Here is a 224,977-nt window from a genome sequence, read left to right on the forward strand (position 1 = left end):
CGGCAGCGGCGTTCGGGCAAGTTTGTTGACCAATCAGATGCAAATGGCGCTGAAATCCTGCAAAGATCGGCGAGATTTTGCCGAAAATAGCGCAAAAGTGTCAGTTCGAGAGGTCTCCGGGCGCAGGCAGGTCTTCGGTCAGGGGCCAGTAGAAATCGGGTGGCAACCCGGCCTCGGCCCGTTTTTCTTCGTTGAAGGGGGGCTTGAGAACACCGTGGAAGTACCGCCGGACCAGCGCGTGAAACACATCCTTTGGGTCGGCGTTTTCCCGGCCACACAGGAAGTGGAACCATTTTGAGCCGTAAGCGACGTGGCCGACCTCTTCAGCATAGATCACTTCGAGCGCGGCGATGGCCTGTTCGGCCTTGGCCTTGCGGAATATCTCGATCATGCCGGGCGTCACGTCCAGCCCGCGCGCCTCAAGCACCATGGGTACAACGGCCAGCCGCCCCATCAGATCTTCGGCAGTATCCTCGGCAGCGCGCCACATGCCAGCATGGGCGGGCAGGGCGCCGTAGTGGCTGCCCATCTGTTCCAGACAATCGCAAACCATCTCGAAATGGCGCGATTCTTCTTCGGCGCATTTCACCCAGTCATCGTAGAACCCGATGGGCATGGGTACATGGCCAAAACGCGCGATGATGTCCCAGTGCAGATCGACGGCGTTCAGCTCGATATGGGCAACCGCGTGCAGCAGGGCAATGCGCCCGGCTTCGGTACCCGGTTTCCGTTTGGGTACCTCACGCGGGGACAACAGCTCGGGCTTGTCCGGGCGCGCGGGGGATAGGGGCGGTGATGCGGTGCCGATCTCGATCGGCTCACCCTCGGCCGTGCGGGAGGTAAACCACGAGGCGGCATGGGCTTTGGACAGGGCGGTTTTGGCCCGCCCGTCCGCTGTTGTCAGAACCTCTGTCGCCATCTGTGTCAGTGTTTTGGGCACCGGGTTGCTCCGCCTTTGGCATGTCAGCGCGGGTGATAGACCGGATGGCGCGGCAGGTCGAGGGGGGCTTAGAGCGCCTTCACCGCTTCCAGCACCTCATCCACATGGTCGGGCACCTTGACCTTGCGCCAGACCTTGGCAATGCGTCCCTCGCTATCAATGACAAAGGTCGATCGCTCGATCCCCATCGATTTCCGGCCATACATGTTCTTTTCAACCCATACGCCATAGTCCTCGCAGACGGTCGAGCCTTCGTCCGACAAGAGCGGAGTGGTCAGCCCGTGTTTGGCGACAAACTTGTCATGCTTGGCGACGCTGTCCCGCGAAATGCCGAAAACGTGAGCCCCTGCCTCGGTAAACGCCTGAAGCTGCTCTGAGAAACCGATGGATTCCTTGGTGCAGCCCGGCGTATCATCACGGGGATAGAAGAACAAAACCACGGTGCCACCGCGCAACGCCGAAAGCGTCACCTCGCCACCGCCGTCGCGCGGCAAAGTGAAGTCGGGGGCGATGTCTGAAACGTCGGGCATTGGAAACTCCGCTAAAGGTTTTTAAAGGCTGCCCGTCATCATAGGGCAACGCGTGCGGGTTGGAAGGCGTGGATAGCAAATTGAAGCAGCACGAAGACGACGACGAAGCAAAGCCGGGCAAGCCCGTGCGCCGTCGGTCGCGCCGCCGCACCGCTGGTCTGTGGGCTATGCGTGGGGCCATCGTGCTGGTACTTCTGGCGATGTTTACCGGTTTCATGGTCGTGGGACAGAGAATGCACGCGCCGGTCTGGCTGCGCGATAGGGTCGAAGCCCGGCTGGAACGGGCGCTGGGCGGGCTGCAAATCCGGTTTGGAGACGTCAGTTTCATCATTCACGAAGGCTGGCGACCCCGTCTGCGGCTGACCGATGTTGCCATCAGTGACGCGGCGGGCCAGCAGATTGCGCAGGTATCCGATATGCGCGCCAGCCTGGCCATGCGCCCCTTGCTGCGCGGTCAGGTCCGGCCCAAGCGCATCATTCTGAGTGGCGCGCAGATCGCCATGACCCGCGATCAGGACGGGGCGCTGACCCTGACCGTGGGATCGGGCAGCGCGCCGGTTCAGGAAGCGCCGGACCTTGCACAGCTGATCGAGACCTCGGACGAGGTCTTTCAATCTCCGATCCTGTCGGCGCTGACCTCGGTCGAACTTGATGCGATTACGCTGGATTACCGCGACCTGCGGCAGGGGCGGTCGTGGGTTCTGGACGGTGGGCATATTCAGGCGAACCGCAGTGACAACGAAGTGCGGCTTGCAACCGGGTTTTCGGTTCTGTCGGGGCGTGACTATGTCAGCAGTATCGAGGCCAACTATACCAGTGTACTGGGCACGCCTGCCGCCAGCTTTGGCATCTCGGTCACTGATCTTCCGGCCGAAGACATAGCGGGCCAAAGCCCGGCCCTTGCGTGGTTGCAGGTTCTGCGCGCACCGATTTCAGGGGCTTTGCGGGGCAGTGTCGATGAGAACGGGGCCACAGGAACCGTGTTCGCAACCCTCAATCTGGGGGCCGGGGCGGTGCAGCCCAACCCGGAAACACGCCCGGTTCCGTTCGAATCTGCCCGCACATATTTCACCTATGACCCGAAAGCCCAGATGCTGGACTTCAATGAGGTATCGGTGGTGTCGGCCTGGGGCACAGTTCAGGCCGATGGAAAGGCGTTTCTGCAAGGGGCTGAGGATGGTGTGCTGGACAGTCTGGAGACGCAGTTGCGCTTGTCCGGGATCAATGTGAACCCGGCGAACCTGTTCCCGGAGCCGATTCAGCTGTCGCGCGCCAGCCTGGATTTCAAGATGGCGTTCAACCCGTTCCAGTTGCGCCTTGGCCAGATGACCATCGAGGATCCGGGCCACACCGTGCGCGCCTTTGGTGTTCTGCATGGACGTCCAGATGGCTGGGCTGTGGCGCTGGATGCCCATCTGGATCAGATGAGCTCGGACAATGTTCTGAGCTACTGGCCCGAGCGTCTGGCGCCGAAGCCACGGGAATGGGTGACGGAAAACCTCTATCAGGGGGTTTTGTCGGACATGGATTTTGCCCTGCGTCTGGAACCCGGTTCCAAACCGGATCTGTATCTTGATTTTGGGTTCGAGCAGGCCAAAGTTCGCTTTGCCAAGACGCTGCCGCCGATCGAAGATGCACAGGGTCAGGCCAGTCTGATCGACAGCCGGTTTACGGTCACCGCGCAGCAGGGGATGGTGGTCGCCGATGACGGGGGGAGTGTGGATGCGGCGGGGACGTCCTTCATCATACCTGACACGGATATCAAGAAATCCGCACCCGGCATCGCCCGTATTCAGGCAAAGGGCAGCGTGACTTCTGCGTTGTCGCTGCTGGACCGGCCGCCGCTGGAATTGCTGAGCAAGGCGGGGTTGCCCGTTGAAGTTGCCAAAGGCACGGTTGCATTGACCGGAACGCTGTCCTTGCCGTTGATAAAAGAGCTGAAGTTTCAGGATACCGAATTTCACTTCAACGGAACGCTGGCCAATCTGTCCAGTGACCGTCTGGTGCCGGGATTTTCCATAAGTGCCCCGATGCTGGATATTTCCGGCAATCAGTCGGGCGTCCAGATTCAGGGACTGGGTCAGTTCGGCGATGTTCCGCTTGAGGCGCTTTGGCAGCAGCCCATTGACGGCGAAACCGAACAGCGCAGCACCTTCACCGGCCAGATCGAACTGTCCCCGCGTCTGATGGATGAGATCAAGGCTGGCCTGCCGCCGGGGATGCTGACGGGCAAAGGGGTTGCTGATATTACGCTGGGTCTGGGCGCTGGGGCTCCTCCGAAACTGTCTGTTGTTTCGGACCTTCAGGGCGTGGCGCTAGCCATCCCTGAACTCGGCTGGCGCAAAGAGGCAAACACCACAGGATCACTGACTGCGGACGCGACGTTGGGCGCGCAGCTGAAAGTGGACGACCTGCGGATCAATGCAGCGGGACTGCGCACAACCGCATCCATTTCCTTTCACGAAAACGGTGAATATGACCGTGTCCAGTTCAGCTCGTTCGATCTGGGGGACTGGCTGGCGGTTCCGGCGGAACTGATCGGGCGGGGAGCCGCTGTCCCGGATATCCGCGTCTTAGGCGGTGTGCTGAACATGGGGCGTGCAAACTTCGGGGAAAGCGGCGGATCGGGCGGAGGCGGAGGTGCCGGACCAAAACTGGACGTGACATTGGACCGTCTTCAGGTCACCGAAACTGTTGCGCTGACAGGTTTCCGGGGTGCGTTCCAGACGACCGGAGGCGTAAATGGCACTTTCACAGCGCGGGTGAACGGTGGAGCGGCTGTTGCCGGTCAAGTGACCCCGCGGGGAAATCGAAGCGCCGTTGACCTGACGTCGAAAGACGCGGGGGCCGTTCTGCGATCAGCCGGGGTTCTGACACAGGCGCGCGGCGGTGATCTGGACCTCAAGCTTGAACCGGTGGCTGCGCCCGGCAGTTACGACGTGATCCTGAAGATCGTTAATACCCGGATCACCGATGCCCCGGCCATGGCCGCGATTCTGAACGCGATCAGCCTTGTTGGTCTGCTGGACGAGATGGCCGGGCAGGGGATCTTCTTTTCGGCGATTGACAGCCGCATGAGGATATCGCCCACCGACATCAAAGTGCTGAGTGGCAGCGCTGTTGGCCCGTCAATGGGGCTTTCGTTTGATGGCACAATCGACACCGTGAACAGCCTGCTGAACCTGCGGGGGGCGATTTCACCGATTTACCTTCTCAATGCCGTTGGCAGCGTGTTTACCCGCAAGGGTGAAGGCGTCATTGGGTTCAATTACACGCTGACCGGGCCGATTTCCTCGCCCAAAGTCGCGGTGAACCCTCTGTCCGGTCTGGCGCCCCTGTTTCTGCGTGATCTCTTGCGTCAGCCTGCGCCAACGGTTTCGGACGGCCCCAATGCTGCGCCGGTGGAACCTGACGAGCCGAAACCGACTTTTGGCTCTCCTCCCAGTGACCGCTGACGAGATATGGCCGAATCTTTTTTGGGGTTGTAAGGCGCGGTCATGAAGCTCAGCGATTTTGATTTCGACCTGCCCGACGACCTGATTGCCACGCGGCCTGCCTGCCCGCGATCCTCTGCGCGCCTGCTTGTGGCGCAGGGGGGTGGTACAGTGGACAGCCACGTGTTCGATCTGCCCGATTTCCTGCGTCCGGGTGACCGGCTGGTGTTGAACGACACACGCGTTATCCCGGCGCGTCTGAACGGGCGGCGCCACAGGGACAGCGCGCAAGGCCCGGTTTCCGCCGGGGTGGAGGCCACTCTGCTGGATCCGCAGGCCGATGGCACCTGGTCTGCGCTCATCAAGCCGCTGAAGAAAGTGAAGCCGGGGGAAGAGATTGTATTTTCCGCCGATCTGAGCGCGACGCTGGATCGGGTGAAAGACGGGCAGGCCTTTTTGCGCTTCAATCTCAGCGGTCAGGATTTCGACAAGGCGCTGGATCAGGCCGGTGCGATGCCGTTGCCGCCCTATATCGCCGCCAAACGTCCGGCCGATGAGCAGGACAAGACGGATTATCAGACCATCTGGGCCCGCAAGTCCGGTGCGGTGGCAGCGCCGACCGCCTCGTTGCATTTTGACGATGCCCTGATGCAGGCTTTGTCGGAACGGGGTGTCGCCGTCACACATGTGACCCTGCATGTTGGCGCCGGAACCTTCCTGCCGGTCATGGTCGAGGATGTGACAACCCACAAGATGCATGCCGAATGGGGGCAGGTCAGCGCCGAGGCTGTCGCCGAGATACAGGCCACCAAAGCTGCTGGCGGGCGTGTCATCCCGGTGGGCACCACTGCCCTGCGCCTGATCGAAAGTGCTGCGCGTTCGGGCACGATCGAACCGTGGGAAGGTGACACCGATATCTTCATCTATCCCGGTTTCCGGTTTCACGTGACCGATGCGCTGATGACAAATTTTCATCTGCCGAAATCCACGTTGTTGATGCTGGTTTCGGCGTTGATGGGTCAGGACCGGATGCGCGAGGTTTACGCCCATGCCATCGCGCAGAAATACCGTTTCTTTTCTTATGGCGATGCGTCGCTTTTGATCCCCGGATAGGCGCGCATACGGCATCACCGACAGGGAATGTCGTAGACAAGCGCGATGGAAGCGGTCTTTGATCGCAGAACAAAACTCAAACCAGCTTGGCACCTATCGGAGGCCCAAATGATTCAGGTTCTGTCCAGCGCATGGGCATTGTTGCTCGGCATGGGGTTGCTGATGGTCGGAAACGGCCTTCAGGGCACGATCCTGGGTGTTCGCGGACAACTCGAGGGGTTTTCAACTCTTGAGATGTCTTTTGTAATGTCAGCATATTTTGTTGGTTTTCTGGGTGGTTCACGGCTTGCGCCCGAGATGATCCGGCGTGTTGGTCATGTGCGGGTCTTTGCGGCGCTGGCGTCTTTCATTTCTGCCGTGATGATCATGTACCCGATGCTGGCAGACCCGATCGCCTGGGTTCTGGGACGCGTAGTGATCGGGTTCTGTTTTTCGGGCGTTTACGTCACTGCGGAAAGCTGGCTCAACAACGCAGCCAATAATGAAAACCGCGGTCAGGCCCTGTCGCTTTACATGATCGTTCAGATGTTGGGTATCATCGGCGCGCAGGGCCTTTTCCTGTTGGGCGACCCTGCCGGATACGAAACATTCGTGATCGCCTCGATCCTTGTTTCGGTATCTTTCGCACCGATTTTGCTGTCAATTTCGCCAACGCCTGCATTCGATACTACCAAGCCGATGACGTTGCGGGAATTGATGAAAAGCTCTCCGCTGGGGTGTGTCGGCATGTTCCTGCTAGGCGGCGTGTTCTCGGCGCAATTCGGGATGTCTGCGGTTTACGGGGCCCAGGCCGGTCTGTCCTTGGTTGAGATCTCGGCATTTGTGGCGGCGTTCTATGTTGGGGCAATTGTCCTGCAATACCCGCTGGGCTGGTTTTCCGACCGGATGGACAGGCGTTTACTGATCCTGTTGGTCGCGGCAACCGGGGCAGTTGGCGCCGTCAGTGGTATGCTTTATGGCTTTTCCTTCGAAATCCTCCTGGCGTCTGCTTTTGTGATCGGCGGAATGACCAACCCTTTGTATTCATTGCTGATTGCGCACACCAACGATTTTCTGGAATACGAGGATATGGCCGCGGCATCCGGTGGTCTGATCTTCATCAACGGCCTTGGGGCAATTACCGGACCCGTTATCACAGGCTGGCTGATGGGTGACGCAGTCTTTGGCCCGCCGGGCTTTTTCCTGATCATTGCCGTGTTGCTTGTCGCATTGGCCGCCTATTCGGTCTACCGGATGACCCAGCGTGCAGCAGTTCCTGTTGATGAAACCGGCACCATGTCGACGCTTTATCCCACTGCATCGCCCGTTGCATTCGAGGTTGCACAGGAAGTTGCCATTGAGGCGGCAGAAGCAGAGTTCGAAGAAGGTGCGCGCGAAACCGCTTGAGACACGAAATTATGTCGATTGTGTTGCAATATGTTACTGTAACAGTTCTGTAAAAGGGACTTAAATAACGTTACGTCTGGGGCGCGGGCAATTGACGGAGTTTGAGGCAATGGTAACGCCTGAAGAAGTATTGAGTTTTTGGTTAGATGAAGTTGGCCCTAAGGGCTGGTATATTGAAAATGAGGCGCTGGACGCAGACATTCGGGCGCGGTTTCAGTCAACTTGGGAAGCAGCGGCAGCGGGCCGGTTTTCGCTCTGGCTGACTTATCCCAGCGGGGCGCTGGCCTATATCATCCTGACAGATCAGTTCCCGCGTAACATGTTCCGAGGTGAGGCGCGTGCCTTCTCGACCGATCGTGCGGCATTGGCGGCGGCGAAATGCGCAGTCGACAAAGGCTGGGACAAGAAGATCGACGAACCAGCCAGACAGTTCTTTTACCTGCCGATGATGCACTCGGAAAACCTGTGCGATCAGGAACGCTGTGTGCGTCTGATCTGCCAAAACATGAGCAGCGACGCAAGCAATCTGCTGCACGCCAGAGCGCATCGCGAGGTGATCCGCAAGTTCGGTCGTTTCCCGTATCGGAACGCGGCGCTGTCCCGCAGCTCGACTCCGCATGAAACTGCCTATGTCGATATGGGCGGGTACGGCACGACCGTGCGCGAACTACAAGCTACGGGCTGAACGCGAAGCCGCAACCGCTCTTTGGTCACGGCTGCGCTTTATGACTCAGGTGTGCATCCCCGCAATGCCAAAACGCGTTCCGCTGCGATATCGGCGCCGGTTTGGATCGCCTGCGCAATCAGCATTTCTGGCGTGTCAGCCAGTTCCGAAATCCGCTCCTGAACCGTTTGCAGCTTCTGTTCTGCTGCATTCAGGCGCCCCAGCGTTGCCCGGAGGTTTTGCGCGGCTTGGCTGTCTGCAAACGTGTCTTGCTGTGAAAGCGCCGCCAAATCAGTCCGCAACGCCGCAAGCTCGTCCCGAATGCCCTTCGCCTCATCCCGGATGGGGGCCAAGGCCTGAACCGTTTGCGAGACTTCAGCAGTGATGTTTTCGGCTTTGGACGCCAGTTTCCAGCCCAGAAACAGGCACAGCGCAACAAGTATCAATGCGGCATTGAGCAGGGCAAGCAGCAGATCTTTCAGAGTTTTGGCCATGGTCAGCCCCTTGAGTGGGTTGAGAAAAGAATAGGTCCGACCGGTGTCGGCGTTTCTTTTCTAGCCATTGCATGGCCCGGGGTATAGGCTGAAATCCGCAAGTTCAGGCATCGCTTACCCTGCGTCCTATTTGTCGCGGGAACGGTGTGTTGATGCGTTCCGAATAATAGTTTAATGGTAAACTAAATTTTCAACTCCTGCGCCGAGAGGAACACATGGCTGCACAATCCTATGATCTGATCGTAATCGGGGCTGGCCCCGGCGGCTATGTCGCTGCAATCCGCGCAGCCCAGCTGGGTCTGAAAACCGCAGTGGTCGAGCGCGAGCATTTGGGGGGGATCTGCCTGAACTGGGGCTGTATTCCGACCAAGGCGCTGTTGCGGTCGTCCGAAGTGTTCCATCTGATGGAGCGCGCCAAGGATTTCGGTCTGAAAGCCGAAAAGATCGGATATGATCTGGACGCGGTGGTCAAACGATCCCGTGGCGTGGCCGCGCAGCTGTCAGGAGGCATTGGCCATCTGTTGAAGAAGAACAAGGTTGCCGTCGTGATGGGTCAGGCCACGATCCCTGCAAAGGGCAAGGTCAGCGTCAAGACCGACAAAGGCACCGAGGAACTGACCGCCAAGAACATCATTCTCGCAACCGGGGCACGGGCGCGGGAACTGCCGGGCCTTGAAGCTGACGGCGATCTGGTCTGGACGTACAAGCACGCACTGCAACCGACGCGGATGCCGAAAAAACTGCTCGTCATCGGGTCTGGTGCGATCGGCATCGAGTTTGCCAGCTTCTACAATACGCTGGGCGCAGACACCACAGTTGTCGAGGTGATGGACCGGGTGTTGCCGGTCGAAGACGCCGAAATCAGCGCATTGGCCAAGAAGGCGTTCACCAAACAGGGCATGACCATCATGGAAAAAGCCATGGTCAAGCAGCTGGACCGTGGCAAGGGGAAAGTGACCGCGCATATCGAGGTAAAGGGCAAGGTCGAGAAACAAGAGTTCGACACAGTGATCTCGGCTGTCGGGATCGTTGGCAATATCGAAAACCTTGGTCTGGAAGCTCTGGGCGTCAAGATCGACCGGACACATGTGGTTACGGACGAGTATTGCCGCACCGGCGTTGAGGGCCTTTATGCGATCGGTGACATCGCAGGCGCGCCCTGGCTTGCACATAAAGCAAGCCACGAGGGTGTCATGGTCGCGGACCTCATCGCGGGTCAACATGCGCACCCGGTCAAACCCGAAAGCATCGCGGGATGCACCTATTGCCAGCCTCAGGTTGCCTCGGTTGGATATACCGAAGCAAAGGCCAAAGAGTTGGGTTACGACATCAAAGTCGGCCGCTTTCCCTTTATCGGCAATGGCAAGGCCATAGCCTTGGGTGAGCCGGACGGGCTGATCAAAACCGTGTTTGATGCGAAAACAGGCGAGTTGCTGGGCGCCCACATGATCGGTGCCGAAGTTACCGAACTGATTCAGGGTTACGTGGTCGGTCGCCAGCTGGAGACAACGGAAGAAGACCTGATGAACACCGTCTTCCCGCACCCGACACTGTCAGAGATGATGCACGAAAGTGTGCTGGATGCCTATGGTCGCGTGATCCATATGTAAGATCGGCGTAGTTCCCCGTCAGGGTTGGGGGCTCTGCCCCCGCCGCGCGTGCCGCGCGCCTCCCCCGGGATATTTTAGGCCAGATGAAGCAGGGATCCTTTATTCATCTGGCTGCAAATATCCCGGAGCGCGAGGCAGAGCCTCGCATAAGACCTATGTGTTCAAAGCATCCAGAATGCGCGCCCATGACCGGATGCCCTTGTGGAAGCTTTTCACGTCATATTTCTCGTTCGGCGAATGGATGGCATCATCTTCGTTTGCATAGCCAACCAGCATCGAGTCGAGCCCCAGAACGGTGTTGAAATAGCCGACAACAGGGATTGATCCCCCCATTCCAGTGAACACTGCCTCGCGGTCCCATTCATCCGACAATGCGCCGCGCGCGGCTTCGAATTCGGGGCGGGTGATATTCATGACCGAAGCGGGAGACCCTTCCATATCGTTATCCCAGACCACTTTGGCGTCCGGGGATAGCTGATCCTCGACATGTTTGCGGATTTTGGCGCGCAGCGCGTCCGGGTCCATGTCACCAACAAGACGGCAGGTGATTTTGCAATGGGCCTTGGACGGAATAACGGTTTTGGAGCCCGCACCGTTATAACCACCCCACAGCCCGTTCACTTCGAGCGTTGGTCGTGCCCATTGTTGCTCCAAGGTGGAGTAACCCTTTTCGCCATGCGGCTGGGTGTAGCCGACCGAACTCAGATAATCCGCTTCGTCGAAGCCGCAATTCTGCCATTGGCGCAACTGGTCTTCGGGTACTTCATGCACGCCTTCGTAGAACCCGTCGACAGCGATCCGCCCGGTTTCGTCGTCATAAAAAGAGGTCACGATTTTCGACAGTTCGCGCAGCGGGTTCAGGCCCGGGCCGCCATAGTGGCCGGAATGCAGATCGATGCGCGGCCCCACAATGGTAAACTCGTCCTTCAGCATGCCCCTCAACTGCGCCGCAATCGACGGAACGCCGCGTGACACCATGGATGTATCGCAGACCAGCGCCAGATCCGCTTTGAGTTCGGCGGCATTTTCCTTGAGGAAAGGAACCAGTGAAGGCGAGCCTGATTCTTCTTCGCCCTCGAAAAAGAAAGTGATGCGGCAGGGCAAGGACCCGTGTACGGCCTTCCAGGCGCGGCAGGCTTCGACAAAAGTCATCAGCTGGCCTTTGTCGTCTGACGCTCCGCGACCGCGGATGACCAGTCCGGTTTCGGTGTCCTCAATGGCGGGATCGAATGGATCCCGGTTCCACAGGTTCAACGGATCGACCGGCTGCACATCGTAGTGGCCATAAAACAGGAAATGCGGCGCAGTCGCGTCCTCACCCACGTGGCCAACAACCATCGGGTGGCCCGGTGTTTCCCGTTTCTCTGCCGCAATCCCGATGCTGTTCAGATCGGCGACCAGCCAGTCCGCGGCGCGGCTAACCTCGGCCTTGTATGCGGGGTCAGTCGAGATCGACGGGATGCGCAGCAGTTCCATCAGGCGGTCGATCGAGGTTTGCAGATCTTCGTCAATCCGGTTCAACACGGCGTCTAGCGACATGGGGGGCTCCTGCCTGTTTTTTGTTCCCGCGAACCCTAGCAGCGTTGTCGGCGCCGTCCAGAGTTGTTGACACGAATTGCGGCCCGGCGGTGTAAGCTTTGGGTAGGGAGGCGGGACCTGCGTCGTTTCCACGCGTTCGATGGCCGTAACTTTACTTGTCGGATGGGGTGCAAACTTATATTTGATGCAAATCAAAGTTGGGTTCACCTTTTCGGCTGTAACCAGCTGAATAAGGGAACACAAAGCCACCGAAACAGGGTAAGCTGTGGGAGGTGGCGAAAATATCGCCCAATGGGAAACCGGATACGGGCGTTCAAGGAGGGTCCTTTGGACTATACTGCTCAGCTCGATTCAGCGATTGCCAGGCTGCATGATGAAGGTCGTTACCGGACCTTCATCGATATCGAACGTCGCAATGGGCATTTTCCCCATGCGGTGCGCACACGTCCGGACGGGTCACAGCAGAACATCACCGTATGGTGCGGCAACGATTATCTGGGCATGGGGCAAAACCCGGTCGTTCTGAATGCAATGCACGAAGCTGTTGATGCAGCCGGTGCAGGTTCAGGCGGTACGCGCAATATCTCAGGCACCACGGTTTATCATAAAAGGCTTGAGGCTGAACTGGCCGATCTTCACGGCAAGGAAGCCGCGCTGCTTTTTACCAGCGCCTATATCGCCAATGACGCAACGCTCAGCACGCTGCCCAAACTGTTCCCGGGCCTGATCATCTACTCTGACGCGCTGAACCATGCCTCGATGATCGAAGGCGTGCGCCGGAATGGCGGGGCCAAGCGCATCTTCCGGCACAACGATGTGGCGCATCTGCGCGAGCTGCTTGAGGCGGACGATCCGGCTGCACCCAAATTGATCGTATTCGAGTCGGTTTATTCTATGGACGGCGATTTTGGTCCGATCGAAGAGATCTGCGATCTGGCAGATGAGTTCGGCGCACTGACTTATATCGACGAAGTGCACGCGGTAGGCATGTATGGCCCGCGCGGCGGCGGTGTGACCGAGCGCGATAACCTTGCCCACCGGATCGACATCATCAATGGCACGCTGGCAAAGGCCTATGGCGTGATGGGCGGCTATATCGCGGCCAGCGCCAAGATGTGCGACGCCGTGCGGTCATACGCACCGGGCTTTATCTTTACCACGTCTCTGCCACCTGCGGTTGCGGCCGGGGCTGCTGCATCTGTTGCCTACCTGAAAACTGCACCTGAACTGCGTGAGCAGCATCAGACGCAGGCCAAAATCCTCAAGCTGCGGTTGAAGGGGATGGGGTTACCGCTGATCGACCACGGAAGCCATATCGTGCCCGTGATCGTTGGAAACCCGGTCCATACCAAGAAGCTCAGTGATATGCTGTTGGATGATTACGGCATTTATGTGCAACCGATCAATTTCCCGACCGTTCCGCGCGGAACCGAGCGTCTGCGCTTTACCCCTTCTCCGGTGCATGGGCCTGACGAAATGAACCGTCTGGTACAGGCGATGGACGAACTTTGGTCACATTGTGCGCTAAATCGCGCCGAACTTGCCGGTTAACCTCACGCCAAAGTGTGCAACGTATTTGCCGCGTGTTAAGCTTACGCTAACAAAATCGGCGGACGAATCGTTTTGGGGATGATTCGCCGCTAACGCGAAACACGCGACAGGCAGAATGGGGCAGCAGGAATGATTGGGCGCAGATCACAGCGCGAATCTGATGAGGATGTAGATGTCAGACCGAAAGGGTTTGACGACTACGAGGTACGCCTTGGTGACAAGATGCGCGGCGAACGCGCAACCATGGGCAAATCCCTGTTGGATGTTCAGCGCGAGCTGAGGATCAAAGCCAACTACATTGCTGCCATCGAAAACGCAGATCCTGATGCCTTTGACACGCCCGGCTTTATCGCCGGGTATGTGCGTTCTTACGCGCGTTATCTGGGGATGAACCCGGATGAAACCTTCTCGACTTTCTGCGCGGAAAGCGGTTTTTCGGTCGCGCATGGCATGTCGGCCGAGGCTTCGGTGGTGCGAAAGCCGACCGGCGCGCTTCCGGCGCGTGGGCCAATGGGGCGCGATCCCTTCATCTCGCCCAATACGCCGTATATTCCGGGCAAGGAATCTCTGGTCAGTCAGATTGAACCGCGCGCCATCGGATCGTCGCTGGTGCTTTTGGCGGTTATTGGTGGCATCGGCTATGGCGGGTGGGCGGTTCTGAACAAGATCCAGCAGGTACAGGTCAGCCCGGTTGAACAAGCGCCTGTGGTGCTTTCCGACCTTGATCCGCTGGATGCCGTGCGCGACGGCGTTGTCGATGATGCGGTTGCTGCGGCGAACACCGAGGCACTGGACCGCCTCTATCGTCCGCAGGCCTTGGATGTTCCGGTTCTGGTTGCCCGCGATGCGCCGATTTCGACCCTTGATCCACGCGATGTCGGAACCTTCCGCCCGCCAAGCCTGCCGCAGTTCGATGTCGCCGAAGTGCACACGGTTGAACGACCATCCTTGCCGCAGGTCGTGGAACAGATTGATACCATGCTGAAAATCGTTGCTGTCGATCCTTCTTGGATGCGGGTGACGGCGGCGGATGGCAGTGTTATTTTCGAAGGGACCCTTGGAACGGTCGAGCAAGGCAGTGTCTTTGAGGTTCCGCTAACGGAAGAACCACCGCTGTTGCGGGCAGGGGCGTCGGGATCGGTTTATTTCTCAATGAACGGCGAGCACTATGGCCCGGCAGGGGCACCCGGCACGGTTGCCAAAGGGGTGATCCTTTCGAAAGACGCGGTGTCTGAAGTTTATGCCGTTGCCGATCTTGAGGCGGAACAGAACAGCGCTCTCAAGCAATTGGTGGCTGAACTGCAAACCGAGGCGACAGAAGCGCCCGCCGAGTGATCTTGCCATTGCGGTAACCCCTTTGCCGGACTATCTACAGTCGCAACTCAGGCAGACGCGGATCCGTCCTTATGTCCCTTAATCACGTGCGCCCCTGGCGCGACATATATCGTCGTAAATCCCGTCAAATCATGGTCGGTAACGTTCCCGTCGGGGGGGATGCCCCGATCGCCGTTCAGACCATGACCAACACCCTGACCACCGATGTGGCGGCAACGGTGGCGCAAGTTCAGGCCGCAGCCGAGGCTGGCGCGGATATCGTGCGCGTTTCAGTCCCAGATGAGGCGTCGGCTAAGGCATTGAAAGAAATCGTGCGCGAAAGCCCGGTGCCTATCGTTGCGGACATCCATTTTCACTATCGCCGTGGAATCGAAGCGGCCGAGGCGGGCGCTGCCTGTCTGCGTATCAATCCCGGCAACATCGGCGATGAAAGTCGGGTGAAAGAAGTCATTCAGGCCGCGCACGACCACAATTGCTCGATCCGCATCGGCGTAAATGCAGGCAGCCTGGAAAAGCACCTGCTTGAGAAATATGGCGAACCGTGCCCCGAGGCGATGGTCGAAAGCGGGTTGGAACATATCCGGATTCTGCAAGACAACGACTTTCACGAGTTCAAGATCAGTGTGAAGGCCAGTGACGTATTCCTGTCCGCCGCCGCGTATCAGGGCATAGCCGAAGCCACAGATGCGCCCATCCATCTGGGTATCACCGAGGCGGGCGGACTGGTGTCCGGCACCATCAAATCCGCCATCGGGTTGGGCAACCTGCTGTGGATGGGGATCGGCGACACTATCCGCGTCAGCCTGTCTGCCGATCCGGTGGAAGAGGTGAAGGTCGGCTTTGAAATCCTCAAATCCCTTGGTCTGCGCCACCGTGGTGTCAACATCATCTCATGCCCGTCCTGCGCGCGGCAGGGGTTTGACGTTATCAAGACCGTCGAGGCGCTGGAACGTCGTCTGGAACACATCAAGACACCGATGAGCCTGTCAATCATCGGCTGCGTGGTCAACGGACCGGGCGAGGCGCTGATGACCGATGTCGGGTTTACCGGTGGCGGGGCAGGATCCGGGATGGTCTATCTGGCGGGCAAGGCCAGCCATAAGATGTCCAACGATCAGATGATCGACCACATCGTGGAGCAGGTCGAAAAGAAAGCCGCGGAACTGGACGCGGCTGCGGAAGCGGCGGAGTAGTGTGGGGTCGGCTGTGTCGGTAAGGCAGACATAGCGACCTTACTCATCCCTTGCCCTGATGCCTGAGCTGTTGCAAACTTGTTTCGTGACCGAACGATGCCTGTTTCGCCGCTGGTTCTGTCGGTAAACAGAACAGCGCGGACCCATGCTTTGGGAGGAGTGTGTCATGACATCCAAGACCGCAGGCCCTACGCCACCTGAGAACCTGACGCCACACCAGCAGGCCATGCCCAAGGTCAATCGGGTTACTTCGGATGATATAAAGGCGTCGCTAAAAGCTGGGTTCTCCGATTTTCTGGCGCGCCCCTTCATGAGCGGTTTCTTCGGGTTTTTCTATGCGGCTTTCGGCATCCTGATGGTCTGGAGCTTGGTCTGGCTTGGCAAGATCTGGATGATCATCCCAGCGATTGTCGGGTTTCCTCTGGTCGCGCCTTTCGCCGCTGCAGGACTTTATGAGATGTCCCGGCGGTTACAGAAGGGAGAGAAATTTGGCTGGTATGAAATCCTCACAGTCATGGCCGATCAACGCAAGCGCGAAATGGGCTGGATGGCCTTTGTTACGCTGTTCATTTTCTGGGTTTGGGTTTACCAGGTCCGGCTTTGGCTTGCGATCATCCTGCAGAATTCATCCTTTTCGGATTTTGACGGATTCTTGAACATCATCTTGTTCACTCCGCAGGGTTGGACTTTCCTTGCAATCGGCACCTGTGTCGGGGCATTTCTGTCGGCCGTCCTGTTTTCGGTCACTGTCGTCGCCATGCCCATGCTTCTGGACCGGGAAACAAATTTCGTTTCAGCCATGTTGACGTCTTTACGCGTCGTCTCGGAAAGCCCTGTGGTCATGCTCGGCTGGGCAGCGATCATCTCGGTGACAATGTTGTTGTCGATGGTTCCGGCGTTTATGGGCTTGATCTTTACCTTGCCGATCCTTGGCCATACCACGTGGCATCTCTATCAACGGGCCGTGGAACCGGTAGACGGCTGAGGTCAGCGATCAGTCCGCCTTTTTGTCTGGGGGCAGCTGTGCCGCCCCCAATACCTATCAACCCTGTTCTGCGCGAACGCCATCTGCAATCTGCTGCATCTGATCGGCAGGCAGATAGCCGCGCAGCAACTCGGTTCCCAACACGAATGAGGGCGTGCCCGAAATCTGCATCCGTTGCGCCAGGGCGCGGGTGCGGCTGATCTCATCCGTGACGCTGTCGCTGTCCATCGCGGCGATGATCGCGTCACTGTCCAGACCCAGCCCGTCAGAGATGCGGCGAAGAGTTACTTCTGAGGGTTCGCCGCTGAATTCCATCAGCGCATCGTGAACCTGTTTATAGGCGTTATTGCCCGCCACTTGCTTGGTTGCCACCGCAAAGCGAGAGGACAAAACAGATGCGTCGCCCAGAATTGGCAGTTCTTTGATCACAAAGCGGATATTGCCATCGCTGGCCAGCAGGTTTGCCACTTCGGGCACCGCGCGGCGGCAATAGCCGCAGCGGTAATCCATAAACTCGACCAGTGTGATATCGCCATCCGGGTTGCCCCCAACCCAGCTAAAGCCATCGTCGAACAGTTCGGCCGCATTGGCGGCAACCAGTTCCTTGTCTGCGGCCGCTTCGGCCACTGCGTTTCGCTGTTCGAGGATATTGATTGCCTCGATAATGACTTCGGGGTTTTCCAGCAGGTATTCGCGTACCTGAGCGCCAAACTCTGCCTTTTCGGCATCATTCATCGCGTTCAGGTCCAGCGCCTGCGCTGAGGTCGCCGCCATGGAAAGCCCCAGAAGGGCAGGTGCAGCATGTCTGAGGATCATTTCCGTTTCCTTTTATCTTTCTTGAGTCGTTCTGAGGCAATCAACACGTCTTGTGCCCTTTGCCAACCCGGAGAGCCTTCCGGCAATTGCGCCACGGCCCGTTTCGCGTGAATTCCGGCATCCTCCATCCGACCCTGCAGGGCATAGCGCTCTGCCGTCACGGTCGAAGCCATGCCGTTATTTCCGACCTGCGCGTAAGCCACACCCAGGTCCTGCATCAGGCGTGCATTACGAAAGTCGCGCGCACGCGCCTGTTCCAGTGCATTCAACGCCTGTTTTGTTTCCCCTTGCGCCAACAGTGCGCGCCCATAGCCCGCAAGGATCAACGCATTGTTAGGTGCCATTTCAACAGCGCTTGCGTAGGCTTTAACAGCCTCGCTTACCCTTCTGTTTTCCAACAGGATTTGCCCTTTCAGGTCGTAATAGAACGGGTCATCAGGACGCTCGGCAAGCGCCGAGTCTATCGCGGCACGAGCGCGGGACAGATCGCGATTCTGATGATAGGCCGAAGCCTCTCGCATCAGGCGGATGTCGCGGTAGGGTTCTTCGCCGGCGCGCCGCAAGGTCCAACTGGGCGACCGCAGAAAGGCCGACAGCTTGCCTTTAACCCGCGCAAACCAGTAATCCGCATTGGGGTTTGGAACGGCTCGGTCGCCAAACTCATCCAGGAAAGCCTCGGCGGCGCGCAGACGATCACGGCTTGTCGGGTGTGATCGCATATAGGGGTCCTGGTTGGCGACACTCAGCAGTTCCTGACCGGCGAACTTTCGGTGCAACTCCACCATCCCGCTGGGTGAGATTTCGGCCCATCGCAGGTAACTTGCGGCGCTGCGGTCGGCGGATGCCTCTTCCGCGCGGGTGTGACCCAGAAAACCGCGGATTGCCGCGCCTTGGGTGCCAGCAGCGATCCCGATGGCGGCCTCGCCCCCACCCGCCGCTGCAGCCAGCAGGGCCAAAGCCGTGCCGAGGCTGGCGTTGCGCTGCGCGGCTTTCAGGTTCTCAGCCCGTCGCGCCAGATGACCATTAGAGATATGGGCGGCCTCGTGGGCGATGACAGCCTGCAACATCTCAGGGCTTTCGACGGTCAGAATCAGCCCGTAGTTCACATAAATCGCGTTGTAGTCGATGACGAATGCGTTGAACGTGTTGTCGTTTACGACCAGAATCTGAACCCGGTTCGTGTTCAGCCCCGCAGCCCGCAACACCGGAAAGGCCAGTTCACGCAGGCCATGTTCGATATCAGGGTCGCGGATCAGGCTTTGTGCGTGCGATTGCGTCGCTGCCGCCAGCCAGACGACAACGGCAACCATCAGGGCCGGGATTGACGCCAACCGGGATACGCGCTCAAAAGCCATGACTGCAACATGGGAGATGGGCATGAGAAACTCAACCCGGTCCGGGGTCGATCCCTTCATCGTGATGGATGTGATGGAGGCGGCACGCAAGGCCGAAGAGGCGGGTCGCCACGTGATCCACATGGAAGTCGGCCAACCCGGAACCGGCGCGCCAAAGGGCGCGACCGAGGCTTTGGCCGCGGCGATGGAGCAAGGCCCGCTGGGCTATACGGTTGCCCTGGGTCTGCCCGCCCTGAGGCAGCGGATCGCCCGGCTTTACGGGGATTGGTACAATGTCGATCTGAACCCAGAGCGGGTGGTGATCACACCTGGCTCGTCCGGCGGATTCCTGCTGACCTTTACCGCATTGTTCGACAGCGGTGACCGTGTCGGTATCGGGGCGCCCGGCTATCCGTCCTATCGCCAGATCCTGAAGGCGCTGGGGCTGGTCCCGGTCGACCTGCCGACCGCGCCGGAAAACAGGTTGCAGCCCGTGGCGGCGGATATTCAGGGGATGGACCTGAAAGGGCTGATGGTGGCCTCGCCCGCAAATCCGACCGGTACGATGCTGGACCGTGCCGCCATGGGCAACCTGATCCAGGCGGCGCATGGGCAGGGCGCGTCGTTCATCAGTGATGAGATTTACCACGGGCTGGAATACGAAGCCAAGGCCGTGACGGCGCTGGAGCTGACTGATGAATGCTATGTGATCAACTCGTTCTCGAAATACTTTTCGATGACCGGATGGCGCGTAGGCTGGATGGTGGTGCCTGAGAATCAGGTGCGCGTGGTCGAACGGATTGCTCAGAACATGTTCATCTGCGCCCCTCATGGCAGCCAGGTCGCAGCGCTGGCTGCGATGGATTGCGACGACGAATTGCAAGCCAATCTGGATGTGTACCGCCGCAATCGCGCGCTGATGCTGGACGGGCTGCCCAAGGCCGGGTTTTCGAACATAGCGCCGCCCGACGGGGCGTTTTATGTTTATGCAGATGTATCCGACCTGACCGACGACAGCCGCACATTTGCGGCCGAGATTCTGGAACAGGCCGGTGTGGCCGTGACGCCAGGGCTGGATTTCGACCCGCAGCGCGGCCATACCACATTGCGTTTTTCCTATGCGCGCGCGACGGATGACATTCAGGAAGGGCTTGAGCGTTTGCGCCTTTTTATGACCCGGCGCGGCGCTGTCAGGGAAAGGGCCTGAACCGTTCACAAACCGCCGCTTGTGGTATAGGGTGCCCGACAATCGATCTCGGGAAAACTTGAGGCCATGAGCAGGATCTTCTTTAGCATTGCGCTGTTCTGGGCGTTGGCTGGTGGTGCCATTGCGCAGGATTTCAGCGCGTTGGCGCGTGTCCAGCCTGACCAGAGCCGTATTACGGATGTCGGGCGTACCGGTGTTCGGGTGGACATCGCCCTCAGTCAGGGCGTTCCCTACAGGATTTTCACCTTGCAGGATCCCTACCGTATGGTTCTGGACTTCAACGAAGTGGACTGGGCCGGGCTGACCCGCGAAGATTTTCTGCAATCTGATCGCATCAGCGCTGTGCAGTTCGGTGCGTATGTTCCGGGATGGTCACGACTGGTGCTGGAGTTGGGTGCTCCGATGGCAGTGGCGACGGCAGAATTGTCGGTGGCAGAGGATTCAGGTGCTGCATTGCTGTCGCTCGACCTCAAGGGGACGGATTTCGATGCCTTCAACGCCTCGGCAGGTGCGCCACGAAACCCGGGCTGGGACTTGCCGGAACCGGCGGATGTGCCTCAAGCCGTGGTGCGCGGTGCCGACCGACCCTTGCGTGTCATGCTGGATCCGGGCCACGGAGGCATTGACCCGGGGGCCGAGACTGACGCGATTGATGAAAAAACCCTGATGCTGACTTTCGCACGTGAGCTGCGCGAAATCCTTCTAAGATCAGGCGGGTACGAGGTGGTTCTGACGCGGGTCGACGATCAGTTCGTCTCGCTGGAGCGCCGAATTGCGCTGGCGCACCGGGCCGGTGCGGACCTGTTCATCTCGCTTCATGCCGATTCCCTGTCCGAGGGGCGGGCGCATGGCGCGGTGGTTTATACCCTGTCTAACGATGCCTCGGATGTGGCCAGTGCGAAGCTGGCGGAACGGCACGACCGCGGGGATTTGATTTCCGGTATCGATCTGAACGGGGCGGATGATCAGGTCACCGATGTTCTGCTGGACATGGCCCGTCAGGAAACGATGCCACGCACAAGCGCGCTGGCCAAGGCCATCGCAAACGGCCTGGCACAACAAGGCGGGCCGATGAACGGCAAACCCTTGCGTACCGCATCTTTTTCAGTACTCAAGGCGGCGGACATCCCGTCGGTTCTGGTCGAGCTTGGATTTCTGTCCAGTCCCAGAGACCTGAAGAACCTCAAAGATCCTGATTGGCGTGCAAGAATGGCGCTGGGAATTCATCGGGGGCTTGAGGATTGGCGCCAGCAGGATGTGATCCGCAAATCCCTTATTGGTCAGTGACCTTGCGGCGTAAAACGGCTAGAATACGCTCGGTGTTTTGACCCTTGGGCGGCGCATCACTATATATGCAGCACCGCGAAAAAAAGGCAGTAACGTGATCCGGTTCATTCTTTCGATTTTCGGGGCGATTTTCAGCCTCGTGACATTGGGTATTTTCATGGCCGCGCTGGTGATCGGCGCAGTGTTCTGGATGTATGGGCGCGACCTGCCCAGCCACGAGTCACTGGCACAGTACAAACCACCCACGATCAGCCGGATCTATTCGGGTGAAGGCAAGCTGATTGATGAATTCGCGCAGGAACGCCGCCTGTTTACGCCATCCGAGGAAATCCCGGATCTGGTGAAGCAGGCGTTTATTTCGGCGGAAGACAAGAATTTCTACAACCATCAGGGCTATGACCCGCGCGGCATCATTGCCGCCGGGGTCGAGGCAGTGCGGACCAAGGGCGAAACCGTACGCGGTGCGTCGACCATCACGCAGCAGGTCATGAAGAACTTTCTGCTGTCCGGTGACCGCCGGGCCGAGCGTAAGATCAAGGAAATCATTCTTGCGACCCGGCTTGAGGATACATTGGACAAGGAACAGATCCTCGAACTTTATATGAACGAGATCTTTCTGGGCCAGAACTCGTACGGTGTGACTGCCGCCGCGCAGACCTATTTCAACAAGACCCTGCAGGAACTGGCCCCGCATGAGGCCGCCATGCTGGCTGCCATGCCCAAAGCGCCGTCAGATTACCACCCCGTTTGGGAAAAAGAACGCCTTCTGGCCCGGCGCAACTACGTGTTACGCGAGATGCGGCAGAACGGTTACATTGATCAGGCGACTTATGAGGCCGAGGTCGAGCTGCCTCTGCGCTCGGTCCAGAACGGAGATTTTGAAAGCTTCCGTACGGCCCTGCCACCTCGCGATTATTTCACCGACGAAATCCGCCGCCAGCTGAGCGAAGATTTTGGTGAGGGCGAGTTCTTTACCGGGGGCTTCACCGTGCGTGCATCGGTGGACGAGGAAATGCAGGTTGAGGCCGCACGGGCCTTGCGCGAGGCGCTCGAGAAATACGACCGGTCCCGTGGCAAATGGCGCGGAACAGGTGACGTGATCCCGGAAGAAAAACTGGCGGATGAGGCGCAATGGCGCGAGGCGCTGGCGACCATGGAAATTCCGCGCGACGTCATTCTGCCAACCCGTTGGTATCCCGCCGTGGTTCTGGGCGTGACCGACCAGCAACTGACTGTTGGTGTAGAAGAAGGTCCTGCCGATGGGATTATCCCGCGCGCGGACATCAAATGGATGCAGGGTGATTTTGCGGCCAACTTCAAGCGCGGTGACGTCATTTTTGTTGTTGCGGGTGAAGATGGGCAATGGTCGGCCCGCCAGGTGCCCGAGGTACAAGGCGGCTTTGTCGCGATGGATGTGAACTCGGGTCGTGTTTTGGCGATGCAGGGCGGGTTCTCGTATCAGGATACCGTGTTCAACCGGGCCACACAGGCACAACGCCAGCCGGGATCGTCGTTCAAGCCGTTTGTCTATGCTGCCGCGCTGGACAGCGGATACAGCCCGGCGACTATCGTTGTCGATGCGCCAATCGAAGTGAACACGCCGCAGGGGTTGTGGCGCCCCAAGAACTCCTCCAACAAGTTCTACGGCCCTACACCTTTGCGCACAGGGATCGAACAGTCGCGGAACCTGATGACCATCCGTCTGGCGCAGGAAGTTACAATGCCCGTTGTTGCCGGCTATGCGGAACGGTTCGGTGTCTATGACCGGATGGGCGCGTTTTTGGCCAACTCGCTGGGGGCCGAGGAAACCACGCTTTACAAGATGGTCGCGGCCTATGCGATGTTCGCCAATGGCGGCCAACGTGTGGAACCGACTCTGGTCGACCGCATTCAGGACCGGTTCGGAAAAACCATCTATCGCCACGATGACCGTCAGTGTCTGGACTGTAACTCGACCTGGCTGGAACCAGATGAATCGCCGACCCTTGTCACGGATCGCGCGCAGGTCATGGATGCGATCACCGCCTATCAGCTGACATCGATGATGAAGGGCGTGGTGGATCGCGGGACAGCATCCGGCGTAGTGAATCTGCCGGTGCCAACAGCAGGCAAAACCGGAACCACCAACGACTCCAAGGATGCGTGGTTCATCGGCTTTACGTCGAACATCGTGGCGGGTTGCTACATCGGCTATGATCGACCGCGTCCGATGGGACGTGGGGCCTATGGTGGCACGTTGTGCGGCCCAGTTTTCCAGAGCTTCATGGAAAAAGCGGTCGAGAAATACGGCGGTGGTCCGTTTGAAGTGCCCGAAGGCGGCCATTTCATCAAGATCGACCGTTTCAGCGGGGCCCGCCTGCCAGATGATGCCACCGGTGATTATGTCGTGGCCGAATTCTTCCGCGACGGTGTCGATGGATTCATCGACCGTGTCTATGATGGTGGTTTTGCCATCGGATCGGATCTGCCATTGTTTGAAGAAGTGCAGCGCGCGGGGGTTCAGGTTCAGACGTCAACGGGCGAGACCGTGACCGTTGGACCGAAAGCTTCCCAAGGGGACCTGAGCACCGGCGGGCTTTACTGACCGGCCGCTTTCAGAAACAGGTTTAGTAGATCAGCTTCTGCGTCACCGCAGATCGGGCCGTCAGATCGCCAGTAGATGGACAATGCGCATTTCGCGGCAGCCCATTGAGCCAGCCGTATTCGTGGTACACTCATTGCTTTGGAATACTCCGACAGACAGGTTTCGATTTGCAGGGGCTGGCGCACAAGATCCGGCATTCCCTTAGGGTGTCGCAACGCGTTGGCCAGTTCAAAAGCGGGATCGCCTAGATAACCTTTTGCATCGATGATCCGGGGTCCTGATGGTGTCATAATGACATTGTCTGGGTGAAAGTCCCCGTGAAGAGGTACGGGTAATGGTTGGCTGTCTAACAGGTCTTCACTTAGTGCAATCGCTGACTTCACCGCGTTACGCAGTTGGGCAGGGCACTCGGCCGCAAAGGTGCATTCAGCCAAAGGGGCGAACACCTTTTGCAAGGGTTTCATGCCAGTGGCGCTGACCGGGCCCCCTGCGTGCAAACGTGCTGCTGTTTCTGCAAGTGTCTTGACGGCGTCTTCGGGCCTGCCCGCGCGGGCGATATCCCCCAGAGATGGTCCATCCAACCACTCCATCAGCACGGCGCTCCGTGCCTCTTCCAAAATCCGAACAGCGCCCCTGTCGCGCCACCCGACCAACAAGCTGGTGCCCGGTTTTTCGTTCCCGCGATCTTGCCTGCGATAAAGCTTCAAGGCAGCCGGGCCGCAATTGGATTGTACTTTCCACACTCTTGCATTGCCGGTGTCCGCAACCAGTTCAGGCAAGTGCAAATCCCATCTGCCCAGAAACTCTTCGACTGTGTTTTGCATTCAGGTCAAGCCTGTCTTGTGGTGTCTCGCACCTCTTGCTATCACGCAGGCCTGATTGAGCAAGTTGGGACAAGACCATGCGCGCCGAAACCCAGAACATCGTGGCGGATATCAAAAAGTCGCTGGAGCTGCTGGCGCAGCGTATGGACTATGAAACCGCGCCGCATCGCCTTGAGGAATTCAACGCGCGCGTCGAAGACCCCAACCTTTGGGATAACCCTGAAAACGCGCAGAAACTGATGCGCGAGCGGCAGATGCTGGTCGATGCAATCGAGACGTATGAATCCATCAAGACCGATCTCAGCGACAATATCGAACTGATTGAGTTGGGCGAGATGGAGGAAGACCAAGAAGTCGTTCAGGATGCCGAAGCGGCGATCAAGACGCTGAAAGCCAGAGCCGCCAAAAAAGAGCTTGAGGCGCTGCTGGACGGTGAGGCTGACAGCAATGATACTTTCCTCGAAATCAACTCGGGCGCGGGGGGAACCGAAAGCTGCGACTGGGCGTCGATGCTGGCGCGCATGTATGTGCGCTGGGCCGAGAAAAAGGGTTACACGGTCGAGCTGCAATCCGAGACACCGGGCGAAGAAGCTGGGATCAAATCCGCAGCCTACAAGATTTCTGGTCACAACGCCTATGGCTGGCTGAAATCGGAAAGCGGCGTGCATCGGCTGGTGCGGATTTCGCCCTATGACTCGGCGGCCAAGCGCCACACGTCGTTCAGCTCGGTCTGGGTCTATCCGGTGGTCGACGACAATATCGAGATCGAGGTGAACCCGGCCGATATCCGCATCGACACCTACCGGTCTTCGGGGGCTGGTGGCCAGCACGTGAACACCACCGACTCGGCCGTCCGGATTACACACATCCCGACCGGGATTGTTGTGACCAGCTCGGAAAAGTCGCAGCACCAGAACCGCGATATTGCCATGAAGGCCCTGAAGTCGCGTCTGTACCAGCAGGAACTGGATCGCCGCAACGCGGATATCAACGCCGCGCACGAGGCCAAGGGCGACGCAGGCTGGGGCAACCAGATCCGGTCTTACGTGTTGCAGCCCTATCAGATGGTAAAGGACCTGCGAACCAATCACGAAACCTCGGATACCAAAGGCGTTCTGGACGGCGATCTGGACGGATTCATGGCGGCAACCTTGGCCCTGAACGTGGCAGGCAAAAGCCGATCCGAGGCGCAGGGCGACAGCTAAGGTGACACGCCAGCGTTCCCATCTGGACCTGCTGAAAGGGCACTGGCAGCTTATCCTGATCACCGGTCTGGTCTTTGCGCTCTGGAATACGCCGGTTGTTGTTCCGCTTAAAATTCTGGTCGTTTTTCTGCATGAGCTGTCTCATGCCGGGACAATCCTACTGACTGGCGGCTCGGTCGAGAGTTTCACGATTTCACCCCAGCAAGGCGGAATGGTGATCGGCCGGGGCGGCAGCAGATTTCTCAGCCTGTCCGCCGGGTATCTCGGCTCGCTTGTGTTTGGCATTGCGCTTTTGATCATCGCCTTGCGGACAAATGCTGACCGAGCTGTTCTGGCTGTTTTCGGCGCAATCATGTGTCTGATCGCACTGCTGTACATACGCGATGCTTTCGCCCTGCTGTTTTGCGCAGGGGGCGGGACGGCAATGATTGCGACAGCATGGTTTATGAGCCACGAGGTCAGTGATCTGGTGCTGCGCGTCATCGGGCTGACCAGCATGATCTACGTGCCGTTTGATATCTTTGATGACACCATCCGACGATCCGGTGCGCGCTCGGACGCGTTCCTGCTGGCCGAGGAATTCGGCGGCACCGCGATGCTGTGGGGTGGCGTCTGGCTGGTGTTGAGCAGCGCCGCCATTGCGCTTTGTCTACGGTATTGGTTGGGCCGGGACAGCAACCTGCCATTGCACGGCAAAGCGTTGTGATGCCGTTGTATGTTAAGCAAGAAAAGATACATCCAAACAGTGGGTTTAAATGAGGTGAGCCGCTCGCTAGGCTGTTGAAGAACAACAACAGACTGGCGTGTTATGGACCTGACCCGGATATCTGCAACAGAGCTTCTGAACCAACTGGCTACCCGGCAGGTTTCGGCCATGGAAGTCATGCAGGCCACGCTGGATCGCATTGCCAAGGTCAACGGTGGGGTGAACGCCATAGTGGCGCTGCGGGACAAGGGCGAGCTGATGGCCGAAGCACAGGCCCGCGACAGCGGCCCCGTCGCTGGCCCGCTGCACGGCTTGCCAATTGCCGTCAAGGATTTGGTCAATGTAGCAGGTATTGTCTCTTCGCATGGATCGCCTGTTTTCAGGGATGTCGTCCCTGACAGGGATGATCTGATTGCCGCTAGGATGCGGGCCGCAGGCGCCATCCTGATCGGCAAGACCAACACGCCGGAGTTCGGGCTGGGCTCGCACACGTTCAACCCGGTCTATGGTGCGACGCGCAACCCGTATGATGCCAGTTTCACCTGCGGTGGCTCATCCGGTGGAGCAGCAGTGGCTTTGGCGACGGGTATGGTGGCATTGGCCGACGGGTCCGACATGATGGGCAGCCTGCGCAACCCGGCGGCGTGGAACAACATCTATGGCTTTCGCCCAAGCTGGGGCAGGGTGCCGTCTGATCCTGTGGGTGACAGTTTCCTGCATCAACTGTCCACGCTGGGGCCGATGGCGCGAAGCCCCGAGGATCTGGGTCTCCTGCTCGATGTGATCTCGGGGCCTGATCCACGCCTGCCGCTGGCCAGAGATTGTACGCCGGTGTCGCCGGTGGTCGCAGCAGATCTGAGCGGGCTGCGCATTGGCTGGCTGGGTGATTGGGGCGGGGCCTTTCCAACAGAGGCCGGAATTCTTGAGCTGTGCCGGGATGCGTTGAAGGTGTTCGAAATGCTCGGCGCGCGTGTTGAACATGTCGCCCCGCCTTTTGATGCCGAACGGTTATGGACCAGCTGGACTACCCTGCGATCCTGGAGTGTTGCTGCGGGGCTGGAACCCTTGGCTGAACGACGGGACCATCTGAAGGACACAGCCCAGTGGGAGCTGGATCGGGGTCTGACGATGAGTGCCATGGATGTGCATCACGCCAGTGTTATCCGGTCAGACTGGTTCCGGCGCGCGGCTGAACTGTTCGAGCAGTTTGATGCCCTTGTCCTGCCATCCGCACAGGTTTGGCCGTTTGGGATTGAAACACCATACCCCACCCGGATCGCGGACTGCGCAATGGATACGTATCATCGCTGGATGCATGTCACGGTACCGGTCAGCCTGATTGGCTTGCCTTGTCTGGCCGCGCCCGCCGGATTTGGTGTGCAGGGCCTGCCCATGGGCTTTCAACTGTTTGGACCAAAAGGGTCGGATCAGAAATTACTGTCGGTCGGGGCGGCCTATCACGCCGAAACCGACTGGCCCAACAAGAGGCCGGCGATGTCATAACGCCGATCAGGGAGGAGACTTAATGGAAAAGCCATTTGGCGTTCCGGACATGCGTCCGGTAGATACTGCCATGCTACGCGCCGCGTTGGGGCGCGCCTGGGCCGACTTTCGGCGTGCGCCGCAGTTCGGGTTGATCTTTGCCGGGTTCTACGTGCTTGCGGGATGGGCGATGGCATGGGTCACCATCCAGACCGGTACAACCTTCTGGCTGGTTCTGGCAGCCATTGGCTTTCCGTTGATCGGCCCGTTTGCCGCTGTTGGCCTTTACGAGGTGTCGCACCGGCTGGAACAGGGTGAACCGCTGGATCTTGGCGCAATCTTTGGTGTCGTGCTGCAACAAAGCCGTAGGCAATTGCCGTCGATCTGCGCCATCATCGTCGTGGTGTTTCTGTTCTGGTTTTTTCTGGGGCACATGATCTTTGCCCTGTTCCTTGGGCTGGCCACGATGACAAACGTGTCATCCTCGCTTGAGGTCTTTCTGACGGCGAATGGCCTGACAATGCTGGCTGTGGGCACGGTGGTCGGGGCGGTTTTCGCAACCGTTCTGTATATGATCACCGTTTTGTCGATCCCACTGCTGCTGGATCGCGAGTTGGATTTTGTCACGGCAATGATTGCAAGCTTTACCTATGTGTCCGGGAACTTTCCGGTGATGCTGGCATGGGGGGTGATCATCGCTGTTTTGACGTTTCTGGCCATGGTGCCCTGGTTTCTGGGCCTTCTGGTGGTCCTGCCACTGTTGGGCCACGCCAGTTGGCACCTGTATAGGCAAATCACCCAAGTCGAAGGCGAGGACGCATCGTCCTGAGAAAACCGGTCAGGGATACTGTGCCGGATTGTTGGTCGACAACCGTGCAGCGGCGAAAATCGCCGTTGCATCGTGCCCGAGATATTTCAGAACCACGGGTTCCGGTGTCGAAGGGTTGGCCGGGCTTATGACCGTGCCGCGCCACTGAACTGCTGTTCCCGTCGGATCGGGTGCAATCATATAAACACGACTGTTCTGACCCGCTCGCTGAGAGGTCAGCATATAGACGGAACTGCCGGTGCAGGCGACGATCCCCTGTATTTCGCGCGCCTGTGGTGTTGCTTCGGGCATCGCGGCGCGCGACACATATCCGCGTATCAACGTGCATTGGGCCAGTGGTCGGGCGTGCAGCAAGGTCATACGGTGCGAGGCCGAGACGCTTTCGATCACGGCATAAAACCCCGGAGAAAACGCAGTTCTGGCGATCATGTCCACACCTGATCCCAGGAATTCGGTCAAGGCCGCTGCTGCGGGGTGGTCCTCGATCTTTTCAATTTCGTCCAGCGGCTTCAGGAGAATGCGCGCATCCACGTCGAAAAATCGGCAGATGCGATCCAGAACATCCGGCCGTGGAACACTTTCGCCTGAAAGATACCTGTTGAATTGCGTCCGATTCACGCCAAGCTTGCGGCACAGTGCCGAGACTGACCGATACCTTCGTGCCAGTTGCCGCAGGTTCGCACCAAACATCGCGCGAAGTTCAGCCGGGCTGCGAATGTCGTCGATCATGGATGCCCACGCCTTGCTGAGTTTCCCGAAAAACCATCGCAACACCGGGCCAAACCCTGGCGCGCATTCAAAAATCGTACAGATTGACCCCAAGCAACGTATCCCCACGTCGCGTTGCGGCATCGAGGCTAATGCCATTAAGCGCAATGGCAATAGGCTTTATGTGAAAATACCTGATCCTTATTCGGAAAAGCCGGCCCTATGGCAAATTTAGCGCATAGAAGGGCGCGTGGGTTGGTTTTAAAAATGCCCACCAACCTCAAATAGTGTTCCCGCCTTGGGTGCAAGAAAAGTCCCAAGGCGGGTACGTTGTTCAGTCGCCGCGCAGCAGGGCCGCCACGCCGGTGCGGGCGATTTCCATCAGGCCCAGCGGGCGCATCAGGTCAGCAAAAGCGTCGATCTTGTCCGGCGCGCCGGTGATCTCGAAGATGAAAGAGTTCAGGGTGCTGTCGACCACATTGGCGCGGAAGATGTCAGCCAGGCGCAGCGCCTCGACGCGTTTGTCGCCTTCTCCCACGACTTTTATGATGGCCAGTTCGCGTTCAACCGACGGGCCTTCGACCGTCAGGTCATGCACGTCATGGACAGTCACGATCCGGCCCAGCTGCGCCTTGATCTGCTCGATCACCTGCGGCGTGCCGGTGGTGACAATGGTGATGCGGCTCAGGTGTCCTGTGTGATCCACCTCGGCCACGGTAAGGCTTTCGATGTTATATCCACGCCCCGAGAACAGCCCAATCACGCGGGCCAGGACACCGGGTTCGTTTTCGACCAGCACGGCAATGGTGTGGCGTTCCTGCACGTCCGAAAAAGTAGGCCGTAGGTTATAGGCCGAATGGCGGTTGGAGCCTTTTTTGATATGTAGGGCAGACATTTATGTCCCTTTCATCATCCTGTGTTTGCCGGGCGCAATGGTCGCCCGGCGGTAATCCTCGGACGGTATCAGACCAGAACCGAACCTTTGCTGTCGATCACGCCCTGCGTTTCGGCCTCACCCAGAAGCATCTCGTTATGCGCTTTGCCGGACGGGATCATCGGGAAGCAATTCTCGTGCTTTTCAACCAGACAGTCGAAGATTACCGGACCGTCGTAGTTGATCATTTCCATGATTGCGTCGTCCAGATCGGCGGGGTCGGAACACTGGATGCCTTTGGCGCCGAACGCTTCAGCGAGTTTTACGAAATCGGGCAGGGCTTCGGACCAGGAATGCGAATACCGCTCGCCATGCAGTAGCTCTTGCCACTGGCGGACCATGCCGAGGCGTTCGTTGTTCAGGATGAACTGCTTGACCGGAAGACGGTACTGAACGGCCGTTCCCATCTCCTGCATGTTCATCAGCCACGAGGCTTCACCGGCGACGTTGATCACCAGCGCGTCCGGATGTGCCATCTGCACGCCGATCGAAGCGGGGAAGCCGTAGCCCATGGTGCCCAACCCGCCCGATGTCATCCAGCGGTTGGGATCTTCGAACCCAAGATACTGTGCCGCCCACATCTGATGCTGGCCAACCTCGGTGGTGATATAGCGGTTATACTTTTTCGTCAGTTCTTCAAGTCGTTGCAGCGCATATTGCGGTTTGATCGACTTTTCGCTGTTGGTGTAGGACAGACAGTTGATCTTACGCCACTCAGAGATCTGCGCCTGCCATTTCTTGACAGCCGCTGCATCGGTCTTGCGCCCGCGTGACTTCCACACCTTCAGAATGTCTTCCAGAACATGCGCCACGTCGCCGACAATCGGAATATCCACGCGGATGACCTTGTTGATCGAAGACGGATCAATGTCGATATGGGCTTTCTTGGACTTTGGAGAGAACGCGTCGATGCGCCCGGTGATCCGGTCGTCGAACCGTGCACCGATGTTGATCATCAGGTCACAGCCGTGCATCGCAAGGTTCGCCTCGTAGAGGCCGTGCATCCCCAGCATACCCAACCAGTTTTCGCCTGAGGCGGGGTAAGCGCCCAGACCCATCAGGGTTGAGGTGATCGGGAAGCCCGTGGAATCCACCAGTTCGCGCAACAACTGGCTGGCTGCGGGGCCAGAGTTGATGACACCACCGCCCGTATAGAAAACCGGCTTCTTGGCTTTCTCAATGGCTGCAACAAGCTCGTTGATTTCCTCCAGATCGCCTTTCAGCACAGGCTGGTAGTGCGAGGTCGAAGGTTTCGGACTGTTGTATTCACCCGTGGCAAACTGCACATCCTTGGGAATGTCGATCAGAACCGGGCCGGGACGACCCGACTTGGCCACATGGAAGGCTTCGTGCAGCGTCTCGGCCAGCGAATTCGTGTCCTTTACCAGCCAGTTATGTTTGGTGCAGGGGCGCGTGATGCCAACGGTGTCGGCCTCCTGAAAGGCATCCGATCCGATCATGAAGGTCGGGACTTGTCCGGTCAGAACCACAATCGGGATCGAATCCAGCAACGCATCGGTCAGGCCGGTAACTGCGTTTGTGGCACCGGGACCAGAGGTTACAAGCGCAACACCTGGCTTGCCGGTCGACCGCGCATAGCCTTCGGCGGCGTGGATTGCACCCTGTTCGTGACGCACCAGAATGTGGCGAATGTCGTTTTGCAGAAAGATCTCGTCATAGATCGGTAGGACGGCGCCACCGGGGTATCCGAATACCGTGTCCACGCCCTGATCCTTAAGGGCCTGAACTACCATCTTTGCGCCGGTCATCTCACGTGTCATCTGCTTTGCTCCGTTCGCGACATGTGTCTTGCGTTTGACAAAAAAAAGCCCCCGAAATTTCGGAGGCGCATGGGTTCGATTATGGTTTACCGTTACCGGCCCATGCGCGTGGTTCCTACGATTACGACTAGCGTTCTCATCGCCAGAGGCTCCTTTTTGCTTGGAGGGGACATTATGTTCGGGGGGGAGAAGCGTCAACAGGCAAATCCACCAATTTTCTATCTCAATGGCGGTATTTTTCGAAATTTTGTTGCGCAGATTGCCGCACGTCGGGAATTTCCGGGAAAAGGGCGGGCATTTTCGTGAGGGCGGGACAGGTATGAAGGTCTGAATGCGTCAGGTCGATGTCTGAAACTGGCATGATCCGGTGATTTGTCTGCGTCACGCTGACCTTGTGTTCGCAAACGAGGGAGGCGGAGCATGTTACAGGACCTGGTAGATCTGGGACGATATCCGATTGATCGCCCGGATTCGCCAGCTTACAGGCGATTGATCGGGGATTTGCGGCGCGAGTTGGAACAGGACGGCTGTGCGGTTCTGCCGGGTTTCGCACATGCGCAAGGGATCGAGCTGTTGGTGCAGGAGGCCGACGAGGTGGCGCCCAATGCACACCGGTCTTTCAATCGCACAAATGCCTATTTCACCAAAGACGACCCACGGTTCGACGCCGCCCATCCGATCAGACGGTTCTATGACCGGTCGAACGCGTTTGTTCCTGCTGACAATTTTGCGCATTCCGGTCCTTTGCGCAGGATTTACGAGTTTAGCGGATTTCTTCCCTTCATTCGGGATGCGCTGGATGAGCCTGAGGACCGCTTCTTTCGTTACGATGACCCTCTGGCAGATGTGATCATCAATGTCGTGGAAGAGGGGCAGGGCTTTCCCTGGCATTTCGACACCAACAACTACACCGTGACACTGGCGATCCAGAATGGCGAGCAGGGCGGTGCATTCGAATACGCACCCAATCTGCGCACAGCTGAGGATGAGAATTTCGATCAGGTCGCGTCGGTTCTGGACGGAAACAATGAGCGCGTTCATCGGTTGGAGCTGCGACCTGGGGACTTGCAGATTTTCAAAGGCCGCTACTCCCTGCACAGGGTCGCCCCGGTCAAGGGCACGCGGAGGCGGTATGTGGGTATCTTTTCATTTGTCGAGGCCGAAGGCATGTGCGGTGGGATCGAACGGACGCAGCAGCTCTATGGACGTGTGTTGCCACACCATTATGAGCGTGCGGGTTTGCGAAAAGATCAGTTGCTGGACTGAAGGGGCACTACCGGAGGTCAAGACTCCCGCCCATCGTCAACGCGCCTGTGGCGCGTCTTATCTGCTTGGGCCGGGCAGCGCTGCGGTAGCGCAAAGATCAGAAGCCGACCCCCGTGCCTTGCAGCATGCCATGTTCCAGCGCATAGCGGGTCAGCCCGGCGGTCGACGAAATTCCCAGTTTGCGCTTGATGTTCTTGCGATGCGTTTCAACCGTTCGCACCGAGATATCCAGCTTTTGCGCAACTTCTTTGTTTGATTTGCCCTGCGCCAGTTCCAGCAGAATTGTTTGCTCGCGCCCAGTCAGCGCCTCGCGTGCGTTGTCGCCTTTGGGTTTCAGGGACCCACTTGCACCTGTGCACAGATACTGCTCACCCCGCATGACCGCATCGATGGCCTGCTTGATCTCTTCGGTTGGGACATCTTTGAGAACATAGCCTTTTGCGCCGTGGCTGAGCGCGGTCGAAATGTATTCGGGGCTGTCATGCATCGACAGGATCAGGATGCGCGTACCGGGGAGGCGTTCCAGAATGATTTCCGTGGCGCTGAGTCCGCCGAGGCCAGGCATGTTCAGGTCCATCAAGATGACATCCGGGGCGAGGCCAACCGCCTGATCCACCGCGGCCTGACCGCTGCCGAGAGTTCCAACCACTTCGATATCGTCGTAGCTTTCAAGGATCGACTGAATGCCCTCGGCCACCATGGGATGATCGTCGACAATAAGAACTCGGATGTTTTTGGCGCTCATGTACCGGCCTTTCGGTTCGGAGTTGCGTCTTCCTGCGGAGGCAACAGGTGGCTCAGCGGCAGGCTGGCCTCGATTACCGTACCGCCGCGCGGTCCGCGTGATGACAGAATACGCAGCGATCCGTCAAGTTGCTCAATTCGCTCCTGCATGTTGCGCAGACCGATGCCGGTGGTTGGGGTTCCGGATTCTGAGCGCAACCCACGGCCATTGTCGGTGATCCGCATGGTTGCGCCTTTTTTGTGGCCGCGCAGGTCAATCGTCACATAAGAGGCATCCGCGTGGCGTTCGATATTTGTCAGCGCCTCTTGTGCGATGCGGTAGAGTGCGATCTTGCTGTCCTGATCCAGCCGGTTGCGGAATACGACGGTGGAAAACTCGGTCTCGATCCCGGTTCGTTCGCGAAAATCGTCGGTCAGAGCCTTCAACGCAGGTCCAAGGCCAAGGTCGTCCAGCACGCCGGGGCGCAGGTCGCGGCTGATGCGGCGCACCTCGGTGATAGCGGTGCGAAGATGGTCAATGCCTTTGTCCAGCGGATCGCGCGCGCCTTCATCATCGCCGCGCAACAGCCGGCGGCGCGCATTGTCCAGCGCATAGCGCACACCCACAAGGATCTGGCTTATGCCATCATGCAGTTCGCGGGCAACCCGGCCGCGTTCCTCTTCCTGCGCGTCGAAGACACGCTGCGTCAGTTCTTTCAACTTGGCATCCGCCAACCGTCGCTCGCGAATGTTCAGCAACATGCCCGAAGCAAAAACAATCAGAACCGCAGCAACAACAATGGCGCCGATATACATGAAGGTGCGCTGCACGCGGGTCTCAACCTCGGCCCTTGCGTTGGCGACTGTGGCGACAATGTCGTCAATGAAGACCCCGGTACCCACGACCCAGCGCCAGTCCTGCAACCCGACGACATAGGCGATCATCTGCGCCTCATCCCCGGTCGAGGGTTTTTCCCACATGAAGCTGTGCCACCCGGCTCCCTGACGGGCGAGGCGAATGAACTCGTCAACGATAGGTGTGCCATCGCTGTCGGTCAGACCTTCCCAGTTGCGGTTGATGAATTGTGTCTGACGGGGGCTGACCAGATTGTTGCCATCATAATCGTAAACGAAAAAGAACCCGTCCTGCCCATAGATCATTGCCGAAAGTATCTGCGAGACAAGGTTCTTCGACACCTCATCGTCCGGTTCAGCGCGGCCATAGATATAGGCAAAACCATTGCGCGCCTGCGTCACGTAGTTGCGCAGTTCTTCTTTCTTGGCCTCGATCAGGCTGCGCTCCAGGGCTTCGATCTCGCGCTCAGCGGTCGCACGCGCCTCATATGCGACAAGCACAGCGATTGCTGCCACGGCCACAACCAGCGGGATTGCGGCCACCAGCGACAGTTTCTGCGCATAGGTCAGCGAAATCAGATGTCGGATTCTTTGCATGGACGAATCGATACGCAAGCGGCGGCAAAAATGCAAAAAGATTGGCGTTGGTCGGTGAAATTCCGGTATTTGGGCCGTATTTGTTGGAGTTTTCATTCGGAAATTTCACCGCATCCCCCAAAGAAATCGATTCTCTACGCAGTAGTAGGTATTCCCTTTCGCTTCGCTCACATTAGGCTGACGCGCACTGAATGCGACAGGTCCGGTTCTGCCGGATCGTGACTATGAAGGGGAGGAACACTCATATGGATCGTCGTTCATTTCTGAAAAAATCCGCGCTGGGCGGTTCGGCAGCCGCAGCAACCGCTCTGGCGGCTCCGGCCTATGCACAGGGACAGCGCACACTGACCATGGTGACCTCGTGGGGTCGTGGTCTGGCTGGCGTGTTTGACAGCGCGCAGCGTTGTGCCGACAGCATCAACGCCATGTCGGATGGCAGCCTGAATGTTGAGATCAAGGCGGCAGGCGAACTGGTTGGCGCGTTCGAGGTGTTTGACGCGGTGTCGTCCGGTCAGGCCGACATGTATCACGCCGCTGACTATTACTTTGTCGGTCAGCACCCGGGCTATGCGTTCTTTACGGCAGTGCCTTTCGGCATGACCGCACAGGAACTGGTGAACTGGTACTATCATGACGGCGGTATGGAGCTGCATGATGAGCTGGGCGAAATCTTTGGCCTGAAGTCCTTCCTAGCCGGTAACACCGGTGCGCAGGCGGGCGGCTGGTTCTCGAAAGAGATCAACAGCCCCGAAGACTTCAATGGTCTGAAGTTCCGTATGCCCGGTCTGGGCGGTAAAGCTCTGGGCAAACTGGGCGCGTCCGTTCAGAACATCCCCGGTTCCGAAGTGTATCAGGCGCTGTCGTCCGGCGCGATTGACGGAACCGAGTGGATCGGACCCTGGGCCGACGAAAAGGCAGGCTTCCAGGAAATCACCAAGACCTACTACACCGCGGGCTTCCACGAGCCGGGCGCAGGTCTGTCGCTGGCAACCAACCGCGACGTGTTCAATGAACTGACCCCGGCCCAGCAGAAGATCATCGAGATCGCTGCCGCCGAAGCGCACCAGTGGAACCTGGCGCAGTTCCTGGCCAACAACGGTGCCGCCCTGCAGCGCCTGCAGGCCGGTGGCGTCAAGGTTTTGGAATTCCCCGACAGTGTCTGGGATGCGTTCGGCAAGGCCAGCCAAGAGGTTCTGGACGAGAACATGGGCGACGAGCTGTTCAAGAAGATCTACGACAGCGCAATGCCGTCGATGGCGGCTTCGTCGGCATGGAACAACCTGTCGTCGGGTGTCTACACCGCACAGCGTGACCGTGTTCGCGGCTAAATCTTCCTGATCAAAGGAAAAACGGTTTCCCCGCGCCTTGCGGGGAAACCTTTCCCGTTGCGCGAAAGGACTTGGGCAAGCCACAATAGGCCTGCGCGCAACTGAGACGACCTGGGGACAACATGCAGGACGAAAACGGTATCTCGTTCTTCGGCGCCCTGTGGAATGGACTGGTTTGGTTCATTCAGAACATTGCCGAAGCCTTCTATAATTTCGGATATGCGATCACGCATCCGCAGCTCTGGCTGGACTGGTCTGACAAGGCGTCGATCATGCGCTTTGTCTATTACGGCGGTTCGGTCGAATTCTTCTTTGTGGTGTTCACCTTCTTTCTGGTTCTGACAGCCGTCGGGTTGTATTACAGAAACTTCATGTGGGCCATCGTGCGTGGCCTGGAAGGGTTTGCAAACACCACCGGGCGGTTCTTTGCCTGGGCGGGTCTGCTGATGGTAATCCAGCAGATTGTCATCGTTTTCATGCAACGGGTCTTTACCCGTCCCGATATGTCCTTCGGTCTGGGAATACCGTTCCAGATGGATATCAGCTGGTTCGCGGAAGAGCTGAAACTGTATAACGCCATGGTCGTCTGTCTGTGCTGTACATACACATTTGTGCAGGGCGGGCATGTGCGCGTTGATCTGATCTATGCCGGTATTAGCCACCGCGCCAAGCGCGTGGTCGATATGTGCGGTGCGTTACTGTTCATGATGCCAATGGCGGTGCTGACCTGGATGTACGGCTGGTTCTTCCTGTGGCGTCACCTGATCGTGCCGAACCCTTCGGCCAGTGACGCGCTGGACCGTCTGGTAGCCAAGTCCCGTGCCTTGCGCTGGAACGTGGAAACCATCGGGTTCAGCCCTAACGGGTTCAATGCCTACTTCCTGTTCAAGATCCTTCTGGTGGCTTTTGCGGCCATGGTGTTCCTGCACGCCATCGCGTTTTTGTACCGGTCATATCTGGAATACGTGGAAGGACCGGACAGCGTTGGAAAATACCTCGACAAGGACAGCCTTGGTGAGGGTGAAGAAGCCTATGAAGGCGCGCATTAAGGGCGGAGACAAAGACAATGCTATTCGGACTTGATGGCGTCGAGATAGGCCTCATTATCGTATTCTTTTGCCTTTTCGGGGGCATTCTTTCCGGCTTTCCGGTGGCTTTTGCCATCGGCGGGGCGGGGATCATATCCTTTGGCATCATCGCCGCGCTGGACAGTGCGGGGTTGCTGATCCACCAGGCGATTGACGTCGGATCGCAAAGTTATCGGGACCTTGTGAATTCCGGGATCAAGCCGGACACCATATCGGTGTTCCGATACCCGGATTTGCCAAGGCTTGCCGAACCGGTTTTTGCCTCGGGCTGGGAAACCGCGCTGGACCGCAACGTTTCGTTCATCGTGAACCGCATGAACGAGCGCGTACTGGCCGGACAATCGATCGAGACCCTTCTGGCCGTGCTCATGTTTGTTCTGATGGGCATCACGCTGGAACGTTCGAAGATTGCCAATGATCTGCTGACGACGATGGCACGTGTTTTTGGCCCGCTTCCGGGTGGTCTGGCCGTGTCAATTGTGGTTGTGGGGGCGTTTCTGGCGGCTTCGACCGGTATCGTTGGCGCGACCGTTGTGACGATGGGCCTGCTGGCGCTTCCAACCATGTTGCGCAACAACTACTCGCCGGAACTGGCGACCGGTGTGATCGCGGCATCGGGCACCTTGGGGCAGATCATTCCGCCGTCGATCGTGATCGTCCTACTGGGCACATTGGCAGGAGATCTGTATTCGACAGCCCAGGAAACCCGGGCTGTTGAGGCCGGTTGCACCGACGCGCTGACCTATCTGGGTGAGCCTGCGGTTGTCTCGGTCGGGACCTTGTTCCAGGCTGCGCTGTTGCCAGGGATCATGCTGGCGCTGCTCTATGCGCTCTATGCCTTTGGTTATGCATTGCTGAATCCACACAAAGCGCCCGCTGTGGCTGTGTCCGGTGGTTCCGGGGAACCCATTACGCGGTCAGAAGGCCTGACATGGTTGCTGGGTGCGCCTGTAGCCCTGATCGTCGGCGCGGTCCTTTTGGGCAATGTCGGTGTGATCGGAAGCCAGAACATCTCGGTCTCGGCCTTCTCGGATATCGGCGAGGGTGCGTCGCTGCGGACCAACGTATCGGAAGAATGCAAGGCTTCAATGATCGACCTGCATGGGCAGGCTGCATGGGATCAGGCGGTTTCCGAGCAGGAAGCCATTGATGCCGCGGGCGGCACAACCCAAGCGCATCGCCTGACAGAAGAGGAACTGGCTGCTGAACAGCAAAAAAGGATTGCCGATGCGGCACCGATCGGCACCGGAGTGGCGGTTACCCTCGTCCTGCTGGGGCTGACCCTGGTTCTGGGCCGAGGGATCGCACCGTCGCGGTCACCGCAACCGCTGATACTTGGCGCAATCGGGCTGCTGCTGATGGCGTTGGTCGATATCCTGATAATATCGCCTACCACATCCTCTGGCGTGACTTTCGTACTGCTCGCCCTGCCGTTCGCGCTGGCCATGTATGGTTGCAAAGAGGCTGCGGCCCGCTGTGCCACAAACGATCTGATCCGCGTGGTCTTCCCGCCGCTTGTTCTGATCATCGCGGTGCTGGGCTCGATCCTGGGAGGTGTCACCAATCCGACACCGGCGGCTGCGCTGGGCGCGGGTGGCGCGATCATGCTGGCCGCCTATCGCAAGCTGCAGGATCAGGGCCGTTCGGGCAAAGTGGTCATCTGGTCGACCTTCGCCGTTGTCATTGCACTGCTGATGGGGGTCAACTTTGACCTGCGTATCAATCAAGGCAGTGTGACGGTGGAAACCTGGATCGCCTTCATCATTGCTTATGCGGCCTACCTTTACGCCCTGTTCGGGCTGCTGTACGGATGCTGGGTGCTCTATTCCAGCGGTGTTTTGACCCCGGTGGTGCGTGAGACAGCCAAAGTGACCTCGATGGTGTTCACCATCCTGATCGGATCGCAGCTGCTGAACCTCGTGGTGATTTCATTCGGAGGGGAGCATTATATCCAGCAATTCCTGAAGAGCTTTGACAACGAGTTCACGGTTTTCCTGATCGTGATGCTGGTGCTGTTCATTCTGGGGTTCGTGCTGGATTTCCTCGAGATCATCTACATCGTGATCCCCATCGTGGGCCCGGTGATCTATGGCGGCTCGTTCGATCCGAAATGGGTCACGATCATGGTGGCGGTGAACCTTCAGACGTCGTTCCTGACGCCACCTTTCGGGTTTGCGTTGTTCTACCTTCGAGGGGTTGCGCCGAAAGAGGTCACAACAGGTCATATCTATCGCGGGATCGTTCCGTTTGTTCTGATCCAGGTGATGGGGATCGCGATCTTGTGGTTCTTCCCGACGATTGTCACGATCGTTCCGGACCTGATGCCAAACTGATCCGATCCGGAAGAGAATATTGCAAAGGGGGCCGATTGGCCCCCTTTTCTGTTTGTTTCGGGCAAGGGGCCAGCCCCCTTGGCCTGCGGCCAATTCATCCCCGGGATACTTATAGCCAGATGAAGATGCGGATCAGGTGAACTGGATCAGGTCCCAGCGATTGCCGAAGGGATCACGCCAGACAGCGACGATGCCATAGGGTTCGTGGCGTGGGTCTTCTTCGAAATAGACATCCCCGGCGCGCATATCTGCGTGGTCACGATAAAAGTCATCGGTTTGCAGGAAGAACCCAACGCGCCCGCCGGTCTGGTTGCCTATGGCGGCGGTTTGTTCAGGTCCGTCAGCCTTTGCCAATAGAAGGCATCCGCTGTCCGAACCTGGAGGCGCGATCAGAACCCAGCGCTTGCCATGGCCGAGGTCGATGTCCTTGATGAGTTGGAAGCTGAGTGTCTTTGTATAAAACAAGATGGCGTCGTCGTAATCCGGCACCACAAGGGTGACGGCATGCAGGCTTTGTTTCATCGCGCGGTCAGCCTTTGGTCGGATGCCGGTCAGGGAGCTGGATATTGGCGACCTGTTCGGCGATTGGCGGCGCTGACAAGGGGTGATGCGATGTGCCGGAATAAGCATCCGGATCACTGATCTTTTGCCACCCCCCCTGAATATACGCCTCAAGCCCAGAAAACTTGGCTTTGTAGCCCATCTTGGGACTGCCGGGGACCCAGTACCCCAGATAGATATAGGGCAGGCCCGCCTCACGTGCGATGTCGATATGGTCGAGGATCATGTAGGTGCCGAGTGAGTTCTGCGGCTGTTCCGGGTCGTAGAAGGAATAGACCATGCTTAGCCCGTCATCGAGCACATCGGTCAGGCTGACGGCGATCAACTCGCCCGTTTCAGGATCGGCATATTCCACAACGCGGCTGCGGATCGGTGTTTCCTCGATCATCGCGGCGAATTCGAAAACGTCCATGTCAGCCATGCCACCATCGGCGTGACGGGTGTCAAGATAGCGGCGGAACAGCTCGTATTGCTCATCCGTGGCCCATGGCGAGGTTGCGCGGCGTTCCAGATACCCGTTCCGCTTTGCCGTGCGCTTCTGGCTTTTGGTCGGACGGAAGGCTGAAACATCGATCCGGGCCGACAGGCAGGCTGCGCAATCCGTGCACGAAGGCCGGTAGAGTACATTCTGAGACCGGCGAAATCCTTGTTGAGACAGGGAATTGTTCAGCTGTTCAGCCCCTTCGCCTTGCAGGGCGGTGAACAGTTTACGTTCCATCCTGCCGCCAAGATAAGGGCAGGGCTGCGGTGCCGTGACATAGAATTGTGGCGCAATTGGCAGCGTATGTCGCATGAAATCCCCATCCAGCCTCGGGAGGGATGATAGCAACCGTTCCCGAGACCGCCAAGTGTTTCACGCAACCTTGCGTCAGGCCCGTTGATTGATCATGACGGTGCCCAGAAAACTGTCGGTCAGACCCTGGCCACGGGCGCTGGTCATCATCATGATGACCGAGATGATCTGGACCACGGGAAAGGCCATGCTGACGAAATAGCCAGCAGTGTGGGCAAGCGCCTTGCCCAGATCCATTCGTTCTCCGAACGCATCGCGCAGCTCGATCCCCATAAAGCGCATTCCCAGCGTGGCTGAGCCGTTGGCGATTGTCACCACCCGGTAGACGAAGCTGACAACCGCGTAGATCAGGGCCAGAAAAAACAGACCCAGAAAGGCGGTTAAAAGGATTGCCACCGTGCAAAGCAGCGAAATGAAGGCGATATCGAACAGCCAGGCAACGAAGCGTTTGGTTGTCACCGAACGATAGAAATCAGGTTGGGTGTCCGGGTCGGGCAGATGGTTCATTCGATAGGTCCGTAAAACAGGGGTAGGGGGACCCTGTCCCGAAACACCGGGGCAGGGCAAGGTCAATCAGGCGGGCTCGCCCTTGCCGTCTTCGTCATGGCTTTCGCGGGCGCGTTCATCCATGAATTGATCGAATTCGGCTTTGTCCTTGGCGTCACGCAGGCGGCGCAAGAAGGCTTCGAAATCCTGTTGTTCGCGTTCCAGGCGGGCCAGGGTATCTGCTTTGTAGGCGTCGAAGGCGCTGTTGCCCGAGGGCTTCATTGCACTCATGTGGCTGTGCCAGGATTTGCGGCGGTTGCAGGATTTGCTGAACATGCGTTTGCTCCAGATCATATAGGCCAGCAGGGCAAGGCCAACGGGCCAGAAGAAGATGAAACCAAGAACCATGGCGGCGATCCAGGCCCCTTTGCCTTTGTCATCCAGCCAGGCTTCGGTTCGGTAAAGCCATCCCGGATTCGCGGGGACGGCGGGGTCGGACAATGCGGTCATTTGAGCTCTCCAGGGTTGATGTAAACTCTATTCACATTGCATAGATGGGGTACCGTTTGGATGGGTGCAAGGGGTAATGTGAAAAAGATTTACATTATGCAATCCGGTTGACGTTTCAGGATCTGGCTCGCAGGGTCCGGGTATGGATATGACGGACAACAAAGCCGCCCCTGCACTAAAGGACATTCTTGAACTGGAAACGCAGGTCTGGGTGGCGCTGGTTGAAGGTGATGCAAGCGCCGACCGCGCCTTGCTGAGCGCGGATTTTCTGGGCGTTTATCCCACGGGGTTTGCCAATCGGGACGATCACGTCGGGCAATTTGCAGATGCGCCAACGATGGCCGAGTTTGATCTGAGTGACGCTCGGTTACGCGTTCTGACCCCGGATATCGTCTTGCTGTCCTACCGTGCCGATTACCTGCGCCCGGGTGCAGATCGGCGCGAGGCGATGCTGATTTCATCTTTGTGGGAACGAAGAAACGACGTTTGGGTCAACAGCTTCAGTCAGGACACGCCGGTTCAGGAAACCTGATCAGAATGCCCCATTGACGATTACGTCCCGCAATGCGCAGGGTGCGCGCATGACTGACGCTCTTGCCATTACCCGCCTTCCGCGTGCGTTTGATCCGTCCCTGGGCGATGAAGCCCGCGCTTTGATGCCTGATCTGTCGCAGGAGATGGGAGAGCTGGTGGCAGGAACGGCCGGGTCCAGCCCATATCTTAAAGGCCTGATAGAGCATGAAAGGGAATGGCTGCCTGATGCCTTAGTGCGCCCGGACCAGGCGCTGTCTGAAGTCATGGCGGAAGCGCGTGAGCTGCCCCCGGATCAGCTGAAATCCGGCTTGCGGCAGGCAAAGCGGCGTGTGGCGCTGTTGACCGCGCTTGCCGACATCGCAGGTGCCTGGCCGCTTGAGAAAGTCACCGCGGCACTGACCGATTTCGGGGCACTGGCCGCAGATGTTGCGGCCAAGGCCGAGATTGCGACGTTGATCCGGCGCAACAAACTGCCGGGTATGACCGAGGACGATATCGAAACTGCCGCCGGGATGGTCATTCTGGCCATGGGCAAGATGGGCGCGCATGAGCTGAACTACAGCTCGGATATCGATCTGATTGTGCTGTTTGATGAGACCCGGTTTGACCCCGATGACTTCTATGAGGCCCGGCAGGGCATGGTGCGGGCAACGCGGAACTTCTGCGCGACGCTTAGCGACAAGACTGCCGATGGCTATGTTTTCCGTACAGATCTGAGGCTGAGACCTGATCCCGCCGTAACACCGGTCTGCATGGCGATGGAGGCCGCTGAACGGTACTACGAAAGCCTTGGCCGCACGTGGGAGCGCGCAGCATATATTAAGGCCCGCCCCTGCGCCGGAGACTTGGCCGCGGGGCAGCGGTTTCTGGACACATTGCGCCCTTTTGTCTGGCGTCGCCATCTGGATTTTGCCGCCATTCAGGACGCGCATGATATGCGTCTTCGAATTCGCGAAAACAAGGGTACGGGCGGGGCCTTGTCGATCCCCGGCCACGACATGAAGCTGGGGCAGGGCGGTATTCGCGAGATCGAGTTCTTCACCCAGACCCGTCAGTTGATCGCAGGTGGCCGCGATCCGGATTTACGGGTGCGCGGAACGGTCCCGGGGTTGGCGGCGTTGGCGTCAAAGGGCTGGGTGCCACAGGATGTCGCGGACAAACTGACCGATCATTATCGGGCACATCGCGAAGTCGAACACCGCATTCAGATGGTTCATGATGCACAGACGCATAAGGTGCCGAAATCACCGGAAGGCATCGAACGCATCGCCTGTCTGATGGGGATCGGCAGCGACGAACTGAAACAGGACCTGAAAAGCCGCCTGACTGAAGTACACGAACTGACTGAAGGATTTTTTGCGCCTGGGCCCGGTCCTGCACCTGTGGCGGCACAGGATGTGGAGTTTGACCAGAGTGTTCTGGCCCGGTGGACGACCTATCCGGCCTTAAGGTCCCAGCGCGGGTCGCGGATATTCGAACGGTTGCGGCCCGAGCTGCTGTCGCGTCTTGCCAAGACCGCCAAACCGGACGAGGCGTTGATGGCGCTGGACGGGTTTCTGTCAGGCCTTCCTGCCGGGGTGCAGCTGTTTTCATTGTTCGAGGCCAATCCGCAACTGATTGACCTACTGGTCGATATCGTTGGCACGTCTCATGCTTTGGCCTCGCATCTGTCGCGCAATGCCTCGGTTTTCGATGCGGTGATCGGCGGCAGTTTCTTTGCCGATTGGCCGGGGCAGAAGGCTTTGCAAATCGAACTGGCCCGTGCGCTGGCGGAAGAGCCTGACTATGAAACCCGGCTCGACCTTGCGCGGCGCTGGTGTAAGGAATGGCATTTCCGGGTCGGTGTCCACCACTTGCGCGGTCTGATCGACGGGGCACAGGCAGGCCGGCAATATGCAGAGCTTGCACAATCGGTGATTGCCGCCATCCTGCCATATGTTGCCGAAAATTTCGCCCGCAAACACGGGCCCGCACCGGGGCGCGGAGCGGCGGTGTTGGGCATGGGGTCGCTGGGCGCAGGACGGATCAATTCGCAATCCGATCTGGACATGATTGTGATCTATGACCCGCAGGATCAGGACATGTCCGATGGTCCGCGCCCTCTGGCCACGCGCACCTATTATGCGCGGTTCACGCAGGCGCTGATCACAGCACTTTCAGCTCCGATGTCACAGGGGCGGCTGTATGAAGTTGACATGCGCCTGCGCCCGTCCGGCAATCAGGGGCCGGTCGCCACCAGTTGGGCCAGCTTTACCAATTATCAGCAGAACGAGGCCTGGGTGTGGGAACATCTGGCCCTGACCCGTGCTCATGTCGTTGCGGGTGATGCCGGTTTGGCAAATGATATCGAAGCGTTCCGCGCCGGGTTTCTGTCGCGCCCACGCGAGCGGGACAATGTCTTGCGCGAAGTCGCCGAGATGCGAACGCGCCTGGCCGCAGCCAAGGCACCTGCCGGGATTTGGGATGCCAAAAACGGGCCCGGCCGCCTGATGGACATCGAACTGATGGCCGAAACCGGTGCCTTGCTGGCAGGGACTACGGCACGCGATGTGTCCTCGGGCCTCGATGGAGCCGTCGCTGCCGGGTTGCTGGATGTCGCGCAGGCGCAATCCCTGAAAGACTGCTACAGCCTATGCTGGTCGGTGCAATGTGCGGCCCGGCTTCTATCGGGCAAAGTCATCGAGGCGGAGCAGATCGGTGAAGGAGGTGTGGATTTCCTGTGCCGTGCCACCGGGTTTGAACAGGTCGATGCACTGCAACGGGCATTGCAGGAGAGTTACACAACTGCGGCCGACCTGATCGGCAGCGTGATCCAAGAGGGCGAAGATGGCACGCAGCACTGATCCCAATGACCACAAAGGTCTGATCCAGGAAGCTTATCGCATCGAAGGCATCACCCTGCCGGAATGCCGCAGCATATTTCTGGACTGGGCGCTCAGCCTGCCCGAAGAGCGTGACCAGAACACGGCGCTGACCGAGTTGCATGCGGCATACGCGCTGCACTGCCCGGATCATCCCATGACTCAGGTTCTGTCCGAGGGCCTTCAGGCGGCCCAAACCCCGAAACGGCGCGGTGGCTGGCGTTCGCGAAGCCGCTAGGTCTTTTCCATCGGCACATTCGCGACTAAGAGGGCGCCATGACCCAATCTGCCGACCGCCCCCGTATCCGCCTGAAACCCAAAGCCAACGCGCGCGGCCTGCGCCATGGCTTCCCTTGGGTCTATGCAAATGACATCGTCACCGACCGCCGTACGCGCAAGATCCCCGCAGGCGCTCTGGCGATTCTCGAGGATGACACTCGCGCAGCGCTTGCGCTGGTGGCGGTCAATCCTGAGTCAAAAATCATGTGCAGGGTGCTGGATCGTGATACCAACGCGCAGTTGGACAATACTTGGTTCGAAACCCGCCTCAGCCGCGCCCTTGCACTGCGTGAACGTCTGTTTGATGCGCCTTTCTACCGTCTGGTCCATGCCGAGGCCGATGGCTTTCCCGGTGTGATCATCGACAGGTTTGGCGATACCTGTGTCATCCAGCCCAACGCGGCCTGGGCCGAGGTGCATCTGGATACGCTCACCGAAGCGCTAATCAAGGTCGCAGGCGTGACGACGGTGCTGAAAAACGCCTCGGGCCGCACGCGCGGGCTGGAAGGGCTGGACGATGAGAACCTGACTTTGCACGGCACCGCACCCGACGCGCCCCTGCCTGTGCCAATGAATGGTGCCACGTATATGGCCGACCTGACCGGAGGTCAGAAAACCGGCCTGTTTTACGATCAACGCCCCAACCAAGCCTTTGCCTCACGGCTGGTACATCCCGGAGCGCAGGTGCTGGACGTGTTCAGTCATGTCGGCGGCTTTGGTCTGGCGATGCTGGCCGCAGGTGCCGGACGGGCCTTATCCGTCGATGGGTCTGCGGCCGCGCTGGAACTGGCCACCAAAGGTGCCGAGGCTTCGGGCCTTGCCGACAGGTTCCAGACCCGGCAGGGCGACGCGTTCGATGTACTGACTCAATTGGGGGACGAGGGTGCGGTTTTTGACGTGGTCATTTGTGACCCACCTGCCTTTGCCCCATCAAAACAAGCGCTGGATGCGGGTTTGCGCGCCTATGAACGTATCGCACGGCTTGCCGCACCTCTGGTCAAACCGGGCGGCTATCTGGGGCTGTGCTCGTGTTCTCATGCCGCCGATCTGGGACGGTTCCGCGATGCCTCCTCCCGCGGGATCGGCCGGGCGGGCCGAAAGTCGCAACTGATCCACACCGGATTTGCTGGGCCGGATCATCCGCAACTGCCGCAACTGGCGGAAAGCGGCTACCTCAAGGCGGTGTTTTACCGCCTATGAAGGCTGTTCTCGACACTTGCGTCCTCTATCCCACGGTCATGCGCGAAATGCTATTGGGCGCCGCGCGATTGGGACACTTCACCCCGATCTGGTCCGCCCGCATCCTCGAAGAATGGGCCCGCGCCGCCCGCAAGCTGGGCCCGACGGGGGAGGCGCAGGCGCGTGCTGAAATCGCGCTGGTGCAAGGTGCCTGGCCGGATGCCGAACGTCCAGCGAACGAGGGTCTTCAAAACCGTCTGTGGCTGCCGGACGCCGCAGATATCCACGTGCTGGCCACAGCAATCGCGGCTTCCGCTGATCTGATTGTCACGGTAAATGCCAAGGATTTTCCCAGAAATATCCTGACTGATGAAGGGCTTGACCGGAAAGATCCCGACAGCCTGTTGTACAGCTTCTGGCAGTCAAACCCAGAAGGCATGAGCACACTTGCCACACAGGTCCTTGCCGAAGCCGATCGCCTCTCAGGCGAACAATGGACTCTCCGCGCGCTCATGAAAAAAGCCCGGCTTCCGCGATTGGGCAAAGCGCTCGCCATCTGAGCGGGATCCAGCTTCATCTGGCCAAAAATATCCCGGAGAGCGCGAGAGGCTGGCCTCTCGCAGCACAGGCATCACCCGCGTGCCCAACGCTGTTCAAGCTTTTCCAACGCCGCAACACGTTCATCTGTCTTGGGATGGCTCATCAGCCAGGCCGGGACCACCCCGGCGCGCTGCTGTGTCAACTCTTCCAGCTTGTGAAACAGTGATTTCTGTGGTCCGATTCCAATCCCGGCTTTTGTCAGCAAAGCGGCTGCGTATTCATCCGCCTCATACTCGTCCTGCCGCGACAGGCGCGAGGCGATCAGTGCGGTCAACGCATTGGCAATCATCGCCCCGACAAAGGGGATGAACCTGTTCAGAACCATGATCAGCGCCGTTCGCATCGCATTCTGCCCTGAAAAATCGATCATCCGCCGCCGTGCGTGACCCAGCGCCACGTGCCCCAACTCATGCGCGATTACACTGGCCATTTCCTCAGCCGAAACCTCTCCGTTGTGAAACTTGCGGTAAAATCCCCGCGTGATGAATATCCGCCCGTCCGGCGCGGCCAGCCCGTTCACCGGGTCGATCTCGTAGATATAGACCGGCACCCGTTCGATCCCGAGCGCCGCCGCCAGCCGGTCGGTCATGCGTTTCAGCGCCGGATCGGCAAGTTCCGTCGATTTCGCATCCAGTTCCCGATGGGTGCGCCAGACGGAAATCCGGTACATCACAATTCCATAGGCAATGGCCAGCAGGATCGGGGTCAGGCGAAGCATGGGTTAGATATGGTAGCACTGGGCTTTTAGAGCAAACGAAAAATTCAGGGGCCGCTATTGGGACAAAGCTACCGCCAGAATTCTGCGATCCTGCGGCAGCTTTGTTGATCTATAGGATGCGATGTAGCAATCAAAGACCTGTAGACGGCTCAACTTCCAGTAAGACGAAAGTCTTCTTTCCATTGACGTCGAATTTCTGAACCACGTCACCTTCGCGAACGACCGTCAGACAACGATAGCGGCCTTCATCCGCTACCATGGAAACACAAACCTGATCCGTATCAGTGATCGCAAATGCTCCCGTACCCGTCCAACCGCCGTTGGTTAATTCGCCACTGACGATATTGTTCGGGTCGTAATAGAAACGGAACGTCTTCTCTCCGGAACTGGCTGTGACCCTGTTTCCGATCAGTAACTCGGCTATCTGTTCTGCATTCAGCTTTTTGCCGCCATTGGCCAATGCCGCTTCAAGGTCAGTTTGCGCGAAGACCGAGCCGCCGGCACAGGTTATTGCGGCCGCCATGAGCAGTGTTCTCAACCGTGGCATGTTCCTTCTCCTTTCATGATGGGGGAAACGTATCGGGATGATTTCCCGCCATACGGAAGTTAGAAGGATTCCGGCCGCGGCACTTGATCGAAAGCTGATATTTCCTGACATTTAGATGACAATTGGCAAAATCCGTTGAGCGACAAACACAGCCGGATGTAAGTTGAACTATGTACAGGTTTTTGGATTTTGAACTTGACCCGGCAAAAGGTTTGAGCCGCAGCGGACATCCGGTGGCATTGGAGCCTCAGGCACTTCAATTGCTTGAATTACTGATTAGAAACCGCAGTCGAATCGTCACCAAGGATGAAATAGTTGATGAAGTCTGGGCCGGAAAGGCCATAACGGACGCAGCTCTGAACACGCGAATCCGCTCTGTACGAAAAGCACTGGGCGATAGCGCGGCGAGTTCGGAGTACATCAAGACGCTTCCCAAGCGCGGGTTTCAGTTCGTTGCGCCGGTCGTTCAAAACGAGCCTTCGGAACAGCAATCTGGCAGGCCTTCAAAACGGCTTGCTCTTGCTGCGAGCATTGTTTTGGCGTGTGCTCTTGCCATTGTCTTTTTTTCTGTCTCCTTTGAACGGCAAGGATTGCCAGATACCGAAACCCCGTCATTGGCTGTTGTTCGTTTTGATAATCTGGGCGGTGATAACGCGGGGCAGTACTTTGTCGATGGTCTTACAGACGATCTGACCACTCACCTGTCACGCAACCGTGACTTGTTCGTCGTTTCCAGCGCGACGATGTTTTCTTATGCGCGTGGCGAGGCGAGCCCGATCGAAATCGCCCGCGAACTGGGGGTCGATTACATCGTCCGGGGCAGCGTCCGACGCGCTGGCGATCGGGTGCGGGTTAGCGGAGAACTTATTGATGTGGATGCCAGCGAAACTATTTGGGCAGAGAGTTTCGAACGGCAAACAACGGGTATCTTTGCGGTTCAGGACGAGATTAGCCAAGCAATCGCCGGGCAATTGTTGCCGGAAATATACCTGTCGGACGCGACGCGCTCACAGGGAAAGCCAACTCAGGACATGGGAGCGTGGGATCTGTACCTTCGCGGTCGGGTGCGTCAATCCGAGTTTACCAAGGAGGCACAAGAGGAAGCCGCAAGCTACGCGCGGGAAGCGATTGCGGCTGATCCTGGTTTTGCCGCAGCCTACAGCCTGTTGGCTCGTGCCCTTGGGACGACTTTCTTCTTCCAATGGGCAGACACCCCGCAGAACACGCTCATATCCGCTACCGAAGCCGCTACGCGAGCTATAGAACTCGACGGTCAGGAAGCGCAGGCCCACGCGGCATTGGGATATATTTACCGGTTTACCGGCGAGGCGGATCCTGCCATCGCAAACCTCGAACGCGCGGTCGCTCTCAATCCCAATGACGCTCGTATCCGTTTGGAACTGGCGCATACTTTCGATTGGTTTCGTATGCAGGACCGTGCGTTGCCGGAGATTGAAATGGCCATCAAACTGAGTCCGCGCGATCCGATGCTGCAGAACATGTACTTTTATAAAGGGCATATCCTGTTTCATCTTGGACGCCACGAAGAGGCGCTGGATACTGCAAGGCAGCTGGGCACTGTCGCGACAAGCAACACCTGGCGTCTGTTTCATCATCTACTGCGCGCCGCAAACCTTGCCGAAATGGACCGACCGGAAGAAGCTCGTGAGGCCGTGGAGGCGGCTATGCGCATTAATCCGAAACTTTCAATTTCGGCGATGAAGAGACAGTTCGCAGGATCGAAAAATCATCCAGAAAACCGAAAAATCTGGTTGGCGAGTTTGAAAAAGGCTGGTGTGCCGGATTAGGTGCAAAAAACAAAGAAGTTCGAAGACTGGACGCTCGTAAGTTGGAAAACTGGTCGCTATGGCCTCAAACCTGCCATCAGTCTCTACCGCGTCAGCTCGCGCATTCCCTTTTCAAGACCAGCCAGTGTCATGGGCACCATGCGATCTTCAAAGATGTCGCGGATCATGCTGATGGAATGGGTGTATTCCCAGTATTTCTCGGGCACCGGGTTGATCCACAGGTTTGACGCCCACTGTTCGCGCGCGCGTTGCAGCCAGACTTGCCCGGCTTCCTGGTTCCAATGTTCATTGGCACCGCCGGGATAGGCGATTTCATAGGGGCTCATCGAGGCGTCGCCGACAAAGATGCACTTGTAGTCGGATCCATAGGTGCGCAGCACTTCGTGGGTCGGGGTCTGTTGGTTCCAGCGGCGGCGATTGTCGCGCCAGACCCCTTCATACAGGCAATTGTGAAAGTAGTAATATTCCAGATGCTTGAACTCGGTTCTTGCAGCGGAAAACAACTCTTCAACCACTTTGATATGAGGGTCCATCGAGCCGCCGACGTCCAGAAACAATAGTACCTTCACCGCGTTGTGGCGCTCGGGCCGGGTTTTGACATCCAGATAGCCATGCTCGGCCGTGGCACGGATGGTGCCGTCCAGATCCAGCTCTTCAGCTGCTCCCTCCCGCGCCCAGCGGCGCAGGCGTTTCAAGGCGACCTTGATGTTGCGGGTGCCCAGTTCAACCGTGTCGTCGAGGTTCCTGAATTCCCGCTTGTCCCAGACCTTGACGGCACGCTGATGGCGGCTTTCTTTCTGTCCGATACGGACGCCTTCAGGGTTGTACCCATAAGCCCCGAACGGAGAGGTTCCTGCGGTACCAATCCATTTGTTACCGCCCTGGTGACGGCCTTGTTGTTCCTTGAGGCGCTCGCGCAACGTTTCCATCAGCTTGTCGAAACCGCCGAGCGCTTCGATCTCTGCCTTCTCCTCGTCCGACAGGTGTTTCTCGGCCATCTTGGCGAGCCAATCGGCTGGGATATCGACAGCTTCCAACACCTGATCGAAACTGATCTCGCCCAAGCCCTCAAAGCTGGCGGCAAAGGCGCGGTCGAACTTGTCGATATTGCGCTCGTCCTTCACCATCGACACCCGGGCAAGGTAATAAAACGCTTCGACATCATAGGTGACCAGACCCTTTTTCATGCCTTCCAGAAAAGTCAGATACTCCCGGAGTGATACCGGGATGCCCGCTTTGCGGAGGTTTTTGAAAAAGGGCAAGAACATTGCGTCATGCCACCATGCGAAGCAGAACCAGCGAGATCACCAGCCCCACAAGCGCAAAAGCGATCCCATATCCGGCGGCATACTGTGCCATGTCAGCGCCGTTTCCATTGCGTTTTTTTGCGGTCAAAGCACCCAGGATTGCACCCAGTATCGCCATTCCCAGTACTAGCAACATATGCGTTTCATCCGTCTTTCGTGCTGTCAGCGGGGCGTCGGCCACTGTTTTGAGCCAGAGATTGAGCCACCAAATCAGAACCGAACCCGTATCGCGCCCATCCAAGGCTGTCCAGTCTGACGGCACGTGCCTTTTGTAATTGACCGGCCTGTTTCAAGGCCTCGGATTTCAACAGCAGCAAGGTTGCCAGAAGCGAAGCGTTTTCCGCGCGGGTCATCACGTCGATGGCCTGATCCAGTTCGGGCAGGACCTCTGGCCCGCGATCCTGCGCAAGCGCAAAGGCTGCGGTTTGCGTTGAGACATAAGCCTGATGAACCTCGGTTCCGGGCGTTGCGCGAAGAAACTGTTGCGCGATCTTGAACTGCCGCTGGGCTTCCGCCGGGTCACGAAACTGCTCCATCCGACCCATCAGGTAGTGGGGATAGGCGCGGCGGTGATCCGTCCATCCCAATTGCTGCCCGATGCGGGCTGCCTTTTGCGCGGCGCGTATCTGCCGGGGGGAACCCGGCCCTGGTCCCAGTGATTTCTGGATCGCGTTGATCCACTCTCGGGGGGTATCCGTTGGCCGTTGCGCGGCTAATCGGTCACCGCGTGGATTCAGGCGGCTGAGAACATCGGGGATGACGGCGGCGACCTGATCCCGTGTCATACCGGTGTGCAGTTCGGGCGCATAGGCCGCGCGCAGAATCAGCATGTCGAACCCGGTCAAAACCGTATGAATATTGTCGTCGTTGAACACGGAATCCGGCAGGTGATAGAGGTCGTTCAGCGGACCAAGGGCTTGCGCCAGTTCTTCGTGCAGACAATCGCGCATTTCCTGCGGGCTGACATCGTAGGGGATGAATATCCCCAATCGTTCGCGCTGGCGCAGCTCAACCCAACTGCTTTTGGTCTTGCGGCGGTCGCGCTGATACTCAGCCAGGCTGGACGCGTTTGGCACCACGAAACAGGCCGCGTTTGGCAGAATTTGCAGAATGTCCTTCTGACTGACCGCTTCGATCGTGATATTGGCCTGACCGTCGTTGATTCGTCGGATGTTGATACCCGCCTCGCGCTTCAGGCGGTTCAGCAGGCGGGTCAAATCCTGCTGCATACTTTGTGTCGGCGATCCAGTCAGGCGAACGGTGATCGGCGTTTCGAACCGGGTGAAAACGGGCAGGGCGGCCCCGCTTTCCAGTTCGAAATGCAGGGACAGGAAATCCGACGCGATGTTTTTGTTGGATCGCGCTGGTGGCGAGGGACGTGGTGCCGCAAAAGACTTGGCCGGTGGCAACGCCACTTCGACATATGAAACATCGTTCCCGAGTTCGATTGTCTCGACAGACGTGCAGCCAGCGATAACCAGCGCCAGAAAAAGGGCGCCCAAACGCATCATGGGCGGGCGTACTTGATGAACGGTGTCAGGGTGCCGATGCGATCATAAAGGTGGCGTGCCGTGTGGTTGAACTCTTGCGTCAGCCAGTAAACGGATGGGGCGCCCTGGCGATCCGCCTCTTCATAAACCGCCTGAATCAAGGCGCGACCGACGCCCGTTCCTCGGGTTTCAGGTCGGGCGAACAGGTCTTGCAGGTAACAGACCTTTTCCACTTTCCAAGCGTGGCGATGAAACAGGTAATGCGTCAGCCCGACCAAAACGCCATCCTGTTCCGCAACAAAACAGGAAAAATCCTGTGGGTCGTCGCCCAACAATCTGGAGAAGGTCGTTTCATACACGTTTTCAGGCAGGGTAGTTTCATAAAACGCCAGATAATCCCGCCACATTTCGGCCCACTGATCTTTGTCCTCGGCCCGCAGGGTCCGGATTGTCAGAGCGTTCGCCAAGTGATGACCCCAATACTGCTGCTTTGAAACGCGGTTGCGTCAGGTATTTCGATGCTGACACCCGGGATACGCAATGGCAAGCCGTGATCACTGATTGTTCACACGCAGGCTAGCGTTTGCCACGTGCCATGAAAGCAAGACGTTCGAACAGATGCACATCCTGTTCATTTTTCAGCAAAGCGCCATGCAGCTTCGGCAGCGCGCTGGCCCCGTCACGCCTGAGGTCTTCGGCCGTCAGGTCTTCGGCCAGCAACAGCTTCAGCCAGTCCAGCACCTCCGAGGTCGAGGGCTTTTTCTTGAGCCCTTGCGTCTCTCGGATCTCATAGAATTGCGTCAGCGCGGCGGTCAGAAGTGCGTCCTTGATGCCGGGATGATGCACATCAACGATCCGGCGCATCGTCGCCTCATCCGGAAAGCGTATATAGTGGAAAAAACAGCGGCGCAGGAAAGCGTCTGGCAGCTCTTTTTCGTTGTTCGAGGTTATGATGACGATAGGGCGGTGCTTGGCCCGGATCGTCTCGCCCGTTTCGTAGACGTGGAACTCCATCTTATCGAGCTCCTGCAACAGGTCATTGGGGAACTCGATATCCGCCTTGTCGATTTCATCGATCAGCAGAACAACCTTTTCGTCGGCGTCGAAGGCCTGCCACAGCTTGCCCTTGCGGATATAGTTCGACACATCATGGACACGCTCTTCGCCCAGTTGGCTGTCACGCAGGCGGCTGACGGCATCATATTCGTAAAGACCCTGCTGCGCGCGGGTGGTGGATTTCACATTCCACTCGATCATTTTCAGCCCCAGCGCACCGGCTACCTGTCTGGCCAACTCGGTCTTGCCGGTACCGGGTTCGCCCTTCACTAACAGGGGGCGCTCAAGCGTGACAGCGGCGTTCACGGCAATGGTCAGATCGTCGGTGGCGACATATTCGGCTGTACCTTGGAAACGTGCGGTCATGGGCCTCTCGTGCGTATATTGCGTTGGACGGGCAGCTTGTGGTTTCCGGGTTACAGAGCGGCAAGGTTTTTTACAACCCGCGTCCCTGCGTCGCCCGGCGGGAATTGTGCTGCAACTCCAAGCCCTTTTGCTTGATTCCGATGTAGACCTTTCCCGGACGTTGTACCTCTCGCCCCAAAAAAGCCTGTCAAATTTCATAGAAATACAAGGTTTTGTTGATGTTTGTCTCATAGTTAGACAAATCCGCGGGGGTGCACTGTTGCGCAACGTTTGTGTAGTGACATTCCACCGCCCGTCGGCTAAACGCTGCGCAGAAGGGAGAGCCAAATGTCAGCTGAAACAGCCTCGAACGACGTTACTGGCCATACCGAGGGAGCAAATATGAAGCAGGAAGTTTTTCTGCCGGAAGATTACCGTCCGGCCGAAGATGAGCCTTTCATGAATGATCGTCAGCTTGAGTATTTTCGCCGCAAGCTGCTGGATTGGAAGACAGAGTTACTGGCTGGTAGCCGCGACACCATCGAAGGGCTGCAAGACAACACCCGTAACATTCCGGACGTCGCGGACCGCGCCAGCGAAGAAACAGACCGTGCGCTGGAACTTCGGACCCGTGATCGTCAGCGAAAGCTGGTCGCCAAGATCGACTCAGCCCTGCGCCGGATTGATGATGGCGAATACGGGTATTGCGAAATGACGGGCGATCCGATCTCGCTGAAACGTCTGGACGCACGACCGATTGCAACCATGACACTTGAAGCGCAAGAGCGCCACGAGCGTCGCGAAAAGGTCCACCGCGACGATTAATCGCCGGGTATGTGTGAGAAATCCAAACGCCGGGGCCTGTGGCTCCGGCGTTTTTGCGTTATGCGGGTGTCATGAAGATAGACGGATTGAAATTCTGTGTAATCGGCGGTGGAATCGGCGGCCTGGCCTCGGCACTGGCGCTGCAACACCGTGGCGCGCATGTCACGCTTCTGGAGCAAGCCCCGGCTCTGACCGAAGTCGGTGCTGGTTTGCAGATCAGCGAGAACGGGATGCGCGTTCTTCATGCACTTGGCGTCACAGGTCTTTCTGTCGGGCAGAAATCCCATGGAACTGTCTTGCGCGATTACCGAAATGGGCGCGTGGTCAGTCGGCTGCCAGGCCCCGCAGCTGGTCCGACCTACTACTACCACCGTGCCGACCTTCTGAACCTTCTTCATGATGCGGCTTGTGACGCAGGCGTGAATATCCGCTTGGGTGCCAAAGTTTCGCATGTGCAAAAGCATCCCAACGAGGCTGAGGTGATCTTGGCGTCAGGCGAGCGAATTCGCGCCGAGTGCGCCATTGCGGCCGATGGCGGTCGCAGCATGCTCCGCCCGGCTCTGAACGGGGCAGAGGTGCCGGAGTTCACGCATCAGGTGGCCTGGCGCGCCACCATCCCCTGGCAGCCCGGTCATGACCCGGTTTCCGCATCCCTGACGATGGGGCCTGGGCGGCATGTGGTAACCTATCCGTTGCGTGACGAAAGCATGATGAACATTGTCGCGGTTGAAGAGCGTTCGGACTGGCGGGAAGAAGGATGGCGTCAGACGGGCGACCCTGAAGAGTTGCGCAAGCGCTTTGCAGATTTCGGTGGCCCCGTGTGCGACATTCTGTCGAAAGTCACGGATGTGCATCTGTGGGCATTGTTTCTGCGGCCTGTCGCCCAAAGCTGGCAGAATGGTCGGTTGGCTCTGGTGGGGGACGCGGCCCATCCGACGTTGCCATTCATGGCACAAGGGGCATGTCTGGCGCTCGAGGACGCTTGGGTTCTGGCGCGCGCGTTTGACGAACGATCGGGTATCACCAACGCACTGGCGGCCTATGAAACAACCCGCAAACCAAGGGCGCAGCGCGTTGTCGCGGCGGCTGGGTCAAATGCGCGGAACTTTCATCTGCGCGGTCCAGCCCGTATGGCTGCGCAATGTGTGCTGAGGGTCGTCGGTGCCCGGTTGTCACAACGCTATGAATGGATCTACAGTCACGACGTCACGGCTGCCTAGGGCCTCAAAGATCCAAGTCAATCCAGACGGGAACGTGATCGGATGGCTTTTCGTGCCCCCGAACAGCCGCATCAATCTGGCAATCCCGCATGAGGTCGGCCGCTTGTGGCGTCAGCAGGAAATGATCAATTCGAATTCCGTCATTCCGGTTCCACGCGCCAGCCTGATAATCCCAGAAAGAATAGTGATCGGGGCCCTGCGTTGTGGCGCGAAAGGCCTCGGTAAAGCCAAGGTTCAGGATCTTTCGAAAGGCGGCCCGGCTTTCCGGGCGGAACAACGCGTCTTCCCGCCAGGCATCGGGGCGTTTGGCATCCTCGGCCTGTGGGATGATGTTATAGTCTCCGGCCATCAGGGCAGGCTCCTCTGACTTCATCAGGGCCTGGGCGCGGTCGTAAAGCCGTTCCATCCAGGCCAGCTTGTAATCGTATTTCCGTCCGGGTGCCGGATTCCCGTTGGGCAGATACAGCCCACAGAGCCGCAGGGCCTTTTTGCCTACGACGGTGGCCTCGATCCAGCGCGCCTGTTCATCATTGTCATCGCCGGGAAGGCCGCGAGATACATCCTCCAGCGGAAGCTTCGACAGGATCGCGACACCATTAAAGCTTTTTTGCCCATGTGTTTCCACGTTGTACCCGCGATCTTCAAACATCTCGCGGGGGAAGTTCTCGTCGACGGATTTGATTTCCTGAAGAAGAACAACGTCGGGTTGGGCGTCGTCCAGCCAGCGGGGCAGCGCCTCGGTTCGTGCCTTGATGCCATTGATGTTGAACGTGGCGATTTTCATTCGCGATCCTCCGAAACCTTGTGGCAACCTATCGCTCAGAACGGGCCCAGCGGCAAGTCGGAGATCGGATTAGCGAGGCTCTGCCTCGCGCTCCGGGATATTTTTAGCCAGATGAAGAAACGAACCCTTAACCATTTTTTCGATACTAGAAGGGGCGGTACAGGCGGGGACGCCGATGACCGCGCCAGGTGAAGCTCTCTGGTCGTTTTGGTCAGAGAGCGGATCCCTGCTTCATCTGGCTGAAAATATCCTGGGGGTGTAGGGGCAAAGCCCCCGCCGGTTACATCGAAAACGACGTGCCGCAGCCACAGGAAGAGGTGGCGTTGGGGTTGTCGATCACAAACCTTGCACCAATAAGCTCCTGAGTGAAATCGATCACCGCGTTTTCAAGAAAGGGCAGAGAGACCGGGTCGACGATGACTTTCTGCCCCTTGCCTTCAAGGATGAGGTCATCGGTGTTTGGCGTGTCCAGAGCGATTTCATATTGAAAACCGGAACATCCACCACCCTCCACTGCGACACGCAGGGCTTGCCCCTGTTCCGCGGCGCCGATCTCGGCGAGGCGGTCAAAGGCGCGTTCGGTGACTGATGGGGGCAGATTCATGCCGGTCTCCAAAGGTTTATTTCCCAAGCGTCCTACAATATATGAAACAAAAAGACAGGCGACAAGGACAAGGCCTTTGGACAGAGCGGGATTTGCTTCGGACCCAGACCGCGCAAGGGGGCGGCTGGTGCCAGAGGAAGAAAGCAGCTTCCGGTCATGCTTTCAGCGTGATCGCGACCGGATCATTCACGCCAGTGCGTTTCGGCGGCTCAAACACAAGACGCAAGTCTTTGTCGAGCATGAAGGTGACAGTTATCGAACACGGCTGACCCATTCCATCGAAGTTGCTCAGGTCGCGCGAACCATTTCAGGGGCGTTGGGCCTGAATCCTGAACTCACCGAGGCTGTAGCCCTGGCGCACGACCTGGGTCATACACCCTTTGGTCATACGGGTGAAGACGCCCTCCACGCGCTGATGGTGCCTTACGGGGGGTTTGATCACAATGCCCAGGCCATTCGGATCGTAACGAAGCTGGAGCGGCATTATGCCGGGTTTGACGGATGCAACCTGACCTGGGAATGTCTGGAGGGTATCGCCAAGCATAACGGTCCAGTTGTTGGCGATCTGCCGTGGGCGCTGGCTGAATGCAATCAGGGCTTTGATCTTGAACTTCATACCCATGCAAGTGCCGAGGCGCAGGTGGCGGCTTTGTCTGATGACATTGCTTACAACAATCACGATCTTCTAGATGGGTTGCGCGCGGGGTTGTTTGAAGATGATGATCTGCGTCACCTTCCGATCGTGGGGGGATGCTACGCGGATGTGGATGCAAAATATCCCGGTCTTGATCCGTATCGACGACGTCATGAAGCACTGCGGCGGGTATTTGGGGTCATGGTGGCAGATGTCATCACAACGTCACGAGACTTGATTGTAGCCTCGGGCGCGCAATCGGTCGAAGAGATTCGCCATCTTGGGCATCCTGTCATCCAATTCTCGACCGGGACTTGGGCGGATCTGAAACAAATCAGGGCGTTCCTGTTCACCCGGATGTATCGCGCACCCAGCGTCATGAAGGTACGGGCCAAGGTTGCAACGGTTGTCGAAGACCTGTTCCCGATCTACCTGAACGACCCGAAACAGATGCCCGCACGCTGGCACGAGGATATTGAAGCTGCGGTGGATGAGACAGCTTTGGCCCGGATCGTATCGGACTATATCGCAGGTATGACCGACCGTTTTGCCTTGCAGGATCACGCGCGGCTGACTGGCTGACTGGGCCGCAATGACACGGGTAATGGTCCATGTTTGCGATCTTTTTTGTGGGTTGATTGGTGCCTTGCGCAGGCGGGAAGCGATGATCAGAAGCCGTACGACAGACAGCCCGCAGGGTATTTGAAATCTCTGACAGTGGATATCCGGGCGAGATTGGCAGACATTGGGCGCAAACCAAGTCCAAACATTAGGCGTCCATTGACCTTGCCGTGATGCGTGGTAAACCGCCGGGCAAGCAAAAGGACATCCGAAATGAACCTGTTTTCCGAGATCCGCGGCTTTGTACTGGACGCGCTGGCGCAGATGCAGTCCGAAGGCGCGTTGCCCGAGGGGCTGAGTTTTGACAACGTGGCGGTCGAACCGCCGCGCGATGCAGCGCATGGCGACATGGCGACAAACGCGGCGATGGTGCTGGCAAAACCGGCCAGGATGAAACCGCGTGACATTGCCGAGGTATTGGCAGGGAAGCTGGCGGCGGATGACCGGATCACCAGCGCCGACGTGGCGGGTCCCGGTTTTCTCAATTTGCGGTTGGCGCCGTCGGTCTGGCAAGGTGTGCTGGCGGCTGTGCTGGAGAAGGGCACCGATTATGGCCGCTCGACTATGGGTCATGGGCAGAAAATCAACGTGGAATATGTTTCGGCCAACCCAACCGGTCCGCTGCACGTGGGTCATACCCGGGGTGCGGTATTCGGTGACGCTCTGGCAAGCCTGCTGGCCTATTCGGGCCATGACGTGACCCGCGAGTATTACATCAACGACGGCGGTGCGCAGGTGGATGTGCTGGCGCGCTCGGCTTACGAACGCTATCGCGAGGCCAATGGTCTGAGCCCCGAGATTGCCGAAGGTCTTTATCCCGGCGACTACCTGATCCCAATTGGGGAAGCGTTGAAAGAGAAATACGGCGACAGCCTGATCGACAAGCCGGAAAGTGCCTGGCTGGAAGAGGTACGTGAGTTCTCGACCGACGCGATGATGGATCTGATCCGCGCTGACCTGAAAGCGCTGGGCGTCGAGATGGATGTGTTCTTCTCGGAAAAATCGCTCTATGGCACCGGTCGGATCGAGGCCGCATTGCAATCGCTGACTGACAAGGGTCTGATTTACGAAGGCGTGCTCGAGCCGCCGAAGGGGAAAAAGCCCGAAGATTGGGAGCCACGCGAACAGACGCTGTTCAAATCGACCGAACATGGCGATGATGTGGATCGCCCTGTCAAGAAATCAGATGGCAGCTGGACCTATTTTGCCCCGGATATTGCCTATCACTATGACAAGGTGTCCCGTGGTTTTGACGCGCTGATCGACGTGTTTGGCGCGGACCATGGCGGCTATGTCAAGCGGATGAAGGCGGCTGTTTCGGCACTGTCCGACGGTGAGGTGCCGCTAGATATCAAGCTGACGCAGCTGGTGAAGCTGTGGAAGAATGGCGAGCCGTTCAAGATGTCCAAACGGGCCGGGAACTTTGTCACCCTGCGCGATGTGGTCGATCAGGTTGGTCCTGATGTGACCCGGTTCGTGATGCTGACCCGCAAGAACGACGCGCCGTTGGACTTCGATTTCGACAAGGTGCTGGAACAGAGCCGCGAGAACCCGGTGTTCTATGTGCAATATGCCCATGCCCGCGTCATGAGCGTTCTGCGTCGCGCTGCTGAGGCTGGAATTGCGACCGATGACGCGGTGCTTGCCGGGGCCGATTTAAGCAAGAACGATCACGCTTCGGAACTGACCGTCGCCAAGAAACTGGCCGAATGGCCACGTCTTGTTGAGATTGCCGCGCGCACCAACGAGCCGCACCGCGTTGCTTTCTATCTGTATGAACTTGCAGGGGATTTCCACGCGCTTTGGAATAAGGGCAATGACGAAACCCAGTTGCGCTTTATCCAGGATGGCGATGTTGCCACAAGCCAGTCAAAAATCGCTTTGGCCCGGGCCGTTTCTGTTGTGATTTCAGCGGGCCTGGGTATTCTTGGCGTTACTCCGGCGCAGGAGATGCGGTAACAAATATCGCCCGAACCGCCGGTACGAGGTAGGCAAGAAATGACCCGCGGGCCTTATTTTCAGGCGTGAAACGGGCAGTGAGGCGGACATGGCGAGTTACGATTACTCGGGGCATCAAAGCCCCGGGCAGTTTCATTACCCGAATCAAGCGCATTCTGAAGATGTGTATGATTTTCCCGAAGACATGCAGGAAGATGACCCGCCGCGTGGCTCGTTTGGCCTGGGCAGGGCGGTGAATATCCTGGGGGCCGTTGCATCCTTGGCGCTGGTCGCCGGTGTCGGGGTCTGGGGCTATCAACTGATCATGCGCGATGTCAGTGGCGTGCCGGTTGTCCGCGCCGCCGAAGGGCCGATGCGTGTGCAACCGGAAAATCCGGGTGGAACACCCGCCGATCATCAGGGCTATGCCGTGAATGCCGTCGCCGCCGAAGGCAGTGCCGCGGCACCGGCTGACCGGTTGATCCTTGCGCCGCGCCCGGTGTCCCTTACGGAAGAAGACCTGCCCGCCGGAGAACTGAAGCCGACCCCTGCGCTGCATGTGGTCGAAGAACCGATCACCACGCAGGAAGCCGCGCGCCTGCGCCAGAACGCAGTAGATGCACTGGTTGCGGAATTGGCGGGTGCGGCAGCAGAAACGCGGCAAGAATTCGAAGACGGTGTGCAACTGGCATCGCTGACCACCCCCGACGAAGAACCCGCCATTGACCCGGCAGATTTTGCTGCGGCCTTGCCAGACCCAAGTTTCGCCGAGTTGCCGGGTGTGCGCCGATCGTTGCGCCCTGTGACGCGTCCGGCACGGTCGACCCGCAGTCAGGTCGCACCCAGCGAGAATTCCGAAGACGCCATTAATGCAGCAGTGAAAGCTGCGGTTGGGGTGGATGTTGATCCGGATACACTGGCCAAGGGGACCCGGCTGGCGCAGCTTGGGGCTTATGACAGCACGCAAGTGGCACAGGCCGAGTGGGACCGTTTGAATGGTCAGTTTGGTGAGTATATGTCGGGAAAACAGCGCGTTATTCAGAAAACCTCAAGCGGTGGGCGGACCTTCTACCGCCTGCGTGTTCTGGGGTTTGAAGATCTGAGCGACTCGCGCCAGTTCTGCGCCGCTCTGGTCGCGCAAGGCGCTGACTGTATCCCGGTGGCCGTGAGGTGAAGTTCGGAGCAGCGATCACAGATGCTGAAGGACTGCGCCTGACGCAGGAGGAAAGAGATCTGTTTCGCCAGATGAACCCGTTTGGGTTCATTCTGTTCGCCCGCAATATTGAAAGCGCCGATCAGGTGCGCGCCTTGTGTGATGATTTCCGAGAGGCTGTTGGGCGCAACTGCCCCATTACCATTGATCAGGAAGGTGGGCGCGTACAGCGTTTGCGCGCACCCTTGGCCCGCGAATGGCTGCCCCCGCTGGATCATGTGACCAGGGCGGGTGACCAAGCGGAACGCGCCATGTACCTCAGGTACCGCCTGATTGCGGATGAGCTGTTTGGTCTGGGCATCGACAGCAATTGTGCCCCTATGGTCGATGTGGTGCGGCCCGAGACACACGCGTTTCTGAAAAACCGCTGTTATGCCTTTGATCCTGAGCAGATTTCCAGGATCGGCAGGGCTGTGGCGCAGGGCCTTCTTGATGGGGGCGTTCTTCCGGTTCTCAAGCACATTCCCGGCCATGGCCGTGCCACTCTGGACAGTCACCATGACCTGCCGCATGTTGATTTGCCGCTGGAAGAGTTGGAATACAGCGATTTCGCGCCGTTCCGTGCCTTGAACGACCTGCCGATGGGGATGACCGCGCATCTGGTCTTTGATCAGATAGATCCCCGGCCGGCCACCATTTCCGCGGCCATGATGGGTCTGATCCGAGACAATATCGGCTTTGGCGGCCTGATCATGACCGACGATATCTCGATGAAGGCGCTCAGCGGGGCGTTGACGGACCTCTCCCGCCAATCTTTGCAGGCGGGCTGCGATGTAGTCCTGCATTGCAATGGCAGTTTTTCTGAACGTTCCGCTGTAATGGAAACTGCCGGAGAAATGTCGGATGTGGCACAAGCCCGCGCAGAACGGGCGCTGGCGATGCGCAAACGCCCGCGGGAACTTGACATCCAAGCCGCCGAAGCGGAACTATCTGCCCTAATGGGCGGGCAGGTATATGAACGATAATCTTTTTAGCGAAGACCCTGTCTCGGTCGCGGATCGTCTTGCGGCCGAAGCGCTGATTGTTGATGTCGACGGGTTCGAAGGCCCGTTGGACGTTCTGCTGACCCTATCACGCACGCAAAAAGTGGACCTGCGCAAGATCTCGGTTCTTGCGCTGGCGCAGCAATATCTGGCCTTTGTTGAAAAGGCGCGTGCGCTGCGCATTGAACTGGCCGCCGATTATCTGGTCATGGCGGCGTGGCTCGCCTTTCTCAAGTCCCGTCTGTTGCTTCCGCCAGATCCGGATGACGATGGGCCATCGGGTGAAGAACTGGCCGCGCATCTGGCGTTTCAACTTGAACGCCTGCAGGCGATGCGCGACGTTGCTGCGCGGCTGATGGCCCGCGACCAGCTGGGGCGTGATTTTTTCAAACGCGGGCAAGGCGAGGACGTCACCCGCATCCGCACCGTAACCTATTCCGCCACGCTGCTGGATCTGATGCAGGGATATGCCCGTATTCGCACCCGTGACGAGTTCCGCCCCTTTGTGATGGACCGCGACTCGGTGTTCACGATGGAGCAGGCACTGGAGCGGATGCGCCCGCTGATCGGTTTTGCGGGGACGTGGACCGATATGGAAACCTATCTGCCCGATGGTTGGGATACTGACCCGGTGCGCCGCAGGTCGGCGACGGCTGCGACCTTTGCGGCCTCGCTGGAACTGGTGAAAGAAGGACATATGGAGATCAGGCAGAGCGAGACATTCGCGCCGATCCATTTGCGCAAGAGGACCCAGACACGTGACTGACGCCCCAGAAGAAACCGGCACCCTGTTCGAGGCGCCACCATTGGCGGAACAGGAGCGTATGGTCGAGGCCGTTTTGTTTGCCAGCGCCGATCCGGTGACGATTGCCGACCTTGAGGCGCGGATGCCGCATGGAAGCGACGCCGCACAAGCCGTTGAGTTGCTTCAGAGACGTTACGAAGGGCGCGGCGTGCGCGTGGTGCGCGTTGGAGAGGCATGGGCGATCCGTACGGCCCCTGATCTGGGCTTTCTGATGCAAAAGGAAACGGTTGAAACTCGTAAACTCAGCCGAGCCGCGATCGAGACATTGGCCATCGTTGCCTATCACCAACCCTGCACCCGCGCCGAGATTGAGGAAATTCGCGGCGTGTCAGTCTCTCGCGGGACGATTGATCAATTGCTAGAGATGGAGTGGATCAGGCTGGGCCGTCGTCGCATGACACCGGGTCGTCCGGTGACATTTGTGGTGACGTCCGAATTTCTGGATCATTTTGGTCTGGAGAACGCCCGCGACCTGCCGGGTCTCAAAGAATTGAGGGCTGCGGGTTTGTTGGAAAACCGGCCTCCACCGGGGGCTATCCCTCTGGGCGAGGGGCGCGAGGACGAAGTGGACGAGGACCAGTCGGAACTGTTTGAGGAATAATAACCCGGACAGGTCACTACGGGTCAGGCGCGGAACCTGCGACAGGCAACGTGGGTTATCCGGCACGTGCATCGTTGCAAGAAATTCTGAGGATTAGCCGGCCGCTTTGAAGTGCTTGGACAGCTTCAGGCCTTGCCCCTGATAGTTCGATGCAATCCCGGCACCATATAGCTGCGTGGGCATTTCAGCCATTTTCTCATAGACAAGGCGCCCGACCACTTGTCCGTGCTCCAGCACGAAAGGCGCTTCGTGGCATCGCACCTCAAGCACGCCTCGCGACCCGGCCCCCCCGGCGGCTGCATGGCCAAAGCCGGGATCGAAGAATCCGGCATAATGCACCCGGAATTCACCAACCATGGCCAGATAAGGTGCCATTTCGGCGGCATACATCGGCGGGATGTGGACCGCCTCGCGGCTGACAAGGATATAGAATGCTCCGGGGTCAAGTATGATGCGACCGTCCTTGGTGCGCACTTCCTCCCAATATTCCTGGGGGTCGTATTCGCCAATTCGGTCCAGATCGATTACCCCGGTATGGGGCTTGGCGCGATAGCCGACCAGATCGGTATCGGGCAGTTGCAGATCTACCGAAAAGCCAAGACCGTCCTGAATCACAGCAGGGCCGTCTACCAACGGCGATTCGGCGTGCAGGGCGGTCAGTTCGGCGTCAGACAAGACGGCCTGACCTTGACGGAAACGGATCTGGTTCAGACGCATACCGGGGCGGACCAGAACCGAAAACGAACGTGGACAGATCTCGGCATACAGCGGGCCCTTATAGCCCGCAGGAACACGATCGAATTCTGTGCCACCATCGGTAATGGTACGGGTCAGAAGGTCAAGCCGCCCGGTCGAGCTTTTGGCATTGGCGACGGCGGTTATGTCGCGGGGTAGGGCAAGTGATTCCATCAGGGGCACCAGATAGACGCAGCCCTTTTCCAGAACAGCGCCGTCCGAGATGTCGATGCGGTGCATTTCGAACTCGGCCAACCGATCCGTAACGGTCCGTCCTTCGCCCGCGAGGAACGAGGCGCGTACCCGGTAGGCCACTGTTCCCAAACGCAAATCAAGGCTGGCTGGTTGAATTTGCGCTGGCAGGACATCGGGGTTGGCGGCAATCTCTCCGCGCGCGATCATTGCTTCGATTTGCTGGTTCGCGCAAACACCTGTCATCTCGATCCCCTCGTGTGCCAGAGCGGGATCTGGCCTTTGTGCCATAAACGTCGGTGTGATTTGGTCGGGCTAGCAGGACTCGAACCTGCGACCTTCCGTCCCCCAGACGGACGCGCTACCAGGCTGCGCCATAGCCCGACGTTGGGCCGTTCATAAAGATTTTCCCGGCAGGGGCAAGAGGAAAACACTGCCTTTTTTCCTAACCCGTCGCCTGTGTTTCAACACGATCCAGCCAGCGGCGCAGGTCTTTTGCAATTGGTGCAATCCGGCGCAGTAGTTCGTCGTCAAACTCGGCGCGCTTCCACGCCAGCGACGCGATCCCACCCATCAGGGGCGCAGTGTTCAGGTCTGGCTGTGGTTCTTGTTCTGACGCAGTCGCGGGAAGTGCGTCGGCCTGCACGCCTTCGTTCACCGGCTGCTCGGCCGGTTCGTCCAGATCCATAAGGATTTGTTCGGTGGCGGCAGCGGGTTTCGGTTCGAACGGCACCACTTTGCCCTGAACGGGTTCAATCAGGGCAGGGCCCGGTTCGTCTAGAGGCGGAGACAGTGCTGCGACATGTGCAACGCCTTGCTCGCGCAGGATGCGCTGCACACCTTTGATTGTGATCCCGTCCTCGTGAAGCAGTTTCTTGATGCCGCCCAGAAGACGCATGTCATTGGGGCGGTAATACCGACGCCCGCCCGCGCGTTTGACCGGTTTGACCTGAGTGAAGCGGCTTTCCCAGAAACGCAAAACATGGGCCTGAACACCAAGCCAATCCGCTACTTCACTGATCGTGCGAAACGCGTCGCGGGATTTGCTCATATCCGCGTGACCCTGGGGTTACTTGCGATTCCCGACGGCGACGCGATCTTTCATAAGATGCGACGGGCGAAAGGTCAGTACGCGGCGGGGCTGTATCGGAACCTCTTCGCCGGTTTTAGGGTTGCGTCCGACTCGCGCGGTCTTGTCGCGAACACTGAACGTACCGAAGGACGAGATTTTCACCTGCTCACCACGCACCAGAGCGTCGGACATGTGGTTCAGAACGCTTTCGACCAGCTGCGCACTTTCGTTGCGCGAAAGCCCAACTTCGCGAAAGACGGCCTCGCTCAGATCCATTCGAGTCAGTGTATTGTCGCCCATGTCATTTCCCCTGTTGCTGTCAAAGCATATGGGTATGGCAAATTCGCTGTCAATATCAATGAATTGCAAGCAGCTGTGTAAGCTGGATTGCGCCGGTTACCAGCGCAGAACCACCGCGCCCCAGGCCAGACCGCCGCCAATTGCTTCGGTCACGATCAAGTCGCCGGGTTTGATCTGCCCGCGTTGTTTACCAACCGACAGTGCCAATGGGATGGATGCAGCCGAGGTGTTGCCGTGATCCTGAACGGTCACAACCACGTTTTCCATCGGCAGGCCCATCTTTTTGGCCGTGCCCTGAATGATGCGAATATTGGCCTGATGAGGAACAATCCAGTCGACGTCAGCACTGCTCAGCCCCGCGCGGCTCAGGGCTGTTTCAGCCGTTTTGGTAAGCTTTTCAACGGCATGTCGGAAAACCTGATTGCCCTGCATGCGCAGATGCCCGGTGGATTGGGTCGAAACACCCCCATCGACATAAAGCAGGTCCTTGTAGCGCCCGTCCGAGTTCAGATCGGTTGCCAGTATGCCGCGATCCGCAGCGGTGCCTTCGCCATCCTGCGCTTCGAGTACCAAAGCGCCGGCACCATCCCCGAACAGAACACAGGTCGAGCGGTCGGTCCAGTCCATAATCCGGGAAAAGGTTTCGGCACCAATGACCAGCACGCGTTTGGCCTGACCGGACAAGATCAACGCATTTGCGTTGCTGAGAGCGAAAACGAATCCCGCGCAGACGGCCTGTACGTCGAAAGCAAACCCCTTGGTCATACCCAGCCGGGCCTGAACCATGGTCGCGGCAGAAGGAAAGGTCAGGTCCGCGGTCGAGGTCGCCACGACGATCGCGTCAATATCATCCGATGTCAGGCCCGCATCGGCCAGGGCAGCCTCGGCAGCTTTGGTGGCCAGGTCCGACGTCGTTTCGTCATCGGCAGCAAAATGGCGGCGTTCGATCCCCGACCGGGTTCTGATCCACTCATCCGTTGTGTCCAGCGTTTTCTCAAACTCGGAATTTGGAACAATACGTTCCGGCAAATAATGCCCGACACCTACTACAACTGAACGGCCTGCCATTTTTGGGGTACTGCCTTTTTTGTTATTTATCGGTCTGCGGCGCAGCTTGCGCGGCATCTTGTGCAAGCTGGGCCGTGGATGCAACCCGCGCAGCTAATTTTTCGGCAAAGCCGGACCGTGCCAGAGTAAAGGCCAGTTTGATCGCTGCCGACACTCCGGTCGCATCTGCCCCGCCATGGGATTTAATAACAGTCCCGTTCAGACCCAGAAACACGCCACCATTCACACGCCGCGGATCAATGCGCTTTTTCAGGCGCTGTAGTGACGTAATGGCCAGGACCGAAGCCAATCGCGACAACGGAGAGTATTTGAACGCCTCACGCAGAAGATCTCCGATCAGCCTGGCTGTGCCTTCGCCCGTTTTGATCGCAACATTGCCCGTAAACCCATCTGTAACAATGACATCTGCCTTGTCGCCGGGAATGTCGCTGCCTTCGACAAAGCCAACAAACTCGAAATTCGCCTGTTCGGCGTATTCCGAAATCATGGCATGCGCTTCTTTCAGTTCGGCCCGGCCCTTATGCTCTTCGGTGCCAACGTTCAGCAACCCGATCCGGGGGCGGTTCAGGGCCATGCCGTTGCGCGCATAAGAAGCGCCCATCAGGGCGAATTGCAGCAAATCCTTGGCGTCTGCGCGCACATCGGCGCCCACGTCCAGCATTACATTGAACCCCTGCGGGTTGCGCGAAGGCCACAGGATCGCGATTGCGGGGCGGTTCACGCCCGGCAATTTGCGCAGACGCATCATCGAAAGGGCCATAAGGGCACCGGTGTTCCCGCAGGACACCGCGCCATGGGCTTCACCCTGACGAACCGCTTCCAGCGCGGACCACATCGAGGTCTGCTTGCCGTTGCGCACGACCTGGCTGGGCTTGTCTTCCATCGTGACAACGTCGGGGCAATCACGAAAAACGACGCGCCCTTCAAGGACACGTCGTTTGGCAACCAGCTTGCGCAATACCTGTTCGGGCCCGTGCAGCAGGAACCCGATATTCGGGTTCTTGCCAGCCGATTTTGCCAGACCTGCAACGACGACAGCGGGACCTGCGTCCCCTCCCATTGCGTCAACCGAGATGGTGATCCGTCCGGCGTGCGTGGGCTGATCGTTCATGCCTTGGCCTGCGCTCAATCAGGCTTAGGCTGCGTCTTCGTCCAGATCGATTTCGTCGGCCTGTGCGACGACTTCGCGATCGTCATAGTGGCCGCAAGAGGCACAAACGTGGTGCGGGCGTTTCAGCTCGCCGCAGTTCGGGCATTCGTTCGGGTTTGCAGCAACCAGAGCGTCGTGTGCGCGGCGGTTGTTGCGACGCGACTTGGAAACTTTGTTCTGTTGGACGGCCATGGTCTCAACCTTTGTCTGACTGGGGGCCGCAGATTCGCTGCCGACCCGGGTTTCGTAGTTCGTTTATCGTGGTTTGACGCGCGTTTAGGCGACGGGCCCCGCAATGTCCAACCCAAAATCCGATGAGCGCGCGAAAATACTGCGATTCTCGGCATGTTCAAGCGATTTTTCTGACCGCCTGCTATGACAGGAAATCTGGCACCTGTCACTCGTCTTTTTTTAGCACATCGCGCAGACCTGCCAATCCTGCAAAGGGTTTGGCATCGTCATCCGTCATCGCCTGTTTGCCCGGTTCTGTGTAGGCAGCTTGGCCCAGTTCCGCGCCGTCTTTACGCGGATATTGTGGCAAAGCCAGAGACAGGGCCTCGACCATGACAAGGGCCGGATCAATTTCAGGCCCCAAAGGTTCAGATTCGTCATCTTCCTGGATTTCGAACTCTGGATCATCTGGGTCTGCCCAATCCGCAAGAAAAGTCCGGTGCACTGGTATGTCGATCCTTGTCGTCACCGGTTCTAGCGTCACTACGCAAGGTTGGATGACAGTTGCACCGAGTTTCCCGTTTAGAACCCAGTCCCGTTTGCCCTGCGCCCACAGTTCGCCCGAAAAGCTGAGTTTGCGCAGCCCCAGCAGCCCAAGGTCTTGCCTGATCTGCTCGAGCGCGGTGGTTGCGGGGCGCAGATCGAACGGTGTCGGGGCGTTCTGCGGCAGGTCAGACACCCGAAATGATGTCGTCTTGCTCATTCGTGAGCCTTTCTATGTGTTGAACCGTAGCAGCGGTTTATGTAATCGGATAGAAGCCGAAGAAGGCCAAGGCAAGAGGGTGCAAATGTTGAAGGTAGTGAACCGGTTGAAACCAGCTGCGAAATCGCTTGTGTTTGTTGCCTGTCTGGCTGCGACCGGGGCTTGTACGGCTATCTTCAAGAATCACGGCTATGTGCCACCGGCCGAGGAACTGGCGGAAATCAAAGTAGGCGTAGACACGCGGGACAGTGTGCAAGAGGCTATCGGCGCGCCGGGCGCATCCGGCGTGGTTCGGGATTCGGGCTATTACTATGTCCGCTCTCGCGTGCGTCACTACGGTCCGAAACGGCCCGAGGTGGTATCCCGCGAACTGGTTGCCATCAGTTTTGATCAGCGCGGTGTCGTCAGAAACATCGAACGCTTTGGTCTTGAAGACGGGAATGTGATTGCTCTGGAGCGCCGCGTTACCGATTCCAACGTTCAGGACAAAGGCTTCCTGCGTCAGCTGCTAGGCAATATCGGCAACTTCAACCCGGCGAACATTCCGGGCGCCAACTAATTTGCGCCTAAACCTTGCGGTGGTCACAGGGCAGTCACATGTCTTGTGCTAATGGTGTCGTACCGACGCCTGAGGGTCGGCAACCGTGGAGGGCGCGACCGTGGCAACGGCAGTTTTGTTAAGCAAGGGGCGCTATCGCGCCAGACTGGCGCAGTCGCCCGAGGATATCAGAACAGCTCAGGCATTGCGGACCTTGGCTTTTGGCACAGAGCAACCGGACTGCGACGAGTTTGATGCACGCTGTAGCCATATCCTGGTCGAGGATATGCGCTCGGCAGAACGGCTGGTCTGCTGCTTTCGGATGCTGACCATGGATAGTGGCGGCGAGATCGGGCGAAGTTATTCGGCGCAGTTCTATGACCTGACCTCGCTCGAAGGCTTCAAAGGTCGGATGGTCGAAATGGGACGATTCTGTATCCATCCTGATCACAGCGACCCCGACATCCTGCGTGTCGCCTGGGGTGCAATGACGGCCTACGTTGATCGGAACAACGTCGAGATGCTGTTTGGATGTTCCTCTTTTGCCGGTACCGAAACAGAGCAGTATCTGGATGCGTTTGCGATGCTAAAACATCGCCATCTGGGCCCGAAACGCTGGTTGCCGCGCGTGAAGGCTCCGGATGTGTTTCGTTTTGCCGCGCGTCTGCGGCGCAGACCGGATTCTAAAAAGGCAATGCTGCGGATGCCGCCTTTGTTGCGGACCTATCTGATGATGGGCGGTTGGGTCAGCGATCATGCGGTGGTGGATCGCGACATGAACACGCTGCACGTTTTCACAGGGGTGGAAATCGGTGCGATCCCCCCGGCGCGCAAACGTCTGTTGCGGGCGGTGGCCGGGTAGATTGAGTATTTTTGAAAAGGTGAAGACGGGGCGTTGACGCAATGTGTCAGCCGGTTTAGCTGGCGGACATGGCGAGAATTCCTTTGTTGCAGATGTCCGGCATTTCCCTGACTTTCGGGGGTGACCCGGTGTTTTCCGAACTGGATCTGGTGGTTCAACCCGGTGATCGTGTTGCGCTGGTGGGGCGAAACGGGTCCGGAAAGTCCACGTTGATGAAAGTGATGGCCGGTCTGGTCGAGGCGGATCGGGGCGAGATTGTCGTGCCGCCCGGGAAATCCGTTGGCTATATGGAGCAAGATCCGACGATGGAAGGCTTTGCCACGTTGGGAGATTACGCATCCTGCGGGTTGGAGCCGGGAGAACTTTACAAAGTTGAACGGGCCGGTGAAGGGTTGAAGTTCGATCCTTCACGCGCGGTTGAGACCGCTTCGGGCGGCGAGCGGCGGCGGGCGGCACTGGCCAAGCTGATGGCCGAAGCACCGGATCTGATGTTGCTGGACGAGCCGACCAACCATCTGGATATCGAAGCGATCGCGTGGCTGGAACGCGAACTTGGCGCGAGCCGAGCGGCCTTTGTGCTGATCTCGCATGACCGAGCCTTTTTGAGGGCTCTGACGCGGGCAACGCTTTGGATTGACCGGGGGGCTGTTCGGCGACAGGAGCAGGGTTTTGAAGCCTTTGAGGCCTGGCGGGACAAGGTCTGGGAGGAAGAGGACCAGCAACGCCACAAGCTGAATCGCCTGATCAAATCTGAAGCGAAATGGGCGGTTGAGGGCATTAGCGCCCGACGCAAACGCAACCAAGGCCGGGTGCGGGCCTTGCAGGCGTTGAGAACTGAAAAGGCGGCGCAGATCAAACGTCAGGGTTCGGCTGCAATGGCGCTGGAGGCAGGGCCAAAATCGGGCCGCAAGGTCATTGAGGCCAAGGCGCTGGCCAAAGGATTTGGCGACAAGCAGATCGTTCGGAACTTTGATCTGCTGGTACAGCGCGGTGACCGGGTGGCCTTTGTCGGGCCGAACGGTGTTGGAAAAACAACGTTGCTGAAGATGCTGCTGGGGCAGGTGGAGCCGGACGCGGGCTCGGTATCTCAGGGGACGAACCTTGAAATCGCGGTATTCGATCAGAACCGCGCCCAACTAGACCCTGAGATGAGCCTGTGGGACAGTCTGACCGGCGATCCGGCTATGCGGGTGTCGGGCAAAGCCGATCAGGTGATGGTGGGCGGGCAGCCCAAACATGTTGTAGGGTATCTCAAGGAATTTCTATTTGACGAACGGCAGGCCCGAGCAGCCGTCAAGTCCCTGTCCGGTGGGGAAAAAGCCCGATTGCTTCTGGCCAAGCTGATGGCGAAACCCTCGAACCTATTGGTGCTGGACGAACCGACAAACGATCTGGATGTCGAGACGCTGGACCTGCTGCAAGAGCTTCTGGACGATTACGACGGCACCGTTCTGCTGGTCAGCCATGACCGGGATTTTCTGGACCGCGTGGCGACAACCACCATCGCGATGGAGGGTAACGGACAGGCGACAGTTTATGCTGGCGGTTGGTCGGATTACATCGCACAGCGCGGTGATGTGATCGAAAAAAGTGTAGAAAAAGCAAAGCTTTCAAAGCCAAAGGTCAAGCAGGAAGAAAAGCCGAAATCCGGCTTGTCCTTCTCGGAGAAGCACCGGCTGGAGAAACTGCCTGCCGAGATCGCGCGCCTAGAGGCCGAGATTGCCAAGCTGGAAGAGTTGATGTCCGATCCCGAGCTGTTCACGCGTGAGCCGGTGAAGTTCCAAAAAGCGACCGAGGCGTTGGTTGAGCGGCAGGAGAAACTCTCGGCCGCTGAAGAGGAATGGCTGACGCTCGAAGAGAAAGCTGAAAGCGTTTAGCGGGCCAGACGTCTTGCTGGATTACCTGCCACGGTTTCTCTGGCGGGGACATCTTTGGTGACGACGCTGCCTGCGCCGATTGTGGCGTAGTCGCCTATGGTTATGCCGGGCAACAGGATCGCTCCGCCGCCAATCCAACCTGCCTGCCGATGTTGACGGGCAGGCCGACTTCCAGCCCTTGTGCCCGATCAGCAGGGTCTTTGGCATGATGCGCGCAGTAAATCTGAACATTGGGGCCGAACATCGTGTCGTCGGCAACCCGAACGGGGGCCGTGTCCAGAACAACGCATCCGGCATTGAAGAAAACCCGGCTGCCCAGATGGATGTTCATTCCATAGGCGCAATGAAAAGGGGCTTCGAGAAAACAGTCCTCGCCGACATGGCCCAGCAGCGCGTGCAGTTCCGGGGCCATCGCGCCGCGTGTATCGGGCGGACAGGTGTTGTGAGCGTGAACAGCCCGTCGTGCTTGCGCGCGCAGATCGTCCAACTCGGGATCGAGACAGCAATACCACTGCCCGGACTGCATTTTCTGGCGCTCCGACATGGAGCTGTCTTACCGCATCCGCAGAGCGCCGTCGATGCGGATGACCTCGCCGTTCAGGTAGCCCATTTCAACGATGAAACCGGCCAGTCGCCCGTATTCCTTGGGGTCACCCAGGCGGGCCGGGTTCGGGACATCTGCGGCAAGTTGTTGTTGCACGTCTTCAGGAAGGCCCGCCAGCATCGGGGTCATAAAGATTCCCGGCGCAATGGTCATGACGCGAATCCCGGTTGAGGCCAGGTCGCGTGCCATCGGCAGGGTCATGCCAACCACGCCGCCTTTAGATGCTGCATATGCCGCCTGTCCCTTTTGGCCGTCGAATGCAGCAATAGATGCAGTGTTGATGATCACACCGCGCGCCCCGTCTGGTTCGGGTTCGTTCTTTGCCATCTCGGCCGCAGCCAGCCTTGAGACGTTAAATGTGCCGACAAGATTGATGTCGATCGTGCGCTGGAACGCGTCCAGCGGGTGTGGGCCATCCTTGCCGACCGTCTTGATTCCATAAGCGATACCGGCGCAGTTCACAGTCGCGGTAATCTTGCCCATCCTGTCCATACCGTGGCGCACGGCAGCTGCGACCGAGGATTCGTCTGTTACATCCGTCAGCGCAAAATACCCGCCGATTTCGGAGGCGACTTGAGCGCCACGGTCCGCGTCACGGTCCAGAATGGTGACTTGTGCGCCCTGCTCGGCAAAGTGACGGGCGGTGGCTTCGCCCAGACCGGATGCGCCGCCGGTGACAAGAGCGGCTGTGGTGGACAGGTGCATCGGAACTCCTCCCTAGGATATGAACAACTGTTCAATAACTGCTTTGCAGGGGCTGTGTCCATATCTTTGAGCCCGAACGCCCAAAGGGGCGGCGCGGAATAACCGCTGCCGGGCCAATACACATCTTTAAGGCATCTTAATCCGCGCTTCACGAAAACGCGCCTGTTCGTGAACGAAGTAATCACAGCCATTGCGTGTTTTTTCGTCAGGAGGTTCCGATATGGTAAATGGTATGAAACAAACACTGGGCGCTGTTCTGGCTGCACCTGTCTTTGGGATTGTGGTTGCCGGCAGTGCTGTTGCAGCGCCGGAAACGTGTAACTGGAAAACGGCTCGAAATCTTGCGAATGCAGGCGACTATGCCGGTCTTTGCGATTGTGTTCAGGTGACCCCGAGCTTTCTGGACAGACTTCAGAAGCGACCGGATTTTGAGACAACGCTGCGCATTACCGGGGCGCAATGCCCGGGGCTGGCCGCTTTGCTGACAGATGTGCCAACGGCAAGCCTGTCCGGTCTGGCAGAGAATCGGGGCGAAAGCCGCGGTTCAGAACCCGGCGGGGCGGGATTTGCGAACGCGGCTGGTCCAGACGGCCTCGGTGGTGGCGGAGAACCTGACAACGGCGGCCAAGAACCCGGTGGTGGCGGTGGAGAACCTAGCGGTGGCGGTGGAGAACCTAGCGGTGGCGGTGGAGAACCCGGCGTTGGCGGTGGAGAACCCGGCGGTGGCGGTGGAGAGCCCGGCGGCGGTGGCGGAGAACCCGGTGGTGGCGGTGGAGAACCCGGCGGTGGCAAAGGCAATAACGGCGGCGGAAAGGGCCATAACGGCGGCGGCAAAGGTGGCGATAAGGGTAACAATGGCGGCGGCAACGGCGGCGAGGGCAGCAGTCCGGGTCGCGGAAACAACGCCAACGACGACGAGGGCGAAAGCGACCGGCCCGGTCGCGGAAAGGGACGTCAGTAGCCTTGCCTATTCCAAAATAGATACGGCCACCCAATCGGGTGGCCGTTTCCTGCTTTGCAATCAAAGGTGAAAGGGGCGTCAGCCCAGTTGCACCAATGCGTGGCGTTTCTTGCCTGCACTCAGCTTGATCGGGGATGACAATGCGCCCGCGTCGATCATCAAACCTGCATCCGTCAGCGGAGCGTCGTCCAGTTTGGCCCCGTTTTCAGCAATCAGGCGCTTGGCCTCTTTGCCGGATTTGGCGAGGCCTGATTTGACAATGATCTGCACGATGGACATGCCGTCGCCCAGCTCGTCCGCGCTGAGGGTCAGGGTGGGCAGATCGTCTCCAACGCCACCTTTTTCGAACACTTCACGGGCCGTGGCTTCGGCCGTTGCCGCAGCTTGCGCCCCGTGGAGAAGGGCTGTCACCTCATTGGCGAGGCGGATTTTGGCCTCATTGACCTCGGACCCGGCAAGCGCGCCAAGACGGTCACATTCATCCACCGGCAATTCGGTATAGAGCTTCAGGAACCGCCCGACATCCGCATCGGTGGTGTTGCGCCAGAACTGCCAGAATTCATAGGGCGAGCGCATCTCGGCGTTCAGCCAGACCGCGCCATCCTGCGATTTGCCCATCTTCTTGCCGTCGCTGGTGGTCAACAAGGGAGAGGTCAGGCCGTAGATTTCGTGATCCAGCACCCGGCGTGTCAGGTCGATACCGTTGACAATGTTGCCCCACTGGTCGCTGCCGCCCATTTGCAGAACGCAGCCATAGCGGCGGTTCAGCTCCAGAAAGTCATAGGCTTGCAGGATCATGTAGTTGAACTCGAGAAACGACAGCGACTGTTCGCGATCCAGCCGGGATTTCACCGATTCAAAGCTGAGCATCCGGTTGACCGAGAAATGCCGCCCGATGTCGCGCAGGAAATCGAGGTAGTTCAGATCATCCAGCCATTCGGCATTGTTCAACATCAGCGCTTTGTTTTCGGCGTCAGTGTCGTAATCGATATAGGCCGCGAACACCTTTTTGATGCCTGCGATGTTTTCGTCGATCTGTTCGGGACCCAGCAGGGGGCGCTCATCCGCGCGGAACGAGGGGTCGCCCACCTTGGTGGTGCCGCCGCCCATAAGGGTTATCGGCTGATGACCGGTCTTCTGGAACCAGCGCAGCATCATGATCTGGATCAGACTGCCCACATGTAACGACTTGGCCGTTGCATCAAAGCCGATATAAGCTGGCTTGCACCCACTGATCAGCGCGTCGTCAAGGCCCTGATAATCGGTGCAGTCGGCGAGGAAGCCGCGCTCGATCATCGTGGCGATGAAATCCGATTTGGGGTGGTAGGTCATATCGTGCCCTCGGGGTTTGTGTTGCGGGGCACTGTATAGGCGGCGCTGCGGATGAGGAAAAGCCACCTTTTCACTCTAAAACCGCGTGCCGTGATATGCGCGCGCAACTTGATGGCCGGGGTGTTGATCATGAAACGCGACGTCGGAAAAAAACCGACGCCCCCAATCAGAAGGCTTGCCAAGGCGGCATAACAAAAGCACCTTGACCAAGCTGCAACCCAGAGGTGAAGTCCAGAACCCCGGGCACGGCGGAAACATTGCCAGATCAGGAGGCAGGCGTGGGCCAAACCATCAAGAAACACGGAATGGTTCGGGCATTGGGCGCAATGTCCGGTACGTCGCTGGACGGGGTGGACGCTGCGGTGGTGGAAACCGACGGGCATTCCATCGCTGGATTCGGGAAAAGCGGCTATCGCGCCTATACCGATGCCGAACGCGAAATTCTGCGGGCGGCTTTGGGGCAATGGCACGGTCCACAGGTCGACGCGGCGGCTGAGATGGTGACCTTTGCCCATGCCGAAGCGCTGTCCGAGTTCGAAGATGTAGACCTGATTGGCTTTCACGGCCAGACTTTGGCGCATGAACCGCGCGGGCGCGGGACATTGCAGGTGGGCGATGGTCTTGGGTTGGCGCAGGCGCTGGGGCGCCCGGTGGTCTGGGACTTCCGAAGCGATGACGTGGCTATGGGGGGCGAGGGCGCTCCGTTAGCACCGTTTTTTCACTTTGCCTGCGCCAAGTGGTTTGGCGCGGACCGCCCCTTGTGCTTTTTGAACCTGGGTGGTGTTGGCAACCTGACCTATGTGGACCCAAGCTTTGATGGTCCCGAGGCGCCAGGGGCGCTGCTTGCCTTTGATACGGGGCCGGCGAACGCGCCGGTCGATGACCTCATGCAAGCCCGGTTGGGGCAGCCGATGGACCGGGATGGTGCGGTTGCGCGCAATGGCACCGTCGAAATGGGTGCGTTGGAGCTGTTTCTGGCTGAGCCTTTCTTCGCACGTATGCCGCCCAAGTCGCTAGACCGGAACGATTTCTCTGAGATGATCGAACTAGTGAAAGAACTGGGTGACGCTGACGCGGTGGCAACCCTGACCGGGATGTGCGCAGCGGGTGTGGTGCAGGGGATGGAACATTGTCCGCAGCCGCCGTCTTGCGTGCTGGTTACAGGCGGTGGACGGCGCAATCCGGTGTTGATGGAGATGCTGCGCGTATCCCTCGACTGTCCGGTCGAACCGGTCGAGGCGGTGGGGCTGGACGGCGACATGCTCGAGGCGCAGGCCTTTGCCTATCTGGCTGTGCGCGTGGCGCGGGGATTGCCAACCTCGTGCCCCGGAACAACCGGGGTGAAAGCGCTGGTGGGTGGCGGCATGGTCAGTTCAGTGAACGTTCAACCGGTGGGTTGAGGCTGCATACAAGTATCGGCTAACGTGTTATCGACACACAGGCTTGCCACTGCGACGGGCTGTGTCGAAGTGAAAATGCCCTTTGTGATACCGGTCAGCGTCAGGACCAAGAACAGTTCCGAACAGGCCACAGGCTCCGCTGTGCAACTCTTGCAACACGACGCTTTGATCGGTGTCGCTCCACCCGTCCTGAACGGTGATCTGCGTTCCGTCCTGCAACACGAAGGTCGAGATATCGATGGCCCGACCCCGCGCATGTTCGGAAATGCGCGCATAGGGCTGGTTGTTCTGCGTCTTGCAGGCATAGTGGCCAACAACCCGCATACCCTTGAGCCCACCCCCCAGATCGGCAAAGGCGGGTTTGGCGACGTTTTCGATCCACGTTTTCAGCGTGACGGCTGTCTGACAGTCCATCAGCGAGAACTGGCTGAGCGCAATGTCCGAAATTCTGTAAATCCGGACCGGGTTGGCGATGCCGCAACCCAGCGCTTTTCCAGCCAAAGACGTGCGGGTTTCGCCCAAGATGGTCCAGTCACCACAGACCGCCCCGCGGTCACGCATACGCTGACGACCCACTTCAAACTGGCGAAACTTGCAAGGGCGCAGCGCTGGGCGTTTCGAGGTCAGCACCGCAGGTTCGACAGTCCCGGCAGGTTCGATATGTTCGGTCGTGACTTCCTCCTGCAGATCGGGCAGTGCCAGTTCGGATGAAAGGCGGGATTCTGCACAGGCGGGCTCAGCGTTTGCAAGACAGGTACTTGCGAACAGAAGCAGAAGGACCAGAAAGATGCGTTTCACAATCACCCGATGCTCCGATACCTGCGGTTGCGTTGACAGAATGATAAATGGGTAACTTTCTGTAAACTCACCTTTTCAGAGCATCCCCAGATCAGCTTATCCCCGAGGGATATCAAACCCAGGTTCTGCCAGTTGGAACCCATCGAATTGAAATCCGGGAGAAACTGTACAGCTGACCAGCGTGTAATCACCGGTGCTGCGCGCGGCCTGCCAATGGCCGTTGGGAACAATCAGTTGTGGTGCGCCCCGAGACAAATCGGGCGACAGCACATGGTCAACCGCCGGACCCTTGTCTGTTGCACTCAAGGACAGGATCAGTGGCGCGCCCGCGTGGTAGAGCCAGATCTCGGTCGCGTCGACCCGGTGCCAGTGGCTGCTTTCCCCCGCTTGCAGCAGGAAGTAGATGCAGGTGCCGGTCGGGCGGCCCTTGTTCTCGGCACGCCAGGTTTCCGCGTACCAGCCGCCCTCGGGGTGAGGTTGCAGGTTCAGGCGATCGATGATCTCTTGTGCTGTCATGTGGCCCCCGTGTGTTTGGCGCAATTATGCACGGCAAGGTGTGATCCGCTATGGTATTCGTGCGCACGGGGAATATGTATGCCGCATGACACTGACCATTCCATTCGATAACTCATATACCCGCCTGCCGGACGCGTTCTTTGCGCGACAGAAACCGGCGCCTGTACGCGCGCCCAAGTTGATTGCCTTCAATGATGATCTGGCGCGGCTGTTGCAGGTCCATCCGGGTGATGTGCAAGAGATGGCGGAAGTCTTTGCAGGTAATCGCATCCCCGATGGTGCGGACCCCATCGCGCAGCTTTACTCCGGGCATCAGTTTGGCCAGTACAACCCGCAGCTTGGGGACGGGCGTGCGGTGCTGTTGGGCGAAACTGTCGGAACGGATGGCGTGCGGCGGGATGTTCAGCTGAAAGGCTCGGGCCCGACGCCGTTTTCTCGTCGAGGCGACGGCAGGGCTTGGCTGGGTCCGGTTCTGCGCGAATACGTGGTGTCCGAGGCGATGCACGCGCTGGGCATTCCCACAACACGCGCACTGGCGGCGGTAGAGACCGGTGAAACCGTGTTCCGGGAGGGTCCGATGCCCGGTGCGGTGCTAACCCGGGTTGCAACCAGCCATCTACGGGTAGGCACCTTTCAGGTCTTTGCAGCGCGGGGGCAGTTGGACAATCTGCGGCGCCTGACAGACTACGCAATCGCGCGCCACTATCCCGGGGCCGAAGGGCCAATGGACCTGTTGCGGGCCGTTCGGGATGCGCAGGCCCACCTGATCGCTCAGTGGATGAGCGTGGGTTTCATCCATGGGGTCATGAACACCGACAATTGCTCGATTACAGGTGAGACCATCGATTATGGCCCCTGTGCCTTCATGGATGTTTATCACCCCAATACGGTCTACAGTTCGATAGATCGGATGGGCCGTTATGCCTATGCCAACCAGCCAGATATTGCCGTCTGGAATCTGGCGCAGCTGGCAACCTCTCTGATTCAGCAGATGGACAACAAGGACGCCGCTGTTGAGCAGGCGACCGAGATCGTGCATGCCATGCCGGACCTGCTGCAACAGAACTGGTTGACCCGGTTCCGGGCAAAGATCGGGCTGACGACCGCTGAAGAAGGCGATCAGGCGCTGATCACCGATTTGCTAAAACGTATGGCCGAGGGGCAGGCTGATTTCACCAACACCTTCCGTGCGCTGGGCAAAGATACCGTGCGCGATCAGTTTGTCGATCCACAGGCCTTTGACAGTTGGGCAGAAGGCTGGCGTGCGCGTTTGGCGCATGAGGCGCCACCGCATGAAGTGATGACCGCGGCGAACCCGGCCTTTATCCCGCGCAATCACCGCGTCGAGCAGATGATTCGATCAGCGGTGGCGGGGGATTACCAACCGTTCCATCGGTTGAATACAATCCTAACGCGGCCATACGACGATCAGGCAGAAGCGGCGGATCTCAAACGGCCCCCGACCGATAACGAAGTTGTGCACGCCACGTTTTGCGGAACATGACGGTCAAACATCTCTGGAAATCCCTCGCTGCGGAACGTTTCGCTGGGAGGGGCGAACGGATTTGCCCGTTCCAGATCGGTGTCGGATGCGCTGAAACTGCTGTATCTCCGTCCTGCCGCACCTGGATGATATGAGGGGAAACCCGTCTGTTTCCGGCCACGCCACGTGCCGGGTTTTTAGGCGATATATTGTGCCGAGGCGACTTCCCCGGTTGCCGTTGTTGAGAAGTGAAACTGAAGGGTTGCGTCCGGCGACAGGCGTGGCACTTTGGGTCAAGCCCACTGGTCAGGTCTATATGCAGTCATCTTCCACCCTTCGCATCGCCAGCTATAACATTCAGAAATGCCTCGGGCTGGATCTCCGGCGCCAGCCGCAGCGCATTTTGCAGGTCATCGAACATATGCAGGCCAATATCGTTGTGTTGCAGGAGGCCGACAAACGTCTGCCGCCGCGGCCGGCGGCCCTGCCGCATTTCATGCTGGATGAAGCCGGTTGGCAGATCGTCGATCTGGGTGGTGCCGGCAGTCTGGGCTGGCATGGCAATGCAGTGATCTGGCGTGGCGAGGGCCTTTCGGTCCGGCGGACCGGACATCACGAATTACCCGGGCTTGAACCGCGCGGCGCGGTCCGTGTTGAATTTGATACCCATATCGGGCCGTTGCGGGTGATGGGAATGCATCTGGGGCTGTTGCCTGCATCGCGACGTCAGCAGATCTCGCATATCAGGCGGTTTGATAAAGAGCTGGAGCAGATGCCGACTGTCTGGGCGGGGGATTTCAACGAATGGTCCCGACAGCCTGTTCTGGATCACCTGGCACCGGAAATGCGTTTTCTGCCCCCCAAGCCGAGTTTTCCCGCCGCGCAGCCGCTGGGCGCGCTGGATCGGATCGCGCTGGGCGTGGGCGTCAGGGCCACTGCGCATGGTGTCCATGACGCGCGCCCGGCACATATCGCTTCGGATCATCTGCCGGTTTGGGCTGATTTGGCGTGCGTGGCTTAAGTTCACCGGAAAAGAAGAAATCCCTGTGGCGCAAATCGCACAGACATACTAAGACAGACACCCGAGCAATTCTGAGGGGCATCATGTCGGAAACGATTATTGGACGTTGTGAGGCCAAGGGTCTGCGCATGACCGGTCAAAGAAGGATCATCGCGCAGGTATTGGAACAAAGCGACGACCATCCGGATGTCGAAGAACTGTACGCGCGTGCTTCTGCCATCGACACAGGCATCTCGATTGCGACGGTGTATCGTACGGTCAAACTGTTCGAAGAAGCCGGAATTCTGGAACGTCTGGAGTTCGGCGATGGGCGGGCCCGTTACGAGGATGCCGAGCGTGATCACCACGATCACCTGATCGACATGCAGTCGGGGGAGGTAATCGAATTTGTCGACCCCGAGATCGAAGCCCTGCAGGAAAAGATCGCCGCCAAGCTTGGGTACAAGCTGAAAGGGCATCGGCTGGAACTGTATGGCGTGCCGCTCAAGCAGAAGTGATCCATCACAAATCACGAACGGCCCCAACACGTTAATTCATTGAATGTGTCGGGAATTGGCTTGCCAGATGCCGCTGGTTGCGGTTCATGTGCCCGCATACTGCACCCCAAGTACCCTTTTCCTACGGACGCGCGCATGAATAACGTAAACGGCATCCTTTTGCTGATCGGCTCGATGGCGGCCTTTTCTCTTGAGGATATGTTCATCAAGTTCCTGTCGGGCGCTGTGCCGACAGGTCAGATCATGGTGTGTCTGGGTGTGTTCTGCGGGCTTGTCTTTGCGGTGATGTCGGTGGTCACCCGCAAACGCATCTTCGATCCCGTGGCGTGGAAACTGCTGCCGATGGTACGTGCAGGGACAGAAGGATTCGGTGCCGTAACCTTTGTCACCGCGTTGTCGCTGATTGATCTGTCCACTGTCGCCGCCGTGTTTCAGGCCATGCCGCTTGCCGTGACCATGGGCGCGGCCCTGTTTCTGGGAGAGCAGGTCGGCTGGCGCCGCTGGAGCGCCATTGGTGTCGGCTTTATCGGTGTTCTGATGATCATTCGCCCCGGATTGGAAGGGTTTCAGCCAGACTCGCTGTTTGTCGTCCTGACCGTGTTTGCGATTGCGGCGCGTGATCTGATAACGCGCAAGCTGGATGCTCGGGTGGCCTCATCCGTTGTGGCGATGCAGGCGTATATCGCAGTGGCGCTGGCCGGGCTGCTGTTGATGGTCATTTCCGGAACACCCTTTGTGCCGGTGCAAAGCGGCCAGGCAGGGCCATATCTGGGCGCGATCGGTTTCGGCGTTTTGGGGTATTACGGCATCGTAACGGCCATGCGGGTTGGCGAGGCTTCGGCCATGATGCCATTCCGTTACACGCGTCTGGTGTTTTCGATCCTTGCCGGAATGTTGATGTTCGGTGAACGCCCTGACGCGCTGACAATGGCTGGGGCGAGCCTCATCATCGGATCTGGCCTGTATACCTTTATCCGCGAGCGACGTCTGGCGCGCAATCTGGTTCCGGCCTGATCCTGTTGGCGCAAACAGCAAACTGTTAGCCCTAAAGGTCGGTAAATATGCGTGTTAGCGATAACGGAACCGGTTTACTTTTGGCCGGTTGCTGCTATGACGCGTGCAACCGACTGCAGCCATAGGGACAGACCTCATGAGCACCATTATTGACATCCACGCGCGCGAAATTCTGGACAGCCGGGGCAACCCGACGGTCGAGGTCGACGTGATTCTGGAAGACGGCACCATGGGCCGCGCCGCCGTACCGTCCGGTGCGTCCACCGGCGCGCATGAAGCCGTAGAAAAACGCGACGGCGACAAATCCCGCTATATGGGCAAAGGGGTTCTGGAAGCCGTGGCCGCCGTGAATGGTGAAATCGCCGAGGAACTGGTGGGCTTTGACGCGACAGAACAAGTGGCCATCGACCAGGCGATGATCGAACTGGACGGAACCAATAACAAAGGCCGTCTGGGCGCCAACGCCATTCTGGGTGTGTCGCTGGCCACCGCAAAGGCGGCAGCCGATTTCACGACGCAGCCCCTTTATCGTTACGTCGGTGGTACCTCAGCTCGCGTGCTGCCGGTACCGATGATGAACATCATCAATGGCGGCGAACACGCCGACAACCCGATCGACATTCAGGAGTTCATGATCATGCCAACCTCGGCCGCGAATATTCGCGAGGCCGTGCGAATGGGGTCCGAAGTGTTCCATACGCTGAAGAAAGAACTGTCTTCCGCGGGTCTCGCCACGGGCGTGGGCGATGAGGGCGGTTTTGCCCCCAACATCGCCAGCACCCGCGAGGCGCTGGACTTCATCCTGAAATCCATCGAAAAGGCGGGCTACAAACCCGGCGAAGAAATCCACCTGGCCTTGGATTGCGCGGCGACCGAGTATTTCAAGGATGGTAAATACGTTCTGGCGGGCGAGGGGATCACCCTGACATCCGAAGAAAACGCAGCCTATCTGGCGGCTCTGGTCAATGACTATCCGATCATCTCGATCGAAGACGGCATGTCCGAGGATGATTGGGACGGCTGGAAAGCCCTGACCGACGCCATCGGCGACAAGGTGCAGCTGGTGGGCGACGACCTGTTCGTGACCAATCCGGCGCGCTTGGCCGAAGGGATCAAGCGCGGCTGCGCGAACTCGATGCTGGTTAAGGTGAACCAGATCGGATCGCTGACCGAAACCCTGCGCGCCGTCGATATGGCGCACCGTGCGCGTTATACCAACGTGATGTCGCACCGTTCGGGCGAGACCGAGGATGCCACTATTGCCGATCTGGCGGTGGCGACCAATTGCGGTCAGATCAAAACCGGCTCGCTGGCGCGGTCGGATCGGTTGGCCAAATACAACCAGTTGATCCGCATTGAGGAATCGCTGGGCGAGGTTGCGGAATACGCAGGCGCGTCGATCCTTCGCAAATAACGCGCTTGGTGCTAGGCTGGCCCCTGGTTTTATTCCGGGGGTCGCATTGTGCTGAACATCATCGAACCGGAAACGCCGGACCAGATTGAAGCGGTTCGGCGTTTGTGTTGGGATTACAGGGATTTCCTGCTGGCACTGGATGAAAGAACCGCCCAGATTGTGCAGGCTTTCTACCCAAGCGAAAAATACGCCCGCGTGATGGACAACATCGACGCGGAACACACACCGCCGACCGGTGGGATCAAACTGGCATTGCTGCATGGGGAACCGGTCGGCTGCGGTATGTTTCACACGTACGAACCCGGTGTAGCTGAAATCAAACGTGTATTTGTAACTGACGCAGCAAGGGGGACCGGAGCAGGCCGTGCCATCATGCTTTCGCTGATCGAAATGTGCCGAGATATTGGGTTCGACTATATTCGAATGGACACCGGCAAACCCCTGGAAGCGGCGACTCGGTTATACCTGTCTTTAGGCTTTCACCTGCGCGACGCCTATTACGAAACTCCTGAAATCGCACCCGGCCACCTGCTTTTTTTTGAGATGCCGCTATTTGAGAATGGCACCCTCAGGCCAGAGAAAAGTTAAATTTTTCAGGGACATGTTCGTTTGCGGTTGAGGTGTTTGACAATAAAAATGTAGCTTATCTATTCTTATGTGTGAACTTGTTACTTATCACGTCCACACTGAATGCCGTAGTTTGTCTTCATTGCAGAAAGGAGACTACGATGTCTGTATCCAAATTCCTTCTGATAATCGCCACAACGTCCATCACAGTATTGTCCGCCTGCGCGGGTCCGGGAACGTATCCGATAACCGGAGAAGAGGTTTCGTCGAATGACCCGGTTCAGGACATGAATCCGGCAAATATCTTCCGCGGCGAGTCGCGCTAAAGTACCTTGCTCATCAGCATATACCTGTCACGTTGTCTGAACCCGGTGCGCAGATATAGCTTTTGGGCAGTTTCATTGTTTCGGTCGACTTCCAGATGAAGAGCCATCAGGCCTGCCCCGGCAAGAGCTTTGGGCAGGTCCAAAAGAACCTCGGTGGCAATGCCGCGGCCCCGAACGGCGGGGCGTATGTAGATCTCGTCCACGAAACCGTCCATGCCGCCAAACTCGACTGACCAGCCAAAGGTCAGGATGATATATCCCAAAGGCGCGCGCCCGGGCCCAATCAGATAGACACAGCCATGAGGGATACCATCCAGCATGGGGGCGAGGGCATTGCGTGTCTTGTCGGCGTCCTGTGTCAGCCCGGCCTCGGTATGAAAGGCGGTGACCAGCGTCATCAGGCGATCCAGATCGTCGGGACGCGCTAGGCGGAGGGCAGCGCTCATAATCTGGCCAGCCTTTCTGTCAGCAAGGTGAAAAAGCCGTCGGCGTCGATTTCCCCCATGAACAACGCATTTGGTGCGCGGTTGGTGACACCCCACCAATCCGCAACGGTCATGCCCAAGGTCAGGTCGGACCCTGTTTCAATCTCGACATTCACGCGGCGGCCCGAAAACAGCGCGGGGCGGATCAGATAGGCGGTGACGCAAGGGTCGTGCAGGGGAGCGCCCGCGCTGCCGTATTTCTCTTTGTCGAAGCGTTCAAAGAAATCCGTCATCTCGGCCACGGCATGCCCAACCTTGCTGTCCAATGCGCGGAACGCGTCGTTTCGCGGTTTGGTCACCAGCGCTTTGTGCGTGATATCCAATGGCATGACAACAATCGGTATTCCGGATTTAAAAACGATATCAGCAGCTTCTGGGTCGACATAGATGTTGAATTCAGCAGTGGGGGTGATGTTGCCGACTTCGAAATACGCCCCACCCATCAAGACGATTTCCTGCACGTGGTCGATGATATCGGGGGCCTTGCGAAACGCAGTCGCGACGTTTGTCAGCGGACCCAGTGGACAAAGGGTCACGGTCCCCGGCTCTTCAGCACGCAGGGTGTCGATGATGAAATCCACAGCGTGACCTTTGGCCAGGGGCATCTGCGGATCCGGCAGGACCGGGCCATCCAGCCCGGTTTTTCCATGCACATGTTCTGCGGTGACAAGCGGACGGTTCAGCGGTTTGTCGCAGCCCGCATAAACCGGCACATCCGTACGTCCGGCCAATTCACAAACGATTCGGGCGTTCTTGGCTGTAAGGGCGAGCGGGACGTTACCCGCGACGGCCGTAATACCCATAACCTCGATCTCGTCCGGGCTGGCCAGCGCCAGCAGGATGGCGACGGCGTCGTCCTGTCCGGGATCGGTGTCGATGATGATCTTGCGAGGGGGCATAGGCGTCTCCGGGGGTCGTGAAGGTGGGACACTCGCAAGTGTCGGATCGCTTGTCTACCCGTTTCTGGTCGCGGCCAGTGTATCCACCGGCGGGAGTTTGCCATTCGCGCGATGCTCTTCCGTTTTAACCTCGTCCCACAGCGCATCCATCTCGGCCAGATCGCTTTGCGAGGGGGTCTTGCCCCGTTCGGCCAGCCGGGCTTCGACCTTTTCAAAGCGACGGGTGAACTTGGCATTGGTGCGACGCAGGGCGGCTTCGGGTTCGATGCCAAGATGACGACCCAGATTGACCATCACGAACAGCAGATCGCCGAATTCGTCTTCCAGCGCGTCAGCATCCATTTTGTCACGCGCCTCTTCCAGTTCGGCGGCTTCTTCGGTGATCTTGGCCAGAACATGGCTGGCGTCAGGCCAGTCGAACCCCACCCGAGCGGCACGTTTTTGGAGCTTATGCGCGCGCAGCAGTGCGGGCAGGTTTGCGGCCACACCGTCCAGCGCACCTTTCTGTTCCTTGCCCGCCCGCTCGGCGGCTTTGATGGCCTCCCAATCTTTGATTTGCTGGTTAGCCGACTTGTCGCGGGATTCATCGCCAAACACATGCGGATGGCGGCTGACCATCTTGTCTGACATGGTGCGTACGACGTCCTGAAAGGTGAAATGTCCTGCTTCTTCTGCCATTTGGGCGTGAAACACGGATTGAAACAGTAAATCCCCCAGTTCGCCCTTAAGCTCGTCAAAGGCTTCGCGTTCGATGGCGTCAGCGACCTCATAGGCCTCTTCGATCGTATAGGGGGCGATGGTCGCGAAATCCTGTTCGATATCCCACGGGCAGCCGGATTGCGGATCGCGCAGGCGGCGCATGATTTCCAGCAGCCGTTCGATACCTGCATCGCTGTCATGGATCAGAGGATTTTCAGCCATTGCGAACCCTTTCATTCCGGTGTCAGATGCATCCATTCCGCAGTCCCGATCAGGAGTCCACCCCAGATGCCCGTCGTCAACCGAATTGCCGATTTCTCTGCCGACATGACCAGATGGCGCCAGTATCTGCATACCATCCCAGAGTTGGAATTCGAATGCCATGAAACTGCGGCCTTTGTGGCGGAACGTCTGCGTGAGTTCGGGGTCGATGAGTTGCATGAGGGGCTCGCAAAGACCGGGATGGTCGCGATCATAAACGGGCAGGGCGACGGGCCGACGATTGGCCTGCGCGCCGATATGGATGCGTTGCCAATTACCGAAGAAACAGGCGTTGACTACGCCTCTCAGAACCCCGGAAAGATGCATGCCTGCGGTCATGACGGGCATACCACGATGTTACTGGGCGCGGCCCGTTATCTGGCCGAGACGCGAAATTTCAGCGGTCGCGTGGCGCTGATCTTTCAACCCGCCGAGGAAGATGGCGGTGGTGCTGGCGTGATGGTCGAAGAAGGCATCATGGACCGGTTCGACATCTCGCAGGTCTACGCGCTGCACAACGCGCCGGGATTTGCCGAAGGGACATTCTATACCACGCCGGGGCCGATCATGGCGGCTGTCGATACGTTCGAAGTGCATATTCAGGGTGTCGGCGGCCACGGTGCGATGCCGCATGAAACCCGTGATCCGGTTATGGCGGCCTGTGGGATTGCGCAGGCCATTCAGACCATTGTCAGTCGCAACCACTATGCGCTGGATGATCTTGTCGTTTCGGTCACGCAAATTCACACAGGCACGGTCAACAACGTGATCCCGGATACGGCCTATATCAACGGCACCGTTCGAACATTCGATCCGAACGTGCAGCAGATGGTGATGCGACGCATGGCCGAGATTGTCGAGGGGCAGGCCAAATCCTATGGGGTCGAGGCGCGTTTGGAATACAATGTCGATTACCCTGCCACCATCAATGATGCCGAAAAGGCGGGTTTTGCGACCGAAGTGGCGCGAGAAATATCCGGAGATGACCGGGTCACCGGCAATACCGGGCGCGAGATGGGGGCCGAGGATTTTTCGTACATGCTGCAAAAGCGCCCCGGTGCTTATCTGTTCCTCGGGCAGGGTGAAGGCGCGGGGCTGCATCATCCGAAATACAACTTTAACGACGAAATCGCACCGGTGGGCGCGTCGTTTTTCGCGCGGATCGTGGAAAAAGCGCAGCCGTTGAGCTGATAAAGGTTCGGGAAAGGGACTACGGAAGACATGGCACTGGAAGACGCAAGAAACCAAGTGGATGAGGCATTCACCAATCCGGACCTCAAGGGGTTGTCTTATGAAAATACGTTCGGCGGCGCGACGTCTTTTCTTCGGCGGCTTTACACCAAGAACCTGAAGGGTGTGGACATCGCCGTAACCGGCGTGCCGTTTGATCAGGCGGTTACGAACCGGCCCGGCACGCGCCTTGGCCCTAGGGCGATCCGAGAGGCCAGTGCGCTTCAGTCGCCTGATGCGCCCTATGGCTGGCCCTTTGATGCGCTGAGTGAACTGGCGATCGTGGACTATGGCGATATGGCTTATGATTATGCCAATATACCGGCCTTTCCCGACACGCTGACCGACCACATCCGGACCATTCTGACCGCTGACGTAGCGTCGGTCGCGTTGGGTGGCGACCACTATATCAGCTTTCCGATCCTCAAGGCTTATGCCGAGAAATTCGGGCCAATGTCCCTGCTGCAATTCGATGCGCATACCGACACATGGGTCGATGACGATATGTCCCGCGTGGATCACGGGACAATGTTCTACAAGGCTGTAAAGTCGGGCATTGTCGATCCGAAACGCTCGGTCCAGGTGGGTATTCGCACGACGAATGAGGATACGCTGGGCGTGAACATCATCGATGCGCGTGAGGTTTATGAATCGGGGCCTGCTGCAGTGGCGCAAAAGATCAAAGACATTCTTGGTGACAGCCCCGTTTACCTCAGCTTCGACATTGACGGTCTTGACCCGGCCTTTGCCCCTGGTACGGGCACGCCGGTCTGGGGTGGGTTAAGCTCGATTCAGGCACAGATCATCCTGCGCGACATTGCCGGGATCAATATCAAGGGCGGGGACGTGGTCGAAGTATCGCCGCCCTTTGACACCTCAGGTGCGACAGCGATTGCTGGGGCCCATGTGGCGACTCAGATCATTTGCCTGTTGGGGTGGAACAAGCTGGAAAAAGCAGAAGGGTAAACCCGCATGGGTTCACGTTAACCAACAGTTAGCCATGCTTAAGGTATGTGCTGGATCACAAGACGAACAGGGGCGGGACTATTACGCGCATGACCGAATTCAACCAACCAATTAGCGGGAATGATCTGGCTCGGTTTTCCGGGCCGAACACATTCATGCGCCTGCCGCAGGCCTCCTCGCTTGAGGGGCTGGATGTGGCGGTGCTGGGGGTGCCGATGGATATCGGCACGTCGTGGCGGTCGGGCACGCGCTTTGGCCCCAAGCAAATCCGCGGCGAAAGCGCGATGATCCGGCCCTATAACATGGCCACCAGAGCGGCCCCGTTCGACAGTTTGCAGATAGCCGATATTGGGGATCTGGCGATCAACACCTTCTCGCTGGCAGACAGCCTCAGGATCATCAAGGAAAGCTATGACGCCATATTGGCGAAAGGCGTGATCCCGGTGGCCATGGGGGGCGATCATTCGATCACCCTGCCGATCCTGCGAGCCATCAAGGCAAAACACGGGCCCGTGGCACTGGTGCATGTGGACGCCCATGCCGATGTGAATGACGAGATGTTCGGTGAGCGTGAAACCCACGGTACCGTCTTCCGCCGCGCCTATGAAGAGGGGCTGATTGTTCCCGACAAGACGTTCCAGATCGGCATTCGGGGCTCGGGTTATGCCGCCTCGGACTTCACCGAAGCCAAGGACTGGGGCTTCCGCCAGTTCCCGGCCTGGGAGCTGTGGCAGCAGAACCTGACCCAAATCGGATCGCAGGTTCGCAAGATCATCGGGGACCACCCGGTTTACATCTCGTATGACATCGACAGCCTTGATCCCGCGTTTGCTCCGGGCACCGGCACGCCGGAAATCGCAGGTCTGACGACACCGCAAGCGCTGCAACTGATCCATGCCCTGCATGGGGTAAACGTGGTGGGATGTGATCTGGTCGAGGTTTCACCCCCTTATGATCCATCGGGCAACACTGCACTGACAGCGGCCAACCTGATCTACGAGATGCTGTGTATCCTGCCGGGTGTGACGTCGCGGTAAGACGCGGTGGAATGTCTTGCCGCCGGTTTTGTTCCGCTTAGGGTTCACCAAAAAGGATAGAACGGGATGAAAAAGGTGGCTTTGGGGGCAGTGATTGCGCTTGTGGTTGGGGCGGGCGGCTATGTCCGCCTGGCACCGTCCGACCCTACGCGGTGGCACGTCGCTTTTGTTGCAACCGAAAATCAGGATTTGCCCGGTGGTGTGGTGCGCGTTGTCGAAACCGGCTCCGACGGGTTGCAGCGTCTTGACGAGATTGCCCAAGCCACGTCGCGCACCACGGTTTTGGCAGGTTCGGTCAGTGAGGGTATGATCACCTATATCACCCGCACGAAATGGATCGGCTTTCCCGACTACACCACGGTTCAGCAGGATGGTGACACCCTGCGCATTCATGGGCGCCTGCGATTTGGCCGCAAGGATTTCGGGGTTAACAGAGCGCGAGTCGATGGGTGGTTGACTGCACTTCAATAGATTGAAATCAAGGGGAAAGTTCCTAAATTGGACGTATGAATGACTATGAGCAAAAGTTCCATAATGCATTGGCTGAAATTGAGCAGGCCGGTGTTAAGCAGCACATAAGAATTGATTCTGATCTTGAACGATTGAAAGCACTTGGCTTTGAACCAAGACCCTTTCTGTATTGGGCATCGCCATTAACCAATGTTGCTGTGTTTGTCTTGCTGACCTTGATAATTGCTTCGGTTCAGGCCGGGGTAACTGTCATACTTGGTGAGAACTTTTGCCTTCCCAATATATTTGGCTTTGCAGCGTTGGCCGCCGTACCACTTACTTTGCTAACAGTCGCACTCAGACTGTTCCAACGCAGGGCATACAATTTGAGCAAGTGGGAAGACTTGTAGCGCTCAGAGAGCGTTGTCACCATCTGGCGGTGTATCCAAATTTGGCCAGTCCGAGTGTAACCCAGACGACAAACACCCCTCCTGAACCTCACGCCACATGGGAACGTTCAGGGACATCTGGCATTGCGCCGTGAACATGCGTCCGTCGACCTGAAGGCAGATCATCTCACCCAGTTCGATGCGAGACCCGGATGTGTCAGTGCAATAGCAATCCCGCGTCTTGCCATCAGGGCCGATGTAATCGGCGAATGCAGGCGTCGTTGTCAGCAGCAGAGTAATTAAAACCCGTTTCATGGCCGCAAGCTTAGCATGACGTTGCCCTTGACCAAAGCCCCCGGATGAGAGACACCGCCGGGATGATCCCCGAAGAACGTCTTGAACAGATCACCCAGCGTTTCCAGTACCTCGAGGCAGCCATGGCCGATGGCGCGTCGGGTGGTGACATAGCGGCGCTGGCCAAAGAATATTCCGACCTCAAGCCTGTCGTCGATCAGATCATGGCCTGGCGACAGCTGGTGGGAGATCTGGCCGAGGCGCAGGCGATGCTGACTGACCCGGACATGAAAGAGCTTGCCGAGGAGGAGATCCCCGAGTTGCAGGCCCGCATCCCCAAGGCGGAAAACGCGCTCCAACTGGCATTGTTGCCAAAGGACGCGGCGGATGCCCGTCCGGCGATGCTGGAAATCCGCCCCGGCACCGGCGGGGACGAGGCCGCTTTGTTCGCAAGCGACCTGTTGCGCATGTATCAGCGTTACGCCGAGGCGCGTGGCTGGAAATTCGAGATTATCGAAGAACAGGCCTCGGATCTGGGCGGCATCAAGGAAGTGGTCGCCCATATCAAAGGCGACAATGTCTTTGCGCGCCTGAAGTACGAATCCGGCGTCCATCGGGTGCAACGCGTGCCCGAAACCGAAAGCGGCGGGCGCATTCACACCTCGGCGGCGACTGTGGCGGTTCTGCCCGAGGCCGAGGATGTAGACATCCAGATCGACGCCAATGATATCCGAATCGATACGATGCGAAGCTCGGGCGCGGGCGGACAGCACGTGAACACGACCGACTCGGCGGTGCGGATCACGCATCTTCCGACGGGATTGGTGGTGACGAGTTCCGAGAAGTCCCAGCATCGCAACCGCGAGATCGCCATGCAGGTTCTGAAGACGCGCTTATATGATCTGGAACGGCAGCGGATTGACAGCGAACGGTCGGCAGATCGCGCCAGTCAGGTGGGCTCGGGGGATCGCTCGGAACGCATTCGTACTTATAACTTCCCGCAGGGGCGCATGACCGACCATCGGATCAACCTGACGCTATATAAGCTGGATCAGGTGATGCAGGGCGATCTGGACGAGGTGATTGATACGCTGACGGCAGACGATCAGGCCCGGCTGCTGGCCGAGATGGCACAATGACGGGTCTGCAAACAGCGGCACAGGCCATGGTAGCAGCGACAGCGCGCCTGCGTGCGGCCGGTGTGGACGATCCGGCGCGCGACGCGCGTCTGTTGCTGGCCCACGCTGCACGGATTGAAGCCAGCCGGGTGACACTGATTGCCCCGGAAGAATTGCAGCCCGAAATCGCCGAGCGTTATGACCAGCTGATCTCCTTGCGTGCCGTTCGGGTTCCGGTGTCGCATCTGTTGGGTGAGCGGGAGTTTTACGGCCGCAGGTTTCGCGTCAGCCGGGATGTCCTTGATCCGCGCCCGGAAACAGAAACCCTTATCGAAGCGGCGTTGAGCGAACCATTTGATCATGTCCTCGACCTGGGGCTGGGCTCGGGGTGTATCCTGATAACCCTTCTGGCCGAACGCAGCAGTTCCACGGGCGTGGGTGTCGATCTGAGCGAAGCCGCCTGCCTGCAAGCCAGTGCCAATGCGGTTCAGCATCAGGTAGAGGCGCGGATTGAGATTCTTCGATCAAACTGGTTTGAAGACATTAATGGTCAATTCGACCTGATTGTTTCCAACCCTCCATATATCTCAGTGTCTGAGATGGAAGAGCTGTCGCCCGAAGTGCGCGAGCATGAGCCGCGCATGGCTCTGACGGATGAGGGGGACGGGTTGGGAGCGTATCGTCGGATCGCGGCTGCGACCCCGGATTTTCTGTTGCCGGGCGGGCGAATTCTTGTCGAAATCGGTCCGACGCAGGCGGCAAAAGTATCAGCCCTGTTCGACGCTGCCGGGTTGGTGGATGTTCGGATCATCCCTGATCTGGACGGTCGCGACCGCGTTGTCGGCGCAAGAATGCCGGGTTGAGTGGCGGGTTTGCGGCAAAAAACGCCAACCCGAACAAAAAAGCTTGTGAAAACCCGAGATTCCTCTTGTCTGCGCCGTCAGGACATGTTTACTCAGGATTAGTCGGCGAGGTTGACGCTGTTGCAGCGCACCCCTGACGCCAAGCCCAAAAAGTCGACTTCCCGTCACGGCAAACGCCTTAGAGCAGTGCAAAACACGGGTTGAGCGACAGCGCATTGATAAGGCTGACGTAAAGTAAGATGAGATCTTCCAAACCCCGTTCGCGGGCCAAGAATAACCGCAATCGTCCTTCTGGCGGCAACGTCGTAAACCGGGTTTTTGACAGCTCGGGTCCCGAAGGCAAGGTCCGTGGCACGCCGCAGCAGATTATTGATAAATACAACCAGTTGGCACGTGACGCTCAGCTGTCGAATGACCGCGTGGCGGCAGAAAACTTCCAGCAACACGCGGAACACTACCTGCGGATGCTGAGCGAAGCGCAGCGCGAGATTGACGCGCGCCGTGAAGAGCAGGAGCGCCAGAACCGCGAACGCCAGGCCGAGCGCGACCGTGAACGTGCCGAACGTCAGGAACGCGAAGCGACCCGCCAGGCTGATCCGGCCGAAGCACCGCAGCCTGATGTAATGGACCTGTCTCAGCAAGTTTCAGAGCCCGATAGCGGTCTGGTGGAGACCCCGGAAAACAAAGAAACCCCGGCGGCTGAAACACCGGAAGAGGCTCCGCGCAAGGAAAAACCCGCGCGTAAGCCACGCGCCCGGAAGCCCAAAGCTGCGCCCGAGGCAAAAGAGGAAGCACCCGCCAACACCGGGGATGCTCCAGAGGCGGCTGAGTAAAGCTGACGCCCAATGAACCAAGCCCCGAGGTCAAACTCGGGGCTTTTTTGTTTGATCAGGTTTTCTTAACTTCGCGCGCCAAAGCGCAGAACGCTTCCAGCGGGACTTGCTCGGCACGGTCCGTGGGCTTGATACCTGCGGCCAGAAGGCGGTCTTCGATATCCGGGGCAATGCCTTTGAGTGAGGCGCGCAGCATCTTGCGGCGTTGGTTGAAGGCGGCAGCCACGACGCGCGACAGGGTGGCGGCATCGGCGGGATAGCGTGGCTCGGGCAAGGCGGTCAGGTGGACCACGGCGCTTGAAACCTTGGGCGGCGGAGTGAAGGCCCCGGGGGGAAGCAACATGGCGATACGTGCCTCTGCCCGCCATTGGGCAAGGATGGCAAGGCGTCCATAGGCTTTGCTGCCGGGTTGGGCAACAATACGCTCGGCCACTTCGCGTTGGAACATCAGCGTCAGGCTCTGCCAGAATGGGGGCCATTCGGGCGGTGTCAGCCAACGCACCAGCAGCTCGGTGCCGACATTGTAGGGCAGGTTGGCGGCGACGCGGATTGGCGGTGTCAGATATTCAAGCGGGTTGATCTCCAGTGCGTCGCCGTTGATCACCTCAAGCCGACCCGGATACGCGGCGGCGATGTCGTTCAGGGCGGCAATGCACCGGGTATCTTTTTCGACGGCCACGACCTTGCGCGCGCCTTCGGACAGCAGGCCTCGCGTCAACCCACCGGGACCGGGGCCGATTTCAAGCACATCGCATTCTGACAAATCGCCGGCCTGTCGGGCGATCTTGGCAGTCAGGTTCAGATCCAACAGGAAATTCTGCCCCAGCGATTTGCGCGCCGAAAGCTGGTGGGTTGCGATGACCTCGCGCAGAGGGGGAAGCGTGTCTATAGCGCTCATGATCGGAATACCTTGGCGCCAGTTAAAGGGGCTGTGCCCGAGATTTTTGTGCCTCCGGCGGGGATATTTTCAGCCAGGTGAAGGATCAAGAGCTTTTTACCATGCGTTGGGCAAGTTTCAGGGCTTCGATCAGGCTGGAGGGGTTGGCGATGCCTTTCCCCGCGATGTCCAGTGCTGTTCCGTGGTCGGGCGAGGTACGGATAAACGGCAGGCCAAGGGTGACATTCACGCCCCGGTCGAAATCCAGCGTCTTGATCGGGATCAGGGCCTGATCGTGATACATGGCGATGGCGGCGTCATAGCGGGTGCGGGCGGCTGCGTGAAACAGCGTATCCGCAGGGTGGGGGCCTGTAATTGTCGCGTCCTCGGGGTTCAGATCGGCCAGCATCGGAGCAATCCAGTCGAGCTCCTCTGTGCCCATCTTGCCGCCTTCACCTGCGTGCGGGTTCAGGCCTGCAACTGCGATCCGGGGATGCGCGATACCGAACTGATCACGCAAACCGCGTGCAGTGATTTCAATCGTTTCGCGCAGAAGATCAGGGGTAAGTGCCGCGGGAACCTGTGACAATGGAATGTGAATTGTCGCTGGAACGACGCGCAACCTCTCGCTGGCCAGCATCATGACAACCCGACGGGTTCCGGAAAGGGCTGCCAGAAACTCGGTATGGCCAGGAAAGGTGAAGCCTGCGCCGTCGATCAGGGCTTTCTTGTTGATCGGTGCAGTGCAAAGCGCTGCGGCCTCACCGGTCTGTACCAGTTCGGCGCCGGTTTCGATGGCATCAACCACCGACGGCGCGTTGGCCGGGTTTGGCTGGCCGAATACGTTAGGGGCGGGAAAGTCCATCTGAAGAACGGGCAGGGCCCGATCACAGATTTCAGCGACCTGACCGGGATGTTCGATTTTGGCAACCGGAGTGCCTGCGGGCAGGTGGCTGGCGTCCCCGATATAGAAAAACGGGCAGGCATCGCGCAGTTCAGCCCACGCCTTGGCCGCGATTTCCGGGCCGATACCGGCCGGTTCGCCGCAGCTGAGCGCGACGGGGCGTATCATTCCTGAATAATGACAGCGTCAGCCCGCAGCTGTTCCACCAGGCTGGCCGCAAAGGCCTGAAGACGTTGCTGCGCAAGCGCATTGGCGACATCGCCCCGAGAGGTGTCTTCGCCCAGATCCCGCGTGCGGTTGCACAGCATCAGGAACACAAGCGTCTGACCATTGTTGCGGGTCAGATTCGCCGATGCTTCGTTCCGGTCCAGCTTGGCCAATTCTACGGCAATATCACCGGGCACCTCGGAAGGCGCGGCTTCGACCCGGTCCAGAACTTCGGCGGGCTGATCCTTGGCAATGCCATAGAGATCATCACAAGTGTCGATTTCTTCTTTCAGCTTCGCGGCCCGCGAAAGGGTTTCGGCGCTGCGCCCGCCTGGCAGGTAATAGGCGGCATAATCCAACTTTGAAATGCGCGGAGCGCCGGTTGCGACCTCGCGCAAGCCACGCATCTGAAACAGGGCAACAGCGTTCGGCAAGGTGATCGGGTCGGTAATCTCACCGGTCTGAAGCCCCAGGATGACAGGTTGAAGCGCCGGGGGCAGGTTCGAGATATTCAACCAGTCCAGACGTCCACCCTGACCCCGTGTTGCGGCTGCGGAATACTGAGCCGCGGCGGCAGAAAAAGCGTCTTGCCCTTCCAGCCGCGAGATTTCTTCGGCCAACAGCTCGGTCTGGGCAACCGTTTGCGGGTTTACCGGGATGATGATTTCGGACAGCAGGACCTGCAATCCGCCACCGCCCGTCTGGCCCAGAGCGCGATCGATCTCATCCTCGGTCGGGCGGGCCTGCGACAGATAGCGCGAACTGATATAGTCGCGCCATGCCAGTTGATCGGCGACATAATCCCGGACCGTTTCCGGGTCGACGCCCGCGTCGCCGAGAAGTTTTAGGAATTGTTCGGATGACAATTGTCCGCGCGAGGCGAATTCGTCGATGCCCAGTTGAACGGCCTCGGGCGTCGCTTGCACGCCGGCGTCACGCATGACCTGCCTGCGCAGTTTTTCATCAATCAAGGCATCCCTGACGTCAGCTTCGCTACCACCGGGCAGGCCCAGAACATTCAGGAATTGCAAGCGCTGTTCAAGCTCATACCAGGTGACAATGTCCTGATTGACGCGGATCGCGGGTGAGAACAGGCTTTGCGCGCCGCCCTGAAGAGGCGCGATTGCAAAAACTGCGGCAACTAGTGCCGGTGTGACCGGCTTAAGCCAACCGGAACCGAGAAACCTGGAGAAACCTAATATCAACTGCATGTTCTCTTGTATGTCTTGCCACCGCCTTCAAGGGCGTACCCTGTCAGAGAAAGGGTAAAGCCGAATTCTGTCGAAGGCTCAATAGTGGATGTTGAAGTAAAGCGCCGACTTACGGACATGTTAACCTGAACACATTCGTTCTGGTAGGTCACGCCCAGACCCAGCCGGATCGGTTCCGACTCGGCCAGATCGTAGCGCGCCAGGGCATTTGTCAGCCAGTTCTGATCGACCTGGTAACGCCCGAGCAGCAGAATTTCCGAGATTTCTTCGGTGATGTTTTCCGCCGGGTCCGGTTCCTGCCAGATATAGCTGCCAGACAGGCCGGCATATTTGGATGCCCATGCGCCGCGCAGCTCGGCTTTGACAAAGCTGAAATCACCGTCGATCAAACCGCGCCCGGCAAGTGACCAGCCATTGGCCGTGCTGATCTGCCCGGCCACCAGCAAATCCGACGATGTGCCCTGCAACCCCGATGTCAGCGTGAAATTCGGATCGGCGTCAGCACGAAACACCTGACCCACGGTCGCCTGGGCCTGCCAGCCACCCGCGCTATACCGAGCCCAGTTCAGGCCAACCACGCCGGTGGCGCTGTTCTCGCGCTGATCTTCAGCCGGGAAACGCGACAGGGATAGAAGGTTGCCCTGATCGAATTCCTGAAAGGTACTTTCATCATTCGGAACATCGGTGTCCGACACATGTGTCCATCCAAACTGTGCGATCGGTTCGAGGAACTGAACTGCCCCCGACTCCTCGCGCCGTGTCATTGGATAACGGAGTGTCAAAGCCGCACGCGGTGTAGATCGGGTCACGTTGTCTGGATAGTTGCTGTCGTGGCGGACGTTGAAAGTGTCAACCGACGCCCCCAGCGTCGTATCGACCCGCAGCCCCGACGCGAACGTCCAGCTGCGTAACCATTCGGCGTCGAAGGTGGCCCGTGCAATATCCCGGCCAACAACATCTGTATTGCTGGTACGTTCGTGCGCGTGGCCGATGAAAGCCAGCCGAACCTCGCCGCCCAGTGTGTTGGGAAAATAGCGTTTTTCATAGTTGAGATCGAAGACGCGGGACGGGATCTCGTCCTGATTTTCGCTGTCCCGCAGTGTTTTGTAATAGATCAGGCTGGTTTTGAACGCGCTGTCGCGATTGATCCTCTCCAGCGCGATTTCACTGCGCAAACGGTCCAGATCCGGCAAGCCATAGTCGGCCAGGTACGCATCGTCGGATGTGGTTTCCAGATTGAAGGTCAGACGAAAATCGTTCTTCAGATTGAACCAGCCGGTGGCAAAAAGGTAGCCGCGATCCTGATCGGGTTGCACATCATCCCGTGTATAAGCGCCTTCCACCTGAATGCGTCCGTTCACAAAGGCTTGACGATAGCGGTATCCCAGCGTTGTCGTCTTGGCTGAGACGTAAGGAGTAAGTGTCAGGTCCTTGTGATCGCCAAGTTTAAAGAAATAAGGGACCTGAACTCCAGTGCCCAATTGCGACGTGCTGCGGATCGAAGGAACCAGAAATCCGGTTGCCCTCTCTAGCGTTGGGTCGGGCAAGCGCAGATAGGGAAAGTAGAATACCGGATAATCCAGCACCCGAAGCTGCGCGCCTTCGAAATATAGTTGCCGTTCCAGTTGATCATGCGTGACTTTGCGCGCCCTGATCTGCCACAGAGGCGGCCTGCCGTCGGTGCAGACATGACAAGATGTGGCCGAAACCTTGCTGAATTGCGTATAGCGACCTGCGGTCCGTTTCGCCTGAACCGAGGCGATTTGTACCTGCTGTTCGAACACCATGCGTGCGCCGATCAGCAGTCCGTTCTGAATTCCGCTGTCCAGTTGCCCTGAATCCGCCAGCAGCGTGGTCTGACCACCCTGATCGATACGAATGGGGCCTTCCAGTATCAGCTCGCCAGTCTCGCGGTCATACGTGATACGATGGGCGGACAACTTGGTGTCGCCCTGAAAGGCTTCGACATTGCCTTCAGCCACAAGTTTGCGCTCAGGCGTGATGAATACCTTGTCGGCCACCAGCAAGGCGGGCTCTTGCTGCGCTTGTGTGCCCTGTGGTTGTGGCTGGCCTTGGGATGTCTGTGCTGCAGTTCCCGCCGGGACGGACAAAGCCAGTGCACTTGTAAGCAATACAGGAACGATATGCCGCATCAGCCGTCCTCCGCATGCAGTAGCAGACCAAGAGACAGCAGAATTGCGGCAAAGGGCGGTGCCCAGGCAGCGATATAGATGGGCAATTGTCCGTTTTCCCCGAGGATTTGCGCGAAATTGCGCACGAAATAGATGGCAAATCCAAGCAGAACGGCTGTCAGGACGGCGATCCCTGTGCCGCCGAACCGAACGTGGCGCATGGTAAACGCGGCCCCGATCAGAACCATCGAGATCAGAAAGAAAGGCCGGGCCAGCTGTACCTGCAGCCAAACCTCATATTGTTTGGTCGAAAATCCCGCCTCGCGCAGGTCGCTGATCAACTGGGGCAGGTCATAAACAGAAACCGAATCCTGTTGCCCAAACGTATCCATGATCCGCTGTCGGGTCAGCGAGGTCGGCAGCTCCAGACGCTCGTGCACAACTGAATTGGATTCAGGGTTTTGCCCATCCTGCAAGGCCCAGGTTTTTGCCTGATACAGAACCCAGTTCCCGTCTTCCAACTCTGCCCGATCCGCAACAATTTGCTGGGTTGGTTTGCCATCCCGCCCAAAGGTGATGACGGTAACACCGTCCAGCCGCAGCTTGTCTTGGTTCGATGTGGCCCGGGCGTGGATAACGGCCTGCCCATTCTCGGCGGATTGGCGCAGCCACAGGCCCTCGCTGCTGATCGAAAGGGCCGAACTGCCGTTGTTTCGGTATGAATCCGACAAGCGGCGGAACTCTTCGGATGTGGCCGCTGCGATGGGATTCAAAAGTGCAACGGCCAGAGCGCCGATGATCAGCGACAACAGGACAGGGGCGACCAAAGCGCGGATGCCCGAGCGGCCAGTTGCACGGGTCACCACAAGTTCGGACGTACGTGCCAGCCCAACGAACAGCGCGATGGTGGACAGGATGACCAGCAAAGGCAGCATTTCGCTGATGGCGGCTGGTGTATTCAGCAGTGTGAGGTGCAGCAGCTGGGCAAAAGACAGGTCGAAATCGTCAAAGCGGCGAATCTGTTCGATCAGATCGATGAGAATCATCAAGGTCAGGAAAATACCTCCGATGACCATGAAACTTTGCAGGAACCGGCGAGCGAAATAACGGTCCAGGATCATAGGCACAACCCCGCTGCGCCTGTAGTGCGGGGCGTCGGGCTGATATCGCGCCTGCGCAATGCTGTGCGCGACGGCGTATGCCTGCCCTCTCGTACCACGTCTTTCTCCCCCGAGCCTGCCGGTCATTTTTTCGGGACCTTAATGCAATTGAAAGGCGGGGAAAACTGCTATCTGGTCAATGCGTGCCCCGCGGGCTAGGTCTTGGGGAACAGAATTCGAGGAGTGTACAATGAGCAGTCTGATACCGATCCGTTTTCAGGAATTTGACCTGGAGGCTATGGCGCAGGCCGGAGGGCGCGTCGCCATCATCATTCCGGATGACGGTAAGATGGGCCCGGCAGCCCGCAGAGCCAACCGTCTGACGAAGGGCGGGTTGGCGCGGCTTGTTGAAAGCGAGAGTTTCAGCAAATCCAAAACAGGGGACGTCACCTCGATGGCATGGCCCACAGGGATGGCGGCTGAGGCGCTGGATGTTCTGGTTCTGCCACGTCGCCCCGAGGCCGGCGAAGCCCGAAAGGCAGGTGCAGCCCTTGCCAAACTGGCGGGCGGAAAGGACATGCTAGTGATGGTTGGCAATCACGCGCGGGCCGAGGATCTGGCACTGGGGATTGTTCTGCGCAGCTATGAATTCGACGCGCATAAAACTAAGGAAAGCCAGAAGGCTGGCACAGTGACAATCAGCCACGCAAAGCCTGCAGAGATCGAGGCAGATTTTGCACCTCTCTATGCAATTGCTGATGGCGTTCGGATGACGCGCGATCTGACCAATGAACCGGCAAATGTTTTGACCACTACCGAATTCGCGGACCGTCTGGTTGAGATGCAGGAGCTGGGTCTTGAGGTCGAAGTGCTGGACGAAGACAAGCTGGCCGAGTTGGGAATGCGCACATTGCTAAGCGTCGGGCAGGGCTCGGACAGCCCTTCGAAAGTGGTGGTGATGCAGTGGAATGGCGGTGCCAAGGACGACGCGCCTCTGGCTTTGGTCGGAAAAGGCGTGGTGTTCGACACGGGTGGTATCTCGCTCAAACCCGCCGTCGGCATGGAAGAGATGACCATGGACATGGGCGGCGCCGGCGTTGTTGCGGGCACCATGCGCGCGCTGGCCAAGCGCAAGGCAAAAGCCAATGTCGTTGGGCTGGTTGGTCTGGTCGAGAATATGCCCTCGGGTAACGCCACCCGTCCGGGTGATGTGGTCAGGTCTATGAAAGGTGATACGGTCGAGATCATCAACACCGACGCCGAGGGCCGCCTGGTTCTGTGTGACGTGATGTGGTACGCGCAGGAACGGTTCAAGCCGGTCGGCATGATCGATCTGGCAACTTTGACCGGTGCGATCATTATCGGGTTGGGCCATGAGAATGCTGGTGTCTTTTCGAACAATGACACATTCTGCGATGCCTTCCTGAAATCAGCCAAGACCGAGGATGAAGGCGCCTGGCGGATGCCATTGGGCGATGCCTATGACAAGTTGCTGAAATCGCGCATTGCCGACATGAAAAACGTGGGCGGTCGTCCCGCGGGTTCAGTCACCGCCGCGCAATTCCTGCAGCGTTTCGTGAAAGAGGAAACGCCGTGGATTCACCTGGATATCGCGGGGGTCGCCTCGGTTGCCGACGAGACATCTTATGCGCCCAAAGGCGCCACCGGCTGGGGTGTGCGCGCACTGAGCCGGTTTGTGCAGGACAATTTCGAGTAGGCATATGGGCGCTGTCTATTTCTACCACCTGACCCGCCAGCCGCTGGAGCACACCTTGCCTGCGCTGCTGGACAAGGCGCGGCAAGCCGGGTGGCGGATAGCCGTGCGGGGTACTGACCCTGCACGGATGGACTGGCTGGATGAAAAACTTTGGCTGGGACCCGAGGACGGGTTCGTGCCCCATGGTCGCGCAGGCGGTCCGCATGACGCGGACCAGCCGATCCTGCTGACCACCAGCGCCGTGGCGGGAAATGGCGCGACCTGCATCATGGCCGTGGATGGAGCGCCGGTCGAGGCGGAAGAAGTCGCCGCGCTGGAACGGGTTTGTATCCTGTTCGATGGCAATGACGACATGGCTGTACAACACGCGCGCGGGCAGTGGAAAGCGCTGACGGATGCCGGATGTTCCGCACAATACTGGTCGGAGGAGTCCGGGCGGTGGGAGAAAAAGGCCGAAGCCTGACCGGCCCGCAATTTTCAGGAGATACGACGATGCAGAAGAAGCCTTTGGGCCGTACCGGAATTATGGTGAGCGATCTGTGCCTTGGCACGATGACATTTGGCTCTCAAACATCTGAAACGGATGCGCACCGGCAGATGGATATGGCGCTGGACGCGGGGATCAACTTTGTCGACGCGGCCGAAATGTACCCGGTGAACCCTGTCGCGAAGGAAACGATCGGGCGCACCGAAGAGATTTTGGGAAACTGGAATGCCGCCAATCCTACCCGCCGGGGTGATTATGTTCTGGCGACCAAGCATTCCGGCGCGGGGCTGTCCTTTGTCCGTGATGGTGCGCCGATCACCGCCCGCACCATACCCGAAGCGATTGAGGGGTCTTTGCGACGATTGCAGACCGGGTACATCGACCTCTACCAGTTCCACTGGCCCAATCGGGGCAGCTATATGTTTCGGCAGAATTGGGATTATGCGCCGTCTGGCGAATACACAGACGAAGTGCTGAGCAACATGCAGGAATGCCTTGAGGCACTGCAGGCTCAGGTGGACAAGGGCAATATCCGTGCCTTTGGCCTGTCGAATGAAAGTGCTTGGGGAACCGCGCAATGGCTGCGGCTGGCCGAACAGATGGGGGCGCCGCGTGTGGCATCTGTGCAGAACGAATATTCATTGCTGTGCCGCCATTTCGACACCGACCTGGGTGAGTTGAGTGTGCATGAAGATGTTGGGCTGATGGCGTTTTCCCCTTTGGCAGCAGGATTTTTGACCGGAAAGTACCAAAACGACTGCGTGCCCGACGGATCGCGTATGTCATTTGTGCCAGAGATGGGCGGCCGGAAATCCGGTCGTGTTTTCGAGGCGGTTGCAGCTTATCTGGACATCGCCGCGCGGCATGGTCTGGATCCGGTGCATATGGCGCTGGCGTGGTGCCGGACGCGCCCTTTCATGATGTCGGCAATCTTCGGGGCCACGACCGTCGCGCAGCTGGATCATCTTCTGGCGGGCGTGGATCTAGAATTATCCAAGGATGTGTTGGCCGAGATCAGCAGGGCACATCGGGCGCACCCGATGCCGTTTTAGGGGCTCTGCCCCCGTCGCCTTTGGCGACGCCCCCGGGATATTTTTGGCCAGATGAAGAAGGATCCGGTCAGTGATGGGTGGGATGCGCGCGTTCGTGTCTCAGGTCGCGGGCCGATTGACCGTGGGCGGTGCGGAAAGCGCGGGCAAAGCTGGATTGCGATGCAAAGCCGGTGGCGAGCGCCACATCCATCAGTGGCATGTCGGTGTCGGTGACCAGACGGCGGGCCTCGGCCAGGCGCAGCTGCAGATAGTGGTCCTGCGGCGTCGTGTTCAGGCGCAGTCGGAACTGTTGTTGCAGCGTCCGTGGGCTGGTGCCCAGGCGGTCTGCGATAAAGGCCAGCGGCAGAGGATCATCCAGTGACGCCTGCATCATCGAGTTGGCCTTGGCGGTCAGTGCTGTGTGGCGATGGGGTGCGCCTGTGCGGCTTTGCGGTTTTCCAGGGTCCGGAGCACCATCGTAAAGGAACAGGCCCGCAACGCGCGCGGCGAAACTTGCGCCATGACGGGCGGCGATGATGTGCAGCATCATCTCGACAGCCGGAATTGCGCCACCCGAAGTCAGTCGATTGCCCGAAACGGCGAAGCGGTCGGTGCGCACATCAACTTCGGGAAACCGCGTGGCGAAATTTTCTAGGTCTTCCCAGTGGGTTGTTGCCAGATGGCCATCCAGTAGCCCGGCCTCGGCCAGGAGCCACGGGCCGCCATCAATGCCTGCCATCGTTGCGCCTGTGCCCGCGATGCGCCGCAGACCAGCCAGCAGGCTGGGGGTGGCGTGTCGGGCCAGTTGGAACCCGGCGACCACGATCATCAGGTCGCAGGATTGCAACCGGGCCAGTGGAATACCAGGCACTTGCAACGCGCTAGTCAGCACCGCGGGTTCTGGCGATGCGGTCACATAGTCCCAGTCAAAGGCCGGGCGGTCCGCCAGACGGTTCGCGGCCCGCATCGGGTCCACCGCAGAGGCAAAGCTGAGCGTGTTGCATTCGTCCAGCACAAGCACCGCGGTTTTCAGGGCGCGGTGTTCCGGTTGCAGTATGTTTTTTGCGGATTTCATCAAGTTTGATTCGCATATTGCCAAGTGGTTTTCCCAAAGCTGCGCCAGAGTCGGGTCAGAACGCAAATCGGAATCCGGGGAAAAGCCTGGGGAAAACCCAAGGCAGAACCGGGTATAACTTGGGGAAAACACCATGCCTCTGGAAATGAACCGCGAAGTCTTTATTACCTGTGCCGTAACCGGCTCGGGCGGGACGCAGGACCGCAGCCCGCATGTGCCGCGGTCACCACAGCAGATCGCCGACAGCGCAATCGCTGCCGCCAAGGCCGGTGCGGCAGTGGTACACTGCCACGTGCGCGACCCCGAGACCGGTGTGCCAAGCCGCCGATTGGATCTGTATCGCGAGGTGACAGACCGCATCCGCGACGCTGATGTGGACGTCGTATTGAATCTGACGGCCGGCATGGGCGGCGACATCGTGTTCGGCGGTGTTGAAAACCCGTTTCCCGTGGCCGCGGGCACGGACATGGTCGGAGCATCCGAACGTGTGGCGCATATTGCCGAATGTTTGCCCGAGATATGCACCCTAGACTGCGGCACAATGAACTTTGCCGAGGCTGATTATGTTATGACGAATACGCCTGGTGCATTGCGCGCCATGGGCAAAATGATGACCGACCTGGGTGTCAAACCCGAGATCGAAGCCTTTGACACTGGCCACCTGTGGTTTGCAAAGCAACTGGTGAAGGAAGGGATTCTGGCACCAAACGCTTTGGTCCAGCTGTGCATGGGGGTACCGTGGGGCGCGCCGGATGATCTGAATACCTTTATGGCGATGGTGAACAACGTGCCGGATGACTGGACCTTCAGCGCGTTTTCACTGGGACGGAACGAGATGCCGTTTGTCGCGGCTTCGGTTCTGGCGGGCGGCAATGTGCGCGTTGGGCTTGAGGACAACCTGTGGCTGGATAAGGGCGTAATGGCCGAGAACTGGCAACTGGTGGAACGTGCAGGATCCATCATCGAGAATATGGGCGCGCGTGTGATCGGCCCTGACGAAGTCCGTGCGAAGCTGGGGCTGACCAAGCAGGCACCTGTTGCAAAATAATGGACACGCGGGTTTTTGGGGGCCAGCCCCCAAGCCCCCGGAGTATTTCTAAAAAGATGAAACATGAGCAGCCAGTAGGTGGGGAATCATGAAAACGGCGGCAATTATTGGGGGCGGAGTTATCGGCGGCGGATGGGCTGCGCGGTTCCTGCTCAATGGCTGGGATGTGCGGGTGTTTGACCCTGATCCCGAGGCGGAACGCAAGATTGGCGAGGTGTTGGACAACGCAAGACGGTCCTTGCCGGGGCTGAGTGACGTTCCGTTGCCAGCCGAGGGTGCGCTGAGCTTTCACAGCGACATGGCCGAAGCGGTTAAGGGTGCGCGTTGGATACAGGAGAGCGTGCCGGAGCGTCTGGATCTGAAACTGAAGGTTTACAAAGGCTTGCAGGAGGCTTGCGATCCGGGCGCGATCATTGGATCCTCGACAAGCGGGTTCAAGCCGTCCGAACTTCAGGGCGGAGCGCTGCGCCCCGAGCAGATCGTGGTGACGCACCCCTTCAACCCGGTTTACCTGCTGCCTTTGATCGAGCTTGTACCAACGGACAAGAACCCGCCCGAGATGATCAAACAGGCCCAGGACCTGTTGAAATCGCTTGGGTTCTTCCCGTTGCATGTCCGGAAAGAGATCGATGCGCATATCGCCGACCGGTTCCTGGAAGCTGTCTGGCGCGAGGCGCTTTGGCTGGTCAAGGATGGCATCGCGACAACCGAAGAAATTGACGAGGCCATCCGTATGGGTTTCGGCATCCGCTGGGCGCAGATGGGTCTGTTCGAAACCTACCGCGTGGCCGGGGGCGAGGCGGGGATGCGGCATTTCATGGCGCAGTTCGGGCCTGCCTTGAAATGGCCTTGGACCAAGTTGATGGATGTTCCCGAGTTCACTGACGAACTGGTCGATTTGATCGCCAATCAATCTGACGCACAATCCGGGATGCATTCGATCCGAGAGCTGGAGCGCATTCGCGATAACAACCTTGTCGGTATGATGCGGGCCCTCAAGGCGCAGAATTACGGCGCGGGTGCGGTGCTGAACCAACATGATGCACGGTTGAAACCCGGAGCGCTGCCGACGCTGGATCAAGCGGATCTGAGCCAGCCCATCCTGACCCTGTCGCGGGCTGTTCCTCTGGACTGGACGGATTACAACGGCCACATGAACGAAGCGAAATATCTGGAGGCCTTTGCCGCTGCCACCGATCGGTTCATGGAAATCATCGGATGCGATGCGGATTACATCGCCTCGGGTGGCAGCTATTTCACGGCGGAGAACCACATTCGTTATGTAGATGAAGCTCATGCTGGTGCAAAAATCGACGTGCGCACGCAGATGCTGTTGGGGCAAGGCAAGAAACTGCACGTGTTTCACAGCATGTACGAGGGCGACAAGCTTCTGGCCACGGGCGAAAGTTTTCTGCTGCATGTCAGTCTGGAAACCCGTCGCCCCAGCCTGCCATCTGCTGAAATTGAGGCAGCTATGACGCGGGTTGCCGAGGCTCAGGCCGGATTACCTTACCCCGAGGGCGCAGGCGCAGCGATCAGGAAGCCTTCATGACGCGCCGGGTTCTGGTGACGGCTGGCGCGTCAGGCGTCGGCCGGGCCATGGCCGAGGCGTTTGATGCGGTTGGCTATGACGTCCGAGTTACTGATATCGATCAGGCGGCGTTGGATACTTTGCCCGATCATTGGACCGGGCACCGAGCGGATGTTGCGGACGAGGCTGACATGCGCGCGGTATTTAACGCCATCAGGTCGACGGGCGGGTTGGATGTGCTCTGCGCCAATGCCGGTATTGCCGGCCCGACAAATGCTATTGAGGATATTGATCTGGACGCGTGGCGTGCTTGTGTCGCGGTCAATCTGGACGGTGCTTTTCTGGCGGCAAAACATGCAGCGCCGCTGATGAAATCGGCGCGGGCGGGCAGTATCATTCTGACCTCGTCGACAGCCGGGCAGTATGGCTACCCGTTCCGTGCGCCCTATGCGTCGGCAAAATGGGCCGTCATTGGGTTGATGAAGACGCTGGCCATGGAGTTGGGGCCCTATGGCATTCGTGCCAATGCCATTTGTCCGGGCGCAGTTGAAGGCCCTCGGATGGAAGGCGTCCTGACCCGTGAAGCCGCAGCCAAGGGCATGACCCGTGACGAGGTCTATCAGGGCTATGCCTCTGGCACCTCAATGGGGCGCTTCGTCGAAGCGCAGGATGTCGCCAATATGGCAGTATTCCTTGCCTCGGATGCGGCACGTCTGGTTTCAGGTCAGGTGATCGCGGTGGATGGTCACACGGTCAACCCGGACCCGAAACTGTAACTCAGCCTTGGTTTGGACCACGGATCTGGCGGATGGTCCGACGGACCGCTTGCCAGTCCTGGGCCTCCTGCCGATTCCCGGCAGCTTCGCAGTCGCGCATTTTTTTCGCGGCTTCGGCCTCGGCTTGGTCTCCATGGGCGGCAAAAAGTGCACGTGCGTATTGAGCAGTTTGAATTGCGTCCATTCCTGTGCTCCTCCGTCTGTGTTCGGAATGCCTTATGGTTCGCGCCAAAGTAGAATAGCACAGGTTGGATGGTGCTGCATCACCAGTCGCGGGAAACCGCCGTTCTGAGGCGACGCAGGTGGTTTGGAAAGTCCCGGGCGGCCACGTCGGCCTCGCGTACAAGTGTGTCGAAATGGCGTGAGAATGTCTCGATCCGATCCCGGTCGCGGAAGGCCATATAGTGACTTCCTGCGTAAAATACACAAAGCAGCGGGCCGAAAATCGTCACGGGTGCGGAATAAAGCCGTTTTGCGTCAAACAGATAGATACGCATCCGCGGATAGAGCTGTTCGCACAGCGCCAACAGGTGATCGATCTGTTCCAGTCGAACCTCGGGGCTGAGACCCTGATAATACCCAGTGGCGCTTGCAAAGCTTTCGATTTCGAATAACGGCATGGCGATCTCATAGTCCGACTGGGCGCTGCGCATCCATGCCAGACGATCCGCCGACGCGCCGATGGCTTGGTCAGCGGTCCGGCCCAGATGCGGGGCGTATTCCCATTCCAGTATCGAACGCGTCTTGAGCATGTCGGGCAGGGTGGCCGGGACATAGCGGATTTTGTACCCGGCGGCCTCCTGATGCCACTCGAAGATACGTTCATCGACAAGGGCGCGTGGGGCCTCGGTAAAGGTCAGCGAGCTAGCCAGAAGCTCAGCCGCGCTTTCCGGCCTGTCAGATAGGCTCAGCAACCAGTCGGCCGAAACGCCGAGCGCCGCTGCACATCCGCCAACAACATGGGCGTTGGGCAACCGCGCGCCATGATCTGTCAGCAATTGGGAAACGGTCGAGCGGTCAACGCCAATATTGCGCGCAAGGGCACTTTGGCTGACATGGCGCTCTTCCATCGCGCGGGCGAGGCGGAGACGAAATTGCGCGGCACGATCGCGCTTGTCGATATTTTCCTGCATGCCGTGATTTTTATCATATTTGATTAGTTTTGTTAATCATATTCAGAATTTTCAATGCCGGGGTCCGGGTGTAACGCTTTGAGTAAGAAAAAAACGGGGTTCGGAATGGAAACGCGGCGAAGATCAGTCGTGAAAGCAATCGTTTGGAATGCGATGGGGTTGGCGATCATGACAATGGTGGGCTTGTTGGCAACAGGCTCGGCCGCTGTAGGAGGGGCGCTGGCGTTGGTGAACACGGCCATCGGCCTGACGATGTACGTGATTTACGAAAGAATCTGGGCGAACATTTCGTGGGGACGAAATGGCTGATCCCGCTGCACCCAAATCACCCGAATGGGGCACGTTATTCCTGATTGTCTTGTGTTATGCGGCATGGCTTGCCGGTTTGTTTTGGTTGGCGCTTGCATCCTTGTGGTTGGCAGTCCCGGCTCTGGGTGTCGTTGCGGCTCTGCATTCGTCACTGACGCATGAAGCCCTGCATGGGCACCCCTTTCGTGCCAAATGGCTGAACGAGACGTTGATGGCACTGCCGTTGACATTGGCCATTCCGTATAGCCGCTTTCGGGACCTGCATCTGGCGCATCATCAGGATGCCACCCTGACGGACCCTTATGACGACCCGGAATCGAATTATCTGGATCCGCATATCTGGTCGGGATTGCCGCGGCTGGCGCAGATGATCCTGAGCCTGAACAACACGCTGTTGGGGCGGATGGTGCTGGGTCCTGCTCTTGGTCAGGTTCTGTTTATGCGGGACGAATGGCGTGGATTTATGCGCGGGGACAGGGCGATCCTGCTAGGATGGGCTTTGCATTTGCCCGGTGCGGCGGTGGTGCTGTGGGTGGTTGCGCAATCGACCATGCCCGTCTGGGCCTATCTGATCGCGGCCTATCTGGGGTTGTCGCTTTTGAAGATCCGTACATTTTTGGAGCATCGTGCACATGAAAAATCCCGTGCCCGCACGGTGATCATCGAAGATAGCGGACCTTTGGCTTTTCTTTTTCTGAACAATAACCTGCACGTCGTTCATCATATGAATCCGGCCGCTCCTTGGTATCGCCTGCCATCGTTGTACCGGGACGGAAAGGACAGGTACTTGGCTTGCAATGAGGCTTATGTTTACCGGTCCTATGCACAGATCTTCCGGCAGTATTTCGTTCGCGCAAAAGACCCTGTGCCACATCCTCTCTGGCCAAAGCCTTGATTTAACGACACAACGGGTGGCATGAGTCTCTGGATTCCTGTCACCATAGCCGCCGCCAGTTTTCAGACTGTGCGTTTCATGCTGCAAAAGTCCCTAGCCAGCGTGAAGCTGTCTGCTGCAGGTGCAACTTTTGCGCGGTTTGCCTATTCTATGCCGTTGGCCGTTATCGGGCTATGTGTTGCGTTGCAGATAACTGGGGCGAGCATGCCTCGGCTCAGCAGTTTGTTCTGGCTTTACGCGGTCATCGGCGGGACAGCGCAAATCCTTGCTACGATCTGCGTGGTGGCGCTGTTCAAACAACGCAATTTTGCCGTTGGAATTACCTTCAAGAAAACCGAAGTGATCCAGACCGCGATTGTTGGCTTTTTGATCCTGGGGGACAGTGTATCGCGCGGCGCATTGTTCGCGATCCTGTTGGGGTTGATGGCTGTGCTTTTGTTGTCAAAAACACCCGGAGGGGACGGACCCTGGTGGCGCCATCTGACCAATCGGGCTTCGCAATTGGGGCTTGGATCAGGTGTTTTGTTTGCGTTTTCCGCCGTCAGCTATCGTGGGGCTTCACTGCAACTGGGCGATATCGATGCGTGGTTCCGGGCGCTGGTAACACTGGCAGTGGTGGTGACATTCCAGTTTACCAGCATGGGGATATGGCTGCTGTGGCGCGACCGCGCAGAACTGCACGCAGTCTGGCAGACGCGGAATACCGGAGTGTTCGTCGGCCTGACCAGCCTCGGTGGCTCGTTTTGCTGGTTCTGGGCCTTCACCTTGCAGAATGCGGCTTACGTCAAAGCTCTGGGGCAGGTAGAGCTGATCTTTAGCCTCATGGCTTCGATCCTATTCTTCCGAGAAACGATCACCCGGCGCGAGATCGCCGGGATGATGTTGCTTGGGTTCTCGATTTTAGCGCTTGTGCTGGCAATCTAGCTGGCGCGACGTTCGTCAAAGCTAAGCGCGATGAAGCTGGGCAGGTGATCTCCCATGCCCACGACGGCCTGGCCGGTGCCTTCCTTGCGCCCACGACTGTGCCCCTTCGGCTCGCGATATTTTTTACCTTCTTTCATGCTTTCGGGGGCCTTGGCCTTTTTCTCGGGCTTCGGCTGTTCGGGCTTGGGCTCTTCCTGAACTGGGTTGTCTATGCGCGGGATGTCTTTCTGGATCAGCTTTTCGATCGCAACCAGTGCCTTTTCGTCGCGTCCCGAGCAGATTGTGATGGCCTTGCCTTCGCGCCCGGCGCGGCCGGTGCGGCCAATGCGGTGGACATAGTCCTCGGGGTGGCCGGGGACGTCGAAATTGAACACATGGCTGACGGCTGGCACATCCAGGCCGCGTGCCGCCACGTCTGAGGCGACCAGCAGGCGCAAGGACCCGTCACGGAATCCATCCAATGTTTTCATCCGCTGCGACTGGTCCAGATCGCCATGGATGGCGGCGGCGTCGTAACCGTATTTCTTCAGCGACTTGGCGCAGATATCCACATCTGTCTTGCGGTTGCAGAAGATGATCGCGTTGGTGCATTTGTCACCTTCGGCATCGATCAGCGCGCGCAGAAGGCCGCGCTTGTTGCTGGCCTCGCGGTCACGGCGCCCACCTTTGAACATGACGACGCTCTGTTCGATGGTTTCGGATGCGGTGGCCTGGCGGGCCACTTCGATCCGGGCAGGGGCCGACAGGAACGTATCGGTGATCCGCTCGATCTCGGATGCCATTGTCGCTGAGAAGAACAAGGTTTGCCGGGTGAATGGTGTCAGTGAGAAGATGCGCTCGATATCGGGGATGAACCCCATATCCAGCATCCGGTCCGCCTCATCCACCACCATGATCTGAACACCGGTCAGCAACAGTTTGCCGCGCTCGAAATGATCCAGAAGACGGCCCGGCGTGGCGATCAGAACGTCGACGCCCCGGTCGATCAGGGCATCCTGTTCCTTGAAGCTGACGCCGCCGATCAACAGTGCTTTGGTCAGTTTCAGGTGCTTGGTGTATGTGTCGAAGTTCTCCGCTACCTGCGCTGCCAGCTCACGCGTGGGGCATAAAACCAACGAACGTGGCATACGTGCACGTGCGCGACCGCGGGCCAACAGTGTGATCATCGGCAGAACAAAGCTGGCGGTTTTGCCAGTACCAGTCTGGGCAATGCCCAAAACATCGCGCCCTTCCAATGCGGGTGGAATCGCACCTGCCTGGATCGGAGTTGGGGTTTCGTATCCGGCTTCCTCAATGGCTTTGAGGACCTTCGGGTTCAGGTTCAGTTCGTTAAATTTTGTCATGTAAGTCCGGTTTAATGCGGACACTTGACCTGGCCCGCGCGTATAAGATGTGCCGGGCCCGGATGGCCATGCCCGTGATGCGGCATATCGGCTTGGACGCGGACATAACAAATACGTGGGTCGGGGTCAAATGAAGACCGCAGCATCTTGGTTCGATTGAAACAGGTTCGAGTTTTGCGCAACAATTCAGCAGCTTCCGGGAAAGTGTTTCGCCAGTTTCCCGCCCAGATTCAATGCGCGGTGGCGGATCAGCCCATTCTGCTCCAGCCGGGCGCGGACTTCTGGGTCAGCGCCGCTCATCTCGTTGAAGAACGCGCGCAGCCCATCCTCGCCGTGTTCGCTTTCAATCCAGCTGAGCAATTCATTCTTGTTCAGCCCGCCCATCTCGCGCGGGGCATTCGGAGCCATACCAGCCTGATACGAGCCGCGATCCATGCGGAACGGATAGTGTGCGATCCAGTGATCCCAGTCCGGCGCGTGGCGGTGGCATAGATCGACCTGTGCAAGCTCGTAATTGCACGGCCGCAATTTCCCGTTCTGAAACAGGTTGTGGATACGAAAACTCAGACGTTTCAATCCCGTGCGCACAAACAACTTGCCCTGTACATGGCTGAGGAACCCGCCAAGGACGAAAGCCCCATAGTTGGGATAAAGCATCTCAATCAACTCTGTACGGGCCGGGCTTTGTGGCACATGAGCCTTGTACAGGTCTTCACCGCCTGCCAGCGCCTCGATTGGGCGGACACGGGCGGCGTGAACCTTGTCCGGGATATCGCGCAACACATCCGAGATTGGGGTCGGCGACCACAGAAACTCGTCAACATCGATATGGGCCAGCCAATCTAGGTGCGTGTCGCGATAGGTGTATGTCGCGTTGACCGATTGGCGAACCTGGTGCTTTTCCGGTCGCGTGCGTTTTAGCTTTTGCCAATAGGCGTCATCGCAAACCTGTACGCAAACACCGGGATGTGCCTTCAGCGCCTCGAACGTGCGCTGGTTCGGCTCATCCAGATAGATATAGATGGTCTCGGCGCCCAGATCGAGGTGATGGGCCACGAACCGAAGGACATCTTCGGTCGGGCCCCTGACCATCGACACGACACCCCATGTGGTCATGTGCGCTGCGCGCGCACTTCGCGCATGCGTTTCAGGCGCCGAAAGATACCGCCGGGATCTCTGTTGAGCTCGGTCATCAAGTGATCGACCAGCGGCGCGATGGTGGTATCACATAGGGCCTTGGTCCAGACCGGAGCAATCAGATTGACATCCAGTCCGCCACTTCCAAGGGAAAACGCTTTCATCTGATAGGGCAGCGGGACACTTCTCAAATTCTGGTGTTGAAACGGTGTTTCCGGGGTCAGCCCCGAAAAGCGCCTTTCGAACTCATATAGCTTCATCATGCCGAACAACATGCGCAAAGCGTGACCAACCTCGCGCTGAGTTGCAGTTTGACCGTGGTCCGCAAAGGTCTGAACCGACGAGACCAGCCATCGCAAATCAAGCGTGGACAGAAGGTGGTCCGACTGTTCGTCCCAAAGGCGACAAAACAGAAGCGGGGCGTGACGCGGGAAGGACCGCTTTCGCAGGTTCGAGATCAACTGGGCATTCAGGAAGGCAAGTTCCGAGTTTCCGACAAATTCCCGCGCAATCTGAGCACGCTTGCGATCCCAACTTGTACTGGGCTTCGGCGGGGGCACAGTCGCACTTTCGGGCAATGTTCGACCGGCCAGTTCAATAAGGTCAATGTCAAGGTCAGGCAAAGAGGTGGTGCCGAACTGAAACGGGCTGCGCCGGTTTTCATACCTGTCCAGCATGTCTGGAAGACCGCCGGGGAAAGTCAGTTCATCCTTGTTCATGCGCGCAGAATTGCACAGGCTGACTCGGCTGTGCAATCAGTCAGTTGGATCACACCATCATCTCTTTGGTGGCGGTCAGATTCAGGGCGGGATAGTCCCGAACCACCCGGTCGATGTCCCATTGCAGCCGGGTCAGATAGACAATGTCGCCGTCATGGTCGTGCGCGATGTGCTGCTTGTTTGCATTCACAAACTTTTCGACCTCGGCCTTGTCACCGCTGACCCAGCGGGCCGAGGTGAACTGAGACGCCTCGAAACGCACAGGCAAGCCGTATTCCATCTCGATCCGGCTGGCGAGCACCTCGAATTGCAGCGCGCCGACGACACCCACGATAAAGCCTGACCCAATTGAAGGTTTGAACACCTTTGCCGCGCCTTCTTCGGCAAACTGCATCAGGGCCTTTTCCAGATGCTTGGCCTTCATCGGGTCACCCGCACGGACGCCTTGCAGCAGTTCCGGTGCGAAAGAGGGGATGCCGGTGACGCGCAGCGCCTCACCCTCGGTCAGCGTGTCACCGATGCGCAGCTGGCCGTGGTTGGGAATGCCGATGATATCTCCGGCCCAGGCCTCTTCAGCCAGTTCCCGGTCAGAGGCCAGAAACAGCACTGGGTTTGAAATCGCCATCGGTTTCTTCGACCGCACATGGGTCAGTTTCATGCCGCGTTTGAAATGGCCTGATGCCATGCGGACAAATGCCACCCGGTCGCGATGCTTGGGGTCCATATTGGCCTGCACTTTGAAAACAAAGCCCGCGACCTTTTTTTCATCCGGCGAGATCTGGCGGGGTTCGGCTGATTGCACCTGCGGTTGTGGGCCATATGCGCCGATGCCTTCCATCAGTTCCTTGACGCCGAACGAGTTGATGGCCGAGCCGAACCAGATCGGGGTCATATGCCCTTCAAGCACCGCCTGTGGGTTCAGCGCGGGCAGCAACTCGCGCGCCATCTCAACCTCTTCCAGCAGCTTTTCCAGCAGATGCGCAGGAACATGTTCCGACAGTTTCGGGTCATCAAGCCCGTTAATTTCAATGCTCTCAGCCACCTTGTTACGGTCGGCGCGGTCCATCAGCTCCAGCCGGTCACGCAGCATGTCGTAACAGCCGATAAAATCGCGACCCACGCCAATCGGCCACGCGGCGGGGGAGACGTCGATGGCCAGCATCTCTTGAATTTCGTCGATGATCTCGAACGTATCGCGGCTTTCTCGGTCCATCTTGTTACAAAATGTCAGGATCGGCAGATCGCGCAGGCGGCAGACCTCGAACAATTTTTGCGTCTGGCTTTCGACACCCTTCGCGCCGTCGATCACCATCACGGCCGCATCCACGGCCGTCAGTGTGCGGTAGGTATCTTCCGAGAAATCGCTGTGGCCGGGCGTGTCCACCAGATTGAACCGGAAGTTCCCGTAATCGAAGGACATTGCCGAGGCCGAGACCGAGATGCCGCGATCCTTCTCCATCTGCATGAAGTCCGAGCGTGTCCGCCGTGCCTCGCCCTTGGCGCGCACCTGACCAGCCATCTGAATGGCTCCCCCGTAAAGCAGGAACTTTTCCGTCAGCGTCGTCTTGCCCGCATCCGGGTGCGAGATGATGGCGAATGTCCGGCGACGGGCAATCTCGGGCGGCAGGGTAGGTTGGTTCGAGGTATCAAGCATGACCGCGCGTATAGGCGGGGAATCCTGCCGAAGCAAGACAAAGGGGCTGGTTCGAATCATAGGCTTGTGGCAATAAGAACATATAGTGAACAAATTGTGGAGAAGACCAATGGATTTGAAAGAGATTGCCAACGAGTTGGTGGCCGGCTGCCGCGAGGACCGCGCCAAGGAAAATCTTGAGAAATTGTATGCGTCAGACGCAGTTTCTGTTGAAGCGGTCGATTACTCAGGCATGGGGCGCGAAATACAGGGGCGTGATGCGATCCGAGGCAAACATGAATGGTGGGAAGGCGCCCACGAGGTTTCGGGCGCTTCGGTCAGCGATCCGTTTGTACACGGCGAAGACCGTTTTGCGGTGATTTTCGAAGTGCAGGGCAAGGTAAAGGAAACCGGCGAAGCCTTCGATATGCGTGAAGTGGGTGTCTATCACGTCGCAGATGGCAAGATCGTGCGGGAAGAGTTCTTCTACTGATCCCAAGCCATTTCTGGTCTTCCCTGTCTGGCCGATGCTAGACATGCGGCAATGACTGACAGGGAGGATCCGATGGATCTTGGTATAAAAGGAAAGCGCGCGCTGGTCTGTGCCAGTAGCAAAGGGCTGGGTTTGGGCTGTGCCGAGGCTTTGGCTGAGGCTGGCGTAAATCTTGTGATGAATGCGCGTGGTTCGGACGCTTTGGAGAGCGAGTCGGCACGCCTCAGGTCAGAGCATGGCGTCGAGGTACAAACAGTCGCTTGTGACGTGACGACTGCGGAAGGGCAGGCGAAGGTGATCGAAGCGGCGCAGGGCGTTGATATTCTTGTGACAAATGCCGGTGGACCGCCGCCGGGGTTATGGGCGGATTGGGAGCGTGATGATTTCATCAAGGCGCTGGATGCCAATATGTTGACCCCCATTGCGTTCATGAAAGCGCTGCTTCCCGGAATGATGGACAAAGGTTGGGGGCGGGTGGTGAACGTCACCTCACAATCCGTGCGCGCGCCAATTGCGGTGCTGGGGCTTTCGAATGCAGCCCGCACGGGTTTGACCGGATATGTCGCAGGAACTTCACGCCAGGTTGCACCGCATGGCGTGACCATCAACAACCTGCTGCCCGGCATTCACGCTACGGATCGTGCGGATGCGCTGGACAGCGGCGTGGCTTCCCAGCAAGGCATCTCGATCGAAGACGCACGCGCAAACCGTTCGGCAACCATTCCCGCGCGACGCTATGGAACACGGCAGGAATTCGGGGCTGCCTGCGCGTTCCTGTGCTCTCATCATGCGGGGTTCATCGTTGGTCAGAACATTCTACTGGATGGTGGCGCAACCAATTTGACGATGTGACCATGGCACAAGGGTTTTCGTTGAAAGATCAGATGTTCAACGCTGAGAAAGTAAATTATCTCAGCGGTTTGTTTTCCGATTCTCATGCAGAATTTGATGCCCCGGCATTCCGATCTGCGGTCATGTCGCGATTGCTGGAGTTAGAGCTGAAGGATCGGATCATCTGGATCGCCACATGCCTGCAACAGGCGGTACCCGGTGATTTGCCTGCTGTTGCCCCGACGATCCTGCGTGCCTTGCCTGCACCTTTGGACCCGACGAAGACGGATGACGACTTTGGCGATTTCATCTTTGCGCCGGTCGGTGAGTGGGTGGCGACCATAGGACTTGAGCATACCGATCTGGCATTGGACGTGATGGAGGAACTGACACAGAGGTTTTCCATGGAATGGGCAATCCGACCGTTCCTTAACCACGACCCGGACCGGGTATTGCGGCGGATGCAGGACTGGTGCTCTCATGACAGTTACCATGTGCGCAGGTTGGTCAGCGAAGGCACGCGCCCCCGATTGCCATGGGGGCAGGCGGTTGGATTGGGTTTGCAGGACCCGCTGCCGTTGCTGGACAATTTGCACATAGATGCGACGCGATATGTCACCCGGTCCGTATCCAATCACCTGAATGACATCACCAAGAAAGACCCGGATCTGGTATTGGATCGTCTGAAGGCGTGGCGCAACCAGGGTCATCAGACTCAGGACGAACTGGACTGGATGACGTCACACACCCTGCGCGGGCTTGTGAAAGCGGGGCATCCCGAAGCAATGAAGATGTTAGGCTATGACCCGGACGCGGACATCGAGGTCGCGGTCAACCTTAATTCGGAAGCTCAGATTGGTGACGCTCTGGCCTTTTCCGTCGCTTTGAAAGGGGTCGGAGAGCTGCCAGTTCTGGTTGACTATATCATTCATTTTCAAAGACCTGGCGGGAAAATCTCAGCCAAGGTGCACAAGTTGAAGCAGGCGGCTTTGAAGAACGGGAAACTGACGCTGGAAAAACGCCACAAGTTGAAGGGTGATGCAACAACGTTCAAGTTGGTTCCCGGCGCGCACCGGCTGGAGGTTCAGGTAAATGGCAAAATTCGTGCAGGCGTGGACTTCGACCTGCTTGGGTAAAACCGCGCGGGACCGCTCACGCTTTCGTCAAAAACGCCTTCCCCGGATTGCGAACCCCCGGCGGCTGCATTAGCTCGTACATGACCATTTGCGAGGGAAAAGCGCGATGAAACATGAATCGGTGCAGAACTATTATGGTGAAGTCCTGCAAAGCAGTGCTGACTTGCAGACCAATGCGTGCTGCACGCCTGACGACATGCCCGACCATGTCAAAAAGATCCTTTCAAAGATTCATGACGACGTTCTGACTCGCTACTATGGCTGCGGTCTGATTGCCCCACTTGACCTTGAAGGCACGTCGATCCTAGATCTGGGGTGTGGGGCCGGGCGGGATGTATATGCCTTGTCCGTCATGGTCGGTAAGACGGGCCGGGTAGTGGGTGTCGACATGACGCCCGAACAACTGGACGTCGCCCGCGCGCATCAGGATTATCACGCCGAGGCATTTGGATATGCCCGCAGCAATGTGGAATTCCATCACGGCTATATCGAGAAACTGGATGAGCTTGATCTGGAACCCGGATCGTTCGATATCATCGTCTCGAACTGTGTCATCAACCTGGCCACAGATAAGAATGCGGTTCTGCGCGGCGCACACAGGTTGTTGAAAGAGGGCGGCGAGATGTATTTCTCGGATGTCTATGCCGACCGCCGTATTCCGCAGGCGATGGCCGAAGACGAAGTTCTTTATGGCGAGTGCCTGTCCGGCGCGCTTTATTGGAATGATTTCCTGTCAATGGCTCGAACGGCCGGTTTCGGCGACCCGCGCCGCGTGACACATCGTCCGCTGACGATCGAAAATCCCGTACTGGAAGAGCGTGTTGCGCCGTTGAAGTTCCTGTCCGCGACATACCGTCTGTTCAAACTACCTGCATTGGAACCGGCTTGTGAAGATTATGGGCAAGCCGTGATCTATAAGGGAACCGTGCCAAACGCACCGCATGAATTTGGTCTGGATGACCACCACGTTTTAGAAGCCGGCAAAGTGTTTCCGGTTTGCGGCAATACCTGGATGATGTTGAAAGATACGCGATTTGCCCGTCATTTTGACTTTATCGGCGATTTTTCGACCCATTATGGCATTTTCAAAGGCTGTGGTGGCGAAAGCCCGTTTGAAGCCATGGGTGCATCTGTCGCTTCTGGCGGGTGTTGCTGATCCCTTGCACCTGAGGGGCGGGGTTGCTATCCCCGCTCAAGCCCGATGGATTTGATCGGGAAAGGCAACGGGGTCCATCGGTGACAGGTAACGCAAATCCACCGCGTCTGGAAATTCGCAACATTATCCGTCGGTTTGAAGGCCGGGTTGTTGTGGATGATGTTTCACTGACCGTTCAGGCAGGCAAGGTGACCTGTCTGCTGGGGCCGTCGGGCTGCGGGAAATCCACCACGTTGCGCATGATCGCCGGGGTCGAAATGCAGGACTCGGGTGAGATTTATGTTGATGGCAAGCTGATCTGCGACACCGTGTTCCGGGTGCCTCCGGAACGGCGCGAGATCGGTCTGATGTTTCAGGACTTTGCGCTGTTCCCGCATCTGAGCGTGGCCAAAAACGTGGCCTTTGGTCTGAAGGGCAGCAAGGACGAAAAACGCGCCCGGGTCGAGGAGTTGTTGCAGAAGGTCGACCTGATGCGATTCATCGATGGTTTTCCGCATCAACTATCGGGTGGCGAGCAACAACGCGTGGCGTTGGCGCGTGCCCTGGCGCCGCGCCCGCGCATCATGCTGATGGACGAGCCCTTTTCGGGCCTCGATAACCGTTTACGTGATGGTATCCGTGACGAAACGCTGGCCATTCTCAAGGAAGAAGATGCCGCTGTACTGCTGGTCACGCACGAGCCGGAAGAAGCGATGCGCATGGCCGACGAGATCGCCCTGATGCGGCGTGGCAAGATCGTGCAACAGGGCGCGCCCTATAACGTCTATACGCGTCCCGCGGATAAGGCGGCGGTGGCATTTTTCAGTGATGTCAACGTTTTGCGGGCGCAAGTGAATGGCGCATTGGCGGATACGCCCTTTGGTCAGTTCCTGGCACCGGGCATTCCGAATGGTACGGATGTCGAGATTGTCTTTCGCCCTCAGCACATCAAGCTGGACTTTGACCGCAACGGCAAGGGGCCATTGCCGACACCAACAGACGGTGTTGCGGCCCGTGGCGTCGTCGAACGCGCGCGATTTCTGGGAAATGAAAGCCTGGTAGAGTTTCGCATGGACTATGATGGCTCGATCCTCAGGGCTACGGTTCCAAACGTGTTTGTGCCCAGTCCGGGCCGGGTGATGTGGCTGACCATCCGCCGCGACAAGTGCTTCGTTTTCCCCGAAACAAGGCGCTGATCCATCGATTTCCACCCGAGTGGTGCGCGAAAACCTCAGATTGCGGGGCCACGTCGCTTGCCGCAACGCAGGCCCGGGTCTATCAAGAGCCAAACGCGGGGGTAAATCGGGCACATGCGAATTCTTCTGACCAATGACGACGGGATCAATGCCCCGGGCTTGATCACGCTTGAGGCGATTGCAGCTGAACTGGCCGGACCAGATGGAGAGGTCTGGGTGGTCGCACCCGCGTTTGAACAGTCCGGTGTCGGACATTGCATCAGCTATACCCACCCGATGATGGTCGCCAAGCTGGGCGAGCGGCGCTTTGCAGCCGAAGGTTCACCTGCGGATTGTGTTTTGGCAGGGCTTCACGACGTTATGTTGGATACCCCTCCCGATCTGGTTCTATCGGGCGTGAACAGGGGCAATAACTCGGCTGAAAACACGTTGTATTCCGGTACGATCGGCGGCGCGATGGAAGCGGCATTGCAGGGCGTCCCAGCGATTGCCCTGTCGCAATATTTTGGCCCCAGAAACTTGGGCCTTGACGACCCGTTTGAGGCAGCCGCCCGGTATGGTGCAGATCTGGTGCGCCGGATTCTGGACGCAACTCCGGCAGAACAAGATGATTACCGGCTGTTCTACAACGTGAATTTCCCACCGGTTCCGGCAGACGATGTTCTGGGCACGCGGATTGCGGCGCAGGGGTTTCGGCGCGACACGCGTTTTTCGGTCGAACCGCACAGTTCACCTTCGGGGCGGCGGTTCCTGTGGATCAAGGGTGGCTATCAGCACAATCCGACCGCACCCGGAACGGATGCGGCCGTCAATCTGGAAGGCTATATCTCGGTCACGCCGATGCGCGCTGACCTGACTGCGCATGACATGCTGGAGGCATTGAAGGCGGTCGAATGAGCGGACTGGACCCTGAAACCGTAATGCAATTCCTGTTTGCCCTGCGCAAACGGGGGGTCACGGATGCGCGCGTGCTGGCTGCGATGGAGCAGGTGGACCGCGGTCGCTTTGTCACCGGCCTGTTCGCAGGGCGCGCTTACGAGGACATGCCGTTGCCGATTTCCTGCGGTCAGACGATCAGTCAACCCTCGGTCGTTGGTCTGATGACGCAGGCCCTGAACGTTGGACCACGGGACACGGTGCTCGAGATTGGGACAGGTTCAGGTTATCAGGCGGCGATCCTGTCCAAACTGGCCCGCCGGGTCTACACAGTGGAACGCCACAGGCGGTTGGTGAGCGAAACAAGCAAGCTGTTTGCCGATCTGGGCCTGATGAATATCACTTCGATGTTGTCTGACGGGTCATTTGGCCTGCCGGAACAAGCCCCTTTTGACCGGATCATTGTCACAGCCGCGGCTGAGGATCCTCCGGGCCCGCTCTTGGCGCAGCTGAAAATCGGGGGTATTATGGTTTTACCCGTGGGCCAGTCGGACGCGGTGCAGCAGTTGATCAAAGTAACGCGCACCGAAAATGGTCTGGACTATGACGAATTAACGTCGGTCCGTTTCGTGCCCCTTCTGGAAGGGCTTGGAAAGGATGAGGCGTAATAGGCTTAAAGAATTGGTCGCCGGAACTCCGGGCAACAGGGGCAGGCGTTGAGGACAGAATTATGAGAGCAGTATCCAAATCAGCAATGCGCCGCTGTGCGACCGGGGTGGCCGCTCTGGCCATTTTGGCCGGGTGCGAGGGACCTCTGGATTATGACCTTCGTGGGCAGATCGGTGGATTTTCGACCACCAATGCAGCGCAATCCGCGACGGCATCCCGCCCGACACCGGACAGCCGGGGCGTCATTACCTATCCGAATTACCAGGTGGTCGTGGCGCGCCGCGGCGATACGGTGCGGGACGTGGCCGCGCGGGTTGGCCTGCCCGAGGGCGAGCTTTCGCGCTTCAACGGCCTTCAGACAACGGACACGCTGAGAGAGGGTGAGGTTCTTGCCCTGCCACGCACTGTCGGTGCTGGAAGCAGCGTGGACATCGCGTCGGTCGCCGGGTCTGCAATTGACCAAGTGCCGGCGTCGGGTTCGGTTCAGACCACAACCCTGGAACCCGCGAAACCGGCATCAACGCCTGCGCCGATTTCAACTGGGCCGGAGCCGGTCAGGCACAAGGTCAAGCGGGGTGAGACGGCCTATACAATCTCGCGCCTCTACCAGGTGCCGGTTGAATCTCTGGCGGAATGGAACGGGTTGGGATCAGATTTTACCGTGCGTGAGGGTCAATACTTGTTGATTCCGGTCAAGAACCAGCCCGCGCCCCGGCAAAATGCGGCTAGTGCCGCGCCCGTTCCCGCCACGGAGGTGACGGAACCGGGACAGGGATCACCGACGCCGACGCCACCCAGCGCCACGCAGCCCTTGCCGGACGAGAAAGTTGAGCCGTTGGTCGAGGCCCCCGACGTGACCGCCGAAGCGCCAACCAATACGCGCACATCCGCGCTGTCCCTGCCGGTTGGCGGAACTATCATTCGCGGCTATGACAAGGGCAAGAATGAGGGCATCGACATCGCTGCCGCTCCGGGTACGTCGGTCACAGCTGCCGAAGCCGGTACGGTCGCGGCGATCACCGCGGACGCGGATCAGGTGCCGATCATTGTGGTCAAGCACAACAACGATCTTCTGACTGTCTATGCAAATGTCGATAAGATCACTGTCAAGAAAGGCGATAAGGTACGCCGTGGCCAGAAGCTGGCGCAATTGCGGGGCGGCGACGATGCCTATGTGCATTTCGAAGTCCGCAAAGGATTCGAGTCCGTGGACCCGGAACCCTATCTGAAGTGAGGCTGGATGGCCCGTACCGGGCCTGCCTTCGGCGACAGTATTTCTGAAAAGATGAAGCCTGTCAGGCGTACGGGTCATAGTCGCTCAGGCGTTTTCCGGGTTCGTCGGCGAAGATTTCCGGAAGGGGTGAAACTGCTTCGATCAGGTCGATGCGAAAAACACGAAATCCGTTGCGCAGCTCGCACCAGGCGGTAAGGGTCCAGACCCGCCCCCAGTATTCCATATGGAGCGGGCGGATGGTGCGTTCGGTCAAAACGCCGTCAATGCGGCGATAGGACAGGTGAAGTTTCTGACGTGATTTGATGGCTGCACGGATCGGGGCCATATGGGCAAGGCCCCTTGCGGCATCGGCAAATGGGTAGACCGCGAATTTCCAGCTGTCCGCCTCGGCCAGGACCTGCGTTGGTAGAACAGCGTCGATCTTGTCGGCAAGCGATTGTGCGGCAGCCTTCAGGTCAGTATCCGCGGCCTCGGCCACGATGGCCATGCCAAGATTCAGCGCCTCAAGCTCGGCTGTGGTCAGGTTCAACGGGGGCAGGGTGATCTGCTCGCGCACCATGTAGCCGACACCGCGCTCGCCCTCGACCGGAACGCCCGAGGCAACAAGCGTATCCATGTCGCGATAGATGGTGCGAACCGACACCTCAAGCCGGTCCGCAATGTCCTGCGCGCGGTGCAGTTTTCCGTCGCGCAGGATCTGGATGATACCGAACAGGCGGTCAGTGCGGCGCATGACACGCCGTTCTGACCGCGTTTAGGCAGTCATGTTCCATAGTACTTTCTCGTGTCGCATCTGGATGCTATCCGGATTGATGACCGCCATCATGCCTGCTGCACATTCCTGTTGAGGAAACTGTGCGGCTGCGTCCTGTGCCGCCTTCAAATCGGTCCAGACAACATAATCGGTCCAGCGACCATCTTCGCCCTGGCTAAGCTGCCGATGGGCAAATCCCGGCGCGCTGCGCACAAAGGCCTCAGAGGCCTGACTGAGTTTCACGAACTCTTCCGGCGTGGTGCCATTGGCCAGGGTGAAGGTGACGATTTCAGCAACGTGGGTCATTTAATTCTCCATTGACCTTGTTTCGATGCCAAATCCCTAACGGATAGCAACTGACATAAACCTGTCAGTTGAGAATTGCGACCCCTTAGATTTCACGCGATTGATACAATTTTCGCCGGCAAATCGGAGCAGATCCCTTTTGAGACCAGCGATCGAGGCGTAAAGACTGAGTCAGATCATGTTCCCGGCGCGCAAACGTGCCGACGAAAAAGGAGAAAAGACATGCTCAACAATATCGGCCTTCCTGGCCTGCTGCTTATCGCCGTTGTGGTTCTGGTTCTGTTTGGACGCGGCAAGATCAGTTCGCTCATGGGTGAAGTCGGCAAAGGTATCACTGCGTTCAAGAAGGGTGTGAAGGACGGTTCGGAAGAGCTGGAAAAGGACGCTTCTGAACTGGCCAAGGACGTCACACCTGAAGCCGAGAAAGACAAGGCGTAAGCGCAGATGTTTGATCTGGGCTGGACCGAGCTTCTGGTAATCGGCATCGTTGCCCTGATCGTTGTGGGGCCAAAGGACCTGCCGGTGCTGTTCCGCAATGTCGGGCGTTTTGTCGGCAAGGCGCGCGGAATGGCGCGCGAGTTCAGCAGCGCCATGAACGAAGCCGCCGATCAGGCAGGGGTGAATGAGATCAAGAAAGGTCTCAACGCTGCCGTGAACCCTGTGGGATCGGCCATGGACGGTGTCAAGCAAGCCGCGCAGGAGATGGCGAAAAGCATCGATCCCACAAAGTTCGACCCTGAAAGCGAAACGGGTAAACTGGCGGCCGAGCGGGCCGAGCAGGCCAAAAAGGTTCAGGCGTCAGCCGCCCGTGCCACCGCCGAGCGCAAAGCCAAGGAAGCAGCCGATGCGCTGGCCAAGGCAGAAGAGGCCGAAGCCGCGCTGAATACTGAAAGCAAGACATGAGCAAAACCGACGAGATTGACGATTCTTCGGCCCCGTTGATCGAACATCTGGCCGAACTGCGCACACGGCTGATCCACAGCGTTGTGGCGTTTCTGATCGGTATGATCATCTGTTTTTCGGTGGCGACGCCGATCTTCAATTTCCTGACCAATCCCCTGTGTGACGTTCTGGCCGAGCGCGGGCAGGATTGTGGCCTGATCTTCATCTCGCCACAGGAAGGGTTTTTTGTTGCAATCAAGGTTTCCCTCTTGGGCGGGTTCATTCTGGCATTTCCCTATATCGGGATGCAGATGTGGCGCTTTGTGGCACCGGGCCTCTACAAGTCCGAGAAAAACGCGTTCCTGCCATTCATGCTTGCTTCGCCCTTTATGTTCCTTCTGGGCGCAAGCTTTGCCTTCTACGTTGTCACGCCTCTGGCCTATGACTTTTTCCTCGGGTTCCAGCAATTCGGGGCTGAGGGTGAAGCCGTGGCCGATGGGGTCAGCGCGGCACCGCTGAGTGTGGTGTTTCAAGGCTCAGCCCAGGAATATCTGAACCTGACGATCAAATTCATCGTTGCCTTTGGATTATGTTTCCAGTTGCCGGTTCTCCTGACCCTTATGGGGAAGGCAGGACTGGTCAGTGCCGAGGGGCTGGGCGCTGTTCGAAAATATGCGGTGGTCGGCATTCTGGTTCTGGCCGCAGTCGTCACACCACCGGATGTCATTACGCAGATCATTCTGTTTGTGGTGGTGTACGGTCTGTACGAGATTTCGATCTTCCTGGTCGCGCGAGTCGAAAAGAAACGCGAGGACCAGTTGCGCGCTGACGGTTACTACGATGATGAAGCGGAAGCGGATGATGACCTGATGCAGGAGTTCGAAGACGACAAGTAAGTCTGCCGACGAAAACAAAAGGGCGCGCCATCCAATGGCGCGCCTTTTCCATTGGAAACTCTTGTTGTGCCAATTGGAACGTGCTTTGAACCCCTCAAGACAAAACCGGAGGCCCACATGGATGACCAAGCCCTGAACCGTATCGCCGAGGCGTTGGAACGCATGGCACCGGCTCCTTTGGTGGCGCCTGATTTTGCCGTTGCTCCAGCATTTGTGTGGCATGTCGAACCGGAACGACTGGAACCTGTTACGCATGTCAACCGGGTCGATCTGGATCTCCTGGTCGGCATCAATCGCTCTCGCGACACGTTGATGGACAATACGCGCCGGTTTGCAGCAGGGTACAAGGCAAATAATGCGCTGCTCTGGGGGGCGCGGGGGATGGGAAAGTCGAGCCTTGTAAAGGCCGTGCACGGCTCACTGAGCGCTGATTACGCCGATCTAAAGCTGGTCGAATTGCAGCGCGAGGATATGGGAACGGTCGCACGGTTGCTGAACCATCTGCGCGCAGCACCCTACAGGTTCATACTGTTTTGCGATGACCTGTCGTTCAGCCACGATGACCAGCATTATAAATCTCTCAAGGCTGTTCTGGATGGCGGCATTGAAGGCAGGCCGGAAAATGTGGTCTTCTACGCCACTTCGAACCGCCGCCATCTGATGCCGCGGGATATGATCGAAAACGAACGGTCCAGCGCCATCAATCCTTCCGAGGCGGTCGAAGAAAAAGTCTCGCTGTCGGATCGCTTCGGCCTGTGGCTTGGGTTCCATCCCTGCGATCAGGACGAGTATCTGGCGATGATCGACCGCTATTGCGCCGCCTATGGCGTTTCCGTTGATGCACAGACCCTGCGCGCCGAGGCAATTGAGTGGCAAGCCACGCGCGGGTCGCGCTCTGGCCGTGTCGCCTGGCAATTCTTCGTCGATCTGGCCGGGCGCAACGGCGTGCATATCGCCTGATCCCGGCTTCACCTGGCTGCAAATATCCCCGCCAGAGGCATGGCCCGCCAGGGCCATTTCCTACAGCAGTGCCAGAATCCGCGCAGCTTCATCCTTGGTGCTGTTCAGAACGCTCCGGTCTTCCCCGGGATGAAACCGCGCGCGGACGGCCGTGGGCATCGGCGCGGGTTCGACAACCGAAATCCGCGGACCGGTGCGTTCAGTCTCGACGGCCCAGCTGCGGGCCAGAGCCATCTGCGCGGCCTTGGTGGCACCGTAGATGCCATAAAACTTCTCGCCAGCCTTCGGATCGTCAAAAAACACCGCATGGCCACTCTCGCCCAGAAGGGGTGAGACATAGGGAATCAGAACCGAGGTCGCGTTTGCATTTGTGTTGATCGCCTTGGCCCATTCCTTGGGGTCAACAAAATGCACCGGCGTCAGTGCTGATGTGTGGATGGCTGTGTGCATCCACAGGTCGACCTTACCCCAACGGTCATGGATGCCACGACACAGGGTCGCCATGGCGTTTGGATCGGTGATGTCCATGGGGGCCAGAGTGGCTGACCCGCCCTTCGCCTTGATACGGTCGTCCAGCTCTTCCAGCCCGCCGGTGGTCCGGGCGACGGCGACGATATGGTATTCAGGTGCCAACGCTTCGGCCAGCGCAGCGCCCAACCCGCGAGAGGCCCCGGTGATAAGGGCGATTTTTGTCTGATCGGTCATTGCTGTGGTTTGAACCCCTGCGCGAGGGGCGTCAAGTCGCGATTAGCTGCCGGGAATGGCGATCCGCTTGGTCTGGCCGCTTTGTCGCAGCATGATGCCCTGTTCATCGATTGCTATCACCATGCCCGAGGCGACACGGCTTCCGGGTTCAACCTCTTTCACGCGGCCCGATGACAGGCGTACCAAGGCGTGCAGATCGGTTTTGGGCCCGAACACTCCCAGGACAGAAACAGAGTTCTTGTTTAACGCGCCCTGCTGCGTGGCCGCGCTTTTGACATTGGTGTTTGACATGGTCCGTGGCCCGGCGTGAGTTCCGAACCCCTTATTTGTGTGAGTGGTTGCCGCCCGATAACAAAACGATCAGGTAAGCAAAAGACCCTCACAGACACGACGCTTCACGACGTAGCGACCCTTTTGTTAGCCCTTGTGATCGTGCAAGATTCACCGCCGGGTTGTGGCAGGTTTCCACTCATCGGCGGAACAGTTTAGATGCGAGCCATACTTAACAGGGCTGTCCTATCTGTATGTCGAACGGTTTGATTCGCTGTTTGAACAGAATCTGGGCGTGCCATAAATGGGTGGGGTCTTTCAGCCTGAGGCGAGTTTGGCCGCATTCCAGGACCCGCCCGGAACCTGCATATCCGCGCGTTTCTGGCTGACACGGCTGCTGTTTTCCAGACTGTCCAGGTAATCCGCGCTGACGCTGCCGGTAATGTAATTGCCGTCAAAGCAGGAACAATCAAATCCTTGGATGTCCGGGTTGCCTTCCTGGGCGGCCCAGATCAGGTCCTCCAAATGCTGATAGAACAGCGCATCGGCGCCCAGCTCTTCACGGATCTCTTCGATCTCTTTGCCATTTGCGATCAGCTCGGCCTTGGTCGGCATGTCGATGCCATACACATTGGGGTATTTGACAGGCGGCGAGGCGCTGGCCACATAAACCTTCTTTGCCCCAGCGTCGCGGCACATCTGAACGATCTTTTTGATGGTGTTGCCCCGCACGATGGAATCGTCGATCAACAGAACGCTGTGACCTTCGAATTCCAGCGGAACGGCATTCAGCTTGCGGCGCACGGATTTCTGTCGCTCGGCCTGACCCGGCATGATGAAGGTACGCCCGACATAGCGGTTCTTCACCAACCCCTCGCGATAGGGGATGCCGGTGATTTTAGCCGCTTCCAGTGCCACGGGGCGGGCGCTGTCGGGTACGGGAATGATCCGGTCGATTTCCAGGCCCGAGTCTTGAATTTGTTTCGCCAGCGTCTGTCCCATGCGCATCTGGGTTTTATAAACCGAGACTCCGTCCAGCAGTGAATCCGGACGTGCCAGATACACATACTCGAAGATACAGGGCGTCAGCTTGCCTTCGACGGCCTGAAACTCGTGCATGTTGCCTTTCAGGTCGATCAGGATGGCCTCGCCCGGGCGCAGATCGCGCAGCTTCTCAAAACTGTTGATGCCAAAGGCCACGTCTTCCGAAGCAAAGGCATAATCGTCCCCCTGACCGTCGACATTGCGCTTTGCGACCGACAGGGGCCGAATGCCATATGGGTCGCGGAACGCCAGCATGCCAACACCAGCCACCAGACAGATTACCGAGTAGGCACCTTGAACCCGCTCCATCGTCATCTTCACACCGGCAAAGATGTTTCGGATCGGATCCGAATTGCCGTTCACCTTGATGGCGTCAGCCACTTTGTCGGCCAGCACGTTCAGCAGGATTTCCGAATCCGATGTGGTGCGCAGGTGGCGACTATATTTCCCGGTCACTTTCTCGCGCTGTTCCGCTGTGTTGGTGATGTTGCCGTTGTGAACAAGATAGATACCGTAGGGTGCGTTCACGAAGAAAGGTTGCGCTTCGGCCGCGCTGAGTGATCCGGCCGTGGGATAACGAACATGACCCATGCCGATATGACCCAGAAGGGTTTCGGCATCCTGGGCGTTGAACACGTCCTTGACCAAACCATTGGCTTTCTTTTCCCGGAAGAATTCGCCGTTGTAGGTCACGATCCCGGAGGCATCCTGACCCCGGTGCTGCAACATCAGCAACCCGTCATAGATCTCAGCAAAGACATCATGTGTCCGGCTTGCGATTCCTAAAATCCCACACATTCAAGGGGCTCCAACTTCTATGACGATTTCATTCGAGGATTGACCGCAGTTCGGCACCGGACTTTCTGCATCTTCAGCGCGGAAATGTTCGCTACGCAGGAACAAGACGCCGTTAGGGCGACCATCACTGCGATCAGCGCGCATTCATACAGAAAGTACAAGATCGGTGGCTCCGATTCCGTGGCGGGTTGGCCCCCACATAATGCCTATTGGCGTGGCTGTCATCAAAGGATCACATTAGCCAAATGCCGCAGGCCAAGTTTGCGCATGTCGACTTAGAAAAACGAAGATGGTGACATGCGCAAACATATGTGCTGTCATGCATTTGATTGCATACATAACTGCTAAATCTCAGCACCTCGGGGGGACCTGAATGTGGCAACATAAACCTCCTCACAAGAACCAGGAACGGATCAGGCAGCGGTGCCATCGGTGCAGGGGATTGGGGCGCGCGTCGTGCCAGATCTGTAACGGAGCAGGCGAGGTCGCCAAAAGCAGAGATATCTTTGGAAAACCGGTTTTCAGTCGATGTGACGGATGCTTTGGCTTGAAAACAATCCGCTGCACCGTGTGCGGTGGAGAGGGGTTTGTCTGATCTGCAACAAAAAAGCCCGGCAGCGCCGGGCTTTCATGAATTGGTGAACTGCCTATCAGCCGTTGGAAGGCGCAGTTGTTGCCGGTTCAGCGTTTCCTGCCGTGCAACTGGCGACCAGCTGTTCATACTGAGTCGTAACCCAGCCCAAAGCCGCCTCGGGGTTTTGTTCCTCAATCTGGCCGCTGAACTGTTCAAACACCTTGGCCGACCGGCTTTCATCAACAATTGTGTAAGACTGGCCGGTCATGACGGTGTCGTAAACGAAGAATGCAATCGCAACCAGAAGGATGCCACGAGCGATGCCGAAGAACAGCCCCAAAGCCTGATCCAGGCCGCCAAGGGCCGAACGCTGAACCAGCGATGAAAACAGCGGTGTGAAGATACTGACCACGATCAGCGCCACCGCAAAGACCGCTGCAAACCCGGTGATCACAGACAATTCACAACTGTCACGCAAGAAATCTCCGACGACCGGGATTTCCTTGACCAGAGGTACAGCCTGCGGGGCGAAGATGAACGCCAGAACGGCCGCCGCAACCCAACCCGCGATGGCCAGAACTTCGCGCATGAAACCACGCGAGTAGGCCAGCAAGCCTGACAGCACGATGATCAGGGCAACTACCCCGTCGATTATTGTAAAACCTTCCATGGCCCTCGCCTGTTCTTTTTCTGCCCCTCAAGGCGCGACTTTAACCTGCTCCGAAGGTTTCGCCAACAAACCCCACCAAATCAGAGGGTCGGGTGAGTGTCAGACCTGCCACAGTACCGGTTTTGCCACCTGCCGGAGCTATTGCCGCTGTGAAACCAAGTTTTTGTGCTTCTTTCAACCTGTTTTCTGTCTGCGGAGCCGGTCTAAGTGCCCCTGACAGCGAGATTTCCCCGAAAACGACGGTGTCTGCGGGCAGGGCTGTGTCTTCGCGTGCGCTCAGCAATGCAGCAGCCACGGCCAGATCGGCGGCGGGTTCACTGACTTTCAACCCACCGGCCACGTTCAGATAGACGTCGAGACCCGCAAAAGGAATGCCGCAACGCGCTTCAAGAACGGCAAGGATCATCGCCAACCGCCCGCTGTCCCATCCCACCACTGTCCGGCGCGGCTGTGAATGGGGGGACGGGGCGACAAGGGCCTGCAATTCGACCAGAACGGGCCGTGTGCCCTCAATCCCGGCAAAGACGGCAGAGCCTGGGCTGGGCGTACCGCGTTCCGACAGGAACAAGGCCGAGGGGTTGGTGACCTGCGCGAGCCCTTTGCCCGTCATCTCGAACACGCCAATTTCGTCGGCGGGACCAAAGCGGTTCTTGACCGCCCGCAAAATACGAAACTGATGGCCGCGCTCGCCCTCGAAATACAGAACCGTATCGACCATGTGTTCGACAACACGGGGGCCCGCAATCTGGCCATCCTTGGTCACGTGTCCGACCATGATGATCGACACGCCGTGCCGTTTCGCAAAGGCGGTCAATTCATGAGCAGCCGCCCGGACTTGCGACACGGACCCCGGCGCGCTGTCGACATTGTCGGCCCACATGGTCTGGATCGAGTCGATGATCGCCAGACCGGGTTTTTCGGCTTCAAGCGTGGTGAGAATGTCGCGTAGGTTGGTTTCGGCTGCAAGTTGCACCGGCGCGTTCTCCAGCCCAAGGCGGCGCGCCCGCATGCGAACCTGAGCACTGGCTTCTTCGCCCGAGATATAGATCGTCTTGACGCCGGCACGGGCAAATCGGGCAGCAGCTTGCAGCAACAGGGTGGATTTACCGATGCCGGGGTCGCCGCCCACCAACAGGGCAGATGCAGGAACAAGCCCGCCACCAAGCACTCGGTCCAGCTCTTCCACTCCGCAGAGCGTGCGGGGCGGCGGGGTTTCCTCGGTCGACAGGTCGGTGAGCGTCATCGACCGCCCGCGTTTCGAGCCCAGCGATTTCTTGGCTGGGCCTGCCGACAGCGGTACGTCCTGTATGATCGAGTTCCACTCGCCGCACCCGTCGCAGCGACCCGACCAGCGGGAATGGGATGCGCCGCAGGCGGAGCAGGAGAAGGTTGGTTTTGCCATGACGCCTTGGTGCCCGAGGACGGGCGGTTCTTCAAGCCCTTGCAGGGCTTTCCTCGTCGTCAGCGGTACACCGCACTCTATCTCCGGGCGATGGTTTTGTTGTGGCGTTCAGTGAGAATGCCCAAAGCGATGGAGGCAAGGATGCAGGCGGTGAAAAGGTAAAGACCCCATGCGGTCTCAACAGTGGCGTAAGAGATGCCTTTGGCCAGCGTGATGTATAGCGCGATCAGGAATATGTCGGCCATCGCCAGCTTGCCGAGGATGTTGAGCGCAGGCTGCACACGGGCATCAAGCAGGTTCCATTGGATCAGCGCCGTGCCGATGGTTTTGATGTAGGGGGCGAAAAGGGCGAAAATGGTGACGATCAGCGCAAGGAAGACGTCAGATTTCCACAGGGACTGGAGGCCGGTGATGACGCTGATTTCGCTGAGGCCAAAGATCGGCAGAAACCCTGCGCGCATCAGCGGGGCGAACCACGCGATGGGGTAGAAAACCAAAAGTGACAGGGTTGCGAAACGCAATATCATGGCGGCCAACGCTATTATGTTTGACCGCCTGACATTACGGTGTTGGATCGTGGGTTCAAGGATGCTTGTTCAGTAGTTTATCTTGCGCGCTTCATACGAGCCATCAGATTGGTTTTGAGAATGAACTGATGGAACAAGGCGGCCAGGAAATGCAAGACAATCAGAACAAGCATTAGCGTTTTCAGGATCTCATGCACTTCGGCGGACGCTGCTATCCCACCAAACCAGGCCAGGGCACCTGAGGCGGGCACCAATACCATCAACGCATAGAGTGAGAAGTGCGTGGCATGCGCGGCGAGCTTCATCGCGGCTGTTTCTTTATCCGGAAGCGGTGGCGCGCCGCGGGTCAGGCGCAATGCAATCCGCCAAATCGCGAGTGCAAGGACAAGCAACCCTCCGAGCACATGGAGAGCAACTGGTGCTTGAATAGAGATAGGCAATCCGCGTTCGAATTGATCCCAGGCATCAGACATCGGCTCGTGAAAGAGAAACTGAATTGCGATCAGAACGAAAATGACCCAGTGAAGGGCGATTTGCGCGCGAGAATACGAAGTGGGCATGGGGAAGCTCCGACAAACTATAACGTTGCTCTGGTTTAACGCGAAACTGTCAGATTTCCGTCGATGGTTTTTTTTGATTTATTTGTCCAGCATCACTGCCATCACCGCACCGCCTCAATCGGCCCCTCGGCACTCCCGCTGATAAACTGTTCCACATAAGGATCACCCGAGGCATCCATTTGACCGACTGGTCCAGTCCACTGAATGACGCCTCCGTGCAGCATCGCCACGTTGTCGGCAATGGCGCGGACGGAACTCATGTCGTGGGTGATGGTCATCGCGGTGGCGCCCATCTCTGTCACGATTTCGCGGATCAGGTCGTTGATGACGCCGGACATAATCGGGTCGAGGCCCGTGGTGGGTTCATCAAAAAAGATGATCTCGGGCTCGGCGGCGATGGCGCGGGCAAGGCCCACGCGTTTTTGCATGCCACCTGACAGTTCTGCCGGAAAGCGGTCCGCCACGTCCGATTTCAGGCCCACGCGGCGCAGTTTTTCGATTGCGATCTCGCGCGCTTCTTCGGTGGGGCGTTTCAGGGATCCACGCAGCAGGCGGAAGGCGACGTTCTGCCAGACGGTCAGCGAGTCGAACAGCGCACCGCCCTGAAACAGCATGCCAAACCGCGCCAGAAACGCGTCGCGGTCGCCTTTGGACGCGTCTTTGCCGTCGACATAGATCATGCCGTTGTCGGGTTTGATCAGACCCAGGATACATTTCAGGGCAACAGATTTCCCGGTGCCCGAGCCGCCGATGATGACCATCGAGGTTCCTTTGGGAATCTCAAGATTCATTCCACGCAATACGTGGTTGTCACCAAAGGCTTTTTCTACGTTCTCCATCCGGATCATAGTGAGAAAAACACCCCTGTGAGAACAAAGTTTGCGGCGAGGATCAACACGGCTGCGGCCTCGACCGACCCTTTGGTTGCGCGACCGACACCCTGTGCGCCGCGGCCCGAGTTCATGCCGTAATAGCAACCCATGATAGCCGCGATCACGCCAAAGGCCGCGCCTTTGACCAGAGACGATACAATGTCGCGCATCTCAAGGAAATCGACGGTGTTTTTCAGATACGCCGCCGGGTTGAAGCCCAGGTTCTGCGTGGCGACAGTGTACCCGCCCGCAATCCCGATAACGTCACCTACGGCGACCAGCGCAGGCACGGTGATCAGCGCGGCCAGCACACGCGGAGAAGTAAGGTATTTCATCGGATGAGTGGAGAGCGTGACCAGAGCGTCAATCTGTTCGGTCACTTTCATCGTGGCGATCTCGGCCGCGATGGACGAGGTCACGCGCGCGGCGATCATCAGGCCGACCAGCACCGGGCCAAGTTCTCGCACCATGCCGATGGCGACAATCTGGGGCACGACGGCTTCGGCGTTGAACCGCGCACCGCCCGCATAGATTTGCAAGGCCAGCGCGCCGCCGGTGAAAATGGCGGTCAGGCCGACGACGGGCAGGGACAACCAGCCGATATTCAGCAGGGCCATCCCGAATTCACGCGGATAGAAAGGCGGGCGCAAGATGTGCGACACTGCATCAAGCGCGAACAGGGCCACCCGGCCAAAGGCCGCAAGCAGGCCCAGCACGGTGCGGCCCAGCCCCCCCAGCGCGCTGATTGGGTTCATTCGACGTAGCCCCGCGAATAGCGATTGCCCATTGATGTCAGGATTTCATAGCCGATCGTACCAGCGGCCTCGGCCAGATCATCAACGGTTTGATGACCGTTGAGAATGCGCAGACGCTCCGGGTCTTTCGGCAGGTCTGTGACGTCCACGGTGATCAGATCCATCGAGATACGTCCAACAACCGGGCAGGGTTGGTCGCCCGCAAATGTGTCGATGCCGCCGCCAATGGCGCGATGCAGGCCATCTGCATAGCCGGCAGCAACAGTGGCGATCCGGGATGGCCGTCGCGCCACCCAGGTGTTTCCGTAACCCACGGTCTCGCCCACGGCCAACCTACGCACCTGAATGACGGGAAGGTCAACGGTTACGACCGGTTTTGCACCGGCAAAGGGCATGCCACCGTAAAGGCCGATGCCTGGGCGACAGAAATCGAAATGAAACTCAGGCCCCAAAAGCATCCCGCCCGTCGCTGCCAGAGAGCGCGGCGCGGCGACCCCATCAGTCATCTCGCGGAAGGTTTTCAGTTGTTGCTGGTTCATCGGATGGTCCGGCTCGTCCGAGCAGGCCAGATGAGACATGATGAGCGCCGGGTTCAAGGCTTCGGCTTTGGAGCGCAACTCTGCCCAGTCGGCAGGTTCAAGACCAAGCCGGTTCATGCCACTGTCCAGTTGGATACCAAACGGGTGGTCGGGCAGGGCCTCTGTGTGGCGTTGAAACTGTTCCGGCGAGTTGATCAGCGGTATCAGGTCGTTGCCGCGCAGCAGATCGGCATCGCCCTCCATATGTCCAGAAAAAACGAAAATCATCGAGCCGGGGCCAACTGCCCCGCGAACGGTTGTGCCTTCTTCTGCGGCAGCCACGAAAAACTTGCGAACGCCTTCTTCTGCCAACGTGTCGCTGACAGGTCCTGCGCCCAGCCCATAGGCATCCGCCTTGACAACGGCGCCGGTTTCAACCCCGGTTTTCGCGTCGAGTGCCCGCCAGTTTCTGGCGAGGGCCTGAAGATTGATCGTCAAACGTGCAGTACTCATGGGACTGTTCATGACATTGCGCCGTCCAAGGTCAAGAGGGAAAGGGCTTTTTCCGCGACAGATTGCGCCGACCAAGCGACAGATACGGCGGAAAACACCCAAAAAAGCAGACATTTTGGCGACTTACTGCTGTGTTAAGCCGTTTTCAGGATTGTCTTCACATAGGTGTTAAAGTGATCTTGTGAACAAGATCGTCCCATCGCGGCAATAAACGGTGCTGCGGCATATGCCGAGGAAATCATGGATTTTTATACCGATCAAACGCCGGACCCGTCCGAAACTGCCCGGTTTTTCGCAGAAGTTTTTTCGGCGTCGGAAAGCCCGGACGAGGGGGCTGTTATCGAAGCTTTCGTGCAAGAGTTGATCGATACCACCCCACCACAGGATCTGATGGTGTGCACCGCGCGACGCGATCAGGTGTTGCTCGGCTGTGCCATCTTTTCCCGAATGCTGTTTCCACAGGATGCGCGCCGGGTTTTTATCCTGTCGCCAATGGCTGTCAGAACAGACAAGCAAAAAGCCGGGATTGGACAGGCTTTGATCGCGTTTGGTCTGGATTGCCTGCGGACAACAGGCGTGAACGTGGCGCTCACTTACGGTGATCCCGCTTACTATCGAAAAACAGGTTTTGAACAGATTTCTGAGGCCACTGCACAACCGCCGCTGAAGCTGAGCCATCCGCATGGCTGGCTGGGGCAGTCGCTGGATGGTCAGGCGCTTGCGCCACTTAGCGGCCCGTCGCTATGCGTGTCTGCGTTGAACAATCCGACGCTTTGGTGAGTGCGGAGTTCAATCTGTCAGAAAACAGGCGGGCGGACCCATTCTCGGTTCGAGCGCTAGATCCTGAATGGCGCGAAAGGTTCAGAGAACCTTTTTTGCTTTGCCAGCAATCAAATGAAGGTCAGGAAAACCCAGGCAAGGCTGTCCTTTCGCGATCAATAACCTTCGATTTCACCACCCTGCTGCCAGGGTTTGACAAGATTGCCGAACCGGGTGAATTGCGCCTCGAATGACAACTCGACCGTGCCGATTGGACCGTGGCGCTGTTTGCCAACGATTATCTCGGCCTTGCCGTGAAGCCGTTCCATGGCCTGCTTCCATTCTTCCATCTTCTCAAGCTCGTGATCGCCGGGTTTTTCACGTTCCTTGTAGTATTCTTCGCGGAACACGAACATCACTACATCGGCGTCCTGTTCGATCGAGCCTGATTCACGCAGGTCAGACAGCTGTGGACGTTTGTCGTCGCGGTTTTCGACTTGGCGGGAAAGCTGCGACAGGGCAATCACCGGAATGTTCAGTTCTTTGGCGATTGCTTTCATGCCCATCGAAATCTCGGCAATCTCGTTAACCCGATTGTCGGACATGCCGCGGCACAGTTGCAGATAGTCGATCACCAGCAGGTCCAGCCCATGCGTACGTTTCAACCGGCGCGCGCGGGCGGCAAGCTGAGAAATCGGAAGGGCGGGCGTGTCGTCGATAAATAGCGGGCAGGCTTCAAGTTCTTTGGCCGCATCCACGAAACGGCGGAATTCGGCCTCGGTCATGTCGCCCTGACGGATTTTGTGGCTGGAGATTTCGGACGCCTCAGCCAGAACGCGCCCGGCCAGCTGTTCGGCGCTCATCTCAAGTGAGAAAAAGCCGACGACCCCGCCGTCAATTGCGCCTTCGGAACCATCCGGTTTCAGACCGCGTTTGTACGCTTTAGCCACGTTGAAGGCCACGTTGGTCGCCAACGAGGTTTTCCCCATCGACGGACGACCCGCGAGAATGATCAGGTCCGAGGGGTGAAGACCACCCAGTTGTTTGTCGAGATCGACCAGACCGGTCGAGATCCCAGCCATGCCGCCACCGCGCTGGTAGGCTTCGTTGGTAACATTGACGGCTTCTGTGACCGCCTTGAGGAAGGACTGGAACCCCTGTTCGGTCTGGCCCTGCTCGGAAAGCTGATAAAGCTGTTGCTCGGCCTCGACGATTTGTTCTTTCGGTTCGCTGGCTACATCAACCCGCGCGGCCTTGTCGGAGATGTCGCGGCCCAAGCGGATCAACTCGCGCCGGATGGCGAGGTCATAGATCATCTGGGCGTAATCATGTACCGCAAAGGCACTGATCGACGCGCCGGCCAGTTTGACAAGATAGGCGGGTCCGCCCAGTTCCTTCAGGCCCTCATCCTCGGCCATGAAGGATTTCAACGTCACAGGCGAGGCCAGCGTGTTCTTTGCAATGCGTGCAGCGGCGACCTCATAAATGCGGGCATGAACCGGGTCATAGAAATGCTCGGACCCAATGATCGAAGCGACCCGGTCGTAAAGGTCGTTGTTCGTCAGAATGGCACCCAGAAGCTGCTGTTCAGCCTCAATGGAATGCGGCATGGTTTCGGCGTTCTGAATCTTTGCCGCTGCCTGCTCGATACTGCTGATCTCGTTCATTGCTGTTCTCTTGCCCCTTGGACAGAGGCCATAACGCAGCGCCCTGAGTCGGCGCAAATTGTATGTTTTCTGGGGATAGCCTGTGCATATCTTCCCACCCCATCATATTGCAGGATGGGGCAGGGCCCCGTCAACATGTTGTGGATGGAGCGTTAGGCTTACTCGTAATGTTTCTGAATGAGAAACGGTTTGCGCAACGTCAGTCTTTGTTCGCGTCCTGCCAGCCACGCGGGTCGTTCAAAAACGCCTCGACCCCGTCAAGTGTTTCCTGATCAAAGGCTTTTTGCGCCTTAGCCTCGGCCAGAACATCCCACCACGTGCAAAGGTGATGCAGCTTCACACCATGGTCGCTCAGCGTCTTCTCAGTTTCGGGGAAGATACCGTAGTAAAAGATCACAGCCGTATGCCCGCAGGTGGCACCGGTCTCGCGGATTGCATCGACGAAGGACAGTTTCGAACCACCATCGGTGGTCAAGTCCTCGACCAGCAACACGCGTTCACCTTCGCTCATTGCGCCTTCAATACGCGCGTTGCGCCCATAACCTTTGGGCTTCTTTCGCACATAGGTCATCGGCAGCGCCATACGTTCGGCCACCATCGCGGCAAAGGGGATGCCCGCAGTTTCGCCGCCCGCAATGTTGTCAAAGGCTTCAAAACCCGCGTCCCGCATTACTGTAACGGTCAGAAAATCCATCAGCGTGGAACGAATGCGCGGGTAGGAGATCAGCTTGCGGCAATCGATATAGGTCGGGCTGGGAAGGCCGCTTGCCAGCGTGAACGGCTCGCGCGCGTTGAAGTGGACAGCCTTGATCTCCAGCAGCATCCGGGCCGTCAGGCGAGCGATTTCAGTGCTATCGGGAAAAGAACTGGGGATCATGGCAGGACCTCGGTGATGAAATGATGTTTCGGGCTGATAGCCCGACCCTTGGCCCGGAGTCGAGAGCTGTTGGAACAAAAGAAAAGCGGACCCCCTAAGGTCCGCTGTTTCCCAGGCATTCAGCTATGCGAACACCATTGTCGCTGCTTTACCCTTGCCCGAACATGTTGACCCACCTGATCAGCATTGGTGCCAGACAAATCAGCAATAGGACAGGCATCATGCACATGGCCATCACGGCAGACATCTGCACAGGCAGACGGTTTGCCTTCTCCTGGGCGCGAAGCTCTCGGTCAAGCCGCATGTCAGTGGCGAACCGGCGTAATGATGCGGATATGCTGGTTCCGTACTGGTTGGATTGCAAAAAGGCGTTCGCGAACGAATTCATCTCGTCGATACCGACCCGGTTCGCCATATCCAGAAAGGCGGCCTGACGTTCTTTGCCTGCCTGCAACTCCAGTTGAAGAACCGAAAACTCCTGCGAGATTTCCGGAGCTGCTTTGGCCATTTCATGCGAGACCCGGATCATCGCCGCGTCAAAGCCCAGCCCGGCCTCGATAGCGACTTGCAACAGGTCGAGCGCGTTTGGCAGGCTGTGTTCGATGGCCCGGCGGCGTTTCTTTATTCGACGTCGCAACCACAGTGCCGGGCCATAAAAGCCCATGACCATCAGTGCCGTCACGACCTGCATTGTGTTAACCCACGTAACACCCTGCAAAAGGTCGGCGATCCCTAACTGAACTTGCGTTTCGATTGGCAAAGCCATGGTTGCTACGAACGCGGCAGGCAACACAAACCCCAGGACGACCCGAAAGGTATAATATGTGCGAATGGCGTGCTTCTGCCGAATTCCGGCTTGTTTCAAAAGCTTGCCGATCTTGGAGCGTTCGCGTTTTGACGACGGGACAAAGGCCTTCAGCAACCCGTGCGGGTCGCTGTTGTCACCCTGGATAAGGTCAAAATCCTGCCCATGCCCTTGTGATACCGTCCCAACGCGCATGCGGCGTGCTGCCGTGTTTTCACTGGCCGCAAATCCGGAAAGGCCCATGACGACAAAAAAAACACTAAGGGCGATTCCGACCAACAGGATCAACTGCGGTGTGACGCGCGGATCGTTTAGAATGTCCTGAAGAATATCCATATCCCAATTCCCTTTAGAATCTGAATTTAACCAGTCGCTTCAGGATGAAACCCTGGGCAACTGTCAGGCCAATGATCACCTGGGCGAAATACGGAAACAGCGGATCGCTGCGTACGTCGCCGTAAAATGTTGGCGAGGAGACCTCGATCGAAAGATAAATGATGACCGGCAAAATTGTGAGGATAAGGCTGCTCAGGCGACCTTCGGCAGAGATTGCCTTGATCTTCTTTTGCATCGTGTGCCGGTCCCGGATGGTCTGGGACAGAATGCTTAGAACGCGAGACAGGTTGCCGCCGGTTCCATGCTGAATGCCGATACTTACGGCAAGGTATTTTGCATCCTCTGTTCCGACCCGTTGCGCAAAGTCGTGAAAGGCGGTCGCGACGTCATCACCATAGTTGATCTGGTCTTTGATGATGCCAAACTCTGACCCGATCGGATCCGGTAGATCAGAGGCAACGTTTCCAACCGTCACCGCGACGGGGTGGCCCACTTTCAGCCCCCGGGCCATCAGGTCTAACGCGTCAGGCAGTTGTTTCGTCAGTTTCTTCGCGCGGGCGTCTTTCACGGCGACCAGCAGGATGATCGGGCTGATGAGGCCGAAAACTGCGCTCAGAATGACCGCCAGTTCCAGGGCAAGGAACCGGGAGGCCCCGAAAAAGATCATCAAAACCAGAAGGGAGACGGCGAGAACCACCCAAATCGGGTTGACCGCCACACCAGCTTGCACAAGCAGACGGCGAAACCGCGTAATCAGCCCGGCTTTTTCACCAGCAGCCAGCATCGCCGGATCGCGGAGCAGCTGCAACACCTGATCCGTCGAAGCCCCGTTCTGGATCAGTTTCATACGGCGGTTTCTGGCCTCGCCATGCGTTTCCTTGCGCGCCAGAAGCTGGTGAACGCCTTCGTAGGCGAGCAGAATTCCCAGAAAAATCGAAATATAGATCAGGATGTTCAGTGTATTGGGCTGAAAGTCAATCATGATGCCGTTGCCCCGTGAATAAACATGTTGGTGTCCACATCAACACCAGCCGCTACCAGCTGGTCGAAGCATTTTGGCCGTATTCCGGTTGGCAGGAATTCTCCCAGAACGTCGCCATTCTCAGACTTGCCACGGCGTTTGAAGACAAAGATGTCCTGCATCGTGATCGTGTCGTCTTCCATGCCCGTGATTTCGGAAATACTGACGACCCTGCGTGTCCCGTCGCTCAGACGGCTGAGTTGCAGGACGATCTGAATGGCCGAGGCGATTTGAGACCGGATGGTTCTGACGGGCAAATCCGCCCCCAGCATCGTCACCATCTGTTCGACCCGGCTGAGTGCATCGCGGGCCGAGTTCGCATGTACGGTCGTCATGGAGCCGTCATGTCCTGTATTCATGGCCTGAAGCATGTCAAAGCATTCGGAACCACGGACTTCGCCGACAATAATGCGGTCAGGCCGCATCCTGAGCGCGTTGCGCACCAGATCCCGCTGCGTGATCACCCCTTGACCTTCCGAGTTGGGGGGACGGGTTTCCAAGCGAACGACATGGCTTTGCTGTAACTGAAGTTCGGCCGCATCTTCGATTGTCACGATACGCTGCTTGCCGTCGATAAAGGATGAAACGGCGTTCAGCATTGTTGTCTTGCCGGAACCGGTACCGCCCGAAATCAGAATGTTCAGCCTGGCTTCGACCAGCGCAGCCAGTAGCTTGGCTGCCTGTTCGTTCATGCTGTCCCGCTGGACCAGCTTGTCGATGGTCAGGGGATTGCGCGAGAATTTGCGGATCGACAGCGCCGGTCCATCAACTGAACACGGGCGGATAATCGCGTTGACCCGGCTTCCATCTTCCAGACGCGCATCGACCCATGGCTGGGATTCATCAATACGGCGGCCGACCCGGCTGACGATCTTGTCAATGATCCGAAGCAGATGGCGTTCGTCGCGAAAGCGCACGGACGATTGCTCGAGCAGGCCGAAGCGTTCCACATAGACCTGATCATAAGAGTTGACGAGAATGTCGTTGATCGTCGGGTCTTCCAAAAGAGGTTCCAGCGGGCCCAGACCCATTACTTCGTGAATCAGTTCATCAACTAGGGCTGTAAATGCCTCGGAACGCAAATGCAGGCGTTCGGCCTCGATCAGCCCGGTAACCAGCGCGGCGATCTGACGTTTCAGTTCGGACCGTTCGACCTTGTCGATCACAGACAGGTTCAGACGGTCGAGAAGCTCGCTGTGCAGACGGCTTTTAAGCTCCAGATGCGCTTGCAGGTCAACGTCCACCGGTTCTGGTGTTGCCTTGGACTTTGGTACCTCGATCGGCCGTTCCAGAACCAACACATTCGACTTGGACGCGGCCCGGCGTGATTTGTACTCGTTAAACACGGCGATCTCCCATTATGCAGTTTTTTGTGTGGCTGGCCGGGTGCCTTCGGACATGGACGCAGCCAGTTTCGTCAGAGCTTTGCCAAGGTCCGAATGCGGCTTCATGTCCACAATCGGTCGTCCCAGATCGACTGCGTTTCGCGCAATCTTGGGATTGTCCGGCAGCCAGTGCTTCAGTTTCGTTTCCAGCACTTTTTCGGCCTCGCGTACATGTGCGGGTTTGATCATCGTCTTTCGTTCGCGGTTCACGACAACCTCGACCGGCAGGGCTACGTTTGCCTCGCGATAGAAATCGATCAGGCGCCGGGTCTGGCGAACACACGGAACCGTGGTGTCAGTAACCAGCGCCAGTTGGTTCGCGCGTTTGAAAATGGGTTCGACCCATTCCACAACGGCACAGGGCAGGTCGATGACAACATAATCGTACCGGCGCTGAAGAAGGTCGAGCATCCCTTCGATCAGGCCCGGTCGTATGGACTGAAGCGGAACCAACGGCGCGGGCGCGCACAACACATCAATGCCGAGCGTGTGGTTCTGAAGGATCGATGTCAGGAAATGATCATCCGGCTCTTCCTGGTTTTCGATGAGCTGGAGGCATCCCCCATTATCTTCAAGATCCAGAAACACGTTCGCGTTTCCGAATTGCAGATCAAAATCCAGAAGCGCGACGCGGCTTTTCGCCTTTTTCCTAAGGAATGATCCTTTTCCGCCCGCCAGCGAGCAGGCAAGGTTTACCGCGACCGTCGACGCTCCAATCCCACCGCGGGATTTTGCAACCGGGATTACTGTACCAAGGGCAGAGGGGCCATTTTGAATGTATCTTTGCGGAAGTGAACGGGAGGAGATTTTTTCTGCTACTGCGGCTTTCAGCCCATCCTCGTCAATGGACAGGGGCAGAACCTCGTCGATGCCGATTTTCCGCAACTCGCGGGCGACCGAGATCGAAACGTCATTCTGCGTCAGCGCAACAAACAAGGTGTCGTCTTGTCGATGGGTCAGCAGGTCTTTGACAGCCAGAACCTCGCCCGCGTCGCAGGGGTCGATTTCAAAAATAACCAGGTCATGCTTGAATGCCAGATTGCGCGCCGTGCCGTTCAACGCTTTGAACGAACCCGCATTCTCTGAGATTTCGTTATTTTGACCGGCGGGAAAAGCACTGGCGACCACCTGAGCGACGGTTTCGCTTTCAGATACAAGCATGACGGAATGTGAATTGAGACTAGAAACGTTCTTAACCATTAACCTGACTCTCCTGATGCCAGGTCTTCGGCAGGCAGCGAAACGCTGAAATTGGAAAACCCAGCTGTTGAAGGAATTGTGCTGCTGGTTGCGCCTGCGGCGTTTGCAAGCGCGGCCAGCGGCGACACGAACTGAAAATCATTCAGGTTCAGCTCAACCGTGACCATGGGTGTGTAAGGGCCACCCAGGAAGCCCAGATTGGAATTGAAATCATAGGAAAACTGCAAGGCGTCAATCGTCGTGCCGGGGGGCAGCAACGGGTTGATGCGCCCCCAGATTTCAGATGCTGTGGTGTTGGTGGCGTCACCCACACAAGGTGGCGTTACCGGGTCGGCACATACGCCAGCCGACGCACTGCATGGGGTGCCAAAGCGAGGGGACAACGCGGATGTTCCCCGCGTGTGGGTTTGTGGCACACCCGGACACGCCGCAGGGCGCACCACAGCGATGCGCGCCGCCAGCTGTGCCGCCTTCTGCGCGTTCACTCCGCTGTATGATAGCCGACCAAAGTCCAGCAATGCCAGGAACAGGAAGGAAAACAGGGACACCACCACGGCAAATTCAACAAGAACCCCACCATTTTGGTCGCGCAGCACCTTGTCCGCGACCTGGCGCCAGGTGGCGCGATTATTGCGCAACCATGTCATTGGCCAAATATCCGCGATGTGTCAGCGACGTCGGTGGTTATCGATGACGCACCGCTGCCGAAAAGCTTCAGAATGCCCCCTAGCGGAAACTGAACGGTGATATTGGCGCTTACCTGACCGACAGGCGCCGGGTTCATACGATACGTACCGGACACGCAGGTCAGGCTGGGCGTTACCGAGTTGACGGTTATGCTGGGCGGAAACAGGCTGTTGCCGTGAATGTCACGCTCGACAATCCCTTTCAGAGTTGTGCTGAGCCCCGCGACTGTTCCGCCAGACGAACAGATATCCGAGGGCGTGACGCGCGACATGTATCGGCTGGCATCCCGGACCCCGGCAATGACCGACTGGTACGACCACATAAGGCGTGCGGATTCCAGGGTTACTGCCAACAGCAGCAGCATAATCGGCATGACAAGGCCAAACTCGACAAGGATCGCACCATCTTCGTTTTTGGCGAAGCGTTTGAAAGGGGATCTGAGGCGAATACACATGAACACTCTGCCCCTATCGATACAACTGTACGACGTCGCGAAAGATGCCGCCGAACCCGTTGCCGCCGCTGCCAACACCGGTCACATCGGGGAAACCGACGACCTCTCCGTGGATGTCGAAACTGGGGGGCGAGCCGCCGTCATCACCCACCGGTTCAGTCAGGAACACGGCAACAAATTTTGTGACTGGAACTCCGGTAGTCGAACCGGAAACCGGGTTTTGCGCGCAATCAACACCAGCAGCCGTAACAACGCGCCGCGCCGGGTCTTCGGACATCTGGCTGGAACACATCGGGCGACCGGTTTCAGCAAGCGAAGGGTCCAGAATGGAGTTTGCGTTCGGCGGCGCGTGAGGGTTTGTATTTCCGTAGGCTATTTCCCTCAGATACATTCCGTACCGCGTCCCGGCGAAAACGGTATCCGACCCGGACAGCGCGGGCAGATGCGAGTCGCTGCCTATGCCGTCGGCAATCCCATCTGCCAGATCGTGGTTTCGATTAAGGTATCCGGTTCGATCCCAGTTGCCGTCGCCGAAACGGTTGTTTCCGCCGCATGTGCCCGCAGTCATGCACAGGTCGCGCCCCAGACCAGTTGTATCAGGGGTCGTCTGTTCATTTCCCTGAATGCAAGCGCCGCCACCGTTGCTTTCAATCCCCTTGATCACATTTGGTGCGGGCGCGAAATCGATGTTGTTTTTCTCACCGTTGAGAACCGAGCGGTAGATGTCAAAGCGGACGTTGAATGCCGCATTGGTAATGCCGTTTTTCTGGCCGGGTTCGGTGTTCAGACCATTGGTCAGAACACATTGAGTGATCTGGCTTTGCGCCGCGATCAGACAGGCCAGTTTATTGCCCCCTTCGTCGGCACACACACCCGAGCTGTCTTGGAAATTCGCCAGATCAATAAAGCCGAAGTTACCCGGTCCCCAGGCCGTTCCGTTGCCGCCGCTGCGCAACAGGATCTGGTCGCCCACAGTCAAAGTGGATTCCCAATTCGGGGGCAGGCAGAACATCAGGGGTGAGATATCGCACGCCGCTTTCGAGTATCCGGCCACTGCCTCGGCTGAAACGCTGGCAGCAGAAAACCCAGCTCCTCCAAGCATCTTGTCCAGCGCCGAAGCCAGGCTCATCGTCAGGGATTTGGGTGTCAACACGACTTGCGCGAACCTGGCCTTCCGTGGATCAGTTGTAATATCTGCGCCAAGCGGGGTCAGATCCGATGCCGGAAGCGCCGAGTGAAACAAGAGGGTATAATCCGACGATCCTGAAAGCGTGGTTGCCCCGTTCGCGAAGGTCTGGCTGTCGCTGACAAGATTTGCTGCTGCATTTGTGGCGCGTGTAATCGCGTCTGGTTGACCGTCCAACTCTCCCGCTGCGGCCAAAGCCACGTTGTCGGCAAATGACTGCAGCTCTGCATGTGTCGAATTCAACCGGCCAACGTCCAGCGTGATCGCAAAGAACCCGAGGAATGCGACCAAAGCTGTGCCCCACAGGATCGCGACGGTGCCGTTCTCCTCTTGGGCGAATGCGGATATGATTGCATGTGCTCGCATGGCTGAACTTATTGACCAGGTGACTGACTGACTGTGATTGGGCGAATGCGGGGTTTGACGCGCGGCATCGCGGACGCCGGCGCAAGGTGCGCATCTTTTGGGGTATCAGGTTGCAATTTGGCGGCGGGCGCGGCTTCTGTTTCCTGTTCCGCTTCTTCCTGTTGCCGCTGGATGGTCACAACCTCGGTCTCGGTTCCCCGGCGCAGCTTTACAGTGGGTTGAATATCAACCTTTTCTGCAGGTCCTTCCTCCTGCAGCAGATCGCGCAGGCGAACCATCTCCATGGGCTCATCCTCGACGCTGTCCAGGGTGCGCAGTGTAAGGCTCAGGGTTCCGGCCTTTTGAGCCAGGGCCAGACGTTGACCTTGCTGCGGGGTCACTTCCACTGTGATCGTGCGGGCGACCTCAGGCTGATCGCTTAATTCTTCCGACTGCTGGTCTACGCCAATGACGCGAATATTCTGCAAGATGGTGACCGCGCGCAGGTCCTGCTTGGCACCTTGGGTCAAGACGATATCAACGTGATCGCCCGGGGTAACAAAACCGCCCACGGCCGTTACAGCATCGACCTCGATTGCCATGGCGCGTGTGTTTTCCCCCAACTTTTGAACTAGGGTGACTTTTTCACCAAAGTTCGAAACCTTGGAAAGAAGCATTACTTCGCCGGGATAGAACCGGCCCTTGGCGCGCCGCAGCTGACGGCGATTGTTTGGAACAAGTACATCAATATCCGTGAAAACTCCGGCCGGGAGCGCCTCGCGCGGCCAGGGATGAATTGTGACGTCGTGCGCTTCGATCGTTTGACCAAAAGCGATTTCTGATCGGGCCACATAGATCTCAACCAGATCGGCATCTGGCGAGACACCGGCAGTGCTTGTCTTAAACTGAATGTGATCTTTCGCCAGGTAAACGGAACCGGACGCTATCGCAATTCCAAACAGTGTAGAAATGATTGGCCTGATACGCATCACTCTCTCCAACAATTACGTTCTGAAATATGGAACTTCGGTCGTCTTGCTTTCGCGAAATTCCTGGCGGTGAACTCTGCGCCGCAGCAGTGGCACGGCGGCGCAGAGTTCAGTATTTTGGTAAGTGTGTTTGGGTCAGCAGGTCGCGCTACCCAGAGCAGCGCATGCACCAGTCACGTTTGTGTTGGTGGTGGTGCCCAGGTACGTGAACGCGCCAACTGCAATCGACGCCACGACCAAAAGAGCCAGGCCATATTCGACAATTGCTGCACCGCTTTCATTCTTAACAAACTTCTTCATGAATTTAGTCATTATTTCCCCCAAATAGGTTAGACGTTTTCAGCGCTCCATTTTCTTGAGCGCAAGCCAGGCGAAAATGCATTAGCTCGGGTATCAGAATAGAATCGCAGGAAATGCGTGACCTCCTTCAAAGGTAACTGAAATACAACCAAAGATTGAAATATTTTAAAGTAATAACATCCACGGGAGATTAATTTTAACCCTGAATTAACAACCTATTAACATACGGCGAATCGCCTTTTTTCGAAACAATGAATTGAGTCGGGTCGCAATTGTGAGCAGGATGGTTGTTGATTTTTACTGAACGGTCAGGCAATCGCGGATTGGTCCCGTGCCGATTGTTGGTGATATGCCTCATAAAAACACATTAAAAACAAATAGATAAAGTTATGTAGTGGTATTTGTTTGAAAACTTTCCGCGCAGACAAGCCAGATAATTCCGGTTGCTGTGGCTGCGTAAGGGGCACAAATTTGTTGTTGTAATCCGAACCTGTTTGTTTGGTCGGTCTGTTTGGTTGAATGGTTAATTGTTATGAGTGTGAGTTTCTTAAAGAGCGCTCAGGCGAGGGAGAGTCTGGACTTTGTAGTGGAGTGGACTCAGGCCCTGTGCGGTAATGGCTCCTTGTCTCGATCCGTAAATTGTTTAATGCGCCTGGTAAATGCTGATGCGGTTCTAATTGTCAGAACGCAGAAAAAAGGTTGGAAGGCAAAGCATATTGCGCGCTGTTGTGTCCAGCTGGGAAAAATCTGGCCTTCACAGCCGCAAACGCAGGCCGAGCTGGTTATTGGGGAGTGTATATCAGCTGCAAGAGCGGGTTCAGTCTGGAAACTATCAGACCTGGTGTTTTCCGACGCATCACCAATGTCCCATTATCGGCCTCAAAAGCCTGAAGGGCTGGTGGAGGTTATCCTGATTCCGCTGGACGTAGACGGGGCGCAGGTCGATTACATCGAGCTTCATTACAGTATTCGCCCGCAGACCTTCGAACTTGATCTGATAAGTGCGCTGGCTCCAACACTTTCATCTGGCTGGAGTAAACGCTTACCCGGAACGGTTGCTGCCAATTCCGAAGTTCTTCGGGGTCACCGGTCCAGATACGACAGCAACAATCGCTTCGTTCCAATCCTTGATCCAAATAATCCAGCCGAACTCAGCAGATGCGAGTTTCGGGTATGTGCGATGATGAAAGAGGGAATGACAGTGAAGACAATCTCGGAGACTTTGTCCATTGGCCCGACGACGGTTCGTTCGCACTTAAGTTCCATATTTTCCAAGACAGGGGCGACGAGCCAGATCGAGCTTTTGCATCTATTGAACCGAAGCGTTGATGCTGACAGGGGTTTTGCTCAGATCGCGGGTTAGCGAACCGAATGGATTGCTACCAGGACGGTCTGAAGACCTTTCCTTGATCTTTTTTGGATCTATCCGCCGTCATGGTCTCGCCTTTTGTCGTGCCACGCCGGTCGAACAACCGCTGAACTGTGTCGCAATTTCGTCGGCTGTTTTGTAAGTTTCTTTTTTTTGGCCGCAATTTTGCCCTCTATTGCCGTGTAGGGAATCTGACTCGTTCGCTTTGACGATCTGCCACTTTCGTGCGGGGAAACAACCCTACGGAGTAGGGGGAGTTCGCCTGATTTTTCTGTTCGTCCCACTTGATCGCAGATACAATAGAAGGAATTATCCTTTTTTGTTAACGGCTTAGTCTTTGTTCATGATTTCGCGACAACATTAACATAATGTGAACAATGTATTCTCTGAGTGTTCAACTGGTTCGGGGCATACTGATCGCACAGGCCGGGCAAACCACGTCCGGTTGAATGGAAGGGGAACAGCATGATCAAGACTGCTATTGAGGTTGCGCCGTATGCATGTGCGACAATGCAACCCCATAATCCCGTCATGAATGGCGAAGTTTCAAGCAATACAAATTCGAGCAGCAGTCGCTTCCCTCCTATCGAAAATGCACTGACAGAAATCGTAAATAACAAGCGACTTGAAGAGGCGAACCGGGACTTCTGAAGATCAGAACGTCCGATAGATTTCCAGATCAACATGATCAGGGAACAATAAAGCCCGCTCCGAATTGGAGCGGGCTAAATTTTTTCTCAGTAACCTTTGCCAACTTGCGTAGAGCATGCGCGCAATACAACCTGGCAGTCAGGATCTTTACGAGAAAGTCGGGCCAGCCAAACGGCTGGTAATCACTTAGCTGGCCCGGTCTTTTGCCCACTTCATAAGAATGAAGGCAAAAGCTGTTAGCTATCCAGTCCGAGCATTGCCTTTACAGCAGCCTCGACCTCGTCGGTGACGGGTTTGTTCGCAGCGTCTTCCAATGCCGCGCGCTCATCGAGTGACTGCTGCTCAACGGCGTCAGTCAGGTCTTCGACGTCTTGCACGGCTTCCTCATATTCCAAGGCTGCCTGTTTTTCGGCATTCAGGCTGTCAGCGGTATCTTTGGAAGCCTGCAGATCATCGTTTGCGTCCTGAAGAGCGTCCTCGATATCAGGATCGGTGCCTCCCGCGTCTGCCAGCTGCTGTTCGAGATCATCGACGATGTCCTGCTTTTCCTGAACATCGGCCAGCGCTTCCTCAAGGTCGTCATTGATTTCGGCGCTGGAGCGATCCGGCGGGGTCATATCATCCAGAAGGTCTTGTTTTTCGGCAAGTTCAGCTCGGATGCTGTCGCCAGCCAGAACCGTATCGCGATAGGTTGCAATGCGACCGACGCGCGAATTCGGTGCAGCGTTCTGAAGGGCCTTCTCACTTGCGTTGGCTGCGTTCAGTGCACCCAGTTCTGAAGGGTGGACACCCAGTGCGGCAGCCAGTTTATTCCCCTTCTTATGGGAATCGGTCAGGTCCGTTTCCTCGACCTGAACCTTGGATTTTGTCGCGTGCGCGGCCGGTGCGGTCTTGGTCTGAGTTTTCTTGGACTTCTTACCGGTAAACAGCTCTTTCAAAGAGAACGATTTTCCCTTCGAGGATTTTGACTTCGAACCCTTTGCGCCAGAGGTTGTGCGCCCCGACTTACCGGCGGATTTTGAACCACCACTTTTGGTCGCCCCATTACCACCGCCGTTGCCTTTGCCATTTCCGGCATTGTCGCTGTTTCCATTACCGCCGCCGTTTCCTTTACCGCCACCATTGCCTCCACCGTTGCCATTGCCGTCTTTGGCGTAGGCCACATCTGGAAGGGCAACTGCCGCCACGATAGCAGTGGAGCCCAACATTGCGATTGCGAGAGCGGAGGCCTTCAGCACGCCGGTCAAATTGGTTTTCATAGCGATCCTCGTAGGTCGAACGCGAGTTTCATTTGGGCCGGCAGAGTATTTCGCGGTCAGCACACACGAAAAACCGCTAGCCGGAATCAATATCTGACAGGTGCTATCTAAACCGATCATCATTGAACCCACGCCAAACTGGTCGTTCATCGCCAGTTCATGTTGAAATCGGTAGATTGTTAAGGTGGTTGCGCAGTAAAGAGTGCCGAAGATGAAGAAGCTCTTGACCATCTTGTTTCTTGTTGCCGTTCTCCAGCCCGGAGAAGGCGATGCAGCCGTTCGTGAGCTGAAGCAGGCGGAGCTGCGCAAAGCGACAACCACTGGCAACGCTATCCGTCTTCAGGACGTCATCAAAGGCGTCGAGCAGGTCTTTGGCGGAACGCCCATTGATGCGCGTGCTTTTCAGGCCGACAAAGTTTACTACCGCGTGCTGGTCAAAAAACCGAACGGGAAGATTGTTAGTGTTATTGTTAACGCAAAAACCGGCGTCGTCGTTTCCAACAGGTCCACGATCGGCAAACAAATCTCAGAAGCGGCGAAATCTGCGCCCGGAAACTCGGCCAATGCGAAATCTCAAGGCAAGTCTTCTGCCAACGCAAACGGGGGTCAAAGCGGCAACCGTGGGAACAGCGGTGGCGGTCACGGCAATTCTGGCGGCAATGGTGGAGGCAATTCCGGAGGTAACGGTGGCGGCAATTCCGGAGGCAACGGTGGTGGCAATTCCGGAGGCAACGGTGGTGGCAACTCTGGTGGAAATGGCGGCGGCAATTCTGGCGGAAACGGTGGTGGTAAAAAGTAATGGTTAAACTGCCATACGCACGCCTATAATTCCTAAGTATGAGAGTCTTACTGGCAGAAGACGAACCGCACCTTTGCGAGCAGATCAAGAAACTGTTGAACGCTGAAGGTCGGGTCGTAGACATTGTGAACAGCGGCCTGGAAGCTTTGCATCTGGGCGCAACAGAACCTTATGACATGATCATCCTCGATATTGGATTGCCGGAACGTGATGGCATTTCAGTTCTACGGGAATGGCGCAGTGCGGGTATCAAGACACCTGTGCTGATCCTCACGGCCCGCGATGGCTGGAGCGAAAGGGTCGACGGGTTGGACGCAGGCGCGGACGACTACATGACCAAGCCGTTCCATATGCCCGAACTGGCAGCGCGGGTCCGTGCCATCCTGCGGCGGCAGAGCGGCCAGTTGAATCCCGTCGTTGAAATGGGAAATGTTGTGCTGGATACCCGCAACGGGCGTGTGACGGCGGATGGCGTGCCCATCGACCTGACCGCCCAGGAGCTGGCTGTTCTCACGTATCTGGCCCATAATATTGGGCGTATGATCTCAAGGACCGAACTGTCAGAGCATATCTACGAATACGATGGAGACAGGGACTCGAACACCATCGCCGTCTTCATAACCCGTCTGCGCAAAAAACTTGGCCCTGATCTGATCACAACGATTAGGGGCCGCGGATATATGATCGACTCTGCCTGATGTTATCCCTGCGTCAACGGGCTCTACTGGGGGGGATCGCGTCGGGTGCCCTTTCAGTGGGTGTCGGTACGCTGGCCGTGTTCTCGTTCATTAATGCTCGCGTTTCAGACAGGTTTGATACCGCACTACTTGATCGTCACACGCAACTGGTCGTTGGGTTGAGCGTTACGACCCATGATCCGGATGCGCTGCGGGATCTGATGTTCGATCCAGCCTATGGCACACCGTATTCCGGCAGATACTGGCAAGTCAGCAACAGCGAAGGCGAGATCTTTACCTCGGCTTCCCTGTTCGACGAAGTCATTGCCGAACCCCCTGGGAACCCTGATGTAACGACTCTTTGGAACACGCCCGGTCCGGAAAGCGAAGCTTTACGAGGAGCCTTTCAGAAAATTACTTATGAGGATGGTACGGTCTGGGGGGTAAGCGTTGCCGAAAGTCAGGCCCAGCTTGTCGCGGAACGTCGCGCTGCACAACAAAACCTGCTTCCAGTTTTTGCGCTGGTCGGTCTGATCGGTGTCGTTGGATCGCTACTTCTGACGTCAATCATCCTGACGCCACTCAGAAAGCTGCGGTCGGATGTGGCGCACCGTTGGGAACGGGACGAAGACCTAAGACCAGGCGATTATCCAGAAGAGGTGTCTCCTCTGGTCGAGGATTTGAACCAGCTCTTGCGCCGAAATCGGGAAATCGTATCAGGATCACGTCGTCAGGCGGCAGATTTGGCTCATGCCCTGAAAACACCTACTGCGATCATGCGCAATGAACTGGTGCTGTTGTGCGAAGCGGGAGGTTCTACGGATACTGCTGTGGAAGCTCTCGACCGTATTGACGCGCAACTGGGCCGGTCTTTGGCCAGAATGCGGGCGCTGAACACTGCAGATTTGACCCATTCTCGTACTGATCTGTCTCATTCGATTGATCGACTGGCGCGGCTGTTCACGACCATGGCCGAGCGCGATGGAAAGTCATTGAAAATTGAGCGCGACCCGGGTCTTTGGGTGCGTATGGACGCGCAGGATATCGAAGAAGTTTTGGGCAACCTGCTGGATAACGCAGTCAAATGGTGCAAACACAAGGTCCGTTTGACGGCTAAGAGGACCCAGAACGGGATCGAAGTTGTGATTGACGATGATGGCCCGGGAATTCCTCAGGACGCTCACCGCGAGGCGCTACGTTCTGGGGGAAGGCTGGATACTTCTGTCTCGGGCAGCGGCCTTGGGCTGGCTATAGCGGTTGATCTGCTGAAGGCTTATGACTGCCGGATTGAACTGGGGGCATCCGGTTTTCTAGGCGGTTTGGAATGCCGGATCGTTATACCAAAAGGAACCAACGCGCATTCTGCGTCAGGCTGATTTTTCGCCCTGAAGGTTCAGGGTGGTTTGGGTGTGTCGTAAGTGGACAAGACGCGAAAACAAGAAAAGCGGACCCATGACAGGTCCGCTTTTGCCCTTGCGGGCGACAGGCAGCCAAGGTGGGCTTAGCTGCTCATGTCGTAGGCCCGTTCACCATGTACCGAGAGGTCGAGGCCATTTGTCTCGGTCTCGGCGTTTACGCGAAGTGGTGTGATCTGTGCAACCAGTTTGACCAACACAAACGTGACAACTGCCGTGAAGGCACCCACGATAACCAGCCCACCCAACTGGGCAGTCCATGTGCCAAGGCCAAACAGGGCGATCATGATGGTGCCGAAGATGCCTCCGACGCCATGTACCGCGAACACGTCCAGTGTATCGTCGATATTCAGCTTGTTGCGCACCAGACTGACGGCTTCCTGACACAGAATGCCCGCAACAGCACCGATGATGAGGGCCTGAACCGGACCCACAAAACCCGAAGCGGGCGTGATCGAGGCCAGACCTGCAATTGTTCCGGTAACAAGACCCACCATCGAGGCTTTGCCAAATCGGATGCGTTCCCAAAGCGCCCATGTCAACGAGGCAGTAGCGGCGGACAGGTGGGTAACGGTCATCGCCATCGCAGCACCTCCGTCCGCGGCCAGTTGCGAGCCGCCATTAAAGCCGAACCAGCCGACCCACAGCATCGCGGCGCCCACCATGACATAGCCGGGATTATGCGGCGGGGTCGTGCGGTTGCGGCGCGGGCCAAGGATGACGGCGATGATCAGGGCTGCCAGACCAGCGGTTTCGTGCACCACGATACCACCTGCGAAATCACGCACGCCAATGTCGCCCAAAATACCACCATCGGCCAGCATTCCACCGCCCCAGATCCAGTGAACCACCGGCGCATAGCACAGCAGCATCCACAGCGCCGAGAAGGTCAGTACAAAGCCAAAGCCTACCCGTTCGACATATGCGCCCACGATCAGGGCCGGGGTGATGATGGCAAAGGTCATCTGAAAGGCAAAGAAAAGGATTTCAGGTAGAGTGCCAGCAAGGCTGTCCACATCAACACCGTTGAGGAAAGCCTTGCCCAAACCACCCCAAAGCCCGCTTTCACCGGGCCCAAAGGCGATGGAGTACCCGGCAACCAGCCACAGAATGCTCATCAAACAGGCAATGGCAAAGCAATGCATAAAAACGCTGAGCACGTTTCGGGCACGAACGAGCCCGCCGTAGAACAAGGCCAGCCCCGGCAATGTCATGAAAAGGACCAGTGCTGTAGCAACTATGATCCAGGCTGTATCGGCTCCATTCATGGGCCGCTCTCCTTTTCCCTGCATGGTTTCCCGGGCAGGTCATCTGACAACGCTCCGGGATCGAGTGAGTCCTTGAAGCGGAGGGCAGGTGAGGAAAAAAGAGGCAACACCCGAATTGAGCGCCTGTTTTGTCGCCTTTTGTTCAAGTGATGACAGTTTTGGCGGCTATGGGCAGATAATGCCCAAAAATCGTGCGCGTTATGAAAGGCCAGTCAGAAGCAACGCCAGCGCATGATCCCGCGCGGCGCGGCGCACCGCATCCCGCCCTTGCGCGCCAAACTCAATCGTTTCGGTTCGGGTTTCCTGGCCTTCTCTGGCCAGTCCGAAACATACGCGCCCTTCGGGTTTGAATTCAGACCCGCCCGGCCCGGCAATGCCGGTAATCGCGACGGCAAGCTGCGCTTGTGAGTTGCGCAATGCGCCTTCGGCCATTTCGCGAGCGACCTGCTCGGACACAGCACCGAAAGCCTCCAGAGTTTCTGCCAGAACACCCAGCATGTCCTGTTTGGCCCTGTTGGTATAGGTAACAAATCCCCGATCCACGACGGCCGAACTACCGGGTACATCCGTCAGGGCCGCAGCGACCATACCGCCGGTGCAGCTTTCCGCTGTGGCGATCACAACGCCCTGCGCCTTGGCGCGGTTCAGCAGGTCGGGCACGTTCATAGGCCCAGAACCCCGTGCGCGATGCCTGCCAGAACCATCACGCCAATGGCTGCGAATATACCCGCAATTACGTCGTCCAGCATCACTCCCATGGTATCGCCACGACGATCTGCCCAACCGACGGGGCCGGGTTTGGTGATGTCGAACAGGCGAAACAGGGCGAACCCGGCAACCCAACCGGGCCAGAGGGCGGAAATGTCGATCCCATGCGCCCAGGACGGATATGAGATCGCCCAGAGTGCAATGAACTGGCCCGCAACTTCATCTATGACGATTTCCGACGGGTCGTGATCGTCCTGACCGTCGGTCATCACGCGCGTGGCCCACAGGCCGCCTGCGAACACCACGAGCGTTGCGATTGCCAGCAATGGGAATCCGCCCAGCGTGTGCAGGACCCAAGCCATCGGCAGCGCGGCCAGCGAACCCCAGGTGCCGGGGGCAGGGCGTATATATCCGACGCCGCCGACGGTGCCAATCAACTGCGCCGCGTTCATGATTTCACCAGACAGGCCGTCGCAAGCGATGCGATGCCTTCACTGCGACCGGTGAAGCCCAGACGCTCGGACGTGGTGGCCTTGACCGAGACCTGATCGGCACGCAAGCCCATGATTTTGGACATTTCTTCGCGCATGACAGCGGCGTGAGGGCCAATCTTCGGGTATTCACAGACCAGCGTGCAATCCACGTTCGAGATGCGATATCCCATCTGTCCGGCCAGTTCGACCGCGTGACGCAGAAAGATCTTGCTGGCGGCCCCTTTCCATTGCGGATCCGAGGGCGGAAAATGCTGTCCGATATCCCCTTGCGCCAATGCGCCATAAATCGCGTCGGTTACAGCATGCATCCCGACATCCGCATCCGAATGCCCCTGCAACCCGCGATCATGGGGAACCTTTACACCGCAAAGGACAACATGATCCCCGTCGCCAAATCGGTGCACGTCATAGCCGTTGCCAAGTCTTACATCCATATCCATTCCCATGATACGTTCCGCCCGGGCAAAATCCTCGGGGCGGGTGATCTTCAGGTTGTCCGCATCGCCCGGTACGATGCAGACATCGACCCCCGCACCGCGTGCAACCTCAACATCATCGGCAGCACCGCCTGGATGCGCCGCATGGGCGGCGGTGATGGTGTCATAGTGAAAGCCTTGCGGTGTCTGCGCCGCAAACAGGTTGCTGCGGTCTTGCGTGCCCGTCACGGCCCCGTCTTGTCCTATCCACAAGGCATCGGTTACCGCCAGTCCGGGGGCGGCGGCCTGATGTGCATCCAATGCGTTCAAAACGTCCTGAATGGTGCGAGACGAAACGCAAGGTCTGGCAACGTCATGAATCAAGACGCGCTTCACGTCGAGATGTGTCAACGCCTTTAAACCGTTGCGCACAGAACCTGCACGATCTGCGCCGCCTGCGGCGAGGATCAGGTCGGTATCACGAAACTCCTTCCAGGCCAGAGTGTCTTCGTCGGATAAGACGAGAACGATGTGGGCAACCTGTCCACGGAACCGATCGATTGTCCAGTCTGCCACGCGGCGTCCTGCAAGGCTGCGCCACTGTTTTGGGACATCGCCCCCTGCGCGTAGGCCGCGGCCTGCGGCGACTATGATGGCAGCTGTGGTCATGCCGCGCGCCCTCCATTTTGTTGCGTTTGTTTAGGCGGCGGTGATTGCAGAGGCAATCACCTATGGTCATGTGATTAAAAAATAGGCAGTTGATGGTTCTACAGGCTTGTTGCGCGTCGTTTTGTTGTTCATATGCGTAGAATTCGATATCAGAACTGCAATTGCCCAAGGATTAAGCACGTTGACTTTGCGCTTCGCTGACAAACTCGTAACACCGCCGGTTTTGCTGGCCCCGATGGCCGGAATCACCGATCGCCCATTTCGGGATCTGGTTATGCGCTTCGGCGCCGGCATGGTCGTCAGTGAAATGGTCGCCAGTCAGGAAATGGTGCAGGCCAAACCCGGAGTGCGGGAGCGCGCCGAATTGTCTGCCGATGTGGAAAATACAGCTGTGCAACTGGCAGGGCGCGAAGCGCACTGGATGGCCGAGGCGGCGCGTCAGGTTGCTGATCGTGGGGCGCGGGTGGTCGACATCAACATGGGGTGTCCCGCCAAGAAGGTTACAAATGGGTATTCCGGCTCGGCCCTGCTGAAAACACCAGACCATGCGCTGACGCTGATCGAGGCCGTAGTCAGTGCAGTTGACGTTCCGGTGACATTGAAAACCCGTCTGGGGTGGGATGACACCCTGCTGAATGCCCCTGAGGTCGCGCGCCGTGCACAAGACGCAGGCGTTCAGATGGTTACGATCCACGGACGCACGCGATGCCAGTTCTACAAGGGGCGCGCTGACTGGAGCGCGATCCGGGCCGTGAAACAAGCCGTGTCGATTCCGGTCATTGCGAACGGAGATATCACGGATACTGCCGCCGCGCGAACGTCGCTGACTCAGTCTGGTGCAGATGGGGTCATGGTCGGGCGTGGCGCGCAGGGTAAACCGTGGCTTTTGGCGCAGATCAGTCACGACCTCTACGGGGAGGATGCGCCGGATATTCCGGTCGGGAATGTCCTGATCGACATGGTGCGCGCGCATTATCAGGCGATGCTGGGATTTTACGGTGCCGATCTGGGCCTGCGTGTCGCCCGCAAGCATCTGGGATGGTACATGGATCAGGCCGCAACCCCTGCGCCGCTGCGCCGGGCAGTTTTGACGTCGCGAAGCACGGATGAAGTCCTGCGTCTGCTTGGGGACGCACTTGCCGATACGGGCGAGGTGGCGGCATGAATTCCAACGCCAACATCTGGAACTCATTGCCGGTTCCGGCCTTCATAATCGATGAAGAAGATCGCATCGCAGATGTGAATTCGGCGGGCGAGGGGTTTTTGAATGCCTCGCGCCGGTCGGTAATCGGGCATCCGGTATGGGACCAGATCGCCGTTGACGCACCGCTGGAGGAAGCATTCCTGCGCGCCCGTTCTCAAGGCACGCCACTGTTCGTAAACGATGTGGATGCTGGTTCGGGGAACCGTGCGCCGTTGCAATGTGCGTTGCAGATCGCGCCTCTGGTTGGGCATCCGGGGTCGATGATCATGATCATATCACCTCGTGAACTGGCGGGCCGGATGACCTTGGGCAACACGGTCAAGTCAGCGGCGCAGTCGGCGATTGGCATGGCCGAGATGCTGGCGCACGAAATTAAGAACCCACTGGCCGGGATTACCGGTGCAGCGCAACTGCTGAGCATGAATATTTCGCCACAGGATCTTGAACTTACAGACCTTATTGTGGCCGAAAGCCGAAGGATCGTGAAGCTTCTGGAACAGGTCGAGCAATTCGGCAACTTGCAGAAACCGGACCTCAGGCCGGTCAATATCCACGATGTACTGGACCGTGCAAGGCGGTCCGCGCTGCTGGGATTTGGCGCGGATATGACAATCATCGAGGATTACGATCCGTCATTGCCGCTGGCCTATGGCGATCCGGACCAGTTTCTTCAGGTGGTTCTGAACCTGCTGAAAAACGCATCCGAGGCCGCAGGGCCTCAGGGCGGAACAATCCGTCTGCGCACGTATTTCGAACATTCCTTCCGGCTGCGCAGAAGTGATGGGTCGGGTCACTCGCTGCCGTTGCAGATCGAGATCATCGATGACGGTCCAGGGCTGCCCGAGGATATCCGCGGTGACATTTTTGACCCGTTTGTGTCGGGCAAGGAAAACGGCACCGGTCTCGGGCTGGCGCTGGTCAGCAAGATCGTTTCCGACCATGACGGCTGGATTTCCGCCGATTCCGTGCCTGGCCGCACCGTTTTCAAACTGTCGCTGCGCCGCGCGCCGCGAGATGCAACAGAACACAAGAAGGAGAGCACCTGATGGATGGCACCGTACTGGTTGCGGATGACGACCGCACAATCCGCACCGTTCTGACTCAGGCGCTGACGCGGGCCGGATGCAAGGTGCACGCAACGTCTTCGCTAACCACCCTGATGCGTTGGGTCGGCGAAGGTAAAGGCGACGTGGTGATCTCGGACGTTGTCATGCCTGATGGCAATGGTCTGGAGATGCTGCCGAAGATCGCAAAGGATCGCCCTGGATTGCCGGTTATCGTGATTTCCGCACAAAACACGATCATGACCGCGATTCAGGCGGCTGAGGCAGACGCATATGACTATCTGCCCAAACCGTTTGACCTGCCGGATTTGATGAAACGCACGGCGCGGGCACTGGATCAGAAGCAGCGCGCACAGCCAGAACCCAAACAGGCAGGCGGTGAGCGTCCGGATGAGCTGCCTCTGGTCGGCCGCACGCCAGTCATGCAGGCCTTGTATCGGTTGGTCGCACGCGTGATGAACACCGACCTGCCGGTAATGATCTCGGGTGAAAGCGGAACGGGTAAATCGCTGATTGCCCGGGCAATTCACGACTTTTCGGATCGGCGTACATTACCCTTTGTCACAGTCACCGCAGCCGACCTAAGCGATTTGGAGGGCCCGGCCCGCGTGATGGCGCGGGTGCGTGGAGGTACGCTGCTGATAGATGAAATCGCAGATATCGGCGATGAAATTCAAGCCCGCGTGGTGCGTATGATGGATACGCCCGGCGATCATGTTCCGCGTTTCATGGCAACCAGCCAGACAAACTTGACCGATGGAATGGAAAACGGCCGTATCCGTCAGGACCTGTACTATCGTTTGTGCGGGGCAACGATCCACGTGCCCTCGTTGCGTGAAAGGGTCGACGATATTCAACTGCTGGCCGAACATTTCCTGGCCCGGGAAGAGAAGGAAAGCGGAAACAAGCGGTGGCTCAGCCCGGAAGCGGTTGAGTTGGTGCGGCGCTATTCATGGCCAGGGAACGTCCGGCAACTGGAAAACGCCGTTCGCCGTTTGGGGCTGACCAGCCGGGCAGATGAGATTTCAAAGGCCGAGGTGGAAATGGTGTTGGGCAGCCAGCCCGAGGCTGCGCCTGTTCTGAGCGGCGGCGAACGTGAAAAGCTTTCAACCTCGGTCGAGCGTCACCTGCGACGGTATTTCGATCTGCACGGCAATGTTTTGCCGCCGCCGGGCCTTTATCAGCGGATTTTGCGTGAGGTTGAGGCCCCGCTGATCGAAATCGCATTGGATGCAACTGGTGGGAACCAGGCAAAATGTGCTGATTTACTGGGGATTAACCGAAATACGCTGCGAAAAAAGATTACAGACCTCGATATACAGGTGACACGGCGCCGCAAACTGATGTAATATCGCCACACAAACCGTGGCATCCCGGCATCTGTCGGGAAAAGATCACGATATATGGCGGTAAGCCGCACAAGCGGCACATCAGGATGAGGGCAGACGGTGGCAACCCGAGCACAGAGCGGGATGATCCCATCGATTGGTCGATGGCGTAAATCACGGAAACTGCGCAATTTCGGCACCTTTGGGCTGGTCCTCATGGGGCCTGTTCTGGCGCTTGCTACATATCTTGTCATTGGTCCCTTTGACCTAGGTGCGACCGCGCCGACATTGCGGCTGATTCTGCTGGCCGATCTTGTCTATGTTTTGGTCGTTGCGGCTTTGGTGCTCAGTCAGTTGGGTAGCCTGATTGCGGCCAGGCGGGCCAAGTCGGCGGGCTCGCGCCTACATTTGCGCCTCATCGGGGCGTTTACGCTGCTCGCGCTGGTTCCGACCGTTACGGTCGCCATTTTTGCCGGCCTTACCGTGAATATCGGTCTGGAAGGCTGGTTTTCGGATCGCGTACGGCAGGTTGTCGGGTCCTCCCTGACGGCGGCAGAGGCTTATGAGCAGGAACATCGCAGTGGTCTGACGCAGGACGCAACCGTTCTGGCGCGGTTCCTGAACAACGCACGTTCGGTGGAGTTTTACATTTCTGATGCCGAACTCCGCGAGGTTCTGGCGCAGGGGCAGGCCCGGATTCAGCGCGGGTTGCGCGAGGCCTATGTCATCGACGGCACGGGCGAAATCCGGTCGCGCGGGGATCGGTCCTATCTGTTCAACTATGAGGCGCCAACAGCCGAGCAAATGACGGAAGCGGCAGAAAAGGGGCTGCTGATCATTGCTGACTGGCCAAACAGTGAATTCCGCGCGCTGGTCCCGCTTACCGCCTATCTGGACCGTTACCTGTATGTCAGCCGCGAAGTGGACGGGCAGTTGTTGACGCTGCTGGATGACACCAAGGAAACGGCGCAGTTCTATCAGCAGCTGGAAAGTGAACGGGGCAGGGTGTTGTTCGAATTCGGCCTGCTCTATCTCGGCTTTGCGCTGATCCTGATCCTGGCTGCGATGTCACTGGGGATGTGGTTTGCCGAACGGCTGTCGCGCCCGGTCGGACGATTGACCACGGCAGCACAGCGGGTCGGTGCCGGAGACTTGAGCGTTCAGGTCATCGAAGAGGCCAGCGACGACGAGATCGCGATGTTGGGCCGATATTTCAACCAGATGACCCGACAACTAAAAGGACAGCGGGACACGCTGCTGGAAAACACCCAGCAAATCGAAAGAAGGCGTCGCCTGTTTGATTCCGTGCTCAGTTCGGTCACATCCGGTGTTGTCGGCGTGGACCCGGATGGATGCGTTACCTTCGTCAACCGTTCGGCCGAGCGCTTGCTGGACTGGTCACGAGGCGAAGAACACCTGGCTATCGGCATTGCAGTTCCCGAGTTTCTGCCCTTGTTTGAAAGCCTCAAGGACAGCGGGCAGGAGGCTGTTCAGGGTGAGGTTAAGGTCACACGCAAGGGGCGGCTGGAAAACCTGCTGGTTCGCATGGCCATCCGTCGCGGAGAGGATGGCGGGCTGGAAGGCTATGTGGTTGCCTTTGACGATGTAACCGATCTGGTCAGCGCACAGCGAATGGCGGCGTGGGGGGACGTGGCCCGCCGCATTGCACATGAAATCAAGAACCCATTGACGCCGATCCAGCTCAGCGCAGAGCGCATCAAGCGCAAGTTCGCCCGCAAACTGGATGAGGAAGACAGCGGCAGCCTTGAGTCGATGACCGGCGTCATCGTGCGGCAGACTAACGACCTGCGGCGTATCGTGGATGAGTTTTCCAAGTTCGCACGGATGCCCGAACCCGTTCGACGAGAGGAAGACTTGGTTGAACTGGTGCGCGAAGCCGTTCTTTTGCAGCAGGCGGGACAGCCGGACGTACAGATTGACGCCGATCTGCCGCAGCAGCCGATCATGGCGGATGTAGATGCGACCATGCTCAACCAGGCATTGACCAACCTGATTAAGAACGCTGGGGAAGCTATTGTTACCTTGCAAGAAAAGGGCGCCCCGAGCAACCTGGTGCCACAGATCAAGGTGGCGGTATTAAGCGACAGTGCGGGTACGGTCATTACCATTGCAGACAATGGAATCGGTCTGCCGGAGGACCGGGCGCGTTTGTTTGAACCTTATGTTACGACACGCGACGAAGGGACCGGGCTGGGCCTTCCGATCGTCAAGAAAATTATAGAAGAGCATGGCGGCGCGCTGACCCTTGAGGACGCGCCCGTATTTGACGGGCAGGACCATTTTGGCGCAATGGCTGTGATCCGTTTGCCTGGGGCAGGTATGTCCCCAACCGTTGCGCCGCAGAAGCAGGCAATTAGAACCAACAAACTGAAAGCAGGCCAAAGATGAGCGACATTCTGATCGTAGATGACGAGCGCGATATTCGCGAGCTGGTGTCCGACATTCTGGAGGACGAAGGCTATTCAACCCGGCTGGCAGCCAACTCGGACGAGTGCATGGCGTCGATCAATTCCGAACCGCCGGGGCTGTTGATCCTGGATATCTGGCTGAAGGACAGCCGTATGGACGGGATTGATATCCTCAAGTCGGTAAAACGCGATAACCCGGATGTGCCGGTGGTGATTATTTCGGGCCACGGCAACATCGAAATCGCTGTTGCTGCTATCAAACAGGGTGCTTACGACTTTATCGAGAAGCCCTTTAACATTGACCAGTTGATGGTGGTGATCCGCCGCGCGATGGAGACGTCTCGTCTACGGCGCGAGAACGCGTCGCTGAAGCGGAAAGAGGTCAACAACTCCGACATGATCGGCAAATCCGCGTCGTTCCGGGCGATGCAGGGGCAGTTGGACAAGGTTACCAAGTCAAACGGTCGCGTCATGCTGCGCGGGCCTGCGGGTTCTGGAAAGGAAATTGCCGCGCGCTATATCCATGCCCACTCCAACCGCGCAAACGCTCCCTTCGTGACCGTCAACTGTGCCGGGATTGAGCCTGAGCGTGTGGAAGAAGTTCTGTTTGGCCGGGAATCGGCCGAACGTGGTGTGGAATCCGGATTGCTGGAAGAAGCCCACGGCGGCGTGGTCTATTTTGATGAAGTGTCCGACATGCCTTTGGGTACACAGTCCAAAATCCTGCGTGTGCTGGTGGATCAGCAATTCCAGCGCGTGGGTGGCTCGGACAAAGTGCGCGTGGATCTTCGGGTGATCTCATCGACCAACAAAGATCTTGATGATGAAATCGCGGCCGAGCGGTTCCGGGAAGAGCTGTATCACCGTCTGAATGTGGTTCCGATCACCGTTCCATCACTCGAGGACCGGCGCGAGGATATTCCGGTTCTGGCCCAGCATTTCATCGAAATGTGCAACGAAACCCAAGGGTTGCCTATGCGGGAGCTGTCGGACGAGGCGGTCGCTTTGCTTCAGACAATGACGTGGCCGGGTAACGTGCGCCAGCTGAAAAACTTGATCGAACGTGTTTTGATTCTGGGTGACGGCACCGGCCCAATTGAGGCGCGCGAGCTGCCAAGCGAAGAAGACAAGGCCGAAGAGTCGGGCCGCGTTGTCTTGTCGGGGGCGCTGGCCACTTTGCCGCTGCGCGAGGCCCGCGAAGCGTTCGAGCGTGAGTATCTGCTGACCCAGATCAACCGCTTTGGCGGCAATATCAGCCGCACCGCCAGCTTTGTCGGGATGGAACGCAGTGCGCTGCATCGCAAGCTAAAGTCGCTGGGTGTTGTGACCTCAAACAAATCCGGTGCGCGGGTCGCGCAAATCGACGAGCCCGAACCAGCAGAATGAGTCTGGGGTCATAGTTCACGGGCAGATGGATGTGTGGAAGGGATGGCGAGAACGGTGAACTCTGATCGGTCTGGCCGGTTCGTCGAAGGCTACCCGGCTTTTGGCAGGCGGTTAAAGCGACTTCGACGGTCGATCGGATTGAAACAATCCGCGCTGGCAGAGGTTCTGGAGGTCGATCAGACCACGGTTTCCAGATGGGAAAACGGGATTCAGATTCCGACAACTGATCTGCAACACTCGGTGTTTGCTGCGCTGGCTCCTTTCAGGGCGGATGACAACGCGTTAAGACGGCTTGTCGTGAACTCGGCCGACTGCATCCATCTGGTTGAGGAGGCCAGCCATATGTGCCTGGCCTATTCCCGCCGGCGGGCGCGGGACTGGAAAACCACCCAACGGGCACTGCTTGGCGTGTCCCTCTGGCAATTTGCAACGGAAGAGATCCGGCAGGCTGAGGCCGAGCTACAGGACGAGGGGTGGTGGGATTTGCAAGCGCCCAACCCCAAGTCGTTTGTAACTTCCGAAGCGCGGCACGACCGTATCCGGATCAGCGCCGGACAGATCACCTGGGAACGGTTGTACCTGTCGGATGGAACGCCGGTTAGGCTGGTCAGTGGGGCACGGTCGGGACGCGCATAATTTATGCGTATTCCTGTGCGGTCGGGTGCAGTAGAACCGGCCTATGCCCCATCCATTACGCATCTTGTTACAGGTTTTGTTGCTTTGGCTTGCCGGGCTAGGTGCGGCGACCCAATTCGCCAAGATAGCGGTTCCTTTTGTTCAGGTCGCGGCCCTCTATCCTGCGCATGCGGATAAGATTGGCTGGCTTTTGTCAGTCATCAGCCTGATTGGAGCGATTCTTGGTGCATTGTCCGGCGCGATAGCGGGGCGGGTGGGGCCTGTCCGGTTGCTGATGTTTGGCTTGATCCTTGGCGGGGCGGTGTCCCTATTTCAGGCCAGTATCCCCGGTTTAGGCCTGATGCTGGTCAGTCGCGTTGTCGAAGGGGTCTCTCATCTGGCCATCGTTGTCGCCGCGCCGACTCTGATTGCGCAAATCACGATTGGAAAATGGCGCAACGCGGCAATGGTTTTGTGGAGCAGTTTCTTTGGTGTCGCCTTTACCCTGAACGCTTGGCTTGGGCTTCCTTTGATCGCTCAGGTCGGGCTGCCGGTTTATTTTGCTACGCATGGCGTTCTGATGTTTCTGATCGCCGTCCTGATCGTATCATTCCGTCCCAACAGTGCATCGGCTTTGGTAAACAATCCTTTTTGGAGCGTTCGAACACTGATTGACATACACGTACAGACCTATCGCTCTGCATTTGTGTCGGCTCCGGCGCTCGGATGGTTCTTTTACACGCTGACCTTTGTCTCGCTGCTGGCCATTCTTCCGGGAAGATTGCCGGAAGATGTCAGTGCGATGATCGCAGGTTTGATGCCGTTGGCCGGGATCGTGATTTCCTGGCTTACCGTCCCAGTGTTGCTGAACGTTTGTTCTGGCGTATTCGTTGTTACCCTTGGTTTCGGGCTGTCTATCCTGACGATAGGCGCCCTGTGTCTTGGTGCCCCGTTGCCCGTTGTCTGCGTTGCGCTTTTTGCGGTGCTGGGGCTTGTTCAGGGCGGCAGCTTTGCAGCGGTACCGCAGTTGAACTCGACACCCGAAAACCAGGCGCTTAGCTATGGTGCGATGGCGCAGATGGGGAATGCGGGTAACCTTTTGGGCACACCTGTTTTGCTTGCAATTCTGTGGCGGACCAGTGAAGCAGGCATGTTGATTGCCGTGGTCGGGTTCTATGCTGTTGCCATGGCGCTGCATCTGTGGCTAGCCGCGCGGCGCAAACGCGCTTCGACCGAGCTGGATTGATCAAACATGCGGAACAGTGGTTTTTCTTATCCGGATTGCCCCGGTGTGATGATCTGAAACGACCCGTCATCGAATTTCACAAAGCATGAGGCACTGTTGAGGGGCGGCAATGTCGTTGTTCGCGCCAGTGGCACCCGTGATTTCACGTTTTGCTTGCAGGGCGGTAAGCTGACCGGACGAAATCCCTTCTCGGCCATGCATTGCGCCTCGACCGTGTTTCGCAGTCCCTGGTTGACATCGACGGTATAAACCCTGCCGGGTTGCCACCAGCCTGGGGATTGATAGCAACGACCCATGCCATCACAATACGTACGCCCAGGCCAATAAGTCGGCGGGCTTTGACGGATCTGATTGGCAACCGGCACCTCTTTTACCGCCCTAAGCTGGCACTGGGTGGTCTCTTTTTGCAGACGTGACACGGTTTCACCCTCACGATAGTAAAGCGAGAGTGGCCCACACGAGGACAGCACCATCAGGGGCACGAGCATAGGAAACAGCGTTTTCATATGCTTATCTTGCCGCAGCTGATCAGCGATGACAATTCAATTGACCGCTTTGGGGGCATCTGTCATTCAATCCTTTCAGGCAGAAGGGCCAGAAACATGAAGGTCATTATTTGCGGCGCGGGTCAGGTCGGCTGGCAGATTGCGCGGCACCTTTCGGGCGAATTGAACGATGTCACCGTTGTCGACAACAATCCCGATCTGGTACGGCGGGCGACCGAAACACTGGATGTGCAGGGGATCGCCGGGTTTGCAAGTTACCCCGATGTGCTTGAAAGGGCAGGCGCGCGCGATGCGGACATGATCATCGCTGCGACCCATTCGGACGAGGTGAACATGGTCACCTGCCAGATGGCGCATTCGGTCTTTTCGATCCAGCGCAAGATCGCGCGACTGCGGTCGAAATCCTATCTTGAAGCGATCCATTCGGACCTTTACCGGCGCGATCATCTGCCGATTGATGTGGTGATCAGCCCCGAACGCGAAGTGGCCGCAGCCGCGATGCGCCGCCTGTCGGCCCCGTCCGCCTTTGACACCGAGATTTTCATGGACGGCAAGGCGCAGCTTTTGGGAATTCGCGTGGATGAGGACTGCCCGATCGTGAACACGCCCTTGCGGCAACTGACCGATTTGTTCTCGACGCTCAGTTCGATCGTAGTGGGGGTGCGTCGCGATGGAACGCTGTTTGCACCAGAATCCGAGGATCAGCTGTTTGTCGGCGACGAATGCTACGTCTTTACCAATGTAAAAGACGTGGATCGCACCATGGAGGTGTTTGGCAAGACCCAAAAGCGTCAGGATCGTGTGGTGATCGTGGGCGGGGGCAATGTCGGGCTTGAAGTGGCGCGAACTCTGGAAGAACAAAAGAGCCGCGTGCGCGCCAAAATCGTCGAGCGAGATCGCCGATGCGCCGAGATCGCCGCCGAGGCGCTGGAACGAACGATTGTGCTGCACGGTGATGGTCTTGATGCCAGTTTGTTGAGCGAGGCCGGTATCGACAGGGCGGATGCAATGCTGGCGGTTACGGATGATGACCGCACGAACATGCTGGCCGCTGTGCGGGCCAAGGCCGAGGGTTGCACGTTGGCGATTGCTTTGATCAATGATCCCAGCATGGTGGCGTTGATGGGACCTTTGGGGATCGACGCGTATATCAATCCGCGGGCAACCACCGTCAGTTCTATCCTGCGCCACATCCGTCATGGCCGGGTGCGACAGGTCTACTCGATCGGAGATGCTGAGGCCGAAGTGATCGAGGCCGAGGTTCTGTCAACCTCTCCCATGGCGGGGCAAAAGCTGCGCGATATCGATTTTCCCGAAGGCGTACTGGTTGGGGCCGTGCGCAAAGGGGATGAGGTGATGCGACCGACGGGCAGCCTCAGGATCGATGAAAAGGATGTCGTCGCGATTTTTGCCATGGCCAAGGACGTGCCTGAGGTCGAACGCCTGATGCAGGTTTCAATCGATTTCTTCTGATGGCGCATGCGGGGATACAACAGATTGGGCTATTGCGGCGGTTGCCGCTGTTTCTTCTGATCTGGGCTATTGCGTCACTGGCAATGTGGGTTCCGGCAGTTTACGCGCTGGCGCTGGATGATCACGACACATCCCGATCGTTTCTGTATTCCGGTATCATAGGGTTGTTTCTGGTCGCCAGTATCGCATTGGCCTCGTCCAATCGCGTGCCACGGCGTGGGACTTTGGGACAATTGGCGGTGATGCTCGCATGTTTCACCATTCTTCCCGTCTTTCTTGCAATTCCATTTCACGACGCGCTGGGAACGACCACATTCCTGAACGCTTACTTTGACATGGTTAGTGCCCTTACGACCACAGGGGCGGATCTGTTTCCGGATCCAGACCGCCTGACGGCCCCGCTGCACCTGTGGCGTGCCTTGGTTGGATGGATGGGCGGTTTGCTGATGTGGATTGCCGCCGCGGCAATCCTTGCGCCTTTGTCGCTAGGTGGGTTCGAGGTCACGGCACGCGGTCAGCCGGGTCGCCCGGTATCGGGTGTTGCGCAAAGCGAACGCGTTGATCCACGTGGCCGGCTGCTCCGTGTGGCAAAGGGACTGACCCCGGTCTATGCCGGGCTGACGGCAGTGATCTGGATCCTTCTTCTGATCGCTGGCGAAAATGGTCTGACGGCCGTTTGCCACGCAATGTCGGTCATGGCGACGTCGGGAATTTCTCCGGTGGGTGGTATGGAAGGCGCGCAAGCGGGATTCACGGGCGAGGCGATCCTGTTTCTGTTCCTGTTCTTCGCCCTTTCGCGCCTGACATTTTCGACCGACACGGCAACATCCGGTTATTCCCGCCTGGATACGGACCCGGAGTTTCGCATTGGCCTGATGATTGTGCTGGCCGTTGCTGCGTTACTGTTCTTTCGCGTTATTGCAGGCGTTACGGAAATCGGCGGGCAAATCGAACCTTTGCAGGTATTGCAGGTCATCTGGGGTATGCTGTTCACTGTTCTGGCCTTTCTGACAACCGCCGGGTTTGAAAGCGCAAACTGGGATGATGCGCAGCAATTGTCTGGTCTGGGAACGCCCGGATTGTTGCTGATGGGGCTGGCGCTGATCGGTGGCGGGGTCGCCACTACGGCTGGCGGTGTCAAACTGCTGCGGGTTTTTGCCCTGTACCTGAATGGTGCGCGCGAGATCGACAGGTTGATCTATCCCTCGTCAGTCAGCGGGGTTGGAGGCGGTAACCGACGCATTCAAAGGGACGGCGCGTTTATCGCCTGGATCTTTCTAATGCTCTTTGCGCTGACATTGGCAGTGTTCAACCTTTTGCTGGCCGCTATGGGGGCCGGGTTCGAACAGGCCATGGTGCTCAGCGTCGCAACGCTCAGCACGACGGGTCCGCTGATTGAACTGGCCACTGATGTTCCGATCCGGTTGATAGACCTGTCCGCAGGGGCCAAGCTGACGCTGTGCGCGGCGATGGTCATTGGCCGGCTCGAGACACTTGCGATCATCGCCCTGATCACTCCTTCGCTGTGGCGGGATTGAAGCGGTTGGGTCCGGCCGTTTTTTCTGCATAATTTTTCGTCTGGAATATCTTTACGCGGCGCTCCATACTGAACCGGAGGGAGCGTGTTGGTCCGCAACGCGTGGCAAGAACAATGGCGAGATTATATAAATATGGCTTCGGACAGACAGAATCTTCAGGATGCCTTCCTGAACAATGTACGGAAAGCTAAGGTTCCGGTTACAATTTTCCTGATCAATGGCGTGAAATTGCAGGGTGTGATCACCTGGTTCGACAATTTCTGTGTATTGTTGCGCCGCGACGGACAGTCGCAGCTGGTGTACAAGCACGCGATTTCAACCATCATGCCATCACAGCCGATCAACCTGTATGAGGGCGAAGACGCCTCTTGATGGAACATGACCGGACGCGCACCAGGGCCTGGGTGCTGCATCCCGAAATCAAATCAGATGAACAGCGCCGCGTTCCCGAACCGGCGCTGGCCGAGGCGGTTGCGCTGGCCGCCGCTTTGCCCGATCTGGACGTGATCGGGTCTGAAATCGTTCGCCTGCAACGCGCCCAGCCCGGCTATTTGTTTGGCAGTGGCAAGATCGAGGAACTGGGCGAGCGGCTTCGTGAAAACGAGGTTGAACTGGTTCTGATCGATGGGCCGGTGACCCCGGTTCAGCAGCGCAATCTGGAAAAGGCATGGAAGGTCAAGATCCTCGACCGGACCGGGCTAATCCTTGAGATTTTCAGCGACCGTGCGCGTACCCGCGAAGGGGTGTTGCAGGTCGAAATGGCTGCGCTCAGCTATCAGCGGACGCGGCTGGTGCGGGCCTGGACCCACCTTGAACGTCAGCGTGGCGGCTTGGGATTTGTCGGCGGACCTGGCGAGACCCAGATCGAAGCCGACCGTCGCGCCATTGACGAACAACTGGTGCGTCTGCGTCGCCAATTGCAGAAAGTAGTCAAGACCCGCACGTTGCACCGTGCTGCGCGGGCCAAGGTGCCATATCCGATCGTTGCATTGGTTGGATATACCAATGCCGGGAAATCTACTCTGTTCAATCGGCTGACCGGGGCCGAAGTGTTGGCCAAGGACATGCTGTTTGCCACGCTGGATCCAACTATGCGCCGCGTGCAACTGCCCGATGGCCCGGAAGTGATCCTGTCGGATACGGTGGGTTTTATCTCGAACCTGCCGACTGAGCTTGTGGCGTCTTTTCGGGCCACGCTTGAAGAAGTGTTGGGCGCTGATCTGATTGTTCACGTGCGTGATATCAGCCATGAGGAAACCGAAGCGCAGGCGCAGGATGTCGAAGCAATCCTGACCTCGCTTGGTGTCGACGAAGAACGCCCCCGGCTTGAGGTTTGGAACAAGACTGACTTACTGAGTGCCGAAGAAAAAGACGCTGCATTGGCAAGGGCGGATCGCGATCCGGCCATATTTGCCATCTCGGCAGTTACCGGCGAAGGCGTGACCCCTTTGCTTTCCGAGATTGCAGCAATCCTGCAAGGGGCCCGGCACGAGGATGTTCTGAACCTGAGCTTCGCTGAAGGTAACAAGCGGGCGTGGTTGTTCCGGCAGGATGTTGTACAATCCGAAGAGCAGACCGAAAAAGGGTTCCGTATTACTGTCCTTTGGACGGATAAACAGGCTGCTCAATTCGAAACACTATAGAAACGGCGAAGTGGCGGAACTTGTCTGACACATTGGATCAAAGAGTATTTCTGACCGGATTTATTGATGTCCCAGCGGATCGCCTTGAAGATGTGCGCGCCGCTCTGCCCACGCATATCGCCCTCACAAAGGCGGAAGAGGGTTGCCTGTCGTTCGATGTTGTCGAGGATCAGATCACACCCGGACGGTTCACTGTATCAGAGGTTTTTGTGAATCAGCGGGCATTTGATGCGCATCAGCGGCGGACGAAGGCATCCGAGTGGTTTCTGATTACGCAGGGAATACCGCGGAATTATGCGATAGAAACCGCGGGCAAAAAGACAACCTAAGTCATGTGCCGTAAAGTTGCCGCTGTATATCATCGGTGTCGAACCAGCCGACTGACGATTGTACAAGATGGTCAGGTGCAAGTTCCCATTCATCCCATCCGCGCGCGATAGCATAGTTGCCGGTCTGGGCATGATGCCCTTCACGTGTCCAGACAAACAGGGCGTGAGAGCCAGCCCATCGCATCATGTCGCACCGCACTTCCAGATCCGGAAAATCGGCATAGACTTCTCGGGCCATTTCGGTAATCGCGGCACGCCCTTCGACAGGCTCACCCCGGTTGGTTGTGATCCGACCGTCCTGCGTGAAAAAACTGGCAACGGCATCGGCGTCACCTGAACTCCAGGCGATCGCGTAATCTCGGGCAAAGTTGTTCAGAGTATCCCGAATGCTGGCCATAGTTTCCCCCTGGTCCGAAACAGTTCGCCCGGTGATGGTAGGCGAAACTGCCGCGTGGCGTCCACGGTCCGGACAAAAAGGGGCGGGGACTCGCCGAAACCCCGTTGCTTAGCGTGGGATCAGATTGGTCACTCCGACAGCAGCGGCGCGGGCAAGGTCAAGGTCCAGCGACATGGGAATATATTCGCCACGCCGCCACAGCTGCGCCTGATCGTCGTAATAACGCGACAGGAAATGGCCCGATTGGCCGGTAGCCGTGATAAAGACCGAGCTGTTGGGATCGGCAAAGTCATACACACCGCGATACCCGGCTCCGTGCACGTTCTGAAACGGGTCGAGCCCTTCGCCCGACGTGCGCCCGCGCAGCAAGGTGTTGTCGCCGCCACTGGTCGATTGTCGAATGTTCACAAAATACCGAAGTATTGGCACGTTTCCCAGAACGGGGTGATCGTGGGTTGCCTGATGCGCATCACCCCAGCGTAGGGATTCAAGTGTGCTACCATAGCGTTCGGTGATCCAGATCAGCGCATCATCCAATGCAAGTCGAGCCATTTCGGTACAGGTTTCAATCGGCGCGCTTTGTCGTACATCGCACCAGACACCGGCGCCATCAATGTCACGATAGACCCGCTCGATGAACAAAGGCTCGACATGTTTGAATTCGCTGGCCAGCGGCCCCAGCTCGTCCGAGATCAGGCGGATCTGAAGGGCCCGCACCCAGGCTGCGTAGATCAGCGGTTCGGGCAGATGCTCGTTCATCTCGCCATTCCAGTCCGCCAGCAGCGACAGCGCAATCTGGCGCTGGCGCTCGGGCGTCCCTTCGGGGGCCGAGGCACCGGTATACCAAAGGTCAGCACCGATCAGTGGCAGTAGAGAGCGCGCGGTGAAACTGACGGTATCCAGTTGCGCTTCGATGAAACTGTCGCGGGTATGCACCTCACGCGATTGCATCAGGCGTTCCCAGCGATGTACGCGCTGAGTGTCACCCCACTCGTAGGACACATGATCCGGGAACGGGCGGTCGATGATCTTGTTGTTGGTGTTGCCCAGAACGCCACCGGCAGGGGCCACGAATTCCGGGTTGTTGGCGTAGGGCAGGCGGCCTTGCCAGCGGTTTGCTTCGATCCAGCCGGGTGTCGGAATGCGTCCGCGGCTTTGGTTTTGCAGATCACGCCGGGGCATGGCGCCAATCAGTTTCATCCCTATTGTCGTTTTGTCGACCAGTGACAGGTTTTGCGAGGGCGCAATGAATTGTCGCGCCACGGTTACGGCGTCCTGCACGTTGTCTGCGTTCATCAGGGCCATGGACGCCGTCATCGAAGTGTCTTGCGGGCTGAGCGCCGTCCAGGACAAAGACGCAACATGGCCCGGCGGTGTGATGGTTTCCAGCTTGTAATCCGTACCGGGCAACACGGGCCCGTTTTCAGTCCAGCGCAGCGTCAGTGTAACCGGAGCTTCCCCCTTGATTTCAATGATCGAAGGACGGGTCTGGAATTCCTTATAGCCATCCGGGGTCAGGTATTCTTCGGGGTTTTCCGGGTTCAGCTGCTCAATATGAATGTCCTGATCGTCAAGATAGGATGACGTCACCCCCCAACCCAACCGGTCACTGCGGCCGGTCATGATTGCGGGAATACCAGGGATCGAGGCCCCAATAACGCTTCCCTTTTCCAGACCAAGATGCGCCAGATACCACACGCCGGGTGCTGTGAAGCCGAGATGCGGGTCGTTGGCCAGTAATGTTCCACCGCTTGCCGAGCGCGAAGGCGCAGCAGTCCAGGCGTTTGATGCCCCCGCCAGCCCGCGTTTGGGAAGGGGTGACAGCAGCGTTTCAGGAAAACTCGTACCAGCGGCATAGCGTGGAAGGTTGGGAAACAGCGAAGCATATTCAGGCAACGCAGCAATGCCGGGGCCGGGAACATCGGGCAGAATATCTGCCAGCCTGTCAGGATTGCTCAGCATCAAAGACGTACGCGCCCGCAGAACCTCGTCGGTCAGGTGACCGGACAGCTGCAGCGCCATAAGCTTGATCACGGCGATACTGTCTCCCGGTTGCCAGGGCGAGACGGGTGCATTGAACAGGAACATCTCAGGCGCGCCGCGCCCCAAGGCCTCGTCGTTGATCTCGGTCAGGCGTGCGTTGACTCCGGCCGCATAAGCACGAAGGGCAGCCTTGGTATAGTCGTCCTGTACCTCGACCGAGCGATGGGCAAGGCCGTACAGATCCAGCCGGCGCAAAAGCTTGTCGACGCGAAGGGTGCGTGGTCCAAAGATTTCGGACAAGCGGCCCTGCGCGGTGCGGCGCATGACCGTCATCTGCCACAATCGATCCTGCGCGTGGGCATATCCAAGACCGAAAAACACATCTGGGTCATTTTGGCCCAGTATGTGCGGCACATTGGCGGTGTCGCGCACGATCTCAACCGGAGCGGTCAACCCGTTGACTTCGAGTTTCTGGTCATAATCCGGCAGGGATTGGCTGGCCAGAAAATAGACAAGGCCCATTGCGGCGAGGATCAGCATGATCAGACCCGACACGATGCGCACCAGCCAGCGGAAAACAAGACCCATTACTGCCCCAAATTCTAGTACATGAAGGTTGCGCGGAGATTAGTGGATGGCGGGTCCAACCGAAAGAGGAACGCGGCGAGAACCTGCGCGGAAAGGATGAAAACAAACACCCCACCGCAGCATTCCGCTGTGATGGGGTTTGTCAGAAGAAGTGGGAAGCCCGAATTATGGGATAATTCGGGTATATTTCGTGCCTTCCACGGTCGCACCGATCTGAAGCCCAGCCTGTCCGAAGATGGCAGCCAGAACGGGCGATCGCAATGTCGTTGTGTCTGTCGACACGGAATCGCCCTGATCGCTGACCACATAGCCAATATCTGCTCCGGCTGTCCAACCACTGGAACGACGGAAATCGTTCAGGGCGTCTTCGGTCATGAAAAACAGGACATGCGCATATTGCTGCGCGCCGATCTGTAGCCCGGCCGTGCCCTTGACCGCCGAGTAGAAGTCAACTGTTGCACCGCTGATGCGCAGCGCGCCGCGGCCGTAACCGCCACCGAACACGAAACCGGCTTCGGTAATCAGCGGCATGACCAGCATGCCGTTGGCCTTGTTCGCAATTTCAACCGTGTTGGGATAGCGGCTGTACATCTCGGTCAGCGTGGCGTCGACACGGGCATCGATTGTTGCTGCGTTGGAATTGCCGACGCCGTTGCCACAGGCGGCGGTCAAGCTCAGACCTGCCATGCCCAAGGCAAAGCCGCGACGATTCAGTCGGGGGGAATTGGAACTGCTCATGGTTTTTTATCTCTGTAACTGTGCCTGAAATGCCGGGTGATCCCGGTCTTGGCGGCAAGGATACGCCGATCAGGGCGATGTGTCACGGGAAAGCTGCCCGATCGGGAAATCTTATCGGCGAAATATCGCGAAACTTGCGGGCTTTATCCCTGCAGGATGCGCGCAACCTGAGGAGAGAAATAGGTCAGAATTCCATCGCATCCGGCGCGTTTGAAGGCCAGAAGGCTTTCCAGCATCACCTTCTCGCCATCGATCCAGCCGTTCTGGGCTGCAGCCTGAATCATCGCGTATTCGCCCGATACCTGATAGGCATATGTCGGCGCACCGAAATTGTCTTTCACGCGGCGGCAGATATCCAGATAAGGCATGCCCGGCTTGATCATCACCATATCGGCGCCTTCAGTCAGATCGCGTTCGATCAGGCGCAGGGCCTCGTCCGAGTTCGCGGGGTCCATCTGGTAGGTCTTTTTGTCGCCCGTCAGGGCCCCCGATGCACCGACCGCGTCGCGGAAGGGTCCGTAGAACGCACTGGCATATTTGGCGGCATAGCTGAGGATCATCACGTTGTGATGGCCCGCACGTTCCAGCGCGCGACGCATTTCCCCGATCCGGCCGTCCATCATATCCGACGGGCCGATGATATCCGCACCGGCGTCTGCCTGTGCCAGCGTCATCTTTACCAGCGCCTCGACGGTCTGGTCGTTCACGATTTCTCCGTCAACGACATATCCGTCGTGGCCGTTGATGTTATACGGGTCAAGCGCCACATCCGTCATTACGGCGACGTCTGGGGCCGCCGCCTTGATTGCCCGGATGGCCCGGTTGGACAGGTTGTCGGGGTTCCATGCCTCGGCGCAGTCTTCGGTTTTCAGCGCAGGGTCGGTGTAGGGAAAGATGCAAATTGCAGGAATCCCAAGGGCCTGGGCCTCGACCGCCGCTTTGGCAATCAGGTCAACCGATCTGCGAACCACACCAGGCATCGAGGGCACGGGCTCTTCAATACCTTCGCCATCGCGCACGAAAACCGGCCAGATCAGGTCATCCGTTGTCAGAGTGTTCTCACGCACCAGCGCACGAATTGCCTGTGATTGACGGGCTCGGCGAAAGCGGGTCATGGGAAATGGGGCAATGGTCGGTTTCATGGCGCGTTCTCCTTGAACATTCGTGCATTGGGTGGCATGAATTCACAAAGGTCTCAAGGGTATCAATGGACGCGCGCCTAGATGGAACCCCCCTGAGTAGTGCGAATAAAGGGTTGGGTTTGGACTGGTACTCTTCGATCTTTGAACTCATCGACATGCGCAGCTTTTCGAATCTGTGGTTCTGGATCGTACTGGCGGTACTCTGGTCGTCGGCCAGCCACTGGGTGATGGGCATCCCATATGATCTGGTTGTTCGTGCCCGCCGGATCGGAGGTCAGGTCGAAACCGATCTGCTCGACATCGTTCGCATCCATACAAATCGGATTCTGCTGATCGTCGACATGTCTGGCACCATCCTTTTGGCGTTTGGGTGTTTTCTGTTCACCGGGATGGCCACGCTTGGGTTTTATTATGATGTCGAATTCGCGCAGGCCCTGTTTTTGCTTTTGTTCCCACTGACCTTGGTGCTTTTGATGAATATCGTGCATGCAAGGCGTCTCCGGCGGCAGGAATTGACACTCGAAACTGTCTCGAAAACGATTTCCCGCTGCCGTCTGTATACCCAGATCATCGGCATGATCTCGATACTGGTCACTTCGTTCTGGGGCATGTATCAGAACCTTTCGATTGGCGTTCTGGGATAGAAGATTCTGAAAGGCGAGGCGATGAAGGCTCCGAACCACGTGACAGTTGGCGGCGCCCCCGAAGGGTTTGACGCGCAGCTGGTGCTGAACGAGATCGCCCGCAGCACGGGGCCGGTGGCCCATGTCGCACGCGATGACAAGCGGATGGAAGCGATGCGCGCTGCACTGGCGTTTTTTGCGCCTCAGATGCCTGTCTTTGTGTTTCCGGGTTGGGATTGCCTTCCTTATGACCGGGTCTCGCCTAATGCGGATATCTCGGCGGCGCGCGTCGCAACTCTGGCGGCGCTGGTCCACCAGATGCCCCAACAGTATGTATTACTGACCACGCTGAACGCCGCGACCCAACGCGTCCCGGCACGGGAGGTTTTGCGAGAGGCGGCGTTTACCGCCCGAGTTGGCCATCGCATAGATGATACCGCGCTGCGAAACTTTCTGGTGCGCATGGGGTTCACCCAAAGTCCAACGGTAATGGAACCCGGCGATTATGCCATCCGTGGAGGCATCATCGACATCTTCCCTCCGGGAGAGGCGGGCCCGGTACGACTGGATCTGTTCGGTGACGTTCTGGACGGTGCGCGCCGCTTTGATCCAGCGTCCCAGCGAACAACCGAAAAGCTGGACATCGTTGAACTTGCACCGGTGTCCGAAGTCATCCTGGACGAGGCCGCCATAACCCGGTTCCGTCAGAACTATCGCATCGAGTTTGGTGCCGCCGGTACGGATGACCCTTTGTATGAGGCCGTAAGCGCAGGCCGCAAACATCAGGGGATCGAACACTGGCTGCCGTTCTTCCACGAAAAACTTGAGACACTGTTCGACTACTTGCCGGATGCGGTGATCACTGTCGATGATCAGGTGACGCCCGCGCGTCTGGCGCGTTGGGATACGATTGCCGATCAGTACGAAACCCGGCGACTGGCGCTGGAAAACCGATCCCGCATGGACACGGTCTATAAACCCACACCTCCGGAGTTGTTGTATCTTGACGATACCGCCTGGGAGGCGGCTGTCGCGGATCGTCGGGTTTTGCAGTTCAGCCCGCTGCCGCAAGCCTCTGGCCCCGGTGTCATCGACGCGGGTGGACGCATCGGGCGCAACTTTGCGCCGGAACGCCAGCAGGAAAGCATCAGCCTGTTCGGCGCTTTGGCCAGTCACATCACTGCAAAGCTCGACAAAGGACCGGTACTGATCGCCTCATATTCCGATGGCGCGCGGGAACGCCTGACCGGCTTGATCGAAGACGAAGGGCTGGCCGAGGCGATACATGTGGCCAACGGCACCCGCATTGGAAAACGCGGCTTGCACCTTGCCGTCTGGGCGTTGGAGCACGGGTTCGAAACTCCTGATCTAACGGTGATTGCTGAACAGGATGTGCTGGGCGACCGGCTGATCCGTCAGCCCAAAAAGCGCCGCAAGTCCGAGAACTTTCTGACCGAAACCCAATCGCTCAGCCCCGGTGATCTGGTTGTTCACGTGGATCACGGTATAGGTCGTTACATGGGAATGGAGGTCGTCACCGCAGCCGGTGCCGCCCATGAATGCCTGTTACTGGAATATGCCGAGCAGGCAAAGCTGTACCTGCCGGTCGAAAACATAGAATTGCTGTCGAAATACGGCCACGACGAAGGTCTGCTGGACCGTCTGGGTGGCGGTGCATGGCAGGCAAAGAAGGCCAAGCTGAAAGAGCGCATCCGCGAGATGGCGGATAAGCTGATCCGCATCGCCGCTGAACGTGCATTACGTAAAGCCCCGGTCATGGATCCACCGCCCCACGCGTGGGAGGAATTCAGCGCGCGATTCCCATATCAGGAAACCGAAGACCAGTTGCGGGCGATCTCGGATGTGATGGAGGACATCCATTCCGGCGCGCCGATGGATCGTCTGATCTGCGGTGATGTCGGATTTGGAAAGACCGAGGTTGCCATGCGTGCCGCATTTGTCGCCGCCATGTCGGGCGTTCAGGTTGCGGTTGTGGCACCCACGACCCTGCTGGCCCGCCAGCATGCCGCGAGTTTCAGGGAACGCTTTCGGGGGTTCCCGCTGGAGGTCCGGCAATTGTCACGCTTTGTTTCGGCGAAAGAAGCCCAGCAAACCCGTGACGGTCTGGCCCGCGGGACAGTGGACATCGTGATCGGAACGCACGCGCTTTTGGCCAAGAACATACGGTTCAACAATTTGGGGCTTCTGATCATCGACGAGGAACAGCATTTTGGCGTGGGTCATAAGGAACGGCTGAAACAGCTGCGCTCAGACATTCACGTGCTGACCCTGACCGCGACACCGATCCCGCGAACGCTGCAACTGTCGTTGACCGGCGTGCGCGATTTGTCGATTATCGGCACGCCTCCAATCGACCGACTGGCGATCCGTACCTATGTCAGCGAGTTCGATGCCGTTACAATCCGAGAAGCGCTGCTGCGTGAACACTATCGTGGGGGGCAGAGTTTCTATGTTGTACCGCGCATCTCGGACCTGCCTGAGATCGAAGAATTTCTGAAAAATCAACTGCCTGAGCTCACTTACGTGGTTGCCCATGGCCAGATGGCAGCGGGTGAGCTCGATGATCGGATGAACGCGTTTTATGACGGGAAATTCGACGTGCTGCTGGCCACAACCATTGTCGAAAGCGGGCTGGACATCCCGACCGCAAACACGATGGTCGTGCACCGTGCGGACATGTTTGGCCTTGCCCAGCTCTATCAGATCCGGGGTCGCGTTGGGCGCTCGAAAACCCGTGCCTATGCTTACCTGACCACCAAACCGCGCCAAAAACTGACCGCTGCCGCCGAAAAACGCCTGCGTGTTCTGGGCTCGCTGGACACGTTGGGGGCCGGGTTCACTCTGGCCTCGCAGGATCTTGACATTCGTGGTGCGGGCAACCTGTTGGGTGAAGAACAATCCGGCCAGATGCGCGATGTGGGCTATGAGCTTTACCAATCCATGCTGGAAGAGGCGATTGCCAAGATCAAAGCCGGCGAGATGGAGGGGTTGTCGGATGCGGACGATCAATGGGCTCCGCAGATCAATCTGGGTGTGCCGGTTCTGATCCCTGAGAACTATGTACCAGATCTGGATGTGCGCTTGGGGCTCTATCGCCGCCTGTCGTCACTGTCGACAAAGGTCGAACTGGAGGGCTTTGCTGCGGAATTGATCGACCGTTTTGGCAAATTGCCGAAAGAGGTGAATACCTTGATGCTGGTTGTGCGGATCAAGGCCATGTGTAAACGCGCCGGGATCGCAAAGCTCGACGGTGGGCCGAAAGGTGCGACCATCCAGTTCCACAATGACAAATTCGCCTCGCCGCAGGGACTGGTTGAGTTCATTCAAAATCAACGTGGTATGGCCAAGGTCAAAGACAACAAGATCGTCGTGCGCCGGGACTGGAAAAAAGACAGTGACAAGATCAAAGGGGCTTTTGCAATTGCCCGGGATCTCGCTGAAAAAGTGGTCGCGGCGCAAAAAAGGTCAAAGCAGGTTGAGATGTGAGAGGGGGCTCTGCCCCCGCTGCGCGTTCCGCGCATCTCCCCCGGGATATATATGGCCAGATGAAGAAGCGGATCCCTGCTTCATCTGGCTAAAAATATCCCCGCCGGAGGCATCGTGCGTCAGCACGATCAGGACACTTTAGCTACGCATTGCCGCCTGCGCGCAGAAGCAGGACGCAGCCACCATGCGGTCGGCACGGGCCAATGCCAGGTCAAGCCGTTGTTTGATCTGCAGGACTTCGACCTGTTCGCTGCGTGCCTTGAGGCAATCGTAAAGGCCCTTCAAACTCCAGACGTTGTCAGGATGTATCGAGGCGCGACTTAACGTACCGCCCAAGCCCAGATCTTCACGATAGGCGTCTTCAGCTTCGGCCAGCCGTCCTTGTTCGTAAAGAAGCGCCCCAAGCGCGTGGCGGGTGGGCTGCATCCATCCCCAGGGTTCGTCATAGGGCAAAGTATCGTCCAGCTCGACCGAGCGGCGCAGATGGGCAAACGCGATTTCAAAGTTGCCCTTGCGGTACTCGATCTCACCGCGCAGCATTTCCCGCGCAATTTCCAGCAGGTCAATCACACGGTTGTTGTGCAGCCTACGTGTTTCCGGAACGCATTCTTTGGCGGCAAGAAACAGATTTTCTTCGGCCTCGGCATTGGCGATTTCACCGGTTGCTGCATGAGCGATGGCGCGCGCGTAGTGTGTCGTGGCCGTCAGGGTGCGGAACAGGTCTGGGTCTGAGGGCAGTTCCAGTGCCTTAGCCTCGTCCCAGCGGCCAAACCGGATCAGGATGTGAGGGCCCATGGACATGTAGCTTTCGAAGTAATCGGCCATCGGGGGGCTTTCGATGCGCAGCAATTCTTCGGGTGTTGTATCCCACAATCCCTGATTGGCACGTAGGGCCGGTTCCATCTGTCCAAGAAAAAGCGCACCGTAGATGGCAAAATGATAATTGTGCTGGCGATAGCCTGTGTAAATGTTGAACGCGCCTTCGCGTTCGTAATATTTCAGGTCGGCTTCCGAGGCTTTTTCGTTCCAGTGCACAACGTTGTGGTAATGTCCGCAGAGCACATCGATATGTGTCGGCATATGTACTAAGTGGCCGGCATCTGGAACCAGTGTGCGCAGGACATCCCCTGCTTTCAGGGCTTTTTCTGGTGTTGTAGACATCTCCATCAGATGAACATAGAGGTGCAGCAGGCCCGGGTGTGACATCGCAGCCGGATCGTTCGCCATGGCCCATTCAAGCGCATCTTGCGCTTCCTTCGTTGCCGCGCCCTGGGCGGGTTGGCCCGTTTTCAGATCCCACATCTTCCATGGCGTCAGGTTCAGCAGCGCTTCGACATAGATGGTACGCAAGTCGAGGTGGTCCGGGTGCGCCGCAAATGCCGCGCGCATCGCTTCGGCAAAACCGTGGTCCCATTGGTGCATGTCCTGAACCGGATCACGTTGCGGGTAACGCGCAGGCAGGGCCTGAATCAGGGCCTGTTCGACGGCAGTGCACCCTGCGAGCAGACCAAGGGCTTTTTGCATCGCGTCGTAAGCCTGTGCCAGCGCTTCTTCCTGACCCTTCTCATCCAGCAGGTCCCACGGGAGGTTGTAATTGGGACCGGCTGCATAGGCGACACCCCAATGGGCCATTGCGCAATTCGGATCATGCTCGGCCGCGCGTTGAAAACAGGCTACCGCCTCTTCGTGATTGTAGCCGTATGTCCAGTTCAGCCCGCGGTCGAACCACAGCTGAGCTTCGGGGCTGGAAGTGGAAACCGGGCAGGAATAGCTGCCCAGATCGTAGTAATCGTTCATCACAGTTCCTCCCCCTAAGTTCGGGGTAGGATAGCGTGTTTCACCCGAGATTCACAGGTCAGGCTGGCAGCCGTTCTTCGATGCGACCCATGTGGATCATCAGGCTGAATGCCAGAATGCACATACACAGAATACCAATCGTCAACGGCGCGATGGATCCGTTGAACAGCAACCCGACTGGCGCGGCGATTGCCGCGGCCAGTACGGTTGAGATCGACCCGACAACCGACGCGGCCATGCCCGCAATGTGACCCATGGGTTCCATGGCAATGGCGTTCAGGTTGCCGATGGTTACACCGGCCATGAAAAAGACTGTTGTTTGCCAAAATACAAACAAGGCAAATGACATCGCGGGCGAAAGGTTAGCCACATTCAGGATGATGACGACAGACGTGATGGCTATCTGCACGCCGAAAGCAAAAGTCACCATCCGGCGCATCCCGACGCGCACCACCAAAGCTGCGTTCAAAAGGCTGGCCGAACCTGACATCAGGGCGACAAATCCGAACCAGAAGGGAAAGCTGTCGGCCCGATCATGGATCACATCATAGACCGGTTGCACCATAGTCAGCATGGTGAACAAGGTCCCCATGCACAAGGTCTGCACGAAGATAGACAAGCGCACGGTGGGATGGGCAAACATTTCGTTCACGGCCGCAATCATCAGGGGCAGGCGAAAGGGGCGGCGGTTCTCGACGGCAAGGGACTCGGGCAGTCGTGTACTCACCCAAAAAAGGACGACCAGCGCGAACAGGATAAAGGACATGAATATCCCGCGCCAGCCGAAGAGGGCGATAACACCAGCGCCCAGCATCGGGGCCGCTGCTGGTACCAAAGTGAAGATCATCATAGCGATTGAGATGATGCGCGCCATTTCCCGGCCTGAATACAGGTCACGGATGATGGCCATTGCCACCACACGTGGTCCAGCAGCGCCCAGCCCCTGTACAACGCGCGCAATCAGCACCAGTTCCAGCGAAGAACTGGCCCAGGCAACAGCCGAAGCCGCAATGTACAATAGCGCGCCGCAAAAGATCACCGGCTTGCGTCCCAGCGCATCCGATAGCGGGCCGGTAAAGAATGTACCGATACCCATTCCCAGAACGAAGGACGTCAGAATCAGTTGGGCGCGATTGACATCATCGGGGCTGAGCTGCGCGCCGATTTCGGGCAGGGCAGGCAGCATTGAATCGATCGAAAACGCGATAGTGGCGAACATCATTGCGATCAGCGCAATGAATTCCGCCTTCGACATGCGGTTGGCCATGAAGCACTCCTAACCTGTTCGCGCTATCATGGCAGGTCAGGTTAGACCAGACTGGAAATTCGCACAGACCTCTGCGCTATTCTGTGGGGGAAGCCTCAAGTTGAGACATGATTTCGGCGATCACTTTCTCCCACATTTCAGGTGGTTGAGCACCCGGAACGGCATGTTGATTGGCAACAATATAGGTCGGGACCGAACTAACGCCCATTTCGCGAGAATGAGTATCCCGGTTGCGAATATCCTCGCGGTCAGCGTCGGATTTCAACAGCTTCATGACCACCGCAGCGTCCATTCCGGCACTGTCTGCGATGTCGGACAGGACTTCGGGGTCGCCGATGTCTCGGGCCTGAACAAAATAGGCATCGAACAGCGCATCCACAACGGCATTCTGTTTGCCTTCGATCCCCGCCCAATGGATCAGGCGATGTGCATCCAGTGTATTAGGTGTGCGTTTCATGCCTTCAAAGTCAATCTTCAGACCGGCGCTTTCAGCATGTTCAACCACCGGCGCATAAGCACGCACGGCACCATCTTTGCCGCCAAATTTACGCTCCAGATACTCGCGCCGGTCCATTCCATTTTCCGGCATATCAGGGTTCAGCTGAAAGGGGTGCCATTCGATGACAAAAGGGTGGTCCGGCACATTGGCCAGTGCTTTGTCGAGATGCGTTTTGCCGATATAGCACCACGGACAGATCGGATCGGACAGGATGTCGAGCTTGACGGTCTGGGTCATGTGGCTGGTGCCTCGAAATAGGCCGGCAACGCCCGGCGCAGGAGTTTGCCATTGCCGCCGGTTGGTAGCGCAGACAGGTGGATGAAGGCGCGTGGTTGTTTATAACGTGCCAGGTTTGCCTCGACATAGGCGCGCAGGGCCGCATCGTCCAGCTTTTCCGGGCCGGTATAGAAGGCTGCTATCACAAATGTGTCCGGTTTGACCTCGACCGTAGCTGCACCGACCTGCGTGATACCGGGAAAACGGGACAGGGCGGCTTCGACCTCGACCGGGGACACGCGGTAGCCACCGGCATTCATCATGTCGTCGTCCCTGCCCAGATAACTGACCTGGCCGTCCACTGCCATTGCCCCCTGATCTCCGGTCAGGAACCATTCGCCCTGCATCCGGGATTCAACTTCATCGGGTGCGTTGAGGTAGGTCAGCATCAATCCGGGATCAGACCAATGAATGGCGATGGTACCTTCTTGCCCCTGCGGCACCGGGCCGTTCGGGCCCAGAATGGCCACGCGACGACCCGGTTGCGGGTACCCCAATGCGTCGCCGCGCGCGGGGTGGGCCGGGCTTGAGGATATGAAAGTCGAGCATTCGGACATGCCGTAGGCTTCGAACAGTTCCGTACCGGTGGCGCTTAGCCATTTCTCGTGCAGAGCGCGCGAAAGCTTTTCCCCAGCGCATAAACCGTGGCGCAGGTCAGGTAAGCTGATTTGCTCATACTCTTGCACCAATTTGCGAAAGACCCCTGGTGCCGCCGCAAAGATGGTTGCACGATGCTGGTGGAGCAGAGCAGGCAGGGCGGTGATGTCCGTGCCCGGTTCCGGGATCAAGGCGGTTGCGCCGATGGTCCACGGGTCCATCAGTCCGGTGCCAAGTGTATAGGTCCAGTTGAACGCTCCGGCGTGACACAGCCGATCGGACGCGCGCAGACCATACCAGCCATCGACCATCATCTGCCGCGCCCAGATTGCCCGATGCGCGTGGGCCACGGCACGCGGACTGCCCGACGTTCCCGAGGTGTAGACGACATATGCCATACGCTCGGGGTCGCCCAATTCAAAGCTGGCAGGGGGCAAATGGTGCATAGCCTTCAGTTCATCCAACTCGATCTGTCTGGGATGAGGCACGCATGAGACAGCGGGATCACGAAGAACCGCGGCTGGGGACAGATCGTCGATCATTCTGGCGGTTTCGGGTTCCGTCAGTTGCGACGATGTGGGCACCGGAATGATACCCACTGAAATCGCGCCCAGATAGGCAATCGGGAAATCCACCGTATTGCCGAGCCGCATCAGAACGGTATCGCCGGGTGTCAGACCTGCTTGCAGCAATCCTGCGCCAGTGCCCAGTACGGCGGATTGCAGGTCGCGATAAGTCCAGTCCTGCGTGCCGTGGGGCATTAATACCGTCAAAGCCACTTTGTCAGGGACCTGATCCGCGCGGCCAAGGACGTGCGCTGCCAGATTGAAGGGTGCAGGGCAGGGCGCGGGCGCCCCCTGATCGAAGACAGATAACATGGCCATTGGCTAACGCGGTGTCTGGCGCGTTGCAAGCGCGGCTGGCCAAGCCTATAGAGAATGGCATGAGCACCCAAGATCCCAAATCCCTGATCCGAATTGCCCGCGATTCCGGCGATCACACCGAAGTTGAACCGCTGGACCTTGGCGCGCGCGTGCGCGAATTGCGAAAAGCGCGGAAATGGACGCTGGAGCAGGCCGCCAGTCAGGCCGGTTTGGCCCGTTCGACCCTCAGCAAGATTGAGAACGGGCAGATGTCACCTACCTATGACGCGCTCAAAAAGCTTGCGGTTGGGTTGGAAATCTCGGTTCCTCAGCTTTTCACACCGCCACAGCGGGATCAGGTCATCGGACGGATGGCGATTACCCGGATGGGCGAAGGGGCGGCTCACGCGACAACGACCTACGAGCATGAGTTGCTGGCCGAAACCCTGACCAAGAAGCACATGCTGCCCTACCGCGCGCGGGTTCGGGCGCGGTCCATGGATGAATTCGACGGCTGGGTGCGCCACGATGGCGAAGAGTTCATGTATGTTCTGACCGGTGTTGTCCGGCTCTATACCGAGTTTTATGAGCCGGTCGAAATGCGCAGGGGTGACAGCGCCTATTACGATGGCAGCATGGGCCATAACGTAATCTCCGTCAGTGACGAAGACGCGACAATCCTTTGGGTCACATCACTTGCTTAGCGACGCGCGGCAGAATTCTCTGTTCAGACCTTCGGTGAACAAGAAATCTTCGACCTCTTCATGAGCTTCGTTCATGGTTAACTGGTGACGCTCGGCCAGATAGGCTTCGAACCCTTTACGATCTTGTGATACGCGCATCATGTCCTGGTCACGCAAATTCGGAAAACGCCGCTTTGCACGTGCGTAGGCCGCATTCCAGTCTTGTGTCAAATCCGTCCAGTTCATCATGTATGAGCTTTCCTTATGTAGCGATTAGGACTGCTCTCCCCCTCCTTAGGGTACGTAATGGGTGCCGTAAGGGAAGACATGACAAAATGTCGCAGCATGTCACTGCATTCCTTTTACAAGATTGTGCCTCTGCAATAGCTGCCGCAACAGGGCGGCGGGCTTGAAATTATTCAAAGTACTTGCGGATCAGGAGACCTGTTTGTTGCGGCACCGGAAAATCCCGGCGAGCAGATTGTAAAGGCGATCTCGATCTTTGGGCTACGTCTAAATATTTCGATTCAATGTAGCTTTTAGTGTTGGCCAAAGCAGGCCGAAGGCCCGTCTCATGGGATCATCCGGCGTCCGATATGGCCTGCATGTGGTGCTGCGATTTGTCGTCGCCAAACGTATACCTGAATGTGATGGCAATGTGCTGATTTCCGCCGACAGGCGTGGTTTTCATGGGCCAATCGGGCAGGAAGAGCAAAGGAATCGTGTATTTCAAGGCGTCCGCCAACACACCGCGGTGAACAGCCGGTGTTTTACAAAACCCGGCTGCCCTGATGTTCATGTGACTACCGGGCGTCGTACCACCACACTTCCGGCATGTATTGCGGTCCATCGCCATAGATTGGCACAGTGTCGGGGAACCTGAGCTCGCGTATGTGGGCAATCCGCCCGACATCAAAACTCCAGATCGGGATGACATAGCGACCGGCCGTCAGAACCCGGTCAAGCGCGCGGGTTGCCGCGGTGAAATCTTCAGGTGTTTCCGAGGCAAGCATGGCGTCAATCATCGCATCAACAGCGGGCGAGGCTACTCCCATCAGGTTGCGTGTGCCGGGTGTGTCCGCGTTCTCGCTTCCCCAATACAAACGCTGTTCATTGCCGGGAGACAGTGAAAGAGCACGCCGGAAAAGCGTAACATCAAAATCCAGTTCCCCGGTGCGCCCGACATACTGCGCGTTGTCGACCTGTTCCGTCGTAACCTGAATGCCAAGCCGTTCCAGAGCGCGGGAATAAATCTCGACCACCGACGACATCTCGCTGTCACCCTGCTGCAGCAAGACCGTCATTTTGAACGGGTCACCATTCGTGTTGCGCAAGACCCCGTCCTGAACGGTCCAACCCGCTTCGGTCAACAGTTTGGTGGCTTTGCGAATATTTGCGCGGTTGCGGGCTGAACCGTCGCCCTTCGGCAGTTCATACCCTTCCATCGTGCCGGGGATCAGATCCGAGGCAAAGGGTTCCAGCAGGGCTTTTACCTGCCCTTGGGCCGGCCCGGGCTGCATGGCCAGGTCCGAGCCTGAAAAGTAGGACGTGATCCTTGGCTGCGCCCCACCAGTGATCGTGTCGTTGATGAACTCGAAGTTGAAGGCCAGCGTCAGGGCCTCGCGAACGCGCCAGTCGTCGAACGGGGCTTTGCGGGTGTTCATCACAAACCCGGTCATGCCTGACGGTTTGCCATGCGGGATCTCGGTCTTGATGACATCGCCGCGCTGAACGGCGGGGAAGCTGTATTGCGTGTCCCATTTGTCGCCGTTGAACTCACGCACCGCTGATAGCTCGCCGGCTTTGAAGGCCTCGAACAGGACGCTGCCGTCGCCGTAGAACTCGATCCGCATTTCATCCAGATTCATGGTGCCGCGGCGGAACGGGATATCCTGCCCCCAATATTCCGGGTTGCGACGTAGGTTCACATAGCGCCCGGCCTCGTAGCTATCGATCACATAGGGGCCGGTGCCGATTGGGACATCGTGCAAGGCGGCGTCGGCAAATTTCTTGTCCTTCCACTGTGCCTTTTGGAGGACCGGACGCATCCCTGCGAGCAGGGCAAGTTCGCGATCCGGCACGTTGAAAGTAATCCGAACCGAACGCGGGCCGGTCTGTTCGATCCTGTCGATTTTGTCCCAAAAACCGCGATAGCGCAGATGCCCCTGAGTGCCGAGCGTCTCGTATGACCAGATCACGTCGTCAATCGTGACCGGGCTGCCGTCGGAAAACCGGGCCTCTTCCCGCAGGGTAAATTCAACCCATGACCGGTCGGGAGCCGTCTCAACTGATTCGGCTAACAGCCCGTAAAGTGTGAAAGGTTCGTCCCAGGATCGCCCCATCAGGCTTTCATGGGTCCAAAATGGCAATTGCCAGGGCGAGGTGCCTTTTTGCAAAAACGGGTTCAGGCTGTTATAGCCGCCAGTATTTCCGAAAACGACTTTGCCGCCTTTGGGCGCATCGGGGTTGGCATAGGGTAGTGACACAAAATCCGGTGGTAGGGCCGGGTCTCCATACATAGCTATGCCATGAGACGATTCTGCATGGGCGGAAGAGATCATGAAAATGCTGGCGATTCCCGCCGCAAGTGGTCGAAACGGTCGGAGAAAATCCGGGCTCATTTTGGAAACAATCCTGCTCTGGCCTTATTTTGTTGGGATTCACCGTAGTGATGATTTTTCATATTATCAAACTTTTAGCTTGGACGAAGGCGTGGAATTGCTTATAAAGGATGCACTGCTCGATAGGTTTCTTGCCTGTATGAAACCTGCCTCAATAACTTAACGCCCGCTTCGTGCGGGCGTTTTTTTTGGCTGCTTGAGAAGTGTCAGGCTGGGATTTCAGACTGGTGTGTTTCCCCGTTTTCTTTGCAGGTGCAGCATGGCATTGTGCACCAAATCATCGCATCAGGGAGAACGGTCATGAGCCTTTCCGGCAAAACAGCAATCATCACGGGATCTAATTCTGGCATCGGTCTGGGGGTCGCGCGCGAGCTGGCGAAGGCCGGAGCAGATGTTGTCCTGAATTCCTTTACGGACCGAGACGAAGATCACGCGTTGGCTGCTGAGATTGCCAAAGAGACCGGAACCAAAGCGCGTTACATCAAGGCGGACATGTCAAAAGGCGAAGAATGCCGGGCGCTGATCGAGCAGGCCGGATCTTGCGACATACTTGTGAACAACGCGGGCATTCAGTTTGTGTCCCCGATCGATCAGTTTCCGGCGGAAAAATGGGATGCGATTATTGCGATCAACATGAACTCGGTCTTTCACACGACCGCGGCCGCACTGCCGATAATGCGCAAAGCGGGATGGGGTCGTATCGTGAATATCGCCTCGGCGCATGGTTTGACGGCGTCGCCGTTCAAGGCAGCCTATGTTGCCGCCAAGCACGGGGTGGTGGGGATGACCAAGACCGTTGCCTTGGAAACGGCGCAAGAACCGATCACCTGCAACGCCATTTGCCCGGGCTATGTGCTGACGCCTCTGGTCGAGGCCCAGATCCCGAACACGATGAAAGAATACAATATGAGCCGCGAGGAGGTCGTGAAAAACGTGCTTCTTGAACGGCAACCTTCCAAGGAATTCGCCACCGTTGAGCAATTGGGTGGGACAACCATTTTCCTGTGCTCGGACGCGGCGGCGCAGATCACGGGAACCACGATTTCTGTCGATGGCGGCTGGACCGCCTTGTGATTGGCCTTGGGGGCGCTGCCCCCAAACCCCCGGAGTATTTCTGAAAAGATGAAGGGTGAGGGCGGTGATACGGATCAATCTGGCTTTGCAGGGCGGCGGTGCGCATGGGGCATTCACCTGGGGTGTGCTTGACCGGCTGCTGGATGAGGAAGACATCGAGGTTGCTGCGATCACTGGAACATCCGCCGGTGCGTTGAACGGTGCGGCGTTCAAATCGGGGATGGTTCATTCAGGACGTGAGGGTGCGCGCGCGCAACTGGATGGGCTTTGGAGGCGTATGGGCGCGATTGGTGACATGCGTATCGCCAATTGGTTTCGCGGGTTGGAACCGGCCGCAATCGCGCAGGCGATGGAATATTCGGTGCCGTTTTCCTTCGGTGATGCCTGGTCGCGGATGGTGTCGCCTTATGCTTATGGTCCATTCTACAGCAATCCGCTGGAGCCGGTGGTGGACAGGTTCAATTTTGCGGAAGTTTGCGCCGATGCGGGACCCCGCCTGTTTGTGTGCGCCACCTGCGTGAGAAGCGGCAAGATCCGCGTGTTTACCGGCGAGGAGGTCTCGACAGATGCCATTCTGGCTTCAGCTTGCCTGCCGACCCTGTTCAAGGCAGTCGAGATATTTGATCCAAATACTAACCGGGTCGAAGCCTACTGGGATGGCGGTTATACTGGTAATCCGGCGCTCTATCCGCTGTTCAACAATGACCTGCCGGATGACGTAGTGATCGTGAATATCAACCCGTTGGAGCGCGACGCGGTACCGGTCACACCGCAGCAGATCCAGAACCGGATCAACGAGATCAGCTTCAACTCATCCCTGTTTCGCGAATTGCGGGCAATCAGCTTTGTTCAGCGGCTTCTGAAAGAGGGCAAGCTGAAGGCCGGGGACATGAGCCGCGTTCTGGTGCATATGATTGCGGATAACGAGTTGATGAGCAGCCTGTCTGTTGCCACCAAAACCGTGCCCAACCCGGTTATTTTGCACAAGCTGAAACAGGCGGGGCGGGCGGCAGCGGATCGTTTTCTGGCCAAGCACAAGAGTGATCTGGGCCAGACCAGTACAGTCGATCTGCCGACCATGTTCGGTTAATCACTCGGGTGGTTGCGTAGGGTCTTTTTCGTTAGGATAAACGAGCCCGGCCGAGATCACCAGTTTCGCGGCATCCTCAATTGTCATGTCCAGCAAAATTACATCTTCCGCCGGGAAAAACAGCAAAAAGCCCGAAGTCGGGTTGGGGGTGGTCGGAACAAAGACGCTGAGCAGCTCTCCTCCGGTCTCTGCGCGTATGCTGATTTCGCCCCTGGCGGTTGTCGAGACGAACCCAATGGCCCAGATCCCGCGGCGGGGGTACTGGATCAGGCATGCCTTTTCAAAGGAGCGTTCGGTTTGGGCAAATACTGTTTCCGAGATCTGTTTGATCCCCGAATAGATCGAGCGGACGACCGGCATCCGATCTACCACGCTTTCGGCGAACAGGATCAGGGACCGGCCCAGAATGCCTTTGGCGATCCACCCTACAATCACGGTAAAGATCAGGAAGATCACGACGCCCACACCGCGCAGGTTGATACCAACGTATTGTTCCGGTTGGAACTGATGAGGCACCAGTGGCAAAACGGCACTGTCGATCCAGCCGACTACCGACCAAATCAGCCAAACCGTCAGCCAGACCGGTGCAATGACAACGAGGCCGGTCAGGAAAGATGCGCGCAGCCGTGCCAGCATGCCAGGGCGGCGATGATGCGGTTCTTCGTCGAACGGTGTATTCATCTTGGTTCCGAGTGGTTATCGGGATTTAGGTAGTCAATCGGTATCCATGGCACAATAGGCTTGCGTTATCCCTGTTCTGCCAGTGCCCGTGCAATCGCCGCCGCAAGGCGCGCATTGTTGCGCACGAGGGCAATGTTGGCGGTCAGCGAACGTCCTTCGGTCTTTTCAAAGATACGTTGCAGCAGATAGGGCGTCACATCTTTTCCGGTGATCCGATGCGCATCTGCATCAGCCTGTGCCTCGGCGATGATGGGGGCCAGTATTTCGGCAGGGATCTGATCCGCGATCGGGATCGGGTTCGCCACAAGCTGCCCGCCGGGCAGGCCCAACGCGCGACGCGTTGCATGGGCCTTGGCGATAGCCTCAGGAGTGTCCATGCGCAGGGGGGCAGCATAGGGTGATTTCGCAGACCAGAAGGCAGGAAACGCATCCTGGCCATGGGCGATGACGGGCACCCCTAATGTTTCCAGAACTTCAAGAGTTTTGGCCAGATCAAGGATGGCCTTGGCCCCGGCAGCGACGACAGTGACTGGAGTATGGCCAAGTTCGTGCAGATCAGCCGAGATGTCGAACGTGGTTTCGGCGCCCTGATGCACGCCGCCGATGCCGCCGGTGGCAAATACCTCGATCCCGGCATAATGCGCGGCGATCATGGTGGCGGCGACGGTTGTGGCTCCGGTACCACCGGTCGAAATGCAGGCCGCCATATCCGCGCGCGAGATTTTGGCAACGCCTTGCGCCTGACCCAGCCATTGCAACTGGTCAGGCTCGAGCCCCACGTGCAATTTGCCTTCAATCACCGCCATGGTCGCCGGAACCGCCCCCGCATCACGGATGTCCTGTTCGACCTGCGCCGCAACTTCGACGTTTTGCGGGTAGGGCATGCCATGGGTGATGATGGTGCTTTCCAGCGCAACGATGGGATGACCCGCGTCCTTGGCAGCGCGGACCTCGGCTGAATATTGAATGTCGATCACAGTGGGGTTTCTCCGGAAACGTAGGTTGCTGCGGCATGCAGAGCGCGGGTCAGAGCCTCATCACTCGATGCGCCGCCGGATTCTGAGGCGATATGAGCCGCCATGAAGGTATCCCCGGCGCCGGTCACACGGGTGACCAGAACGGAGGGGGGTGTTTGGGTCAGAATTTCGTCCGAACTGCCGACCGTGGCCGAGCTGCCGCCATCGGTGACCAGCACGCGCAGTGCGCCACGATCCAGAAGGCCCTTTGCGGCAGATTCAGAATCAGTGAATTCACGCTGGCACAATATTCCTGCCTCTTCGAGGTTCACATAAAGCGTGGCGCGGGCATGTTTCAGGAAGGGCAACAGGCGCTCGGCCTTGCCGGGCGAGGCCGGGGCAACACGCAGATCGGCACGGGCAAATGCAGGGCTTTGGGCGATTTCTTCCAGCAGGTTCAGGGTCAGGTTGCCGTCAAGCGCAATGGGCCCCTCAAAGGGCGTGTTTTCATAGCCAAGCGGGCCGTGCATCAGCGGACGCAGTATCTTAGCGCCAGCGGCTTCCAGCGAATGTGCGTCGGCAATGGCCGCGATCAACCCGTTGGCACCTTCGACGGCCATATATCGGTCGGTCGGCAAGTCCTGCGAGCGATAGATGTGATCCGTGATCATACCTAGGCGGGAACAGGCATGAATCAACTCGTCGCCCTCGGGGTCGCGGCCAATGGCGGTCAGCAGGGTTGGCGTCATACCAAAACGCACCAGCGTCATGGCTATGTTCATCGCAACACCACCCGGCAGGCGGGTAATCCGACCAGGCACGTCCGAGCCTTGCCGCATGGCACTGGCCGATCGTCCGATCACGTCCCACAGGACCGAACCGATACACAGGATATTACTGTTCTGAGTCATAAAGGACGTCATGCCGCAGCGGTGATGCCCATGCAAGTCAGAACGTTACCGCAATCAGAGATTTACGGTGCACAGGTCCGATATGCCCTTTGGGCTTGCGATCTGCGGCCTTCGCGGGAACAATCGATAGCAATGATTGGTGATTTGATTTTCCTGTTGGAGCTTTTCGTATGAATGGCCCTGTTTTCCGCGCCATCTTTCGAACCCTCAAAACCTGTGCCCTGAGTTTTTTTGTTCTTGTAGCTATGCATCCCGGATCCGGCAGAGCGCAATCCGCCCCGCCGACCGTCGTTGATTTCTGGGTCAAGTCCGACACTTTGTTTATAGAGTTGAAATGGAATGCCGAGGCCATATTAACCGGGAACAATCCCGCGCAGCCCGCTGCGTTTTCCGACGATCCAAACTACAAATCCTTGCGGCGACTGGTTTCCTCTGAGCTGGAACCCCAGATCAGAGAGTTCGTTCAGCTCTGGAAACATAATCTTATCGTGGAGGCACCAGAGCGATTGAGTTTGTCTTATGAAGGTGTGCGTATTCCTGTTGTGGGAGAAACGGAGAAAGTGCGGGTTTCCAAACTGTTGCTGACTGCTCCTTTGCCCGATCAGGCGTCAAACCTGCGTCTGATCTGGCCGTCAGAAAGCGGACCCATCGTTCTGCGACAGCAAAATGTCGCGGCCCCATACACCGGGTATTTGGCTGCCGGTGAAGCCAGCCCGCTGATCCCCTTGCAAGGCGGGGCGTCTCTGACAACGCAACAAACATTGCAGACATATTTCACAAAAGGGGTCGATCAGTTTCTCCGAAACCCAATTAAGCCATCCATTCTTGTTTTGGCGCTAGTGTTTCTGTCTTTGAAATTGCGCCCAGTGGTATCTCAACTGGTGTTCCTGTCAGCGGGCGCTCTGATCGGGCTTGGGCTGGGTTTGCATGGCGTATTGGATGCAGGAAAAGTGAGCGAGGCCCCGGTTCTGGTGGCTTCGACCATCGTTCTGGCGCTGTGGAACCTGGTTGCCCGGCGATTGCAGGTCTGGCGTTTGTTGGCGGTTCTCGCCATTGGCGGTCTTCAAGGTCTGGTATTTGCCTCGGCCCTGATCGGGATCGGAGTGCCGCCAGATCATCTGCCCCCGGCCATCTTGGGCTTTGGCGCCGGGAATATTCTGCCGCTTTTTGCCGTGGCCCTTGCTGGGCTTGCTCTGTCGCTTTTGTTTTCTGGCGGCTCGCACCGAACCCGAGGCCGGATATCGGTTCTGGCCTCGATGCTGATTGCAGGTGCCGGTGTCTTTTGGATTGTCGAGCCTTGGGTGCTGGGTTAAAGCAACGCCGCCAGCAGCGTTTTCAGCGCCGCCAGCGGATCGTCACTGCCCCAGATCTCATCGCCAATGCCAAAGAAATCAGTGCAGGGGGCCAGGTCGCGGATCAGTTCGGGTGTCAGCCCACCTTCGGCCACAACCGGAACCTCAATCATCTCGGACCACCATTGGAACAGGTCCTTTTCGGCGCGGGTTCCGTCCCTCAGTTTGGCCGAGCCGACAGGACCGAAGGCCACATAATCCGCTCCGTTTTCGCCAGCAGTCATACCATCATGGCTCGACGCGCCGCAAAAGCTTCCGACGATTGCATCAGCGCCCAGTTCCTTGCGCGCGGTGCGGACCGAGCGTGCAGCATCATCCAAATGCACCCCGTCCAGCCCCAGACGCTGCGCCAGCAATACATGGTTCGAGATTACGATGGCCACGTCGCGCGCGTGGGCGATTTCACGGCAAGCGTCGGCCGCGCGAGCGATGGTATCTTCGTCACTTCCGGCCAACGCGAGGCGGATACAGGCAATCTCGACCCCGTCCAGCACAGTCGCCAGCTTGTTCGTGAACGTGCTCAACTCGATAGTCGGAGGCGTGATCAGGTAAATCTGCGGCTGCTCGGGGGTGTCCATGGGCGCGTCCTTCGGCTTTCAGTCTTTGGCGCGGTTTAGCGGATTGCGGCTGGGAAGCAAACTTTTATGGTCAAGAGCCTGCAAATAACGCCCCTGCGCCTTGCCCTGCAAGAGCCTGCCAATTACAGCAGGCCAAGTTTTCTTAAGGTGAGCCATGCCCAGCGACAAACCCCAGCCTTCCTTCGTTCTTGTGCGCCCACAGATGGGTGAAAACATCGGCGCTGCTGCGCGGGCGATGTGGAACTTTGGGCTGGACCGGATGCGTATTGTAGCCCCCCGTGACGGCTGGCCGAATCCCAAAGCGGTGGCAATGTCCAGCGGTGCAGGGCGCTTGCTGGATGAGGCGCAGTTGTTTGATGATCTGGCCGGATCGCTGGCCGACAGCACGTTTGTCTTCGCCACAACAGCTCGTCAGCGGGGCTTGACCAAACCTGTCTACAGCCCCGAACACGCAATGAGGATTGCCGCCGAAAAGATCGCTGCGGGCGAGAAGGTTACAGTTCTGTTCGGCCCTGAACGCGCGGGGCTAGAGAATGAAGACATCGCCAAGGCCAACGCGATCATCTCGGTGCCGGTGAACCCGGAATATGCCTCGCTGAACCTTGGTCAATGCGTATTGCTGACCGCCTATGAGTGGATGCGCCAGACCGGGGATGTAGTGCATGAGTCGACCGACCTGGGCAAAGGCGACTGGGCCACGGGGATCGAAGTCGAAAAACTTGTCGAGCACTACGAGGACAGGCTGGAGGAGGCGGGGTTCTTCTACCCTCCCGAAAAGGCCGAAGGGATGAAGGTTAACCTGCGCAACCTGTGGTCGCGGATGCGGATGACACGGGCCGATGTGCAGATGTTGCACGGGATCATGCGGCAGATGGTCCGCTGGAAGGATAAAGGCTGAGGCTGGACCTATCTTCACCCAAGCCCTAGCTTGTGGCGAAATCAGGACATGAGGACAGCATGAGCGGTAAGCGCAGCATCTTCGAAGAGGTCACGGACACCGAAAAACAACAGGCGGTTCAACCCGGTATGATCGACCGGGGGCGCGGCGGCGCGCGCAACGCGATCCGCATCTGGCTGATGATCCTGTTTGCTCTGGTCGTTGTGATGATCGCGGTTGGCGGCCTGACGCGCCTGACTGACAGCGGCCTCTCGATCACCGAATGGCGCCCGATCACCGGAGCTTTGCCGCCGATGACCGAGGCGGACTGGCAGGCAGAGTTCGACAAGTACAAGCAGATTGACCAATGGCGCATCCAGAACCAGTGGATGGAGTTGGGTGACTTCAAATCCATCTATTGGTGGGAATGGGGCCATCGTCAGTTGGGTCGCATGATCGGTCTGGTCTGGGCCGTTGGATTTCTAATCTTCCTAACAGCCCACAAGATCCCGACAGGGTGGACCGGAAAGCTGATCGTTCCGGGTCTTCTTGGCGGTCTGCAGGGCGCTGTTGGTTGGTGGATGGTGGCTTCGGGCGTCACCCAGGGTGAAGGCATGACAGCCGTCGCAAGTTACCGTCTGGCAACACACTTGGGGCTGGCCTTTGTGATCCTGGGAGCCCTAGCCTGGTACATCTTTGAACTCGGCCGGGAAGAACGTGATCTGATGCAGGCGCGCCGGGCCAAAGAGGTCAGGCTGTTTTCATTGTCCACAGGGCTGATGCACTTCGCCTTTTTACAAATACTCATTGGCGCACTTGTCGCCGGGATCGACGCCGGGCGGTCTTACACAGACTGGCCGCTGATGGGGGGGCAGTTGCTTCCACCGGATGCGACTATGTTGGAACCGATGTGGCGAAACTTCTTTGAAAGCCCCGGTCTGGTGCAGTTCATCCATCGCTGTGCGGGGTATCTGCTGTTCATCTTTGCCGTCGTCGTCTGGCGGCGTGGCGGCAGCAGCGCGCATCCACAGACGCGTTTTGCCTTCAACGCTGCTTTCGCCGCGCTTTCGCTACAGGTCGTCGTCGGCATCGTGACCGTGGTTTACGGCGCGCCATGGCAGATCGCTATCTTCCACCAGTTTATGGCCGTTATCGTCTGGACGCTGATCCTGCGCGCGCGGTTCCTCACAGCTTATCCAATCGCAACATCTGTGCGCGGAGTTTAAAACTATGACCGCTTTCAATGAACTGATGACCTTTCAGCGGGAAACTTCGGCTTTGGGCCAGATCGCCGGTCGGCTTGGCTGGGATCAGGAAACCGTCATGCCGCGCGGCGCAGCGCCTCAGCGCGCCGAAGAAATGGCAGCTATCGAATCTGTCCTGCACGCGCGCCGTTCCGATCCTCGTGTTGCCGAATGGCTGGATCAGGCCGCACCTCAGGATGAGGTCGGCAAAGCGCAGATGCGTGAAATCCGGCGCGCATATGATCGCGCGGTGAAGGTGCCTGCTGATCTGGCAACGGCGATTGCCCGTGTGACGTCCGCTGCACAGGGAAAGTGGGCGCAGGCGCGCGCAGACGAAGATGTCTCGGCCTTTCTTCCGGTTCTGGAAGAGGTCGTGTCGCTGAAACGACAGGAAGGCGAGGCGCTGGCGCAAGGGGGCGACGTATACGACGCCATGGTCGGAGATTACGAACCTTACACGACCAGCGCCCAGATCGCGGATATCTTCGACCAGATGCGCCCACGACTGGTAGCCCTGCGTGCCGCCGTGCTGGAGCGGCCCGAGCCCGCTGCCCTGAACCGCAGTTTTGATGAGCAGACCCAGATGCGTCTGACACAAAAACTGGCGGTCGCCTTTGGCTATGACCTGAACAATGGCCGCGTGGACAAGGCGGTTCACCCATTCAGTTCCGGCAGCGGTCTTGACGTCCGCATCACCACGCGAACCAGCGAAACAGACCCGTTCAACTGTTTCTATTCCACCATTCACGAGGTGGGCCACGCCGCCTATGAACAGGGGATCGACGAGAAATACCTCCTGACACCGCTCGGGTCTGGCGTGTCGATGGGCGTGCATGAAAGCCAAAGCCGGATCTACGAAAACCAGTTGGGTCGGTCGCGGGCCTTTACCGGATGGTTGTTCGAACAAATGAAAGAGGCGTTCGGCGATTTCGGCATTGCCGATCCGGACGCGTTTTATGCGACGGTCAACCGCGTCCATAACGGCTATATCCGCACCGAGGCGGATGAGGTCCAATACAATCTGCACATCATGCTGCGGTTTGATCTGGAACGCGCGCTGATGGCCGGAGACTTGCAGGTCGGCGATCTGGAGGCCGCCTGGAATGATCGGTTCAAGGCAGATTTCGGTTATGCGGTCGACAAGCCCTCGAACGGTTGTTTGCAGGATGTGCACTGGTCGGTTGGGCTGTTCGGTTACTTCCCGACCTACTCGCTGGGCAATGTCTATGCTGGGTGCCTCTATCAGGCCTTGCGCGTCTCTGAACCCGATCTTGACGCGCAACTGGCCCGAGGCGACACGTCCGGCGCGACCGGTTGGTTGCGTGAGCATGTGCAGCAGCATGGCGGCCTTTATGCGCCGCGCGAGGTGATTGCCCGTGCCAGCGGTGTTGAACCCGGACCGGACCCATTGCTAAGCTATCTTGAGGCCAAGTTCGGCGCGCTCTACGATTTGTGAGTTTCCGAATTGCAGCTCAGGCGTTAGAATCGGTGCACCGATACCATCGCCTGGGAGGCAACGATGACCGGAAAAGCCCGCAAGAAAGCCAGTGATTTTGATCCGCGTATCCTCGAAATATTCGACGGATATGTGCACGGCACGATGTCCAAGCGAGAGTTCATCTCAAAAGCCGGTAAATACACTGCCGCCGGAATGACAGGCGCAATGATTCTGGACCAGTTGCAACCTAATTACGCCTGGGCGCAACAGGTGGCCCCGGACGATCCCGCGATCCAATCCATGGTGGTCGCATATGACAGCCCGGATGGGCATAGCGAAACCAGCGGTCTGATGGCGATGCCGGCAAATGCCGAAGGTAAACTGCCTGCGGTACTGGTCGTGCACGAGAACCGGGGTCTAAACCCTTATATCGAGGACGTTGTGCGCCGCGCGGCCAAGGCCGGTTTCCTGGCTTTTGGACCTGATGGGTTGTCCCCCCTTGGCGGCTATCCCGGTACTGATGAAGAAGGGCGCGAGATGCAGCGCTCGATGGACCGGGAAAAACTGATGGCGGATTTTTTCGCGGCTTTTGAGTTCTTACGTGATCACGAACTTTCGACAGGAAAGGTTGGTGCTGTCGGCTTCTGCTATGGCGGAGGTGTTTGCAACGCGTTAGCCGTGGCCTATCCGGACCTTGCGGCCTCGGTGCCATTCTACGGTCGGCAACCACCAGCCGAAGATGTTCCGTCCATCGAAGCACCTCTTATGATTCACTATGCCGGTCTGGACGAGCGTATCAACGCTGGATGGCCTGCATATTCAGAGGCGTTGAAAGCCAATCAAAAGAAATTCAGCGTGCACTTCTATCCGGACGTCAATCACGGTTTTCACAACGATACGACGCCTAGGTATGACGAAGCCGCGGCAAATCTGGCATGGAGCCGGACCATCGCTTTTTTCAATGCCTACCTGACATGAAGTGAACTCCGGGAACCGTCGAACCGGTGCCCGGGGTTACTGTCATTCTTCCTCGTCGGCTTGGTCGGCGATCCAGGCGACGCTGACGACTTCTTCGCCCTTGCCGGTATTGAACACTTTCACGCCACCTGCGGAACGTGAGCGGAAAGAGATGCCATCGACCGGCACCCGGATAGATTGGCCTTTCGATGTGGCCAGCATGATCTGATCGTCGATCTCGACCGGGAAGGATGCAACCAAATCCCCACCGCGCATCGCCTTGTCCATCGCGGCTACGCCCATGCCGCCACGTCCGCGCACGGGGTAGTCGTGGCTTGAACTCAACTTGCCAGCACCACCGGCGGTGATGGTCAGGATCAGGTTTTCAGCCGCCGACATCTCGGCATATTTTTCCTGGCTGAAGTCGCTGCTTGCTGCGGCTTCCTCGTCGTCACCAGCGTCTTCTTCGGTAAGCCCTGCAACTGCACGCCGCATCTTGAGATAGACCACACGATCTTCGGGGGTCGCCTCGAAATGACGGATCACGGACATCGACACGACACGGTCACCGTTGGTCAGCCTAATCCCCCGGACACCTGTGGATTCGCGTGAGTTAAAGACTCGCACGTCGGTGGTCCGGAAACGGATCGCGCGGCCGGAATTGGTGACCAGCATCACGTCTTCGTCTTCTGAACAGATGCGTGCATTCACCAGTTCGACGCCGTCGGGCAGTTTCATCGCAATCTTGCCGTTGCGCCGGACATTGGTGAAGTCTGACAAGCGGTTACGACGCACGTCACCTGCGCTGGTGGCAAAGACGATCTGGAGGTTTTCCCATTCCTCGTCCGGTACATCCACGGGCATGATTGCGGCGATGGAAACACCGGTTGGGATCGGAAGAATGTTGACGATGGCCTTACCTTTGCCGGTACGCCCGGATTGGGGCAAGCGCCAGGTCTTGAGCTTGTAGACCATCCCGTCTGTTGTGAAGAACAGCAGCTGAGTGTGGGTGTTTGCAACGAAAAGGTTGGTAACAACATCCTCTTCCTTGGTCTGCATCCCCGAAAGGCCCTTGCCACCGCGTTTCTGGGCGCGGAAATCTGCCAGCGGCGTACGTTTGATATAGCCGCCCGAAGTGATGGTCACGACCATGTCTTCGCGCTCGATCAGGTCTTCGTCTTCCATGTCACCAGACCAGTCGACGATCTCAGTGCGGCGGTCGACCGCGAACTGTTCACGCACGCTGCGCAGCTCATCAGCGATGATGCTCATGATCCGTTCGCGTGAGGACAGAATATCAAGGTATTCCTTGATCTTGGCTGCCAGTTCTTCCAGTTCGTCCGTGACTTCTTTGACGCCCAGTTGTGTCAAGCGCTGCAAGCGCAACTCCAGAATGGCGCGGGCCTGCACCTCGGTCAGGTTATAGGTGCCATCGTCATTCATCTTGGACAGAGGATCGTCGATCAGGCGCAGATAGCTTTCGATTTCGGAGGCAGGCCAGCGGCGGGTCATCAGCTTTTCACGCGCTTGCGCCGCGTCCGCAGACGACCGGATCGTTGCGACCACTTCATCGACGTTGGACACCGCCACAGCCAGACCACACAGGATGTGGCTGCGTTCGCGCGCCTTGCGCAGGTCGTAGGCGGTGCGGCGGGCAACGACATCTTCACGGAAGTCGATGAACGAGGTCAGGAACCGGCGCAGGGTCAACTGCTCGGGGCGGCCACCATTCAGCGCCAGCATATTGCAGCCAAAGGAGGTCTGCATCGGCGAAAAGCGATAGAGCTGGTTTAGCACCACCTCGGGCGTCGCGTCACGTTTGAGCTCGACCACGACGCGCACACCGTTGCGGTCGGATTCGTCTTGTACATGGGCCACGCCTTCGATCCGCTTCTCGCGAACTGCCTCGGCGATCTTTTCAATCATCGCGGCCTTGTTCACCTGATAGGGAATCTCGTCGACAACGATGGCATAGCGGTCCTTGCGGATTTCTTCTACTCGGGTCTTGGCGCGGATGATGACGCTGCCACGGCCCTCCAGATAGGCCTTGCGCGCACCGGAACGCCCCAGCATTAGGCCACCGGTCGGAAAGTCGGGACCGGGGATGTATTCGATCAGCTGTTCTGATGTAAGGTCGGGATCGTCGATCAGCGCCAGAGTCGCATCGACCACTTCGCCGAGGTTGTGCGGCGGAATGTTCGTCGCCATCCCCACGGCGATACCACCGGCGCCATTGACCAGCATGTTCGGGAAACGGGCCGGCAGAACCGTCGGTTCCCGGTCCTTGCCGTCATAGTTATCCTGAAAATCGACCGTTTCTTTTTCGATATCAGCCAACAGGGAAGCGGCGGGCTTGTCCATCCGCACTTCGGTGTAGCGCATAGCCGCCGGGTTATCGCCGTCCATCGAGCCAAAGTTGCCCTGACCGTCCAGCAGCGGCAGCGACATCGAGAAATCCTGCGCCATCCGCACCAGTGCGTCATAGATCGCGCTGTCACCATGCGGGTGGTACTTACCCATCACGTCGCCCACCGGACGGGCCGATTTCCGGTACGACTTGTCGTGCGTGTTCCCCGTTTCGTGCATCGCATACAGAATGCGGCGGTGCACCGGTTTCAGCCCGTCGCGCAAATCAGGGATCGCGCGGCTAACGATGACCGACATGGCATAGTCCAGATAGGATGTGCGCATTTCGGATTCGATGGAAACCGTCGGGCCGTCGTAGACTGGGCGCTCGGGCGGGGTTTCATCCATGTTTTCAGGAATTTCTGGCGTATCGCTCACGTAAACTGCCCGTGTCTTGTTCTGGGTCTATATCTTGTGGGTGTATCTTATCAGACCCGGCACATAAGGTGCAAGCAAGCAGCGCCTTTACGGGGATTTTCCGCGGTAATACTCAAGTAACATATTGTTATATAAGTATTAGAAGTTTTTCGTGGTATCTTGAATGGACCTTGTATCAAGCAGGAGGTCTGCATGAACCCAAGCGAAACCGAATTGATGCTCAAGGGGTACGGGCTGACAACGGCTGAGTTTTTCTATCATATGCCCGACTATATCCACGTCTTGAACACGTTCATCTGGCAGGATTACGACCTTGCGCCGGATCATCCGAAACTGTTCAAATTCATCGACTTCTGGCAGCGCGAAATCGAAGGCCCGCTGCATTCGGTCAAATTCACCCATCGCAAAATGATCGCACCGGGTGAGTGGCGCAACATGGTGGGCGAGTTTCGTGTGAACTGAGCGAGAGGCAGGTACGAGTTCCGTTGGTGCATGCTCTTCAATCATTGAAGCGAAATGGTCGGCGCGTGTCTGATGATCCGTCCGAAGCGAAATCAGGAATTCCTGAATCGTTCAGCCAGAGCAACTGGCACCGCCCAGCACGCAGAATTTGGCACAATGGGGGTGGTTCAGGTGAACGTCAGCCTCGGATTCGGCCAGAGAATGCCCCATCTCGAACTCCGACTCGTAGGGCAGCAGGGTGCAGGCCAACACGGCAGGCCGGTCAGCGCCTTTCCGTTTCACCACCATGCGGGCGCTGGCGCACATCAATGCATCGGGTGATTTGTTCAGTATTCCCCAGCAAGCCGTTGTAATCTCGGGAACTTCGACAGTTTCGTCCATTTCCGGGAACAGGACGGTCCGAGCCGGGTTATGCGGGTCAATGTCAAAGCCGTGCTCTGTAAAGAATGCGGCATAACCCGCGCGACTTTCCGTGTCAGACTCACCCCAAACGGTGCGCCCGGCAACAGCCATGTTAAAGCCGTGATCGCGCAGCCACTTCATACCCGTCAGGGTTTTTTCAAAGCTCCCCTTGCCGCGTTCAAGGTCGTGCAGTTCTGCGCGGTAATGATCGACGGAAACACGCAGGGTCAGCTTGTCATTGAAAGTCTTTTGCAATGCCAGTAGCCCGTCGCGCACCTTGCGGCGCATCATCGGGGCCATCGCGTTGGTCAGGATCAGAACTTCGTATCCACGCTCCAGCGCGGCGCGGGTCATATCGATCATCTCGGGGTTCATAAAGGGCTCGCCGCCCGTAAAACCGATTTCACGCACTGGCCAATTGCGGGCTTCGATCTGATCCAGGTAGTCACGAACCTCGTCCGCAGTGATATAAACCAGTGCGTCATTGGTCGGGCTGCTGGCGATATAGCAGCTTACGCATTCAATATTGCACAGCGTGCCGGTGTTGAACCACAGGGTCTGAGGGTTGGTCAGGGAAACCTTTGCGCGGGTCTGGCCATCGGCCGTTACCAGTTTACGCTGAAACTTGCCGATATTGGCAAGCTGAGGGGCGTTGTCTTTCATTCCCGCATCCGGTTCGTTGAAGTCATCAAACTGATCTAGCCCTTTGTCGCGGATTTGGTAAGTCTGGTGCAGGGGTTCTGACAGAGTTTTGATCAACAAGATTTATTGAGCTTTGGTTGCGCTAACATTGGACATGCCGGAAGGGTCAGGGTAAGGACAACTCATGGTTTCACGTGTCATCCCTGTTGATCCATTTGATCTGATCATTTTCGGCGGCACCGGTGATCTGGCGCAGCGTAAGATCCTGCCTGCGCTTTTCCGTCGGTATTGTGCGGGTCAGTGGCACGAGGATGCCCGGATTATCGCAGCGGCGCGCGCCGGTCACACGGCGGACGCCTTTCGTAAGATGGTTGCTGAGTCGCTGCAACGGCACGCTTCGGAACGCGCCCGGGATTCGCAAGCCCTGACCGGGTTCCTGCAACGGGTCGACTATGTATCGCTGGATGCCTTGACGACGGAAGGTTGGGATGTACTGGGTGAAAAGCTCTCGCCCGACCGGGTTCGCGCTTTCTATTTCTCGGTCGGTCCCAGCCTGTTCGGGCCATTGGCCCAGCGGGTTAGGGCGTATGATCTGGTGACAGAAGAAACCCGCATCGTGGTCGAAAAGCCGTTTGGACATGATTTGGCAAGCGCGCGGGACTTGAATGCCACGTTGGCCGCGCATTTTAATGAAAATCAGATCTACCGGATCGACCATTATCTAGGCAAAGAAACCGTCCAGAATCTGATGGCGGTCCGCTTTGGCAATATGCTGTTCGAACCGCTGTGGAACAGCCAGTATGTCGACCATATCCAGATAACGGTTGCGGAAACTGTCGGTATCGCAGGACGCGAAGATTATTATGAGCGCGCGGGTGCGATGCGGGATATGGTGCAGAATCACCTGATGCAGCTGCTCTGCCTGATTGCGATGGAACCTCCAGCCAAGTTCGATCCTGACGCAGTTCGGGATGAAAAGCTCAAGGTGATCCGGGCGCTTAATCCGGTTGAACCGCATCACATCGTGCGGGGGCAGTTTGCGGCCGGATCGGACGGGCCGGGATACCGGGACTGCGTTGGCAACCTGCGATCAACCACCGAAAGCTATGTGGCGTTAAAGGCCCATATCAGCAATTGGCGTTGGGCAGGTACACCGTTCTACCTGCGCACCGGCAAGCGTCTGGTGGCGCGCTCGTCGGTGATCAACGTGATGTTCAAGGACGCGCCGCACTCGATTTTCGGGGAAGAAGCGGGGCGTCACGCCAACACGTTGTCGATCCGGTTGCAGCCGAATGAGGGGATCACGCTGAAGGTGACGATCAAGGAACCGGGGCAGGGCGGGATGCGTCTGATCGATGTTCCCTTGGACATGAGCTTTGCCGAAGCCCTCGGCCCCGAAAATCAGGACCCGCCAGATGCGTATGAACGCCTGGTGATGGACGTGATCCGTGGAAACCAGACCCTGTTCATGCGCGGGGATGAGGTTGAGGCCGCCTGGGCCTGGACCGATCCGATCATCGCCGGATGGTTGGCGCGCGGGGACGTGCCGAAGCCTTATGACAGCGGCAGCACGGGGCCGGGCGACGCTGAACTGCTAATGAAACGTGATGGACGCCACTGGCAAGGGATAAAGCCATGAAAATTCAGGAATATGCTGATCGCGAAATGCTTGCCATCGACGTGGCCAACGTGTTGGCGGGCGATCTTGAGGCCGCATTGCTGCACCATGATACCGTTGCAATGGCCGTCCCGGGGGGAACAACTCCGGGCCCGGTATTTGACAGCCTGTGTGCCGCCGATCTTGAGTGGGATCGTGTGCGTGTGTTGCCAACGGATGAACGCTGTGTGCCAGCGGATCATGACCGCTCTAACGAGCGTTTGATCCGCGAAAGGTTGCTGACCAGCCGGGCCTCTGTGGCGCAATATATTCCGCTTTATGTCCCTGGTGCAGAACCTGAGGCAGCGTTGCCCGAAATCGAGTCGCTGATTGCGCCGGTATTGCCATTGTCGGTGCTGGTACTGGGAATGGGTGAAGACATGCACACGGCCTCATTGTTTCCGGGGATGGAAGGGCTGGAGGAAGCTTTGCGCAGTGATGCACCTACGTTGATCGTTGCCCGGACCGAAGTGCAGCCAGAGGCACGAATTTCCCTGACCGCTCCGGTCCTAGACGGGGCGCTGTCGAAACATCTGATCATCTATGGTCAAGCAAAGCGCACCGTTCTTGAAAAAGCTATGTCGCTACCGCCGGAAGAGGCACCGATCGCCGCAGTTCTTGGTGGCATGACCGTACACTGGGCGGAGTAAGGCAATGCATCTGGATGCTTTGAAAACACTGGCTCAGTCGAAAAGTGACCGTCGTATCCTTGACCTGTTTGCGGCAGATGCAAACCGGGCTGAAGCTTTTTCAGCCTCAACCGGGGATATGGTCTTCGACTACTCAAAAACGCAGATTGATGATGCGGTGCGATCCGCGCTCGTTCAATTGTGTGAAGTGGCTGATCTGGCGTCTCGGCGTGATGCGATGTTTGCGGGCGAGAAGATCAACGAGACCGAAGGGCGCGCGGTGTTGCACACGGCCCTGCGCAACCTTGATGGCGGGCCGGTTGAGGTGGACGGTCAGGACGTTATGCCCGAGGTTCTGGACACGCTGCAAAGGATGCGCGTGTTCGCTGAAGAGGTGCGTGGCGGCGCCATCGCTGGGGCGGGGGGCAACTTTACCGATGTGGTCAATATCGGCATCGGCGGGTCAGACCTTGGCCCGGTCATGGCCACGTTGGCGCTGTCACCTTATCACGATGGGCCACGGGTGCATTACGTCTCGAACGTGGATGGGGCGCATATTGCGGACACGTTGCGGCAGCTTGATCCAACGCGCACGCTGGTCGTTGTCGCCTCAAAAACCTTTACCACAATCGAAACGATGACCAATGCGCGCACCGCCCGTGCGTGGATGTCCGAAGGCGGGGGCGATCCGACGCGTCAGTTCGCTGCCGTTTCCAGCGCTTTGGACAAGACGCAGGCCTTCGGTATTCCCGAGGCGCATGTTTTTGGTTTCGCCGATTGGGTCGGTGGGCGTTATTCGGTTTGGGGGCCGGTCGGCTTGCCGGTCATGATTTCGGTTGGTTCAAAAGCTTTTGACGCGTTTTTGCGTGGCGGGCAGGCGATGGATCTGCACTTCCGCTCGGCTGACTGGGATGAAAACATGCCTGTGATGCTGGCCTTGGTTGGCATCTGGCATCGACAAGTTCTGGGGCATACCAGTCGTGCGGTGCTGCCTTATGACCAGCGGCTTTTGCGTCTGCCCGCATATTTCCAGCAGTTAGAAATGGAATCGAATGGCAAATCCGTGGCGATGGATGGGTCGTCCTTGACCATGCCTTCAGGACCTGTCGTCTGGGGTGAGCCGGGCACCAATGGACAACACGCGTTTTACCAGCTGATACATCAGGGCACGGATGCCATTCCCTGCGAATTCATGGTTGCGGCCGAGGGGCATGAACCAGAACTGACCCATCACCACCGTCTGCTTTTGGCCAATTGTCTGGCGCAGTCCGAGGCCCTGATGCGTGGCCGTTCGTTCGAAGAAGCGCGCCAACGCATGACGCAGCAGGGGTATCTGGGTGATGAACTGGACCGGCAGGCCCGGCACCGGGTTTTCCCCGGCAATCGTCCCTCGACAACATTGATTTACCCCAAACTCACACCGTTTGTGTTGGGTCAGATTATTGCGCTTTATGAACACCGGGTGTTTGTCGAAGGCGTGTTGCTGGGCATCAACTCTTTCGACCAGTGGGGGGTTGAGCTGGGCAAGGAACTGGCCAATTCGCTTGGCCCCATCGTGGATGGCGAAGAAAGCGCCGAGGGCAAGGATGGGTCGACCGCAGCATTGGTCGCCTACGCGCTGAAACACCGGGATTAGGCGACGGGATGTATTCCGCTACCGGTGTGGGCTGCATTCTCTTATTGTCAGACAATTAAATGATTGGCAGGGTTCCTTCTAGGAAACGGCTGGACTGACGTGACGGGGAACACCCCTGCCTGTCAGTGCCAGACGGAACAGGCAGGGGCCAGGCAAGGTCCCGCCCATGACGGGAGGATGTCCATGCTGGGACAGATGATGACGCAGCCTTTGCTGATTTCGTCGCTGATTGATCACGCACAGCGCTACCACGGTCAGACTGAGATCATCTCGGTCGAAACGGATGGAACTGTGACCGAAACCAATTGGTCCGAGATAGCCGTGAACGCCCGGCGTTTGGCGTCGGCCCTGACGCAGCTGGGTCTGGAGCCGCAGGACAGGGTCGGGACGCTGGCCTGGAATAATCGTCGCCATCTGGAGATCTATTATGCCACCTCGGGTGCGGGATATGTCTGTCACACGGTCAATCCGAGGCTTTTTCCTGAACAACTGACGTATATCATCAACCATGCTCAGGATCGGGTGTTGTTCTTTGATGCAACCTTCGTCCCGCTGGTTGCCGCTTTGCACGGTGCGCTGACGGATGTTCGCCATTTTGTTCTGATGGGCCCTCGCAATGATGACGCTGCAGCAAAGATACCCGACCTGAAATTTTATGACGAGCTGATCGAAACCGGTGACGCGGCCTTTGATTGGCCTGAGCTGGATGAAAACACCGCGTCAGGGCTGTGTTACACGTCGGGTACAACCGGCCATCCCAAGGGGGTTCTTTATTCCCACAGATCGACGGTCCTGCACAGTTTCGCGTCGAATACGCGCGACGTGATCGGCTTTTCGGCGATGGATGTCGTGATGCCCGTCGTTCCTATGTTCCACGTTAATGCATGGGGCTCGCCTTATGCCTGCGCCATGTCCGGATCGCGACTGGTTTTACCCGGCCCGGATTTGCATGGCGAGGCGCTGGTCAATCTGATCGACACCTATGGCGTGACGCTGGCCATGGGGGTGCCAACCATCTGGCAGGGACTGTTGGCGCATGCGGCCAAATGCGGGACGAGTTTGAAAAGCCTCAAACGGACCGTGATTGGAGGTGCCGCTTGCCCACCTTCGATGATGGAGACTTTCCGGAATAAATATGACGTAGATACGGTACATGCGTGGGGAATGAGCGAGATGAGCCCACTTGGTACGGCCAACTACCCATTGGCCAAACATCTGGTGCTGCCGCTTGAAGAACAACACCTTATCCGTCTGAGTCAGGGCCGGCCTCCTTTCGGGGTTGAACTGAAAATCGTGGATGATGACGGCAAAGATCTGCCACATGACGGTGAAACGCAGGGCGATCTGATGGTGCGAGGGCATTGGGTACTGGACAGCTATTTCCTGATGCAGGATCAGGATCTGTTGCAAGACGGTTGGTTCGCCACAGGCGATGTCGCAACGCTGGACGCCGATGGTTACATGACCATCCGGGATCGATCCAAGGACATCATCAAGTCCGGAGGGGAGTGGATCAGCTCGGTCGAACTTGAAAACATCGCTGTTGCGCACCCGAAACTGGCAACCGCAGCCGTAGTCGGTGTTCCGCACCCGAAATGGGACGAACGGCCGTTGCTTGTCGCTGTAAGGGCCGAGGGTGAGAATCCAAGCGAAGGGGAGCTTCTGGACTTCTTCGAAGGGAAAATCGCCAAATGGCAGATTCCGGACAAGGTTGTCTTTGTTGACGCGCTGCCGCTGAACGCAACCGGAAAGGTGCTGAAACGCAACCTGCGTGCGGATTTCAAGGATGCCCTTGGGGGGTGAGACGCGATCTGGCGGGGTGAATTGGCTCCGGCGGTAGGGATCGAACCTACGACCAATTGATTAACAGTCAACTGCTCTACCGCTGAGCTACGCCGGAACGGTCCGCGCCGTATAGCAACCGGAGTATCCGGCGTCCAGAGGGCGGTCATCATTTTTTTCAACGAAAAAGCCTCAGAATACCGATGTGGTTTCTAACCCTGAAAAAGATTGAATATTGGGAAATTTTGGCTCCGGCGGTAGGGATCGAACCTACGACCAATTGATTAACAGTCAACTGCTCTACCGCTGAGCTACGCCGGAACTGAGGGGCGTATAGCAATCCGGATTCCCGGCGTCCAGAGGTTAAGCACGCGAACTTAAATTTTTTTTCGGGCGTCAAGGATCTCTGCGAAAAGTTGCGGTGGCAGATAGTTCGCCGTGTGGTGACACTTGTTTTTTTCCAGTCAGATCAACGAGGTGGGCAAAAACGTTCCGCTCTGCGGCTGGCAGCAGGGTTGCGGGTGTGTCGGTGTAGATACGCTTGGCCAATTGCCGCGCCGTTCCGTCTGCATCCCCCAAGGCAGTCAGAATCTGAGCTTCGCGGTTTTGCCTGTGTCGGATCAGCCAGTCCAATCGCGCGGCAGGGTCTGAAATTGGCGCACCGTGGCCCGCGTGAAAAACCGACCAGTCGCGCGCGCGCAGGCGGTGGCAGGCTGTCATGAAATCAGTCAGGTCTCCGTCCGGTGGCGACACCAGCGAACTGGCCCATCCCATCACATGGTCGGCGGTGAAACAGGTATCCTGCCATGCCAGGGCAATGTGGTTTCCCAGATGCCCCGGAGTGTGAATAACCTCAAGCTGCCAGTCATCGCCCAAGATGACCTCACCATCCGCAACCTCGACATCCGGGCGAAACGCGGTGTCGATGCCTTCGCCACCTCCAGCCAATCCACGCGCTGCAAGGGTCGTCATAACTGCGCTGCGACCGGCTTCGGGGCCACCAAACGCGTAGATCGCAGCCCCCGTTCGGGCGGCTAGGGGTGCCGCCAAGGGTGAGTGATCCAGATGGGCGTGCGTGACGACTATGTGGCTGATTCTCTGACCAGGTTGCAGTTCATTCAGGATCGCGTTCAAATGCTCTTCGCATGCGGGGCCGGGATCAATGACGGCAATGTCGCGATCGCCTAGCAGATAGGTGTTGGTGCCGCGATAGGTCATCGGTGACGGGTTGGGGGCCAGAATGCGCCGCAGACCCGGTTGCAATTCTGTCGCAACACCAGCGGGTGGATTGAAATCGTCAGGTGCCTGCATTCTGTGCTCTTTCTCTTGTCCGGGCAGCCCGCTAGGTTTAGCGCATGTCGACGCACTGGCTCAAACCTTATATGCCACGCAGCCTGTATGCCCGGGCAGCGCTGATTCTGGTTCTTCCTGTGATCGCGTTGCTGCTGGTTGTAGGAGTTGCCTTTCTTCAAAAGCATCTGGAAGATGTCACTGACCAGATGACGCGCGCAGCCTCAAGGGAAGTGATGCTGATCACCACCATGATGGACGGGGCCGAGACGCAGCAACAGGCATTGGCCGAAGTGCGCCCGGATCTTCTGGCGCTGGAAATGCAGGCCCGATTTCTGCCTCCCAACGAAACTCCCAAAACTGACCGTCCACGGTGGTACGACTTCATAGCACCTCAGGTCGAGGCCGAACTTCGTGCAAGGCTGCCAGAGCTGAGTACTGTTGCGTTGCCAAGCAGCCGCGAAGCGCGTTTGTATCTGGAAACGCATCTGGGGGTGCTGGAACTGACCTTCGACCGGCGCAGATTGTCGCCAGCGGCGCCGCATCAGTTGATCGTGACGATGCTGTTTTTCGCGATCATCATGACCTCGATTTCATTTCTGTACATGCGAAACCAGTTGCGTCCCATCACACGGCTGGCCGATGCGGCGCAGGCGTTTGGACGAGGGCGGAGCGTACCGTACTCCCCGGGCGGTGCCATCGAGGTACGCGCGGCGGGGAATGCGTTTCTGGATATGCGGTCACGGATCGAACGTCAGATCGAACAACGGACGCTGATGTTGTCCGGCGTCAGCCATGATCTGCGCACACCTCTGACGCGCCTGAAGCTTGGACTGGCCATGCTGCCCGAGGACGAGGCACGACCTTTGTTACAGGACGTGGCGGAAATGCAGTCCTTGGTTGATGCATTCCTCGAATTCTCGCGCGGGGCGTCCGAAGGATCGCCTGAGGAAATCAATCCGGCTGAGTTTGTTCGACAGATTGTAGATGACGCGACACGAGCCGGGCATCCGGCCGAACTGGTCGCTGTCGAGGGGCAGGGAACGGCAATGCTGCGCCCAATGGCCGTTCGGCGGGCCGTTGAAAACCTGATCGGAAATGCCGTGCGCTACGGCAGCCGGGCTGAGGTCAGCCTGTCGCTGAATTCCAAGTCGCTGCGCATCCGTGTCGAAGATGATGGCCCCGGAATTCCCGCAGAGCAGCGCACAGAGGCCGTCAAACCCTTTACGCGGCTCGACCCTGCGCGCAACCAGAATCAGGGCAGTGGCGTGGGTTTGGGTTTGGCAATCGTGGCGGATGTTGCAAGGGCCCATGGTGGCACCCTGAGACTGGCCAAAAGTGAACGCTTGGGCGGTTTGTGCGCGGATATCATTATTGGCCGGTAAACTGACACCTTTACCGGTTCAAACCTGCGCCAATTTGATTATTTGTGCGTCTGGATTCCCGCGACAAGACTTTGGAGCATTTCAGCAAGACCTGTCACCCAAGGACGCTTTGATCGATACTGGAAATCTGCGAACTGGACCAATGCCTTTGAATTCGAACCGCGTTTGGACAGGTTGCACGGGACAGGATGAATGCTTGTTGTCAAAAATGCAAACAAAACCAGTGAGATGTGCGGGGTGTTCAAGGCAAGTGGCGGTGATTTGGTAGGCCCGGAGGGACTCGAACCCCCAACCAAAGCGTTATGAGCGCTCTGCTCTAACCAATTGAGCTACAGGCCCGCCTAGGCGCATTGCGTATCACGGTGAACAGCCGCGTCAAGCCTGACCGTTGCAACAAACGCCACAATCGAATAACCCGCCCGCAAAGCATTCAAAAGGAACTGGCCATGACAGCGGGCAAGAACGGAATCACCTATGCCGATGCAGGCGTGGATATTGACGCGGGCAATGCTCTGGTTGACCGGATCAAACCCGCAGCAAAGCGAACCAACCGCCCCGGCGTGATGAGCGGTCTGGGCGGTTTCGGCGCACTGTTCGACCTGAAAGCTGCCGGGTACCAGGATCCCATTCTGGTTGGTGCCACGGACGGGGTTGGTACAAAACTGCGAATTGCGATCGACACCGGCGTCGTGGACGGGGTTGGCATCGATCTGGTGGCCATGTGTGTCAATGACCTGATCTGTCAGGGGGCCGAGCCCTTGTTCTTTCTCGACTATTTCGCGACAGGCAAGTTGGACACAGACACGGCCGCGCGGATCATTGAAGGAATTGCCGAAGGGTGTGCGCAATCCGGCTGTGCTCTGATTGGTGGCGAAACTGCCGAGATGCCCGGCATGTACCCTGATGGCGATTTTGATCTGGCCGGGTTCTCGGTCGGGGCAATGGAACGCGGCGCTGACCTGCCTTTTGGGGTCCAGGCGGGGGATGTGCTGCTTGGTCTGGCGTCGAACGGAGTGCATTCCAACGGGTATTCACTGGTACGTAAACTCGTCGAACTGTCTGGTCTGGGCTGGGATGCACCGTGCCCCTTTGGTGAAGGTTCATTGGGCGAGGTGCTGCTTACGCCGACGCGCCTTTATGTCAAACCGGCCCTGTCCGCGATCCGCGAAGGTGGCGTTCACGCGCTGGCCCATATCACCGGTGGCGGTCTGACCGAGAACCTGCCGCGCGTATTGCCGGATGGGTTGGGGGCCCAGATTGATCTGGGCAGTTGGCAATTGCCGTCTGTTTTCAACTGGATGGCGCAGACTGGTGGTATCGCGGAAGCTGAGATGCTCAAGACCTTCAACTGTGGCATAGGTCTGATCATGGTGTGCGACCCGGATAAGGCCGATCAGCTTTCGACCTTGCTGGCCGAGGCTGGCGAGACGGTGGCGCAGATTGGTACTGTCACCGAAACGCCCGGAGTTGCCTATTCGGGCAAACTGCTGTGAGCCACAAGCGCGTCGCGATCCTGATTTCGGGCGGCGGGTCCAACATGGTGTCGCTTGTCGACAGCATGACCGGTGATCATCCGGCGCGGCCCTGTTTGGTCCTGTCCAACGATGCGCAGGCGGGCGGGCTGAAAAAAGCTGCGGACCGTGGCATTCCGACCGCAGTGGTCGATCACCGGCCATTCAAGGGCAATCGCGCAGCCTTTGAGGCTGAGTTGCTTAAACCCTTGGAAAACGCGCGGCCGGATATTGTCTGCCTGGCCGGGTTCATGCGGGTCCTGACCGCGGATTTCGTAACCCGCTTTCAGGGGCGAATGTTAAACATTCACCCTTCATTGCTGCCCAAATACAAGGGGTTACACACCCACGCCCGCGCAATTGAAACGGGCGATACGGAACATGGCTGCTCGGTCCATGAGGTGACAGCGGCGCTGGATGATGGCCCGATTCTGGGTCAGGCGCGTGTGGGTATCGAACCAGCGGATACCCCGGAAACTCTGGCTTCAAAAGTTCTGATCCGGGAACATGAACTTTATCCAGCGGTGCTGCGCCGCTTTGCCGAAGGCAACAGGTCACCCGTTCTCATGCCGTGAGGTTCCGAGGGTGATTTACACTCGCCTGAAAATCGTCCTATGGTCGTCGGTATCGCTTGGGGGCGAGGGAATTTACGGGCACTCACAAGAGCAAGAGCAAAACTAGTACGGCGCATGAAAACTCTGACGACGACGCAAGAACTGGCCGATTTCTGCAAGGCGGCCGCAAGCTATCCATATATCACAGTCGATACCGAGTTTCTGCGCGAGCGGACCTATTATTCGAAACTGTGCCTCGTGCAACTGGCGCTTCCCTCTGATGATGAAGACAGCGCGGTTCTGGTTGATCCGCTGGTTGATGGCCTGTCTCTCGAACCGCTGTATGAGCTTTTCCGAAACGAGAACGTGGTCAAGGTGTTCCACGCCGCGCGTCAGGATCTTGAGATATTCTGGGTCGAGGCCGGTGTGTTCCCCAACCCGTTGTTTGACACACAGGTCGCCGCGATGGTCTGCGGGTTTGGTGAGCAGGTCGGCTATGAGACGCTGGTGCGGAAGATCTGCAAACAGGGCGTCGACAAGACTTCGCGGTTCACCGATTGGTCCCGCCGCCCTTTGACAGAGGCGCAGAAAACATATGCACTGGCGGATGTGACGCATCTTCGCAGGATCTACGAATATCTTTCCGCGGAACTCAAGAAGACGATGCGCAGCCACTGGGTGGCTGAAGAGCTGCGTACGCTGACGCAGCCTGCCACGTATGACATTCGTCCCGAGGAGGCCTGGAAGCGGGTCAAAACGCGAACGAATTCGGCCAAGTTCCTGGCTGTTGTACGCGAGCTGGCGCAGTTCCGCGAAAGGTATGCGCAGGAACATAACGTGCCGCGCAACCGGGTGTTCAAGGATGATGCTTTGATCGAACTGGCGTCGACCAAGCCCAAGACAATCGCCGATCTCGGTGGATCACGCCTTTTGCTGCGCGAGGCGCGCAAAGGCCCGATTGCCGAAGGTATTCTTGCTGCGGTGACGAAGGGCACAAAATGTCCGCAGGAAAATCTGCCGAAGATCGACAATTCCCGGGATAACCTGAAGGTCAACCCGGCTTTGGCCGACTTGCTTCGGGTTCTGCTGAAATCCAAAACTGAAAGCTCAGGCGTTGCGGCCAAGCTGATCGCAACAAGTTCCGAATTGGACCAGATTGCCGCTGGCGAACGAGAACTGCCCGCGATGTCGGGATGGCGTTACGAGGTCTTTGGGGAAGACGCACTAAAGCTGTGCGAGGGGAAAATCGCGCTGGCGGCCAAAGGGCAGGCGGTCAAGGTCGTCTCGCTTTAGCGGCGATTACCGCCGCCGCGATTCCAAAGTATTCTGTTGCCCGACAACACGGATCAGACGAATGCCTTCAAGATCCTGGGTCGAGACATTAATGGCATCCGACACCATTCTTGTTCGTTCAGATCCTTGCGGGGTCTCTGTGCTGGGGTAATTCACGCGGAATACAAACTCCAGAATTCCCTTTTCTTTGTTTTCTTCTGAATTAACCGTAACCAAGCGTGCGTTATAGGCACCCTGCCGAAGCGCGGTGCCAGAGGAATAGATGATCGCGCCCGACGGAATTGGCTCGATCCGCAGCTCATCGATTTTGGCGATTGGAATGCTGGTATCTTCGGCGTCTGGGCGCGAAAACAGGCCTCTTCCCTCTCTTGTCTTGGGAACCAAAGCATCGGCGGCATTTGGGTCCAACGGCGTTTCAGACTTCACAGACCGGCTGGAGCCAAACCAGTTTGACGGATTCACCCGCGAGTCGCGCCAGCTGCCGCAGGCAGTCAGGGTCAGCATGGCGATGATAAGAACGGACAGAGACTTTTGCATGGACCCACTGCTTTTCACACGAATTCAGACAATGGGTTAGCGTAATTTCTTCGCGTTGAAAAGCCACAGCTGGGGCTGGACAGCAGGTGGTCGTCGGCATAGGTCACATTGTGATTTCAACGAAAGGATCACTGCGCCATGGCCACGCCTGCCTTTGAAGACATTGTCGAGGATTTCGAGTTTCTCGAAGACTGGGAAGACCGGTATCGCCATGTCATCGAACAGGGCAAGGCGATGGAGCCTTTGGATGACGCGTTGAAAGTTCCGGCGACAAAGGTTCACGGCTGTGCCAGTCAGGTCTGGCTGCATCCGATGATCGAAGCAGGTGTGTTCAAATTTGATGGCGACAGTGATGCGCTGATCGTTCGCGGGCTGATCGCCGTGCTTCGGTCCCTATACAACGGACTGCCGGTGACCGAGGTGCCGCAGGTCGATGCGGCGGCAGAACTGGCCCGACTGGGCTTGAACGATCATCTGTCAGCGCAGCGGTCCAATGGATTGCGGGCCATGATCGAACGCATCCGCCAGGTCGCGCAGGAAAACGCCTGAGGTCACTCGGGGCGGTTTGCCCAGTCTGACAAAGTGGTTTCCAGATCACCGTAGCCGGTGAAACGCCGTTCGAACGCCAATCCCATGCGATCCGCGCATTCCCGTGCGCGTTCGGTCAGTTTCGGATCGTCGATCTGGGCCTGATAGATCAGCCTGGTGTAATTGCCGAAATACATGTCCCGCAGTTCCGGGTGGCGATCCAGACCCAGTGGTTTCCAGACAAATGCGTCGAACTGGCGGGCCAGAAAATCAGTCAGGTAGAAGGCAGTTGTTTCGTCCTCGCCGCGTTCCTGAAAGGCCTGATTGCCTTCGAAGAACGAATAGCAATGAGGGCCTTTTATCATCTCGACGCCCAGTTTATCGCAAGCGGATTGCAGCAGACCTCCGGTTCCGCAATCGGCGTAAACCACATAGATTTTTTCGAACCTGTCGCGGTGTTTGGCCACGCTGTCTTCAACTGCTTGGGTGATCCGTTCCGGGTGAACATGCAGGATTGCAGGCAGGCAGGTCAGCGCCATGTGATCCCAGCCGTTGCGCGTTTTGATATCCAGAATTTCGCGCGCAAGCGCCCCACAGGCGATCAGCAGGATGCTTGCGTTTTCCACGCCGTCATAGCCTTTGGTCGTCAGGCTTGCATCATCTGGTAACGTATCGCTTGGCATGGATCGGCATCCTTATGGGCTCATGGCACAAGAGAATGAAAACAGCTTGCAGGCAAGCCTTCTTCCGACATCTCGTGTCAGGCTGCCGACGTTCGTGTTTCGAATGCCGATAACAGAGGCCAAGCGGGCGGGCCGTAGGCGACAGTACCTTGCTTTGATATCTCGGGGAACAAGGACAGGATCTCTTGTCGGGCTGACTGTTCAAGGGCGTTCCAGCTTTGGGCACCGGGATGAAAGCTCTCGCTCAGGCAGCCTTCCGACCAGAGCAGCTCATGCTGATCAAACAGAATGTGAATGTAGGTTACGACCCCGCCGGGTTCGAGGATGATGTCATGTCCGTTGATCAGGTGTTTGGCGGGGGCCAGTGCTTCGTTTTGGCCGGTATGCAGTTCCAGGCGCCAGCTCTGGATCAGCATCCTGTGTTGCTGCGACACCAGAAGATCGCGGGTGTTCCCAAGCGCGCCTGCCTTGAACAGGACCGGCGCGAACGCGCCAACCGCCTGAACCCGCCGCAGCCCGACCCAGCGCACCGTTTGAAACCCGTGATCAAGGGTTTCCACCCAGTCTCCGGGGCGCAGCGTTTCCACTGGGCGTTCCCCTTTTGCGGGTTCTGATCAGCGTGCTAGAGGTAAAGCAGGGGACCAGATCCCAGTGTTCACGGCTGGACACCATGCCTGAATATCGATTGCCAGCAAGGCTGTTGAAGGTGATCGAATGTATAGGCCCCGCTTCCAGAGCGGCTTGATCTGCATTGGCCGAGAACTCAGGCACCAAATATGTGTTGCCATCCACATCCTGCGCGACAACGGCAGTAATGTTTGCACTTGTGCCGTCGAAAAAAATGACGGTGGCGTGGTACACTGATGTGACATCAAAGGTTTGCGGCGCGCCGCCGTTGATCGAAAACCGATCATTGGCAGACATGATGTTCATGTCATAGGCAGAGCCGGAGTTTCCAACCACGTTCCACGTCACGCTGTTATGCGCCAGCGGCGCGTCCGCGTGACCGAAGGTTTGCCCAACCAGGGCAGAGGCGTTTTCGGCGACATTGTTGCCCTCGGCGATATCGATATCGGCAAGTTTGCCCAACGAAATGGCTGTGAAAGACTGCGGCACGGAACCCCCGAAACTTGGACGTTTCGGTTTTTAACCGCACTTTCGTTTACAAACGGATAAACTATACACCTCATGAAGGGGCGGAGCGCTAAAACGAAAAAGACCGCCCGAAACGGGCGGCCTTTTAAGAAAAACCTTAAAAGTCTTAGCCAGCCAGTTGGTTGTGCTTGCGGCCCACGAAATCCTTGGCGGTTTCCACTGCAACCGCAGCGTCACGGCAGTAGGCGTCTGCACCGATGGCTTTGCCGAACTCTTCGTTCAGCGGCGCGCCACCGACCAGAACAATATAATCGTCGCGCACGCCCTGTTCGACCAGGGTGTCGATAACGACTTTCATGTAGGGCATCGTGGTGGTCAGCAGGGCGGACATACCCAAAATGTCGGGCTGTTCCGTTTCCAGTGCTTCCAGGTAATTCTCGACCGGGTTGTTGATTCCCAGATCGACAACCTCGAATCCTGCACCTTCCATCATCATCGACACAAGGTTCTTGCCGATATCGTGGATGTCACCCTTCACGGTGCCGATGACCATCTTGCCAACACGCGGAGCACCGGTTTCGGCCAGCAGCGGCTTGAGGATCGACATGCCGCCTTTCATCGCGTTGGCTGCCAGCAGAACCTCGGGAACGAACAGAATGCCGTCGCGGAAGTCATGGCCCACAATGGTCATGCCGCCAACCAGAGCTTTGGTCAGGATGTCATACGGCGTCCATCCGCGTTCCAGCAGGATATTGGTGCCTTCTTCGATCTCTTCTTTCAATCCGTCATAGAGATCGTCGAACATCTGATCGACCAGTTCGTCATCATTCAGTTCGGACAGGACGATATCTTCTTCGTCGGACATGGGGTATTCCCTGTGCTGGGCGGGCCATCGGCCCGTGGTGGCATTTTTTCCGTTTTGGCCAAAACGTCGCATTCTGACTGTGACGATTGCGACGTTGGTCGTTTCGGGACCGACCTATATGCCAAAAATGGCACCGGCTCGATTGAAAAGTCTGCAATATTATCCTGTTTATTTTTCATCAATGCTTCCCGGTTTCTTCGCGGTGCTGGCTTGCACAGGATTCGTTTCAGGCTTATCGTGAGATAGGAACAAAAAGGGAACATATGTGCCGTGAGCATCGGGCATATCATCAAAGCAAGGGGGGTGACGTCCAATACGACCGGGCGGTTTGAACGGTTTGCAACGCAGGCTGTTGATGACGGGTGGGACATCGATGAAGACTTGCCGC

At 57.9% G+C, this 224,977-nt stretch carries 221 protein-coding genes and 4 tRNA genes (1 of these 225 only partly in view); 116 read left to right on the forward strand and 109 right to left on the reverse strand.

Annotated features, from left to right (window positions below; genetic code table 11):
- Positions 1-100 precede the first annotated feature (100 nt).
- Both ACR0JI_RS01140 and ACR0JI_RS01145 read right to left on the reverse strand, forming a co-directional pair.
- Complete coding sequence (locus ACR0JI_RS01140) at positions 101-919, reverse strand: ferritin-like domain-containing protein (protein WP_480493156.1); 819 nt, start codon at positions 917-919, stop codon at positions 101-103.
- An 89-nt stretch (positions 920-1,008) separates the two neighbouring features.
- Positions 1,009-1,470, reverse strand: coding sequence for a peroxiredoxin (locus tag ACR0JI_RS01145; protein ID WP_480492993.1), 462 nt, complete (start codon positions 1,468-1,470; stop codon positions 1,009-1,011).
- A gap of 80 nt (positions 1,471-1,550) precedes the next feature.
- On the opposite strand from ACR0JI_RS01145, the gene ACR0JI_RS01150 reads away from it, so the two are divergent.
- From ACR0JI_RS01150 to ACR0JI_RS01165, 4 genes are all read left to right on the forward strand, one after another.
- Positions 1,551-4,925 (forward strand): YhdP family protein, encoded by a 3,375-nt coding sequence (locus tag ACR0JI_RS01150; RefSeq protein WP_480492994.1) that lies wholly within the window; start codon positions 1,551-1,553, stop codon positions 4,923-4,925.
- A 42-nt stretch (positions 4,926-4,967) separates the two neighbouring features.
- Complete coding sequence (gene queA / locus ACR0JI_RS01155) at positions 4,968-6,017, forward strand: tRNA preQ1(34) S-adenosylmethionine ribosyltransferase-isomerase QueA (RefSeq protein WP_480492995.1); 1,050 nt, start codon at positions 4,968-4,970, stop codon at positions 6,015-6,017.
- A 108-nt stretch (positions 6,018-6,125) separates the two neighbouring features.
- Positions 6,126-7,403: an MFS transporter gene (locus tag ACR0JI_RS01160; RefSeq protein ID WP_480492996.1), complete on the forward strand. Its 1,278-nt coding sequence runs from the start codon at positions 6,126-6,128 to the stop codon at positions 7,401-7,403.
- Positions 7,404-7,512: 109 nt separating this feature from the next.
- Positions 7,513-8,088, forward strand: a complete 576-nt coding sequence (locus tag ACR0JI_RS01165; protein ID WP_480476775.1) for a DUF924 family protein — start codon at positions 7,513-7,515, stop codon at positions 8,086-8,088.
- A gap of 38 nt (positions 8,089-8,126) precedes the next feature.
- Here ACR0JI_RS01165 and ACR0JI_RS01170 read toward each other — a convergent pair whose 3' ends face one another.
- Positions 8,127-8,561: a hypothetical protein gene (locus ACR0JI_RS01170; protein WP_480492997.1), complete on the reverse strand. Its 435-nt coding sequence runs from the start codon at positions 8,559-8,561 to the stop codon at positions 8,127-8,129.
- Positions 8,562-8,776: 215 nt separating this feature from the next.
- Between ACR0JI_RS01170 and lpdA the strand changes: the two genes are divergently transcribed.
- Entirely contained in the window at positions 8,777-10,171 is a 1,395-nt protein-coding gene (gene lpdA / locus ACR0JI_RS01175; protein WP_480473344.1) for a dihydrolipoyl dehydrogenase, read from the forward strand.
- 153 nt (positions 10,172-10,324) lie between these two features.
- Here lpdA and ACR0JI_RS01180 read toward each other — a convergent pair whose 3' ends face one another.
- Entirely contained in the window at positions 10,325-11,710 is a 1,386-nt protein-coding gene (locus ACR0JI_RS01180; protein WP_480492998.1) for a M20/M25/M40 family metallo-hydrolase, read from the reverse strand.
- Between the two features lie 327 nt (positions 11,711-12,037).
- On the opposite strand from ACR0JI_RS01180, the gene hemA reads away from it, so the two are divergent.
- From hemA to ACR0JI_RS01200, 4 genes are all read left to right on the forward strand, one after another.
- Positions 12,038-13,261 (forward strand): 5-aminolevulinate synthase, encoded by a 1,224-nt coding sequence (hemA, locus tag ACR0JI_RS01185; protein WP_267364005.1) that lies wholly within the window; start codon positions 12,038-12,040, stop codon positions 13,259-13,261.
- A 129-nt stretch (positions 13,262-13,390) separates the two neighbouring features.
- Positions 13,391-14,596 carry a helix-turn-helix domain-containing protein gene (locus tag ACR0JI_RS01190; RefSeq protein WP_480492999.1) on the forward strand — a complete coding sequence of 402 codons (1,206 nt, stop codon included), beginning with the start codon at positions 13,391-13,393 and terminating at the stop codon, positions 14,594-14,596.
- A 71-nt stretch (positions 14,597-14,667) separates the two neighbouring features.
- Positions 14,668-15,789 (forward strand): flavodoxin-dependent (E)-4-hydroxy-3-methylbut-2-enyl-diphosphate synthase, encoded by a 1,122-nt coding sequence (gene ispG, locus ACR0JI_RS01195; protein ID WP_480493000.1) that lies wholly within the window; start codon positions 14,668-14,670, stop codon positions 15,787-15,789.
- A gap of 166 nt (positions 15,790-15,955) precedes the next feature.
- The gene (locus ACR0JI_RS01200) at positions 15,956-16,774 is read left to right on the forward strand and encodes a DUF2189 domain-containing protein (protein WP_480473337.1); all 819 of its coding nucleotides are present in this window, start codon (positions 15,956-15,958) and stop codon (positions 16,772-16,774) included.
- A gap of 57 nt (positions 16,775-16,831) precedes the next feature.
- Here the strand turns inward: ACR0JI_RS01200 and ACR0JI_RS01205 are convergent, their stop codons facing one another.
- Together ACR0JI_RS01205 and ACR0JI_RS01210 are read right to left on the reverse strand one after the other, a co-directional pair.
- Complete coding sequence (locus ACR0JI_RS01205) at positions 16,832-17,590, reverse strand: DsbA family protein (RefSeq protein WP_480493001.1); 759 nt, start codon at positions 17,588-17,590, stop codon at positions 16,832-16,834.
- Entirely contained in the window at positions 17,587-18,969 is a 1,383-nt protein-coding gene (locus ACR0JI_RS01210; RefSeq protein WP_480473333.1) for a M48 family metalloprotease, read from the reverse strand. The genes ACR0JI_RS01205 and ACR0JI_RS01210 overlap by 4 nt, the downstream gene beginning before the upstream one ends.
- On the opposite strand from ACR0JI_RS01210, the gene ACR0JI_RS01215 reads away from it, so the two are divergent.
- The 3 genes from ACR0JI_RS01215 to ACR0JI_RS01225 all read left to right on the forward strand — a co-directional run bounded on the left by ACR0JI_RS01215 (position 18,968) and on the right by ACR0JI_RS01225 (position 24,002).
- A complete protein-coding gene (locus ACR0JI_RS01215; protein WP_480473331.1) occupies positions 18,968-20,131 on the forward strand; it encodes a pyridoxal phosphate-dependent aminotransferase in 1,164 nt (387 codons plus the stop codon). The genes ACR0JI_RS01210 and ACR0JI_RS01215 overlap by 2 nt on opposite strands.
- Positions 20,132-20,197: 66 nt before the next feature.
- Positions 20,198-21,418, forward strand: a complete 1,221-nt coding sequence (locus ACR0JI_RS01220) for an N-acetylmuramoyl-L-alanine amidase (protein WP_480473329.1) — start codon at positions 20,198-20,200, stop codon at positions 21,416-21,418.
- Positions 21,419-21,512: 94 nt separating this feature from the next.
- Positions 21,513-24,002: a penicillin-binding protein 1A gene (locus ACR0JI_RS01225; protein WP_480493002.1), complete on the forward strand. Its 2,490-nt coding sequence runs from the start codon at positions 21,513-21,515 to the stop codon at positions 24,000-24,002.
- Here ACR0JI_RS01225 and ACR0JI_RS01230 read toward each other — a convergent pair.
- Positions 23,996-24,826 (reverse strand): aminoglycoside phosphotransferase family protein, encoded by an 831-nt coding sequence (locus ACR0JI_RS01230; protein ID WP_480473325.1) that lies wholly within the window; start codon positions 24,824-24,826, stop codon positions 23,996-23,998. The genes ACR0JI_RS01225 and ACR0JI_RS01230 overlap by 7 nt on opposite strands.
- 77 nt (positions 24,827-24,903) lie before the next feature.
- On the opposite strand from ACR0JI_RS01230, the gene prfB reads away from it, so the two are divergent.
- The 4 genes from prfB to ACR0JI_RS01250 all read left to right on the forward strand — a co-directional run bounded on the left by prfB (position 24,904) and on the right by ACR0JI_RS01250 (position 29,048).
- A complete protein-coding gene (gene prfB / locus ACR0JI_RS01235) occupies positions 24,904-26,031 on the forward strand; it encodes a peptide chain release factor 2 (RefSeq protein ID WP_480473323.1) in 1,128 nt (375 codons plus the stop codon).
- Between the two features lies 1 nt (position 26,032).
- Positions 26,033-26,737 carry a M50 family metallopeptidase gene (locus tag ACR0JI_RS01240; RefSeq protein ID WP_480493003.1) on the forward strand — a complete coding sequence of 235 codons (705 nt, stop codon included), beginning with the start codon at positions 26,033-26,035 and terminating at the stop codon, positions 26,735-26,737.
- 102 nt (positions 26,738-26,839) lie between these two features.
- Positions 26,840-28,240, forward strand: a complete 1,401-nt coding sequence (locus ACR0JI_RS01245) for an amidase (RefSeq protein ID WP_480473319.1) — start codon at positions 26,840-26,842, stop codon at positions 28,238-28,240.
- 22 nt (positions 28,241-28,262) lie between these two features.
- Positions 28,263-29,048: a DUF2189 domain-containing protein gene (locus tag ACR0JI_RS01250; RefSeq protein WP_480473317.1), complete on the forward strand. Its 786-nt coding sequence runs from the start codon at positions 28,263-28,265 to the stop codon at positions 29,046-29,048.
- A 9-nt stretch (positions 29,049-29,057) separates the two neighbouring features.
- Here ACR0JI_RS01250 and ACR0JI_RS01255 read toward each other — a convergent pair whose 3' ends face one another.
- A complete protein-coding gene (locus ACR0JI_RS01255; RefSeq protein ID WP_480473315.1) occupies positions 29,058-29,777 on the reverse strand; it encodes a helix-turn-helix domain-containing protein in 720 nt (239 codons plus the stop codon).
- Here ACR0JI_RS01255 and ACR0JI_RS01260 point away from each other — a divergent pair.
- On the forward strand, positions 29,776-29,991 hold the full coding sequence (locus ACR0JI_RS01260) for a hypothetical protein (protein WP_480473313.1): 216 nt from the start codon (positions 29,776-29,778) through the stop codon (positions 29,989-29,991). The two genes, ACR0JI_RS01255 and ACR0JI_RS01260, sit on opposite strands and share 2 nt — an antisense overlap.
- 99 nt (positions 29,992-30,090) lie before the next feature.
- Here ACR0JI_RS01260 and ilvN read toward each other — a convergent pair whose 3' ends face one another.
- Positions 30,091-30,651 carry an acetolactate synthase small subunit gene (gene ilvN / locus ACR0JI_RS01265; RefSeq protein WP_209503637.1) on the reverse strand — a complete coding sequence of 187 codons (561 nt, stop codon included), beginning with the start codon at positions 30,649-30,651 and terminating at the stop codon, positions 30,091-30,093.
- 68 nt (positions 30,652-30,719) lie between these two features.
- Positions 30,720-32,471 (reverse strand): acetolactate synthase 3 large subunit, encoded by a 1,752-nt coding sequence (locus tag ACR0JI_RS01270; protein WP_480493004.1) that lies wholly within the window; start codon positions 32,469-32,471, stop codon positions 30,720-30,722.
- Positions 32,472-32,891: 420 nt separating this feature from the next.
- Between ACR0JI_RS01270 and ACR0JI_RS01275 the strand changes: the two genes are divergently transcribed.
- Positions 32,892-33,737, forward strand: a complete 846-nt coding sequence (locus ACR0JI_RS01275; RefSeq protein ID WP_480493005.1) for a HalD/BesD family halogenase — start codon at positions 32,892-32,894, stop codon at positions 33,735-33,737.
- Positions 33,738-33,834: 97 nt separating this feature from the next.
- On the opposite strand, the gene ACR0JI_RS01280 is transcribed toward ACR0JI_RS01275, so the two are convergent.
- Positions 33,835-34,482: a response regulator transcription factor gene (locus ACR0JI_RS01280; RefSeq protein WP_480473305.1), complete on the reverse strand. Its 648-nt coding sequence runs from the start codon at positions 34,480-34,482 to the stop codon at positions 33,835-33,837.
- Complete coding sequence (locus ACR0JI_RS01285) at positions 34,479-35,912, reverse strand: cache domain-containing protein (RefSeq protein ID WP_480493006.1); 1,434 nt, start codon at positions 35,910-35,912, stop codon at positions 34,479-34,481. The genes ACR0JI_RS01280 and ACR0JI_RS01285 overlap by 4 nt, the downstream gene beginning before the upstream one ends.
- Positions 35,913-36,157: 245 nt before the next feature.
- Here ACR0JI_RS01285 and ACR0JI_RS01290 point away from each other — a divergent pair, with 245 nt between their 5' ends.
- The 3 genes from ACR0JI_RS01290 (at position 36,158) to ACR0JI_RS01300 (ending at position 40,661) form a co-directional block, all read left to right on the forward strand.
- Positions 36,158-37,240, forward strand: coding sequence for a TRAP transporter substrate-binding protein (locus ACR0JI_RS01290; protein WP_480473301.1), 1,083 nt, complete (start codon positions 36,158-36,160; stop codon positions 37,238-37,240).
- A gap of 122 nt (positions 37,241-37,362) precedes the next feature.
- Positions 37,363-38,289, forward strand: coding sequence for a TRAP transporter small permease subunit (locus ACR0JI_RS01295; RefSeq protein WP_267363848.1), 927 nt, complete (start codon positions 37,363-37,365; stop codon positions 38,287-38,289).
- Between the two features lie 17 nt (positions 38,290-38,306).
- A complete protein-coding gene (locus tag ACR0JI_RS01300; RefSeq protein ID WP_480493007.1) occupies positions 38,307-40,661 on the forward strand; it encodes a TRAP transporter large permease in 2,355 nt (784 codons plus the stop codon).
- Between the two features lie 132 nt (positions 40,662-40,793).
- Here ACR0JI_RS01300 and ACR0JI_RS01305 read toward each other — a convergent pair whose 3' ends face one another.
- The 4 genes from ACR0JI_RS01305 to ACR0JI_RS01320 all read right to left on the reverse strand — a co-directional run bounded on the left by ACR0JI_RS01305 (position 40,794) and on the right by ACR0JI_RS01320 (position 43,011).
- A complete protein-coding gene (locus ACR0JI_RS01305; protein WP_480493008.1) occupies positions 40,794-41,183 on the reverse strand; it encodes a VOC family protein in 390 nt (129 codons plus the stop codon).
- Positions 41,184-41,190: 7 nt separating this feature from the next.
- The gene (locus tag ACR0JI_RS01310; protein ID WP_480493009.1) at positions 41,191-42,015 is read right to left on the reverse strand and encodes an arginyltransferase; all 825 of its coding nucleotides are present in this window, start codon (positions 42,013-42,015) and stop codon (positions 41,191-41,193) included.
- A 75-nt stretch (positions 42,016-42,090) separates the two neighbouring features.
- Entirely contained in the window at positions 42,091-42,522 is a 432-nt protein-coding gene (locus tag ACR0JI_RS01315; RefSeq protein WP_480473291.1) for an RDD family protein, read from the reverse strand.
- Positions 42,523-42,588: 66 nt separating this feature from the next.
- Positions 42,589-43,011 carry a DUF2852 domain-containing protein gene (locus tag ACR0JI_RS01320; protein ID WP_480473289.1) on the reverse strand — a complete coding sequence of 141 codons (423 nt, stop codon included), beginning with the start codon at positions 43,009-43,011 and terminating at the stop codon, positions 42,589-42,591.
- Between the two features lie 148 nt (positions 43,012-43,159).
- Here ACR0JI_RS01320 and ACR0JI_RS01325 point away from each other — a divergent pair, with 148 nt between their 5' ends.
- The 5 genes from ACR0JI_RS01325 to ACR0JI_RS01345 are packed head-to-tail and all read left to right on the forward strand — an operon-like array spanning position 43,160 to position 48,424.
- A complete protein-coding gene (locus tag ACR0JI_RS01325; RefSeq protein WP_480493010.1) occupies positions 43,160-43,543 on the forward strand; it encodes a DUF4440 domain-containing protein in 384 nt (127 codons plus the stop codon).
- Between the two features lie 49 nt (positions 43,544-43,592).
- The gene (locus ACR0JI_RS01330; RefSeq protein ID WP_480473285.1) at positions 43,593-46,388 is read left to right on the forward strand and encodes a [protein-PII] uridylyltransferase family protein; all 2,796 of its coding nucleotides are present in this window, start codon (positions 43,593-43,595) and stop codon (positions 46,386-46,388) included.
- Complete coding sequence (locus ACR0JI_RS01335) at positions 46,372-46,644, forward strand: hypothetical protein (protein WP_480473283.1); 273 nt, start codon at positions 46,372-46,374, stop codon at positions 46,642-46,644. Before ACR0JI_RS01330 ends, ACR0JI_RS01335 begins: the two co-directional genes overlap by 17 nt.
- Positions 46,645-46,682: 38 nt before the next feature.
- Positions 46,683-47,885 (forward strand): RSP_2647 family RNA methyltransferase, encoded by a 1,203-nt coding sequence (locus ACR0JI_RS01340; protein WP_480473281.1) that lies wholly within the window; start codon positions 46,683-46,685, stop codon positions 47,883-47,885.
- Complete coding sequence (locus tag ACR0JI_RS01345; protein ID WP_480473279.1) at positions 47,882-48,424, forward strand: RSP_2648 family PIN domain-containing protein; 543 nt, start codon at positions 47,882-47,884, stop codon at positions 48,422-48,424. Before ACR0JI_RS01340 ends, ACR0JI_RS01345 begins: the two co-directional genes overlap by 4 nt.
- Before the next feature lie 71 nt (positions 48,425-48,495).
- Here the strand turns inward: ACR0JI_RS01345 and ACR0JI_RS01350 are convergent, their stop codons facing one another.
- Positions 48,496-49,182, reverse strand: a complete 687-nt coding sequence (locus ACR0JI_RS01350) for a M48 family metallopeptidase (protein WP_480473277.1) — start codon at positions 49,180-49,182, stop codon at positions 48,496-48,498.
- Between the two features lie 130 nt (positions 49,183-49,312).
- Entirely contained in the window at positions 49,313-49,729 is a 417-nt protein-coding gene (locus ACR0JI_RS01355) for a hypothetical protein (RefSeq protein ID WP_480473275.1), read from the reverse strand.
- Positions 49,730-49,911: 182 nt separating this feature from the next.
- Here ACR0JI_RS01355 and ACR0JI_RS01360 point away from each other — a divergent pair, with 182 nt between their 5' ends.
- Complete coding sequence (locus tag ACR0JI_RS01360; RefSeq protein WP_480473273.1) at positions 49,912-51,537, forward strand: winged helix-turn-helix domain-containing tetratricopeptide repeat protein; 1,626 nt, start codon at positions 49,912-49,914, stop codon at positions 51,535-51,537.
- Between the two features lie 83 nt (positions 51,538-51,620).
- Here the strand turns inward: ACR0JI_RS01360 and ACR0JI_RS01365 are convergent, their stop codons facing one another.
- From ACR0JI_RS01365 to ACR0JI_RS01385, 5 genes are all read right to left on the reverse strand, one after another.
- Positions 51,621-52,805 (reverse strand): vWA domain-containing protein, encoded by a 1,185-nt coding sequence (locus tag ACR0JI_RS01365; protein WP_480493011.1) that lies wholly within the window; start codon positions 52,803-52,805, stop codon positions 51,621-51,623.
- A 4-nt stretch (positions 52,806-52,809) separates the two neighbouring features.
- Entirely contained in the window at positions 52,810-52,980 is a 171-nt protein-coding gene (locus tag ACR0JI_RS01370; protein WP_209503658.1) for a hypothetical protein, read from the reverse strand.
- 7 nt (positions 52,981-52,987) lie between these two features.
- Positions 52,988-54,355, reverse strand: coding sequence for a DUF2927 domain-containing protein (locus ACR0JI_RS01375; protein ID WP_480493012.1), 1,368 nt, complete (start codon positions 54,353-54,355; stop codon positions 52,988-52,990).
- Positions 54,352-54,801: an N-acetyltransferase family protein gene (locus ACR0JI_RS01380; RefSeq protein WP_480473267.1), complete on the reverse strand. Its 450-nt coding sequence runs from the start codon at positions 54,799-54,801 to the stop codon at positions 54,352-54,354. The genes ACR0JI_RS01375 and ACR0JI_RS01380 overlap by 4 nt, the downstream gene beginning before the upstream one ends.
- A 109-nt stretch (positions 54,802-54,910) precedes the next feature.
- Complete coding sequence (locus ACR0JI_RS01385) at positions 54,911-55,756, reverse strand: AAA family ATPase (protein ID WP_480473265.1); 846 nt, start codon at positions 55,754-55,756, stop codon at positions 54,911-54,913.
- Positions 55,757-56,137: 381 nt separating this feature from the next.
- Here ACR0JI_RS01385 and dksA point away from each other — a divergent pair, with 381 nt between their 5' ends.
- Both dksA and ACR0JI_RS01395 read left to right on the forward strand, forming a co-directional pair.
- A complete protein-coding gene (gene dksA / locus ACR0JI_RS01390) occupies positions 56,138-56,560 on the forward strand; it encodes an RNA polymerase-binding protein DksA (protein WP_209504868.1) in 423 nt (140 codons plus the stop codon).
- Between the two features lie 71 nt (positions 56,561-56,631).
- Positions 56,632-57,780 (forward strand): FAD-dependent monooxygenase, encoded by a 1,149-nt coding sequence (locus ACR0JI_RS01395; RefSeq protein WP_480493013.1) that lies wholly within the window; start codon positions 56,632-56,634, stop codon positions 57,778-57,780.
- A 4-nt stretch (positions 57,781-57,784) separates the two neighbouring features.
- Here the strand turns inward: ACR0JI_RS01395 and xth are convergent, their stop codons facing one another.
- Together xth and ACR0JI_RS01405 are read right to left on the reverse strand one after the other, a co-directional pair.
- Entirely contained in the window at positions 57,785-58,564 is a 780-nt protein-coding gene (xth, locus tag ACR0JI_RS01400) for an exodeoxyribonuclease III (protein ID WP_480493014.1), read from the reverse strand.
- Between the two features lie 280 nt (positions 58,565-58,844).
- Positions 58,845-59,168 carry a HesB/IscA family protein gene (locus ACR0JI_RS01405; RefSeq protein WP_267363969.1) on the reverse strand — a complete coding sequence of 108 codons (324 nt, stop codon included), beginning with the start codon at positions 59,166-59,168 and terminating at the stop codon, positions 58,845-58,847.
- Between the two features lie 76 nt (positions 59,169-59,244).
- Here ACR0JI_RS01405 and ACR0JI_RS01410 point away from each other — a divergent pair, with 76 nt between their 5' ends.
- The 6 genes from ACR0JI_RS01410 to scpB all read left to right on the forward strand — a co-directional run bounded on the left by ACR0JI_RS01410 (position 59,245) and on the right by scpB (position 65,963).
- The gene (locus tag ACR0JI_RS01410) at positions 59,245-60,384 is read left to right on the forward strand and encodes a deoxyguanosinetriphosphate triphosphohydrolase (protein ID WP_480493015.1); all 1,140 of its coding nucleotides are present in this window, start codon (positions 59,245-59,247) and stop codon (positions 60,382-60,384) included.
- A gap of 252 nt (positions 60,385-60,636) precedes the next feature.
- The gene (gene argS / locus ACR0JI_RS01415; protein ID WP_480493016.1) at positions 60,637-62,382 is read left to right on the forward strand and encodes an arginine--tRNA ligase; all 1,746 of its coding nucleotides are present in this window, start codon (positions 60,637-60,639) and stop codon (positions 62,380-62,382) included.
- Positions 62,383-62,470: 88 nt separating this feature from the next.
- Positions 62,471-63,535: an SPOR domain-containing protein gene (locus tag ACR0JI_RS01420; protein WP_480473255.1), complete on the forward strand. Its 1,065-nt coding sequence runs from the start codon at positions 62,471-62,473 to the stop codon at positions 63,533-63,535.
- Positions 63,532-64,539, forward strand: coding sequence for a beta-N-acetylhexosaminidase (gene nagZ / locus ACR0JI_RS01425; protein ID WP_480493017.1), 1,008 nt, complete (start codon positions 63,532-63,534; stop codon positions 64,537-64,539). Before ACR0JI_RS01420 ends, nagZ begins: the two co-directional genes overlap by 4 nt.
- Positions 64,529-65,323 carry a segregation and condensation protein A gene (locus tag ACR0JI_RS01430; RefSeq protein WP_480473251.1) on the forward strand — a complete coding sequence of 265 codons (795 nt, stop codon included), beginning with the start codon at positions 64,529-64,531 and terminating at the stop codon, positions 65,321-65,323. Before nagZ ends, ACR0JI_RS01430 begins: the two co-directional genes overlap by 11 nt.
- The gene (scpB, locus tag ACR0JI_RS01435) at positions 65,316-65,963 is read left to right on the forward strand and encodes an SMC-Scp complex subunit ScpB (RefSeq protein ID WP_267363960.1); all 648 of its coding nucleotides are present in this window, start codon (positions 65,316-65,318) and stop codon (positions 65,961-65,963) included. The genes ACR0JI_RS01430 and scpB overlap by 8 nt, the downstream gene beginning before the upstream one ends.
- Before the next feature lie 93 nt (positions 65,964-66,056).
- Here the strand turns inward: scpB and ACR0JI_RS01440 are convergent, their stop codons facing one another.
- From ACR0JI_RS01440 to ACR0JI_RS01475, 8 genes are all read right to left on the reverse strand, one after another.
- Complete coding sequence (locus ACR0JI_RS01440; RefSeq protein WP_480493018.1) at positions 66,057-67,136, reverse strand: 2'-deoxycytidine 5'-triphosphate deaminase; 1,080 nt, start codon at positions 67,134-67,136, stop codon at positions 66,057-66,059.
- 61 nt (positions 67,137-67,197) lie between these two features.
- A tRNA-Pro gene (locus tag ACR0JI_RS01445) sits at positions 67,198-67,274 on the reverse strand.
- A 61-nt stretch (positions 67,275-67,335) separates the two neighbouring features.
- A complete protein-coding gene (locus tag ACR0JI_RS01450; protein ID WP_480473247.1) occupies positions 67,336-67,941 on the reverse strand; it encodes a MerR family transcriptional regulator in 606 nt (201 codons plus the stop codon).
- An 18-nt stretch (positions 67,942-67,959) separates the two neighbouring features.
- The gene (gene ihfA, locus ACR0JI_RS01455) at positions 67,960-68,262 is read right to left on the reverse strand and encodes an integration host factor subunit alpha (RefSeq protein WP_209503673.1); all 303 of its coding nucleotides are present in this window, start codon (positions 68,260-68,262) and stop codon (positions 67,960-67,962) included.
- Positions 68,263-68,358: 96 nt separating this feature from the next.
- Entirely contained in the window at positions 68,359-69,330 is a 972-nt protein-coding gene (locus ACR0JI_RS01460; RefSeq protein WP_480473245.1) for a beta-ketoacyl-ACP synthase III, read from the reverse strand.
- Between the two features lie 22 nt (positions 69,331-69,352).
- A complete protein-coding gene (gene plsX / locus ACR0JI_RS01465) occupies positions 69,353-70,441 on the reverse strand; it encodes a phosphate acyltransferase PlsX (protein ID WP_480473243.1) in 1,089 nt (362 codons plus the stop codon).
- Positions 70,442-70,465: 24 nt separating this feature from the next.
- Positions 70,466-70,672, reverse strand: a complete 207-nt coding sequence (gene rpmF / locus ACR0JI_RS01470; protein ID WP_008756996.1) for a 50S ribosomal protein L32 — start codon at positions 70,670-70,672, stop codon at positions 70,466-70,468.
- 205 nt (positions 70,673-70,877) lie between these two features.
- A complete protein-coding gene (locus tag ACR0JI_RS01475) occupies positions 70,878-71,414 on the reverse strand; it encodes a YceD family protein (protein WP_480493019.1) in 537 nt (178 codons plus the stop codon).
- Positions 71,415-71,499: 85 nt separating this feature from the next.
- Between ACR0JI_RS01475 and ACR0JI_RS01480 the strand changes: the two genes are divergently transcribed.
- The 3 genes from ACR0JI_RS01480 (at position 71,500) to ACR0JI_RS01490 (ending at position 74,691) form a co-directional block, all read left to right on the forward strand.
- Positions 71,500-71,973: an outer membrane protein assembly factor BamE gene (locus tag ACR0JI_RS01480; RefSeq protein ID WP_480493020.1), complete on the forward strand. Its 474-nt coding sequence runs from the start codon at positions 71,500-71,502 to the stop codon at positions 71,971-71,973.
- Between the two features lie 100 nt (positions 71,974-72,073).
- Positions 72,074-72,814, forward strand: a complete 741-nt coding sequence (locus ACR0JI_RS01485) for a GNAT family N-acetyltransferase (RefSeq protein WP_480473237.1) — start codon at positions 72,074-72,076, stop codon at positions 72,812-72,814.
- A 68-nt stretch (positions 72,815-72,882) separates the two neighbouring features.
- Positions 72,883-74,691 carry an ABC-F family ATP-binding cassette domain-containing protein gene (locus tag ACR0JI_RS01490; protein ID WP_480493021.1) on the forward strand — a complete coding sequence of 603 codons (1,809 nt, stop codon included), beginning with the start codon at positions 72,883-72,885 and terminating at the stop codon, positions 74,689-74,691.
- On the opposite strand, the gene ACR0JI_RS01495 is transcribed toward ACR0JI_RS01490, so the two are convergent.
- The 3 genes from ACR0JI_RS01495 to ACR0JI_RS01505 are packed head-to-tail and all read right to left on the reverse strand — an operon-like array spanning position 74,688 to position 76,000.
- Entirely contained in the window at positions 74,688-74,804 is a 117-nt protein-coding gene (locus ACR0JI_RS01495) for a hypothetical protein (protein ID WP_480493022.1), read from the reverse strand. The genes ACR0JI_RS01490 and ACR0JI_RS01495 overlap by 4 nt on opposite strands.
- Entirely contained in the window at positions 74,792-75,235 is a 444-nt protein-coding gene (locus ACR0JI_RS01500; RefSeq protein ID WP_480493023.1) for a maltose acetyltransferase domain-containing protein, read from the reverse strand. The genes ACR0JI_RS01495 and ACR0JI_RS01500 overlap by 13 nt, the downstream gene beginning before the upstream one ends.
- Positions 75,236-75,244: 9 nt before the next feature.
- A complete protein-coding gene (locus tag ACR0JI_RS01505; RefSeq protein ID WP_480493024.1) occupies positions 75,245-76,000 on the reverse strand; it encodes a 3-hydroxyacyl-CoA dehydrogenase in 756 nt (251 codons plus the stop codon).
- 232 nt (positions 76,001-76,232) lie between these two features.
- Between ACR0JI_RS01505 and ACR0JI_RS01510 the strand changes: the two genes are divergently transcribed.
- Entirely contained in the window at positions 76,233-76,961 is a 729-nt protein-coding gene (locus ACR0JI_RS01510; RefSeq protein ID WP_480493025.1) for a hypothetical protein, read from the forward strand.
- A 78-nt stretch (positions 76,962-77,039) separates the two neighbouring features.
- On the opposite strand, the gene tyrS is transcribed toward ACR0JI_RS01510, so the two are convergent.
- The gene (tyrS, locus tag ACR0JI_RS01515; RefSeq protein WP_480493026.1) at positions 77,040-78,293 is read right to left on the reverse strand and encodes a tyrosine--tRNA ligase; all 1,254 of its coding nucleotides are present in this window, start codon (positions 78,291-78,293) and stop codon (positions 77,040-77,042) included.
- Positions 78,294-78,598: 305 nt separating this feature from the next.
- Between tyrS and ACR0JI_RS01520 the strand changes: the two genes are divergently transcribed.
- Entirely contained in the window at positions 78,599-79,693 is a 1,095-nt protein-coding gene (locus tag ACR0JI_RS01520; RefSeq protein WP_480476771.1) for an anhydro-N-acetylmuramic acid kinase, read from the forward strand.
- Positions 79,694-79,720: 27 nt separating this feature from the next.
- Here ACR0JI_RS01520 and ACR0JI_RS01525 read toward each other — a convergent pair whose 3' ends face one another.
- Together ACR0JI_RS01525 and ACR0JI_RS01530 are read right to left on the reverse strand one after the other, a co-directional pair.
- Positions 79,721-80,497: an extensin-like domain-containing protein gene (locus ACR0JI_RS01525; protein ID WP_480473225.1), complete on the reverse strand. Its 777-nt coding sequence runs from the start codon at positions 80,495-80,497 to the stop codon at positions 79,721-79,723.
- A gap of 90 nt (positions 80,498-80,587) precedes the next feature.
- Positions 80,588-81,007: a cupin domain-containing protein gene (locus ACR0JI_RS01530; RefSeq protein WP_267367608.1), complete on the reverse strand. Its 420-nt coding sequence runs from the start codon at positions 81,005-81,007 to the stop codon at positions 80,588-80,590.
- 85 nt (positions 81,008-81,092) lie between these two features.
- On the opposite strand from ACR0JI_RS01530, the gene ACR0JI_RS01535 reads away from it, so the two are divergent.
- The 7 genes from ACR0JI_RS01535 (at position 81,093) to ACR0JI_RS01565 (ending at position 87,329) form a co-directional block, all read left to right on the forward strand.
- A complete protein-coding gene (locus ACR0JI_RS01535; protein ID WP_480493027.1) occupies positions 81,093-82,511 on the forward strand; it encodes a protein adenylyltransferase SelO in 1,419 nt (472 codons plus the stop codon).
- 295 nt (positions 82,512-82,806) lie between these two features.
- Positions 82,807-83,511, forward strand: coding sequence for an endonuclease/exonuclease/phosphatase family protein (locus ACR0JI_RS01540; protein ID WP_480476769.1), 705 nt, complete (start codon positions 82,807-82,809; stop codon positions 83,509-83,511).
- An 83-nt stretch (positions 83,512-83,594) separates the two neighbouring features.
- Positions 83,595-84,008, forward strand: coding sequence for a Fur family transcriptional regulator (locus tag ACR0JI_RS01545; protein WP_480473221.1), 414 nt, complete (start codon positions 83,595-83,597; stop codon positions 84,006-84,008).
- 135 nt (positions 84,009-84,143) lie between these two features.
- Entirely contained in the window at positions 84,144-85,022 is an 879-nt protein-coding gene (locus tag ACR0JI_RS01550; protein ID WP_480473219.1) for a DMT family transporter, read from the forward strand.
- A 136-nt stretch (positions 85,023-85,158) separates the two neighbouring features.
- A complete protein-coding gene (eno, locus tag ACR0JI_RS01555) occupies positions 85,159-86,436 on the forward strand; it encodes a phosphopyruvate hydratase (RefSeq protein WP_480473217.1) in 1,278 nt (425 codons plus the stop codon).
- Positions 86,437-86,484: 48 nt separating this feature from the next.
- Complete coding sequence (locus ACR0JI_RS01560) at positions 86,485-87,024, forward strand: GNAT family N-acetyltransferase (protein WP_480473215.1); 540 nt, start codon at positions 86,485-86,487, stop codon at positions 87,022-87,024.
- A gap of 140 nt (positions 87,025-87,164) precedes the next feature.
- Positions 87,165-87,329, forward strand: a complete 165-nt coding sequence (locus ACR0JI_RS01565) for a hypothetical protein (protein ID WP_480473213.1) — start codon at positions 87,165-87,167, stop codon at positions 87,327-87,329.
- Here the strand turns inward: ACR0JI_RS01565 and ACR0JI_RS01570 are convergent.
- The 3 genes from ACR0JI_RS01570 to mazG are packed head-to-tail and all read right to left on the reverse strand — an operon-like array spanning position 87,326 to position 89,634.
- On the reverse strand, positions 87,326-87,775 hold the full coding sequence (locus ACR0JI_RS01570; RefSeq protein WP_480473211.1) for a GNAT family N-acetyltransferase: 450 nt from the start codon (positions 87,773-87,775) through the stop codon (positions 87,326-87,328). The genes ACR0JI_RS01565 and ACR0JI_RS01570 overlap by 4 nt on opposite strands.
- Positions 87,772-88,713: a nucleoside hydrolase gene (locus ACR0JI_RS01575; RefSeq protein ID WP_480473209.1), complete on the reverse strand. Its 942-nt coding sequence runs from the start codon at positions 88,711-88,713 to the stop codon at positions 87,772-87,774. Before ACR0JI_RS01575 ends, ACR0JI_RS01570 begins: the two co-directional genes overlap by 4 nt.
- A gap of 54 nt (positions 88,714-88,767) precedes the next feature.
- A complete protein-coding gene (gene mazG, locus ACR0JI_RS01580; RefSeq protein WP_480476767.1) occupies positions 88,768-89,634 on the reverse strand; it encodes a nucleoside triphosphate pyrophosphohydrolase in 867 nt (288 codons plus the stop codon).
- 66 nt (positions 89,635-89,700) lie between these two features.
- On the opposite strand from mazG, the gene ACR0JI_RS01585 reads away from it, so the two are divergent.
- The 5 genes from ACR0JI_RS01585 (at position 89,701) to ACR0JI_RS01605 (ending at position 93,766) form a co-directional block, all read left to right on the forward strand.
- Complete coding sequence (locus ACR0JI_RS01585) at positions 89,701-90,864, forward strand: M20 aminoacylase family protein (RefSeq protein ID WP_480473207.1); 1,164 nt, start codon at positions 89,701-89,703, stop codon at positions 90,862-90,864.
- Positions 90,865-90,894: 30 nt separating this feature from the next.
- Positions 90,895-91,869 carry an agmatinase gene (speB, locus tag ACR0JI_RS01590; RefSeq protein WP_480473205.1) on the forward strand — a complete coding sequence of 325 codons (975 nt, stop codon included), beginning with the start codon at positions 90,895-90,897 and terminating at the stop codon, positions 91,867-91,869.
- An 89-nt stretch (positions 91,870-91,958) separates the two neighbouring features.
- Positions 91,959-92,906 (forward strand): agmatinase, encoded by a 948-nt coding sequence (speB, locus tag ACR0JI_RS01595; protein ID WP_480473203.1) that lies wholly within the window; start codon positions 91,959-91,961, stop codon positions 92,904-92,906.
- A 66-nt stretch (positions 92,907-92,972) separates the two neighbouring features.
- A complete protein-coding gene (locus tag ACR0JI_RS01600) occupies positions 92,973-93,377 on the forward strand; it encodes a DUF1499 domain-containing protein (protein WP_480473201.1) in 405 nt (134 codons plus the stop codon).
- Positions 93,378-93,412: 35 nt separating this feature from the next.
- Entirely contained in the window at positions 93,413-93,766 is a 354-nt protein-coding gene (locus ACR0JI_RS01605) for a DUF6404 family protein (protein ID WP_480493028.1), read from the forward strand.
- 3 nt (positions 93,767-93,769) lie between these two features.
- On the opposite strand, the gene ACR0JI_RS01610 is transcribed toward ACR0JI_RS01605, so the two are convergent.
- Complete coding sequence (locus ACR0JI_RS01610) at positions 93,770-94,060, reverse strand: hypothetical protein (protein WP_480473197.1); 291 nt, start codon at positions 94,058-94,060, stop codon at positions 93,770-93,772.
- Positions 94,061-94,122: 62 nt separating this feature from the next.
- Between ACR0JI_RS01610 and prfA the strand changes: the two genes are divergently transcribed.
- From prfA to ACR0JI_RS01625, 3 genes are all read left to right on the forward strand, one after another.
- Positions 94,123-95,178, forward strand: coding sequence for a peptide chain release factor 1 (prfA, locus tag ACR0JI_RS01615; RefSeq protein ID WP_480493157.1), 1,056 nt, complete (start codon positions 94,123-94,125; stop codon positions 95,176-95,178).
- A complete protein-coding gene (prmC, locus tag ACR0JI_RS01620) occupies positions 95,175-96,020 on the forward strand; it encodes a peptide chain release factor N(5)-glutamine methyltransferase (RefSeq protein WP_480473195.1) in 846 nt (281 codons plus the stop codon). Before prfA ends, prmC begins: the two co-directional genes overlap by 4 nt.
- Before the next feature lie 239 nt (positions 96,021-96,259).
- Positions 96,260-96,853: a DUF4167 domain-containing protein gene (locus ACR0JI_RS01625; RefSeq protein ID WP_480493029.1), complete on the forward strand. Its 594-nt coding sequence runs from the start codon at positions 96,260-96,262 to the stop codon at positions 96,851-96,853.
- A 55-nt stretch (positions 96,854-96,908) separates the two neighbouring features.
- On the opposite strand, the gene rsmA is transcribed toward ACR0JI_RS01625, so the two are convergent.
- The 5 genes from rsmA to lptG form a co-directional block, all read right to left on the reverse strand.
- Positions 96,909-97,751, reverse strand: a complete 843-nt coding sequence (gene rsmA, locus ACR0JI_RS01630) for a 16S rRNA (adenine(1518)-N(6)/adenine(1519)-N(6))-dimethyltransferase RsmA (protein ID WP_480485400.1) — start codon at positions 97,749-97,751, stop codon at positions 96,909-96,911.
- Between the two features lie 85 nt (positions 97,752-97,836).
- Positions 97,837-98,802 carry a 4-hydroxythreonine-4-phosphate dehydrogenase PdxA gene (pdxA, locus tag ACR0JI_RS01635; RefSeq protein WP_480493030.1) on the reverse strand — a complete coding sequence of 322 codons (966 nt, stop codon included), beginning with the start codon at positions 98,800-98,802 and terminating at the stop codon, positions 97,837-97,839.
- Positions 98,799-100,052: a peptidylprolyl isomerase gene (locus ACR0JI_RS01640; protein WP_480493031.1), complete on the reverse strand. Its 1,254-nt coding sequence runs from the start codon at positions 100,050-100,052 to the stop codon at positions 98,799-98,801. The genes pdxA and ACR0JI_RS01640 overlap by 4 nt, the downstream gene beginning before the upstream one ends.
- The gene (locus ACR0JI_RS01645) at positions 100,043-102,205 is read right to left on the reverse strand and encodes an LPS-assembly protein LptD (RefSeq protein ID WP_480493032.1); all 2,163 of its coding nucleotides are present in this window, start codon (positions 102,203-102,205) and stop codon (positions 100,043-100,045) included. Before ACR0JI_RS01645 ends, ACR0JI_RS01640 begins: the two co-directional genes overlap by 10 nt.
- Positions 102,205-103,305 carry an LPS export ABC transporter permease LptG gene (gene lptG / locus ACR0JI_RS01650; protein ID WP_480480588.1) on the reverse strand — a complete coding sequence of 367 codons (1,101 nt, stop codon included), beginning with the start codon at positions 103,303-103,305 and terminating at the stop codon, positions 102,205-102,207. Before lptG ends, ACR0JI_RS01645 begins: the two co-directional genes overlap by 1 nt.
- A gap of 229 nt (positions 103,306-103,534) precedes the next feature.
- Here lptG and ACR0JI_RS01655 point away from each other — a divergent pair, with 229 nt between their 5' ends.
- Genes ACR0JI_RS01655 through ACR0JI_RS01665 form a run of 3 tightly spaced genes read left to right on the forward strand, consistent with a single transcriptional unit; the run spans position 103,535 to position 106,540 of the window.
- Positions 103,535-105,001, forward strand: coding sequence for a leucyl aminopeptidase (locus ACR0JI_RS01655; protein WP_480493033.1), 1,467 nt, complete (start codon positions 103,535-103,537; stop codon positions 104,999-105,001).
- A gap of 4 nt (positions 105,002-105,005) precedes the next feature.
- Complete coding sequence (locus ACR0JI_RS01660; RefSeq protein WP_480493034.1) at positions 105,006-105,464, forward strand: DNA polymerase III subunit chi; 459 nt, start codon at positions 105,006-105,008, stop codon at positions 105,462-105,464.
- A gap of 29 nt (positions 105,465-105,493) precedes the next feature.
- Positions 105,494-106,540, forward strand: coding sequence for an aldo/keto reductase (locus ACR0JI_RS01665; RefSeq protein WP_480493035.1), 1,047 nt, complete (start codon positions 105,494-105,496; stop codon positions 106,538-106,540).
- A gap of 67 nt (positions 106,541-106,607) precedes the next feature.
- On the opposite strand, the gene ACR0JI_RS01670 is transcribed toward ACR0JI_RS01665, so the two are convergent.
- Entirely contained in the window at positions 106,608-107,594 is a 987-nt protein-coding gene (locus tag ACR0JI_RS01670; RefSeq protein WP_480473174.1) for a GlxA family transcriptional regulator, read from the reverse strand.
- Positions 107,595-107,727: 133 nt separating this feature from the next.
- On the opposite strand from ACR0JI_RS01670, the gene bcoG reads away from it, so the two are divergent.
- The 3 genes from bcoG (at position 107,728) to ACR0JI_RS01685 (ending at position 110,949) form a co-directional block, all read left to right on the forward strand.
- The gene (gene bcoG, locus ACR0JI_RS01675; RefSeq protein WP_480493036.1) at positions 107,728-108,642 is read left to right on the forward strand and encodes a 3-dehydrocarnitine:acetyl-CoA trimethylamine transferase BcoG; all 915 of its coding nucleotides are present in this window, start codon (positions 107,728-107,730) and stop codon (positions 108,640-108,642) included.
- Positions 108,643-108,727: 85 nt separating this feature from the next.
- Positions 108,728-110,194: a carnitine 3-dehydrogenase gene (locus ACR0JI_RS01680; protein WP_480493158.1), complete on the forward strand. Its 1,467-nt coding sequence runs from the start codon at positions 108,728-108,730 to the stop codon at positions 110,192-110,194.
- Positions 110,191-110,949: an SDR family oxidoreductase gene (locus ACR0JI_RS01685; RefSeq protein WP_480473170.1), complete on the forward strand. Its 759-nt coding sequence runs from the start codon at positions 110,191-110,193 to the stop codon at positions 110,947-110,949. Before ACR0JI_RS01680 ends, ACR0JI_RS01685 begins: the two co-directional genes overlap by 4 nt.
- 1 nt (position 110,950) lies before the next feature.
- On the opposite strand, the gene ACR0JI_RS01690 is transcribed toward ACR0JI_RS01685, so the two are convergent.
- Together ACR0JI_RS01690 and ACR0JI_RS01695 are read right to left on the reverse strand one after the other, a co-directional pair.
- Positions 110,951-111,133: a hypothetical protein gene (locus ACR0JI_RS01690; RefSeq protein ID WP_480493037.1), complete on the reverse strand. Its 183-nt coding sequence runs from the start codon at positions 111,131-111,133 to the stop codon at positions 110,951-110,953.
- Between the two features lie 79 nt (positions 111,134-111,212).
- Positions 111,213-112,082: a helix-turn-helix domain-containing protein gene (locus ACR0JI_RS01695; RefSeq protein ID WP_267366129.1), complete on the reverse strand. Its 870-nt coding sequence runs from the start codon at positions 112,080-112,082 to the stop codon at positions 111,213-111,215.
- 105 nt (positions 112,083-112,187) lie between these two features.
- Between ACR0JI_RS01695 and ACR0JI_RS01700 the strand changes: the two genes are divergently transcribed.
- Genes ACR0JI_RS01700 through ACR0JI_RS01710 form a run of 3 tightly spaced genes read left to right on the forward strand, consistent with a single transcriptional unit; the run spans position 112,188 to position 114,210 of the window.
- Complete coding sequence (locus tag ACR0JI_RS01700; protein ID WP_267366130.1) at positions 112,188-112,391, forward strand: DUF2061 domain-containing protein; 204 nt, start codon at positions 112,188-112,190, stop codon at positions 112,389-112,391.
- The gene (locus ACR0JI_RS01705) at positions 112,384-113,286 is read left to right on the forward strand and encodes a fatty acid desaturase (protein WP_480493038.1); all 903 of its coding nucleotides are present in this window, start codon (positions 112,384-112,386) and stop codon (positions 113,284-113,286) included. Before ACR0JI_RS01700 ends, ACR0JI_RS01705 begins: the two co-directional genes overlap by 8 nt.
- A 21-nt stretch (positions 113,287-113,307) precedes the next feature.
- Positions 113,308-114,210: an EamA family transporter gene (locus ACR0JI_RS01710; RefSeq protein WP_480493039.1), complete on the forward strand. Its 903-nt coding sequence runs from the start codon at positions 113,308-113,310 to the stop codon at positions 114,208-114,210.
- Here ACR0JI_RS01710 and ACR0JI_RS01715 read toward each other — a convergent pair.
- The 4 genes from ACR0JI_RS01715 to ACR0JI_RS01730 form a co-directional block, all read right to left on the reverse strand.
- Complete coding sequence (locus ACR0JI_RS01715) at positions 114,207-115,553, reverse strand: DEAD/DEAH box helicase (RefSeq protein WP_480493040.1); 1,347 nt, start codon at positions 115,551-115,553, stop codon at positions 114,207-114,209. The two genes, ACR0JI_RS01710 and ACR0JI_RS01715, sit on opposite strands and share 4 nt — an antisense overlap.
- A 186-nt stretch (positions 115,554-115,739) precedes the next feature.
- Positions 115,740-116,669 carry a glycosyltransferase family 2 protein gene (locus tag ACR0JI_RS01720; protein WP_480473158.1) on the reverse strand — a complete coding sequence of 310 codons (930 nt, stop codon included), beginning with the start codon at positions 116,667-116,669 and terminating at the stop codon, positions 115,740-115,742.
- On the reverse strand, positions 116,666-117,409 hold the full coding sequence (locus tag ACR0JI_RS01725; protein WP_480473156.1) for a hypothetical protein: 744 nt from the start codon (positions 117,407-117,409) through the stop codon (positions 116,666-116,668). The genes ACR0JI_RS01720 and ACR0JI_RS01725 overlap by 4 nt, the downstream gene beginning before the upstream one ends.
- A gap of 49 nt (positions 117,410-117,458) precedes the next feature.
- A complete protein-coding gene (locus ACR0JI_RS01730) occupies positions 117,459-119,063 on the reverse strand; it encodes a peptide chain release factor 3 (RefSeq protein ID WP_480493041.1) in 1,605 nt (534 codons plus the stop codon).
- 109 nt (positions 119,064-119,172) lie between these two features.
- Here ACR0JI_RS01730 and ACR0JI_RS01735 point away from each other — a divergent pair, with 109 nt between their 5' ends.
- The 8 genes from ACR0JI_RS01735 (at position 119,173) to ACR0JI_RS01770 (ending at position 126,612) form a co-directional block, all read left to right on the forward strand.
- A complete protein-coding gene (locus ACR0JI_RS01735) occupies positions 119,173-119,535 on the forward strand; it encodes a nuclear transport factor 2 family protein (protein ID WP_267366520.1) in 363 nt (120 codons plus the stop codon).
- A gap of 72 nt (positions 119,536-119,607) precedes the next feature.
- Entirely contained in the window at positions 119,608-120,387 is a 780-nt protein-coding gene (locus ACR0JI_RS01740) for an SDR family oxidoreductase (RefSeq protein ID WP_480493042.1), read from the forward strand.
- 2 nt (positions 120,388-120,389) lie between these two features.
- Positions 120,390-121,502, forward strand: coding sequence for a hypothetical protein (locus tag ACR0JI_RS01745; protein WP_480476759.1), 1,113 nt, complete (start codon positions 120,390-120,392; stop codon positions 121,500-121,502).
- Positions 121,503-121,608: 106 nt separating this feature from the next.
- Positions 121,609-122,658, forward strand: a complete 1,050-nt coding sequence (locus tag ACR0JI_RS01750; protein ID WP_480473152.1) for a methyltransferase domain-containing protein — start codon at positions 121,609-121,611, stop codon at positions 122,656-122,658.
- A 107-nt stretch (positions 122,659-122,765) separates the two neighbouring features.
- Positions 122,766-123,833, forward strand: coding sequence for an ABC transporter ATP-binding protein (locus ACR0JI_RS01755; protein ID WP_480476757.1), 1,068 nt, complete (start codon positions 122,766-122,768; stop codon positions 123,831-123,833).
- 114 nt (positions 123,834-123,947) lie between these two features.
- Positions 123,948-124,730: a 5'/3'-nucleotidase SurE gene (gene surE / locus ACR0JI_RS01760; RefSeq protein ID WP_480473150.1), complete on the forward strand. Its 783-nt coding sequence runs from the start codon at positions 123,948-123,950 to the stop codon at positions 124,728-124,730.
- Positions 124,727-125,377: a protein-L-isoaspartate(D-aspartate) O-methyltransferase gene (locus tag ACR0JI_RS01765; RefSeq protein WP_480473148.1), complete on the forward strand. Its 651-nt coding sequence runs from the start codon at positions 124,727-124,729 to the stop codon at positions 125,375-125,377. The genes surE and ACR0JI_RS01765 overlap by 4 nt, the downstream gene beginning before the upstream one ends.
- A gap of 62 nt (positions 125,378-125,439) precedes the next feature.
- Positions 125,440-126,612 (forward strand): peptidoglycan DD-metalloendopeptidase family protein, encoded by a 1,173-nt coding sequence (locus ACR0JI_RS01770; protein ID WP_480493043.1) that lies wholly within the window; start codon positions 125,440-125,442, stop codon positions 126,610-126,612.
- Positions 126,613-126,673: 61 nt separating this feature from the next.
- Here the strand turns inward: ACR0JI_RS01770 and ACR0JI_RS01775 are convergent, their stop codons facing one another.
- On the reverse strand, positions 126,674-127,345 hold the full coding sequence (locus tag ACR0JI_RS01775) for a helix-turn-helix transcriptional regulator (protein WP_480473144.1): 672 nt from the start codon (positions 127,343-127,345) through the stop codon (positions 126,674-126,676).
- A 21-nt stretch (positions 127,346-127,366) separates the two neighbouring features.
- Positions 127,367-127,672 (reverse strand): hypothetical protein, encoded by a 306-nt coding sequence (locus ACR0JI_RS01780; protein WP_209503726.1) that lies wholly within the window; start codon positions 127,670-127,672, stop codon positions 127,367-127,369.
- 222 nt (positions 127,673-127,894) lie between these two features.
- Between ACR0JI_RS01780 and ACR0JI_RS01785 the strand changes: the two genes are divergently transcribed.
- The 4 genes from ACR0JI_RS01785 (at position 127,895) to ACR0JI_RS01800 (ending at position 130,410) form a co-directional block, all read left to right on the forward strand.
- On the forward strand, positions 127,895-128,110 hold the full coding sequence (locus ACR0JI_RS01785; protein ID WP_480473142.1) for a twin-arginine translocase TatA/TatE family subunit: 216 nt from the start codon (positions 127,895-127,897) through the stop codon (positions 128,108-128,110).
- Positions 128,111-128,116: 6 nt separating this feature from the next.
- Positions 128,117-128,575: a Sec-independent protein translocase protein TatB gene (gene tatB, locus ACR0JI_RS01790; protein WP_209503728.1), complete on the forward strand. Its 459-nt coding sequence runs from the start codon at positions 128,117-128,119 to the stop codon at positions 128,573-128,575.
- On the forward strand, positions 128,572-129,450 hold the full coding sequence (tatC, locus tag ACR0JI_RS01795) for a twin-arginine translocase subunit TatC (protein ID WP_480473140.1): 879 nt from the start codon (positions 128,572-128,574) through the stop codon (positions 129,448-129,450). The genes tatB and tatC overlap by 4 nt, the downstream gene beginning before the upstream one ends.
- Positions 129,451-129,567: 117 nt before the next feature.
- The gene (locus ACR0JI_RS01800; protein ID WP_480473138.1) at positions 129,568-130,410 is read left to right on the forward strand and encodes an ATP-binding protein; all 843 of its coding nucleotides are present in this window, start codon (positions 129,568-129,570) and stop codon (positions 130,408-130,410) included.
- Between the two features lie 60 nt (positions 130,411-130,470).
- Here the strand turns inward: ACR0JI_RS01800 and ACR0JI_RS01805 are convergent, their stop codons facing one another.
- The 10 genes from ACR0JI_RS01805 to alr all read right to left on the reverse strand — a co-directional run bounded on the left by ACR0JI_RS01805 (position 130,471) and on the right by alr (position 139,618).
- Positions 130,471-131,115, reverse strand: a complete 645-nt coding sequence (locus tag ACR0JI_RS01805; RefSeq protein ID WP_480493044.1) for an SDR family NAD(P)-dependent oxidoreductase — start codon at positions 131,113-131,115, stop codon at positions 130,471-130,473.
- 42 nt (positions 131,116-131,157) lie between these two features.
- A complete protein-coding gene (locus tag ACR0JI_RS01810) occupies positions 131,158-131,406 on the reverse strand; it encodes a hypothetical protein (RefSeq protein ID WP_480493045.1) in 249 nt (82 codons plus the stop codon).
- A 297-nt stretch (positions 131,407-131,703) separates the two neighbouring features.
- On the reverse strand, positions 131,704-133,227 hold the full coding sequence (purF, locus tag ACR0JI_RS01815; protein ID WP_480493046.1) for an amidophosphoribosyltransferase: 1,524 nt from the start codon (positions 133,225-133,227) through the stop codon (positions 131,704-131,706).
- A gap of 650 nt (positions 133,228-133,877) precedes the next feature.
- Entirely contained in the window at positions 133,878-134,471 is a 594-nt protein-coding gene (locus tag ACR0JI_RS01820) for a CvpA family protein (protein ID WP_267364181.1), read from the reverse strand.
- 40 nt (positions 134,472-134,511) lie between these two features.
- Entirely contained in the window at positions 134,512-135,873 is a 1,362-nt protein-coding gene (radA, locus tag ACR0JI_RS01825) for a DNA repair protein RadA (protein WP_480473130.1), read from the reverse strand.
- A 77-nt stretch (positions 135,874-135,950) separates the two neighbouring features.
- Positions 135,951-136,400: a paraquat-inducible protein A gene (locus tag ACR0JI_RS01830; RefSeq protein WP_480473128.1), complete on the reverse strand. Its 450-nt coding sequence runs from the start codon at positions 136,398-136,400 to the stop codon at positions 135,951-135,953.
- A 77-nt stretch (positions 136,401-136,477) separates the two neighbouring features.
- Positions 136,478-136,960, reverse strand: coding sequence for a cytochrome b (locus tag ACR0JI_RS01835; RefSeq protein ID WP_480473126.1), 483 nt, complete (start codon positions 136,958-136,960; stop codon positions 136,478-136,480).
- Between the two features lie 101 nt (positions 136,961-137,061).
- Positions 137,062-137,808 (reverse strand): ABC transporter ATP-binding protein, encoded by a 747-nt coding sequence (locus ACR0JI_RS01840; protein WP_480473124.1) that lies wholly within the window; start codon positions 137,806-137,808, stop codon positions 137,062-137,064.
- The gene (locus tag ACR0JI_RS01845) at positions 137,805-138,587 is read right to left on the reverse strand and encodes an MlaE family ABC transporter permease (protein ID WP_480473122.1); all 783 of its coding nucleotides are present in this window, start codon (positions 138,585-138,587) and stop codon (positions 137,805-137,807) included. The genes ACR0JI_RS01840 and ACR0JI_RS01845 overlap by 4 nt, the downstream gene beginning before the upstream one ends.
- Positions 138,584-139,618, reverse strand: a complete 1,035-nt coding sequence (gene alr, locus ACR0JI_RS01850; protein ID WP_480493047.1) for an alanine racemase — start codon at positions 139,616-139,618, stop codon at positions 138,584-138,586. The genes ACR0JI_RS01845 and alr overlap by 4 nt, the downstream gene beginning before the upstream one ends.
- Positions 139,619-139,858: 240 nt before the next feature.
- On the opposite strand from alr, the gene ACR0JI_RS01855 reads away from it, so the two are divergent.
- On the forward strand, positions 139,859-140,398 hold the full coding sequence (locus tag ACR0JI_RS01855; protein ID WP_480473118.1) for a GNAT family N-acetyltransferase: 540 nt from the start codon (positions 139,859-139,861) through the stop codon (positions 140,396-140,398).
- Positions 140,399-140,553: 155 nt separating this feature from the next.
- Here the strand turns inward: ACR0JI_RS01855 and ACR0JI_RS01860 are convergent, their stop codons facing one another.
- The 11 genes from ACR0JI_RS01860 to ACR0JI_RS01910 form a co-directional block, all read right to left on the reverse strand.
- Positions 140,554-142,044 carry a replicative DNA helicase gene (locus ACR0JI_RS01860; protein ID WP_480473116.1) on the reverse strand — a complete coding sequence of 497 codons (1,491 nt, stop codon included), beginning with the start codon at positions 142,042-142,044 and terminating at the stop codon, positions 140,554-140,556.
- Between the two features lie 199 nt (positions 142,045-142,243).
- A complete protein-coding gene (locus ACR0JI_RS01865) occupies positions 142,244-142,921 on the reverse strand; it encodes an orotate phosphoribosyltransferase (protein ID WP_480473114.1) in 678 nt (225 codons plus the stop codon).
- Between the two features lie 148 nt (positions 142,922-143,069).
- Entirely contained in the window at positions 143,070-144,062 is a 993-nt protein-coding gene (locus ACR0JI_RS01870; RefSeq protein WP_480473112.1) for a type II secretion system F family protein, read from the reverse strand.
- A 13-nt stretch (positions 144,063-144,075) separates the two neighbouring features.
- Positions 144,076-145,044 carry a type II secretion system F family protein gene (locus ACR0JI_RS01875; protein WP_480473110.1) on the reverse strand — a complete coding sequence of 323 codons (969 nt, stop codon included), beginning with the start codon at positions 145,042-145,044 and terminating at the stop codon, positions 144,076-144,078.
- Positions 145,041-146,429, reverse strand: a complete 1,389-nt coding sequence (locus tag ACR0JI_RS01880; RefSeq protein ID WP_480493048.1) for a TadA family conjugal transfer-associated ATPase — start codon at positions 146,427-146,429, stop codon at positions 145,041-145,043. Before ACR0JI_RS01880 ends, ACR0JI_RS01875 begins: the two co-directional genes overlap by 4 nt.
- Positions 146,430-146,441: 12 nt before the next feature.
- Entirely contained in the window at positions 146,442-147,668 is a 1,227-nt protein-coding gene (locus ACR0JI_RS01885) for a CpaE/TadZ family protein (protein ID WP_480493049.1), read from the reverse strand.
- Positions 147,668-148,315: a TadE/TadG family type IV pilus assembly protein gene (locus tag ACR0JI_RS01890; protein ID WP_480493050.1), complete on the reverse strand. Its 648-nt coding sequence runs from the start codon at positions 148,313-148,315 to the stop codon at positions 147,668-147,670. The genes ACR0JI_RS01885 and ACR0JI_RS01890 overlap by 1 nt, the downstream gene beginning before the upstream one ends.
- Positions 148,312-148,809 (reverse strand): TadE/TadG family type IV pilus assembly protein, encoded by a 498-nt coding sequence (locus ACR0JI_RS01895; RefSeq protein WP_480473102.1) that lies wholly within the window; start codon positions 148,807-148,809, stop codon positions 148,312-148,314. The genes ACR0JI_RS01890 and ACR0JI_RS01895 overlap by 4 nt, the downstream gene beginning before the upstream one ends.
- A gap of 13 nt (positions 148,810-148,822) precedes the next feature.
- On the reverse strand, positions 148,823-150,361 hold the full coding sequence (locus tag ACR0JI_RS01900; protein WP_480493051.1) for a pilus assembly protein TadG-related protein: 1,539 nt from the start codon (positions 150,359-150,361) through the stop codon (positions 148,823-148,825).
- A gap of 8 nt (positions 150,362-150,369) precedes the next feature.
- On the reverse strand, positions 150,370-151,329 hold the full coding sequence (gene cpaB, locus ACR0JI_RS01905) for a Flp pilus assembly protein CpaB (RefSeq protein WP_480493052.1): 960 nt from the start codon (positions 151,327-151,329) through the stop codon (positions 150,370-150,372).
- Between the two features lie 135 nt (positions 151,330-151,464).
- Positions 151,465-151,629, reverse strand: a complete 165-nt coding sequence (locus ACR0JI_RS01910) for a hypothetical protein (RefSeq protein ID WP_480493053.1) — start codon at positions 151,627-151,629, stop codon at positions 151,465-151,467.
- Between the two features lie 646 nt (positions 151,630-152,275).
- On the opposite strand from ACR0JI_RS01910, the gene ACR0JI_RS01915 reads away from it, so the two are divergent.
- Together ACR0JI_RS01915 and ACR0JI_RS01920 are read left to right on the forward strand one after the other, a co-directional pair.
- Positions 152,276-152,992 (forward strand): helix-turn-helix transcriptional regulator, encoded by a 717-nt coding sequence (locus ACR0JI_RS01915; protein ID WP_480493054.1) that lies wholly within the window; start codon positions 152,276-152,278, stop codon positions 152,990-152,992.
- A gap of 471 nt (positions 152,993-153,463) precedes the next feature.
- Positions 153,464-153,649 (forward strand): hypothetical protein, encoded by a 186-nt coding sequence (locus tag ACR0JI_RS01920; protein WP_480473092.1) that lies wholly within the window; start codon positions 153,464-153,466, stop codon positions 153,647-153,649.
- Positions 153,650-153,885: 236 nt separating this feature from the next.
- Here ACR0JI_RS01920 and ACR0JI_RS01925 read toward each other — a convergent pair whose 3' ends face one another.
- Positions 153,886-155,229 carry a hypothetical protein gene (locus tag ACR0JI_RS01925; RefSeq protein ID WP_480879167.1) on the reverse strand — a complete coding sequence of 448 codons (1,344 nt, stop codon included), beginning with the start codon at positions 155,227-155,229 and terminating at the stop codon, positions 153,886-153,888.
- Positions 155,230-155,471: 242 nt separating this feature from the next.
- On the opposite strand from ACR0JI_RS01925, the gene ACR0JI_RS01930 reads away from it, so the two are divergent.
- The 3 genes from ACR0JI_RS01930 to ACR0JI_RS01940 are packed head-to-tail and all read left to right on the forward strand — an operon-like array spanning position 155,472 to position 157,760.
- Positions 155,472-155,714: a hypothetical protein gene (locus ACR0JI_RS01930; protein WP_480879170.1), complete on the forward strand. Its 243-nt coding sequence runs from the start codon at positions 155,472-155,474 to the stop codon at positions 155,712-155,714.
- A gap of 31 nt (positions 155,715-155,745) precedes the next feature.
- Complete coding sequence (locus ACR0JI_RS01935) at positions 155,746-156,405, forward strand: response regulator transcription factor (protein WP_480473086.1); 660 nt, start codon at positions 155,746-155,748, stop codon at positions 156,403-156,405.
- Positions 156,405-157,760 carry an ATP-binding protein gene (locus ACR0JI_RS01940; RefSeq protein ID WP_480493056.1) on the forward strand — a complete coding sequence of 452 codons (1,356 nt, stop codon included), beginning with the start codon at positions 156,405-156,407 and terminating at the stop codon, positions 157,758-157,760. The genes ACR0JI_RS01935 and ACR0JI_RS01940 overlap by 1 nt, the downstream gene beginning before the upstream one ends.
- Before the next feature lie 125 nt (positions 157,761-157,885).
- On the opposite strand, the gene ACR0JI_RS01945 is transcribed toward ACR0JI_RS01940, so the two are convergent.
- From ACR0JI_RS01945 to ACR0JI_RS01960, 4 genes are all read right to left on the reverse strand, one after another.
- Positions 157,886-159,067, reverse strand: a complete 1,182-nt coding sequence (locus tag ACR0JI_RS01945; RefSeq protein ID WP_480473082.1) for an ammonium transporter — start codon at positions 159,065-159,067, stop codon at positions 157,886-157,888.
- Positions 159,068-159,265: 198 nt separating this feature from the next.
- Positions 159,266-159,733 (reverse strand): CinA family protein, encoded by a 468-nt coding sequence (locus ACR0JI_RS01950; protein ID WP_480493057.1) that lies wholly within the window; start codon positions 159,731-159,733, stop codon positions 159,266-159,268.
- Positions 159,730-160,227 carry a phosphatidylglycerophosphatase A family protein gene (locus tag ACR0JI_RS01955; protein WP_480493058.1) on the reverse strand — a complete coding sequence of 166 codons (498 nt, stop codon included), beginning with the start codon at positions 160,225-160,227 and terminating at the stop codon, positions 159,730-159,732. The genes ACR0JI_RS01950 and ACR0JI_RS01955 overlap by 4 nt, the downstream gene beginning before the upstream one ends.
- Complete coding sequence (locus ACR0JI_RS01960; protein ID WP_480493059.1) at positions 160,224-161,354, reverse strand: bifunctional 2-C-methyl-D-erythritol 4-phosphate cytidylyltransferase/2-C-methyl-D-erythritol 2,4-cyclodiphosphate synthase; 1,131 nt, start codon at positions 161,352-161,354, stop codon at positions 160,224-160,226. The genes ACR0JI_RS01955 and ACR0JI_RS01960 overlap by 4 nt, the downstream gene beginning before the upstream one ends.
- A 181-nt stretch (positions 161,355-161,535) precedes the next feature.
- Here ACR0JI_RS01960 and dusB point away from each other — a divergent pair, with 181 nt between their 5' ends.
- The 7 genes from dusB to ACR0JI_RS01995 all read left to right on the forward strand — a co-directional run bounded on the left by dusB (position 161,536) and on the right by ACR0JI_RS01995 (position 170,626).
- On the forward strand, positions 161,536-162,519 hold the full coding sequence (dusB, locus tag ACR0JI_RS01965; RefSeq protein ID WP_480493060.1) for a tRNA dihydrouridine synthase DusB: 984 nt from the start codon (positions 161,536-161,538) through the stop codon (positions 162,517-162,519).
- Complete coding sequence (locus ACR0JI_RS01970) at positions 162,516-163,604, forward strand: two-component system sensor histidine kinase NtrB (RefSeq protein WP_480473074.1); 1,089 nt, start codon at positions 162,516-162,518, stop codon at positions 163,602-163,604. Before dusB ends, ACR0JI_RS01970 begins: the two co-directional genes overlap by 4 nt.
- On the forward strand, positions 163,604-164,971 hold the full coding sequence (locus tag ACR0JI_RS01975; protein WP_480493061.1) for a response regulator: 1,368 nt from the start codon (positions 163,604-163,606) through the stop codon (positions 164,969-164,971). Before ACR0JI_RS01970 ends, ACR0JI_RS01975 begins: the two co-directional genes overlap by 1 nt.
- A gap of 123 nt (positions 164,972-165,094) precedes the next feature.
- Positions 165,095-167,359, forward strand: a complete 2,265-nt coding sequence (locus ACR0JI_RS01980; protein WP_480493159.1) for a sensor histidine kinase NtrY-like — start codon at positions 165,095-165,097, stop codon at positions 167,357-167,359.
- Positions 167,356-168,765, forward strand: a complete 1,410-nt coding sequence (gene ntrX, locus ACR0JI_RS01985; protein WP_480473070.1) for a nitrogen assimilation response regulator NtrX — start codon at positions 167,356-167,358, stop codon at positions 168,763-168,765. The genes ACR0JI_RS01980 and ntrX overlap by 4 nt, the downstream gene beginning before the upstream one ends.
- A 42-nt stretch (positions 168,766-168,807) precedes the next feature.
- On the forward strand, positions 168,808-169,401 hold the full coding sequence (locus ACR0JI_RS01990; protein ID WP_480473068.1) for a helix-turn-helix transcriptional regulator: 594 nt from the start codon (positions 168,808-168,810) through the stop codon (positions 169,399-169,401).
- Between the two features lie 43 nt (positions 169,402-169,444).
- Positions 169,445-170,626: an MFS transporter gene (locus tag ACR0JI_RS01995; protein WP_480473066.1), complete on the forward strand. Its 1,182-nt coding sequence runs from the start codon at positions 169,445-169,447 to the stop codon at positions 170,624-170,626.
- 26 nt (positions 170,627-170,652) lie between these two features.
- On the opposite strand, the gene ACR0JI_RS02000 is transcribed toward ACR0JI_RS01995, so the two are convergent.
- Positions 170,653-171,132 carry a hypothetical protein gene (locus ACR0JI_RS02000; protein WP_480473064.1) on the reverse strand — a complete coding sequence of 160 codons (480 nt, stop codon included), beginning with the start codon at positions 171,130-171,132 and terminating at the stop codon, positions 170,653-170,655.
- A 96-nt stretch (positions 171,133-171,228) separates the two neighbouring features.
- Here ACR0JI_RS02000 and trkA point away from each other — a divergent pair, with 96 nt between their 5' ends.
- From trkA to ACR0JI_RS02025, 5 genes are all read left to right on the forward strand, one after another.
- Positions 171,229-172,605 (forward strand): Trk system potassium transporter TrkA, encoded by a 1,377-nt coding sequence (trkA, locus tag ACR0JI_RS02005; protein WP_480473062.1) that lies wholly within the window; start codon positions 171,229-171,231, stop codon positions 172,603-172,605.
- Positions 172,605-174,143, forward strand: a complete 1,539-nt coding sequence (locus ACR0JI_RS02010; RefSeq protein WP_480473060.1) for a TrkH family potassium uptake protein — start codon at positions 172,605-172,607, stop codon at positions 174,141-174,143. The genes trkA and ACR0JI_RS02010 overlap by 1 nt, the downstream gene beginning before the upstream one ends.
- Before the next feature lie 132 nt (positions 174,144-174,275).
- The gene (gene hfq, locus ACR0JI_RS02015; RefSeq protein ID WP_005982826.1) at positions 174,276-174,515 is read left to right on the forward strand and encodes an RNA chaperone Hfq; all 240 of its coding nucleotides are present in this window, start codon (positions 174,276-174,278) and stop codon (positions 174,513-174,515) included.
- Positions 174,515-175,786, forward strand: a complete 1,272-nt coding sequence (gene hflX, locus ACR0JI_RS02020) for a GTPase HflX (RefSeq protein ID WP_480473058.1) — start codon at positions 174,515-174,517, stop codon at positions 175,784-175,786. Before hfq ends, hflX begins: the two co-directional genes overlap by 1 nt.
- 20 nt (positions 175,787-175,806) lie before the next feature.
- Positions 175,807-176,115, forward strand: a complete 309-nt coding sequence (locus ACR0JI_RS02025; RefSeq protein WP_480493062.1) for a putative quinol monooxygenase — start codon at positions 175,807-175,809, stop codon at positions 176,113-176,115.
- A 1-nt stretch (position 176,116) separates the two neighbouring features.
- Here ACR0JI_RS02025 and ACR0JI_RS02030 read toward each other — a convergent pair whose 3' ends face one another.
- From ACR0JI_RS02030 to hemB, 4 genes are all read right to left on the reverse strand, one after another.
- The gene (locus tag ACR0JI_RS02030) at positions 176,117-176,512 is read right to left on the reverse strand and encodes a nuclear transport factor 2 family protein (protein ID WP_480493063.1); all 396 of its coding nucleotides are present in this window, start codon (positions 176,510-176,512) and stop codon (positions 176,117-176,119) included.
- 108 nt (positions 176,513-176,620) lie between these two features.
- Positions 176,621-179,083: a penicillin acylase family protein gene (locus ACR0JI_RS02035; protein WP_480493064.1), complete on the reverse strand. Its 2,463-nt coding sequence runs from the start codon at positions 179,081-179,083 to the stop codon at positions 176,621-176,623.
- A gap of 165 nt (positions 179,084-179,248) precedes the next feature.
- Positions 179,249-179,821 (reverse strand): lipid-binding SYLF domain-containing protein, encoded by a 573-nt coding sequence (locus ACR0JI_RS02040; protein WP_480473050.1) that lies wholly within the window; start codon positions 179,819-179,821, stop codon positions 179,249-179,251.
- Between the two features lie 143 nt (positions 179,822-179,964).
- Positions 179,965-180,963: a porphobilinogen synthase gene (hemB, locus tag ACR0JI_RS02045; protein ID WP_480473048.1), complete on the reverse strand. Its 999-nt coding sequence runs from the start codon at positions 180,961-180,963 to the stop codon at positions 179,965-179,967.
- 119 nt (positions 180,964-181,082) lie between these two features.
- On the opposite strand from hemB, the gene ACR0JI_RS02050 reads away from it, so the two are divergent.
- Both ACR0JI_RS02050 and mfd read left to right on the forward strand, forming a co-directional pair.
- On the forward strand, positions 181,083-181,607 hold the full coding sequence (locus ACR0JI_RS02050) for a component of SufBCD complex (protein ID WP_480493065.1): 525 nt from the start codon (positions 181,083-181,085) through the stop codon (positions 181,605-181,607).
- 21 nt (positions 181,608-181,628) lie between these two features.
- Complete coding sequence (mfd, locus tag ACR0JI_RS02055; RefSeq protein WP_480493066.1) at positions 181,629-185,093, forward strand: transcription-repair coupling factor; 3,465 nt, start codon at positions 181,629-181,631, stop codon at positions 185,091-185,093.
- A gap of 138 nt (positions 185,094-185,231) precedes the next feature.
- Here the strand turns inward: mfd and ACR0JI_RS02060 are convergent, their stop codons facing one another.
- From ACR0JI_RS02060 to ACR0JI_RS02075, 4 genes are all read right to left on the reverse strand, one after another.
- Entirely contained in the window at positions 185,232-186,890 is a 1,659-nt protein-coding gene (locus ACR0JI_RS02060) for a hypothetical protein (protein WP_480493067.1), read from the reverse strand.
- A 58-nt stretch (positions 186,891-186,948) separates the two neighbouring features.
- Positions 186,949-188,157: a multidrug effflux MFS transporter gene (locus ACR0JI_RS02065; RefSeq protein WP_480493068.1), complete on the reverse strand. Its 1,209-nt coding sequence runs from the start codon at positions 188,155-188,157 to the stop codon at positions 186,949-186,951.
- Positions 188,158-188,233: 76 nt separating this feature from the next.
- Positions 188,234-188,893, reverse strand: coding sequence for a DsbA family oxidoreductase (locus ACR0JI_RS02070; protein WP_480493069.1), 660 nt, complete (start codon positions 188,891-188,893; stop codon positions 188,234-188,236).
- Positions 188,890-190,407 carry a class I adenylate-forming enzyme family protein gene (locus ACR0JI_RS02075; RefSeq protein ID WP_480493160.1) on the reverse strand — a complete coding sequence of 506 codons (1,518 nt, stop codon included), beginning with the start codon at positions 190,405-190,407 and terminating at the stop codon, positions 188,890-188,892. The genes ACR0JI_RS02070 and ACR0JI_RS02075 overlap by 4 nt, the downstream gene beginning before the upstream one ends.
- A 65-nt stretch (positions 190,408-190,472) precedes the next feature.
- Here ACR0JI_RS02075 and ACR0JI_RS02080 point away from each other — a divergent pair, with 65 nt between their 5' ends.
- Positions 190,473-191,096: a helix-turn-helix domain-containing protein gene (locus ACR0JI_RS02080; protein WP_209503779.1), complete on the forward strand. Its 624-nt coding sequence runs from the start codon at positions 190,473-190,475 to the stop codon at positions 191,094-191,096.
- Here ACR0JI_RS02080 and ACR0JI_RS02085 read toward each other — a convergent pair.
- Together ACR0JI_RS02085 and ACR0JI_RS02090 are read right to left on the reverse strand one after the other, a co-directional pair.
- The gene (locus tag ACR0JI_RS02085) at positions 191,085-191,324 is read right to left on the reverse strand and encodes a hypothetical protein (protein WP_480473034.1); all 240 of its coding nucleotides are present in this window, start codon (positions 191,322-191,324) and stop codon (positions 191,085-191,087) included. The two genes, ACR0JI_RS02080 and ACR0JI_RS02085, sit on opposite strands and share 12 nt — an antisense overlap.
- Positions 191,325-191,878: 554 nt before the next feature.
- The gene (locus ACR0JI_RS02090; RefSeq protein WP_480493070.1) at positions 191,879-193,696 is read right to left on the reverse strand and encodes an extracellular solute-binding protein; all 1,818 of its coding nucleotides are present in this window, start codon (positions 193,694-193,696) and stop codon (positions 191,879-191,881) included.
- On the opposite strand from ACR0JI_RS02090, the gene ACR0JI_RS02095 reads away from it, so the two are divergent.
- From ACR0JI_RS02095 to ACR0JI_RS02105, 3 genes are all read left to right on the forward strand, one after another.
- A complete protein-coding gene (locus ACR0JI_RS02095; RefSeq protein ID WP_480493162.1) occupies positions 193,635-193,859 on the forward strand; it encodes a hypothetical protein in 225 nt (74 codons plus the stop codon). The genes ACR0JI_RS02090 and ACR0JI_RS02095 overlap by 62 nt on opposite strands.
- A gap of 137 nt (positions 193,860-193,996) precedes the next feature.
- A complete protein-coding gene (locus tag ACR0JI_RS02100; RefSeq protein WP_480493071.1) occupies positions 193,997-194,770 on the forward strand; it encodes a 3-hydroxybutyrate dehydrogenase in 774 nt (257 codons plus the stop codon).
- 64 nt (positions 194,771-194,834) lie between these two features.
- Positions 194,835-195,860 (forward strand): patatin-like phospholipase family protein, encoded by a 1,026-nt coding sequence (locus ACR0JI_RS02105; protein WP_480493072.1) that lies wholly within the window; start codon positions 194,835-194,837, stop codon positions 195,858-195,860.
- On the opposite strand, the gene ACR0JI_RS02110 is transcribed toward ACR0JI_RS02105, so the two are convergent.
- The 3 genes from ACR0JI_RS02110 to ACR0JI_RS02120 all read right to left on the reverse strand — a co-directional run bounded on the left by ACR0JI_RS02110 (position 195,861) and on the right by ACR0JI_RS02120 (position 198,408).
- Positions 195,861-196,541, reverse strand: coding sequence for a DUF502 domain-containing protein (locus tag ACR0JI_RS02110; protein ID WP_480493073.1), 681 nt, complete (start codon positions 196,539-196,541; stop codon positions 195,861-195,863).
- Between the two features lie 65 nt (positions 196,542-196,606).
- Positions 196,607-197,518 (reverse strand): pseudouridine-5'-phosphate glycosidase, encoded by a 912-nt coding sequence (locus tag ACR0JI_RS02115; RefSeq protein WP_480493074.1) that lies wholly within the window; start codon positions 197,516-197,518, stop codon positions 196,607-196,609.
- Positions 197,515-198,408: a PfkB family carbohydrate kinase gene (locus tag ACR0JI_RS02120; RefSeq protein ID WP_480480723.1), complete on the reverse strand. Its 894-nt coding sequence runs from the start codon at positions 198,406-198,408 to the stop codon at positions 197,515-197,517. The genes ACR0JI_RS02115 and ACR0JI_RS02120 overlap by 4 nt, the downstream gene beginning before the upstream one ends.
- Before the next feature lie 170 nt (positions 198,409-198,578).
- Here ACR0JI_RS02120 and ACR0JI_RS02125 point away from each other — a divergent pair, with 170 nt between their 5' ends.
- Positions 198,579-199,721 (forward strand): hypothetical protein, encoded by a 1,143-nt coding sequence (locus ACR0JI_RS02125; RefSeq protein ID WP_480493075.1) that lies wholly within the window; start codon positions 198,579-198,581, stop codon positions 199,719-199,721.
- Here the strand turns inward: ACR0JI_RS02125 and ACR0JI_RS02130 are convergent.
- Entirely contained in the window at positions 199,718-200,338 is a 621-nt protein-coding gene (locus ACR0JI_RS02130; RefSeq protein ID WP_480493076.1) for a thiamine phosphate synthase, read from the reverse strand. The two genes, ACR0JI_RS02125 and ACR0JI_RS02130, sit on opposite strands and share 4 nt — an antisense overlap.
- Before the next feature lie 154 nt (positions 200,339-200,492).
- Between ACR0JI_RS02130 and ACR0JI_RS02135 the strand changes: the two genes are divergently transcribed.
- The 4 genes from ACR0JI_RS02135 (at position 200,493) to yghX (ending at position 204,875) form a co-directional block, all read left to right on the forward strand.
- Entirely contained in the window at positions 200,493-201,236 is a 744-nt protein-coding gene (locus ACR0JI_RS02135; protein WP_480473016.1) for an RNA methyltransferase, read from the forward strand.
- 59 nt (positions 201,237-201,295) lie between these two features.
- A complete protein-coding gene (ctaA, locus tag ACR0JI_RS02140) occupies positions 201,296-202,441 on the forward strand; it encodes a heme A synthase (RefSeq protein WP_480473014.1) in 1,146 nt (381 codons plus the stop codon).
- A 4-nt stretch (positions 202,442-202,445) separates the two neighbouring features.
- Entirely contained in the window at positions 202,446-203,915 is a 1,470-nt protein-coding gene (locus ACR0JI_RS02145) for a carboxypeptidase M32 (protein WP_480473012.1), read from the forward strand.
- A gap of 63 nt (positions 203,916-203,978) precedes the next feature.
- Positions 203,979-204,875, forward strand: coding sequence for a YghX family hydrolase (gene yghX / locus ACR0JI_RS02150; protein WP_480493077.1), 897 nt, complete (start codon positions 203,979-203,981; stop codon positions 204,873-204,875).
- 42 nt (positions 204,876-204,917) lie between these two features.
- Here the strand turns inward: yghX and gyrA are convergent, their stop codons facing one another.
- Complete coding sequence (gyrA, locus tag ACR0JI_RS02155) at positions 204,918-207,638, reverse strand: DNA gyrase subunit A (RefSeq protein WP_480493078.1); 2,721 nt, start codon at positions 207,636-207,638, stop codon at positions 204,918-204,920.
- Positions 207,639-207,830: 192 nt separating this feature from the next.
- On the opposite strand from gyrA, the gene ACR0JI_RS02160 reads away from it, so the two are divergent.
- Complete coding sequence (locus tag ACR0JI_RS02160) at positions 207,831-208,100, forward strand: usg protein (protein WP_267366492.1); 270 nt, start codon at positions 207,831-207,833, stop codon at positions 208,098-208,100.
- A gap of 111 nt (positions 208,101-208,211) precedes the next feature.
- On the opposite strand, the gene ACR0JI_RS02165 is transcribed toward ACR0JI_RS02160, so the two are convergent.
- Positions 208,212-209,165, reverse strand: a complete 954-nt coding sequence (locus ACR0JI_RS02165; protein ID WP_480493079.1) for a radical SAM protein — start codon at positions 209,163-209,165, stop codon at positions 208,212-208,214.
- A 163-nt stretch (positions 209,166-209,328) separates the two neighbouring features.
- Here ACR0JI_RS02165 and zwf point away from each other — a divergent pair, with 163 nt between their 5' ends.
- The 4 genes from zwf to ACR0JI_RS02185 all read left to right on the forward strand — a co-directional run bounded on the left by zwf (position 209,329) and on the right by ACR0JI_RS02185 (position 214,869).
- Entirely contained in the window at positions 209,329-210,783 is a 1,455-nt protein-coding gene (zwf, locus tag ACR0JI_RS02170; RefSeq protein WP_480473004.1) for a glucose-6-phosphate dehydrogenase, read from the forward strand.
- Positions 210,780-211,451 carry a 6-phosphogluconolactonase gene (gene pgl, locus ACR0JI_RS02175; RefSeq protein WP_480473002.1) on the forward strand — a complete coding sequence of 224 codons (672 nt, stop codon included), beginning with the start codon at positions 210,780-210,782 and terminating at the stop codon, positions 211,449-211,451. Before zwf ends, pgl begins: the two co-directional genes overlap by 4 nt.
- A gap of 4 nt (positions 211,452-211,455) precedes the next feature.
- The gene (pgi, locus tag ACR0JI_RS02180) at positions 211,456-213,066 is read left to right on the forward strand and encodes a glucose-6-phosphate isomerase (protein ID WP_480493080.1); all 1,611 of its coding nucleotides are present in this window, start codon (positions 211,456-211,458) and stop codon (positions 213,064-213,066) included.
- Between the two features lie 183 nt (positions 213,067-213,249).
- Entirely contained in the window at positions 213,250-214,869 is a 1,620-nt protein-coding gene (locus tag ACR0JI_RS02185; RefSeq protein ID WP_480493081.1) for a long-chain-fatty-acid--CoA ligase, read from the forward strand.
- Between the two features lie 22 nt (positions 214,870-214,891).
- On the opposite strand, the gene ACR0JI_RS02190 is transcribed toward ACR0JI_RS02185, so the two are convergent.
- The 3 genes from ACR0JI_RS02190 to ACR0JI_RS02200 form a co-directional block, all read right to left on the reverse strand.
- Positions 214,892-214,966 (reverse strand) — tRNA-Asn (locus tag ACR0JI_RS02190).
- Between the two features lie 128 nt (positions 214,967-215,094).
- A tRNA-Asn gene (locus ACR0JI_RS02195) sits at positions 215,095-215,169 on the reverse strand.
- 75 nt (positions 215,170-215,244) lie between these two features.
- A complete protein-coding gene (locus tag ACR0JI_RS02200; protein WP_480493082.1) occupies positions 215,245-216,159 on the reverse strand; it encodes an MBL fold metallo-hydrolase in 915 nt (304 codons plus the stop codon).
- A gap of 44 nt (positions 216,160-216,203) precedes the next feature.
- On the opposite strand from ACR0JI_RS02200, the gene ACR0JI_RS02205 reads away from it, so the two are divergent.
- Positions 216,204-217,523: an ATP-binding protein gene (locus ACR0JI_RS02205; RefSeq protein ID WP_480493083.1), complete on the forward strand. Its 1,320-nt coding sequence runs from the start codon at positions 216,204-216,206 to the stop codon at positions 217,521-217,523.
- Positions 217,524-217,785: 262 nt separating this feature from the next.
- Here the strand turns inward: ACR0JI_RS02205 and ACR0JI_RS02210 are convergent.
- Positions 217,786-217,862, reverse strand: a tRNA-Ile gene (locus ACR0JI_RS02210).
- Between the two features lie 107 nt (positions 217,863-217,969).
- Between ACR0JI_RS02210 and purM the strand changes: the two genes are divergently transcribed.
- From purM to rnd, 3 genes are all read left to right on the forward strand, one after another.
- Positions 217,970-219,016, forward strand: a complete 1,047-nt coding sequence (purM, locus tag ACR0JI_RS02215; RefSeq protein ID WP_480493084.1) for a phosphoribosylformylglycinamidine cyclo-ligase — start codon at positions 217,970-217,972, stop codon at positions 219,014-219,016.
- Entirely contained in the window at positions 219,013-219,609 is a 597-nt protein-coding gene (gene purN, locus ACR0JI_RS02220; protein ID WP_480472990.1) for a phosphoribosylglycinamide formyltransferase, read from the forward strand. Before purM ends, purN begins: the two co-directional genes overlap by 4 nt.
- A 114-nt stretch (positions 219,610-219,723) precedes the next feature.
- A complete protein-coding gene (gene rnd, locus ACR0JI_RS02225; RefSeq protein ID WP_480472988.1) occupies positions 219,724-220,881 on the forward strand; it encodes a ribonuclease D in 1,158 nt (385 codons plus the stop codon).
- Between the two features lie 6 nt (positions 220,882-220,887).
- On the opposite strand, the gene ACR0JI_RS02230 is transcribed toward rnd, so the two are convergent.
- Positions 220,888-221,418: a hypothetical protein gene (locus tag ACR0JI_RS02230; protein WP_480493085.1), complete on the reverse strand. Its 531-nt coding sequence runs from the start codon at positions 221,416-221,418 to the stop codon at positions 220,888-220,890.
- A 138-nt stretch (positions 221,419-221,556) separates the two neighbouring features.
- Between ACR0JI_RS02230 and ACR0JI_RS02235 the strand changes: the two genes are divergently transcribed.
- A complete protein-coding gene (locus ACR0JI_RS02235; RefSeq protein WP_480472984.1) occupies positions 221,557-221,967 on the forward strand; it encodes a SufE family protein in 411 nt (136 codons plus the stop codon).
- Positions 221,968-221,969: 2 nt separating this feature from the next.
- Here the strand turns inward: ACR0JI_RS02235 and ACR0JI_RS02240 are convergent, their stop codons facing one another.
- The 4 genes from ACR0JI_RS02240 to ACR0JI_RS02255 all read right to left on the reverse strand — a co-directional run bounded on the left by ACR0JI_RS02240 (position 221,970) and on the right by ACR0JI_RS02255 (position 224,589).
- Positions 221,970-222,629, reverse strand: a complete 660-nt coding sequence (locus ACR0JI_RS02240; protein WP_480493086.1) for a DUF1638 domain-containing protein — start codon at positions 222,627-222,629, stop codon at positions 221,970-221,972.
- 77 nt (positions 222,630-222,706) lie between these two features.
- Entirely contained in the window at positions 222,707-223,216 is a 510-nt protein-coding gene (locus ACR0JI_RS02245) for a Hint domain-containing protein (protein ID WP_480493087.1), read from the reverse strand.
- Positions 223,176-223,745, reverse strand: a complete 570-nt coding sequence (locus ACR0JI_RS02250; RefSeq protein WP_480493088.1) for a hypothetical protein — start codon at positions 223,743-223,745, stop codon at positions 223,176-223,178. The genes ACR0JI_RS02245 and ACR0JI_RS02250 overlap by 41 nt, the downstream gene beginning before the upstream one ends.
- Before the next feature lie 145 nt (positions 223,746-223,890).
- Positions 223,891-224,589 (reverse strand): corrinoid protein, encoded by a 699-nt coding sequence (locus ACR0JI_RS02255; RefSeq protein ID WP_209503809.1) that lies wholly within the window; start codon positions 224,587-224,589, stop codon positions 223,891-223,893.
- Positions 224,590-224,859: 270 nt separating this feature from the next.
- Here ACR0JI_RS02255 and ACR0JI_RS02260 point away from each other — a divergent pair, with 270 nt between their 5' ends.
- Positions 224,860-224,977, forward strand: partial view of a PA0069 family radical SAM protein gene (locus ACR0JI_RS02260; protein WP_480493089.1) — the 5' portion only. The gene runs 950 nt beyond the window's last position; only the first 118 of its 1,068 coding nucleotides appear in the window; its start codon is at positions 224,860-224,862; its stop codon lies off the right edge, out of view.

Source organism: Ruegeria sp. N10 (assembly GCF_056531545.1).

Bases quoted from the DNA above. Each gene is read 5' to 3' on its own strand.
- ACR0JI_RS01325 (WP_480493010.1), top strand. From the start codon at position 43,160: ATGACGGACAACAAAGCCGCCCCTGCACTAAAGGACATTCTTGAACTG.
- bcoG (WP_480493036.1), top strand. From the start codon at position 107,728: ATGCCTCTGGAAATGAACCGCGAAGTCTTTATTACCTGTGCCGTAACC.
- ilvN (WP_209503637.1), bottom strand. From the start codon at position 30,651: ATGTCTGCCCTACATATCAAAAAAGGCTCCAACCGCCATTCGGCCTAT.
- ACR0JI_RS01270 (WP_480493004.1), bottom strand. From the start codon at position 32,471: ATGACACGTGAGATGACCGGCGCAAAGATGGTAGTTCAGGCCCTTAAG.
- ACR0JI_RS01845 (WP_480473122.1), bottom strand. From the start codon at position 138,587: ATGAACCCAATCAGCGCGCTGGGGGGGCTGGGCCGCACCGTGCTGGGC.
- ACR0JI_RS01975 (WP_480493061.1), top strand. From the start codon at position 163,604: ATGGATGGCACCGTACTGGTTGCGGATGACGACCGCACAATCCGCACC.
- ACR0JI_RS01260 (WP_480473313.1), top strand. From the start codon at position 29,776: ATGGATGCCCACGCCTTGCTGAGTTTCCCGAAAAACCATCGCAACACC.
- ACR0JI_RS01545 (WP_480473221.1), top strand. From the start codon at position 83,595: ATGTCGGAAACGATTATTGGACGTTGTGAGGCCAAGGGTCTGCGCATG.
- ACR0JI_RS01990 (WP_480473068.1), top strand. From the start codon at position 168,808: ATGGCGAGAACGGTGAACTCTGATCGGTCTGGCCGGTTCGTCGAAGGC.
- ACR0JI_RS01200 (WP_480473337.1), top strand. From the start codon at position 15,956: ATGACATCCAAGACCGCAGGCCCTACGCCACCTGAGAACCTGACGCCA.
- ACR0JI_RS02235 (WP_480472984.1), top strand. From the start codon at position 221,557: ATGGCCACGCCTGCCTTTGAAGACATTGTCGAGGATTTCGAGTTTCTC.
- ACR0JI_RS01430 (WP_480473251.1), top strand. From the start codon at position 64,529: ATGAACGATAATCTTTTTAGCGAAGACCCTGTCTCGGTCGCGGATCGT.
- ACR0JI_RS02065 (WP_480493068.1), bottom strand. From the start codon at position 188,157: ATGGCCAACCGCATGTCGAAGGCGGAATTCATTGCGCTGATCGCAATG.
- ACR0JI_RS02185 (WP_480493081.1), top strand. From the start codon at position 213,250: ATGCTGGGACAGATGATGACGCAGCCTTTGCTGATTTCGTCGCTGATT.
- ACR0JI_RS02090 (WP_480493070.1), bottom strand. From the start codon at position 193,696: ATGAGCCCGGATTTTCTCCGACCGTTTCGACCACTTGCGGCGGGAATC.
- tyrS (WP_480493026.1), bottom strand. From the start codon at position 78,293: ATGACCTACCACCCCAAATCGGATTTCATCGCCACGATGATCGAGCGC.
- speB (WP_480473205.1), top strand. From the start codon at position 90,895: ATGGCACTGGAAGACGCAAGAAACCAAGTGGATGAGGCATTCACCAAT.
- ACR0JI_RS01690 (WP_480493037.1), bottom strand. From the start codon at position 111,133: ATGGACGCAATTCAAACTGCTCAATACGCACGTGCACTTTTTGCCGCC.
- ACR0JI_RS02130 (WP_480493076.1), bottom strand. From the start codon at position 200,338: ATGGACACCCCCGAGCAGCCGCAGATTTACCTGATCACGCCTCCGACT.
- ACR0JI_RS01730 (WP_480493041.1), bottom strand. From the start codon at position 119,063: ATGCTTGATACCTCGAACCAACCTACCCTGCCGCCCGAGATTGCCCGT.
- mfd (WP_480493066.1), top strand. From the start codon at position 181,629: ATGAAGGCTCCGAACCACGTGACAGTTGGCGGCGCCCCCGAAGGGTTT.
- eno (WP_480473217.1), top strand. From the start codon at position 85,159: ATGAGCACCATTATTGACATCCACGCGCGCGAAATTCTGGACAGCCGG.
- ACR0JI_RS01140 (WP_480493156.1), bottom strand. From the start codon at position 919: ATGGCGACAGAGGTTCTGACAACAGCGGACGGGCGGGCCAAAACCGCC.
- ACR0JI_RS01335 (WP_480473283.1), top strand. From the start codon at position 46,372: ATGGCACGCAGCACTGATCCCAATGACCACAAAGGTCTGATCCAGGAA.
- ACR0JI_RS01310 (WP_480493009.1), bottom strand. From the start codon at position 42,015: ATGCGACATACGCTGCCAATTGCGCCACAATTCTATGTCACGGCACCG.
- ACR0JI_RS01885 (WP_480493049.1), bottom strand. From the start codon at position 147,668: ATGGTTAAGAACGTTTCTAGTCTCAATTCACATTCCGTCATGCTTGTA.
- ACR0JI_RS02070 (WP_480493069.1), bottom strand. From the start codon at position 188,893: ATGACCCAGACCGTCAAGCTCGACATCCTGTCCGATCCGATCTGTCCG.
- ACR0JI_RS01395 (WP_480493013.1), top strand. From the start codon at position 56,632: ATGAAGATAGACGGATTGAAATTCTGTGTAATCGGCGGTGGAATCGGC.
- ACR0JI_RS01520 (WP_480476771.1), top strand. From the start codon at position 78,599: ATGGTTCGGGCATTGGGCGCAATGTCCGGTACGTCGCTGGACGGGGTG.
- ACR0JI_RS01865 (WP_480473114.1), bottom strand. From the start codon at position 142,921: ATGATCCCCAGTTCTTTTCCCGATAGCACTGAAATCGCTCGCCTGACG.
- ACR0JI_RS01970 (WP_480473074.1), top strand. From the start codon at position 162,516: ATGAATTCCAACGCCAACATCTGGAACTCATTGCCGGTTCCGGCCTTC.
- ACR0JI_RS01500 (WP_480493023.1), bottom strand. From the start codon at position 75,235: ATGTCGGAGCGCCAGAAAATGCAGTCCGGGCAGTGGTATTGCTGTCTC.
- ACR0JI_RS01570 (WP_480473211.1), bottom strand. From the start codon at position 87,775: ATGAGCGCTGCCCTCCGCCTAGCGCGTCCCGACGATCTGGATCGCCTG.
- ACR0JI_RS01245 (WP_480473319.1), top strand. From the start codon at position 26,840: ATGGACCTGACCCGGATATCTGCAACAGAGCTTCTGAACCAACTGGCT.
- ACR0JI_RS01625 (WP_480493029.1), top strand. From the start codon at position 96,260: ATGAGATCTTCCAAACCCCGTTCGCGGGCCAAGAATAACCGCAATCGT.
- ACR0JI_RS01855 (WP_480473118.1), top strand. From the start codon at position 139,859: ATGGATTTTTATACCGATCAAACGCCGGACCCGTCCGAAACTGCCCGG.
- ACR0JI_RS01685 (WP_480473170.1), top strand. From the start codon at position 110,191: ATGACGCGCCGGGTTCTGGTGACGGCTGGCGCGTCAGGCGTCGGCCGG.
- ACR0JI_RS02075 (WP_480493160.1), bottom strand. From the start codon at position 190,407: ATGTTATCTGTCTTCGATCAGGGGGCGCCCGCGCCCTGCCCTGCACCC.
- tatB (WP_209503728.1), top strand. From the start codon at position 128,117: ATGTTTGATCTGGGCTGGACCGAGCTTCTGGTAATCGGCATCGTTGCC.
- cpaB (WP_480493052.1), bottom strand. From the start codon at position 151,329: ATGCGTATCAGGCCAATCATTTCTACACTGTTTGGAATTGCGATAGCG.
- ihfA (WP_209503673.1), bottom strand. From the start codon at position 68,262: ATGGGCGACAATACACTGACTCGAATGGATCTGAGCGAGGCCGTCTTT.
- ACR0JI_RS02040 (WP_480473050.1), bottom strand. From the start codon at position 179,821: ATGAGCAGTTCCAATTCCCCCCGACTGAATCGTCGCGGCTTTGCCTTG.
- ACR0JI_RS01610 (WP_480473197.1), bottom strand. From the start codon at position 94,060: ATGAAACGGGTTTTAATTACTCTGCTGCTGACAACGACGCCTGCATTC.
- ACR0JI_RS02125 (WP_480493075.1), top strand. From the start codon at position 198,579: ATGAATGGCCCTGTTTTCCGCGCCATCTTTCGAACCCTCAAAACCTGT.
- ACR0JI_RS01950 (WP_480493057.1), bottom strand. From the start codon at position 159,733: ATGAACGTGCCCGACCTGCTGAACCGCGCCAAGGCGCAGGGCGTTGTG.
- ACR0JI_RS01540 (WP_480476769.1), top strand. From the start codon at position 82,807: ATGCAGTCATCTTCCACCCTTCGCATCGCCAGCTATAACATTCAGAAA.
- ACR0JI_RS01665 (WP_480493035.1), top strand. From the start codon at position 105,494: ATGCAGAAGAAGCCTTTGGGCCGTACCGGAATTATGGTGAGCGATCTG.
- ACR0JI_RS01165 (WP_480476775.1), top strand. From the start codon at position 7,513: ATGGTAACGCCTGAAGAAGTATTGAGTTTTTGGTTAGATGAAGTTGGC.
- ACR0JI_RS01145 (WP_480492993.1), bottom strand. From the start codon at position 1,470: ATGCCCGACGTTTCAGACATCGCCCCCGACTTCACTTTGCCGCGCGAC.
- ACR0JI_RS01460 (WP_480473245.1), bottom strand. From the start codon at position 69,330: ATGGCAGGCCGTTCAGTTGTAGTAGGTGTCGGGCATTATTTGCCGGAA.
- ACR0JI_RS01980 (WP_480493159.1), top strand. From the start codon at position 165,095: ATGATCCCATCGATTGGTCGATGGCGTAAATCACGGAAACTGCGCAAT.
- ACR0JI_RS01220 (WP_480473329.1), top strand. From the start codon at position 20,198: ATGAGCAGGATCTTCTTTAGCATTGCGCTGTTCTGGGCGTTGGCTGGT.
- ACR0JI_RS01440 (WP_480493018.1), bottom strand. From the start codon at position 67,136: ATGACAGGTGTTTGCGCGAACCAGCAAATCGAAGCAATGATCGCGCGC.
- argS (WP_480493016.1), top strand. From the start codon at position 60,637: ATGAACCTGTTTTCCGAGATCCGCGGCTTTGTACTGGACGCGCTGGCG.
- ACR0JI_RS01345 (WP_480473279.1), top strand. From the start codon at position 47,882: ATGAAGGCTGTTCTCGACACTTGCGTCCTCTATCCCACGGTCATGCGC.
- ACR0JI_RS01770 (WP_480493043.1), top strand. From the start codon at position 125,440: ATGAGAGCAGTATCCAAATCAGCAATGCGCCGCTGTGCGACCGGGGTG.
- ACR0JI_RS01960 (WP_480493059.1), bottom strand. From the start codon at position 161,354: ATGACCACAGCTGCCATCATAGTCGCCGCAGGCCGCGGCCTACGCGCA.
- ACR0JI_RS01895 (WP_480473102.1), bottom strand. From the start codon at position 148,809: ATGTGTATTCGCCTCAGATCCCCTTTCAAACGCTTCGCCAAAAACGAA.
- ACR0JI_RS01830 (WP_480473128.1), bottom strand. From the start codon at position 136,400: ATGATATTGCGTTTCGCAACCCTGTCACTTTTGGTTTTCTACCCCATC.
- prmC (WP_480473195.1), top strand. From the start codon at position 95,175: ATGACGGGTCTGCAAACAGCGGCACAGGCCATGGTAGCAGCGACAGCG.
- ACR0JI_RS02095 (WP_480493162.1), top strand. From the start codon at position 193,635: ATGAAAATGCTGGCGATTCCCGCCGCAAGTGGTCGAAACGGTCGGAGA.
- ACR0JI_RS02080 (WP_209503779.1), top strand. From the start codon at position 190,473: ATGAGCACCCAAGATCCCAAATCCCTGATCCGAATTGCCCGCGATTCC.
- ACR0JI_RS01900 (WP_480493051.1), bottom strand. From the start codon at position 150,361: ATGCGAGCACATGCAATCATATCCGCATTCGCCCAAGAGGAGAACGGC.
- speB (WP_480473203.1), top strand. From the start codon at position 91,959: ATGACCGAATTCAACCAACCAATTAGCGGGAATGATCTGGCTCGGTTT.
- ACR0JI_RS02120 (WP_480480723.1), bottom strand. From the start codon at position 198,408: ATGACTCAGAACAGTAATATCCTGTGTATCGGTTCGGTCCTGTGGGAC.
- ACR0JI_RS01480 (WP_480493020.1), top strand. From the start codon at position 71,500: ATGTTGAAGGTAGTGAACCGGTTGAAACCAGCTGCGAAATCGCTTGTG.
- radA (WP_480473130.1), bottom strand. From the start codon at position 135,873: ATGGCAAAACCAACCTTCTCCTGCTCCGCCTGCGGCGCATCCCATTCC.
- ACR0JI_RS01810 (WP_480493045.1), bottom strand. From the start codon at position 131,406: ATGTCAAACACCAATGTCAAAAGCGCGGCCACGCAGCAGGGCGCGTTA.
- ntrX (WP_480473070.1), top strand. From the start codon at position 167,356: ATGAGCGACATTCTGATCGTAGATGACGAGCGCGATATTCGCGAGCTG.
- ACR0JI_RS01350 (WP_480473277.1), bottom strand. From the start codon at position 49,182: ATGCTTCGCCTGACCCCGATCCTGCTGGCCATTGCCTATGGAATTGTG.
- mazG (WP_480476767.1), bottom strand. From the start codon at position 89,634: ATGGCTGAAAATCCTCTGATCCATGACAGCGATGCAGGTATCGAACGG.
- ACR0JI_RS01890 (WP_480493050.1), bottom strand. From the start codon at position 148,315: ATGACATGGTTGCGCAATAATCGCGCCACCTGGCGCCAGGTCGCGGAC.
- ACR0JI_RS02165 (WP_480493079.1), bottom strand. From the start codon at position 209,165: ATGAAAGACAACGCCCCTCAGCTTGCCAATATCGGCAAGTTTCAGCGT.
- ACR0JI_RS01655 (WP_480493033.1), top strand. From the start codon at position 103,535: ATGAGCAGTCTGATACCGATCCGTTTTCAGGAATTTGACCTGGAGGCT.
- queA (WP_480492995.1), top strand. From the start codon at position 4,968: ATGAAGCTCAGCGATTTTGATTTCGACCTGCCCGACGACCTGATTGCC.
- ACR0JI_RS01940 (WP_480493056.1), top strand. From the start codon at position 156,405: ATGTTATCCCTGCGTCAACGGGCTCTACTGGGGGGGATCGCGTCGGGT.
- alr (WP_480493047.1), bottom strand. From the start codon at position 139,618: ATGAGTACTGCACGTTTGACGATCAATCTTCAGGCCCTCGCCAGAAAC.
- purM (WP_480493084.1), top strand. From the start codon at position 217,970: ATGACAGCGGGCAAGAACGGAATCACCTATGCCGATGCAGGCGTGGAT.
- ACR0JI_RS01530 (WP_267367608.1), bottom strand. From the start codon at position 81,007: ATGACAGCACAAGAGATCATCGATCGCCTGAACCTGCAACCTCACCCC.
- ACR0JI_RS02100 (WP_480493071.1), top strand. From the start codon at position 193,997: ATGAGCCTTTCCGGCAAAACAGCAATCATCACGGGATCTAATTCTGGC.
- ACR0JI_RS01670 (WP_480473174.1), bottom strand. From the start codon at position 107,594: ATGAAATCCGCAAAAAACATACTGCAACCGGAACACCGCGCCCTGAAA.
- ACR0JI_RS01420 (WP_480473255.1), top strand. From the start codon at position 62,471: ATGGCGAGTTACGATTACTCGGGGCATCAAAGCCCCGGGCAGTTTCAT.
- ACR0JI_RS01750 (WP_480473152.1), top strand. From the start codon at position 121,609: ATGAAACATGAATCGGTGCAGAACTATTATGGTGAAGTCCTGCAAAGC.
- ACR0JI_RS01585 (WP_480473207.1), top strand. From the start codon at position 89,701: ATGCCCGTCGTCAACCGAATTGCCGATTTCTCTGCCGACATGACCAGA.
- ACR0JI_RS01340 (WP_480473281.1), top strand. From the start codon at position 46,683: ATGACCCAATCTGCCGACCGCCCCCGTATCCGCCTGAAACCCAAAGCC.
- ACR0JI_RS02160 (WP_267366492.1), top strand. From the start codon at position 207,831: ATGAACCCAAGCGAAACCGAATTGATGCTCAAGGGGTACGGGCTGACA.
- ACR0JI_RS01330 (WP_480473285.1), top strand. From the start codon at position 43,593: ATGACTGACGCTCTTGCCATTACCCGCCTTCCGCGTGCGTTTGATCCG.
- ACR0JI_RS01295 (WP_267363848.1), top strand. From the start codon at position 37,363: ATGCAGGACGAAAACGGTATCTCGTTCTTCGGCGCCCTGTGGAATGGA.
- ACR0JI_RS01280 (WP_480473305.1), bottom strand. From the start codon at position 34,482: ATGAGCGCCAAAAACATCCGAGTTCTTATTGTCGACGATCATCCCATG.
- ACR0JI_RS01305 (WP_480493008.1), bottom strand. From the start codon at position 41,183: ATGAAACAAAGCCTGCATGCCGTCACCCTTGTGGTGCCGGATTACGAC.
- ACR0JI_RS01605 (WP_480493028.1), top strand. From the start codon at position 93,413: ATGAATGACTATGAGCAAAAGTTCCATAATGCATTGGCTGAAATTGAG.
- ACR0JI_RS01290 (WP_480473301.1), top strand. From the start codon at position 36,158: ATGGATCGTCGTTCATTTCTGAAAAAATCCGCGCTGGGCGGTTCGGCA.
- ACR0JI_RS02035 (WP_480493064.1), bottom strand. From the start codon at position 179,083: ATGGGTCTTGTTTTCCGCTGGCTGGTGCGCATCGTGTCGGGTCTGATC.
- ACR0JI_RS01215 (WP_480473331.1), top strand. From the start codon at position 18,968: ATGAGAAACTCAACCCGGTCCGGGGTCGATCCCTTCATCGTGATGGAT.
- ACR0JI_RS01805 (WP_480493044.1), bottom strand. From the start codon at position 131,115: ATGACCGATCAGACAAAAATCGCCCTTATCACCGGGGCCTCTCGCGGG.
- purF (WP_480493046.1), bottom strand. From the start codon at position 133,227: ATGTGTGGGATTTTAGGAATCGCAAGCCGGACACATGATGTCTTTGCT.
- ACR0JI_RS01230 (WP_480473325.1), bottom strand. From the start codon at position 24,826: ATGCAAAACACAGTCGAAGAGTTTCTGGGCAGATGGGATTTGCACTTG.
- pdxA (WP_480493030.1), bottom strand. From the start codon at position 98,802: ATGATACGCCCCGTCGCGCTCAGCTGCGGCGAACCGGCCGGTATCGGC.
- ACR0JI_RS01820 (WP_267364181.1), bottom strand. From the start codon at position 134,471: ATGGAAGGTTTTACAATAATCGACGGGGTAGTTGCCCTGATCATCGTG.
- ACR0JI_RS01710 (WP_480493039.1), top strand. From the start codon at position 113,308: ATGAGTCTCTGGATTCCTGTCACCATAGCCGCCGCCAGTTTTCAGACT.
- ACR0JI_RS01315 (WP_480473291.1), bottom strand. From the start codon at position 42,522: ATGAACCATCTGCCCGACCCGGACACCCAACCTGATTTCTATCGTTCG.
- ctaA (WP_480473014.1), top strand. From the start codon at position 201,296: ATGAGCGGTAAGCGCAGCATCTTCGAAGAGGTCACGGACACCGAAAAA.
- ACR0JI_RS02110 (WP_480493073.1), bottom strand. From the start codon at position 196,541: ATGAATACACCGTTCGACGAAGAACCGCATCATCGCCGCCCTGGCATG.
- ACR0JI_RS01995 (WP_480473066.1), top strand. From the start codon at position 169,445: ATGCCCCATCCATTACGCATCTTGTTACAGGTTTTGTTGCTTTGGCTT.
- ACR0JI_RS01870 (WP_480473112.1), bottom strand. From the start codon at position 144,062: ATGGATATTCTTCAGGACATTCTAAACGATCCGCGCGTCACACCGCAG.
- ACR0JI_RS01355 (WP_480473275.1), bottom strand. From the start codon at position 49,729: ATGCCACGGTTGAGAACACTGCTCATGGCGGCCGCAATAACCTGTGCC.
- ACR0JI_RS01255 (WP_480473315.1), bottom strand. From the start codon at position 29,777: ATGATCGACGACATTCGCAGCCCGGCTGAACTTCGCGCGATGTTTGGT.
- ACR0JI_RS01385 (WP_480473265.1), bottom strand. From the start codon at position 55,756: ATGACCGCACGTTTCCAAGGTACAGCCGAATATGTCGCCACCGACGAT.
- ACR0JI_RS01285 (WP_480493006.1), bottom strand. From the start codon at position 35,912: ATGCAAAGAATCCGACATCTGATTTCGCTGACCTATGCGCAGAAACTG.
- ACR0JI_RS01550 (WP_480473219.1), top strand. From the start codon at position 84,144: ATGAATAACGTAAACGGCATCCTTTTGCTGATCGGCTCGATGGCGGCC.
- ACR0JI_RS01875 (WP_480473110.1), bottom strand. From the start codon at position 145,044: ATGATTGACTTTCAGCCCAATACACTGAACATCCTGATCTATATTTCG.
- ACR0JI_RS02200 (WP_480493082.1), bottom strand. From the start codon at position 216,159: ATGCAGGCACCTGACGATTTCAATCCACCCGCTGGTGTTGCGACAGAA.
- ACR0JI_RS01565 (WP_480473213.1), top strand. From the start codon at position 87,165: ATGTCTGTATCCAAATTCCTTCTGATAATCGCCACAACGTCCATCACA.
- plsX (WP_480473243.1), bottom strand. From the start codon at position 70,441: ATGAACGATCAGCCCACGCACGCCGGACGGATCACCATCTCGGTTGAC.
- ACR0JI_RS01645 (WP_480493032.1), bottom strand. From the start codon at position 102,205: ATGCGGCATATCGTTCCTGTATTGCTTACAAGTGCACTGGCTTTGTCC.
- lpdA (WP_480473344.1), top strand. From the start codon at position 8,777: ATGGCTGCACAATCCTATGATCTGATCGTAATCGGGGCTGGCCCCGGC.
- ACR0JI_RS01765 (WP_480473148.1), top strand. From the start codon at position 124,727: ATGAGCGGACTGGACCCTGAAACCGTAATGCAATTCCTGTTTGCCCTG.
- ACR0JI_RS01170 (WP_480492997.1), bottom strand. From the start codon at position 8,561: ATGGCCAAAACTCTGAAAGATCTGCTGCTTGCCCTGCTCAATGCCGCA.
- ACR0JI_RS02060 (WP_480493067.1), bottom strand. From the start codon at position 186,890: ATGAACGATTACTACGATCTGGGCAGCTATTCCTGCCCGGTTTCCACT.
- ACR0JI_RS01720 (WP_480473158.1), bottom strand. From the start codon at position 116,669: ATGACCACATGGGGTGTCGTGTCGATGGTCAGGGGCCCGACCGAAGAT.
- xth (WP_480493014.1), bottom strand. From the start codon at position 58,564: ATGAAAATCGCCACGTTCAACATCAATGGCATCAAGGCACGAACCGAG.
- ACR0JI_RS01775 (WP_480473144.1), bottom strand. From the start codon at position 127,345: ATGCGCCGCACTGACCGCCTGTTCGGTATCATCCAGATCCTGCGCGAC.
- ACR0JI_RS01780 (WP_209503726.1), bottom strand. From the start codon at position 127,672: ATGACCCACGTTGCTGAAATCGTCACCTTCACCCTGGCCAATGGCACC.
- hflX (WP_480473058.1), top strand. From the start codon at position 174,515: ATGGAACATGACCGGACGCGCACCAGGGCCTGGGTGCTGCATCCCGAA.
- ACR0JI_RS01700 (WP_267366130.1), top strand. From the start codon at position 112,188: ATGGAAACGCGGCGAAGATCAGTCGTGAAAGCAATCGTTTGGAATGCG.
- ACR0JI_RS01405 (WP_267363969.1), bottom strand. From the start codon at position 59,168: ATGAATCTGCCCCCATCAGTCACCGAACGCGCCTTTGACCGCCTCGCC.
- ACR0JI_RS01930 (WP_480879170.1), top strand. From the start codon at position 155,472: ATGCGAAATCTCAAGGCAAGTCTTCTGCCAACGCAAACGGGGGTCAAA.
- ACR0JI_RS01505 (WP_480493024.1), bottom strand. From the start codon at position 76,000: ATGCACCTGTCCACCACAGCCGCTCTTGTCACCGGCGGCGCATCCGGT.
- prfB (WP_480473323.1), top strand. From the start codon at position 24,904: ATGCGCGCCGAAACCCAGAACATCGTGGCGGATATCAAAAAGTCGCTG.
- ACR0JI_RS02000 (WP_480473064.1), bottom strand. From the start codon at position 171,132: ATGAAAACGCTGTTTCCTATGCTCGTGCCCCTGATGGTGCTGTCCTCG.
- ACR0JI_RS01450 (WP_480473247.1), bottom strand. From the start codon at position 67,941: ATGAGCAAATCCCGCGACGCGTTTCGCACGATCAGTGAAGTAGCGGAT.
- trkA (WP_480473062.1), top strand. From the start codon at position 171,229: ATGAAGGTCATTATTTGCGGCGCGGGTCAGGTCGGCTGGCAGATTGCG.
- ACR0JI_RS02030 (WP_480493063.1), bottom strand. From the start codon at position 176,512: ATGGCCAGCATTCGGGATACTCTGAACAACTTTGCCCGAGATTACGCG.
- ACR0JI_RS01660 (WP_480493034.1), top strand. From the start codon at position 105,006: ATGGGCGCTGTCTATTTCTACCACCTGACCCGCCAGCCGCTGGAGCAC.
- ACR0JI_RS01705 (WP_480493038.1), top strand. From the start codon at position 112,384: ATGGCTGATCCCGCTGCACCCAAATCACCCGAATGGGGCACGTTATTC.
- pgi (WP_480493080.1), top strand. From the start codon at position 211,456: ATGCATCTGGATGCTTTGAAAACACTGGCTCAGTCGAAAAGTGACCGT.
- ACR0JI_RS01300 (WP_480493007.1), top strand. From the start codon at position 38,307: ATGCTATTCGGACTTGATGGCGTCGAGATAGGCCTCATTATCGTATTC.
- ACR0JI_RS01210 (WP_480473333.1), bottom strand. From the start codon at position 18,969: ATGCCCATCTCCCATGTTGCAGTCATGGCTTTTGAGCGCGTATCCCGG.
- ACR0JI_RS01640 (WP_480493031.1), bottom strand. From the start codon at position 100,052: ATGCAGTTGATATTAGGTTTCTCCAGGTTTCTCGGTTCCGGTTGGCTT.
- ACR0JI_RS01370 (WP_209503658.1), bottom strand. From the start codon at position 52,980: ATGTTGCTAGTACTGGGAATGGCGATACTGGGTGCAATCCTGGGTGCT.
- hemB (WP_480473048.1), bottom strand. From the start codon at position 180,963: ATGAAACCGACCATTGCCCCATTTCCCATGACCCGCTTTCGCCGAGCC.
- dksA (WP_209504868.1), top strand. From the start codon at position 56,138: ATGAAGCAGGAAGTTTTTCTGCCGGAAGATTACCGTCCGGCCGAAGAT.
- ACR0JI_RS01510 (WP_480493025.1), top strand. From the start codon at position 76,233: ATGAAACAAACACTGGGCGCTGTTCTGGCTGCACCTGTCTTTGGGATT.
- ACR0JI_RS02205 (WP_480493083.1), top strand. From the start codon at position 216,204: ATGTCGACGCACTGGCTCAAACCTTATATGCCACGCAGCCTGTATGCC.
- ACR0JI_RS01190 (WP_480492999.1), top strand. From the start codon at position 13,391: ATGATTGGGCGCAGATCACAGCGCGAATCTGATGAGGATGTAGATGTC.
- prfA (WP_480493157.1), top strand. From the start codon at position 94,123: ATGATCCCCGAAGAACGTCTTGAACAGATCACCCAGCGTTTCCAGTAC.
- ACR0JI_RS01835 (WP_480473126.1), bottom strand. From the start codon at position 136,960: ATGCCCACTTCGTATTCTCGCGCGCAAATCGCCCTTCACTGGGTCATT.
- zwf (WP_480473004.1), top strand. From the start codon at position 209,329: ATGGTTTCACGTGTCATCCCTGTTGATCCATTTGATCTGATCATTTTC.
- ACR0JI_RS01935 (WP_480473086.1), top strand. From the start codon at position 155,746: ATGAGAGTCTTACTGGCAGAAGACGAACCGCACCTTTGCGAGCAGATC.
- ACR0JI_RS01740 (WP_480493042.1), top strand. From the start codon at position 119,608: ATGGATCTTGGTATAAAAGGAAAGCGCGCGCTGGTCTGTGCCAGTAGC.
- ACR0JI_RS01735 (WP_267366520.1), top strand. From the start codon at position 119,173: ATGGATTTGAAAGAGATTGCCAACGAGTTGGTGGCCGGCTGCCGCGAG.
- tatC (WP_480473140.1), top strand. From the start codon at position 128,572: ATGAGCAAAACCGACGAGATTGACGATTCTTCGGCCCCGTTGATCGAA.
- ACR0JI_RS01920 (WP_480473092.1), top strand. From the start codon at position 153,464: ATGATCAAGACTGCTATTGAGGTTGCGCCGTATGCATGTGCGACAATG.
- ACR0JI_RS01945 (WP_480473082.1), bottom strand. From the start codon at position 159,067: ATGAATGGAGCCGATACAGCCTGGATCATAGTTGCTACAGCACTGGTC.
- ACR0JI_RS01535 (WP_480493027.1), top strand. From the start codon at position 81,093: ATGACACTGACCATTCCATTCGATAACTCATATACCCGCCTGCCGGAC.
- ispG (WP_480493000.1), top strand. From the start codon at position 14,668: ATGTCCCTTAATCACGTGCGCCCCTGGCGCGACATATATCGTCGTAAA.
- ACR0JI_RS01365 (WP_480493011.1), bottom strand. From the start codon at position 52,805: ATGTTCTTGCCCTTTTTCAAAAACCTCCGCAAAGCGGGCATCCCGGTA.
- ACR0JI_RS01860 (WP_480473116.1), bottom strand. From the start codon at position 142,044: ATGAACGAGATCAGCAGTATCGAGCAGGCAGCGGCAAAGATTCAGAAC.
- ACR0JI_RS02135 (WP_480473016.1), top strand. From the start codon at position 200,493: ATGCCCAGCGACAAACCCCAGCCTTCCTTCGTTCTTGTGCGCCCACAG.
- ACR0JI_RS01955 (WP_480493058.1), bottom strand. From the start codon at position 160,227: ATGAACGCGGCGCAGTTGATTGGCACCGTCGGCGGCGTCGGATATATA.
- ACR0JI_RS01320 (WP_480473289.1), bottom strand. From the start codon at position 43,011: ATGACCGCATTGTCCGACCCCGCCGTCCCCGCGAATCCGGGATGGCTT.
- ACR0JI_RS01600 (WP_480473201.1), top strand. From the start codon at position 92,973: ATGAAAAAGGTGGCTTTGGGGGCAGTGATTGCGCTTGTGGTTGGGGCG.
- ACR0JI_RS02255 (WP_209503809.1), bottom strand. From the start codon at position 224,589: ATGTCCGACGAAGAAGATATCGTCCTGTCCGAACTGAATGATGACGAA.
- rsmA (WP_480485400.1), bottom strand. From the start codon at position 97,751: ATGAGCGCTATAGACACGCTTCCCCCTCTGCGCGAGGTCATCGCAACC.
- rnd (WP_480472988.1), top strand. From the start codon at position 219,724: ATGAAAACTCTGACGACGACGCAAGAACTGGCCGATTTCTGCAAGGCG.
- ACR0JI_RS02240 (WP_480493086.1), bottom strand. From the start codon at position 222,629: ATGCCAAGCGATACGTTACCAGATGATGCAAGCCTGACGACCAAAGGC.
- ACR0JI_RS02010 (WP_480473060.1), top strand. From the start codon at position 172,605: ATGGCGCATGCGGGGATACAACAGATTGGGCTATTGCGGCGGTTGCCG.
- ACR0JI_RS01275 (WP_480493005.1), top strand. From the start codon at position 32,892: ATGTTACAGGACCTGGTAGATCTGGGACGATATCCGATTGATCGCCCG.
- lptG (WP_480480588.1), bottom strand. From the start codon at position 103,305: ATGATCCTGGACCGTTATTTCGCTCGCCGGTTCCTGCAAAGTTTCATG.
- ACR0JI_RS01205 (WP_480493001.1), bottom strand. From the start codon at position 17,590: ATGATCCTCAGACATGCTGCACCTGCCCTTCTGGGGCTTTCCATGGCG.
- ACR0JI_RS01250 (WP_480473317.1), top strand. From the start codon at position 28,263: ATGGAAAAGCCATTTGGCGTTCCGGACATGCGTCCGGTAGATACTGCC.
- ACR0JI_RS01785 (WP_480473142.1), top strand. From the start codon at position 127,895: ATGCTCAACAATATCGGCCTTCCTGGCCTGCTGCTTATCGCCGTTGTG.
- ACR0JI_RS01715 (WP_480493040.1), bottom strand. From the start codon at position 115,553: ATGACAAAATTTAACGAACTGAACCTGAACCCGAAGGTCCTCAAAGCC.
- ACR0JI_RS01800 (WP_480473138.1), top strand. From the start codon at position 129,568: ATGGATGACCAAGCCCTGAACCGTATCGCCGAGGCGTTGGAACGCATG.
- ACR0JI_RS01475 (WP_480493019.1), bottom strand. From the start codon at position 71,414: ATGAGCAAGACGACATCATTTCGGGTGTCTGACCTGCCGCAGAACGCC.
- rpmF (WP_008756996.1), bottom strand. From the start codon at position 70,672: ATGGCCGTCCAACAGAACAAAGTTTCCAAGTCGCGTCGCAACAACCGC.
- ACR0JI_RS02145 (WP_480473012.1), top strand. From the start codon at position 202,446: ATGACCGCTTTCAATGAACTGATGACCTTTCAGCGGGAAACTTCGGCT.
- ACR0JI_RS01915 (WP_480493054.1), top strand. From the start codon at position 152,276: ATGCGCCTGGTAAATGCTGATGCGGTTCTAATTGTCAGAACGCAGAAA.
- ACR0JI_RS01490 (WP_480493021.1), top strand. From the start codon at position 72,883: ATGGCGAGAATTCCTTTGTTGCAGATGTCCGGCATTTCCCTGACTTTC.
- pgl (WP_480473002.1), top strand. From the start codon at position 210,780: ATGAAAATTCAGGAATATGCTGATCGCGAAATGCTTGCCATCGACGTG.
- ACR0JI_RS01575 (WP_480473209.1), bottom strand. From the start codon at position 88,713: ATGCCCCCTCGCAAGATCATCATCGACACCGATCCCGGACAGGACGAC.
- hfq (WP_005982826.1), top strand. From the start codon at position 174,276: ATGGCTTCGGACAGACAGAATCTTCAGGATGCCTTCCTGAACAATGTA.
- ACR0JI_RS01160 (WP_480492996.1), top strand. From the start codon at position 6,126: ATGATTCAGGTTCTGTCCAGCGCATGGGCATTGTTGCTCGGCATGGGG.
- ACR0JI_RS01180 (WP_480492998.1), bottom strand. From the start codon at position 11,710: ATGTCGCTAGACGCCGTGTTGAACCGGATTGACGAAGATCTGCAAACC.
- yghX (WP_480493077.1), top strand. From the start codon at position 203,979: ATGACCGGAAAAGCCCGCAAGAAAGCCAGTGATTTTGATCCGCGTATC.
- ACR0JI_RS01910 (WP_480493053.1), bottom strand. From the start codon at position 151,629: ATGAAGAAGTTTGTTAAGAATGAAAGCGGTGCAGCAATTGTCGAATAT.
- surE (WP_480473150.1), top strand. From the start codon at position 123,948: ATGCGAATTCTTCTGACCAATGACGACGGGATCAATGCCCCGGGCTTG.
- ACR0JI_RS02085 (WP_480473034.1), bottom strand. From the start codon at position 191,324: ATGATGAACTGGACGGATTTGACACAAGACTGGAATGCGGCCTACGCA.
- ACR0JI_RS02230 (WP_480493085.1), bottom strand. From the start codon at position 221,418: ATGCAAAAGTCTCTGTCCGTTCTTATCATCGCCATGCTGACCCTGACT.
- ACR0JI_RS01840 (WP_480473124.1), bottom strand. From the start codon at position 137,808: ATGATCCGGATGGAGAACGTAGAAAAAGCCTTTGGTGACAACCACGTA.
- ACR0JI_RS01375 (WP_480493012.1), bottom strand. From the start codon at position 54,355: ATGATGCGTTTGGGCGCCCTTTTTCTGGCGCTGGTTATCGCTGGCTGC.
- ACR0JI_RS01695 (WP_267366129.1), bottom strand. From the start codon at position 112,082: ATGCAGGAAAATATCGACAAGCGCGATCGTGCCGCGCAATTTCGTCTC.
- ACR0JI_RS01745 (WP_480476759.1), top strand. From the start codon at position 120,390: ATGGCACAAGGGTTTTCGTTGAAAGATCAGATGTTCAACGCTGAGAAA.
- ACR0JI_RS01725 (WP_480473156.1), bottom strand. From the start codon at position 117,409: ATGAACAAGGATGAACTGACTTTCCCCGGCGGTCTTCCAGACATGCTG.